At 58.5% G+C, this 230,686-nt stretch carries 207 protein-coding genes, 1 tRNA gene, 2 pseudogenes and 2 riboswitches (1 of these 212 cut by a window edge); of the genes and pseudogenes, 185 read left to right on the top strand and 25 right to left on the bottom strand.

Translation table 11 applies throughout. The features are described from left to right. A protein-coding gene (locus AC0CW1_RS06835) for a S41 family peptidase (protein ID WP_488182332.1) crosses the window boundary here: on the bottom strand, positions 1-268 show its start. 1,238 nt of this gene lie to the left of the window's left edge; the window shows 268 of its 1,506 coding nt (coding positions 1-268); it begins with the start codon at positions 266-268; its stop codon lies beyond the left edge, outside the window. A gap of 306 nt (positions 269-574) precedes the next feature. Between AC0CW1_RS06835 and trpE the strand changes: the two genes are divergently transcribed. From trpE to AC0CW1_RS06760, 15 genes are all read left to right on the top strand, one after another. Further along, positions 575-2,179, top strand: coding sequence for an anthranilate synthase component I (gene trpE, locus AC0CW1_RS06830; protein ID WP_488182331.1), 1,605 nt, complete (start codon positions 575-577; stop codon positions 2,177-2,179). Then, positions 2,176-2,745, top strand: coding sequence for an anthranilate synthase component II (locus AC0CW1_RS06825; RefSeq protein ID WP_488182330.1), 570 nt, complete (start codon positions 2,176-2,178; stop codon positions 2,743-2,745). The genes trpE and AC0CW1_RS06825 overlap by 4 nt, the downstream gene beginning before the upstream one ends. 88 nt (positions 2,746-2,833) lie before the next feature. Further along, positions 2,834-3,922, top strand: coding sequence for an anthranilate phosphoribosyltransferase (gene trpD / locus AC0CW1_RS06820; RefSeq protein WP_488182329.1), 1,089 nt, complete (start codon positions 2,834-2,836; stop codon positions 3,920-3,922). After that, the gene (locus AC0CW1_RS06815) at positions 3,919-4,773 is read left to right on the top strand and encodes an indole-3-glycerol phosphate synthase TrpC (protein ID WP_488182328.1); all 855 of its coding nucleotides are present in this window, start codon (positions 3,919-3,921) and stop codon (positions 4,771-4,773) included. The genes trpD and AC0CW1_RS06815 overlap by 4 nt, the downstream gene beginning before the upstream one ends. Positions 4,774-4,839: 66 nt before the next feature. Continuing rightward, positions 4,840-5,544, top strand: a complete 705-nt coding sequence (locus tag AC0CW1_RS06810) for a phosphoribosylanthranilate isomerase (RefSeq protein ID WP_488182327.1) — start codon at positions 4,840-4,842, stop codon at positions 5,542-5,544. 22 nt (positions 5,545-5,566) lie between these two features. Then, positions 5,567-6,751 carry a tryptophan synthase subunit beta gene (gene trpB / locus AC0CW1_RS06805; protein ID WP_488182326.1) on the top strand — a complete coding sequence of 395 codons (1,185 nt, stop codon included), beginning with the start codon at positions 5,567-5,569 and terminating at the stop codon, positions 6,749-6,751. 1 nt (position 6,752) lies between these two features. Beyond that, positions 6,753-7,568, top strand: coding sequence for a tryptophan synthase subunit alpha (gene trpA, locus AC0CW1_RS06800; protein WP_488182325.1), 816 nt, complete (start codon positions 6,753-6,755; stop codon positions 7,566-7,568). 373 nt (positions 7,569-7,941) lie between these two features. Further along, positions 7,942-8,955 carry a 3-deoxy-7-phosphoheptulonate synthase gene (gene aroF, locus AC0CW1_RS06795; protein WP_488182324.1) on the top strand — a complete coding sequence of 338 codons (1,014 nt, stop codon included), beginning with the start codon at positions 7,942-7,944 and terminating at the stop codon, positions 8,953-8,955. Positions 8,956-9,138: 183 nt separating this feature from the next. Beyond that, on the top strand, positions 9,139-10,011 hold the full coding sequence (pheA, locus tag AC0CW1_RS06790) for a prephenate dehydratase (RefSeq protein WP_488182323.1): 873 nt from the start codon (positions 9,139-9,141) through the stop codon (positions 10,009-10,011). A gap of 4 nt (positions 10,012-10,015) precedes the next feature. After that, on the top strand, positions 10,016-11,290 hold the full coding sequence (locus AC0CW1_RS06785; RefSeq protein WP_488182322.1) for a prephenate dehydrogenase/arogenate dehydrogenase family protein: 1,275 nt from the start codon (positions 10,016-10,018) through the stop codon (positions 11,288-11,290). Positions 11,291-11,469: 179 nt separating this feature from the next. Continuing rightward, complete coding sequence (gene aroA / locus AC0CW1_RS06780) at positions 11,470-12,801, top strand: 3-phosphoshikimate 1-carboxyvinyltransferase (protein WP_488182321.1); 1,332 nt, start codon at positions 11,470-11,472, stop codon at positions 12,799-12,801. Positions 12,802-12,989: 188 nt separating this feature from the next. Next, on the top strand, positions 12,990-13,676 hold the full coding sequence (gene cmk, locus AC0CW1_RS06775; RefSeq protein WP_488182320.1) for a (d)CMP kinase: 687 nt from the start codon (positions 12,990-12,992) through the stop codon (positions 13,674-13,676). Continuing rightward, entirely contained in the window at positions 13,673-14,353 is a 681-nt protein-coding gene (locus AC0CW1_RS06770) for a lysophospholipid acyltransferase family protein (RefSeq protein WP_488182319.1), read from the top strand. The genes cmk and AC0CW1_RS06770 overlap by 4 nt, the downstream gene beginning before the upstream one ends. A gap of 379 nt (positions 14,354-14,732) precedes the next feature. Continuing rightward, on the top strand, positions 14,733-16,757 hold the full coding sequence (locus AC0CW1_RS06765) for a bifunctional 4-hydroxy-3-methylbut-2-enyl diphosphate reductase/30S ribosomal protein S1 (RefSeq protein ID WP_488182318.1): 2,025 nt from the start codon (positions 14,733-14,735) through the stop codon (positions 16,755-16,757). A gap of 70 nt (positions 16,758-16,827) precedes the next feature. Next, complete coding sequence (locus AC0CW1_RS06760) at positions 16,828-19,080, top strand: type IA DNA topoisomerase (protein WP_488182317.1); 2,253 nt, start codon at positions 16,828-16,830, stop codon at positions 19,078-19,080. 81 nt (positions 19,081-19,161) lie between these two features. Here the strand turns inward: AC0CW1_RS06760 and AC0CW1_RS06755 are convergent, their stop codons facing one another. Further along, positions 19,162-20,073: a hypothetical protein gene (locus tag AC0CW1_RS06755; RefSeq protein ID WP_488182316.1), complete on the bottom strand. Its 912-nt coding sequence runs from the start codon at positions 20,071-20,073 to the stop codon at positions 19,162-19,164. Between the two features lie 91 nt (positions 20,074-20,164). Next, positions 20,165-21,601 carry a hypothetical protein gene (locus AC0CW1_RS06750; RefSeq protein WP_488182315.1) on the bottom strand — a complete coding sequence of 479 codons (1,437 nt, stop codon included), beginning with the start codon at positions 21,599-21,601 and terminating at the stop codon, positions 20,165-20,167. Positions 21,602-21,758: 157 nt separating this feature from the next. Between AC0CW1_RS06750 and AC0CW1_RS06745 the strand changes: the two genes are divergently transcribed. The 24 genes and pseudogenes from AC0CW1_RS06745 (at position 21,759) to AC0CW1_RS06630 (ending at position 43,338) form a co-directional block, all read left to right on the top strand. Further along, positions 21,759-22,484 carry a hypothetical protein gene (locus AC0CW1_RS06745; RefSeq protein ID WP_488182314.1) on the top strand — a complete coding sequence of 242 codons (726 nt, stop codon included), beginning with the start codon at positions 21,759-21,761 and terminating at the stop codon, positions 22,482-22,484. Between the two features lie 155 nt (positions 22,485-22,639). Continuing rightward, positions 22,640-23,299 (top strand): annotated as a pseudogene (locus AC0CW1_RS06740) (FAD-dependent oxidoreductase); the annotation flags it as partial. Between the two features lie 34 nt (positions 23,300-23,333). Continuing rightward, on the top strand, positions 23,334-24,155 hold the full coding sequence (locus tag AC0CW1_RS06735; protein ID WP_488182313.1) for a phytoene desaturase family protein: 822 nt from the start codon (positions 23,334-23,336) through the stop codon (positions 24,153-24,155). A gap of 191 nt (positions 24,156-24,346) precedes the next feature. Next, positions 24,347-24,799, top strand: a complete 453-nt coding sequence (locus AC0CW1_RS06730) for an ACT domain-containing protein (RefSeq protein ID WP_488182312.1) — start codon at positions 24,347-24,349, stop codon at positions 24,797-24,799. Positions 24,800-24,836: 37 nt separating this feature from the next. Then, positions 24,837-26,126: a homoserine dehydrogenase gene (locus AC0CW1_RS06725; protein ID WP_488182311.1), complete on the top strand. Its 1,290-nt coding sequence runs from the start codon at positions 24,837-24,839 to the stop codon at positions 26,124-26,126. A 23-nt stretch (positions 26,127-26,149) separates the two neighbouring features. Then, a complete protein-coding gene (gene thrC / locus AC0CW1_RS06720; RefSeq protein WP_488182310.1) occupies positions 26,150-27,199 on the top strand; it encodes a threonine synthase in 1,050 nt (349 codons plus the stop codon). 2 nt (positions 27,200-27,201) lie between these two features. Then, a complete protein-coding gene (thrB, locus tag AC0CW1_RS06715; RefSeq protein ID WP_488182309.1) occupies positions 27,202-28,128 on the top strand; it encodes a homoserine kinase in 927 nt (308 codons plus the stop codon). Positions 28,129-28,297: 169 nt separating this feature from the next. Then, positions 28,298-29,551, top strand: a complete 1,254-nt coding sequence (locus AC0CW1_RS06710) for an aspartate kinase (protein ID WP_488182308.1) — start codon at positions 28,298-28,300, stop codon at positions 29,549-29,551. Between the two features lie 154 nt (positions 29,552-29,705). Continuing rightward, entirely contained in the window at positions 29,706-30,413 is a 708-nt protein-coding gene (locus AC0CW1_RS06705) for a spore coat protein (protein WP_488182307.1), read from the top strand. A gap of 216 nt (positions 30,414-30,629) precedes the next feature. Beyond that, entirely contained in the window at positions 30,630-31,868 is a 1,239-nt protein-coding gene (locus tag AC0CW1_RS06700) for an aspartate aminotransferase family protein (protein ID WP_488182306.1), read from the top strand. Between the two features lie 126 nt (positions 31,869-31,994). Then, on the top strand, positions 31,995-32,429 hold the full coding sequence (locus tag AC0CW1_RS06695; RefSeq protein ID WP_488182305.1) for an aromatase/cyclase: 435 nt from the start codon (positions 31,995-31,997) through the stop codon (positions 32,427-32,429). A 241-nt stretch (positions 32,430-32,670) separates the two neighbouring features. Then, on the top strand, positions 32,671-33,492 hold the full coding sequence (locus AC0CW1_RS06690) for a polyprenyl synthetase family protein (RefSeq protein ID WP_488182304.1): 822 nt from the start codon (positions 32,671-32,673) through the stop codon (positions 33,490-33,492). Between the two features lie 212 nt (positions 33,493-33,704). After that, positions 33,705-34,445 carry a demethylmenaquinone methyltransferase gene (locus tag AC0CW1_RS06685; RefSeq protein WP_488182303.1) on the top strand — a complete coding sequence of 247 codons (741 nt, stop codon included), beginning with the start codon at positions 33,705-33,707 and terminating at the stop codon, positions 34,443-34,445. Positions 34,446-34,619: 174 nt separating this feature from the next. Continuing rightward, positions 34,620-36,068 carry a menaquinone biosynthesis decarboxylase gene (locus AC0CW1_RS06680; RefSeq protein WP_488182302.1) on the top strand — a complete coding sequence of 483 codons (1,449 nt, stop codon included), beginning with the start codon at positions 34,620-34,622 and terminating at the stop codon, positions 36,066-36,068. Further along, positions 36,061-36,930, top strand: coding sequence for a UbiA-like polyprenyltransferase (locus AC0CW1_RS06675; RefSeq protein ID WP_488182301.1), 870 nt, complete (start codon positions 36,061-36,063; stop codon positions 36,928-36,930). Before AC0CW1_RS06680 ends, AC0CW1_RS06675 begins: the two co-directional genes overlap by 8 nt. A gap of 13 nt (positions 36,931-36,943) precedes the next feature. Beyond that, on the top strand, positions 36,944-38,047 hold the full coding sequence (gene mqnE / locus AC0CW1_RS06670) for an aminofutalosine synthase MqnE (protein ID WP_488182300.1): 1,104 nt from the start codon (positions 36,944-36,946) through the stop codon (positions 38,045-38,047). Positions 38,048-38,049: 2 nt separating this feature from the next. Then, positions 38,050-38,904, top strand: coding sequence for a menaquinone biosynthesis protein (locus tag AC0CW1_RS06665; protein ID WP_488182299.1), 855 nt, complete (start codon positions 38,050-38,052; stop codon positions 38,902-38,904). After that, a complete protein-coding gene (mqnC, locus tag AC0CW1_RS06660) occupies positions 38,894-40,063 on the top strand; it encodes a cyclic dehypoxanthinyl futalosine synthase (RefSeq protein ID WP_488182298.1) in 1,170 nt (389 codons plus the stop codon). Before AC0CW1_RS06665 ends, mqnC begins: the two co-directional genes overlap by 11 nt. A gap of 17 nt (positions 40,064-40,080) precedes the next feature. Further along, positions 40,081-40,836, top strand: a complete 756-nt coding sequence (tatC, locus tag AC0CW1_RS06655; protein ID WP_488182297.1) for a twin-arginine translocase subunit TatC — start codon at positions 40,081-40,083, stop codon at positions 40,834-40,836. Positions 40,837-41,066: 230 nt separating this feature from the next. After that, on the top strand, positions 41,067-41,459 hold the full coding sequence (locus AC0CW1_RS06650) for a bacteriohemerythrin (protein ID WP_488182296.1): 393 nt from the start codon (positions 41,067-41,069) through the stop codon (positions 41,457-41,459). Further along, positions 41,456-42,133 carry a chemotaxis protein CheC gene (locus AC0CW1_RS06645; protein WP_488182295.1) on the top strand — a complete coding sequence of 226 codons (678 nt, stop codon included), beginning with the start codon at positions 41,456-41,458 and terminating at the stop codon, positions 42,131-42,133. Before AC0CW1_RS06650 ends, AC0CW1_RS06645 begins: the two co-directional genes overlap by 4 nt. Next, positions 42,120-42,599 (top strand): chemotaxis protein CheD, encoded by a 480-nt coding sequence (locus AC0CW1_RS06640; RefSeq protein WP_488182294.1) that lies wholly within the window; start codon positions 42,120-42,122, stop codon positions 42,597-42,599. Before AC0CW1_RS06645 ends, AC0CW1_RS06640 begins: the two co-directional genes overlap by 14 nt. A gap of 270 nt (positions 42,600-42,869) precedes the next feature. Next, the gene (locus AC0CW1_RS06635; protein WP_488184102.1) at positions 42,870-43,052 is read left to right on the top strand and encodes a DNA methyltransferase; all 183 of its coding nucleotides are present in this window, start codon (positions 42,870-42,872) and stop codon (positions 43,050-43,052) included. 142 nt (positions 43,053-43,194) lie between these two features. Next, complete coding sequence (locus AC0CW1_RS06630; RefSeq protein ID WP_488182293.1) at positions 43,195-43,338, top strand: hypothetical protein; 144 nt, start codon at positions 43,195-43,197, stop codon at positions 43,336-43,338. A 99-nt stretch (positions 43,339-43,437) separates the two neighbouring features. Here AC0CW1_RS06630 and AC0CW1_RS06625 read toward each other — a convergent pair whose 3' ends face one another. The 4 genes from AC0CW1_RS06625 to AC0CW1_RS06610 form a co-directional block, all read right to left on the bottom strand. Beyond that, positions 43,438-44,118 (bottom strand): 4Fe-4S binding protein, encoded by a 681-nt coding sequence (locus AC0CW1_RS06625; protein ID WP_488182292.1) that lies wholly within the window; start codon positions 44,116-44,118, stop codon positions 43,438-43,440. Positions 44,119-44,309: 191 nt separating this feature from the next. Then, entirely contained in the window at positions 44,310-45,689 is a 1,380-nt protein-coding gene (locus AC0CW1_RS06620; RefSeq protein WP_488182291.1) for an NAD(P)/FAD-dependent oxidoreductase, read from the bottom strand. 585 nt (positions 45,690-46,274) lie between these two features. Continuing rightward, positions 46,275-47,615 (bottom strand): DUF2252 domain-containing protein, encoded by a 1,341-nt coding sequence (locus tag AC0CW1_RS06615; protein WP_488182290.1) that lies wholly within the window; start codon positions 47,613-47,615, stop codon positions 46,275-46,277. Between the two features lie 270 nt (positions 47,616-47,885). Continuing rightward, entirely contained in the window at positions 47,886-48,542 is a 657-nt protein-coding gene (locus AC0CW1_RS06610) for a superoxide dismutase (protein WP_488182289.1), read from the bottom strand. Between the two features lie 507 nt (positions 48,543-49,049). On the opposite strand from AC0CW1_RS06610, the gene tatA reads away from it, so the two are divergent. From tatA to AC0CW1_RS06530, 16 genes are all read left to right on the top strand, one after another. Next, positions 49,050-49,271 (top strand): twin-arginine translocase TatA/TatE family subunit, encoded by a 222-nt coding sequence (tatA, locus tag AC0CW1_RS06605; RefSeq protein ID WP_488182288.1) that lies wholly within the window; start codon positions 49,050-49,052, stop codon positions 49,269-49,271. Positions 49,272-49,331: 60 nt separating this feature from the next. Next, positions 49,332-50,294 carry a polyprenyl synthetase family protein gene (locus AC0CW1_RS06600; protein ID WP_488182287.1) on the top strand — a complete coding sequence of 321 codons (963 nt, stop codon included), beginning with the start codon at positions 49,332-49,334 and terminating at the stop codon, positions 50,292-50,294. A 77-nt stretch (positions 50,295-50,371) separates the two neighbouring features. Further along, on the top strand, positions 50,372-51,760 hold the full coding sequence (gene resB, locus AC0CW1_RS06595) for a cytochrome c biogenesis protein ResB (protein WP_488182286.1): 1,389 nt from the start codon (positions 50,372-50,374) through the stop codon (positions 51,758-51,760). Between the two features lie 5 nt (positions 51,761-51,765). Next, positions 51,766-52,605 carry a c-type cytochrome biogenesis protein CcsB gene (gene ccsB / locus AC0CW1_RS06590; protein ID WP_488184101.1) on the top strand — a complete coding sequence of 280 codons (840 nt, stop codon included), beginning with the start codon at positions 51,766-51,768 and terminating at the stop codon, positions 52,603-52,605. 24 nt (positions 52,606-52,629) lie between these two features. After that, positions 52,630-53,262, top strand: a complete 633-nt coding sequence (locus AC0CW1_RS06585; protein WP_488182285.1) for a precorrin-2 dehydrogenase/sirohydrochlorin ferrochelatase family protein — start codon at positions 52,630-52,632, stop codon at positions 53,260-53,262. Continuing rightward, positions 53,244-54,563: a glutamyl-tRNA reductase gene (gene hemA / locus AC0CW1_RS06580; protein ID WP_488182284.1), complete on the top strand. Its 1,320-nt coding sequence runs from the start codon at positions 53,244-53,246 to the stop codon at positions 54,561-54,563. Before AC0CW1_RS06585 ends, hemA begins: the two co-directional genes overlap by 19 nt. Beyond that, positions 54,563-55,507: a hydroxymethylbilane synthase gene (hemC, locus tag AC0CW1_RS06575; RefSeq protein WP_488182283.1), complete on the top strand. Its 945-nt coding sequence runs from the start codon at positions 54,563-54,565 to the stop codon at positions 55,505-55,507. The genes hemA and hemC overlap by 1 nt, the downstream gene beginning before the upstream one ends. Next, on the top strand, positions 55,507-57,051 hold the full coding sequence (cobA, locus tag AC0CW1_RS06570) for a uroporphyrinogen-III C-methyltransferase (protein ID WP_488182282.1): 1,545 nt from the start codon (positions 55,507-55,509) through the stop codon (positions 57,049-57,051). Before hemC ends, cobA begins: the two co-directional genes overlap by 1 nt. Positions 57,052-57,174: 123 nt before the next feature. Continuing rightward, a complete protein-coding gene (nirJ1, locus tag AC0CW1_RS06565; RefSeq protein ID WP_488182281.1) occupies positions 57,175-58,356 on the top strand; it encodes a putative heme d1 biosynthesis radical SAM protein NirJ1 in 1,182 nt (393 codons plus the stop codon). A 65-nt stretch (positions 58,357-58,421) separates the two neighbouring features. Next, positions 58,422-59,411, top strand: coding sequence for a porphobilinogen synthase (gene hemB / locus AC0CW1_RS06560; RefSeq protein ID WP_488182280.1), 990 nt, complete (start codon positions 58,422-58,424; stop codon positions 59,409-59,411). A gap of 344 nt (positions 59,412-59,755) precedes the next feature. Beyond that, on the top strand, positions 59,756-60,751 hold the full coding sequence (nirJ2, locus tag AC0CW1_RS06555) for a putative heme d1 biosynthesis radical SAM protein NirJ2 (RefSeq protein ID WP_488182279.1): 996 nt from the start codon (positions 59,756-59,758) through the stop codon (positions 60,749-60,751). A gap of 3 nt (positions 60,752-60,754) precedes the next feature. Beyond that, a complete protein-coding gene (gene ahbA / locus AC0CW1_RS06550; RefSeq protein ID WP_488182278.1) occupies positions 60,755-61,240 on the top strand; it encodes a siroheme decarboxylase subunit alpha in 486 nt (161 codons plus the stop codon). Between the two features lie 22 nt (positions 61,241-61,262). After that, complete coding sequence (gene ahbB / locus AC0CW1_RS06545; protein ID WP_488182277.1) at positions 61,263-61,739, top strand: siroheme decarboxylase subunit beta; 477 nt, start codon at positions 61,263-61,265, stop codon at positions 61,737-61,739. Between the two features lie 154 nt (positions 61,740-61,893). Continuing rightward, on the top strand, positions 61,894-63,204 hold the full coding sequence (hemL, locus tag AC0CW1_RS06540; RefSeq protein WP_488182276.1) for a glutamate-1-semialdehyde 2,1-aminomutase: 1,311 nt from the start codon (positions 61,894-61,896) through the stop codon (positions 63,202-63,204). Positions 63,205-63,207: 3 nt separating this feature from the next. Then, on the top strand, positions 63,208-63,345 hold the full coding sequence (locus AC0CW1_RS06535; RefSeq protein WP_488182275.1) for a hypothetical protein: 138 nt from the start codon (positions 63,208-63,210) through the stop codon (positions 63,343-63,345). Positions 63,346-63,434: 89 nt separating this feature from the next. Next, positions 63,435-64,283 (top strand): EamA family transporter, encoded by an 849-nt coding sequence (locus AC0CW1_RS06530; protein ID WP_488182274.1) that lies wholly within the window; start codon positions 63,435-63,437, stop codon positions 64,281-64,283. Positions 64,284-64,432: 149 nt separating this feature from the next. On the opposite strand, the gene AC0CW1_RS06525 is transcribed toward AC0CW1_RS06530, so the two are convergent. Continuing rightward, positions 64,433-65,080: a DedA family protein gene (locus AC0CW1_RS06525; RefSeq protein ID WP_488182273.1), complete on the bottom strand. Its 648-nt coding sequence runs from the start codon at positions 65,078-65,080 to the stop codon at positions 64,433-64,435. A gap of 215 nt (positions 65,081-65,295) precedes the next feature. On the opposite strand from AC0CW1_RS06525, the gene AC0CW1_RS06520 reads away from it, so the two are divergent. From AC0CW1_RS06520 to AC0CW1_RS06420, 21 genes are all read left to right on the top strand, one after another. Beyond that, positions 65,296-65,484 (top strand): hypothetical protein, encoded by a 189-nt coding sequence (locus AC0CW1_RS06520; protein ID WP_488182272.1) that lies wholly within the window; start codon positions 65,296-65,298, stop codon positions 65,482-65,484. Positions 65,485-65,673: 189 nt separating this feature from the next. Then, positions 65,674-67,374, top strand: coding sequence for a biosynthetic-type acetolactate synthase large subunit (gene ilvB, locus AC0CW1_RS06515; RefSeq protein ID WP_488182271.1), 1,701 nt, complete (start codon positions 65,674-65,676; stop codon positions 67,372-67,374). A 1-nt stretch (position 67,375) separates the two neighbouring features. Continuing rightward, positions 67,376-67,873: an acetolactate synthase small subunit gene (gene ilvN, locus AC0CW1_RS06510; RefSeq protein WP_488182270.1), complete on the top strand. Its 498-nt coding sequence runs from the start codon at positions 67,376-67,378 to the stop codon at positions 67,871-67,873. 87 nt (positions 67,874-67,960) lie between these two features. Next, positions 67,961-69,112: a type 2 isopentenyl-diphosphate Delta-isomerase gene (fni, locus tag AC0CW1_RS06505; protein ID WP_488182269.1), complete on the top strand. Its 1,152-nt coding sequence runs from the start codon at positions 67,961-67,963 to the stop codon at positions 69,110-69,112. 180 nt (positions 69,113-69,292) lie between these two features. Next, complete coding sequence (locus AC0CW1_RS06500; protein ID WP_488182268.1) at positions 69,293-70,033, top strand: hypothetical protein; 741 nt, start codon at positions 69,293-69,295, stop codon at positions 70,031-70,033. Continuing rightward, positions 70,017-70,952 (top strand): hypothetical protein, encoded by a 936-nt coding sequence (locus AC0CW1_RS06495; RefSeq protein WP_488182267.1) that lies wholly within the window; start codon positions 70,017-70,019, stop codon positions 70,950-70,952. Before AC0CW1_RS06500 ends, AC0CW1_RS06495 begins: the two co-directional genes overlap by 17 nt. After that, complete coding sequence (locus AC0CW1_RS06490; protein ID WP_488182266.1) at positions 70,949-72,409, top strand: DUF512 domain-containing protein; 1,461 nt, start codon at positions 70,949-70,951, stop codon at positions 72,407-72,409. Before AC0CW1_RS06495 ends, AC0CW1_RS06490 begins: the two co-directional genes overlap by 4 nt. A gap of 6 nt (positions 72,410-72,415) precedes the next feature. Then, positions 72,416-73,744, top strand: coding sequence for a ribosome biogenesis GTPase Der (gene der, locus AC0CW1_RS06485; protein ID WP_488182265.1), 1,329 nt, complete (start codon positions 72,416-72,418; stop codon positions 73,742-73,744). Between the two features lie 27 nt (positions 73,745-73,771). Next, positions 73,772-74,380 carry a glycerol-3-phosphate 1-O-acyltransferase PlsY gene (gene plsY, locus AC0CW1_RS06480; protein WP_488184100.1) on the top strand — a complete coding sequence of 203 codons (609 nt, stop codon included), beginning with the start codon at positions 73,772-73,774 and terminating at the stop codon, positions 74,378-74,380. 38 nt (positions 74,381-74,418) lie between these two features. Further along, positions 74,419-75,450 carry an NAD(P)H-dependent glycerol-3-phosphate dehydrogenase gene (locus AC0CW1_RS06475; protein WP_488182264.1) on the top strand — a complete coding sequence of 344 codons (1,032 nt, stop codon included), beginning with the start codon at positions 74,419-74,421 and terminating at the stop codon, positions 75,448-75,450. A gap of 985 nt (positions 75,451-76,435) precedes the next feature. Beyond that, the gene (aroF, locus tag AC0CW1_RS06470) at positions 76,436-77,449 is read left to right on the top strand and encodes a 3-deoxy-7-phosphoheptulonate synthase (protein ID WP_488182263.1); all 1,014 of its coding nucleotides are present in this window, start codon (positions 76,436-76,438) and stop codon (positions 77,447-77,449) included. A gap of 299 nt (positions 77,450-77,748) precedes the next feature. Next, the gene (spoIVA, locus tag AC0CW1_RS06465) at positions 77,749-79,227 is read left to right on the top strand and encodes a stage IV sporulation protein A (RefSeq protein ID WP_488182262.1); all 1,479 of its coding nucleotides are present in this window, start codon (positions 77,749-77,751) and stop codon (positions 79,225-79,227) included. A gap of 123 nt (positions 79,228-79,350) precedes the next feature. Further along, on the top strand, positions 79,351-79,947 hold the full coding sequence (locus tag AC0CW1_RS06460) for a flavodoxin family protein (protein WP_488182261.1): 597 nt from the start codon (positions 79,351-79,353) through the stop codon (positions 79,945-79,947). Between the two features lie 70 nt (positions 79,948-80,017). Next, entirely contained in the window at positions 80,018-81,025 is a 1,008-nt protein-coding gene (locus tag AC0CW1_RS06455; protein WP_488182260.1) for a deoxyguanosinetriphosphate triphosphohydrolase, read from the top strand. 204 nt (positions 81,026-81,229) lie between these two features. Then, positions 81,230-83,242: a DNA primase gene (gene dnaG, locus AC0CW1_RS06450; protein WP_488182259.1), complete on the top strand. Its 2,013-nt coding sequence runs from the start codon at positions 81,230-81,232 to the stop codon at positions 83,240-83,242. After that, the gene (gene rpoD / locus AC0CW1_RS06445) at positions 83,239-84,354 is read left to right on the top strand and encodes an RNA polymerase sigma factor RpoD (protein WP_488182258.1); all 1,116 of its coding nucleotides are present in this window, start codon (positions 83,239-83,241) and stop codon (positions 84,352-84,354) included. The genes dnaG and rpoD overlap by 4 nt, the downstream gene beginning before the upstream one ends. Positions 84,355-84,478: 124 nt before the next feature. Beyond that, positions 84,479-84,553, top strand: a tRNA-Ile gene (locus tag AC0CW1_RS06440). 169 nt (positions 84,554-84,722) lie between these two features. Next, positions 84,723-85,526 (top strand): tRNA (adenine(22)-N(1))-methyltransferase, encoded by an 804-nt coding sequence (locus tag AC0CW1_RS06435; protein WP_488182257.1) that lies wholly within the window; start codon positions 84,723-84,725, stop codon positions 85,524-85,526. After that, the gene (locus AC0CW1_RS06430; RefSeq protein WP_488182256.1) at positions 85,502-86,659 is read left to right on the top strand and encodes a Nif3-like dinuclear metal center hexameric protein; all 1,158 of its coding nucleotides are present in this window, start codon (positions 85,502-85,504) and stop codon (positions 86,657-86,659) included. Before AC0CW1_RS06435 ends, AC0CW1_RS06430 begins: the two co-directional genes overlap by 25 nt. A gap of 31 nt (positions 86,660-86,690) precedes the next feature. Then, entirely contained in the window at positions 86,691-87,302 is a 612-nt protein-coding gene (locus AC0CW1_RS06425) for a metallophosphoesterase family protein (RefSeq protein ID WP_488182255.1), read from the top strand. 18 nt (positions 87,303-87,320) lie between these two features. Beyond that, positions 87,321-88,001, top strand: a complete 681-nt coding sequence (locus tag AC0CW1_RS06420) for a DUF1405 domain-containing protein (protein WP_488182254.1) — start codon at positions 87,321-87,323, stop codon at positions 87,999-88,001. A gap of 195 nt (positions 88,002-88,196) precedes the next feature. Here the strand turns inward: AC0CW1_RS06420 and AC0CW1_RS06415 are convergent, their stop codons facing one another. Then, complete coding sequence (locus AC0CW1_RS06415; RefSeq protein ID WP_488182253.1) at positions 88,197-88,376, bottom strand: protein sspF; 180 nt, start codon at positions 88,374-88,376, stop codon at positions 88,197-88,199. A 167-nt stretch (positions 88,377-88,543) separates the two neighbouring features. Between AC0CW1_RS06415 and mobA the strand changes: the two genes are divergently transcribed. The 12 genes from mobA to AC0CW1_RS06355 all read left to right on the top strand — a co-directional run bounded on the left by mobA (position 88,544) and on the right by AC0CW1_RS06355 (position 101,949). Next, entirely contained in the window at positions 88,544-89,155 is a 612-nt protein-coding gene (mobA, locus tag AC0CW1_RS06410; protein ID WP_488182252.1) for a molybdenum cofactor guanylyltransferase, read from the top strand. 188 nt (positions 89,156-89,343) lie between these two features. Further along, a complete protein-coding gene (fdhD, locus tag AC0CW1_RS06405; protein ID WP_488182250.1) occupies positions 89,344-90,174 on the top strand; it encodes a formate dehydrogenase accessory sulfurtransferase FdhD in 831 nt (276 codons plus the stop codon). Beyond that, positions 90,171-91,502 carry a molybdopterin molybdotransferase MoeA gene (locus AC0CW1_RS06400; RefSeq protein ID WP_488182249.1) on the top strand — a complete coding sequence of 444 codons (1,332 nt, stop codon included), beginning with the start codon at positions 90,171-90,173 and terminating at the stop codon, positions 91,500-91,502. Before fdhD ends, AC0CW1_RS06400 begins: the two co-directional genes overlap by 4 nt. A 41-nt stretch (positions 91,503-91,543) precedes the next feature. Further along, on the top strand, positions 91,544-92,038 hold the full coding sequence (gene mobB / locus AC0CW1_RS06395) for a molybdopterin-guanine dinucleotide biosynthesis protein B (RefSeq protein ID WP_488182248.1): 495 nt from the start codon (positions 91,544-91,546) through the stop codon (positions 92,036-92,038). 391 nt (positions 92,039-92,429) lie between these two features. Continuing rightward, on the top strand, positions 92,430-93,002 hold the full coding sequence (locus AC0CW1_RS06390; protein WP_488182247.1) for a 4Fe-4S dicluster domain-containing protein: 573 nt from the start codon (positions 92,430-92,432) through the stop codon (positions 93,000-93,002). Continuing rightward, positions 92,999-93,880 (top strand): CoB--CoM heterodisulfide reductase iron-sulfur subunit B family protein, encoded by an 882-nt coding sequence (locus AC0CW1_RS06385; protein ID WP_488182246.1) that lies wholly within the window; start codon positions 92,999-93,001, stop codon positions 93,878-93,880. Before AC0CW1_RS06390 ends, AC0CW1_RS06385 begins: the two co-directional genes overlap by 4 nt. Before the next feature lie 13 nt (positions 93,881-93,893). After that, positions 93,894-95,876 (top strand): 4Fe-4S binding protein, encoded by a 1,983-nt coding sequence (locus AC0CW1_RS06380; protein ID WP_488182245.1) that lies wholly within the window; start codon positions 93,894-93,896, stop codon positions 95,874-95,876. A gap of 215 nt (positions 95,877-96,091) precedes the next feature. After that, positions 96,092-96,490 carry a hydrogenase iron-sulfur subunit gene (locus AC0CW1_RS06375; RefSeq protein WP_488184099.1) on the top strand — a complete coding sequence of 133 codons (399 nt, stop codon included), beginning with the start codon at positions 96,092-96,094 and terminating at the stop codon, positions 96,488-96,490. Beyond that, entirely contained in the window at positions 96,487-97,458 is a 972-nt protein-coding gene (locus AC0CW1_RS06370) for a 4Fe-4S dicluster domain-containing protein (protein ID WP_488182244.1), read from the top strand. The genes AC0CW1_RS06375 and AC0CW1_RS06370 overlap by 4 nt, the downstream gene beginning before the upstream one ends. A 73-nt stretch (positions 97,459-97,531) precedes the next feature. Further along, positions 97,532-98,542, top strand: coding sequence for a 4Fe-4S dicluster domain-containing protein (locus AC0CW1_RS06365; RefSeq protein WP_488182243.1), 1,011 nt, complete (start codon positions 97,532-97,534; stop codon positions 98,540-98,542). Further along, positions 98,535-99,431, top strand: a complete 897-nt coding sequence (locus tag AC0CW1_RS06360; protein ID WP_488182242.1) for an FAD/NAD(P)-binding protein — start codon at positions 98,535-98,537, stop codon at positions 99,429-99,431. The genes AC0CW1_RS06365 and AC0CW1_RS06360 overlap by 8 nt, the downstream gene beginning before the upstream one ends. A 274-nt stretch (positions 99,432-99,705) precedes the next feature. Next, entirely contained in the window at positions 99,706-101,949 is a 2,244-nt protein-coding gene (locus AC0CW1_RS06355) for an ATP-binding protein (RefSeq protein WP_488182241.1), read from the top strand. 54 nt (positions 101,950-102,003) lie between these two features. Here AC0CW1_RS06355 and AC0CW1_RS06350 read toward each other — a convergent pair. The 3 genes and pseudogenes from AC0CW1_RS06350 to AC0CW1_RS06340 form a co-directional block, all read right to left on the bottom strand. Further along, a pseudogene (locus tag AC0CW1_RS06350) lies at positions 102,004-102,510 on the bottom strand (transposase); the annotation flags it as partial. A gap of 184 nt (positions 102,511-102,694) precedes the next feature. Beyond that, entirely contained in the window at positions 102,695-104,182 is a 1,488-nt protein-coding gene (locus tag AC0CW1_RS06345) for a 5-methylcytosine restriction system specificity protein McrC (RefSeq protein ID WP_488182240.1), read from the bottom strand. Next, a complete protein-coding gene (locus AC0CW1_RS06340) occupies positions 104,179-105,663 on the bottom strand; it encodes an McrB family protein (RefSeq protein WP_488182239.1) in 1,485 nt (494 codons plus the stop codon). Before AC0CW1_RS06340 ends, AC0CW1_RS06345 begins: the two co-directional genes overlap by 4 nt. 893 nt (positions 105,664-106,556) lie before the next feature. Between AC0CW1_RS06340 and AC0CW1_RS06335 the strand changes: the two genes are divergently transcribed. Further along, positions 106,557-108,275 (top strand): methyl-accepting chemotaxis protein, encoded by a 1,719-nt coding sequence (locus AC0CW1_RS06335; protein WP_488182238.1) that lies wholly within the window; start codon positions 106,557-106,559, stop codon positions 108,273-108,275. A 121-nt stretch (positions 108,276-108,396) separates the two neighbouring features. After that, positions 108,397-108,843, top strand: coding sequence for a hypothetical protein (locus tag AC0CW1_RS06330; protein WP_488182237.1), 447 nt, complete (start codon positions 108,397-108,399; stop codon positions 108,841-108,843). A 47-nt stretch (positions 108,844-108,890) separates the two neighbouring features. Here the strand turns inward: AC0CW1_RS06330 and AC0CW1_RS06325 are convergent, their stop codons facing one another. The 5 genes from AC0CW1_RS06325 to AC0CW1_RS06305 form a co-directional block, all read right to left on the bottom strand. Beyond that, a complete protein-coding gene (locus AC0CW1_RS06325; protein ID WP_488182236.1) occupies positions 108,891-110,711 on the bottom strand; it encodes a PAS domain-containing protein in 1,821 nt (606 codons plus the stop codon). Positions 110,712-111,079: 368 nt separating this feature from the next. Continuing rightward, the gene (locus tag AC0CW1_RS06320; RefSeq protein ID WP_488182235.1) at positions 111,080-111,607 is read right to left on the bottom strand and encodes a type 1 glutamine amidotransferase domain-containing protein; all 528 of its coding nucleotides are present in this window, start codon (positions 111,605-111,607) and stop codon (positions 111,080-111,082) included. A 174-nt stretch (positions 111,608-111,781) separates the two neighbouring features. Next, positions 111,782-112,777, bottom strand: a complete 996-nt coding sequence (locus AC0CW1_RS06315) for a peptidase U32 family protein (RefSeq protein WP_488182234.1) — start codon at positions 112,775-112,777, stop codon at positions 111,782-111,784. A 16-nt stretch (positions 112,778-112,793) separates the two neighbouring features. Beyond that, positions 112,794-113,456 carry a hypothetical protein gene (locus tag AC0CW1_RS06310; protein ID WP_488182233.1) on the bottom strand — a complete coding sequence of 221 codons (663 nt, stop codon included), beginning with the start codon at positions 113,454-113,456 and terminating at the stop codon, positions 112,794-112,796. A gap of 365 nt (positions 113,457-113,821) precedes the next feature. Next, the gene (locus tag AC0CW1_RS06305) at positions 113,822-115,282 is read right to left on the bottom strand and encodes a DUF2225 domain-containing protein (RefSeq protein WP_488182232.1); all 1,461 of its coding nucleotides are present in this window, start codon (positions 115,280-115,282) and stop codon (positions 113,822-113,824) included. Between the two features lie 394 nt (positions 115,283-115,676). Between AC0CW1_RS06305 and AC0CW1_RS06300 the strand changes: the two genes are divergently transcribed. The 9 genes from AC0CW1_RS06300 (at position 115,677) to cheB (ending at position 126,528) form a co-directional block, all read left to right on the top strand. Beyond that, positions 115,677-116,612 (top strand): MBL fold metallo-hydrolase, encoded by a 936-nt coding sequence (locus AC0CW1_RS06300; RefSeq protein WP_488182231.1) that lies wholly within the window; start codon positions 115,677-115,679, stop codon positions 116,610-116,612. A 92-nt stretch (positions 116,613-116,704) separates the two neighbouring features. Further along, complete coding sequence (locus AC0CW1_RS06295; protein WP_488182230.1) at positions 116,705-117,064, top strand: response regulator transcription factor; 360 nt, start codon at positions 116,705-116,707, stop codon at positions 117,062-117,064. Positions 117,065-117,067: 3 nt separating this feature from the next. Further along, complete coding sequence (locus tag AC0CW1_RS06290) at positions 117,068-117,703, top strand: chemotaxis protein CheC (protein WP_488182229.1); 636 nt, start codon at positions 117,068-117,070, stop codon at positions 117,701-117,703. Beyond that, positions 117,696-119,393 (top strand): ATP-binding protein, encoded by a 1,698-nt coding sequence (locus tag AC0CW1_RS06285; RefSeq protein WP_488182228.1) that lies wholly within the window; start codon positions 117,696-117,698, stop codon positions 119,391-119,393. Before AC0CW1_RS06290 ends, AC0CW1_RS06285 begins: the two co-directional genes overlap by 8 nt. Positions 119,394-119,400: 7 nt before the next feature. Further along, entirely contained in the window at positions 119,401-120,744 is a 1,344-nt protein-coding gene (locus AC0CW1_RS06280; RefSeq protein ID WP_488182227.1) for a CheR family methyltransferase, read from the top strand. Continuing rightward, complete coding sequence (locus AC0CW1_RS06275) at positions 120,741-121,781, top strand: chemotaxis protein CheW (protein ID WP_488182226.1); 1,041 nt, start codon at positions 120,741-120,743, stop codon at positions 121,779-121,781. The genes AC0CW1_RS06280 and AC0CW1_RS06275 overlap by 4 nt, the downstream gene beginning before the upstream one ends. A gap of 48 nt (positions 121,782-121,829) precedes the next feature. Further along, positions 121,830-123,287 (top strand): methyl-accepting chemotaxis protein, encoded by a 1,458-nt coding sequence (locus AC0CW1_RS06270; protein WP_488182225.1) that lies wholly within the window; start codon positions 121,830-121,832, stop codon positions 123,285-123,287. Positions 123,288-123,302: 15 nt separating this feature from the next. Next, a complete protein-coding gene (locus tag AC0CW1_RS06265) occupies positions 123,303-125,432 on the top strand; it encodes a hybrid sensor histidine kinase/response regulator (RefSeq protein WP_488182224.1) in 2,130 nt (709 codons plus the stop codon). A gap of 34 nt (positions 125,433-125,466) precedes the next feature. After that, complete coding sequence (cheB, locus tag AC0CW1_RS06260) at positions 125,467-126,528, top strand: chemotaxis-specific protein-glutamate methyltransferase CheB (RefSeq protein WP_488182223.1); 1,062 nt, start codon at positions 125,467-125,469, stop codon at positions 126,526-126,528. Between the two features lie 154 nt (positions 126,529-126,682). Here cheB and AC0CW1_RS06255 read toward each other — a convergent pair whose 3' ends face one another. The 4 genes from AC0CW1_RS06255 to thiS all read right to left on the bottom strand — a co-directional run bounded on the left by AC0CW1_RS06255 (position 126,683) and on the right by thiS (position 129,457). Next, the gene (locus AC0CW1_RS06255; protein ID WP_488182222.1) at positions 126,683-127,087 is read right to left on the bottom strand and encodes a hypothetical protein; all 405 of its coding nucleotides are present in this window, start codon (positions 127,085-127,087) and stop codon (positions 126,683-126,685) included. Between the two features lie 284 nt (positions 127,088-127,371). Continuing rightward, positions 127,372-128,481 carry a 2-iminoacetate synthase ThiH gene (gene thiH / locus AC0CW1_RS06250; protein WP_488182221.1) on the bottom strand — a complete coding sequence of 370 codons (1,110 nt, stop codon included), beginning with the start codon at positions 128,479-128,481 and terminating at the stop codon, positions 127,372-127,374. A gap of 4 nt (positions 128,482-128,485) precedes the next feature. After that, the gene (locus AC0CW1_RS06245) at positions 128,486-129,253 is read right to left on the bottom strand and encodes a thiazole synthase (RefSeq protein WP_488182220.1); all 768 of its coding nucleotides are present in this window, start codon (positions 129,251-129,253) and stop codon (positions 128,486-128,488) included. A 3-nt stretch (positions 129,254-129,256) separates the two neighbouring features. After that, positions 129,257-129,457, bottom strand: coding sequence for a sulfur carrier protein ThiS (gene thiS, locus AC0CW1_RS06240; protein ID WP_488182219.1), 201 nt, complete (start codon positions 129,455-129,457; stop codon positions 129,257-129,259). Between the two features lie 118 nt (positions 129,458-129,575). After that, a riboswitch (TPP riboswitch) is annotated at positions 129,576-129,681 on the bottom strand. A 299-nt stretch (positions 129,682-129,980) separates the two neighbouring features. Here thiS and AC0CW1_RS06235 point away from each other — a divergent pair. Next, the gene (locus AC0CW1_RS06235) at positions 129,981-131,108 is read left to right on the top strand and encodes an HD-GYP domain-containing protein (protein ID WP_488182218.1); all 1,128 of its coding nucleotides are present in this window, start codon (positions 129,981-129,983) and stop codon (positions 131,106-131,108) included. 124 nt (positions 131,109-131,232) lie between these two features. Here the strand turns inward: AC0CW1_RS06235 and serC are convergent, their stop codons facing one another. Further along, complete coding sequence (gene serC / locus AC0CW1_RS06230) at positions 131,233-132,318, bottom strand: 3-phosphoserine/phosphohydroxythreonine transaminase (RefSeq protein ID WP_488182217.1); 1,086 nt, start codon at positions 132,316-132,318, stop codon at positions 131,233-131,235. 234 nt (positions 132,319-132,552) lie between these two features. After that, entirely contained in the window at positions 132,553-133,311 is a 759-nt protein-coding gene (locus AC0CW1_RS06225) for a hypothetical protein (protein ID WP_488182216.1), read from the bottom strand. 171 nt (positions 133,312-133,482) lie between these two features. Here AC0CW1_RS06225 and AC0CW1_RS06220 point away from each other — a divergent pair, with 171 nt between their 5' ends. The 33 genes from AC0CW1_RS06220 to nrdD all read left to right on the top strand — a co-directional run bounded on the left by AC0CW1_RS06220 (position 133,483) and on the right by nrdD (position 172,414). Beyond that, positions 133,483-134,244: a histidinol-phosphatase HisJ family protein gene (locus tag AC0CW1_RS06220; RefSeq protein ID WP_488182215.1), complete on the top strand. Its 762-nt coding sequence runs from the start codon at positions 133,483-133,485 to the stop codon at positions 134,242-134,244. A 104-nt stretch (positions 134,245-134,348) separates the two neighbouring features. After that, positions 134,349-135,200, top strand: a complete 852-nt coding sequence (locus AC0CW1_RS06215) for a M55 family metallopeptidase (protein WP_488182214.1) — start codon at positions 134,349-134,351, stop codon at positions 135,198-135,200. A 70-nt stretch (positions 135,201-135,270) separates the two neighbouring features. Then, on the top strand, positions 135,271-136,014 hold the full coding sequence (bshB1, locus tag AC0CW1_RS06210) for a bacillithiol biosynthesis deacetylase BshB1 (RefSeq protein WP_488182213.1): 744 nt from the start codon (positions 135,271-135,273) through the stop codon (positions 136,012-136,014). A gap of 7 nt (positions 136,015-136,021) precedes the next feature. Continuing rightward, positions 136,022-137,149, top strand: coding sequence for an N-acetyl-alpha-D-glucosaminyl L-malate synthase BshA (bshA, locus tag AC0CW1_RS06205; protein ID WP_488182212.1), 1,128 nt, complete (start codon positions 136,022-136,024; stop codon positions 137,147-137,149). Between the two features lie 73 nt (positions 137,150-137,222). Then, positions 137,223-137,363 (top strand): RCKP-type rubredoxin-like domain-containing protein, encoded by a 141-nt coding sequence (locus tag AC0CW1_RS06200; RefSeq protein WP_161262514.1) that lies wholly within the window; start codon positions 137,223-137,225, stop codon positions 137,361-137,363. Positions 137,364-137,563: 200 nt separating this feature from the next. Beyond that, a complete protein-coding gene (locus AC0CW1_RS06195; RefSeq protein WP_488184098.1) occupies positions 137,564-138,688 on the top strand; it encodes a DUF362 domain-containing protein in 1,125 nt (374 codons plus the stop codon). A 172-nt stretch (positions 138,689-138,860) separates the two neighbouring features. Next, entirely contained in the window at positions 138,861-139,262 is a 402-nt protein-coding gene (locus AC0CW1_RS06190) for a Fur family transcriptional regulator (RefSeq protein ID WP_488182211.1), read from the top strand. A gap of 207 nt (positions 139,263-139,469) precedes the next feature. After that, complete coding sequence (locus AC0CW1_RS06185; protein WP_488182210.1) at positions 139,470-139,982, top strand: DUF4912 domain-containing protein; 513 nt, start codon at positions 139,470-139,472, stop codon at positions 139,980-139,982. Next, on the top strand, positions 139,972-142,788 hold the full coding sequence (locus AC0CW1_RS06180) for a 1,4-alpha-glucan branching protein domain-containing protein (RefSeq protein WP_488182209.1): 2,817 nt from the start codon (positions 139,972-139,974) through the stop codon (positions 142,786-142,788). Before AC0CW1_RS06185 ends, AC0CW1_RS06180 begins: the two co-directional genes overlap by 11 nt. Before the next feature lie 155 nt (positions 142,789-142,943). Beyond that, on the top strand, positions 142,944-144,077 hold the full coding sequence (locus tag AC0CW1_RS06175; protein WP_488182208.1) for a M28 family metallopeptidase: 1,134 nt from the start codon (positions 142,944-142,946) through the stop codon (positions 144,075-144,077). Next, positions 144,077-145,099 (top strand): ThiF family adenylyltransferase, encoded by a 1,023-nt coding sequence (locus AC0CW1_RS06170; protein ID WP_488182207.1) that lies wholly within the window; start codon positions 144,077-144,079, stop codon positions 145,097-145,099. Before AC0CW1_RS06175 ends, AC0CW1_RS06170 begins: the two co-directional genes overlap by 1 nt. Before the next feature lie 95 nt (positions 145,100-145,194). Further along, positions 145,195-145,761: a UbiX family flavin prenyltransferase gene (locus AC0CW1_RS06165; protein ID WP_488182206.1), complete on the top strand. Its 567-nt coding sequence runs from the start codon at positions 145,195-145,197 to the stop codon at positions 145,759-145,761. A gap of 155 nt (positions 145,762-145,916) precedes the next feature. After that, positions 145,917-146,348, top strand: a complete 432-nt coding sequence (gene mraZ / locus AC0CW1_RS06160; RefSeq protein WP_488182205.1) for a division/cell wall cluster transcriptional repressor MraZ — start codon at positions 145,917-145,919, stop codon at positions 146,346-146,348. 61 nt (positions 146,349-146,409) lie between these two features. Next, positions 146,410-147,351 (top strand): 16S rRNA (cytosine(1402)-N(4))-methyltransferase RsmH, encoded by a 942-nt coding sequence (gene rsmH / locus AC0CW1_RS06155; protein WP_488182204.1) that lies wholly within the window; start codon positions 146,410-146,412, stop codon positions 147,349-147,351. 37 nt (positions 147,352-147,388) lie between these two features. After that, a complete protein-coding gene (gene ftsL, locus AC0CW1_RS06150) occupies positions 147,389-147,955 on the top strand; it encodes a cell division protein FtsL (RefSeq protein WP_488182203.1) in 567 nt (188 codons plus the stop codon). Positions 147,956-148,102: 147 nt separating this feature from the next. Continuing rightward, positions 148,103-150,253: a stage V sporulation protein D gene (locus tag AC0CW1_RS06145; protein ID WP_488182202.1), complete on the top strand. Its 2,151-nt coding sequence runs from the start codon at positions 148,103-148,105 to the stop codon at positions 150,251-150,253. Positions 150,254-150,383: 130 nt separating this feature from the next. Then, positions 150,384-151,955, top strand: a complete 1,572-nt coding sequence (locus AC0CW1_RS06140; RefSeq protein ID WP_488182201.1) for a UDP-N-acetylmuramoyl-L-alanyl-D-glutamate--2,6-diaminopimelate ligase — start codon at positions 150,384-150,386, stop codon at positions 151,953-151,955. Further along, positions 151,942-153,435, top strand: a complete 1,494-nt coding sequence (locus tag AC0CW1_RS06135; RefSeq protein ID WP_488182200.1) for a UDP-N-acetylmuramoyl-tripeptide--D-alanyl-D-alanine ligase — start codon at positions 151,942-151,944, stop codon at positions 153,433-153,435. The genes AC0CW1_RS06140 and AC0CW1_RS06135 overlap by 14 nt, the downstream gene beginning before the upstream one ends. Before the next feature lie 70 nt (positions 153,436-153,505). Beyond that, positions 153,506-154,471 (top strand): phospho-N-acetylmuramoyl-pentapeptide-transferase, encoded by a 966-nt coding sequence (gene mraY, locus AC0CW1_RS06130; protein ID WP_488182199.1) that lies wholly within the window; start codon positions 153,506-153,508, stop codon positions 154,469-154,471. Positions 154,472-154,877: 406 nt separating this feature from the next. After that, positions 154,878-156,257, top strand: coding sequence for a UDP-N-acetylmuramoyl-L-alanine--D-glutamate ligase (murD, locus tag AC0CW1_RS06125; protein ID WP_488182198.1), 1,380 nt, complete (start codon positions 154,878-154,880; stop codon positions 156,255-156,257). 99 nt (positions 156,258-156,356) lie between these two features. Then, positions 156,357-157,454 (top strand): putative lipid II flippase FtsW, encoded by a 1,098-nt coding sequence (ftsW, locus tag AC0CW1_RS06120; protein WP_488182197.1) that lies wholly within the window; start codon positions 156,357-156,359, stop codon positions 157,452-157,454. A 13-nt stretch (positions 157,455-157,467) separates the two neighbouring features. Further along, the gene (murG, locus tag AC0CW1_RS06115; RefSeq protein ID WP_488182196.1) at positions 157,468-158,613 is read left to right on the top strand and encodes an undecaprenyldiphospho-muramoylpentapeptide beta-N-acetylglucosaminyltransferase; all 1,146 of its coding nucleotides are present in this window, start codon (positions 157,468-157,470) and stop codon (positions 158,611-158,613) included. Between the two features lie 143 nt (positions 158,614-158,756). Then, the gene (gene murC / locus AC0CW1_RS06110; protein ID WP_488184097.1) at positions 158,757-160,151 is read left to right on the top strand and encodes a UDP-N-acetylmuramate--L-alanine ligase; all 1,395 of its coding nucleotides are present in this window, start codon (positions 158,757-158,759) and stop codon (positions 160,149-160,151) included. Between the two features lie 23 nt (positions 160,152-160,174). Beyond that, entirely contained in the window at positions 160,175-161,140 is a 966-nt protein-coding gene (gene murB / locus AC0CW1_RS06105; protein ID WP_488182195.1) for a UDP-N-acetylmuramate dehydrogenase, read from the top strand. Next, entirely contained in the window at positions 161,112-162,374 is a 1,263-nt protein-coding gene (murA, locus tag AC0CW1_RS06100; RefSeq protein WP_488182194.1) for a UDP-N-acetylglucosamine 1-carboxyvinyltransferase, read from the top strand. The genes murB and murA overlap by 29 nt, the downstream gene beginning before the upstream one ends. Positions 162,375-162,499: 125 nt before the next feature. Continuing rightward, on the top strand, positions 162,500-163,303 hold the full coding sequence (locus AC0CW1_RS06095) for a cell division protein FtsQ/DivIB (protein WP_488182193.1): 804 nt from the start codon (positions 162,500-162,502) through the stop codon (positions 163,301-163,303). A 206-nt stretch (positions 163,304-163,509) separates the two neighbouring features. After that, positions 163,510-164,619 carry a cell division protein FtsZ gene (gene ftsZ / locus AC0CW1_RS06090; RefSeq protein ID WP_488182192.1) on the top strand — a complete coding sequence of 370 codons (1,110 nt, stop codon included), beginning with the start codon at positions 163,510-163,512 and terminating at the stop codon, positions 164,617-164,619. A 180-nt stretch (positions 164,620-164,799) separates the two neighbouring features. Next, a complete protein-coding gene (locus tag AC0CW1_RS06085) occupies positions 164,800-165,615 on the top strand; it encodes a sigma-E processing peptidase SpoIIGA (RefSeq protein ID WP_488182191.1) in 816 nt (271 codons plus the stop codon). Positions 165,616-165,665: 50 nt separating this feature from the next. Then, complete coding sequence (sigE, locus tag AC0CW1_RS06080) at positions 165,666-166,382, top strand: RNA polymerase sporulation sigma factor SigE (RefSeq protein ID WP_488184096.1); 717 nt, start codon at positions 165,666-165,668, stop codon at positions 166,380-166,382. 95 nt (positions 166,383-166,477) lie between these two features. Further along, the gene (sigG, locus tag AC0CW1_RS06075) at positions 166,478-167,251 is read left to right on the top strand and encodes an RNA polymerase sporulation sigma factor SigG (RefSeq protein WP_488182190.1); all 774 of its coding nucleotides are present in this window, start codon (positions 166,478-166,480) and stop codon (positions 167,249-167,251) included. Positions 167,252-167,335: 84 nt separating this feature from the next. Next, a complete protein-coding gene (locus AC0CW1_RS06070; RefSeq protein WP_488182189.1) occupies positions 167,336-167,599 on the top strand; it encodes a YlmC/YmxH family sporulation protein in 264 nt (87 codons plus the stop codon). Between the two features lie 508 nt (positions 167,600-168,107). Next, positions 168,108-168,566: a transcriptional regulator NrdR gene (gene nrdR / locus AC0CW1_RS06065; RefSeq protein WP_488182188.1), complete on the top strand. Its 459-nt coding sequence runs from the start codon at positions 168,108-168,110 to the stop codon at positions 168,564-168,566. 125 nt (positions 168,567-168,691) lie between these two features. Then, a complete protein-coding gene (gene nrdD / locus AC0CW1_RS06060) occupies positions 168,692-172,414 on the top strand; it encodes an anaerobic ribonucleoside-triphosphate reductase (RefSeq protein ID WP_488182187.1) in 3,723 nt (1,240 codons plus the stop codon). 93 nt (positions 172,415-172,507) lie between these two features. On the opposite strand, the gene AC0CW1_RS06055 is transcribed toward nrdD, so the two are convergent. Continuing rightward, positions 172,508-173,179: a DUF4397 domain-containing protein gene (locus AC0CW1_RS06055; protein ID WP_488182186.1), complete on the bottom strand. Its 672-nt coding sequence runs from the start codon at positions 173,177-173,179 to the stop codon at positions 172,508-172,510. Positions 173,180-173,274: 95 nt separating this feature from the next. Continuing rightward, on the bottom strand, positions 173,275-175,056 hold the full coding sequence (recQ, locus tag AC0CW1_RS06050) for a DNA helicase RecQ (protein WP_488182185.1): 1,782 nt from the start codon (positions 175,054-175,056) through the stop codon (positions 173,275-173,277). Positions 175,057-175,324: 268 nt separating this feature from the next. Here recQ and AC0CW1_RS06045 point away from each other — a divergent pair, with 268 nt between their 5' ends. From AC0CW1_RS06045 to AC0CW1_RS05790, 52 genes are all read left to right on the top strand, one after another. Then, positions 175,325-176,104 (top strand): histidine phosphatase family protein, encoded by a 780-nt coding sequence (locus AC0CW1_RS06045; protein WP_488182184.1) that lies wholly within the window; start codon positions 175,325-175,327, stop codon positions 176,102-176,104. Continuing rightward, positions 176,101-176,511: a fluoride efflux transporter CrcB gene (crcB, locus tag AC0CW1_RS06040; RefSeq protein ID WP_488182183.1), complete on the top strand. Its 411-nt coding sequence runs from the start codon at positions 176,101-176,103 to the stop codon at positions 176,509-176,511. Before AC0CW1_RS06045 ends, crcB begins: the two co-directional genes overlap by 4 nt. After that, positions 176,508-176,879, top strand: coding sequence for a fluoride efflux transporter FluC (locus AC0CW1_RS06035; protein WP_488182182.1), 372 nt, complete (start codon positions 176,508-176,510; stop codon positions 176,877-176,879). Before crcB ends, AC0CW1_RS06035 begins: the two co-directional genes overlap by 4 nt. Positions 176,880-176,978: 99 nt before the next feature. After that, positions 176,979-177,150: riboswitch (cobalamin riboswitch) on the top strand. A gap of 120 nt (positions 177,151-177,270) precedes the next feature. After that, positions 177,271-178,665 (top strand): phosphomethylpyrimidine synthase ThiC, encoded by a 1,395-nt coding sequence (gene thiC / locus AC0CW1_RS06030; protein ID WP_488182181.1) that lies wholly within the window; start codon positions 177,271-177,273, stop codon positions 178,663-178,665. Between the two features lie 371 nt (positions 178,666-179,036). Continuing rightward, the gene (gene bzaB, locus AC0CW1_RS06025; RefSeq protein ID WP_488182180.1) at positions 179,037-180,347 is read left to right on the top strand and encodes a B12 lower ligand biosynthesis ThiC-like protein BzaB; all 1,311 of its coding nucleotides are present in this window, start codon (positions 179,037-179,039) and stop codon (positions 180,345-180,347) included. A 128-nt stretch (positions 180,348-180,475) separates the two neighbouring features. Next, complete coding sequence (locus AC0CW1_RS06020; RefSeq protein ID WP_488182179.1) at positions 180,476-181,498, top strand: ABC transporter substrate-binding protein; 1,023 nt, start codon at positions 180,476-180,478, stop codon at positions 181,496-181,498. After that, positions 181,495-182,313 (top strand): ABC transporter ATP-binding protein, encoded by an 819-nt coding sequence (locus AC0CW1_RS06015; protein WP_488182178.1) that lies wholly within the window; start codon positions 181,495-181,497, stop codon positions 182,311-182,313. The genes AC0CW1_RS06020 and AC0CW1_RS06015 overlap by 4 nt, the downstream gene beginning before the upstream one ends. After that, positions 182,310-183,071, top strand: a complete 762-nt coding sequence (locus AC0CW1_RS06010) for an ABC transporter permease (protein WP_488182177.1) — start codon at positions 182,310-182,312, stop codon at positions 183,069-183,071. The genes AC0CW1_RS06015 and AC0CW1_RS06010 overlap by 4 nt, the downstream gene beginning before the upstream one ends. Positions 183,072-183,192: 121 nt before the next feature. Next, on the top strand, positions 183,193-183,879 hold the full coding sequence (locus AC0CW1_RS06005) for a zinc metallopeptidase (RefSeq protein WP_488182176.1): 687 nt from the start codon (positions 183,193-183,195) through the stop codon (positions 183,877-183,879). A gap of 128 nt (positions 183,880-184,007) precedes the next feature. Next, a complete protein-coding gene (gene nrdG, locus AC0CW1_RS06000) occupies positions 184,008-184,511 on the top strand; it encodes an anaerobic ribonucleoside-triphosphate reductase activating protein (RefSeq protein WP_488182175.1) in 504 nt (167 codons plus the stop codon). 31 nt (positions 184,512-184,542) lie between these two features. After that, entirely contained in the window at positions 184,543-185,358 is an 816-nt protein-coding gene (pgeF, locus tag AC0CW1_RS05995) for a peptidoglycan editing factor PgeF (RefSeq protein WP_488182174.1), read from the top strand. A gap of 84 nt (positions 185,359-185,442) precedes the next feature. Continuing rightward, positions 185,443-186,141 carry a response regulator transcription factor gene (locus AC0CW1_RS05990; protein ID WP_488182173.1) on the top strand — a complete coding sequence of 233 codons (699 nt, stop codon included), beginning with the start codon at positions 185,443-185,445 and terminating at the stop codon, positions 186,139-186,141. A gap of 2 nt (positions 186,142-186,143) precedes the next feature. Then, positions 186,144-187,577 (top strand): two-component system histidine kinase PnpS, encoded by a 1,434-nt coding sequence (pnpS, locus tag AC0CW1_RS05985; protein WP_488182172.1) that lies wholly within the window; start codon positions 186,144-186,146, stop codon positions 187,575-187,577. A 196-nt stretch (positions 187,578-187,773) separates the two neighbouring features. Continuing rightward, a complete protein-coding gene (locus AC0CW1_RS05980; protein ID WP_488182171.1) occupies positions 187,774-189,000 on the top strand; it encodes a methyl-accepting chemotaxis protein in 1,227 nt (408 codons plus the stop codon). Beyond that, positions 188,979-191,297 (top strand): EAL domain-containing protein, encoded by a 2,319-nt coding sequence (locus AC0CW1_RS05975; protein WP_488182170.1) that lies wholly within the window; start codon positions 188,979-188,981, stop codon positions 191,295-191,297. The genes AC0CW1_RS05980 and AC0CW1_RS05975 overlap by 22 nt, the downstream gene beginning before the upstream one ends. Positions 191,298-191,424: 127 nt before the next feature. After that, positions 191,425-192,327, top strand: coding sequence for a phosphate ABC transporter substrate-binding protein (locus tag AC0CW1_RS05970; RefSeq protein WP_488182169.1), 903 nt, complete (start codon positions 191,425-191,427; stop codon positions 192,325-192,327). 106 nt (positions 192,328-192,433) lie between these two features. Then, positions 192,434-193,396, top strand: coding sequence for a phosphate ABC transporter permease subunit PstC (pstC, locus tag AC0CW1_RS05965; protein ID WP_488182168.1), 963 nt, complete (start codon positions 192,434-192,436; stop codon positions 193,394-193,396). 1 nt (position 193,397) lies between these two features. Then, the gene (pstA, locus tag AC0CW1_RS05960) at positions 193,398-194,243 is read left to right on the top strand and encodes a phosphate ABC transporter permease PstA (RefSeq protein ID WP_488182167.1); all 846 of its coding nucleotides are present in this window, start codon (positions 193,398-193,400) and stop codon (positions 194,241-194,243) included. 9 nt (positions 194,244-194,252) lie between these two features. After that, positions 194,253-195,011, top strand: coding sequence for a phosphate ABC transporter ATP-binding protein PstB (gene pstB / locus AC0CW1_RS05955; RefSeq protein ID WP_488182166.1), 759 nt, complete (start codon positions 194,253-194,255; stop codon positions 195,009-195,011). A 97-nt stretch (positions 195,012-195,108) separates the two neighbouring features. Next, the gene (phoU, locus tag AC0CW1_RS05950; RefSeq protein WP_488182165.1) at positions 195,109-195,768 is read left to right on the top strand and encodes a phosphate signaling complex protein PhoU; all 660 of its coding nucleotides are present in this window, start codon (positions 195,109-195,111) and stop codon (positions 195,766-195,768) included. A 290-nt stretch (positions 195,769-196,058) separates the two neighbouring features. Further along, positions 196,059-197,348, top strand: a complete 1,290-nt coding sequence (gene uraA / locus AC0CW1_RS05945) for a uracil permease (RefSeq protein WP_488182164.1) — start codon at positions 196,059-196,061, stop codon at positions 197,346-197,348. 70 nt (positions 197,349-197,418) lie between these two features. Further along, on the top strand, positions 197,419-198,408 hold the full coding sequence (locus AC0CW1_RS05940) for a biotin/lipoyl attachment domain-containing protein (RefSeq protein WP_488182163.1): 990 nt from the start codon (positions 197,419-197,421) through the stop codon (positions 198,406-198,408). A gap of 94 nt (positions 198,409-198,502) precedes the next feature. Next, a complete protein-coding gene (locus AC0CW1_RS05935) occupies positions 198,503-199,192 on the top strand; it encodes a YggS family pyridoxal phosphate-dependent enzyme (protein WP_488182162.1) in 690 nt (229 codons plus the stop codon). A gap of 19 nt (positions 199,193-199,211) precedes the next feature. After that, positions 199,212-199,706, top strand: a complete 495-nt coding sequence (locus tag AC0CW1_RS05930) for a cell division protein SepF (protein ID WP_488182161.1) — start codon at positions 199,212-199,214, stop codon at positions 199,704-199,706. 14 nt (positions 199,707-199,720) lie between these two features. After that, positions 199,721-200,545, top strand: a complete 825-nt coding sequence (gene proC, locus AC0CW1_RS05925; protein WP_488182160.1) for a pyrroline-5-carboxylate reductase — start codon at positions 199,721-199,723, stop codon at positions 200,543-200,545. Between the two features lie 49 nt (positions 200,546-200,594). Next, on the top strand, positions 200,595-200,861 hold the full coding sequence (locus AC0CW1_RS05920) for a YggT family protein (RefSeq protein ID WP_488182159.1): 267 nt from the start codon (positions 200,595-200,597) through the stop codon (positions 200,859-200,861). Further along, positions 200,862-201,653: a YlmH family RNA-binding protein gene (locus AC0CW1_RS05915; protein WP_488182158.1), complete on the top strand. Its 792-nt coding sequence runs from the start codon at positions 200,862-200,864 to the stop codon at positions 201,651-201,653. 65 nt (positions 201,654-201,718) lie between these two features. Beyond that, a complete protein-coding gene (locus tag AC0CW1_RS05910) occupies positions 201,719-202,249 on the top strand; it encodes a DivIVA domain-containing protein (RefSeq protein ID WP_488182157.1) in 531 nt (176 codons plus the stop codon). Continuing rightward, positions 202,249-202,536 (top strand): DUF167 domain-containing protein, encoded by a 288-nt coding sequence (locus AC0CW1_RS05905; RefSeq protein ID WP_488182156.1) that lies wholly within the window; start codon positions 202,249-202,251, stop codon positions 202,534-202,536. Before AC0CW1_RS05910 ends, AC0CW1_RS05905 begins: the two co-directional genes overlap by 1 nt. Positions 202,537-203,002: 466 nt before the next feature. Beyond that, positions 203,003-205,729 carry an isoleucine--tRNA ligase gene (gene ileS, locus AC0CW1_RS05900; protein ID WP_488184095.1) on the top strand — a complete coding sequence of 909 codons (2,727 nt, stop codon included), beginning with the start codon at positions 203,003-203,005 and terminating at the stop codon, positions 205,727-205,729. Positions 205,730-205,823: 94 nt separating this feature from the next. Further along, entirely contained in the window at positions 205,824-206,408 is a 585-nt protein-coding gene (locus AC0CW1_RS05895; protein ID WP_488182155.1) for a phosphate propanoyltransferase, read from the top strand. 187 nt (positions 206,409-206,595) lie between these two features. Beyond that, positions 206,596-206,886 carry an ACT domain-containing protein gene (locus AC0CW1_RS05890; RefSeq protein WP_488182154.1) on the top strand — a complete coding sequence of 97 codons (291 nt, stop codon included), beginning with the start codon at positions 206,596-206,598 and terminating at the stop codon, positions 206,884-206,886. Between the two features lie 96 nt (positions 206,887-206,982). Further along, the gene (locus AC0CW1_RS05885) at positions 206,983-208,350 is read left to right on the top strand and encodes a DUF711 family protein (protein ID WP_488182153.1); all 1,368 of its coding nucleotides are present in this window, start codon (positions 206,983-206,985) and stop codon (positions 208,348-208,350) included. A gap of 403 nt (positions 208,351-208,753) precedes the next feature. After that, positions 208,754-209,065, top strand: coding sequence for a DUF5665 domain-containing protein (locus AC0CW1_RS05880; RefSeq protein WP_488182152.1), 312 nt, complete (start codon positions 208,754-208,756; stop codon positions 209,063-209,065). A gap of 96 nt (positions 209,066-209,161) precedes the next feature. Further along, on the top strand, positions 209,162-209,878 hold the full coding sequence (locus AC0CW1_RS05875; RefSeq protein WP_488182151.1) for a TraR/DksA C4-type zinc finger protein: 717 nt from the start codon (positions 209,162-209,164) through the stop codon (positions 209,876-209,878). Between the two features lie 164 nt (positions 209,879-210,042). After that, positions 210,043-210,324: an alpha/beta-type small acid-soluble spore protein gene (locus AC0CW1_RS05870; protein ID WP_488182150.1), complete on the top strand. Its 282-nt coding sequence runs from the start codon at positions 210,043-210,045 to the stop codon at positions 210,322-210,324. A gap of 116 nt (positions 210,325-210,440) precedes the next feature. Next, complete coding sequence (gene lspA / locus AC0CW1_RS05865) at positions 210,441-210,956, top strand: signal peptidase II (RefSeq protein ID WP_488182149.1); 516 nt, start codon at positions 210,441-210,443, stop codon at positions 210,954-210,956. A gap of 100 nt (positions 210,957-211,056) precedes the next feature. Next, positions 211,057-212,208 (top strand): RluA family pseudouridine synthase, encoded by a 1,152-nt coding sequence (locus AC0CW1_RS05860; RefSeq protein WP_488182148.1) that lies wholly within the window; start codon positions 211,057-211,059, stop codon positions 212,206-212,208. 185 nt (positions 212,209-212,393) lie between these two features. After that, a complete protein-coding gene (gene pyrR / locus AC0CW1_RS05855; protein ID WP_488182147.1) occupies positions 212,394-212,942 on the top strand; it encodes a bifunctional pyr operon transcriptional regulator/uracil phosphoribosyltransferase PyrR in 549 nt (182 codons plus the stop codon). Between the two features lie 102 nt (positions 212,943-213,044). Further along, the gene (locus AC0CW1_RS05850) at positions 213,045-213,983 is read left to right on the top strand and encodes an aspartate carbamoyltransferase catalytic subunit (protein ID WP_488182146.1); all 939 of its coding nucleotides are present in this window, start codon (positions 213,045-213,047) and stop codon (positions 213,981-213,983) included. Further along, on the top strand, positions 213,967-215,262 hold the full coding sequence (locus tag AC0CW1_RS05845; RefSeq protein ID WP_488182145.1) for a dihydroorotase: 1,296 nt from the start codon (positions 213,967-213,969) through the stop codon (positions 215,260-215,262). The genes AC0CW1_RS05850 and AC0CW1_RS05845 overlap by 17 nt, the downstream gene beginning before the upstream one ends. A 233-nt stretch (positions 215,263-215,495) precedes the next feature. Then, on the top strand, positions 215,496-216,581 hold the full coding sequence (gene carA, locus AC0CW1_RS05840) for a glutamine-hydrolyzing carbamoyl-phosphate synthase small subunit (RefSeq protein WP_488182144.1): 1,086 nt from the start codon (positions 215,496-215,498) through the stop codon (positions 216,579-216,581). 2 nt (positions 216,582-216,583) lie between these two features. Further along, the gene (gene carB, locus AC0CW1_RS05835; protein ID WP_488182143.1) at positions 216,584-219,805 is read left to right on the top strand and encodes a carbamoyl-phosphate synthase large subunit; all 3,222 of its coding nucleotides are present in this window, start codon (positions 216,584-216,586) and stop codon (positions 219,803-219,805) included. A 20-nt stretch (positions 219,806-219,825) separates the two neighbouring features. Then, positions 219,826-220,803: a dihydroorotate dehydrogenase electron transfer subunit gene (locus AC0CW1_RS05830; RefSeq protein ID WP_488182142.1), complete on the top strand. Its 978-nt coding sequence runs from the start codon at positions 219,826-219,828 to the stop codon at positions 220,801-220,803. Then, a complete protein-coding gene (locus AC0CW1_RS05825) occupies positions 220,796-221,710 on the top strand; it encodes a dihydroorotate dehydrogenase (protein WP_488182141.1) in 915 nt (304 codons plus the stop codon). The genes AC0CW1_RS05830 and AC0CW1_RS05825 overlap by 8 nt, the downstream gene beginning before the upstream one ends. A 135-nt stretch (positions 221,711-221,845) precedes the next feature. Further along, positions 221,846-223,324, top strand: coding sequence for an alkaline phosphatase family protein (locus AC0CW1_RS05820; RefSeq protein ID WP_488182140.1), 1,479 nt, complete (start codon positions 221,846-221,848; stop codon positions 223,322-223,324). A 297-nt stretch (positions 223,325-223,621) separates the two neighbouring features. Beyond that, on the top strand, positions 223,622-224,347 hold the full coding sequence (locus AC0CW1_RS05815; RefSeq protein WP_488182139.1) for a C40 family peptidase: 726 nt from the start codon (positions 223,622-223,624) through the stop codon (positions 224,345-224,347). A gap of 90 nt (positions 224,348-224,437) precedes the next feature. Next, positions 224,438-224,737: an STAS domain-containing protein gene (locus AC0CW1_RS05810; protein ID WP_488182138.1), complete on the top strand. Its 300-nt coding sequence runs from the start codon at positions 224,438-224,440 to the stop codon at positions 224,735-224,737. A gap of 202 nt (positions 224,738-224,939) precedes the next feature. Then, positions 224,940-226,883 (top strand): methyl-accepting chemotaxis protein, encoded by a 1,944-nt coding sequence (locus AC0CW1_RS05805; RefSeq protein ID WP_488182137.1) that lies wholly within the window; start codon positions 224,940-224,942, stop codon positions 226,881-226,883. Positions 226,884-227,299: 416 nt separating this feature from the next. Beyond that, positions 227,300-228,034 (top strand): VCBS repeat-containing protein, encoded by a 735-nt coding sequence (locus AC0CW1_RS05800; protein WP_488182136.1) that lies wholly within the window; start codon positions 227,300-227,302, stop codon positions 228,032-228,034. Between the two features lie 257 nt (positions 228,035-228,291). Beyond that, positions 228,292-228,561, top strand: a complete 270-nt coding sequence (locus tag AC0CW1_RS05795) for a hypothetical protein (RefSeq protein ID WP_488182135.1) — start codon at positions 228,292-228,294, stop codon at positions 228,559-228,561. Between the two features lie 306 nt (positions 228,562-228,867). Continuing rightward, on the top strand, positions 228,868-230,686 hold a 1,819-nt coding region (locus AC0CW1_RS05790), incomplete at its 3' end, for a methyl-accepting chemotaxis protein (protein ID WP_488182134.1).

The following is a 230,686-nucleotide window of genomic DNA, read 5'->3' as shown; positions in this document are numbered from 1 at the left end:
GGAATTCCTTCTCGTCCAGGTACAGGGAGTAGGGGTCTTTGAGGGCTTTTACCGTTTCTTCGATCGTGTCTTTTTGAAAGACTTCAGGAGCGGGGGTGTCTACATAAGCTTCCGCGATCATCTGACGGATCTCGGCCAGTTTGGGGTCGACCTTGGCTGGTGAAGCGGCAGAAGCGCCAGCCATTCCAAAGGGATAGAAAAGGGTTGCCCAGCAGACGAAGGACAGGGCAACCAGGAAAGCGGGAATGCGATAGGGCCCTTTTTTCATACTGTTCAGGTGGGTTCACTCCTTTTTTATGTAAGGGGTCTTTATGTACAAGGTACTCCATGGGTAGTCCTATTGCAAGCAAAAAAGCGCCGGCGCAGTTTCCGAAAAATCGTTGACAATTCCATACAGCTATGGTACTTTGGCAGTGAGTTGAGTTTTAGAGTAGTTGAGCGGAGTCCAGTGGAGTCGAGCGGAGAGGCGGTTTTTACTGATTTTGTCAGAAAACCGGTCTACCTTCGGTGGGCCGGTTTTTTTGTACGCTTTTTTCCGGTCTCGCTTCACCTCCGCCGGGAAGGAGGGTGAACCTTGAACCTGCACCGCACATCTTCCGATGCGGTCGAGTTTGTCCGGCTGAGCCGGGAACACCGGTATGTCCCGCTGTGGATATCGTTCAGCACCGACGAGGATACGCCGATCACATTGTATCGCAAGCTGACCGGCGAGGGTTTGGGCTACCTGCTGGAAAGTGTGGAGCGGGGCACCGTCCTCGGGCGCTATTCCTACGCCGGCGCCGATCCCCTGGCCTTTTTCTCCTGGCCGCCTCAGCCGGTTGCCAGAGTGGCTGCCGAAGAGGGCGGAACAGAGGCAGCGGGCGATGCAACCGGCGCTGCTTCCAATGCCGCTTCCGGCACCAAAGCCGGTGAGCCCCTCAAAGGCGTGGAACAGTGGCTGGCCGACCTGAAGGTCGCCCCTGTTCCGGCCAATGCGGGCTTGCCCCCCTTCTACGGCGGCCCTGTCGGGTATTTTTCCTATGATCTGATCCGCCATTATGAGCGGTTGCCAGCGCACAGCGTCGATGACCGGCAGTTGCCGGAGATGATGCTGATGATCACCCGTTTCACCCTGGTCATCGATCACCTGCGCCACCGGGGGACCCTCGTCCTGCTGGCCGAAGCGGGCGATGAGGCGGCTTACCGTTACGGCCAGGCGCAGCTTCAGGAACTGCTCCAGCGGTTGCGCGGACCGGTGTCGCCGCTACCAACGGAAAGGTTCGCTGAAACAGGTACCGAGACTTCAGCGGAAGCAGCAGGAGCATCATCAGAAAAACAAGCTCAAGCCGGTTCGGCGGCGGTGAAGGAGATCACGTCCACCTTTGACCGCGCCGGTTACTGTCAGGCCGTCGAACGCTGCAAGGAGTACATCGCCGCCGGCGACGCCTTCCAGGTCGTCCTGTCGCAGCGGCTCACCCGGCCGCTCAAGACCCATCCGCTCAATGTCTACCGGGCGCTGCGATCCTTGAACCCGTCGCCCTACCTCTTTTATCTGAACCTGCCGGGGATGCAGGTGGCCGGTTCGTCGCCGGAGGCGCTGATTCGTGTCGAGGGCAGGCGGGTGGAGACACACCCTATCGCCGGCACGCGGCCCCGGGGCCGGGATGCCGAAGCGGACCGGCGACTGGCGGAGGAACTGCTTCAGGATGAAAAGGAGCGGGCTGAGCACCTGATGCTCGTCGATCTGGGCCGCAACGACTTGGGCCGAGTCTGCCAGATGGGAACGGTCCGAGTGGAACAGTTTATGGAAGTGGAAAATTACTCTCATGTGATGCACATCGTCAGCCGCGTCGCCGGGGTGTTAAGGCCCGATGTGACCGCCCTTGACGCACTCAGTTGCGTCATGCCGGCGGGCACCTTGAGCGGCGCCCCTAAGATCCGGGCCATGGAGATCATCGACGAGTTGGAGCCGGTGCGCCGAGGGCCTTATGGCGGCGCCGTGGGCTATCTCAGCTTTGACGGCAACTTGAACACCTGCATCACCATCCGCACGGTGCTGATGCGCGACGGGAAGGCCCAGATCCAGGCCGGCGCCGGGATCGTGGCCGACTCGGTTCCGGAGATGGAATATGAAGAGACGATGAACAAGGCGAGGGCGCTCCTGGAGGCCTTAGCTGTGGCGGAGGGGGGATTGCGGTGATCGTCGTCATCGATAACTACGACTCCTTTACCTATAACCTGGTTCAGTACTTGGGGGAGATGACCGACGCTATCGAGGTTTATCGCAATGATGCCATCGCGCCGGAGGACATCGCGGACCTCCATCCTTCCCACATCGTCATCTCGCCGGGACCCTGTACCCCCAACGAGGCAGGCATATCGATGGATGTAATCGGCCGCTACGCCGGGCAGATCCCTATCTTCGGCGTCTGCCTGGGCCACCAGTCAATCGGCCAGGTCTTTGGCGGGCGTGTCATCGGGGCGCCCCGGCTGATGCATGGCAAGACATCGCCCATCCACCATGACGGACGGACGATCTTTGCCGGCCTGCCCAACCCTTTCACGGCCACGCGGTACCACTCGCTGATCGTGGAGGAGGAGAGCCTGCCTGACTGCCTGGAGATTACGGCGCGGAGCGACCAGGGCGAGATCATGGGGCTGCGCCACCGGGAGTTGGCGGTGGAAGGTGTCCAGTTTCACCCGGAGTCGATCCTGACAGAGGCGGGGAAAGGGCTGTTGCGCAACTTCCTCTCCTTGCGGGCGTGATGAAGGCATCTATTGAATACGTGCCTTTTCGGGCCAAAGAAAGCGGAAGTTTATAGGAAGTTTTAAGATAAATCAGAGGTGAGATGAGATGAGCCAGTCCCTGGAGATTGCCAAGCACAGCCTGCAAGCTCTCTTGAGCGGAGAGCGCCTCGGCGAAGGGCGGGCTGAGGAACTGATGTACGCTGTGATGGAGGGGAAAGTCCCTTCGGTGCAACTGGCGGCGCTATTGGTCGCCCTGCGCTTGACCGGCGAGGGCGAAGAGGAGATCGCCGGCTTTGCCCGGGCGATGCGCAGCCGGGTGAGCCGCGAACTGGCCGAGTACGTTCCCGCCGGGTTTGAGGCGACGCGGATGCAGATGGTCGATACCTGCGGCACCGGCGGCGATGGCGCCGGCACCTTCAATATCTCCACGACGGCCGCCCTGGTTGTGGCCGCCGCCGGTGTGCCTGTGGCGAAGCACGGCAACCGGGCCATGTCGGGCCGGGCCGGTTCTGCCGATGTGCTGGAAGCGCTGGGTGTCACCGTCGATCTGTCGCCGAACGACGCCTATGATTGTCTGATGCGGACGGGTTTCGGCTTCTTTTTCGCCCCCCAGTGCCACCGCGCCATGGCCCATGCGGCGCCGACGCGGCGGGAACTGGGTGTGCCGACGGTCTTCAACCTGCTCGGCCCTTTGAGCAACCCCGCCGGGGCGGTCCGTCAACTGCTCGGCGTCAACAGCGCTGAACGGGTGAAGGTGATCGCCCATGTGCTTCGCCGCCTCGGTGTGACCTCAGCCTGGGTCGTTCACGGCCAGGATGGCCTCGATGAGATCAGCTTGACGGGGCCGACGACGGTGGCGAGATTGGAAGCGGGTGAGGTCCATCTGGAGACCCTCGATCCCCGCGCCTATGGTTTTGATTATTGCGCTCCTGAGGACATCAAAGGGGGCGATCGCGACCGGAACGCCGCCATCACCCAGGCCATCTTGCAAGGGGAAGCGGGGCCGCGCCGGGACATCGTCCTCGTAAACGCCGCCGCCGCCCTCTGCGTCTCCGGGAAGGTGGACAGACTGGAAGAAGGGATCGCCCTGGCCCGGTCGGTGATTGATAGCGGCGAGGCGCTCACCCTCCTGGAGCAGGTCAAGGCGCTGACGACCGAAGCGGCCTCCCTGCGGGAACGCGGGGTGAGCGCATGACTGACCTGATCCCTGAGGTTCCCCTGACGGGGTTTCTGGCGACCATGTGGGAGATTCAGGCCGAGCGGGTCCGGATGGGGCGGCAGCAGGTTGGTTTTTCGGAACTGGCTCGCGGCGTCGCCCGCATGGGGCCGGTCCTTGACTTTGCTGGGGCGCTGCAACGGCAGCGCCCGTCGGGGCCGGTCCGGGTCATCGCCGAGGTGAAACGAGCCTCTCCCTCAAAAGGCCCCCTGTTCCCGGAAGCAAAAGCGGGAGACCTGGCGGCGCGGTATGAACAGGCCGGCGCGTCGGCCCTTTCCATATTGACGGAGGAAAAATACTTTTTGGGTCACCTTGACGATCTCCAGGAAGCGATAGGGCGGGTCAGCCTGCCGGTGATGCGTAAGGATTTCCTGATCGACCCCTATCAAGTGCTGGAGGCGCGCATCTGCGGCGCTGACGCCTGTCTGCTCATCGCTGCCATGCTCGGTCCGTCCCGCCTTACGGAGATGTGTGCTTCTGCCTTGGAATACGGGATCCATACGCTTATCGAGGTCCATGACGAGGAAGACCTGGCCTGGACGATCAGGGCGGTGGAGAAGAACCGGTCTCATCGCCCCGATTGGCTGCCTGTCGTCGGCATCAATGCCCGCAACCTGGCCACGTTGACCGTGGACAAAGAGCTGGTCCTGCGCCTCGGCGCAGCGTTGCCGGGAGGCGTCGTCAAGGTGGCTGAGAGCGGCATCCGGGATGCCGGCGATGCGCAACGCGCCGTGGAAGCCGGCTTTGACGCCGTCCTTGTCGGCGAGGCGCTGGTGACGGCGGTTGATCCGGGGAAAGCGCTGCGCCATCTGATCGGCTTGCCGGGCTGACCTTCACCTGGTTCATCTGCTAAGAACGCTTCTTTATTTACACCAACCCCAAGGGGAGGTCCCGACATGCTCGTCCATCCACGCGTGAAAATCTGCGGCATCCAGTCCTTTGAAGACGCGGAAGCGGCCGTGGGCGCCGGCGCTCACGCCATCGCCTTCAATTTTGTCCGCGGTTCCCGGCGCTACATCAACCCGGAAAGGGCCCGGGAGATCATCCTCAAACTGCCGCCTTTTGTGTCTGTCGTCGGCGTCTTCGCTGATGAGCCCCGCTACAGTGCGGAGGAGATCGCAACCTTCTGCCGGCTCCAGGTGCTCCAGTTTCACGGCGAAGAGACGCCCGAATACTGCCGGCGCTGGTCCTATCCGGTGATCAAGGCTTTCCGGCTGGGGGCTGACGCGCCGGAAGCCAAAAAAGGAGCCACCGCCTTCACCGACTGGGGGACCTTGGCGCAGGCGGCCCACGAGTATGACGTCAACGCCTACCTCGTCGACGCCTACTGCCGGAACGCCCTGGGTGGGATGGGCCGTACCTTTGACTGGTCCAAGATCGGCGACCGGTTGCGTCGCCCCCTCATCCTCGCCGGTGGGCTCACCCCCGAAAACGTCCACGAGGCCATCGTCCGCGTCCGTCCCTTCGGCGTCGACGTGGCCTCCGGCGTGGAGACGGACGGGAAAAAGGATCCGGCGAAGGCGGCAGCCTTTGTGGAAGCGGCTCGTTTCCGGCCCGAAGATCGGCTCGGAGAAGACAACGGCGACGAAAAACTTTTTTAACAATAGGAAAGGGGTGTCCGCCTTGACTGGACAACTTACCCATGATGGTCGTTTTGGCGCTTTCGGCGGCGCCTTTGTCCCCGAGACACTGAAACCGGCCCTGGAGGAACTGGAGGCCGCTTTTCGCCAGATGGCGGACGACCCCGCCTTCCAGGAGGAGTTTCAGACCCTCCTCGCTGAATATGCCGGGCGGCCCAGCCGGCTTTACTATGCGCAACGGCTCACGGAGCACCTGGGCGGCGCCCGCATCTACTTGAAGCGGGAGGACCTGAACCATACCGGTTCCCATAAGATCAACAACACCCTCGGCCAGGTGCTGATGGCCAAGAAGATGGGCAAAAAGCGGGTCATCGCCGAGACAGGCGCCGGCCAGCACGGGGTGGCGACAGCAACCGCCTGCGCCCTCTTCGGCATCCCCTGTGAGGTCTATATGGGCGCAGAAGATGTGGAGCGCCAAGCCTTGAACGTGCTGCGCATGCAACTGCTCGGGACGAAGGTGATCGCTGTCACCTCGGGAACGCGGACCCTCAAAGACGCCATCAACGAGGCCATGCGCGACTGGGTGGCCAATGTGCAGGATACTTTTTACTGCTTCGGCACCGCCGCCGGCCCCCACCCCTATCCCTCCATCGTGCGTTGCTTTCAGTCGGTCATCGGCGTGGAAGCGCGGGCACAGATCCTGGAGAAGGAAGGGCGCCTGCCGGACGCCGTGCTGGCTTGTGTCGGCGGCGGCAGCAACGCCATTGGCATGTTTTCCGGCTTTCTCTCCGACTCGTCGGTCCGCCTGATCGGCGTCGAGGCTGGCGGCGACGGGGTGGAGACGGGACGGCACTCGGCGTCGCTGTCGGCCGGCATTCCTGGCGTATTGCACGGCGCCGTCTCTTATCTGTTGCAGGACGATGACGGGCAGATCCTGGGGACCCATTCGATCGCTGCCGGCCTCGACTACCCCGGTGTGGGACCCCAACTTTCTTATTTAAAAGACAGCGGCAGAGCCGAGTTTGTGGTGATTACCGATAAAGAAGCGCTGGAGGGCGTCCGCATCCTGGCCCTCACAGAAGGCATCCTGCCGGCCTTGGAAAGCGCCCACGCTATCGCTCAAGCGGCGACGCTGGCGCCCCAGATGAGCCCGAACAGCCTGATCATCGTCAACCTGTCGGGTCGCGGCGACAAAGATGTGCACACACTGGCCGGGGAGGTGGGCTGAGATGGAAGAACTGCGCGGAACTGAGCGGTTGGCGACGACCTTTGCCAACCTGAAAGCCGAAGGAAAACGGGCCTTTATCGCCTATGTGACGGCTGGCGATCCTGACCTCGAGACGACGCGGGAATTGGTGCTGACGCTGGAACGAAATGGCGTCTCCATCATCGAACTGGGCGTGCCTTTCAGCGACCCTGTCGCCGACGGGCCCGTCATCCAGGAGGCGGCCGGCCGGGCGCTGGCCAGCGGAACGACGGTGATGAAAGTCCTCGAAACGGTACGAGAATTGCGCAAGGAGACCTCGGTCCCCATCGTCCTCCTAACCTATTACAACCCCGTTCTTCGCTTCGGCCTGACGCGGTTTGCCCGCGAGGCGGCAGCCTCCGGCGTTGACGGCGTCATCGTGGCCGACCTGCCGGCGGAAGAGGGCGATGTGCTGCGTGAACCCCTTGATGAAGTGGGTCTGGCGCTGATCCCCCTTGCCGCGCCTACATCGACGCCGGAGCGGATCCAACGCATCGCCGAAAAGGCGCGCGGTTTCATCTACTGTGTCTCCCTGCTCGGGGTGACGGGGATGCGCGCCGACCTGCCGCCTGACGCGGCGGCCTTACTGGAGCGGGTGCGGGCGATGACGGATACGCCGCTGGCCCTCGGCTTTGGCATCTCCACGGCAGATCATGTGGCCGTTGTAGCGCCCAAGTGTGACGGCGTCATCGTCGGCAGCGCCATCGTCAAGCTCATCGCCAAAAACCTGGATGACCGAGCGCGGATGCTGGCCGAGGTGGGCGCTTTTACGCGGGAGTTGGCGGCGGCGGTCGGCTGAGTTCTGGAGCTGCCACGTTCCATGGCACTGGAATAATAGACACATGAAATATCCCTGCTGCCAAAAAAATTCGGACAATTGGAAAAAGGTTGCAGCCTGGTGGGGGCTGTGCTATATTGAATCATGTAGGAGATCATCTCTCTAAGATGGTCAAGGTAGCGGAGGCGATTGGATCGTCCTCCGGTGCAGGATGAAGGGCTTGCGGGCCCACGGGTGAGTTTCACTTTTTATGTAGCACGGAAGCATGGTAGGAGTCTGTCTGGCGATTTTGAGGTACTCCACCAGTTGGGGTACCTTTTTGTCTTCTCGGGCCGACGATTGCCTGACCTTCCGACCGGACACATTAACAGAAGGAAGAGGGAGGATCTGTCACATGATCATTGTGATGAGCGAAGGGGCATCGGCCCAGCAGATTGAGGCGATCAAGCAACGTCTCGTAAAAGAAGGTTTGCAGATTCACCTGTCTCAGGGCGTCGAGAAAACGATCATCGGCGTCATCGGCGATAAGTCCCGGATCTCGGCGTCAACGCTGGAGGCCCAACCGGGAGTGGAGAAAGTGATGCCTGTGCTTCAACCATATAAACTGGCCGGCCGTTCCTTCCGCCACGAGAATACGGTCATCCGCATCGGAGATGTGGCGATCGGCGGCGACGAACTGCAGATTTTTGCCGGTCCCTGCGCCGTCGAAAGCTGGGAGCAACTCCTTGAATCGGCCCAGGCCGTCAAAGCGGCTGGCGCCAAGATCCTGCGGGGCGGCGCTTTCAAGCCCCGGACCTCCCCCTACGCCTTCCAGGGTCTCGAAGAACAGGGGCTCAAGCTCCTGGCCCAGGCGCGGGAGGAGACGGGCCTGTTGATCTGCACGGAGGTCATGGACACCCGCAGCATCGATATCATCGCCGAATACAGCGATATCCTGCAGGTGGGGACCCGCAATATGCAGAACTTCCACCTGCTGCGCGAATTGTCCAAGGTGAACCGGCCGATCCTGCTTAAGCGCGGCCTGTCGGCTACGATTGAGGAGTGGCTGATGGCGGCCGAATACATCATGGCCGGCGGCAATTACAACGTCATCCTCTGCGAGCGGGGCATCCGCACCTTTGAGACGTCGACACGGAACACCCTCGATCTGAGCGCCATTCCGATCATCAAGAGCCTGAGCCACCTGCCGATCATCGTTGATCCCAGCCATGGCACCGGCAAGCGCCACCTCGTGCGGCCCATGTCGATGGCGTCCGTGGCCGCCGGCGCGGACGGGATCATGGTGGAGGTGCACCCCAACCCGGCCGAAGCGCTCTGCGACGGTCCTCAGTCTCTGCGGCCTGAGGAATTCGTTAGCCTCATGGATGACCTGCGTCGCGTGGCCGGCGTGATGGGACGGACAGCATAGGCTACGGTCCTAGCGGGAGCGAATTGTCACCCTGGATGAGCAAAGTGGATGAGCAAAGAGAGTCGTAAGAAAAGAATTTTTGTCGGCTTGCCGCCGCTGTAGAAGGATCGGGGAAGGGATTTCGAGAAATCCTGTCAATACTACCGAAACAGCGAATACCGGCAAGGAGACGGATCTGTAGATATGATGATTGAGCGACAACCGAAGGGGCTCGCCGGCGCCGTCAAGGGGCCGGTGGGCTATCTGGGGCCTGAAGGCACCTTCAGCGAAGAAGCGGCCCAGGCCTTTTTTTTACCGGAGACGCCCCTGCGGCCTTTTTCCAGCATATCGGCCATCTATGAGGCTTTGAGTCTCTGGGAGATCGAGGCGGCCATCTTGCCCCTGGAGAACTCTATCGAGGGCACCATCAACCAGACCTTGGATGAACTGGTGGAAAACCCGGGACTCTTCATCTTCGGGGAACGGATCCTCTCCGTCCACAACCACCTGCTCGTCCCCCACGGCGTCGACTGGAGCCGTGTCGTCGAGGTCTACTCCCACCCGCAACCGCTGGCCCAGTGCCGCAAGTTTCTCGACGCGAAACTGCCCAACGCGATGCCTATCGCCACCTCCTCGACGGTGGAAGGGGCGAAAAAAGCTCTGGAGTTGAGCACCCCCGAGGCGCCGCGGGCCGCCATCGGCTCGGCCTTCGCCGCCCAGCGGCTCGGCCTGGCGATCGCCCAGTCTGATATCCAGAGCCGGCCCAACAACAAGACGCGGTTCGTCGTCGTCGGTCGGCAGTTGACGGAACCGACAGGCAATGACAAGACATCCCTCGTCTGTTCCCTGCCCCAGGACCGTCCCGGCGGCCTCTATGCCATCTTGAAGGAGTTTGCCGAGCGGGAGATCAACCTGACCCGCATCGAATCACGGCCCACCAAACACGAACTGGGCCAGTACCTCTTTTTTATCGACTTTGTCGGCCACCAGCGCGATCGGAAGGTGGCTGAGGCGCTCAACGCCATCGGACAGTTTACCATCCTGATCCGTGTGCTGGGCAGCTATCTCCGGGGGTGAACGAATGGAACAGGCGGAAGATAGCTTTTGCTGTGTAGATTCGGTTCAGGCGGAGCCATCCTTTTGCCGGGAAGCGAAGGCTCAGACGGAAAAAACCTATCGCTGCACAGATTTGGATAAAGGGGAAACAAGCGTCTCCATTCGCCGGGTGGCCGTGATCGGTCTCGGTGTCATCGGCGGTTCTCTGGCGATGGCTTTGACTCAGGGGCAATTGGTCGACGAGGTGATCGGCGTTGACCGCGATGAGGAGACGCGGAAGCTAGCCCTGGACACCCGCGCGGCCCACCGGGTCGAGGCGGACGCGGCTGTTGCCGTCGCTGAGGTGGATCTGGTCGTGCTGGCCACACCGGTGCGGACTTATCCGGCCATCATCGAGGCCATCGCCGGCCATCTCAAGCCGGGAACGATCGTGACCGATGTGGGTTCAACGAAACAGTGGGTACTAGAACAGATGGGGCGGTTGCTTCCGCCGGGGGTCCCCTTCGTCGGCGGTCATCCTATGGCCGGATCGGAGAAGCAGGGGATCCGGGGGGCGGACCGCTTCCTCCTGGAAAACGCCGTCTATGTGCTGACACCGGATGCAGACACCGACGCTGCGGCCTTGCAGGCGGTGGAAGAGTTGATGAAAGCCGCTGGCGCCCGGGTGCTTCAACTCAGCGCTGAGGAGCATGACCGCACAGTCGCCCTGGTCAGCCACTTGCCCCATATGATGGCCGTCGCCCTGGTGGAGACATTGAGCGACGCGGCAACAGGGTGCCCGAAAGCGTCCATGCTGGCCGCCGGGGGCTTCCGCGATACGACCCGCGTCGCCGCCGGCGATCCGCAGATGTGGGTCGACATCGCTTGCACCAACCGGGAGCCTTTGCTACATATGATCGGCTGCTTCCGGAGCGCCCTCGACCGGCTGGAGGCGCAGATCGAGGGCTGTGGGGGTTGCGGCTCGCCACGCCCGCAAGAACGCCACAACGATACTTCGATCGAGGCGCTCCGGGAAACCCTCGTCCATGCCCGTGAGGTTCGCCTATCGATTCCCCGCAAGGCCAAAGGGATTCTGCCGGGCATCCATGAGATCGTCGTCACGGTGCCTGACGAGCCTGGCGTGATCGGCACCATGGCCCGCCTCCTCGGCGATAACGGCGTCAACATTGCTGACATTGAAATCCTCCGTGTTCGTGAGGGCCATGGCGGGACGATCCGCATCGGTTTTTACGAAGCGCCTGACGCCGATCGGGCCGTAGAGGTCCTTGCGGGCGCGGGGATCATCGTGAAGCGGTGGTAACATCTCAGGCAAAGACTTCGTAATCCATACATTCTGGTTAGGCAAGTCGTGAACGACACGCCAGTCAGGCAGACTGCGGTTGCGCTCATTCTCGATTTTTCAGGCGGTTGCTTCATCGCGTTGGCGCGGAAGCCAACCGCCTTTTCTAAAATACGCAGAAAAAGGAGATCCTGGATGATATGAACGATAAGCAAAAAGCGTCGCTGAAAACCCTCTCCGTCACACCGGGCCGTCCCTTGCGGGGAGAAACGGAGGTCCCCGGCGATAAGTCGATCTCTCACCGGGCCGTCATGTTCGGGGCGCTGGCCTCCGGCGTGACGCGGGTCCACCGCTTCCTGCCCGGCCAGGATTGCCTTTCCACCATCGATTGCTTTCGAAAACTGGGCGTCCGGATCGAACAGCCTTCCCCATCGGAGGTGATCGTCTATGGCCAGGGACCAGGGGGCTTGAAAGAACCCTCGGAGGTGCTCGATGTAGGCAACTCAGGCACGACGATCCGTCTGATGAGCGGCATTCTGAGCGGTCTGCCCTTTTTGTCGATCGTGACCGGCGACGCCTCCATCCGGCGGCGGCCCATGGGCCGCGTCACCCGGCCGTTGCTGGAGATGGGCGCTTCCATCTGGGGACGGGAGAATGCGACCAAGGCGCCCCTGGCGATCAACGGCGCCTCGATGGCCTTGGAGGCCATCGACTACCACAGCCCGGTCGCCAGCGCCCAGGTGAAGTCGGCTGTGCTCCTGGCGGGGTTGTTTGCCGAGGGGCGCACCAGCGTCCGGGAGCCCCTGCTGTCGCGAGACCATACAGAACGCATGCTGTCCGCCTTCGGCGCCAAGATCGGCCGCTCCGAGGACGGCCTGACGGCTTCCGTGGAAGGCTTTCCCCACCTGCGTGGGCAAGAGGTGGAGGTGCCTGGCGACATCTCGTCAGCCGCCTTTTTGCTCGTCGCCGCTTCCATCGTGCCCGGCTCAGAGGTGGTCCTGCGCAACATCGGCGTCAACCCAACGCGGGACGGCATTATCGAGGTGTTGCGCGCCATGGGCGGCGATGTGCGCGTCGAAAACGCCCGCGAGGTGGCCGGCGAACAGGTGGCCGACCTCATTGTCCGGAGCGCGTCGTTGCGAGGGACGACGATCGGCGGGGCCGTCATCCCCCGCTTGATCGACGAACTGCCGATCATCGCCGTGGCCGCCCTTTTTGCCGAGGGGACGACGGAGATCCGTGACGCCGCCGAGATGCGAGTGAAGGAGACGGACCGCATCGCCGTTATGGCCGGCGAACTGCGCAAGCTCGGCGCCGATATCGAAGAAAAGCCGGACGGGATGATCATCCGGGGCGGCGCTGCCATCGGGGGCGCAGAAACGGAGAGCCACGGCGATCACCGCGTCGCTATGGCGCTGGCCGTGGCCGGGTTGCTGGCGGAAGGGGAGACGGTGATCAACGATGCCGGCAGCATCGATGTGTCCTTCCCCGGCTTTGCCGAACTGTTGGAGCGGCTGCGGCGGGAGGCGTAGAGTCTCACAACGGTGGTGGAGTGGGCAGATTCCGGCGGTCGGAGATGGATGGTGTGCGTCCCTGCTGGGATATGTGGTAAAATATCGGCAGAAAACTAGTATGGTGATTGCTCCGCTCAAACCGCTCAGGCGGGCGGCGTACCCTGCGCCACAGGGAGCAATCACCAAACTGCGAAGGGGATAGAAATGTGACCTACGCCGGAATCCAAGTGGCCATCGACGGACCGGCCGGCGCCGGCAAGAGCACTGTTGCCCGGGAGTTGGCCAAACGCCTGGGTTATCTCTATATCGACACGGGCGCCATGTACCGCGCCTTGACATGGCTGGCCCTGCAAAAGGGGATCGATCTGTCTGACGACGCCTCTTTGTCACGGCTGGCGGAACAGGCAGACATTGCGCTGCTTCCGGTTCCGGGGGGGTTGACGGTGCTCGCAGACGGGCAAGACATAACCGACGCCATCCGAACGACCGAGGTGTCCCGCAATGTCTCCCGCGTCTCTGCCGTGGCCGGTGTCCGCGTGCCCATGGTGCGCTTGCAGCAAAAGATGGCGATGCGGGGCGGCGTCGTCATGGATGGTCGTGACATCGCCACCCATGTGTTGCCCCAGGCGGAAGTCAAGGTTTTTTTGACTGCCTCCGTGGAAGAGCGGGCGCGCCGCCGTTTCAAGGAAATGACCCTCAAAGGCATGGACATCGACTTCGAACAACTGCGCGCCGATATGGAACGGCGCGATCGCGAAGATTCCACCCGGGAAACGGCCCCGCTCGTGCAAGCCGGGGACGCCGTCTATCTCGATACGACCGGCCTTTCCTTTGAAGACGTAGTGGGGCGCTTGCTCGAGATGGTACATAGCCGGACGGGGGATGGACGATGACCGACGAGATCCGCGCCACCGCTTTCGATCCGGAAGAAATGGAACGGAAAGGGCTCGCCTCGGCCTACTGGCTCTACCGGCTCTTGCGGGTGCTTTTCCGCTTTCCCTTCAAATACTTTTGCCGCTGGCGGATCAGCGGACTGGAGAATGTCCCCCTCGACGGCCCATTGATCGTCGTCAGCAACCACGTCTCCAACTGGGATCCCGTCATCCTGGCCTGCGCCCTGCCCCGGCAGCTTCACTTCATGGCGAAAGCGGAACTCTTCCAAATCCCTGTTCTTTCCCAGGTGATGACCGTCTGCGGCGCCTATGCGGTGGACAGGGGGAAGTCGGGCCGACAGGCCTTGAAAAAGTCGCTCGACATCCTCGGTGAGAACAAGGTGATCTGCATTTTCCCCGAGGGAACCCGGAGCAAAACCGGAGAGACGGGCGAGGCCAAGGCCGGCACCGCCATGATCGCGGCCAAATCGGGAGCCTATGTGTTGCCGGTTGGCTTGCACAATAGTCGGAACGTCTTTTCCGGCGGATGGTTCCGTCCTTTTTCCGTCGCTATCGGACAGCCTTTCCGGATCGAAGCGGCGGAAGGGGAGCGGTTGTCGTCGCAGCGGTTACATGAGATGTCGGATGAGATGATGGAAGAAATAACGCGATTAGTGAATCGAGCAAAGGAAATATAGTATCACGAAGAAATGAACATGGAATATAATGAACCATTCGGAGCATTAGATCATCCCCAAGAATCGAGGGGATGATTTGTTTTTAATACTAGTGGTCTAAAATAACAGGAAATTGATGAAAATTGATGAGTTACTTCGACAGCCGGATACTCAATATTATAATGATGATCGAATGCAAAACGTTTAAATTCCATTGAATCCCTGACAACGATTGAAACAAAATGCCAAAACTATTGGATGTCTCGGTTTTCGCGAAATATGCGAAATATCCTATTTTAACCCGATCCCCCTTTTCTTCTAAAATTCAGAGAGTTTTTGAGAGTACAAGCAGGATTTATCCGTTTTATCACGAAAATAAAACCAGACGAACAGGGGAGTGATGGGTTTGCAAGTCCTCCTGGCGGAACACGCTGGGTTTTGTTTTGGCGTTCAACGGGCGCTCGACCAAGTGGAGAAGGAAGTCGGCGAAGGTAATCGGGTGGCCACTTACGGGCCGCTCATCCACAACCCTCAGGTCGTCGAACGGCTGGCCCGGCAAGGCGTGGGGGAAGTGAAAGACCTGGAAGGAACGGCTCCCGGGCGGCTCGTCATCCGCTCCCACGGCGTCGGACCCGACGTCTACGAACAGGCGAAGCGGTGCGGCTTCGACATCGTCGACGCTACCTGTCCCTTCGTCCATAAGGTGCAGAAGCTTGCCAAGGACTTTACTGACCAGGGCTACCAGGTGATTGTCGCCGGCGACCGGGATCATCCGGAAGTGCAGGGCATCGTCGCCTGGACCGGTGGCAAAGCCGTTGTCGTCGCCGATGGGCAAGAGGCGGAGGCGCTCAATGTTCAGGGTAAGGCGGCGCTAATCGCACAAACTACCCTTAAAGAGGCCACCTTGCGCCAAATCGAGTCGGCCTTGCGCGAAAAGCCCGTTGAACTGGTCGTGCGCAACACCATCTGCGCGGCCACAAGCAAGCGCCAGGACGCCGCCCGGCAGTTGGCTGCCGAGGTGGACGTGATGGTCGTCGTCGGCGGGCGCAACAGCTCGAACACGGCCAAGCTGGCGCAGATCTGCCAGAGCGCCGGCGTCCCGACCTACCATGTGGAGACGGCCGACGAACTAGACCCTGATTGGTTTCAAGGCAAGCATAAAGCGGGGGTAACTGCGGGGGCATCCACCCCCCGTTGGATAATCGAGGAGGTAGTACAAAGAATGACCGACGTGAACCAGGAACAAGCAACGACCGAAACGACCGAACTGAACGAACAAAAGCAAGAAGTTCTCGAAGTCCAAGAACCCGAGCAAGAAGTCGAGGATATGGACAAGATGTTCGCCGAATCCCTCAAGAAGATGGAAGAAGGCCAACTGATCACCGGCATTGTCGTCAAAGTGAGCCATGACGAGGTGCTCGTCGACGTGGCCGGCAAGTCGGAAGGCGTCATCCCCATGCGGGAACTGGCGACTCGGATCCCGAACTCGGCTAGCGATATTGTCAAAGTCGGCGACGAAGTGAAAGTGGTCATCCTCAAGGCCGAATCGGAAGACGGTACCCTTGTGTTGTCCCGCCGCCGCGCCATTGAACGGGAGAAGATCGTACATCTGCAAGAAGCCAAGGAACGGGGCGAGATCGTCACCGGCGAAGTCATCGCCGTTGTCAAAGGCGGTCTGCGCGTCGATATCGGCGTCATCGGCTTTGTTCCCGCTTCCCAGGTGGAACGCGGTTATGTGGAAAACCTGGAAAAATACATCGGCCAGACCCTGCGGATGCGGATCATGGAGATCGACACCCGCCGGAACAATGCCGTGCTGTCCCAGAAAGTCGTCCTCGAAGAGGAGTACAAAGAAGCCCGCACCAAGACCTGGGAAGAGATCGAAGAAGGCCAGACCCGCCGCGGCACGGTCCGCCGCCTGACCGATTTCGGCGCTTTCGTTGACCTGGGCGGCGTCGACGGCTTGCTCCACGTCTCCGAAATGTCCTGGGGCCGCATCAAGCATCCCAGCGAAGTGGTCAAAGAAGGCGACATCATTGATGTCTACGTCCTCAAGGTGGACCGCGAGAAGGAAAAGGTCTCTCTGGGTCTCAAGCAGGTGCTACCCAACCCCTGGAGCACCGTCACCGAGAAATACCCCATCGACGCCGTCATCACCGTCACCGTTGTCCGGCTCACTCCCTTCGGCGCCTTCGCCGAACTGGAACCGGGTGTCGACGGCCTGATCCACATCTCCCAACTGGCCGACCGCCGTGTCAACAAGCCGGAAGACGTCGTCTCTGTGGGCGATCAGGTCAAGGTGAAGGTCCTCGACATCAAGGAAGCCGAGCGTCGCATCTCCCTGAGCATGCGCGCCGCCAAAGAAGACGAGGCCAACGCCGAAGTGCAGGAATATCTCGACAACCAGGAACAGGGCCAGGAATAGTCGTATCAACCGAGGCTAGCCAAGCGGGGCAGAGGATGCCCCGCTTTTCTGATCTTCGGGGGAGGAAACGTTGAAAACACTGATCATCGCCGAGAAGCCGAGCGCCGCCGAAGCCATCGCAGAGGCGGTCGCCGGCCCCTTTCAAAAAAAGCGCGGCTACCTGGAGAGCCCCGACTACTACATCACCTGGGCTGTCGGGCACCTTGTCCAACTGGCCGAGCCGGAGGATTACCGCTCCAGCCTGAAGCGCTGGCGTTTTAACGACCTGCCGATCATCCCCGATTTTCAACTGCGGCCCGTCAAGAAAGCCGACGGCCAGTTGAAGACCATCGCCGGACTGGCGAAAAAGTGCCGAGGTCTGATCAACGCCTGTGACGCCGCCCGGGAAGGGGAATTAATCTTCCGCTATATTGTCGCCTACCTGCGCCTAGAGGGGATGCCGGCTTGGCGGCTTTGGACGGCCTCCCTCACGGTTGAGGCCATCCGGTCGGCCATGGCCGATTTGCAGCCCTTGGAACGGTATGACAACCTCTTCAAGTCGGCCCGCTGTCGCAGCGAAGGCGACTGGCTGATCGGCATCAACGCCACCCGCGCCTTCACAACCCGCTTCGGTGAACTGCTCTCGCTGGGCAGGGTGCAAACGCCCGTCTTGGCCATGATCTGCGAGAACCGCCGCCGGCGCGACGCCTTTGTCCCCGAAACCTACTGGGAGGTCTGGGCGCGCTTTCGCGGCGACGGTTGCGACTACCGCGGGGTGTGGCTGCAGGAGAAGGGCGAGACGCGCCGCCTCGATGAACGGGGCAAAGCGGAGGCGATCGCCGCCGCCGTGGACGGCCGGCCCGGCGAGGTCCGCCAGGTCGACGAGAAGGAGTCCCGCGAGCTGCCGCCCCGGCTCTACGACCTGACGACGCTGCAGCGCGAGTGCAACCGCCTCTACGGCTTTTCTGCCAGCAAGACCCTGAAGATCGCCCAGGAACTCTATGACAGCAAGTTGATTACATACCCCCGCACCAACAGCCGTTTTGTCGACAAACATGGCCTGGCCCTGCTCCGGCGCGTCGTCTCCTGTCTCGCCGGCCACCCTGTCTACGGCCCCTTCGTCGCCAGGGGCAACCCACAATTGGTCCATGAGCGCAACCGGAACATCTGCCGGCCTGAGGCGGTCGAAGACCACCACGCCTTGCTGCCGACGACGCTCGTGCCTTCGGGATTGGTAGGGGACAAGCAGAAGGTCTACGACCAGATCGTCCGCCGCGTGCTGGCCCATTATTTCCTCCCGGCCCGGTACCGGGAGCGGGTGGTCCTGACCGCCGTATCCTCCGGGATGATTTCCAGTCAAGAGAAGGGCGCCGAAAAAGAAGCGGCCATCTCAGGTAGCAACGCCATTTATCTTTTCCGCAGCGCAGAAAAAGCAGTGCTCGATCCCGGCTGGAAAGTTGTCGATGGCGGATGGACGCCGCCGAAAGCACAGGAGCGCCTGCCGGAACGGACCGGTCTGGCCGTCCTTTGCGCTGGCGCCGAGGTGCTAGAAAAGCAGACAGAACCGCCGAAAGCCTATACGGAAGGCAGCCTGCTCGCCGCCATGGAGACGGCAGGCAAGCAACTGGACGATGAGGAACTGCGGGAGATTATGAAGGATGCCGGCTTGGGAACGCCGGCCACCCGAGCAGCCACCATCGAACGGCTGAAAGAGGTCGGCTACATCGAACTGCAAGGCAAGCAGATCGAACCGACGCCCAAGGGGATGGCCCTGGTCAGCCTCGTGGAAAAGTCCGAAATCCCCCTCCTCCTCTCCGCAGAGATGACGGGGAGTTGGGAGAAATACCTGAACGAGATCGCCCGCGGCAATGCCCAGCCCCAGGATTTTAACCGCCGCGTCTCCGACCTGGCCGTTCACCTGGTCAAGCAGTTGGAGAGCGCTGAGAAGACCTGGTATGATAAGAGCGCCTGCGCGAAGCGCCTTGGCACCTGTCCCCGCTGTGGCGGCGCGATCGTGGAAAACCGCAAGGCCTACGCCTGCGCCAACTGGAAGGACGAGAACTGCCCCGTCACCATCTGGAAGACCTTTCGCGGCAAGCGGATCACCGAAAAGACAGCCCTCGCCCTCTTGGCAAAAGGGCGCTCGCCCCGACTGCGCTTTTACACGAAAGAAAAAAAGCCCTATCCGGCGGTCATCCTCTTTGACGCCCAGACAGGGGCTATGACCCTCGAATTTTCCTCGACGACAACGAAAGCAGCGAAAACGACTGCAAAAGCAGCGAGAGCGAGAACGAAAAAAGCCGCTGTTGCGATGACAGGCGATAGCAGCGGCGCCCTTCAATAAAAATGATGGTGAAATAATTGATGCAAAAAAGGCGTAAGCCCTCCCAACAGGGAGGCTTGCGCCTTTGCATTTTCTATCTTCCTATTCGTCCTTCTCTTCCTTCTCCTCAGGGTTTACCTGCTCCGCATCGTCGGACACTTCTTCCACACTCTCTTCGGCATCGCTCGTCGTCATTACAGCTTCGTCAATGATTCCTTCGGCAGATACGTCAATACCTTCCTCCCAAACTGCGACGGAAAGAATTTCTTCCTCCCTTTCCTCAGAAGGCGCTATGGTCGGCGCTGCGTCGGGGCCAAAGGTCACCTTGATGGAAGATGTGGGGGAAGGCTTTTCGTCGGAACTCATCGGGATGATCAGCGTGGGACGCCGCATGGGACGCGACTGAGAGCAAGGAGGCCGCGTCGGCGCTGGAACGGGAGCCAGAGAAGGCATCGGCGTCTGGGTGGTCATGGGCGCCGGATCTGGCAATGGCATCGGCGTTGGCAGCGGGTAAGCTTCGGGAACTTTCGGCGTCACCGGAGAAAGGGGCATCTGTGGCAGCGAAAAAGGCTCTATGGTCGGTGGAACCGGAAAGCCCCCGGGGTAGCTTCCAGACGCGGGTGAGATACCAGTGTACCCGGGAGCGCCAGGGCTTCCCGGATACACTGGGCTTCCGGGGAAGCCGGGGTATCCTGGGTAGGGCATTGGCTGTTCCAACGAATGCCCTTCCATGATGCCGTAACCGGAATCCGGGAAAGCCGATGAGGAATACAGACTTGGGCAATATCCCCGCTGATCGATTGTCCCCATCATGTCCGGGGCCGTACCCCGCATATCGTGATATAGGCGGGAATACATTTCGGCGCAGCAGTCCTGCACCATCTGACTGACATGACGGTGCATCGCCTGCAGCAGATAGGGCTCTTGCGGGCAGACGTAGCGGCAATCAGGCTGCCGTCGCGCCGGTGAGACGCCCATCGGTTCTTCGCGGCCACAATATGTGCGATCTGACATGAAACAGAATCCCCCTCCAAGTCGGCGGCAAATCCGTGGTCTTGATTCGCTACCATACTATGAAGGGGGATAGGGAAAGGTTAGGAAAAAGTCACCGGGGCCGGTCATTGATGCGGTAATTGGTTGTATCGGCCCTAAACCAGGCGACGCCGATGGAGCCAAAGCCTGTTTCGTCCGGACGGTGGCGCGCGATTTGCGTCGGATCGAGCGGTCGCCCGTTCAGGGAGATCGCCGCTAGAAAAGGATCGCTGCAAATAAAGGTGATGCCGCGGATATCGTCGATGTTCGGTATGTAACTTCCCCGGTGGGGATCGTCGATGGCCGATATATCGATAGTCACCTTCCCGCTGTCTGCGTCTCGGTTCGCCGACCAGCGCACGAAGAGGTCGGCCAGGTTGTAGCGCAGCAGCCGCGACGTGCGGGCCACCAGGATCTCACCAAGTTCCTGTTCACGGGCCAACAATTGAAGCGGTTCGTATTCGAGCGGGCGAAAGGGCGGATTCAGGTTGGAGGGTCCCCCCAGGTGCTGGGCGAAGGCGGCGTAGCCGCCGCTCTCCTTTAACTCGCGGAAGTTGTCGGCGTTCAGTTGCTCCTTGAGCAGGTGAGGGCTCCAGATCCAGCGAGGGCTCTTTTGCTGATCCAGCCCCTTGTTGGTGTAGCGGTAGAATCCCCACAGACGCTGACCGTCGCGCAGCGTGCGCCGGTAGAGCAGGCTGGGTCGGCTGAGCCGCGATTCGAAGGAACCCCGGGTCGAGCCCCAGACAAAGCGGATGTTCGGCAGCAGGTCGCTGTGGTAATAGGGGGAGGCCGGGTCGTCGCCTGCCTGGTAGTGGAGGTCGTCCCGGTCAGCGCCGCCGAAGTTTTGCACGTTGGCGTTGTTGCCGTGATCGATCCAAATCTCGAAGCGCTTGTCCATGCCGGTCTGCCGCCACTCGGCAGCGGCCGCTTCGGCAAGTGAACGGGCGAAACGCACATCAGAGGGGTTTGTTCGAGTAAAATCGCCGTAGGAGTGAATGGAATCGATCCAGCCGCAGCGCAGGTAATGCTGGATGGCTTCGGCGCAGTAGGGGTTATTGCTTGTCCCTTTCCAGTAGGTCATCTGGGCAGAGAGGTCGCGCCCGTCGGGATGAACTTTTGCCACCACATCGGTTGCATTGTACATCCAGAAGGAATCGGCGATATCGAGGCCCAGACTCCGGCCCATGGGCGTCATGGCCCGGCTGTTGAGGTATTCATGGATGGCGCCAAACTCGTCCAAGGTAGAGCCGTCGATGTCTGAGGTGATGGCTATCGCAGCCTTATAGGGATAGGGAAACTTCCGTCGGCTCAGACGGAAACTTGAGAGATCGACCCAATGGCCAGGCTGGTTCATAGGCAGCGGCTCGGCCATCGGATCTTCCTGGAATTCGTTTTTGGCAAGGGCTGGTTCAATCGACAACCGCCGGCGCAACCCATAGGCCGCCAGAGCGACGCCGCAAGCGCCAGAGAGGCCGAAGAAGGCCCTGCGGGTGAAGGAGTGGTCGAACATACACGTTTCCCCTTGATGATGGCATTTGCGTCGTATTGCGACGTTTTCCTCTAAGGTCTAACAAAATAAAGTATAGCAAACATGGCAGCATTGGGGATAAAAAGGTTACAACATTCGGTAAATAGCCGCTCAGAGCAAACGGGAAAGGAGGGGGAAGATGCCAAAATCATCGATAGGCAAAATCGGAGCGCTCTGGATGGCGGTCTGGATGGCCGCGTTTCAACTCATCCTACCCTTCCTCTTTGTCTCGCCAGCGCAAGCCTTTGAGACTCTTTTTCCCGCCCACCAGTTCACTTCAATCCGGCCGGAGGCGCCTACATTGCCCTTGGACCAGAGCACCCGCATCTATGGAAGGCTCTTCCACGCCGGGCAAACGGACTATTTCACTGTGCGTGGGCAAAGCGGCGACGAATTGCAACTCCAGATGGCCGTTCCCCGCCTGGATGGACTGGAACAGTTTCGCCCCTCCATCGCCGTCATCGGTCCAGGCCTACCCATGGGTGGTCGAGATGGCGCCTATTTCACCGTCCCTAACGGCCTCGGCGCCCATGTCATCGAGCCGGCGACGCGGGAGCGGGAGATAGTTGACGCCATGTCCGGGGCAGAGTTTTGGCTCACACAAGCCTTTCAATTCCGGTTGCCGGTGGAAGCCGATTATTATATCGCCGTTTTCGACAAGTCGGGGGAACGGGGAAAATACGTCCTCTACCTCGGTCCACCAGAGGAAACAGGCTTCCTGACAGCCCTCCGGCGACCGCTCCAGTTTCTCGAGATCCGGGCCTGGTACCATCCGACCCAACTGCTGGCGGTCACCGCCCTTACGGTGATGGCCTTGGCTGTGCTTGCAGCGGCCTGGCTGGGACGGAAAAGAAAAGCCAAGTAATTCATGCTTTAAAATGCGAGGGGCGAAAGGGATTGCGCGTTGGCAGGTTGGTGGTAAAATGGGACTCTTGTCCTATGAACAGCTATTGCACATCCCCTAAAAATCTGTTACCTTATAATTATTAGTAATGATTACTATGTTTTGGAGTGATACCTATGGCGAAAGTGATCATCGTCGGCGCTGGCGCTGGCGGATTGAGCGCCGCCGTCCGGTTGGCCTACCAGGGCTGGGACGTAACGGTCCTTGAGAAAGAAGCCGCCCCCGGCGGACGATTGGGCGCGATTGAAGAAGGGGGATACACCTTCGACATCGGTCCCACGATCATGATGATGGATGATGTCTTCCGCGAGTTTTTTGCCGAAGTGGGCCGGAATATTGACGATTACCTGGAGTTGGTCCGTCTCAATCCCTTGTACCGGCTCAACTACCAGGACGGCACTGTCCTGGCGCTGCCGAGCGACATGAAGGCGCTCCTCGATGAGATCCGCCGCATCAACCCGGAAGATGTAGACGGCTACCTGCAGTACCTCTCCCAGATCCACAGCCGTTACATGGCGGCGCGGAAAAAGTTTATCGAAAAGCCCTTGAACAAGCTGGAAGAGTTTTTGACGATCGACACGCTCACCGGCATGGTGCAATTGAAGACGCTCAACAACATGTACGCCGACATCAGCCGCTTCATCAAAGACGAGCGTCTGCGCATCGCCCTCACCTTCCAGTCCATTTACCTGGGGATCTCGCCCTTCGACGCCCCCTCCATCTACACGATCATCGCCTATGTAGAGCATGGCGTCAGCGGCGTCTGGTACCCAAAAGGCGGCATGAACGATCGGCAAGGCCCTCGTCCGCTTGCTCGGCGAGTTCGGCGGCCAGTTGCGCTTAAACACGAAGGTCCAGTCCATCCTCATCGAGGGCGGACGGGCGCGCGGCGTGCGCCTCGCCGGCGGCGAAGAAATCTACGCCGATGTGGTCATCTCCAACGTGGACTTCCCCACGTCGATGGAATCATTGGTCCCGCCGGAGGGTCGCGGCAAGTATACCCCGCAAAAGCTCGAAAGCATGACCAACTCCTGCGGCGCCCTCATGTTCTACCTCGGCGTCAACCGCCGCTACGAGAACCTGGATGTGCACAACATCTACTTCACCTGCGACTACAAAGAGACCCTCGACCAAATTTTTGAACAGGGCGCCTTGCCTGACGACCCTGCCATCTACCTCTATGCGCCGACGCGGATCGATCCGTCGGTGGCACCCGAGGGCAAGGAACTCATCTATGTGCTCGTCCCCGTGCCCAACCTGACGAGCGGCGTCGAGTGGGAGAAGGAACTGCCCCGCTTCCGGGAAAAGGTGATGGCCAAACTGGAGCAGGCGGACCTGCCCGGCCTGCGCCAGCACATCGAATTTGAAAAGATCTACACGCCCCACACCTTCCAACAGCGCTTCAACCTCTACCAGGGGGCCGCCTTCGGCCTGGCGCCAACGCTGCTCCAGTCGGGCTTTTTCCGCCCCCACATCTCCTCCGAAGAGGTGGAGAACCTCTACTTTGTCGGCGCCAGCGTTCACCCCGGCGGCGGTGTGCCCGTCGTCATGACCTGCGGCAAGCTGGCTTCTGATCTGATCCTGAAAGATCACGGCAGTGAAGCGGTCCGGTGGCCGAAGCCGGCGGTGTGAGAAAATGCGACGGCAACCAAACGTAGATCATGCATAGGAATAAAAAAAGCGTGCGCCTCTCTGATCAGGAGGCCACGCTTTGCTTTTAATTGTACGAATCTTCATCTTGGGGTTGCCGAATCCAGGCAAAAACCGATATAATGTCTACCATACAGAGAAACATTCCTCCCCAGATGGACAGAGGTGAAATCATGAACGATGGGGGAAAGCGTTTCTACCTGGTCGACGGAGACATCCTCCCGGAAGCGATCCTGAAGACGGCCCTGGTCAACGAGATGCTGGCCAAGGGCGAGGTGACCAAGGTGAGTGAAGCTGTCGAGAAGGTGGGTCTCAGCCGGAGCGCCTACTACAAATACAAGGATGGCGTTCTGCCTTTTCGGGAACCGGGACGTTCCAACATCGTATCAGTCAGCCTGATGCTCGAACACCACCCCGGCATCCTCTCGCGGGTGCTGAACACGGTGGCGGCCATGGAGGGCAACATCCTGACGATCAATCAGTCGGTTCCGGAAAAAGGCCTTGCGCCTGTGGCTTTTGTGTTGGATAGGAGTCGGATGTCCGTCGACCTGCCGCGGCTGTTGGCCGAACTGAGGCAGTTGACAGGCGTCCGGAGCGCCCAGTTGGTGGGCAACGAAGAGGCCTAGAGAAGAAAAATAAAAAGAAATAAGTGAGGTGCATCCGGTGAAACAACCTATCATGGTCGGTCTGCTCGGTCTGGGAACGGTTGGTGGCGGAACGCTGCGCATCCTGCAAAACCGGGTGGAGGATATCGCCCAGCGGCTCGGCCGGCCCGTACAGGTGAAAAAAGTGCTCGTCCGCAACCTGCAAAAGCCGCGTCCTGTCGTCGTCGATCCTGGCCTGTTGACGGACAATCCTGCCGACATCCTGGAAGATCCCGAGATCTCCATCGTCGTCGAACTCATGGGGGGCATCCATCCTGCCCTTGATTATATCAAATTGGCCTTGAAAGCGGGGAAAAATGTTGTCACCGCCAACAAGGACCTGATGGCCGTCCACGGCCGGGAACTCTTTGAACTGGCCGACGCAAAGGAACTGGACCTGGAGTTTGAAGCCGCTGTAGCCGGCGGCATCCCCATCATCCGCCCTCTCAAGGTCTGCCTGACGGCCAACCGCATCGAAGAGTTGAAGGGCATCATCAACGGCACGACCAACTTCATCCTGACGAAGATGACCCAGGAAGGCAGCGACTTCGGCGAGGTGCTCAAGGAAGCCCAGGCCCTGGGCTACGCAGAGGCTGACCCGACGGCCGATGTGGAAGGCCTTGACGCCGCCCGCAAGCTGGCCATCCTGGCCTCCATCGCCTTCAATTCCCGGATCACCCTGAATGACGTCTATGTCGAGGGGATCACCAAGGTGACGGCCCGCGACATCCAATACGCTCGCCAGATGGGCTACACGATCAAACTGCTCGGCATCGCCAAGGAGATCGAAGGTAAGGTAGAGGCCCGCGTCCATCCGGCCATGATCCCCGACTGCCATCCCCTGGCTGCCGTCAATGATGCCTTTAACGCCATCTTCGTCAAGGGCGACGCCGTCGGTGAGACCATGTTCTATGGCCGCGGCGCCGGCGATATGCCCACGGGCAGCGCCGTCGTCGGCGATATCATCGACGTGGCCCGCAACATCATCAACGGTCATACAGGTCGCATCTCCTGCACCTGCTACCACCAGAAGCCGGTCCGCCCCATCGGCGAGATTGTGTGCAAATACTTCTTGCGCCTGGTGGTGACCGAGAAGCCTGGCGTTCTCGCCTCCATCGCCGGCGTCTTCGGCGATCAGGGCGTCAGCATTCAGACGCTCATCCAGCAGGAGACCGTCGGTGACAGCGCCGAGATCGTGCTGGTCACCCACCCCGTCCGAGAAGACAACCTGCAAAAAGCGCTGCAGATCCTATCTGACATGCCGATCGTCGAGGGCGTCGGCAACGTGATCCGCGTCGAGCGCGGCTGAATCAGCGAGAGGAGAAGGAACATATGACGTGGCAGGGCATCATCCCCGCATTCAAAGAATATCTACCGGTGACCGAAAAGACGCCCATGGTGTCCCTCTGTGAGGGCAACACGCCCCTTATCGCGGCGCCTCGGCTGTCCAAACAAGTGGGTGCGGAACTCTACTTCAAATATGAAGGCCTCAACCCGACAGGCTCCTTCAAGGACCGGGGCATGGTGATGGCCGTCGCCAAAGCCGTCGAAGAGGGCGCCCAGGCGATCATGTGCGCCTCCACAGGCAACACCTCCGCCGCCGCCGCCGCTTATGCCGCCCGCTGTGGCATCAAGTGCATTGTGATCATCCCGGAAGGCAAGATCGCCCTCGGCAAACTGGCTCAGGCGCTGATCTACGGCGCCAAGGTTATCGCCATCGAGGGCAATTTCGATGAAGCCCTGAAGATCGTCCGCGATATCTGCGCGAAGCACCCCATCACCCTGGTCAACTCGGTCAACCCCTACCGGATCGAAGGGCAGAAGACGGCCGCCTTCGAGGTCTGCCAGCAGCTCGGCGACGCGCCGGATTACCTGGCCATCCCCGTCGGCAACGCCGGCAACATCACCGCCTACTGGAAGGGCTTTGTCGAGTGGAAACAGGCCGGCCAGGTCGCCAAGACCCCCAAGATGATCGGTTTCGAGGCCGAAGGCGCCGCTGCCATCGTCTTTGACCGGGTCATTGAAAAGCCGGAGACGGTGGCGACGGCCATCCGCATCGGCAATCCCGCCTCCTGGCAGGGCGCTGTCGCGGCGGCCCGCGACTCGGGCGGCTTTATCGACTATGTGACTGACGAAGAGATCCTCGAAGCTTACCGTCTGCTCGCTTCCCAGGAAGGCATCTTCTGCGAACCGGCGTCGGCCGCTTCCCTGGCCGGCGTGATCAAAAAGCGCAAGGCTGGCGTGCTGCCTGAAGGGGCAAAAATCGTTTGCGTCCTCACCGGCCACGGCCTGAAAGACCCTGACAATGCGATCAAAACGGTGTCCGGCGGCCCGATCATGGTGCCGGCCACAGAAGAGGCTGTTCTGCGGGAGGTTTTTTAACCATGCTAGAAGCCGCCTCTCCCACGGTGCGGGTGATCGTCCCGGCGACGACAGCCAACTTGGGGCCTGGTTTTGACACCCTGGGCATGGCCCTGGACCTATATAACTATGTGGAACTGACAGAAACGAGCGAGGGCTTTGTCGTCGACGTGGAAGGGGAGGGCGCTGCCAGCATCCCCCGAAACGAGACGAACATCGTCTTGCGGGTCATCCGGCAGGTATACAACCTGGCCGGGCGGACGCCAGCCGGTTTGCGGCTCAAACTGATCAACGAGATCCCCGTCGCGCGAGGTCTCGGCTCATCGGCGGCGGCCCTCGTTGGCGGCGCCGTGGCAGCCAATGAGCTCTGCGGCAACCGGCTCAGCGACCAGGAGATCCTGGAGATCGTCACCGGCTTTGAAGGCCACCCTGACAACGTGGCGCCGGCGCTCTTCGGCGGCGTCGTCGTCTCGGCCATGATCGCCGAAGGCGACCGGACCGAAGTGGTCAGCCGCAAGATCCCGCCGCCCTACGGGATGCGCGCCATCGTCGCCATCCCTGATTTTCCCCTGGCCACCAAGAAGGCGCGCAACGCCTTGCCGGCGCAGGTGCCCTTCAAAGACGCCGTCTTCAACGTGTCCCGCACCAGCATGGTTATCCTGGCGTTCATCCACAACGATTGGGACTTGCTGGCGAAGGTGATGGAAGACCGCCTCCATCAACCTTACCGGGAACCGCTCATCCCTGGCATGGGCGATGTCTTCACCGCGGCCCGGGAGGCGGGCGCACTGGCGGCTGTCCTGAGCGGCGCCGGTCCGACGCTGATTGCTTTCGCCCGGGAGAACACGGCGGAAGTGGCCAAGGCGATGGAAGAAACCTTCGCCCGCCACGGCGTTGCCTCTGTGACGAAAGAATTAAAACCCTGCGCTGTCGGCGCAAAGGTGATATAATCGGCCCCCTCGATTGACCACAGGGATCGACAACAGGGACGACAAAATGAGAGAACCCTGCCAAGCAGCGACTGGATATAATGTACTACAGCGCAAACAATGCATTTTTTCTTCGAGACGAATCTCAATGTCTCAACGATCTTTGGATTGAGTAAGGAAGTGAACCGAGTTGGCCATCGTTGTACAAAAGTTCGGGGGATCCTCTGTCGCCAATCCCGAACGGATCATGCGGGTCGCCCGCCGGGTCGTAGAGACGAAAGCGGCAGGCAACCAGGTTGTAGTGATCGTGTCGGCCATGGGGGACAGCACCGATGACCTGATCGATCTCGCCAAACAGATCACGGACAAACCGAAGGCCCGCGAAATGGACATGCTCCTGGCCACAGGGGAACAGGTGTCGATTGCGCTGCTGGCCATGGCCATCGATAAGCTGGGTCAGCCTGTCCTTTCCCTGACCGGTCCGCAGGTGGGCATCCTGACGGAACACGTCCATGGCAAGGCAAAGATCCTTGATGTCAACCCTGAGCGGCTCCGCCAGGAACTTGACGCCGGCAACATTGTCATCGTCGCCGGTTTCCAGGGCGCTACGGAGACGGGCGAGATCACCACGCTGGGACGCGGCGGCTCTGATACGACGGCGGTGGCCGTAGCGGCGGCACTAAAAGCGGATGTGTGCGAGATTTTCACCGACGTGGACGGCGTCTATACGACCGACCCCCGCGTTGTGCCCAATGCCCGCAAGCTCAACCAGATCACCTATGACGAGATGCTCGAACTGGCCAGCCTGGGCGCTCAGGTGCTCCATCCACGCTCCGTCGAAGTGGGCAAGGAATACAACGTGCCCATCCACGTGCGGTCCAGCTTCAATCACAATCCCGGAACCATCGTGCAGGAGGTCGTTGACGAAATGGAAAAAGATATGATGGTCAGAGGCGTTGCCTATGACCTGAATGTGGCGAAAATCGGACTCTTTGACGTCCCCGACAAGCCGGGAGTGGCTTCCATGCTCTTCAAGGCCCTGGCTGACCGGAGGGTCAACGTGGACATGATCATCCAGAGCGCCATGCGCGACGAGCAGAACGACATCGCCTTCACCGTCGGCAAGGACGAATTGGAGCTGGCCGTCGAGGTCGTCAAAGAGGTCAACGAGGCCATCGGCGCCGGCGGACTCACCTTTGACGCCAACCTGGCCAAGGTTTCTATCGTCGGCGCTGGCATGGTCAGCCGCCCCGGCGTGGCGGCTATGATGTTTGGAGCGCTCGCTGATGAGGGCATCAACATCGACATGATCGCCACCTCGGAGATCAAGGTTTCTTGCGTCGTCAGCGCTTCCGACGCCAAGCGCGCCGTCCAGGCCATCCACAAGACCTTCGAATTGGAAGGTGACATGGCGGCCAATGACGAGGGATTCAAGGCAGGGTAAGCGCTGAAAGGCTTTTCCGTCTTTTCTTGAAGGGTAAAGGGGCGACCATTGTCATCAACACCGTATGTCCATTCAATACCAGTTGTCTTTTGTATGAGTTCCGGCGTCAAGGGAAAGCCTAATGCCGGACATTCAACAAGGAGGGACTGGCAGTATGCAACAACAAGGACAACATGTCTACGGCTCACCAGGGAACGCCTTTGGAGCCAATCTGGGCGCCGGTATGGGCGGCGCGATGGCAACGGGCGCCACGACAGGGATGGGCATGGGGATGAACGTGGGTGGCGGTGGGCAGCAACAGTTTGGCGCCCATGAGGTATTGATGGTCCATGAAGTCCTTCAAGATACGATCAATGGGATCAACAAGTTTGAACTCTTCCGTCCCCATGTGAAGGATTCGCAACTGGCCCGGATTATGGATAACCAAATCCAGTTCATGCGCACCTGTTACCAGAATACGGTTAACTACCTCCATCACAAAGGGCAAACCAGCGCCGTCCCCTACCGGATGCCGCGCACGTCTAGTCCCGCTTACGGGTTGCGCAATCCTCAACCGCAGGAGCCGAACACCTCGGTGAACCAGATGGACGACCGGGATGTGGCTTCGGAGATGCTGGGGAGCGCCAAATGGTCGGCCATGCTCCATACCCAGGCATCCCTCGAATGCGCCGATCCGACGCTGCGGGCGATGATGGTCAGCGGTGCTCAGTCGTGCATCAACAAGGCTTATGAGGTATTCCAGTTCATGAATCAGCGCGGCATGTATCAGGTGCCGACCATGCCGGATAAGACGACGAACAACTTCCTCAACGCCTACCAGTCGCCTCAGGGTGGAATGGGGATGCAGATGCAAATGCAGTAGGCCCTCTGGACGATCGACTCGCAAAATGAAAGGTTCCCGAATGCCCCGGAAAAGTGATGTTGACGCTTCGCCGGGGTGTTCGCTTTTTAAAAGACGGTTGCTATTTGACGCAAACCCGAGTTCATCGCTGTTCATTTTGCAAGGGACGGTTATCATCCAGAGGCAAAAAGGTGAATAACATTTAATCAGAAAAAAGGGGACAAAGGGGGTGCCCTCTTGAGCGTCATCGAGGCCTATGAACAGCACCTCAACCCGGCTGCAGCTCGCCTCTTTCGCTTGATGGGGATGGGTTCCACGGCGGTGCGGGCGGAGGGGTGCTTCGTCTACGACGACGAGGAGCGTGAATATGTAGACTTTTTGGGCAATTTCGGCGTCCTCAGCCTGGGTCACCGCCATCCCCGGGTGATTGCCGCCGTCGTGGAACAGATGAAGGGACTGACGCAAACGGCGCGGTTCCTCCTGGACGGGCCGACGGTGCGCCTCGCCCGAAGACTGGCACAGATCACGCCGGGCGATCTGCAGTATTGTTTTTTCGGCAATTCCGGCGCTGAGGCGGTGGAGGCGGCCATCAAGATTGCGCGCTTAGCGACAGGGAAAAGCGGTTTCCTTGCAACGGTCAACGGCTTTCACGGCAAGACCTTCGGCGCCTTGAGCGTTTCGGGGCGAGAGACCTTCCGAGCGCCTTTTCGCCCTTTGCTGTCCCCGGTGATCCATGTCCCTTTCGGCGATGCCGCTGCCCTGGAGCGGGCGCTCGCCGAAGATCAGGACATGGCCGCTTTCATCGTCGAGCCGATCCAGGGGGAGGGCGGTGTGAATGTGCCCCCTCAGGGGTACCTCAAGGAGGCGGAATTCCTTTGCCGTCAGGCGGGGGTGCTCCTGATCGCCGATGAGGTACAGACAGGCCTTGGCCGTACGGGGAGGCTCTTTGCCTGTGAAGAAGAGGGCGTCGTCCCTGACCTGCTCTGCCTGGCCAAGGCGCTCGGCGGCGGCGTGATGCCCATCGGCGCCGTGGTCGGTCGTCCTGCTGTCTGGGAGGCGCTTTTTGACCATCCTTGGCTGCATACGAGCACCTTCGGCGGCAATCCCTTGGCTTGCGCCGCCGCCCTGGCTGCTGTTGAGGTGACTCTCGAAGCGGATCTCATGGGGCAGGCCCGTGAAAAAGGGGAGTGGCTCATCGGACGGCTGCGGGAACTGGCGAGCCGGTATGACCGGGTAATCGCCGACGTGCGTGGCAGGGGGTTGCTCGTTGGGATGGAACTGGCGAAGGAAGGCGCTGGAGGACTGATCATCAGCCGGATGGTAGAGGAGCGGATCATCGTCGGCTATACGCTCAACAATCCACGGGTGATCCGTCTGGAACCGCCCTTAAATGTACCCTGGGCGGTTTTGGAGCGGGTAGTCGCCGTGCTGGAAGGGGCGGTTAGGGAAGCCGATGGCGCCATCGATGATCTGTAAGTGTGATTTCGTCCTTTGCTCGATAGGATGGCCTGAGTCGTTTATTCTCGGGACGCCTACATAATGCGGATTCGCTAGAGAGATGCGCTGCTACCGAAAAGAGGGGAATGGAGAGGAGCGATTCCCATGCCCTATGTGGAGGAAGACCTGCGGATCGAGGGGCCTGTGCACCGTGTGTACGGGTTGGCCAGCCGGATGGAGGATTACCCGCTGTTCATGGCCGATGTTCGCTCCGTCCAAATCGTCGAGCGCGGCGAGGGCTATACGGTGACAGTCTGGGAGACTGATGCCGACGGGCGGATCTTCCGGTGGCGCGAACGAGACGAGTTTTACCCCGAAGAGGGGAGGATCGCCTACCGGCAGATCAGCGGCGATCTGAGACGCTTTGAAGGGGAATGGCGATTCCAGGCTTGTGATGCCGGTTGCCTGGTGACCTTGACGGTTGACTTTGATCTGGGCATCCCCATGTTGTCACCTCTGTTGCATCCCATTCTGGTGAAAAAGGTGAGGGAGAACGCCCGTGCCATGCTTCTGGCGATAAAGGAAAAAATCGAGGGCTAGAAAATTCAAAGAAAGATCAGGGAAAACATCCCGCCTAACCAAGGTCTCAGACTAGAGATTTTAAGTGAATCATTGTCGAGGCGTTGACTTTCCGGCAAAAAGCTTCCACGAAAGCCTTACAAACCTTAGTAGATTGTCGGCCTTTGTTTTTTTTTATTATCCAGACATCTACTAGGGCAGGATTTTGACAGGTATGCTAGAATTATAATATCGCTGCCGGCCGGAAAGGGGTGTTTTTCGTATGTCAATTCGAATGTGGGAGTCCATCCTGCCTGAGTTGTCGAAGGTGCGGGCCCGTCTGGATGACCGGATGCCTGGCATTTCAAAACAGCACCTTCGCTTCATGGGACTGGGTTCCTATGATGTGAACAAGATGTTTCCGGCCATTCTGGTGCTGCTCACGGCGCGTATGTTCGGCGCTCCCAGCCAGCAGGCCAACTGCTTGGCAAGCGCTATCCAGTTTATCCAGACAGGAACCGATATTCACCGGACGATTCCCGATGAAGGAAGGGGCCTTCGCAACCTGGAAAAGGCGACGATTCCTTTTTCCGTGCTTGTTGGCGACCTTTACTACTCCCAGTTCCTCTCCCTTCTCTGCGAAGGGGAACTGTTGGAGTATCTGCCGCGCATCTCCCGGACGGTCTGCAAAGTCCATGAGGGCGGTGTCATCCGGAAAGAGCTGGTTGAACCGGGATTCGCCACCGATGAGCATATCACGTCCATGCGTGAGATGGAATTTGCCAGTCTGCCTGCGCTCGCCTGCCGGGTGACCGGTGAAATCTATGGCGCGACGCCGAGACAGCTTGCCGCTTTGGAACAGTTGGGACGAGCTGTCGGCCTGTTGGCCGGTTGCCGATTCGTAGCGGCCACGTCCGATGAGGCTGTCGAATGGATGGATGAAGCGATGGATGCGCTGCGCACGCTTCCCCAAGGCGCTATGGCCGAGGCGTTCCGGGTGCTGCTGTCCCAGTTGCATGGCGGCGTTCGGAATGACGGCTTGAAGCTGCCTCTGGAAAAGTCGTTGCTAGAAGGCATCGTGAAGCCCAGAGTGGTTGTCGTGTGAACAAAGAAAAGGCTCGATGAGGCCGCCGGTTTGTCCGGCGGCTTTTCGACGTTTCGCCGAACACCGAAAACGAAACATAAGGCCTGCAACGGAGAGGCCTGTACGGCGCGGTTGTAGCGATTATTTCGTTGAAGAAGCGCCTCCGGTAATATAAAATAGCGGAGGAAGCGCAAGCTAAAGAACACAGCAAAAGGAAGGCGTGTGTTGACATAATGGCGGAGGAGTTCCGGTCTGCGGAAGAGAAGGAGCGGTTTATCCAATCCACCTTTTCCGCCATCGCCGCCCGTTACGACTTGATGAATCAGGTGATGACCTTTAATTCCGACACCCGCTGGCGGCGAAAAGCGGCGACCTTGTCCCAACTGCCTGTCGGCGGCGCTGGTCTTGATGTCTGCTGCGGCACGGGGGAGTTGGCCCAAGCCCTGGCGGAGCGGGTCGGCGCGCGAGGTTCTGTTGTCGGCCTCGATTTCAATGCCGACATGCTGGCCGTGGCGCGGGAGAAGCAGCGAGAAGGCAAGCTCGCCCGACAGATCGAGTTTATCCAGGGAAACGCCATGGAATTGCCTTTTCCCGACAACCGCTTTGACGCGGCCACCATTGGCTTTGGCCTGCGCAATGTGCCCGATTTTCGCCAGGTCCTTCGGGAGATGACGCGGGTCGTCAAGGTGGGCGGCACTGTTGTATCGTTAGAGACGTCGAGGCCCCAGTCGTGGCCGATGAAACCACTCCACGGCTTTTATGTGGACAGGCTGGTTCCCGTCATCGACCGACTGTCGGTGGGGCAGCGCGGTCCCTACGCCTGGCTGGCCCGGTCGGCTCAGGCCTTCCTCCCCCAGGAGGAGTTGAGCGCCGTTTTCCGGGAGGTGGGCCTGACGAAGGTTCGCTATCATAACCTCTTCGGCGGCGTTGCCGCCATCCACGTCGGTTTTAAACCGGATACGTCAACCCATTGACCCCCACCTGTGCCGGAGAGTCGTCCTGCCGTTTTTGAGGGCGATTTCTCCGTTTTTCGTTGTCTGCCCGAAAAAACGGGGGAAGCTACCATTATAGCGGTTATGAACATAAGCGGCGCTTCCCTGTGGGAAGAGGAACCGCAGGGAAGCGAACATAAGAGGAGGAATTGCGCCTTGGCTTTTCGCGACATCCGTGAGTTTATCGATGAACTGGAGAAACGGGGCTGGCTGAAGCGGATCACGGCTGAAGTTGACCCCTACCTGGAGATAGCGGAGATCACCGACCGGGTAGGCAAGCAGGGCGGTCCGGCCTTGCTCTTCGAAAACGTGAAGGGATCGGATATGCCCGTCCTGACGAACACGCTCGGCTCTTATGAGCGGTTGCACCTGGCCATGGGTGTCAACAACCTCGACGAGATCGGCGACGAGATCATGAGCTTTTTACAGGTGCCGGATGTGTCGGCCTCTTCCTTCTTCGACAAGCTGAAAGCCCTGCCGAAGCTGGCCCAGATCGGCAACTTTTTGCCGAAGACGGTGCGCACCGGTCCGATGAAAGAGGTCATCGACCATGAGCCCGACCTGACGAAGATCCCCGTGTTGACGACCTGGCCCGACGATGGCGGTCCCTTCGTCACGCTGCCCATGGTCTTCACGAAAGACCCTGTCACAGGCAAGCGCAACGTGGGCATGTACCGTATGCAGATCTATGACCGCAACACGACAGGCATGCACTGGCACCTGCACAAGCAGGGCGCCCAGCATATGGCCGACGCAAAAGGCAAGTCGAAGCGGATGGAAGTGGCCGTGGCGCTCGGCGGCGACCCCGTCCTTTCCTATTCGGCCACGGCGCCGCTGCCGCCGGGGATCGATGAGATGCTGCTGGCCGGCTTTTTGCGCAAGAGCCCTGTCGAGATGGTCAAGTGCGAGACTATCGACATTGAGGTGCCGGCCCATGCTGAGATCGTCCTCGAAGGGTACGTCGACCCCGATGAACTGCGCTGGGAAGGCCCTTTTGGCGACCATACGGGCTACTACTCGCTGGCCGATTATTACCCCGTTTTCCATGTCACCTGTGTGACCCACCGAAAAAACCCGATTTACCCGGCGACTGTGGTGGGCCGTCCGCCTATGGAGGACAGCTACCTGGGCAAGGCGACAGAGCGCATCTTCCTGCCGCTGATGAAGCTGGTCCTGCCGGAAGTGGTCGACATGAACCTGCCCTGGGAGGGCGGCTTCCACAACCTGGTCGTCGTGTCGATCAAAAAGAAATACCCCGGCCACGCCCGCAAGGTTATGTGCTCTCTTTGGGGCATGGGCCAGATGATGTTCGCCAAGACGATCGTCGTTGTCGACGAGGATGTGAACGTCCAGGACATGAGCGAGGTCTGGTGGCGGCTGTTTAACAACATCGACCCGCGCCGGGACATCATGTTCGTCGACGGACCTGTGGACGCCCTCGACCATGCGGCGCCGCTGCCTCACTACGGCTCCAAGATGGGCATCGACGGCACCCGCAAGTGGAAGTCGGAAGGCCATACCCGCGAGTGGCCTGAGGTGATGGTCATGTCACCGGAGGTGCGTGAGCGGGTGGCGAAACGTTGGAAGGAATATGGCCTTGACTAATTCAACAAGCGCTTTGGGACGGGTCGGCACGTTCCTGGAAATGATCAAGTTTGAACACACCATCTTCGCTCTGCCCTTCGCCTATATGGGTGCGCTGTTGGCCCAGATCCGTGTCCCCGACTGGCCGGTCCTCTTCTGGATCACCATGGCCATGGTGGGAGCGCGGACGGCGGCGATGACTTTGAACCGGCTCATCGACCGCCACATCGACCGGAAAAACCCGCGCACCGCCAGCCGGGCCATGGCCCGGGGGATCATCGGCGTTGGGGAAGCCGGGGTCTATGTGGCCATCAGCTTCGCTCTCCTGCTGTTTTCTGCGGCCATGCTCAACTCGACGGCGTTGCTCCTGTCACCGTTGGCCGTCTTTGTGCTCGTCCTCTACTCCTACACGAAACGGTTCACCTGGGCCTGCCACTTCGTCCTCGGCCTGGCCTTGGGGGCTGCGCCGATGGGCGCTTGGATCGGCGTCAACGCCGCCGTCGACCCGCCGGTCGTCGTGCTGGCCTTCGCCGTGCTCTTCTGGTCGGCCGGTTTCGATGTCATCTATGCCTGCCAGGACGCCGACTTTGACCGCGCCCAGGGGCTCCATTCGATTCCGTCTCGCTTTGGGATCGCTAGGGGATTGCTGATCTCGCGGTTGCTCCATGTGCTGGCGCCAGTGCTGTTGCTGTCAGTCGGGTTGATGCTCGGTCTGGGGACCTTCTACTATGTCGGTGTGGCCATCTCGGCGGCATTGCTCATCTATGAACATACCCTGGTGTCGCCCCATGACCTGAGCCGCCTTGACGCCGCTTTTTTCGCCATGAACGGCTACATCAGCATGACCATGTTTCTGTTTACCTTATTGGATATCTTTTTTTAACGGGGTGAGATAGGTGGAAGACTTCTTTTCCCACAGCCCGCTGGCCGACTTGATTCCCAAGGTGCAGGCAGGGGAACGCCTGTCCAAGGAAGAGGGGTTGCGCCTCTTTGAGTCGAATGACCTGCTGACCATCGGCTACTTGGCCGATCTAGTCCGCCGCCGCAAAAACGGCGACAAGGTCTACTTCATCAACAACCGCCACATCAACCCGACCAACGTCTGTGTCAACCGCTGCAAGCTTTGCGCCTTTGGTGTCGACAAGGGCACCGAGCGGGCCTACCTGATGGACCTGGAGACGATCGAGGACAAGGTCCGTGAATCCCTGGCGTCCAAACCATCGGAGATTCACATCGTCGGCGGTCTCGACCCTGATGTGCCCTTCCAGTTCCAGGTGGACATGCTCCGGCGGGTCAAAGCGATCATGCCCGATACGATCATCCAGGCCTTTACGGCGGTCGAAATCGATTTCTTCGCCGATCAGACGGGCAAACCGGTGCGAGAGGTCCTGGAGATCCTCCGCGAAGCCGGCTTGGACTCCCTCCCGGGTGGCGGCGCTGAGGTTTTCAGCCCCCGTGTCCGCGAGAAGATCTGCCCGAAAAAGATCCCCGGCGATCGCTGGCTGGAGGTGCACGGCGAGGCCCACAAGCTGGGCATGAAGACGAACGCCACCATGCTCTACGGACACATTGAGACGCTGGAGGAACGGGTCGACCACCTCATCCGTCTGCGGGAGCAGCAGGACAAGACGGGCGGCTTCCTGGCCTTCATCCCGCTGGCCTTTCATCCGAAAAATACGGAACTGGAAAACATGGGCCTCTCCCGCACGACCGGCTATGATGACCTGAAGGTGCTCGCCGTGGCCCGGCTGATGCTTGACAACTTCGACCACATCAAGGCCTTTTGGATCATGGTCGGTCCGAAGCTGGCTCAGGTGTCCCTCGCCTTCGGCGTCGACGACATCGACGGCACAGTCGTTGAGGAGAAGATCACTCACGCCGCCGGCGCGGAAGCGGGTATGGTCATGACCCGCCGCGAACTGGTCGCCATGATCCGCGCCGCCGGGCGCATTCCCCTGGAGCGGGACACCCTCTACAATGTCGTGCGCAGGGAGTTTTAGCGATGATTCGTCTGGGACGCGTTGACTATTTGAATGTGCTGCCCATCTACTACGCTTTTGAATCGGGCGCTGTCCCCTTAACGGCCGACTTCGTCCGCGGCGTTCCGGCCCTTTTGAACGAAAAATTCCTGACGGGGGAACTGGATATCACGCCCATCTCCTCTATCGCCTATGCCGGACAGCCCCAGGCTGGCTGGGTGTTGCCCGATGTGTCGATCAGCGCCGATGGGCGGGTGGCTTCCATCCTGCTCTTCACGCGCCGGCCGGTGCGGGAACTGAGTGGGGAGACGCTGGCCGTGACCACTTCGTCAGCCACCTCGGTGGCGCTCCTGAAAGTCCTCCTGGAGCGCCATTACGGCATCCGCTGCGCCCTGTCTCCCCAACCACCCGAGCTGACCTCGATGCTGGCCGAACATCCGGCAGCCTTGCTCATCGGCGATGACGCCTTACAGGCGGCGGAGACATTACGGCAAGGCGGACTGGGCGGGCTGGGGCTCCATGATGTGATTGATCTGGGGCTCATCTGGAAGGAAATGACGGGCCTGCCTATGGTCTACGCCCTCTGGGCCATCCGCCACGACTACGTGAATCGTCACAGCGGCGAGATCGACCGGGTGGCCGAAGCCTTCCGCCAGGCCCGGGCATGGTCGGACAAGAACCCCCAGGAGGTGCTTGTCGAGGCTCGGCGGCGCTGCGAATTTCCGATGGAACTGCTGCAGGACTACTTTCGGACGATCCGCTATGATCTGGACAACCTCTATCAGCATGCGGCGGAGACCTTTTTTGCCGAAGCGGCGAAGGTCGGCGTCCTGCCCTCGCCGGTGAAATTGAAGGTGTGGGGTCAAGATGAAGGGTAACGAAAAAGCGGATGCCTTGCCGCGAGAAAACGCTGGCGCGCAAGGAGAGTTCGGCGAGCGAGCAAATCGATCGCAAGGCCTTGGCGCAGGAGGTTCGGATTGGCGAAAAATCCTGCAAAAAGCCCGCCGCGGCGAGCGGCTCAGCCTCGAGGAGGGCGTCATCCTCCTTATCGAGGCGGACCTGCTTCCCTTGGGCGCTGTCGCCCGGGAGGTCAGTGAGCGGTTGCACCCTGACGGCCGGATCACCTTCGTCATCGACCGCAACATCAACTACACCAACATCTGTGTCACCGGTTGCCGCTTCTGCGCCTTCTACCGTCCCCCGGGTCACCCGGAGGGCTATATCCTTTCCCGGGACAGCCTCTTCCAGAAGATCGAAGAGACTGTCGCCGTCGGCGGCACCCAGATCCTGATGCAAGGGGGCATCCATCCCGACCTGGGGCTTGAGTGGTTTGAGGACCTCCTGCGGGCGATCAAGGCCCGTTTTCCCATCCACATCCACTCCTTTTCGCCGCCAGAGATCGTCTTTCTGGCCGAAAAAGAGGGCCTTTCCCTGGAGGCGGTCATCAGCCGGCTCCATGCCGCCGGGCTCGATTCGATCCCGGGCGGCGGCGCGGAAATCCTCGATGACCGGGTGCGTCAGGCGATCAGCCCCCGCAAGATCGGATGGCGGCGTTGGATGGACGTGATGCAGGCAGCCCATCGCTTGGGTTTGCACACGACGGCTACGATGATGTACGGCTCTGTGGAGAGCCCTGAAGAGCGGGTCAAGCACATGGTTCGGGTGCGGGAGGCCCAGGATGAGACAGGCGGCTTTACGGCCTTTATTCCCTGGAGTTATCAGCCCGATCATACCGATTTGGGAGGAACGGGCACGACCGGTGTCGAATATCTAAAAACTCTTGCCCTTTCTCGACTGATGCTTGATAATGTTCCCAACATCCAGGCATCTTGGGTCACCCAAGGGGCGAAGATGGGTCAGGTGGCCCTCGCTTTCGGCGCCAACGATTTTGGCGGCACCATGCTGGAAGAAAACGTCGTACGGGCCGCTGGCGTAAGGCACCGCGTCCCGATGGAGGAGATCCTGCGGGCCATCGGCGATGCAGGCAAACGTCCGGCCCAACGAGATACCCTGTACCGGATGATCCGGGAGTTCTGAGGAGGCGACCGGCCCCGATGACGGAAACCAACCATGAAGAAAAAACGATGCCTTTGACAGAACACCTGGAAGAGCTGCGGACGGTGCTGATCTGGGCATTGATCGCCGCACTGGCGGGCACGGTTGTCGCTTATAACTGGAACCAGGAACTCATCGCCTTGCTGACAAAGCCGATGGGCGACTTGGGGATCAAACCCGTCATCGTTCGACCGGCGGAAGGTTTTTTTGCATCGGTGAAAGTGTCCTTTTTTGCGGGACTGATCGTCGCCTCGCCGGTTATCCTGTGGAAAATCTGGTCTTTTGTCATGCCTGCCCTCTATCCCCATGAGCGCAAGTGGGTCTACATCATCCTGCCCATCTCGGTCCTTCTCCTGGTCTCCGGCGTCGTCTTCGCTTTTTATACCGTATACCCCATCGGGGTGACCTTCCTGATCACCTTCGGCGACTTCACACCCATGATCTCCATCAGCGAGTACCTCTCTTTCGCCCTTTGGTTCATTCTCCCCTTTGGCATTGTCTTTCAGATGCCCCTGGTGATCATGTTCCTCGTTCGCATTGGGATTGTCGATCATCACTTTCTGGCCAAGTACCGCCGGTACGCCGTCTTGGTCATGTTCGTCGTTGCGGCCGTCTTTACGCCGACGCCGGATGTGATCTCACAGACCCTGATGGCGGCGCCCATGTACCTCCTCTACGAGATCAGCATCTGGATCGCCCGCTGGATCCGCCCGAAAAAAGCAGCCGAGGCGGAGACGCTGGTCAAGGCGCCCTGACAAGGCATTCCCTAGAGGAAACGTAATTGATCAGCAAGGGATAACATAACAGCATCTAAAAAAGCGAACCCGCGTGGTCTCGCTTTTTTTCATCCCTGTTATGCCGGATTCGCAAGTGAGTAGGGAGCAAAATCCAAAGTATGCTATAATCACAGTACAAAGAGTCTGGACTACCGATAATGCCCGGCATCGGATCCGGTTGAAGGATGGAACAAGAAAGGAGTCGACCGATGAGAGTAGAGTGGACGGACGAGTTGTCCATCGGAATTGGCATCATTGACGATCAGCACAAGAAACTGGTGGAACGGGTCAACGCCTTTGTCGACGCGGTGGAATGCCGGGACGCCCGCAAGATCGAAGAGACAGTCAATTACCTGATCGGGTATACGATCCAACACTTCGGCGCTGAAGAACTGATCATGCTCCGCAATGGATACGATGATTTTAAACGGCACCGGGAAGAACATAACTGGCTCATCAACGTGATCTATGATGTCAACAAGGAACTGGACACGCAGGGATTGAGCCAGGAGCGACTGGGCGAGATCCGGGAACTGCTCGTCAACTGGATCGTCAATCACATCAAGATCTCCGACAAACGGCTGGGTGAGGCCATCCGGTGACCACCGAGATAGTTGAGGTGAACCCCATGAAGGACATTATTCGCGATATGAGCGACTTTCATCTTGATGTGCTACGGGAAGTGAGCAACATTGGCGCCGGGAATGCGGCTTCAGCCTTGTCGCGACTGCTGGGCAAGCCGGTCGACATGAAGGTCAACCGGGTCATTCCTATGCCCTTCAACGACGTGACGGAGTATGTCGGCGGCGCGGAGAACCTAGTGACGACCGTTTTTTCCCGCATTGAAGGCGATATCACCGGCAACATGCTCTTTGTGATGGGCACCAGCGATGGCAGCGCTCTCGTGCGCGACGTGGCTGGTGAGGCAGGTGACGGGGAGCTTTCCGAGATGGCCCAGTCGGTCCTCCAGGAGGTGGGCAACATCCTCTCCGGCTCTTACCTGACAGCTCTCTCCGAGTTCACCGGCTTTGAGCTGCGGACGAGCGTGCCCTCACTCTGTATCGATATGGCTGGCGCCATCTTGAGCTTTGGGCTAATGGAGACGGGAAAAAGCAGCGATTTTGCCATCCTCATCGACGCCGAGATCCTTCCTGGAGGGGAAGAAAAAAAGGGTGCCGCTGCGGGGACGTCGGGGCACATCTTCCTGCTGCCCGACCCGGAGTCCTTTGGTCGAATCTTTTTTGCATTGGGAGTACACCGCTATGGCAGTAATTAAAGTCGGCATCGCCGATTCCAACATCGCCAAAGCGCCCGATTCGATCTGTACCCTCGGCCTTGGTTCTTGTGTAGGGGTCACCCTCTTTGATGATACGAGAAAAATCGTCGGCATGGTTCATGTCATGCTGCCGTCGACGGAACTGGCTCGTTCCAGCACCTACAAAAAGGCTAAGTTTGCCGACTCGGGCGTGCCGGAACTGGTCGATATGATGGTGCAAGCCGGTGCATCCCGCGTCCGGTTGAAGGCGAAGATGGCCGGCGGCGCCCGCATGTTCAGCTTTGAAGACAGCGCCAAGGGCATCGGTCTGCGCAACATCGAGGCCTGCAAGGAGGCCTTGCGCAAGCTCGGCATCCCGATCGTGGCTGAGGATACGGGGGGGGGCCATGGCCGGACGATTGAGGCTTTTCCCGATACGGGGGTCCTGGAGGTCAGAACGGTGTCGAAGCCGGTGATCCGGATCTAATTAAGAACGTCGAGAGATATACATAAAGACGGCTAGATGAAGCTAAGGGATTCTCTCCTGAAAAGGGTGAATCTCTTTAGATTTTTAGTGACGGTAGGAAATAGCCGATTTATATAAAGTTTCTGATAATATTTTCTGTGGATTTTAAGCAAAGGAAATGTTAAGACAAATTGTCGAACAAAAACATACATAGAAATTAAGACTAAGAGGTGAACCAAATGCCTGCTTTACCGGATTACTTTAATGACAAATTAAGGGAAGCAGTTTCGCATTTTTTGGAGAACTTTTTCCTTCGTTGGCGATACGGTTGTTGATCCCTTTGCTGGTTCAGCGACGACTCTATTAGCGGCAATGGAGGCAGGAAGAAATAGCATAGGAATCGAGATTGAGCCAAAGTATGCGCGTATGGCCGCGCACCGACTTCGATTAATAGGACACTTATTGGGTCCGTAAGAGGGGTTTCATTTTTTACAGTGACTGCGGGTGACGTAAAGACAGACGTCCGAGAGGAGAGGGGTCTCGCATTCTTTCAGCCCCATCGGGGGATACCTCCCTATACACCGATATTTCGGTTCACAATGGCGAGGCGGCGGTGGTGGCCTCCTATGGACCGCAATACCGTCTCGAACACCAGGCTTTTGACCATCCTCCCCTGGAGCGGCGGTTGAGCGGAAGGGAGTTCCGGGAGGTGAGGGAACAGGCGCGGGAGATCGGACCGCGACTGCATTGGCTGCAATAAAGCGGCGGCTTTCCGTGAAAGGCTGCAAAAAAACGCCCTGCCGCGGGAGCATTGCGGCAGGACGCTAATCTTACGTCTTTTGATTTTTGCTTAAATCTGTTAAACCGACTCCTGGGCAGGACGGTTTGTGCTCGTATCGACACCGCTTCGCTTGATCACGCCGCGCGGGCAGGCGCTGGCGCATTCGCCGCAGCGGATGCAGGTGGCATCGGCGATCGGGGCCGCCTGGGACTCTTTGTAACTGACGATGGGGATCTGCATGGGGCATTTGCGTTCGCAGAGCCGGCATTCCTTGCAGTCTGCGGCGATGGTCATAGCGCCGCTGCGACCGCGCAGGGCAGCCACCCAACTGGACATGACGCCCATGGGGCAGATGACGCACCAGGAGCGGGTCTTGTAGAGGATGCCCAGAACGAGCCCGATGGTCCCCGAGATAATGCCCATGGTGACGAAGACAGAACCGATCTTGTAGACGTCGCCGCCGGTTAGGCTGAGCCGCCAAACAAAGGCGGACATGAAAACGGCGAAGAAGATGTTGCGGGTGTGTTTCGATTTCAGCCAGGCGGGGACAGGTTTTTTCCGGTTGAAACCGAGGAATTTGTCGTAAAGGAGGCCGCGGGGGCAGAGGGAGCCGCACCATTTGCGTCCGTCCGAGGCGGCGAGGATCATGGCTGTGCCCATGCAGAGGGCCATCGCGTAGCCGAAGATGGGATAGTAAAGACCCAGGGAGAGATAGGCCAGCGGGATGAGGAAGGCGATGCTCTTATACTTCTGTTGCACAGGTTATACCCCTTTCTTTTGATGTCGTCGATATTATAGCATCATCAAGCTTGTACTGCATAGGGGTATGGGGTATATTTTTTTAAGAAAAACTTCCCCTGGGGGACCTCAATAGGAGAGGCGGGCCATAAGGAGCTAAGAAAAGAAAAAGCCGGAATGCGCGCTTTTCGCATCCGGCCTTATGGCTAAGGTTACTGCTGGAGCCGTTCCGCGATCACCCGGGCCACATGGACGCCGCTGGCGCTGGCCTGGGAGAGGCCGCGGGTGACGCCGGCGCCGTCGCCAATGGCGAACATGTTGGTGATTTGCGTTTCCAACTGGTTCGTCAGCTTCAAGCGGGAGCTGTAAAACTTCACTTCCACCCCATAAAGGAGGGTGTCGTTGTTGGCCATACCCGGCGCGATCTTGTCGAGGGCGTAGATCATCTCGACGATGTTATCCAGATGGCGCTTGGGCAGGACCAGGCTGAGATCGCCGGGGACGGCTTTTAAGGTCGGCTTGGTGAAGCTCTGGGCGAGGCGGTGCTCATTGGTGCGGCGGCCTTTGATGAGATCGCCGAAGCGTTGGACGAGGACGCCGCCGCCGAGCAGGTTGGAGAAGGAGGCGATCCGCTTGCCGTACTGGTGGGGTTCGTTGAAGGGCTCCGTGAAGCGGTTGCTCACCAGCAGGGCGAAGTTGGTGTTGCGGCTGTGCAGCTTCTCGTCGCGGTAGCTGTGGCCGTTGACGGTGATGATGCCGTCAGTGTTCTCGGCCACTACATAGCCGTAGGGGTTCATGCAGAAGGTGCGGACCAGGTCGCCGTACTGCTTCGTCCGGTAGACCAACTTGGCCTCATAGACCTCGTCGGTGATGTGCTGGAACACCTCGGCTGGGATCTCGACGCGGACGCCCACATCGACCTGATTGTTGAAGAGGGACAAGCCGAGGCTCTTGCACTGGCCGGCAAACCACTCCGAACCGGCCCGACCGGGGGCGGCGATCAGGTAGTCGCATTCGATCTTTTCCGGCTTGCCGATGTCCAGCAGGAAGCCCTTACCCTTTGGGGTGATGGTGGACACGGGCGTCCGGAAAAGGAGTGTGACCTTTTTATCCAGATATTCAAAAAGGGTTTTCAGGATCTGCAGGTTGTTCTCCGTGCCCAGGTGGCGCACCTTGGCATGGAGCAGGTGCAGATCATGGGCCAGGGCCTTTTTGCCGATGCTGCTCTTCTCGGTGCTGAAGAGGTCGGAGGGCGCGCCGTACTGCAGGTTGATCCGGTCCACATAATCGATGAGGTCCATCACTTCCTGGGCCGGCAGGTACTCCTGGAGCCAGCCGCCGAACTCGGTGGTGAAGTTATACTTGCCATCGGAGAAGGCGCCGGCGCCGCCGAAACCCCGCATGATGTCGCAGGGGTTGCATTTTACGCAACGGGACGATTTTTTTTCAGCGATGGGGCATTTCCTCGCATAGATATCGCTGCCTGCTTCGAGGATGATCACGCGGGCAGTCGGGCATGTGACGACAAGTTCGTAGGCTGCGAAAATGGCGGAAGGTCCGCTACCGATGATGGCCACATCATACTTGTTCATCTGAACAAATCCCCTCGCGTATTTACTCGGCTATTGGCAAACCACCGGATATTATACGAGACGGGATGAAAAAAGTAAATGACCAATTGTACAAGTTTAGCATAATGATACTTCCAGGGGAGCATCCGGCGCCACTCAAGGCGCTTGAAAAGGGCAACTTCCGAGAGGGCCGGTGAAAAACGAGAGGATACTGTATTTTTCGAAAATAGGCCTGCCACTTTCTCGTAAAGGCTTGAAATTATTTCTTGGCTGCCCTATAATAAAAGAAAGTTAACACATTCACAAAGTAGTGACCTTGAGAACGGTCGAAATGGGAATAGAGCAGGGAGGCGCAGGAAGATGACGCAAGCGGTAGAAAAATTGTTTCCCACCACGGAGATTGACCCGTTGCTCGTGTGTGTGCACCAACCCCATGAATGTGTCCAGTGCGGTGGCTGCGGGTTCTCGATGCTGGAAATGAAAGTCCCGGCGGAATTGCATTGACAAAAAGCCTCGGCGAAACAAGGGTACTTAAATGCGAAACAAGGAAAAACGCAGGGGGGGAACACCCCCTGCGTTTTAGCTGTTACTTAGGCGTATTTTTTATCACCTTTCTTCCGGCCACCGCGCCAAGAGTTCCCGGAAGAGGGCATAATCCTCCTGGACACGCTGGGCGTATTCCAGAGACCACTCCGTAAGTTGCAAGATGAAGCCCCCGGCGTCACGATCGATGGCCTCGGCGATAGCGTCTTCGCTGTGATGGGGAAGCAGTGACCGTTCCACATCGGCGTCAGCCCGGGCATGGATCTTGGCGGTGATGCGACCCATCAGGGCGACGGTTTCGGCCAAATCGTCGCTATCGGCTACTGCTTCAGAACGCAGCTTTTTTTTATAAGGACAGCGTTGGCGTGCATAAAAGTCTTGGCCGTTGATGGTCAGGTAGCCCAGATAAGGGTCGGCCCGGTGCTGCATCGCTTTTTGGGTTGTCACCACCCGTTTACCCTGGTGATCAAGCAATTGGAAGAATGTCTCCTGGTAAGGGAGAAAACAAGACGGGACCGGCGGGCGCGCAGCCTTCACCTCTAGAACCAGATCGTCGTCATGGCATGCCGCATCCCCCTCGATGAGGAGGTAGTAACGGGCAAGACCGATAGAGGCGGTGCCGGAACCGCTCTTGACGGCTACGTCTTCGATCCGGTAAAAGGCCGGCTGCTCCCGCACATCGTCGTCGACAGTCCTTATGTAACCGGGCCAGGCCTCGGTCAATTCCTTGCGAAGGGTCTCGCTAGCCGGTGCGATCTCTTCACTCACGATAAAACGGTGGGTTCCATCTGCTACGGTGGTGATCCGGTTCAAGAGCTTACGCTCATCCTGTTTCTCAAGTTTTTTCAGCAGTTTTTTGACTGGACCATCACTGTCGCCGGCGTCAAAGGAAACACTGTGGGGAGATTTTTTCCTCCTGGCGTAATCGTCCATGTCTGCCACGTACCCTTCCAGGTAAAGCTTGACGGCTTGGGCGATTTCTTTCTCTTTCAAGTTTCCCATCTGGCCGACCAGAACGATGGAGGCGCCCATGCGCATCAGGTCGTAAAGGTATGAACCCAGATACCCCTCGTCAAAATCGTTCACGTCATAGACGATGTCGCCCTTGCGATCCTGAAAGGCGCCAAAGTTTTCAAAGTGTAGATCCCCCTGGAGCCAGGTCGGCTGCTGCTCGGGGGTGTGGTAGGGGGTGGGGAACCGGGTGGCGTCATAATAGAAAAGACAGGCGCTTCCCCGGTAGAAGCGAAAAACGTTTTCTGTCATCTGGCTGTACTTGTTCCGGCGGTGAACAGGCGAAAGGCCAAGCATCCCTTCGTCGACGATGTCGAAGAGCGCGCTGATCGTCCGGCGGCGTTGATCAAGGCGCATCTCCCTGATCCGGGCGCTAACATCTCGAACAGGCATCGCAGGACTCCTCCTCATGTAAAAGGTCGGGCTAGGATTGTACATTGCTGACTTTTCTTTATAATATATCTTCATTGTAACGCCTGCGCCATGCACTGTCATCTGCTCCTCTTTCAGGCAAAAGGGCCGATTCAGTCGCATGAATCGTTCCAAGTGCCCCCATTGACTACATGAAAAAGCGCCAACAGCGTAAATCACGTTAATATCCCCTATGATCAGAAGCCTACGGTCTCGCGGGCTTTCGCGTTTCAACGGTCTTTTGTCGACTCTTTATCGGTAACTACCTGGGATGAGCGGCAATTGACCCTGCATGGCGAGCAGTAGGCGCGTCTCCACCTCAATCCAGTTGACCAACTGCCACCAGGCGTTGATATAGTCTCTGCGTCGGTTTTGGTAGTCCAGATAATAGGCGTGCTCCCACACATCGACCGTCAGGATAGGGATGGCGCCCCACTGGGTCAGGTCCTGGTGCTTTTCCACCATGAGCACCTCCAAGCGCTGCCAGGCGGGATGCCAGAGGAGCACCGCCCAGCCTGACCCTTCCACATCAGCGGCGGCGGAGTGGAACTGATCCTGAAAACTGCGAAAGTTGCCGAAGTAGGCGGCTACCTGACCGCGCGTATGAGGGCCCGGTTGCCCGCCCCGTCCGGGCGGCGCCATGATGGCCCAGTAGAGGCTGTGGAGGAGATGACCGGAACCGTGAAAGGCCAACTCGCGCTCCCAGTGCTTGATCAGGGAAAAATCGTTCTGCTGGCGCGCCTCAACCAGTTTCCGCTCCGCCTTGTTCAAGCCCTCCACATAGGCCAGGTGGTGGCGGTCGTGATGAATTCGCAAGGTCGCTGCGCCGATCACCGGTTCCAAGGCGTTGTAAGGGTAGGGGAGAGGGGGCAGTTGATGGCCGCCGGGAGGGATCATGAGGTAGGACATAGAACGTCGCCTTCCTTCCTCAGTGGGTCTTTCGCTTTTGAAAGTTTTCAATCTCATGATCAACCATGGTTTCTAGATTGGTTCAGTTTATTGTTACGGAAGGACGTGCGGCGCTATTCCGTAAACCACATTTTCCCGATATGCTGGAAGCGGTTGCGCCATACCAGTAGGATTGCCTCTTCGGGAGGACCGTTGTGTAAGCAGCGGCTTCGTCTTGACCATAGGCGTAGAGAAGGCGGAGTTGTTTAAAAACGTGACTAACTTAAAATGTTTTGTCAAGAAAGCGAGCTTACAGGTCAAAGTAGCGTCTTTCTTTACAGCGCTCGTCCGTTGTGCGATAATACCTTCAAAGAAGCGTTCAGGAGGCCCGGCCATAGGCCTGACCATCGATCGCCGGCCTGTTCCTGCGCCAATCTCTATTGTCATAATCATGTTGCAATCGGGCCATTTTAATGAAAGAACCGGCGTTTTAACCGTCCCCGCGGGCGTTGGCCAGGGAGGTGCTTGGTGGTGGGTTCCTTAGGCGTTCCGGAACTGTTATTGATCCTCGTCGTGGCATTGCTCATCTTTGGGGCGGGAAAGCTTCCCGAGATTGGCAAGTCTCTTGGACGGGGGATCAATGAGTTTAAAAGCGCCGTCAGCAATGATGGGGAAGAGACAAAAGAATTGAAGGGAAAGCCCCCGGTGAAGGGCGATACGCAAGGGGATGCTCCTTCAAAGGACAATTGATCTGTAAGGGCACGTCTCAACCGGCGTGTCTTTATTCATGTTATTGGAGCAGGTGACAGCATGCAGTTTCAATTATTTCATGAGATCCAAGCCGACCTGGCCAAGGTTGAGTCAGAATTGCAAAAATACGTCGACACGTCCCTGCCGACACTGACCGCCGCTTCGAGCCACCTGCTCCATGCAGGCGGGAAGCGGTTGCGGCCGGCCTTCGTCCTGCTGGCCGGAAAGTTTCACAACTATACCATGGGACGGTTGCTGCCCTTGGCAGTAGCCCTTGAACTGATCCACATGGCTACCCTTGTTCACGACGACGTCGTGGACGAGTCGAAGACGCGCCGGGGTCTCCCGACGGTGAGGGCGCGCTGGGGGAACCGCATCTCCCTTCATACGGGGGACCACCTTTTTGCCCGGTCGCTGTTGCTGATCGCTGAACTGAGCGACCCGGCCATGACGGCAGTGCTGGCCAAGATCAGTGTGGAAATGGTGGAGGGCGAGATCCAGCAGATGGAGGCCACTTATGACGTGCATCAGACCTTCCGGGACTACCTGTACCGGATCAAGCGCAAGACGGCGCTTCTGATCGCCGCGTCATGTCAACTGGGCGCCATGGCCGTCAAGGCCGATCCGGCCATCGTGCGGGCGCTCAAGCTGTACGGGCACCACTTAGGGATGGCTTTTCAGATCACCGACGATATCTTGGACATGACGGCCGATGAAAAGGAACTGGGCAAGCCGATCGGATCGGACCTGCGTCAAGGCATCATGACCTTGCCGATCATGGAGGCGTTACGGGAGAGCCGCGATCCAGCGCTTAAAACCCTGGTCGCCAAACGGGACAAGAGTCAAGATGAGGTTTGTCGTGCCATCGACCTGATCAAAGAGACGGGTGCCATCGAGCGCAGCCAGATCATCGCCCGCCTTTTCTTGGACAAGGCAAAGGGAGAACTGGAACGCCTGCCGGCCATCCCAACGCGAGACACCTTGGCAGTGATCGCCGAGTACATCGAAAAGCGGACCTATTAAAACGTGACGGATATCCTGTTTCCCTCCAGGGGGATGTGCTAGAATAGGTTACGTCAAAGTTGAAGGAGTGAGGAAGGTTGGTCCAACCCCAGGAAGAACGGGAGGATATGTCCATGGCCGGCAAAGGGATCGTGGACAGGCTCTGGGACTTTTTCAGTTCCATGAAGCTCGGTTTGTTCCTTCTACTTCTCATCGCTGCGGCATCGATCATCGGCACGTTCATTCCGCAAAAGGCTGATCCCAGGGAATACGGTTCCCTATATTCGCTCTACAACACCCTCGGCTTGACGGACATGTACCACAGCCTATGGTTTATGCTTCTGCTTTTTTTATTGGCCATGAACCTCTTCATCTGCACCTTCAACCGGGCGCCCGGGCTCTGGCGTCTCTTCTCCCAGCCATCGACACAGACCAGCGCCGAAGCCATCGACCGTCTGCCCCAGAAGCTGACGACCGAACAACCGGAGAGTGCTGACCAGTTGGCCGGGGAAGTGGTCCAGCGGTGGCGGAACCTCGGATACCGCGTCCTCTCGGATTCCAAGGACGGAAAACATTACATATATGCGGATCGGGGACGCTTCGGCCTCTGGGGATCCCTGCTCTCCCATGTGGGCATGCTCGTTATCCTTGTCGGCGGGGTTATCGGTCTCTACGGCGGAGAAGAGGGGCAAATGCCGGCGGAAGTGGGCAAGACCTTCCGTCTCGGCGATGTGCCGGGCCTGCCGCGAGAGGAAAACCTGGAGATCCGCGTCAACGACTTCAAAATCATCTATCGGGAAGATGGCAGCATCGCCGACTGGCTCAGCTCGTTGACACTTCTGGACAACGGACGGGAGATCGTGACCAAAGAGATTCAGGTCAACGACCCGCTGCAATACCAAGGCTATAAGGTGTATCAGGCTTTTTGGGGATCGAACATTGTTGCGAAGATCACCTCGAAGAACGACCCGGAGGGACATGCCTATACAGTCCGAGAGGGTGACGCCGTTCCCATCGCCGGGACCGACATGGCTGTCCTTGTCTACAAATACATTCCTGACTTCGACCCGGCATGGGGCATGGTCTCCAAGTCGAGTGAACCGAACAACCCCCGCATCGTCTTTGTCGTCTACAAGGGACGCCAACAGATCGACGCTCGGGCGGCGGAGATCGGCAAGCCGGAAACGATCGCCGGAGGTATGGCTGAGATCACCTTTCCCCAGTACAAGCCTTACACGGGACTTTCCATTCGCCGCGATCCCGGCGTCAATGTGGTCTGGCTTGGTTGCGCCTTGCTGTTGATCGGTTTGGGTCTTTCCTTCTACCTCTTCCACCGGCAAGTTCGGGCAGTCGTAGAAGGACGAGAGGGCAGTAGCCGGCTCCATGTAGGCGGGACGGCCGCCAAAAACAAGATTGCCTTTGCCCGCGAATTTGAGGGACTTATCGAACCATACGGCAGTCCTGACAGAAAAGGAATGGAGGCATGACGACGATGGGCATGGAAGAAAACCTGCTTTTTTACGCCACCTTTGCCGCCTATGGCCTTGCCGCCTTTCTGTATATCTGTTTCATGGTCCTGCGCAAACCGGTCCTGGCTCGTATCGGATTTTACGTGACTGCTGCTGGCGTTGTCGTCAATACAGCAGCCTTGGTTATGCGCGCCATCGTGGCCGGCTATGTGCCCTTGACGAACGGCTATGAATTCCTGCTGGCCTTTTCCTGGGGGATTGCTTTCGTCTACCTCTTTGCGGAGCGGAAGTTTCAGATTCCCATCGCGGGTGCCTTTGTCATCCCCACCGCCTGGTTGCTCCTGGCCTATGTGGCCGTTGATATGGAACCGGCTGAACGGGCTGCCCGGCCCCTCATGCCGGCGCTGCAGTCGAACTGGCTGACGATCCATGTGGCCACGGCCATGATCGCCTACGGCGCTTTCGCCTTTTCCTTCGGCATTGGCATCATGTACCTCTGGAAGGTATCTTCAGAAAAAAGCGGCGCGACGGGAGGCTTTGCCGCCGCTTTTCCTGCTTCCATTAAATTGGACGAGATCGGCTACCGCCTGATCGCCCTCGGCTTTCCTTTTCTTACGCTCTGCATCATCACCGGCGCCATCTGGGCCGAATACGCCTGGGGCCGCTACTGGAGCTGGGACCCGAAGGAGACCTGGTCCTTGATCACCTGGCTCGTCTACGCCGCGTATCTGCACGCCCGCTTCACCTACGGCTGGCGAGGAAGGCGCGCCGCCTGGATGGCGATCATCGGCTTTATGGCTGTCCTGTTCACCTACTTCGGGGTCAACTATTTCCTCAGCGGCCTGCACGGGTACGCCAATTAGAGAAACCGGGCAGAGAAAGGGGCTATGCTGTTGTATCCATTGATGCTAAGGCTGGAGGGTCAACCGTGCCTGGTCGTCGGTGGCGGTCAGGTGGCGGAGAGAAAGATTGAATCCCTATTAGAGGTAGGCGCTCGCGTCACCGTCATCAGCCCGGAGCTTACTCCTGAGATTCAACGCTGGGTGGACGAAGGCAAGCTCCGTTGCCACTTGCGTGAGTACCAGGATGGAGACGCCGCCGGACACATCGTCGTCATCGCCGCCACCGATGTGTCGGCGGTTAACGAGCAGGTCGCCCGCGATTGCTTTCAGCGCAATATCCTGATCAATACGGTCGACATCCCGCCGCTCTGCAATTTCTACGTCCCCGCCGTGGTGCGGCGGGGTGACCTGACCATCGCCATCTCCACCAACGGGGCCAGCCCCGCCATCGCCCGCCGCATCCGGGAAAAGCTGGAGTCGACCTTCGGCGAGGAGTATGGCGAGTACCTGCGGGTGATGAAAAATCTCCGCGAAAAAGTGTTGCGCGAGGTTCCCGACCCGGCACGGCGCAAGGCTATATTTGAGGCCCTGGCCGAGGCGGGACTGCTGGATTGCATCCAAGCAGGCGACGATCAAGCCCTTAAGGAGCGAATCGCCCAGTGTTTATCTTCGTCGTAGGCTTAAACCATAAATCGGCGCCGGTAGAGATCCGGGAGCAGCTATCCTTCCCGGAGCATATCCTTATTGACTCCCTGCGCCGCCTCCACGGGGAACCGGCCATCGAAGGCTGTGCCATCCTGTCGACCTGCAACCGGACCGAGGTCTATGCGGCCACGACAGACATCGAAAAGGGGCAAGCCGCCGTCCGCCGCTTCTTCACCCAGTCGGGCAAACTGGAGGCAGACAAGTTCGCCAGCTTCTTCTACACCCATACCCTCTACGACGCCATCCGCCATCTCTTCCGCGTCGCCGCCGGCCTCGATTCGATGGTGCTCGGCGAGACGCAGATCCTCGGTCAAGTCCGGCGGACCTACCAGGCAGCTTGCGATGCGGGAACCTCGAACGGCGTCCTCAACACCTGGTTCCAGCAGGCGATCACCGTCGGCAAGCGCATCCGCACGGAGACCGGCATTGACCAGCACGCCGTATCTATCTCTTATACGGCTGTTGAGCTGGCGAAACAGGTCTTCACTACCCTGGAAGGGCGCTCGGCCCTGATCCTAGGCGCCGGCAAGATGAGCGAACTCACCCTGACCCACCTGATCGCCAACGGCGTTACAACGGTCCTCGTCGCCAACCGCACCCGCGAACGGGCCGAGGAACTGGCGCGGCGCTGCGGCGGCACGGCCGTCTCTTATGACGAGATCGCCGCAAGGATGGAGGAGGCCGATATCGTCATTTCTTGCACGGCGGCGACCCACTACGTGATCCGCCGCGACCTCGTCGAGCGCGTCATGAACGCCCGTCCGGAACGGCCGCTCTTTTTAATCGACATCGCCGTGCCTCGGGACATCGATCCGGCTGTGGCCACCGTGCCTGATGTGCATCTTTTCGATATCGACGACCTGCACAGTGTCGTCGACCAGAACCTGGCCCAGCGTCAGAAAGCCGCCTCTGAAGCCGAACTGATCGTGGATCAGGAGATCGCCGAGTTTCTCAAGTGGCTCAATTCCCTCTTTGTCGTTCCCACTATCGTCGCCCTAAAAAACAAAGGGGAGGCGATTCGGGAAAAAGAAATGGAGCGAGTTCTAGCGAAGCTCAAGAGCCTGTCCGATAAAGATCAGAAGACCATCGGAGCCATGGCCTCTTCGATCGTCAAACAACTGCTCCATGATCCCATCACCCAGATCCGCCACTACGCGGCCAGCCCGGAAGGGCACCTCTACTCAGAGATCCTGCAAAACCTCTTTTCCCTCGAGATCGCCGGACAGCGGTCCAAAGGCCGCGACGATCAATCTGATAGAAGGAGTCAGCCGTAATGTCAGCACTTCAACGCCCCGTTGTCATCGGAACCCGAGACAGCGCCCTCGCCCTCTGGCAGGCCCACTGGGTGCTTGAACGCCTGAAAGAGCTCTATCCAGAGCAAGCTTTCGAGGTCAAGCACATCAAAACCAAGGGTGACAAGATCCTCGACGTGGCCCTGGCCAAGATTGGAGATAAGGGGCTCTTCACGAAGGAACTGGAAGTGGCCATGCTGAATGGCGAGATTGACATGGCCGTCCACTCCATGAAAGACCTGCCGACCGTTCTACCCGAAGGCTGCACGATCGGCGCCATCTGTGTCCGCGAAGACTGCCGCGACATCCTGATCTCCCGCCATGGCGGCGGCCTGGAAGACCTGCCCCAGGGGGCTAAGGTCGGCACGGCCAGCCTGCGCCGCAAGGCCCAGATCTGGAAGGTACGACCCGACCTGGAACTCGTCGATATCCGGGGCAACCTGCAGACGCGGATGCGCAAGATGGAAGAACAAAACCTCGACGGTCTGATCTTGGCCGCCGCCGGCGTGAAGCGCCTCGGTTGGGCCGAGAAAATCACGGAATACATACCCGTCGACATGTGCCTGCCGGCCGTCGGTCAGGGTTCTGTGGGGATTGAAATCCGCGAGGGTGACGAAGAGATCGGCCGCCTCGTGGGCGCCTTGAATCACGCCGAATCGGCTGTCTGTGTCCGCGCTGAACGGGCGCTGCTTCGCACCTTGGAAGGCGGCTGCCAGGTTCCTATCGGTTCGCTTGGCCGTTTATCGAACGGCCAACTCATCCTCGACGGTGTCGTCGCCTCCCTGGACGGCAAAGCGATTTGCCGCGACCGGGTCGAGGGCGATCCGACTGATCCCGAAGAAGCGGGCGTCCGTCTGGCCGAAAAACTGCTGCAACAGGGGGCCAGAGAGATATTAATCCAAGTAAGACAGGAGACGGATCTGTGATGAAGCAAAAGGTAGGGAAGGTTTATCTGGTCGGCGCCGGACCGGGGGATCCGGGCCTCATCACCGTAAAAGGTCTGGAGTGCATCAAAAAGGCTGAAGTCCTCGTCTACGACCGCCTGGCCGGTCACCGGTTGCTCACCTATGCGCGGCCTGACGCCGAATTGATCTTTGTCGGCAAGGGGCCGGACAAGCATGTCTATAGACAAGAAGAGATCAACGAGGTCCTCAAGGTCAAAGGCCTGGAAGGCAAGATCGTCACCCGGTTAAAAGGCGGCGACCCCTTCGTCTTCGGTCGCGGCGGCGAAGAAGCGGAAGTCCTGCGCGAAGCCGGCGTCCCCTTTGAGATCGTCCCCGGCATCACCTCGGCCATCTCCGTTCCGGCTTATGCCGGCATCCCCGTCACCCACCGCGATTTCACCTCCAATTTCGCCGTCATCACCGGCAATGAGGACCCCACCAAGGAAGACTCGGCCATCGACTGGGCCAAGATCAGCACCGGCATCGGCACCCTCGTCTTCCTGATGGGCATGGGTAACCTGCCCCATATCGCCGCGAAGCTGATGGAACATGGCCGCAGCCCTGAAACGCCGGTCGGCCTGATCCGCTGGGGCACCCGGCCGGAACAGCGCACCCTGACAGGCACCCTCGCCGACATCGCCGCCAAGGCGAAAGAAGCCTGCTTCCAAAATCCGGCCATCATCATCGTCGGTGAAGTGGTCAAACTGCGCGAGAAACTGGCCTGGCTCGAAGAAAGACCTCTCTTCGGCAAGCGCATCGTCGTTACCCGTTCCCGCCAGCAGGCGTCAGCTTTTGCAACCCGCCTTGAAGAACTGGGCGGCGAGCCCTGGGAGTTCCCCACTATCGATATTCAGGAGCCGGAAGATCCCGCGCCGATGGAAGAAGCCATTGCAAAGGTTCACGAATACGAGTGGATCATCTTCACCTCTCCCAACGGCGTGCAGCGTTTCTTTGAGCGCTTTTTCGCCATCGGCCACGACATTCGCGAACTCTGCGGTATCCGTCTCTGTGCCATTGGGCCGCAAACGCGCAAGGAACTGCAGAAGTTCGGCCTGAAGACCGACTTTGTGCCGGAAGAGTACCGCGCCGAAGCGATCATCGAAGGCTTGAAAAAGCTCGACGACTGGCAAGGCCGCAAGGTGCTGCTGCCCCGGGCCGATATCGCCCGCAAGATCCTTCCCGAAGCGCTGGCCTCCTTCGGTGCCCAGGTCGACGATGTGGTCGCTTACCGCACCGTTCGCGGCGGCGGCGATGCCGTCCTGCTCCGCCAGATGCTGCAAGACAAGCTGATCCATGCGGTCACCTTCACCAGTTCCTCGACAGCCCGCAACTTTGTCGACATGCTCGGCGTGGAAGATGTGGCTGAACGCAAAGCCCTGCTCGAAGGCGTGACCATGGCTTCCATCGGTCCCATCACCTCCGACACGATGCGCGAACTGGGATTGAACGTGGACGTGGAGGCTTCTGAATACACCATCCCCGGATTGACGAAGGCGTTGCTGACCTACTGGGGCATCAACGAGTAACTTTTGCGGCAATTATCCGCTTTTGAAAAAAACGCTTCCTACATTTGACGAATTCTGCCCATATTGTCCAACAAATTTATTTAGTTTTTCATTTGATTGAAAAACGGGAGAGGAAGGAACACCATGATCGGAGTAAGTAAACTGCTCTGCGGCGTAGAAAACTTTGGCGACAGCCTTCGTTATGCCCATGGCTCCAAAGGGCAACGCGATGGCGCCGTAGCCGGTTACGGGCCGGTGGTGGCCTGGAACGTGTCCCGGACCTGCAACCTCCACTGCATCCACTGCTATTCCGACTCGGATGAGATCGAATATCCCGGCGAGCTGACCACCAAAGAGGCGCTCAAGTTCATCGACGACCTGGCTGATTTCAATGTACCCGTCCTGCTGCTCTCCGGCGGGGAGCCGCTCATGCGTCCCGACATCTTCGACCTGGTCGCCCATGCCACGAAGCGCAACATCCGCGTCACCTTCTCCACCAACGGCACCCTGATCACGCCCGACGTGGCGAAGGAGATCAAGAAGTACGGCGTTGGTTATGTGGGCATCAGCCTCGACGGCATCGGCGAGAACAACGACAAGTTCCGCGGCAAGAAAGGCGCCTTCGAAGACGCCCTGGCCGGCATCCGCAACTGCCTGGCTATCGATCAGCGCGTCGGCCTTCGCTTCACCATCAACCGCCACAACGTCAACGACATCGAAAATATCTTCAACCTCATCGAAGAGGAGAAGATCCCCCGCGTCTGCTTCTATCACTTGGTCTACTCGGGCCGCGGCAGCAACATGACGGAAGAAGACGTGAACCACGCTGAATCGCGCGCTTTCATGGACCTGCTCATGGAAAAAGCCGTCGACTTCTTCAACCGTGGTTTCAACTGCGAACTGCTCACCGTCGACAACCATGCTGACATCGTCTATCTCTACCTGAAGACCAAAGAGAAGAATCCCGAACTGGCCGAGAAGATCTGGAAGCTGATGCAGCTCAATGGCGGCAACCGCTCCGGCATTGCCTTCGCTAACGTTGATTCCCAGGGCTTTGTCCACCCTGACCAGTTCACCCAGAACCACACCTTCGGCAATGTGAAAGAACGGCCCTTTAAAGAGATCTGGACGGACACCTCCAGCAACCCCATCCTGGCCGGTCTGAAGGACCGCAAGCCCCTGCTCAAGGGCCGCTGCGCCAAATGCAAGTGGCTGAACGTCTGCAACGGCAACTTCCGTCCTCGCGCCGAAGCCGTCACAGGCGACTTCTGGGAGTCCGATCCGGCTTGCTACTTGACGGACAAGGAAATCGGCATCGCCGAGTAACCGGCAGCATGGACGCGATGCTTGTGTGACCTTTACGTGATGTTTTTTGGGAGGGAATCAACGGGATGAAACACATCCTTTCCGGCTACCCCATTCAGCGGCCCCGGCGCCTGCGGGAGAACGCGGTTCTGCGCGATATGGTGCGGGAATTTCACCTTCGTCCGGAAGACCTGATCTACCCGCTCTTCGCCGTTCCGGGGAAAGACGTCGTCAATCCCGTCAGCTCGATGCCGGGCGTATGCCAGCTCTCTGTCGACAACATCGTTAAAGAGGCTGTCGACGCCTACAAAGCCGGCGTCCGGTCGGTGGAACTGTTTGGCATCCCGCCTGAAAAGGATGAGGTGGCCTCTGGCGCCTATGATCCCAACGGCATCGTCCAGGAAGCGGTCAAGGCGGTCAAGGACGCCTGTCCCGAGTTGTACGTCATCACCGATGTCTGCCTCTGCCAGTACACGACCCAAGGCCACTGCGGCATCGTCGACGGCTGCCGCATCCTCAACGACCCGTCCCTCGACTACCTGGCCAGAACGGCTGTCTCTCATGCCGAAGCGGGTGCGGACATGGTCGCCCCTTCTGATATGATGGACGGACGGGTGGGCGCTATCCGCGACGGTCTCGACGAGGCCGGCTTTGAGGGCGTGCCGATCATGTCCTACTCAGCCAAGTACGCCTCCGCCTTCTATGGTCCCTTCCGGGAGGCGGCTGAGTCATCACCCAAGTGGGGCGACCGACGCTCCTATCAGATGGACCCCGGAAACAGCACCGAGGCGCTTCGTGAGACGGCGCTGGATATCCAAGAGGGCTGCGACATCATCATGGTTAAGCCTGGTTTAGCCTACCTGGATATCGTCCGCCGTTTGAAGGAGACCTTCGACCTGCCGGTGGCCATTTACAACGTCTCTGGCGAGTACTCCATGGTCAAGGCGGCTGCGGCCCAGGGCTGGATCGATGAGAAGCGGATCACCCTGGAGATCCTGCTCAGCATGAAGCGGGCTGGAGCGGACCTGATCATCAGTTATCATGCGAAGGATGCGATTCGGTGGATGACTGAGTAATCTGCCGTTTCCTAAGCATAACCTATTGACCTTTGTGTAAAAGCGAGGGGTGTATTGGCTCCGTTCGCTAAGAGCTGCGCGGCGGCTCGCTCGACGTCAAAGCGGGCGCGCCAAACGACTAGGGATGTTCTGCATGTCATGGCGCGCCTTTTCGCTCTGACGTCTCGCTCGCTCTTCGCCGCTCCGCTCAAACCGCTCACTACGCCAATACACCCCAGGCTTTCGTTTACTGAGACATTTGCTCATCATTATTACGGCATTGCTTTATCCGTGTTACGGTTAAACGTTTTACATTAGACAGAAAAACGTTCTGAATTATCCACCGAAAAAGGAGGGGCTCTTCCTTGATTATTTCCTGGAATACAACGAACCAGTGTAATATGTTCTGTGACCACTGCTACCGTGATGCGGGCGCAAAGGCGGATCAGGAGTTGAATACGCAAGAGGGCAAGCAACTGCTTGATGAGATCGCCAAAGCCGGCTTTAAGATCATGATCTTCTCCGGCGGGGAGCCGCTCATGCGGCCCGATATCGTCGAGCTGGTCGCTTATGCCACCTCGAAGGGCTTGCGCTCTGTCTTTGGCACCAACGGCACGCTGATCACCCGTGAATTAGCCCGTGATCTGAAAAAGGCCGGCGCCATGGGCATGGGGATCTCCCTCGACTCGTTGGACAAGAAGAAGCATGACGATTTCCGCCGCTACCCCGGCGCTTGGGATGAAGCGGTTCGCGGGATGGAGAACTGCCGTGAGGAAGGGCTGGGCTTCCAGATCCACACGACCGTTATGGACTGGAACCGTCATGAAGTCCATGCGCTCACCGATTTCGCTGTCGAGATCGGCGCTGTCGGCCACCACACCTTCTTCCTGGTGCCCACCGGCCGGGCCGTCAGCATCGAGGAAGAGTCGCTGAAGGCGGAGCAGTATGAAGAGATCCTGACGGAGATCATGGAGAAACAGAAGACGGTCGACATCGAACTGAAGCCGACCTGCGCGCCCCAGTTCATGCGCATCGCCAAGGAAATGGGCATGGATATGCGCTATGCCCGTGGCTGCCTGGCTGGCACCCACTATTGCATCATTTCACCTGTCGGCATCGTTCAACCCTGCGCCTACCTGAACATCTCCGCCGGCAATGTCCGTGAGACGCCCTTCTCGGAGATCTGGAAAACAGCCCCCATCTTCGAAGAACTGCGTACGCTGAAGTATGAAGGCGGTTGTGGCTCCTGCAAATACCGCTATTCCTGCGGTGGCTGCCGGGCTCGCGCCTACTACTACCACAACCAGAACTTTATGGCCGAAGAACCCTGGTGCCTCTACCACGGACGGAAGGGGTACTAAGCCATGAACCTTGATGACCTGGATCGGCGCTTACTCACCATCATCCAGTCATCCTTTCCCATCGTCGCCGAACCGTACAAGCAACTGGCCGAAACGCTGGGAACGACCGAATCTGATGTGATCGAGCGGGTGCAGCGGTTCAAGGACGATGGGCTTGTGCGGCGCATCGGCGGGATCTTCGATTCCCGCGCTCTCGGCTACAAGTCGACCCTCTGCGCCATGAAAGCGCCTGCCGATAAACTGGACCTGGCCATTGAGGTCGTCAACAGCTACCCCGGCGTCACCCACAACTACCTGCGGGAGCACGAGTTCAACGTATGGTTTACGTTGATCACGCCTTCGCCGGAGTACATGGACAAGGTGCTTGACGAGATCCGAGAAAAGACGGGCTGTGAGGTTCACAACCTGCCGGCGGTGCGCTTTTTCAAGATCAAAGTCGATTTCAAACTGGACAAGCAAAGCCCGACCGCTGCCGCAGCGGCGGAATGACGCACGGGAGGGACCTCAGGCAATGCTGACGGAAACCGATAAGAAGCTGATTCGCCTCCTGCAAGAGGACCTGCCTGTTGTGTCGCGGCCTTTTGCGGCCCTCGCCGAACAGGTGGGGCTGACCGAAGAGGACGTGATCGCCCGCGCGCGCCGCTACCAGGAGGAAGGGCTGATGCGCCGCTTTGGCGTCGCCCTACGCCACCGGGAAGTGGGCTTTACCGCCAACGGCATGGGCTGTTGGGATGTGCCGGAGGAGCGGGCTGAAGAGGTAGGCCGGATCATGGCCACCTTCCCCGAGGCATCTCACTGCTACCAGCGCCCCCGCTTCGACGGCTGGCCCTACAGCCACTTCACCATGATCCACGGCGAGAGCCGTGACGATTGTGAAGCGGTGGCCCGCCGCATCTCTGCCGCGACGGGGATCACCAACTATCGCTTGCTCTTCTCCACAGAGGAATTGAAGAAGACGAGCATGCGCTACTTTACCGAAGAGGAATAGGGAAAAGAAAACTATATCGATGTCATATTCAGCACCCGCGAGGCGGGGCCCTTGCCGGCCCCGCGTGGGTGCTGCTTTCGTAAAAGGTTTTTTCAGATCTCTTGGCGAAAAGAAGCATTCTAATATAAACGCACTGGAAAGGCGGGCGACTTTTTTGAGCCGGATTTACGATCGTTCGGAACAACTCTTTGCCGAAGCGAAAACCCTGATCCCTGGCGGGGTGAACAGCCCCGTGCGGGCCTTCAAATCGGTCGGGCGCAACCCGGTCTTCATTGAGCGGGCTGAAGGGGCCTACCTCTATGACGTGGACGGCAACAAGTATGTCGATTATGTCGGTTCCTGGGGCCCCATGATCGTGGGCCATGTCCATCCCGAGGTGTCGGAGGCGCTGAAAGCGGCCATCGACCGGGGCACCTCCTACGGCGCGCCGACGGAGCTGGAAAGCCGCCTGGCCAAGCTGGTCCTGGAAGCCTTCCCGGCCATGGACATGGTGCGCATGGTCAACTCGGGCACTGAGGCCACCATGAGCGCCCTGCGCCTCGCCCGGGGCTACACGGGCCGCAGCAAGATCGTTAAGTTCGAAGGCTGCTACCACGGCCACGCCGACAGCCTGCTGATCAAGGCCGGTTCGGGGGCGCTGACCCTTGGCGTGCCCACCAGCCCCGGCGTGCCTGCCAACATCGCCAACAACACCATCACCGCCCCCTACAACGATCTGGAGACACTGAAGGCGATCTTCCAAGAGGCCGGCGATGACATCGCCGCCATCATCATCGAAGGCGTTCCCGGCAACATGGGTGTTGTGCCGCCTGCACCAGGCTACCTGCAAGGCGTCCGCGAACTGACCCGCCAGTATGGCGCGCTGATGATCGTCGATGAGGTCATGAGCGGCTTCCGCGTCGACTTCGGCGGCGCCCAGACCCTCTACGGTGTTGAACCGGACCTCACCTGCCTGGGCAAGATCATCGGCGGTGGCCTGCCTGTCGGCGCTTACGGCGGCAAGGCCGAGATCATGGAAAAAGTCTCGCCGGCTGGTCCCATTTACCAGGCGGGCACCCTCTCGGGCAACCCCTTGGCCATGACCGCTGGCATCATCACCTTAGAGCTCCTTAAACGGCCTGGAACCTATGCTGCGCTCGACGAGAAGGCGGCTTACCTCGCTGACGGCCTGGCCAAGGCTGCTGAAAAAGCCGGCGTCCCTGTCTGGACGAACCGCGTCGGGTCCATGCTGACGGGATTCTTCACTAACAAGCCTGTTGTCGACTTCGCTTCCGCCTGCACCTCCGATACGGTCGCTTTCGGCACTTACTTCCGGGCTATGCTGGACCGCGGCGTCTACCTGGCATGCTCACAGTTCGAAGCCGCCTTCCTCTCCTTGGCCATGACGAAAGAGGACCTCGACTTCACCATCGCCGCCGCCGAAGAGGCTTTCCAGGTTGTCGCCGCCGAGAGGGCGAAGGCCTAACCAGTGAAAGGGTCCTTTGCGCACCTGCTCACGATTCTCATCGCCCTTGCCTTCGCCCTGGTGGGCTATTTCGCCTTGACGAAGGATCAGAACCTTCCGCCGGCAAAAAGCGCATGGAATCCGGATAGGGAAAAAGAATAAGCACAGCAGCCGGGCGCCTCGATCTTGCCAGTCAGGCAGGACAGGCGCCTCTTTGCGCCACAATTGCTCAAACGAGGTGACAGGAGTTCATGTGGCTTTTCCTGGCCGTGTTCAGCGCCGTCGTTTTCGGGCTTGCCGGTTTTGGGATGAAGGTGGGGCAGATGCGCGGCGTGCCCTCTTCGATGGTGTTGATCGGATTGTACCTTACGGGGACCCTCGGTTTTTTCTTTACCTGGCTGGCTGGGGGAGCATCCGTCGGGATCTCCCTTCTGGTGGCCGGTCTCCTGATCGGCCTCGGCTCTGCCGGCGGCAACTTCGCCTTCATGCGCGCCCTTGAGACCGGTCCGGCCAGTCTGGCGTCGCCGATCGTCAACATGAACGTGGTTCTCGTCATCCTACTCTCAGTCTTGGTCTATGGAGAGACAGTCGGTCCTTTCAAAGCGGCTGGCGTTTTCCTCATCGTGTCCGCAATCGCCTTGATCGCCCTGCGGCCCGGCGGCGCCGGGGGAGAGCGCGGCTCCCTTTACTGGCTGGCTCTGGTCCTGTTGAGCACGCTCCTCTTTGCCGTTCGAAACGGCGGGCTCAAGGTGACCCAGGAGATGGCCATGGACAACAGCGCCGTGCTCTTTTTCAGCTATCTCTTCCCGCTCCTCTACTTCCTCATCGCGCATCGGGCCGAGTTTGCGAACATCCCTCCGGGGAGGCTCTTGCCCACACTTGGCTGGGGGTTGGCCAGTGGCGTCGGTTCCTTCGGCGGGCTGCAACTCTACGCCTATGCCCTCTCGCTGGGGCCGGCTTCGGTGATCTCGCCGGTTTTCTCCCTTTATGGCCTGGTGATTGTGCTCCTCTCCGTCGGGGTCTACAAAGAGCGTTTGACGGCCTTGCAGTCGCTGGCGGTGGCGCTCACCTTCGCCGGCCTCGTCCTGGTCCGGTTTTGAAGATGAGTGCACCTGCAAAACTCGAACGAAAAAAGTATCTGGTGTACTCCCAAGATGGAGTAAAAAACTGCGTCGAGCGATTCTCGACGCAGTTTCGAATTTCCGATGCAGTTATAGTTTCCCGATACAGTTTCGGTTTCCCAATGCGGTTATGGTTTCGGAGGTTCCTCGGCGTTGGCTTCCTTTTCCCTGAGCTTCGGCCGCTTCACCAGACGGTAAAAGAGGTAGAAGAAGCCACCCAATAAGGCGACGGCCCAGACAAGCAGGTTTAGATAACGATGGAACTCATGCATGAAGGCTTCGTAGGCCTCTCCGACGAGGACGCCGATAAAGATCAGGGGGACGCACCAGAGGAGGGAGCCGAGCAGGTTCCAGAAGAAGGCTTCCCAGAAGGGCATGCGGACCAGGCCGGTGAAATAGGGGGTCACATGGCGCACACCGAGGACCCAGCGACTGAATAATATCATGGAAAGGCGGTTTTTGCGAAACCACTTCTCCGACTTCTCGATATAGCGTCGTTTCAGTCCCAAGCGGGGACCCCATTCATAGAGGAGCCGGTGACCGTAGCGATTGCCGATGACATGGGCCGCCATGGAGCCGAAGAGACTGCCGGCGATGCAGACAGGAAGGGTGACATAGAGGTTCAGATGACCCTGGGAGATAAGGAAACCGGCAAAGGCTTGTGACAGTTCGCCAGGAAAGGGAAAGCCGATAAATTCGAGAAAAAGTCCGATGAATAAACCCAGATCGCCGTAAGTCGTGACGACCCATTGGGCCGTCTCTTTCAATGCGCCCATCACGTTGCCCCCTGAGGAACCTGTTCTGCCAGCTATATTGTAACAAAGAGGGGAAGGGACCACAATCGCCCCCATGGCGGCGGTTAACGGAAATTTAACGGGATCCTCTTGAAAGGATTTCGGCTCCTGTATAGAATATAAGGAAACAACCGTTGACGGATTGATCAAGAAAGATTCAACCGTGACTGATTAATCAAATAATAACCTGCGAAAGGATGGGCGAAGAAAAGCTTCGTCCAACCTTCGCACACAATTCGATAAGCGATGGTAAATCCGATGCGGAGAAAGAGTACCGCGATCCACCGCAGTCACCAGAGAGCCGTCCCTGGCTGAAAGACGGCACTGCGGCCTCCGGCGGGAAAATCCTCTCCAAGGAGCAGGCTGAAAGGGCGATGCCCGATTAAGCCCAGCCGGCTGGTCGCCGTTACTGGACCGGGGCAAGCCTGTCTTGCCTCACGAAGGGCTTTCCTGTTTTTCGGGATGGCCGAACAAGGGTGGTACCGCGAAAGATCCCTCGCCTCTTGCTTTGCTCAAGAGGCGGGGGTTTTCTATTTTCTACACAAAAGGAATAATTGAAAGATGAGGTGTCAGGGATGAAGATGACCGGAGCGCAAGCCATCGTCACCAGTCTTGAGAAGGAAGGGGTGGAATTGATTTTCGGGTATCCGGGCGGGCAAGTGCTGCCGCTCTATGATGCCCTCTATGACTGTAAACTCCGGCATGTTCTGACCCGGCACGAACAGGGCGCCGCCCATGCCGCTGACGGTTACGCCCGGGCCACAGGCAAGGTGGGCGTCTGCTTTGCCACATCAGGTCCTGGGGCGACGAATCTGATCACCGGCATCGCCACCGCCTATATGGATTCTGTGCCGATGGTCTGTATCACCGGGCAGGTGCCCCTTTCCGTCATCGGCAAGGACTCCTTCCAGGAGGCTGACATTACGGGGATCACTGCCCCGATCACCAAGCACAATTACTTGGTCAAGAACGCCCAGGACCTGCCCCGGGTGATCAAGGAAGCCTTCTACATCGCCCGGACGGGGCGGCCGGGTCCGGTTGTCATCGATGTGCCCAAGTGCCTGATGACCACCACGATCGATTTTGAATACCCCGAGACGGTTCGCCTGCGCGGTTACAAGCCCCAGGCGGAGGGCAATCCCGCCGAGGTCGACGCCGTCGTCAAGGCCCTCGGTGAGGCGAAAAAGCCGCTCTTTTTCATCGGCGGCGGCGTCATCAACGCGGAATCCGCCCCGCTCTTTCGCCGGCTTGTGGAAACCCACCGGATCCCTGTCATCAGCACCCTCATGGGCTTAGGGGCCATCCCTACGAACGATCCCTTGTTCCTGGGCATGGTAGGGATGCATGGCACGGTGGCGGCCAACCGGGCTGTCATGGAATGCGACCTGCTCATCGGTGTGGGCGTCCGCTTTGATGACCGCGTGACCGGTCTGTTGGCGCGGTTCGCCGCCAATGCCAAGGTGGTCCACTTCGATATCGACCGGGCGGAAGTGAACAAAAACGTCGTCGCCGACCTGGCTGTCGTCGGCGATCTGCGCTGGAGCCTGGCCGCCCTGGAAAGTGCCCTAGCCGATTCCACTGGCGAAGGCACGGCAACCCGTTGGGACGAATGGCGCCAGCAGGTCACCGGTTGGAGCGAAGCGGCGCCGTTGAGCTACCAGTTGAGCGATGAGGTGATCAAACCGCAGTCTGTGATCGAGGAGATCGATCGCCAGACAAAGAGCGAGGCGATCGTCGTCACCGACGTGGGCCAGCACCAGATGTGGACGGCTCAGTACTACCGCTTCCGGCGACCGCGCAACTTTATCACCTCGGGCGGACTGGGCACGATGGGCTTCGGCCTGCCGGCGGCTATCGGCGCTCAGATGGGGCAACCGAAGGAACCGGTGGTGCTGATCAGCGGCGACGGCTCTTTCCTGATGAACTGCCAGGAACTGGCTACCGCCGTGGAGCACCAATTGCCGCTCAAGGTGGCCATCCTGAACAACAACGTCCTGGGCATGGTGCGCCAGTGGCAAAAGCTCTTCTTCAACCAGCGCTACTCCTATACCCGCTTCGCCAACGGCGGCACCGACTATGTCCGCCTGGCCGAGGCATTTGGGGCCACCGGCCTGCGGGCCGAGACGCCGGAAGAGATGCCCCAGGTGATCGCCAAAGCGCTGGCGACAGAAGGCCCTGTCGTCATGGACATCCGCGTCTGCTGTGACGAGAACGTGCTGCCCATGGTCCCGGCCGGCGCGCCTTTGGACCAGATGATCAACGGGGAGGTAAAGTGATATGCGCCATACGATCGCTGTGCTGGTCGAAAACCGCCCTGGCGTGCTGGTGCACATCGCCGGCCTCATCGCCCGGCGGGCCTTCAACATTGAGAGCATCACCGCCGGCTACACGGAGGAAGCCGACATCACCCGGATCACCATCGTGGTGGAAGGCGACAACCGCAACCTGGAACAGGTGGTCAATCAGCTTTCCAAACTGGTCGACGTGATCAAGATCGTGGAACTGACGGCAGAGCCATCGATCGAGCGGGAACTGGCGCTGATCAAGGTCAAGGCCCGACCGGAGACCCGTTCCGACATCGTCGATATCGTCGAGATCTTCCGAGCCAAGATCGTCGATGTGAATCGGGAAACGATGGTTATTGAACTGACCGGTGAAGAGACCAAGATCGACGCCCTCTGCGAGGTCCTGGCCGACCACGGTATCGTCGAGATGGTGCGCACCGGCAAAGTGGCCCTCTCACGCAAGCCTGGCGCCGCCAAGGATTCCGAGTGAGCACCAAGGAGATAGTAACGTCTCGTTGAGTGGAACGTAAAAAAGGCAATTGCGCCCCGGCTTGGGCGATTTCTAGGGGGAAATGACTTGGATATCCGCCAGCAACGCAAACTCGATCACATCCGCCAAGCCCTCGCCCTGGACGACGGTCCCGCTTCGAATGGTTTTCGCCATGTAGAGCTCCTCCATGACGCCCTTCCGGCTGTCGATTTCCGAACCATCGATCTCTCTGTTTTATGGATGGGAAAACGCCTGTCCATGCCCTTGCTGATCAACGCCATCACCGGCGGCACTTCGCTGGTGACGGAGATCAACCGCCGACTAGCCAGGCTGGCGGCCCGGAACGGGCTGGCCGTGGCCGTCGGCTCCCAGGCTGCTGCGCTGCGAGATCCCCGTTTACGCGATTCTTACCGAGTGATGCGCGACGAAAACCCTGATGGGGTGGTCTTCGCCAATGTCAACCCCAACACGCCTGCTGAAAAAGCGTTGGAAGCGGTCCACATGCTGGAAGCGGACGGGTTGCAGGTTCACCTGAATCCCGCCCAGGAGTTGGCCATGGAGGAAGGGGACCGCGACTTTCGCCACTGGAAGGAAAACATCGCCGAGTTGGTCCGCCATTGCCCCGTTCCGCTCATCGTCAAAGAGGTGGGCGCCGGCATCTCTCTGGAGACAGCCCGGCGACTGCTCGACCTAGGCGTCCGCAACATTGATGTGGGCGGCGCCGGCGGCACCAACTTTGTGGCCATCGAACTGCGCCGCCAGGGCCAACAGAGCGCCGCCTTTGAAGCCTGGGGGATACCGACGGCGGCCAGTCTGGCTGAAACAGTCTGGGCCGTCGAGCGCTATCTGCCTCCCGGCGAGAGGGCAACCATCATCGCTAGCGGCGGCATCCGCGACGGCTGGGAGGCGGCCAAGGCCTTCGCCATGGGCGCTTCACTTGTCGGCATCGCCGGCGCGCCCCTCAAAGGCCTGCTCGGCGGCGGTCCAGGCGCTTTCAGCGCCGCCGGGGACGAGACGGGCGACCAGACCGCCCAAGGCTGGTTGGACAGCTTCCGCCACGCTCTCCAACTAAGCTTGGCCCTGACAGGCACTGCTTGCATTGATGATCTGCGCAAGCGCCCTTGCCTGCTGACAGGCGCCCTCCGGGAGCGGCTCGACCTGCGGGGGATCCCGGCAGCTTTCTGGGCACGGCGTCCGGCGAAGCGTAAGATCTGGCATACAGAAGGACTGATCGAATAAGAAGAATCGGATGGATAAGGGAGAATCGATGGAACAGCGAAAACATCAAATGGCTATGATCAAGCTTCGGCATAAGTGCCGGGGCTTTTTTTGATGGGCTATCTGGAACGGTATAACGCGCTTTCGCCTGTGAATCTTTCCCGCGCCTCCCCGGGCAACCTAGGAGAGGAGGTGAGCGCGTTGCCACGGTACCCGATCGGCGCCATGCTGATTCTGTTGTCCATGATCGCTCTTTTTTTCGGAATGGGCGAGGGGCTTGTCCGAAGGCTGCGTTTTACGGTAAAAACGCTCCTGCTCGCCCTGCTGCTCTGGTGGCTGGCTCTTTTCGTCGACATTCCCATCGGCTGGGATCTGCCCTGGGAGGGAGTCAACCTGGGTGGGGTCCTGCTCCCGCTGATCTACGGCTTTGCCTTGAGTGGCAAGACGACCTTGGAGGCTCGCCGTCTTTGGCTCGCCCTGGCCACGGTCGCCTTGTCGGGACTGATCGGGATGCAGGTGCTGGGCCTGGAATCGGACCACTTCCTCTGGGACGGCCATTGGCTGTTCACCCTGCTGGGCGTTGTGGGGGCTGTCACGGTCGCTGCGGAGACACGGGGAGCGTTGGCGGCGGTGTTGCTCGGCTCGGTGCTGGCTGAAACAGTGGGCCCCTTCGTCAACCAGTACTGGAGCCTGATGCCGGCGGAAAAGGCGGGCATCCTGGGAGGCGGCATCGTCTATGACCGGATTGTTTTCTCGGCCTTCTTCGTCTTCTTTCTCACGTCCCTGTCGGAACGGGTGGGGGAATGGAAACCGGCCAAGCTGCGGGAGGCGGGCGCGGAACGGATGCGCTGGCTGTCCCGGACGCTCCCTCTCTTTCGGCGCGTCGAGAGCCGCAATGAGGAACTGACGCGAGCGAAGCAGAACGATGGACCGCCGGAATAAGGGCTTTGATGTCCCACGTTCGCTCTTCGTAACGCCTTCACTGGTGACGGGATTTCTTTGGCTTTGCCTCTTTGCCGTTCTGGCATGGCTGCTTTTTCAGCGGGTCAGTTGGACGCCCTTGTCCTTTGCTCCGGGAACACCTTGGCGAGCGGTCGTCGCTGACAACGGGGAGACGTTGGGCGCCTGCCGGTGGCCCTGGCAAAAGGGTGAAGGGTTGATCGATCTTCAGGGAAGGCATTGGCGGGTTGTGGGCACGGATCGTGCTGATCGTGTGGCGAGTGCGGAGACCGTAAAGGTTCATGGGGAAGGCATCCTCTCGGGAAACCGTTCCGATCCCGTGGTGCAGCCGACGCTCTGTCCTGTCAGTGTTTCCTCTCCTCCGGACGGGTCAAAGGGTGCCGTCGCGCTGCTCGTCCCTGGCCTGGACGGCGCCCAGGCGGCTGTATGGCAGAAGGTGCTGGAAGGGGAGGGCTACTGCGTTTCCCGGTACGATGGGGCGGACGCCGACTCGGCGCGGGCGATTCGTCAGGCGGCCATGGCGTCCCTTGCGGCCATCGTGCGGATTCGGCAGTCTCCCGAGGGCGGTTGGGAGGAGACAGGGAGCGACCGCTACAGGGCGCAGCTGCTCATCGAAGCCGTCCATCCCCGCCACTGGTCCAACCTCGGCTTTGCCCGCCGCTGGCAGCAGAGCCTGCCGGCGGCGGAGCGTCCCGTGATTATGGTTGTTCGAAGCCGCTTGGGGCAGCATCTCTCGCCCCGAGCGGTCGATGTGTTGCTCCCGGAAGCCGCCCACCCCAGTGAATCGGTTGCCCTGGCGAGGGGATTGGCGGCAGCGCTGGAACCCGATTCCTTGACGAACGGGACCAGGTCCGTCATAATGGTTAGAAGAATCACGGACATAAGGGGGCCTAAGCCGTGAAACCTGCAGGCGGCTCGATTGAGGACCTGGATCCGGCAGGTCTGGCAAGCCGACTCGGTCTGCGGCGAGGGGACCGGATTGTTGCCGTCAACGGTCACGCCATCCACGATGAGCTCGATTACGGCTTTTATATCCGCGATGCCCGCGTCAGTCTGGAAGTCCTCGACAAGGCCACCGGGGAAATCCGGCAGCTTGAGTTCGAGAAGGATGAGGACGACGATCTGGGCATCCGCTTTTCTGAGGCCACCTTCGATGGCCTGCGGCGTTGCCAGAACCGCTGTCTTTTTTGTTTTGTTGACCAGATGCCGCCGGGGATGAGACCCTCCCTCTACGCCAAAGATGACGATTACCGCCATTCCTTCTGGCACGGCAATTTCATCACCTTGACCAATCTGTCCGAGGCGGCCTTTCAGCGGTTGCTCTCGTTGCGGTTGAGTCCTCTCTACATCTCCGTGCAAGCCACCGATCCCGATGTGCGCCAGCGTCTGCTCCGGCACCACCGGGCCGGTGAGATCATGGATCGCCTACGCCGGTTGGCGGAGGCGAGGATTCAACTGCACACGCAGATCGTCTGTTGTCCCGGCCTCAATGACGGCGCAGTGCTGGACAAGTCGCTGGCAGACCTCTGGTCCCTGGGCTACGCGCTGGCCAGTGTGGCTGTCGTGCCTGTCGGTCTGACGCGCCACCGGGAGGGCCTTTACCCCTTGCGGCCCTTTGCGCCAGTCGAGGCGGCGGCTGTCGTCGCTCAAGTGAGCGCCTGGCAGGAACGCGCCCAGGAGGAGCGTGGCGAAACGGTCTTTTTTGCCGCCGATGAGTTTTACCTCTTGGCCGGGCTTCCTTTTCCGTCGGCTGAGGTCTATGAGGATTATGCTCAACTGGAAAACGGCGTGGGACTTTGCCGCCTTTTTTGGGAAGACTGGCAAGAGGCGGCTGAGCGATCGCAGAGAAAGCAGGGCGCCCTAACGAAAAGTCGATCTGCCGGAGAGGGAATTCTGTCGGGTGAAGATAGTCCGCTGGATCGAGATGATTCGCCCGATCGAGATCACTGGCAGGCAGGGCGCACCTTCATCGTCACCGGCCAGTCGGGACAGCGTTTTTTGGACAACCTGCTGACAGATGTGTGCCAGCGATACGGCGCGAAGGTCGAAGAAGCGGGCATCCGGCTGATCGGTGTGCCGAATCGCTGCTTTGGCCCCACCGTCACGGTGGCCGGACTGCTGACGGCGGGCGATGTGATCGATGCCTTACGGGGGTTGGACAAACCGCCGCGAACAGGGGAACGGGTGCTGCTCCCTTCGGTGATGTTCCGGGCGGAGGGTGACATCACCCTTGATGACTATACGGTAGAAGCAATCGCTGAGGCGCTCGGCGGCGTCCACACTGAAGTCGTTGACGCCGAGGGCGGCGCCCTTTTTGCGGCGCTTTTTCCCGGAGAGAAACAGCGGGAAAGAAGGTGAAGATCTATGGCCAAACCGATTGTGGCCATTGTAGGCCGGCCCAATGTGGGAAAATCGACACTCTTCAACCGGTTGACTGGGGGAAGGGTGGCTATTGTGGAAGACCAGCCGGGGGTGACCCGGGACCGGTTGTACCGCGACGCCAACTGGCTGGAGCGGGAATTCACCGTCGTTGACACTGGCGGATTGGATTTTGGTGATCGTGATAATCCCTTTTCGGCGATCATCCATAAGCAGGCTGAAGCGGCCATGGAAGAGGCCGATGTCATCCTGTTCATGGTTGACGGCCGGAGCGGGATCACCTCGGACGATGAGGCCGTCGCCACGATCCTGCGGAAGGCGAAGAAGCCGGTCTTCCTTGTCGTCAACAAGATCGAGGACTTTTCCCAAAGAGAACGTTACTTCGATTTTTATTCCCTCGGCCTGGGCGATCCCATCCCCATCTCCGCCTCCCACGGCATGAACACGGGCGACCTGCTGGACGCCGTCGTGGCCGTCCTGCCGGAGAACAATGGCGACGATGAAGACCCGGACGCGATCAAGATTGCTGTCATCGGGCGGCCCAACGTGGGCAAATCGTCTCTCGTCAACGCCATCCTGGGCCAGGAGCGGGTGATCGTATCCGACATCCCCGGGACGACGCGGGACGCCATCGACACGGCCTTCGACCGTGACGGCAAGCGCTACATCCTCATCGATACGGCCGGCATGCGCCGCAAAGGGAAAATCGATGAGGCCGTCGAGCGCTACAGCGTCATGCGCTCTTTGCGGGCCATTGACCGCAGCGATGTGGTGCTCATGGTCATCGACGCCTCCCAGGGCGTGACCGAGCAGGATAAAAAGATCGCCGGCTACGCCCATGAAGCCGGCAAGGCTTGCGTCCTCGTCTTAAACAAATGGGACCTCGTCCCCAAAGACGACAAGACAATGAACCGTTTCGACAAGGTTGTCCGTTCCGAGATGGGATTTCTCGCGTATGCACCAACGATTTATGTTTCCGCCTTGACGAAACAGCGTCTACCGAAGATACTGGAACTGGTCGACTTTGTAGCCGAGCAGGCGACCCGCCGCATCAGCACGTCGGTCATCAACGAACTCCTGGCCGATATTCAGCGGGTCACGCCGGCGCCGACAGACCGGGGACGACGGTTGAAGATCCTTTTTGTGACCCAAACAGGGGTAAAACCGCCCACCTTTGTCTTTTTCGTCAATGATGAGGATTTGTTCCATTTTTCCTATCGCCGCCACGTGGAAAACCGGTTCCGGGAGACCTTCGGCTTTGAAGGCGTTCCGATGCGGATCATCATCCGCGAGCGCGAGAAGGAAAAGGACTAGAAAGGATCCCGAGCAGCAATGAACACAATGATCAACCCGATAATTAACGCATCATCGCTAGGGCTGATTGTGCTCGCCTTTTTCCTCGGGTCGATTCCTTTTGCCTATCTTGTCGGGAAACTGCGCGGTATCGACATCCGCCAGCACGGCAGCGGCAACGTGGGCGCCACCAACGCCTTCCGGGTGTTAGGCGCTGGCTTTGGCGCTTTGACGCTCCTCCTCGATGCGGGAAAAGGGGCCTTGGCCGCTTGGCTGGGACTGGCGAACGGCGAAACGATGGCCGTCATCGCCGGGTTAGCGGCGATCCTCGGACACACCTTTTCTCCCTTCATGAAGTTCAAGGGGGGCAAGGGCGTCGCCAGCGCTGCCGGCGTCGTGCTATTGCTCGTTCCCGATGTGACGCTCATTTGTCTGCTGGCCTTTGGGCTGGCGGTGTTTCTCACAAAATACGTCTCCGTCGGTTCCCTGACAGCGGCGGCGTTGCTGCCGTTGTTGATGTTTTTCCTCGACAAACCGGTTCCCTATCAGTTATTTGCTCTAGTCACAGCCCTTTTTGTCATCTACAGGCACACCTCCAACATCCGCAGGCTGCTGGCGGGAACAGAAAATCCCATCACGCGCAAGCAACATAAATAAAGATGACGCAAAGATAGACGAGGGGGTAAATTCATCACATGCAATCAGAAAAAGTCGCTGTACTCGGCGCTGGCAGTTGGGGCACCGCTCTGGGTCGCTTGCTGGTGCAGCAGGGGAAACAGGTGTACCTCTGGTCCCGCCGGGTTGACCTGGCCAAGGATATCAACAGCTACCGGGAAAATCGCCGCTATCTGCCGGGCGTTCTGCTGCCGGCCAAGGTTCGCGCCTATGCCGATGTGGATGAGGTGCTCAAAGACGCCGCCACGATCGTGCTGGCTGTTCCTTCCGCTGCCTTGCGGGAGATGGCGGCGCTGATCCGTGAAAAGGCGCCAAGCGATGCCTTGATCATCAGCACCGCCAAGGGGATCGAGCCGGAGACGCTCAAGCGCCCTTCGGAGATCCTCCGCGAAGAGCTTCCCAAGGAATTGGCTGACCGCGTCGTCGTCCTCTCCGGTCCCAGCCATGCCGAAGAGGTGGCTCGCGACATCCCCACGACGGTTGTCGTGTCGGCGGAACAGCGGGCCGTGGCCGAACAGGCCCAAGACCTGCTGATGCGGCCCAATTTCCGTGTCTATACAAACCCCGATCTGCTCGGCTTGGAACTGGGCGGTTCCCTGAAGAACATCATCGCCCTGGCCTGCGGCGTCGCCGAAGGTTTGGGTTTTGGCGATAACACCAAGGCAGCCCTGGTCACCCGCGGTCTGGCCGAGATCATCCGCCTGGGCACGGCCATGGGCGCCCGGGAGACCACCTTTGCCGGCCTCGCCGGTCTGGGCGACCTCGTCGTCACCTGCACGAGCAAACACTCCCGGAACATGCGCTTCGGCAGCTTCCTGGGCAAGGGCAAATCGGTGGAAGAATCGCTGGCCCTCGTCGGACAGACGGTGGAAGGCATCCGCACGACCCACGCCGCCTACCAGATGGCCCGCGAAAAGGGTGTCGAGATGCCGATCACCGAAGAATGCTACCGTGTGCTCTTTGAAGGGGCTTCTCCTGCTGACGCCGTCGGGACGTTGATGGGCCGCCTGAAGACCCATGAGGTGGAGGAAGGCGTCGAAGGCTGGAATTAATGTAGGTCGCTATCGAAATCGTACTGGAACGGTGCTGGAACAGAGCGGCGGAAAAAATAAAGTCTGGAAATGATTTTTCGGGAATGCCCTTGCATTGCCAAAAAACATATGGTAGAGTATATCCAACTTCACAATGACAACGGCGATGACAGAGAAAAGTAGGTCGGCCCCAGCCTTACAGGGAGGAAACGCCATAGACTGAGAGCGTTTTCATCGCATGACGGACTGAAGTTCCCTCTGGAGCTGCCGGCTGAAACCGCCGCAACCCCTGGTTGCCGTGGCGCGTAGGTCAGGCCGTAGACTTCCGACGTTACCTGGAAGGGAGTATCGGAACGACGTTCCCGTACTCTGCATGGAGGTGGATCCCTCTTTTCTTCGGAAAAGCAGGATCAACCAGGGTGGTATCGCGAGAGCACAACGCTTTTCGTCCCTGTAGGGATGAAAGGCGTTTTTTGTTTCTACAGCGTTTTACCCACAACGGGCGATGGCCCCGTTGGCCGTAAGGCCATCCTCTTCATGCAGTTTAGTCGCTTCGTTTTCCCGTACTCTTTTTGTAAATGAGCGGCCCGCACGTTTTATCCGTGCGGTCAACCAGGGTGGTACCGCGGATGCCCCGTAGCATTCGTCCCTAACAAGGGACGGCTACGGGTTTTTTGTTTTCACAACGCCAAACCAATCCAAAAGGATTAATCCCAAACGGAGTTGCTCCAAAGGAGGAAGTGGGGCGCATTGGTCTGCGAGCGGTTTGGGCGAAGCGGCGAATAGCGAGCGCAGTTGCGCAGCGTCGGGAGCGCCATCGACATGCAGAAAAACTCCAAAGCCTTTGACGCGACCAGCGGAGCAGCGGAGCGAGCCGCCGCGCAGCCCTTAGCGAGCAGACCAATGCGCCCCCGCCCGAAGCGCTGATTCCCATCCACAAGAGACCATTGTTTATATCCGAAAAACCAAAAACCCGAAACGGTACAAAAAAGAGGAGGAATACGCCATGGTCATCGTCATGACCCCCCACGCCACCCAAGCCCAAATCGAAAAAGTCAACCAGGTCCTCTCCGAATACGGTTTTGCCGGACACATGATCACCGGGGTGAACCGCATCGTCATCGGTGCAGTCGGCGACCGCCAGGCTATCGCCTCATTAGGGTTAGAGACGCTTGCAGGCGTAGAAAAAGTGGTCTCCATCCGCCGCCCCTATAAGCTGGTCAGCCGGGAGGCCAAAGAAGAGAATACGATCGTTTATGTCAAAGATGTCGCTATCGGCGGCGACGACGTCACCGTCATCGCCGGTCCCTGTGCCATTGAGAGCGTCGAGCAGGTGATGAGGGCTGCCGAAGAAGTGCGCCGGTGCGGCGGGAAGATCCTGCGTGGCGGTGCCTTCAAACCGCGCACATCGCCCTACGCCTTCCAAGGACTTGAGGAAGAGGGGCTCAAAATCATGCGGATCGCTGGCCGGTTCGCCGGTCTGCCGACGGTGAGCGAGGTCATCGACGAGCCCAGCCTGGAACTGGCTTGCCAGTATCTCGATATGGTCCAGATCGGCGCACGCAACATGCAGAACTTCCGTCTCCTCCAGGCCGTCGGACGCGCCCGCATCCCTGTGATCCTCAAGCGGGGCCTGTCGGCCACCATCGAGGAGTGGCTGATGGCCGCCGAATACATCCTCTCGGAAGGTAACAGCCAGGTCATCCTCTGCGAGCGGGGCATCCGCACCTATGAGACGGCGACTCGCAACACCCTCGATCTGAGCGCCATCCCCCTGGTGAAAGAGCTTTCCCACCTACCGATCCTGGTCGATCCCAGCCATTCCACCGGCGCATCAAGATTGGTTAAGTCGATGTCGAAGGCGGCCGTCGCCGCCGGCGCTGACGGCCTGCTGGTGGAGGTTCACCCCGAGCCCTGCCGCGCCCTCTGTGACGGCCCCCAGTCTCTTGATCCCGAAGGATTCGAGACACTGATGAAGGAGCTGAAACCTGTCGCTCATGCGGTGAATCGTCAACTTTAATGGGGGAGGTTCACGAAAAAAGGCGCCTGCAATCCTGCTCTAACGGAGAGAAATTGCAGGCGTTTCTTCTTTTGGTTCTAGCGGATACTCCCGCAACATAACCATACAAATGGGGCCTCTGTGGCGGAGGTTTTTGGGTTGGACGGGATTCTTCGGTTTTCCCCGCCATAGAACAGTCATACGGACACGCAGGGGCTCATATAAATTTTAGCGTTAAGGCCTGTCAACGGAAATTTTTGGGGTGGAGACCCAACCGAGCGGCCAGGGCCAAACAGTCCGATAAGGAGGGGAAAACCGCGATGGAGAAACTGGATATTTTCCGTGATATCAGTGACCGCACCGGAGGCGACATCTATATCGGGGTGGTAGGCCCGGTCCGCACGGGTAAGTCCACCTTTATCAAACGTTTCATGGAACATCTCGTGTTGCCCAACATCAAGAACATCCATGACAAGGAGCGGGCTCGCGATGAGCTCCCGCAGTCCGGCGCCGGGCGCACGATCATGACAACGGAGCCGAAGTTCATCCCCAATGAAGCGGTGGAGATCGGCGTCAAAAACGGCCTCAAGATGCGGATCCGCATGGTCGACTGTGTGGGCTACACCGTCGATGGCGCCCTTGGTTACGTGGAAGAGGAAGGTCCGCGGATGGTGATGACACCCTGGTCGGAAGCGGAGATGCCCTTCCAGGACGCCGCCGAGATCGGCACACGCAAGGTGATCGCCGATCACTCCACCATCGGCCTCGTCGTCACCACCGACGGATCGATCACCGAACTGCCCCGCGATGCCTACATGGAAGCGGAGGAACGGGTGATCGAAGAACTGCGGGAACTGCACAAGCCCTTCGTTGTCATCTTGAACTCCATGCGGCCCCATTCTCGCGACACAGCGGAACTGGCCTACACCCTGGAGGGCCGCTATCAGGTACCTGTACTGCCATTGAACGTATCGGAATTGAATCAGGATGACATCCTGAAACTTCTGGAAGAGGCGCTCTACGAATTCCCCGTCACCGAGGTGAACGTCAACCTGCCGCTCTGGATCGAGGAACTGGATGTGAAACATACGATGCGGCAGAAATTCGAAAACGCCGTCCGCGATACGATCTCCCAGGTGAAACGCCTGCGCGACATCGACATCGCCGTAGAGACGCTGGGCGAATATGACTTCGTAGAAGAGGTCTTCTTGCAGCAGATGAACCTGGGGACGGGCGCGGCCTCCATCGAAATGACGGCGCCAGACAGCATGTTTTATACGGTGCTCCAGGAAGAGAGCGGCTTTACCATCTCGGGCGAACACGACCTGCTGCGCCTGATGAAGGAATTGTCCAAGGCCAAGCGCGAGTATGACAAGGTGGCGACGGCCCTGGAGGATGTGCGGCAAAACGGCTACGGCGTCGTCAACCCGAGCCTGGAAGAGATGTACCTGGAAGAGCCGGAGTTGATCAAGCAGGGGAACCGCTTTGGCGTCAAGCTGAAAGCGAGCGCGCCATCGCTGCACATCATCCGCGCCGACATCACCACCGAGATCACGCCCATCATCGGAACCGAAAAACAGTGTGAGGAACTGGTCCGCTACATCCTCGAAGAGTTCGAAGAGAATCCCCAGAAGATCTGGGAATCCAACATATTCGGAAAGTCGCTCCATGACCTGGTCCGGGAGGGCGTCCAGAACAAGCTGCAGCGCATGCCGGAGAATGTGCAAGGGAAATTGCAGGAGACATTGCAGCGCATCGTCAACGAGGGCAATGGCGGCCTGATCTGCATCATCATCTAAAGAAAAAGCCGGGAAGGAAAGCCCGGCTTTTTTCCTTGTGACCTTTGGAAGGGAATCGAAGGGTACGGGTAGTATTAGGTATTATCAATGATCAGTAGAAGGTGAAAGGGGAATGGGTTTCTCATGAAGATAGCACTGGTGAACGGAAGTCCCAACCGGTCGGGGAACACGGCGGCATTGCTCGACGCTGCTGCGGAAGAGATCGTCAAGGCTGGCGCAGAGGTGCGCCGGATTGAGGTAGCCGAGGCGCTTGATGACGCCCGCTGGCCTTTTTGCACGGCCTGTTCGACGCCTTGCACAGGCGCCTGCTTTTTAGGAACCGCCCTCGAAGAGGCTTTTTCCGAGATTACGAGCGCCGATGGTGTCATCGTCGGCAGCCCAGTCTATTTCGGAACAGTGAGCGCTCAGTTGAAAGCCTTTTTTGACAAGACCCGCCGGCTCCGTGGGCAAAAAGCCTGGCTTGGCATCCCCGGCGGCGCTGTCACCTGTGGGGCCTCCCGGTTCGGGGGCCAGGAGACGACGATCCGGGCGATCCATGACATGATGCTGGTACAGGGTATGACCCTTGTCGGCGACGGTTATCTTGAAGATGATTGCGGTCACTTCGGGGCTTCGGCGCAAAAACCGGCTGAAGCTGACGCCGACGGCCTCAAACGGGCGCGGATCCTCGGTCGCCGGGTTGTCGAGGCGGCTCGGGCTTGCTCTTGCAGGAAAAGCTAAACAAAAAGTCCTTCTCATCGTCTGTCAACGGACACCGGGGCGTGGCCCCCTGGTTGAGCGAGGTGTGATCATGATTCTTCGGGAAGAACTGGAGCAGCGGGAAGAGAGTCTCTTATCTCTCTATGCAGCCAAGAGCGCCCAGAGCAAGGGGCGGTTGAAACCGGAAGAGGAATGCGCCATGCGGACGGCATTTCAGCGCGACCGGGATCGGATCATCCATTCCAAGTCCTTCCGGCGGCTGAAGCATAAAACCCAGGTCTTCATCTCCCCGGAAGGGGATCACTTCCGCACCCGCCTGACCCACACCCTGGAGGTGGCCCAGATCGCCCGGACCATCGCCCGGGCGCTGGGGCTCAACGAGGATCTGACCGAGGCGATCGCCCTCGGTCATGACCTGGGCCATACCCCCTTCGGTCATGCCGGGGAAGACGCTCTGGACAAGACGCTCAAGGAAGGGTTTTCCCATGCCCGGCAGAGCCTGCGTGTCGTCGACACGTTGGAACAGGGGGTGGGATTAAACCTGACCTGGGAGGTCCGCGACGGGATCGTCAACCATTCGAGCAGCGGCAAGCCAAACACGCTGGAGGGGCAGATCGTCCGCTGGGCCGACCGCTTCGCCTACATCAACCACGACATCGACGACGCCATCCGGGGCGGCATCATCGGCGAAAAAGACCTTCCAGCCGACTGCATCAGCGTCCTCGGCGGCAATCACCGCTCCCGGATCAACAGGATGGTCATGGACATGGTGCGCGCCTCCTGGGATCAGCCGGAGATCCGACTCAGTCCTGAGGTGGAGGAAGCGACGCTGAAGCTGCGGCGCTTCATGTTCAACGAGGTCTATATCGGTTCCCGGGCCAAGGCGGAAGAGAGTAAGGCGAAGGAACTGATCTTTTCCCTGTTCCGCTACTTCAAGTACAACCCGCGGGCCATGCCCCAGGAGTATCAGGACATGATCGAGACCGAGGGGATGGAGCGGGCCGTCGCCGATTACATCTCTGGCATGACCGACCGCTTTGCCGTCAAGGTCTATGAACGGCTTTTTCTGCCCTCGCCCTGGCTTAACCGCTGGGATTAGAACCCCGGGAGGGTAGGTATAATATAGAGGAGTCGGGGCATACGAACGGGAACCGGTAAAAAAGTGTCGAATCTCTGGAGGAAATGTCAACTCCGCCGCGAATAACAAGAAAGGATTTCAGGCTGCTGCAAAGCGGGAGAAGAGCAAAGCGGGAGAAGAAGGATTTAAGCGCCAGACGGCGAATGCATGATGGGGTGATGGTTTTTGCGAGATCCCCAGATCGTCGATGAGATTCGCCATCGTTTGGATATTGTCGAAATTGTGGCGGATTACGTGGCGCTGAAACGGCAGGGCGGGCGGTATGCTGGGCTCTGCCCCTTTCACTCCGAAAAGACACCGTCTTTTACCGTATCGCGGGATAAGCAATACTTCCATTGCTTCGGTTGTGGTACGGGTGGCGATGTCTTTACCTTTGTTATGCTCCGTGAGAACCTGACCTTTCCGGAAACCCTCAAAAAGCTGGCCGAACGTGCCGGCGTCACTCTCCCGGAACAGAAGTTGACACCGACCCAGCAGGCCCAGCGCACAGCCGTCGAACGCGGGCGGTCGCTCCATAAGCGAGCGGCGGAACTGTACTTCCAATGCCTGCGGGAGGATGGGCGGGCGCGCGCGGCTCGGGAGTACCTGGCCCGCCGGGGTGTGAGCGACAGCGTCGCTGTGGATTTCGGACTCGGTTTTGCGCCGCCGGGATGGGAGTTTCTTGCCACCCGATTACAGCAAGAAGGATATCTCCCGGAAGAGTTGGAACGGTTCGGTTTGATTGTGCCCCGTCAGGGGGGAGAGGGCCACTATGACCGCTTCCGCAACCGGATTATCTTTCCGATATTTGACGCCCAAGGGCGTCCGGTCGCCTTTGGCGGCCGCGTCCTCGACGACGAAGTGCCCAAGTACCTCAACTCGCCGGAAACACCCCTCTACAAGAAAGGGCAGCACCTCTACGGCCTGAACAAGGCTGGTCCCGCCATCCGGGAAAAAGGGGTGGCCGTTCTGGTCGAGGGGTACATGGACGTCATCGCTTGTCACCAGCATGGCATCCGGCAGGCAGTAGCCAGCCTCGGCACGGCCATGACGCCGGAGCAGGGCCGCCTGCTTCTCCGTTACGGACCCCGGGTGCTGATCTGTTATGACAGCGACCGGGCTGGTATCGAAGCGACGGTGAAGGCCGGCGAGATCTTGACCGGTCTGGGGGCGCAGATCCATGTGCTGACCCTGCCGGAAGACAAGGATCCGGACGAGTACCTGCAGCGCCACGGCGCCGACAGCTTCTGGCTGGCGGCGGAACAGGCGCCGCCCTTTTTCACCTTCTGCTTTTCCCGCGTCGCCGCCGGTCAGGACTTATCGTCCGCTGCCGGCAAGGTGACAGTCGTTCGCGAACTGGCGTCGCTCTTGCTGGCGATTCCCAGTCCGGTGGAACAGGAGGCCGACATTCAGTGGTTGGCCAGGGAACTGCGGATCTCCGAAGCGGCGGTGATGGAAGAAGTCCGGGGACACGCCCGCAATACCCGATCGCCGGGGATGAGAAAGGAAAATATTAGACATACTATTTCTGCTTCTGCCCCCGCCTGGAATGCCGGGGAACCTGAGAGGCCGACGATGGCCGGTGAGGTCGGGGGAACCGGTTTTAACGCGACAGCCGGCCCTTTCGGGGTGGCAGGCAGCGCTGGCGGAGCCGCTGGGGCGGAGCAACGACAACATAGTGCAAACCGACAAGAACAGGCCTGGCGTTATCTCCTTTACTGGATGATCGGGGACCCCGACCGGGTCCGCTGGGTCTTTGAACGGTTGGGTGAGGAAATCCCCCAGGTCGAAGGTCCTCTCGGTGAAATCCTTGCCGCCTTGACGGCTGTATGCGATGAAGGCGGCGGAGGTGCTCTGACCGGCCTACTGACCGGCCGGGTGGCGGATCGCCTCTCTTCCGACAGCGCCAGGGGATACCTGAGCGCGCTGTTGGTGGAGGACATCCTCTGCCAGGAACCGGTGATAGAAGATTGCATCAATACACTGCGATATGGATGGTTGACAGAAGAAATCGCCAGCTTGGAAAGCCAGGTAGACGCTTTTTCCCGGAGCGGTGACATGGAGGCGATGCAGCGGTTGCTGCCCCGCCTGTCGAAGTTGCAACAAGCCCGTAGCCGGGCGGCGCGCAGACAGGGCGCCATGCCTTTTGGCGGTCGATTGGATCAACGGCCCTGGTACAAGGGGGGGAACCACGGATGAAGGAAGAGCAGAAAGAAGAACAGGTAGAACAAGTACAAAAAGTAAAAGACCTGATTGCCAAAGGGAAGAAAAAAGGGGTCCTCACCTACCAGGAGATCATGGACGCGCTGCAAGGTGTCGAGATGACGGCAGACCAAGTCGATGATATCTATGAGCAATTGGGCAACATGGGAATCGATGTGGTGCCGGACAACACCGAGGCCGAATCCTTGGATAAGGCTGAAGAACCAATCATCCGGGAAGAGGAAGAGATTGAAGTCGATTTGTCCGTGCCAGAAGGTGTGGGCATCGACGATCCCGTCCGCATGTACCTCAAGGAGATCGGACGGGTGCCCCTGCTGTCGGCGGAAGAGGAGATCGACTTGGCCAAGCGGATGGAAGAAGGCGATGAGGCGGCCAAACGGCGCCTGGCCGAAGCCAACCTGCGGCTCGTCGTTTCCATCGCTAAGCGCTACGTGGGACGCGGCATGCTCTTCCTGGACTTGATCCAGGAAGGCAACCTGGGCTTGATCAAGGCGGTCGAAAAGTTTGATTACCGCAAAGGGTACAAGTTCTCCACCTATGCCACCTGGTGGATCCGGCAGGCCATCACCCGGGCCATCGCCGACCAGGCACGGACGATCCGCATCCCGGTTCATATGGTGGAGACGATCAACAAATTGATCCGCGTGTCCCGCCAACTTCTTCAGGAGTACGGACGGGAACCGTTGCCTGAGGAGATCGCCAAAGAGATGGATATCCCGGTAGAACGGGTGCGGGAGATCATGAAGATCGCCCAGGAGCCCGTCTCCTTGGAAACGCCCATCGGCGAAGAAGAAGATTCCCACCTCGGCGATTTTATCGAAGACCAGGATGCCCCGGCGCCGGCGGAAGCGGCCTCCTTCATCCTGCTCAAGGAGCAATTGGAAGAGGTACTGGAAACACTGACAGCGCGGGAGATGAAGGTGCTCCGCTTGCGCTTCGGACTCGATGATGGCCGCTCCCGCACCCTCGAAGAGGTCGGCCAGGAGTTCGGCGTCACCCGCGAACGGATCCGTCAGATCGAGGCCAAGGCGTTGCGCAAGCTCCGCCATCCCAGCCGGAGCAAAAAGCTGAAGGACTATCTGGATTAGGATGCGCTGCTTTGTATGCCCCAAAGACTCGATTGGATGCAATTGGGGCATTGACCACGGCCGGCTCTTTGCGTATAATCGAATAGACGCTTTTTATGGCATCCCCCACCTGGGGATGTCGAACGGGCCTATAGCTCAGCGGTAGAGCGGCCGGCTCATAACCGGTTGGTCCCAGGTTCGATCCCTGGTGGGCCCACCACATACACATCTTCGCCCGTTTGCCTGACCGGCAGACGGGTTTTTGCTTTTTCACGGGCCTGCTTTTTGTTTTTTTCGCCCCAGTTTATCTGCCTGTTTCCGACCCCTTTTTCTCATCGGTGAAGAATTGATGATTGAGAAGTATAGACGATTGCGAAGGATGGATTCTCTTGGAACTGAGCCCTCGACTGCAACGGCTGGCGCAGTTAGCGCTACCTGGCAAGCCGCTCGCCGATATCGGCACCGATCACGCCTATATTCCGGTCCACCTGATCAAAAGCGGCACCATCCCGCATGCGGTGGGGGTGGATGTACATCCCGGCCCGCTGGAAGCGGCGCGCCTGCATGTGGCCGCCTATGGCGTCAAAGACAAGGTCGACATCCGGGCCGGCGACGGATTGGCGCCGTTGCAACCGGGTGAGGTCGGCACGATCGTCATCGCTGGCATGGGCGGCGGCACCATGCAGACCATCTTAACCGAAGGCGACGCCTCCGGCAAACTGGCTGGCGTCAGCCGCCTCATCCTGCAGCCCCTCGAAGGCGCCGGCGAACTGCGGCGCTGGCTCCATCACCGGGGATGGCGGATCATCGATGAGGATCTGGTGGCCGAAGGGCCTCGCATCTATGAGGTGATCATGCTGGAACCGGGTGAACCAGGCGCCCACTCTGAACGAGTGGACATGGCCGGGCTGGAACGGGATGGGCATGTCCATACAGAAAGTATCGGGATGATCTTCGGTCCTGAAACGAATGAGGCAGCCGAGGAACTCTACTGGGATTTAGGCCCCCTGCTGCTTGCTCGGCGGCATCCGCTGCTGCTCCCGGTCGTCGAAAAACGGATGGAGCGGGAAAGGCGGGCCCTTGCCGGCCTTCAACAGGCCCGGCAGCCGGACGAGGCGAAGATGGAACGGATCGGATCCCGCATCAAGGCCTTAGAAAGGGTGAAAGCATGGCTATTGCTTGCGCGCGCATAATTGAATGGATCGAAGGGCTGGCGCCGAAAGGGTTGGCTGAAGATTGGGACCATGTGGGGCTCCAGGTGGGCGATCCCGCTCGCCCCGTGGAGAAGGTCTATGTAGCCCTTGACGTGGACGAAGGGGTCGTCCAAGCGGCGGTGGAACAGGGTTGCCAGATGATCGTGGCTCACCATCCGCTGCTCTTCAAACCGGTCAAGGCACTGCGCTGGGATCAACCGCAGGGACGGTTGCTCAAAGCCATCATCGACGCCGATCTGCAGGTCTATGCCGCCCATACCAACCTTGATTCGGCCCGGGGCGGCGTCAACGACATCCTGGCCAGAAGACTCGGCCTGGAGGCGATTGAGCCGCTCTTTGATGATAAACAGGAGGAACTGGTCAAGATCGCCGTCTTCGTCCCGGTCGAGCATGAGGCGGCAGTCCGCCAGGCCATCGGCGACGCCGGCGCAGGACATATCGGCAATTACTCTCATTGCAGCTTCCGCAGCGCTGGGAAGGGGACTTTTTTGCCCCTCGAAGGGACGAATCCCTTCATCGGCGCCAAAGGTGTCTTGGAAGAGGTAGAAGAGCTGCGCTTGGAGACGATCGTCCCCAAAAAAGCGTTGAACCGCGTCTTGAAGGCGATGCTGAAGGCCCATCCCTATGAAGAGGTCGCCTATGACCTCTATCCGTTGCTGAACACCGGCGAAAAGACCGGCCTCGGGCGCATGGGCCGCTTGCCGGAACCGGCCACGATCGAAGAGGTGGCCGAGCGAATTAAAAAGAGCCTCGCCGTGGGCCGGGTTCGCTGGACCGGCGCCGACAAGGGGCGGCGGGTGGAGAAGATCGCCGTCTGCGGCGGCTCCGGCGCATCGGCCATCGCCCGCGCCCATTTTAAAGGCGCACAGGCGCTCATCACCGGCGACATCAAGTATCATGAGGCCCAGTCGGCCCAGGCTCTGGGGATCGATCTCTTTGACGCCGGTCATTTTGCCACCGAACAGCCTGTCTTGGAGGCGCTGGCCGCCTACCTGGAAGAGAGGGCGGCCCGGGAAAAGGCCACGGCGCGGGAAAAGGGGACGGTTCGAGAGAAATCACGTCTCCAGGTGATCGTCCATCGGGAGAGTCAGGATCCTTTTACTGAACTGTAGTCGCTCAGCCGGAAAGGGAGGAGAGTGGACCATGCGATACGGAATCCTCGCCGATGCGCACGGAAAGCCGGAGGCGCTGCAAAAGGCTTTGCGCCTGCTGCACGATGTGGACCGCATCATCTTTCTGGGGGATGTTCCGGGATACCGTGACACCGATGGCATGCCCGAGTGCTTGCAGGCTTTGGCGGCCGAAGGTGCCCTGGCGGTGCGGGGCAATTGTGACGCCTACATGCTGTCCCACCGGCGGCCGCCGGAGATCCCGGTGCCCCTTTGGGATTACTACGCCGCCTGGCCCGAGGAGATCGTCGACGGCGACCTGCTCTTCGTCCATGGCGGCCCGCGCGATCCTCTCCATGAGCGGGTGAATGGGGAGGAGGCGGCCTGGCGAAACTTCCGCGTCCGCGACTTTGCCGTCTGTTTTCATGGCCATGAGCACCGAGTCACCGCCTTTGCCTGCCGAAACGATGGCCACATCGAGACGGTGGCCTTGCCGGAGACGGGGCTCTATACCCTGGATCCCGGCAAACGCTACATCATCGGCGCCGGCTCGGTGGGAAAGCCGAAAGATGAACGGCGGGGCAGCGTTGTTCTCTATGACAGGGCGAAAGGGCTGATCCGGGTGGAGCGGTTTGCGATCGACTAAGGGGGAAACGATGTAGATATGACGAGACAACGAACGTGGCAGGATCATCCCCTGGTTGCCTGGCTCTTTTCTTCGGAGGCGACAATGGCGCTGATCGCCGTCAACTTCCTGGGGACCCTCTACGGCTTCTGGTGGTACCGCATGCAACTGGCGGAGACAGGGCTTCACCTCTGGCCGTTGGTGCCGGACAGCCCGCTCGCCTCGGGAGACTTCACACTTCTGCTGGCGCTATTGCTGCTGGGGATCCGCTGGCCCTGGCTGGAGTGCTTGGCGCCGGTCGTCCTGGTCAAGTACGGGCTCTGGGCGGTGATCATCAATATCGATGCGGCCCTGATAGCCGGACCGACCTGGGAGAACTGGATGCTCGGCCTGTCCCACTTCGGCATGGCCCTCCAGGCGCTCCTCTTCTGGCCGCGATTGCGCTACTCCCGGCAGGTCTGGGCCGCCGTGGCCGCCTGGGTCCTCTTCAATGATTTTGCCGATTACCGGTGGGATATTTACCCTTACCTCTTCGATCCCAGTCAATACGATCTGGCCCTGGTGAGCGCGGTCCTGCTCTCGGCGCTCTCCCTCGGCTTAGGCGCTTATTTTGCCTCTTCCTTTTCCGGTCTCGGCCTGGCCGAGCCCTCATCACGGATCAACCAGTTGCCGAGCATCGGCGTCAGCGCCACCAACAGCAAGCTCCAGAGCCTGAAGTAGATTGTATACTGGATCGATGCGGGAAAAAAGCCTTCCGGACAAACTGAGACACGAAGGGCCGCCCCAGCCACCGGGCCAAGCCGAAGCAGGGCAAGGCTAAGGCGAGGGGCCCCCTCTCCTGTCAAAAAGGCAAATCATGCAGATAAGGCAAAGCCAGAGCAGGATTGCTGATCCGCTCTGGCCGGCGCGTGATGGTCAAGCTTGGGGAGCCGTCACGGAGCGTTCGGCCCTTTCGATGGCGGCCCGGACGAGGCTGCCGGCGTTCTGGGTGGTGACGCCGCCCCAACCTTCCCGTTCGACCACATCGGCGAAGCCGAGTTCCCGAGCGAGTTCATACTTGAGCTGCTCTGACATGACGGGTCTGCGACGCGCCATAGGCCGCCTCCCTTCATTAGTCACACGCCGCTGTTAGTTTTCGGCGCATTCGATGGCTTTATCCCTTTTGCGGATGCCTTTGCGGGGAGTAGCGAAGCGAAAGGAAGGGAAGCGACGGGCAGGTTTTTCAGAGTACGAGGATCGGGGGGGATCGAGAAACGAGCAGCATGCACGCAGCGGCCATCATCCTGTCGGGCGGACGCAACTCCCGGATGGGCCGCAACAAGGCCTTCGTCGCTGTCCATGGAAAATCGATCATCGCGCAGATCATCGAGAAACTCAGGCCGGTGGTGGCCGAAATCATCGTTGTAACCAACAACCCCGATGATTACCGGCATCTGAACGTTCGATTGACACAGGACATCATCCCTGCCAAGGGTCCTTTGAGCGGCATCCACGCCGGTTTACTCGCCTCCCCTTACCGGGATAACATCGTCTTCGCCTGTGACATGCCTTTCGTCGAAGCGCCGCTGGCTCAGGCGCTGCTGGAACTGGCCCCTGGCTATGATGTGGTCGTCCCCCAATGGCGCGATTACCTGCAGCCCCTGTTCGCCGTCTACGCAAAAACTTGCATTCAGCCCATCGAGGCCTGCTTGCACAGCGATATCCGCAAAATCATCTCCTTCTACCCCCAGGTCCGCGTTCGCTATGCCGGAGAAGCCTTGCTGTGCCGGTGGGGCGATCCGGAGCGGATCTTCTTCAATGTCAACACGCCGGCCGATCTGGCGGCGGCGGAAGGGGTCGCCCACGTTGTGACGGAAAATAGCGTTAGGACCTAACATAAGGTTCTCTGGGAAAGATCACGCGCGGACGAAATGCGTCGCGGTGGGAAGGAGGTAGAAGCGGTGGAAGAAGGTCCGGCAGAAAAAAAAAAGCAAAGGGGCAAGAGGCGAATGACCGGCGGGTCGAACGCATCATAGCCTTGCGCGTCACTGTCCCGGAGTTGACGGGAACAGGAGCGATCGGCTTGGGACGAGTCGCGAGTTGTGTGGAGGAACAAGTCGAAAATGGAACTGAGGAACGAATTGCGGAATGCGTCGAAGAACGCGTCGAGCGGGAGGAGCAGCTCGTCCGGGAGTGGCCCCTGACCCTCTATCTGAACGGAGAGGAACTGGTCACCCTGCTGGCCAGCCCGGAACATATGGAAGACCTGGCAGTCGGCTTTCTGGCTGCCGAGGGCTTTCTCCAAGGGGCGGAACAAGTGAAAGCCCTGCGGGGAGACTACGAAAACGGGCAGGTTTTTGTGGAAGCCGAGTCCGTCCGGACGGCCGGCAAGACATTCATGAAGCGATATATCACGACCGGCTGCGGCAAAGGCGTCACCTTTTACGATGTGACCGACGCCCGCCACGCACGCAGCCTCGAAGCTGTCGGAACAGCCGTCACGGCCGGACAACTCCTATCGCGCATGGCCGAAATGCAAGCCCTTTCCGGCCTTTATCGCGAGACGGGCGGCGTCCATTCGGCGGCCCTTTGCGAGACGGACCGGCTCCTGCTCTACCGGGAGGACATCGGTCGCCACAACGCCGCCGACAAGATCGCCGGCGCCTGTCTGCGTGAACAGATCGCCACAGACGACAAGCTGTTCCTGACATCAGGCCGGATTTCCTCCGAGATTTTGCTGAAGGTGGCCAAGATGGGCATCCCCCTGATCGCCTCCCGTTCGGCCCCGACAGACGTAGCCGTCCGGCTGGGCGAGCAGTTGGGGATGACGGTCGTCGGATTTGTGCGGGGAAAGCGGATGAACGTGTACAGTCACCCCTGGCGCATCACCGGAGGGGAGGAGGGTGAACGGTGAGGGAGGAGGAAGCGCGGCAGGCCGGTCACTATGGCCGGGTGTTGATCCCGCTGGAAGAGGCGCGAGCGTTGCTCCTGGAAAAAATAACGCCGCTGCCTGCAGAGGCCGTCTCCCTTATCGACGCCCAGGGCCGGACGATCGCCGGAACGGTTCGGGCGCAAGCGGCCTTTCCCGCCTTCGACCGGTCGGCGTTGGACGGTTACGCCGTCAAGACTTGCGACCTTGCCAAGGCCTCGCCGGAGCAGCCCGTCGAACTGGTCCTCTTAGAAGCGGTGCCGGCCGGCTACCAAGCCACCCAACCGGTCACTGCCGGAAGGACGATCAAGGTGATGACGGGAGCGCCGTTGCCGGAGGGGGCTGACGCGGTCGTCGGTCATGAATGGACCACCGCCGGATCGGAGAAGGGTTTAACAAAGATCGGCGCAGCAGACAATCGCTTCGCAGAGAATCATGCAGGCACAGTTGTCTTTTTCCATCAACCGGTTCTCCCTGGACAGGGCATCGCCCCGAGCGGGGAGGAATACCGCCCCGGCGAAGTGGTTCTTCCGGCGGGAACGGTTATCGGCGCGCCGGAGATGGGCCTTTTAGCAGCCCTGGGTTGCGACCCCGTCCTTGTGCGCCGAAAGCCCCGCATCGGCCTCATCGGCACGGGCGATGAACTTTGGGAAGGAAAGGGGACGCCGCCTCGCGGCAAAATCCGCCCGACCAACGTCTACGCACTGGCTGCCTTGGTGAGGGAGGCCGGCGGCGAGCCGGTCCTGTTGGGGACGGCAGTCGATCAGCAGGAGACTGTCGCCGCCGCCTTCCGCGCCGGTTTGGAAGCCGGACTGGACATGATCCTTTCCACCGGCGGCGTTTCGGCGGGCGATCACGACGTGGTCAAGGATGCCCTCCACGCGATGGGCGCGGAGATGCTTTTTTGGAAGGTGGCAATAAGACCCGGAGCGCCCGCCGTCGCCGCTTCCATGGAAGGGCGGTTGCTCATCGGCCTGTCGGGCAACCCGGCCGGAGCGGCCATCCTCTTTTTGCTGCTGGTAGCGCCAGCGATTGCGGCGCTGTCCGGTCGTTCATGGACGTTACCCCAATCGACAACTCTGCTGGCTGCCCCTTTGACAAAGCGCAAGGGATTGCGCGGCTTTTTGTGGGGGCAGGCGGAGGAGCGGGAGGGGCGGCTTAGGGTCAAACTGCTGGAAAACCAGAAGTGTGGCGGCATGCGATCTTTTTTGGAAAGCAACTGCCTGGTGGAGGTCCCTGCCGGCGTCCAGGACTGGCCGGCCGGACGGGAGACGACCGTCTTTTGGCTGCCCAAGCGGAACAGCTACATATAACCAAGGCAAAGTAAGTAGGGAAAAAAGGGGAGAAGGCCCACATGCAGAACATCCCTGTGTTATCCATCGTCGGAACCTCTGACTCAGGCAAAACGACGCTGCTGGAAAAGCTGCTGCCGGAACTGAAGCGGCGCGGCTACCGGGTGGCGACGATCAAGCATGACGTCCATGGCTTTGACATCGACAAACCGGGCAAGGACACCTGGCGCCACGCCCAGGCCGGCGCCGATGTGGTCGTCATCGCGTCCCCCGGCAAGGTGGCCATGATCGAGAAAACTGAGCGGGAACGCGCTCTCGACGAGGTCATCGCCCGCATCGTCGATGTAGACATCATCCTCACCGAGGGGTATAAACGGGGTAACAAACCGAAGATCGAGGTTTACCGCGCCTGCATGGAGCGAGAATTGCTTTGCAGCCCTGAGGAACTGGTGGCGATCGCCTCGGACACCCCCTTTGACATCGGCGTTCCCTGCTGCGACATCAACAACGCCGCCGGACTCGTCGACATCATTGAAAAGACATTCTTACAGAAGTAATTCATAGAGGAACAAAATTCAACGAAAGCTCGTCCGATTCGCGGAGCGAGCTTTTTCTTTTCTTCCCTATCCTACAACAGCTGTATGGAAATAAGAAGCATCCAAAAGCAGCAAGCCTCATCCTTGTTTCTACTATTTTGATGTTATAAAATAAAGGCACAGCGGCGCCAATGACCGAAAAATACCACATTCGCTTAGTGAAAATGATTACTTTCAGATTAGAGGGAAAACTGCGCCAAGCATCGAATCAACGATCAAACAAATGACAGCACTGAAGTTTCACCTTGCCAAGGGCTTCGGTTCCAGCAACTCGCATGTATTATGTATACAAAGCGAGTCCGCCTGGTTTTTTTTATGTGGCTCATTCTTCAAACCGACGGGAGGTCGTTTTATGGGACCGGTCCAACTCTCCACGACGGTGGTGTCCAGCCAGGGCTTTCGTGACCGCTTAAAAGAGGCCTATGGCGCCGACATCTCCCTTTGCTACCAGTGCGGCAAGTGTTCGGCAGGATGCCCGGCGGCGTTCGCCATGGAACACACGGTCCGCCAGATCATCCGGATGGTCCAGGCAGGCCTCATTCAGGAAGCCCTCCACACTTACAGCATCTGGGCCTGCGCCGGCTGTGAGACCTGCTCCAGCCGCTGCCCGCGCCAGGTCGACCCGGCCAAGGTAATGGAAGCGCTGCGTATCGAAGCGAAAAAGCAGGGCCTCGTTTCCGACCAGGAGGCCGACCTCTTTCACGACCTGTTCCTGCAATCGGTCCAAAGCAACGGACGCCTGCACGAGGTGGGTCTGATGGCCCGCTTCAACATTCTCTCTCGCCAGCTCTTCAAGGACGCCCTTCACGCGCCGGGCCTCTTGAGCCAGGGCAAGTTGAGCATCCTGCCTCATAAAAACCAGAACCCGGACGCGGTGGCCCGCATCTTCGCCAACGTCAAGAAGAAGCGAGGTGGCAACAAGTGAGATACGGACTCTACCCCGGCTGCTCGGCCAGCGGCACCGGCATCGAATACGGAATGTCGACGAAAGCCGTCGCCCGCCGCCTCGGCATCGAACTCGTCGAAATCCCCGACTGGAACTGCTGCGGCGCTTCGTCGGCCCACAACCGCGACCACCTGCTCAGCATCGCCCTGCCGGCGCGCAACCTCGCCCTGGCCGAGCAAGCGGGGCTCACCGATATCGCCATCCCTTGCGCTGCCTGCTACCAGCGGATGAAGGCCTCCGAACGGGCCGTCGCCGACGCAGCCGAGCGCCGCGACGTGGCCGAGGTCATCGAGATGGAGATCAAAGGCACGGCCAAGGCCCGGGCGCTCTTGGAGGTCTTCGCCAACGACCTGGATCCCGAGACGCTCCAGAAGGCCGTCGTCAAGCCGCTGAACGGCCTGAAAGTCGCCTGCTATTACGGCTGCCTGCTGGTGAAGCCCGCCGATCTGGCCATCGACAGCCCGGAAAACCCGATGATGATGGACCGCCTCATCTCGGCCCTGGGCGCCACGCCGGTGGAATGGCCCTACAAGACCGAGTGCTGCGGCGGCAGCCTCGCCATCACCCGCCCCTATGCGGCGGTGGGCATGACGGCCCAAGTGCTCAAATACGCAAAGTTAGCCGGCGCCGACTGCATCGCCACGCCCTGCCCGCTCTGCACCTCCAACCTGGATATGCGCCAGAAAGAGGCGGAGAAGGTCCTCGGCATGGAACTCGGCCTGCCGATCTACTATTTCACGGAACTGATGGGCGCGGCCTTCGGCCTGCCTGCGGAAGAACTGGGCATCAACCGTCACTTTACAGAGGCGACGGCCCTGATCAAAAAACCGGCTGCCCCGGCCCCGGCGGAGCGGTGAGGAGGGAAACGGCGTGAAACGAATCGGGGTTTTTGTCTGTCATTGCGGCACCAACATCGCCAACACGGTCGACTGCGCCAAAGTCGCTGAAAGCGCCAAAGATTTTCCCGGCGTCGTCTTCGCCTGCGACTATAAGTATATGTGCTCCGAACCGGGCCAGGTGATGATCCAGGAGGCCATCCGCGAACACAACCTGGACGGCTACGTCGTCGCCGCCTGCTCCCCGCGCATGCACGAACCGACCTTCCGCAAGTGCGCCGAGCGGGCCGGCATGAACCCTTATATGGTGGAACAGGTCAACATCCGGGAGCAGTGCTCTTGGGTCCACGCCGACAAGACCAAAGGGACCGACAAGTCCATCGACATCACCCGCATGGGCGTGGCCAAGGTGGCCAAAAACGAGCCCCTCTTTTCGACGACCATCCCCGTGACCAAGCGGGCCCTCGTCATCGGCGCCGGCATCGCCGGCATCCAGGCGGCCATCGACATCGCCGACGCCGGCTACCCCGTGACCCTTTTGGATCGGGAGCACTCCATGGGCGGCAAAATGGCCCAGGTCGACAAGACCTTCCCGACCCTCGACTGCTCGGCCTGCATCCTGACGCCGAAGATGGTCGAGGCGGCCCAACACCCCAACATCGAGATCGTCACCTACGCCGAGGTGCAGGCTGTCGACGGCTTCGTCGGCAATTTCGATGTGACCATCCGCAAGAAAGCCCGCTATGTGGACGTGGACAAGTGCACCGGCTGCGGCCTCTGCTCGGAAAAGTGCCCGAAAAAGGTTTCTTCCGAGTTTGAGATGAACCTGGGCACGCGCAAGGCCATCTATGTGCCCTTCCCCCAGGCGGTGCCGAACAAGCCCGTCATCGACGCCAAAAACTGCCGCTACCTCTTGGAGGGCAAATGCGGCGTCTGCAAAAAAGTCTGCCCCACCGGCGCCGTCGACTTTGAACAAAAAGACGAGCTCATCGTCGAGCGCTTCGGCTCCATCGTCGTCGCCACCGGTTTTGACCAGTTCGACATCTCCCAGTATGAAGAGTACGGCGCCGGCCGCATCCCCGACGTGATCACCGGCCTGCACCTGGAGCGCCTGATGAACGCCTCCGGCCCCACCATGGGCAAGATCAAGCGCCCCTCCGACGGCAAAGTCCCCGAAAAGATCGTCTTTATCAAGTGTGTCGGCTCCCGCGATGAGGCAAAGGGCCGCCCCTACTGTTCCCGGGCCTGCTGCATGTATGTAGCCAAGCACGCCACGCTGATCAAAGAGAAGATCCCCACATCGAAGTCCTACATCTTCTATATGGATGTGCGCACCGCCGGCAAGAACTACGAAGAATTCTACGCCCGCACCCAGAACGAGTACGACGCCCAGTACGTCCGGGGCCGCGTCTCGAAGATCTTCCAGGCGGGCGACAAATTAATTGTACGCGGCGAAGACTCCCTGCTCGGCCGCCCCGTCGAGATCGAGGCCGACCTGGTCGTCCTGGCCGCCGGCATGGACCCGCAGCAGGACGCCAAGGACCTGGCCCGCACCCTCGGCATCTCCTACGACCAGCACGGCTGGTTTACGGAAGCCCATCCCAAGCTGCGTCCGGTGGAGACCCACACGGCCGGCATCTTCCTGGCCGGCGCTTGCCAGGGGCCGAAAGACATCCCCGACTCGGTCGCCCAGGCCTCGGCGGCTGCCGTCAAGGCGGCGGGCCTTCTCTCGAAAAAAGAACTGACGGCGGAAGCCCAGACGGCCCGCTGTGACGAAGCCTACTGCTCCGGCTGCGGCCTCTGCGTCTCCATCTGCCCCTACAAGGCGATTGAACTGAAGTCGATCAGCGAGCGGGTCCACGGCGGCACGCGCGAGCGCAAGGTCTCCAGCGTCAACCAGGGCCTCTGCCAGGGTTGCGGCGCTTGCTCCGTCGCCTGTCCCTCCAGCGCCATGAACCTAAAAGGCTTCAGCAACGATCAAATTCTCGCGGAGGTGGATGCCCTGTGTCAGCGGTAGATGAGAAAAAAGTGAACGCGGCGGGGCAGGGGGCCGGCGGTCAAAACGCCGCCGCCGCAGCCTGTGGGACCTGTGCGAGCGGCGCTGCCCCCGCTACGGGTTCTGCCGGGACGGCCAGCGCCTCCCGCGCAGCCAGCGCCCCCGGCGCAGGCGACTCCCGCGCAACCGGACTCTCCGGCGCGACGAGTGCGCCTGATCCTAACTGGGAGCCCAACATCGTCGGCTTCGCCTGCAACTGGTGCACCTACGCCGGCGCCGACCTGGCCGGCCTCTCGCGGATGCAATACCCCCCGAACGTGAAACTGATCCGGGTCCCCTGCTCGGGCCGGGCCAACCCCCAGTTCGTGCTGCGGGCCTTTCAAAAAGGCGCTGACGGCGTCCTCGTGGCCGGCTGCCACCCCGGCGACTGCCACTACGCCACCGGCAACTACTTCACCCGCCGCCGCTTCCTGCTCTTCCAGCGGCTCCTTGAATTCTCCGGCATCGACCCGCGCCGCTTCCAGGCCCGCTGGATCTCGGGGGCGGAAGCGCCCAAGTTCCGCGACGTAGTCACCCAGATGGCGGAAGAGGTGAAGGCCCTCGGGCCGAACCGGAAGCTGAGGGAGGAGCTATGAGCGACAACATGCGCGATATCAACGCGAAACTGACCCAGGAGATGGGCGACCTCGCCCGGGAACTGCTCGCCTCCGGCGAAGTGAAGGGCCTCTTCGGCTGGACCAAGGGCAGCCGCTGGTACCTGACCCCGCCGGTCTTCATCACGAAGCCGGAAGAAGCCGACCGGCTCTGTTATGACGAATTCGCCGTCAATAACCTGACGGGCCTGCTCTTGGATTTTCGCGACAGCCAGGACAAGATCGCCATCTTCGTCAAGGGCTGCGACAGCCGCGGCATCGTCCGCCTCGTCCAGGACAACCAAGTAAAGCGCGAAAACATCGTCGTCATCGGCGTCCCCTGCCCGGGCATGGGCGACAAGGGCGCGGTCACCGATCCCCGCCAGGCGCAGGAACTGCCCCTCTTGGCCAAGTGCCTCGAATGCCGTTACCCGAACCCGGTCCTGGCCGACCGGACCATCGGCGCGGTGACCGTCACGACCGAGCCTAACGCAGCGCCGTTTGGGGCGACCGCCGAGGCGGCGAAAGGGCGCGGCGTTGGCAGCAAACAGGCGGACCGTTTCGCCCAGGTGGAGGCCATCGAAAAGATGAGCCCCGACGAGCGCTACGCCTTCTGGCAAGGCCAAAACGAAAAGTGCATCCGCTGCTACGCCTGCCGCAACATCTGCCCGGCCTGCAACTGCCGCGAGTGCATCTTCGATTCCGATAAAAAGAACTGGGTCAACAAGGCGGCCACGCCGACGGACAACGCCTTTTTCGGCATCACCCGGGCCATGCATGTGGCTGGCCGCTGTGTCGAGTGCGGCGAGTGCGAGCGCGTCTGCCCCATGGACATCCCGATCATGGCCATGAACCGCAAGCTGATCGGCGATCTGAACGAACTCTTCGGCCCCTATGACGCCGGTGTCAAGGCGGAGGAAAAGCCGCCGCTGGGCGCCTTCAAGCTCGATGATCCGGAAGAGTTTATGTAACGGAAGCGTTTATGTAACGATTTTTCGCAGCGATGCGTTCTTCTAAGGTAAACGGAAGGCAGGTGCAGCATTGTTGAAAGCCTTTCCCAAAGACAAACTGACGGCGGTACTGGACACCCTGGCGAAGCAGGCCACCCTCTGGGTCCCCTCGGTCGTCGCCGGCGTCTCCCGTTTCGCGCCCTACGGCCCCGACCGGGAGGTCCAACTCAGCGCCAACACCGTCATGAGCCCCAAGGGAGCCCTCTTTCCGGCGACGGAAAAGATCTATGAATACAGCGCCTACGGCATCGACGGCGAATTCACGCCCGTCGACCCGTCAGTGGGGCCCCAGATCCTCTTCGGCCTGCGCTCCTGTGACATGCAGGGCATCCTCTGCCTCGACGATGTCTTCCTGACCCGCGGCTATGTGGACGACTACTACGCCAAGAAGCGGGAGGAGGCCACCCTCGTCACCCTGGGCTGCGTCACCCCTGGCCCGGACTGCTTCTGCTATGCCATGGGCGTCAATCCGGCCGAGCATGCAGCCTCGGACGCCCAGCTGTTCGACCTGGGCGACGCCTACGGCATCGCGGCCCGGAGGGCCAAAGGGGAGGCGCTGGTGAGCGCCCTGGAAGCCGCCGGTCTGCTCGTAGAATCGGACAAAGCTCCCCTGCCGACAGGCGACTTTGTCCTGAAGGTCGACGCCGAGGGCGTCACCGAGAAGCTGCAACAGATGTTCGACCACCCCCTCTGGGACGCCTTCAGCCGCAAGTGCCTCAACTGCGGCGCCTGCGCCTATATCTGCCCCACCTGCCACTGCTTCGACATCTCTGATAAGAAGCGCAACGCCCACTGCGGCGTCAAGATCAAGTGCTGGGACACCTGCATGTACTCCGAATACGCCTTGATGGCCGGCGGGCACAACCCACGCCCCTCGAAAAAGGAGCGTGTCCGCCAGCGCTTCATGCATAAGCTCCGCTACTTCCCCGAACGCTACGGCAAACTTCAATGCACCGGTTGCGGGCGCTGCATCGCCAAATGCCCCGTCAACCTGGAGATCACCGACGTGATCCAGCAGGTGAGGGAGGCGAAGATCGATGGCTGATCTTATGAATCACGCGAACGCCGCGAATCCCCTGCCTTTGGCGACAGTGGATGATGTGAAACGCATCAACCCGCTGGTGCCCATGAAGGCGCGGGTGACCCGGATCATCGAAGAGACTTCCGATGTAAAGACCTTCTGTGTCTCCACCATCGGCGAAGACGGCCAACCGGCCGCTCCCTTTCACACCGGGCCGGGCCAATTGGCCATGCTCTCCCTGGCCGGTGTCGGCGAGGCCATGTTCTCGGCCACTGACGCGCCCGATCACCTGCAAATCTCCATAAAAAAAGTGGGCCTGCTCACGGAGCAGCTCCACGAAATCTGCGAAGGTCAGACCGTCGGCATCCGGGGACCTTACGGCAATGGTTTTGACATGGAAGCGATGAAAGGGAAGAACGTCCTCTTCATCGGCGGCGGCATCGGCCTCGCGCCAGTCCGCTCCGTTGTCCGCTACTGTGTGGACCACCGGGAAGACTATGGCAACCTGCACCTGATCTACGGCGCCCGCACCTATGACGACCTGGTCTTCAAATACGACCTCTTCGAGACCTGGCCAAAAGTGCCCGACTTCAAGGTCTCCGTCACCGTCGACCGGGGCGACGACAACTGGAAGGGGAATGTGGGCTTCGTCCCCGCCTTCATCGAACAGTTGTACCCGAGCCCGGAGAACACGGTCTGCATCCTCTGCGGTCCGCCGATCATGATCAAGTTCACCTTGGGCGTCCTCGACAAGCTGGGCTTCACGCCGGAGAACGTCATCACCACCCTGGAGATGCGGATGAAGTGCGGCATCGGGAAGTGTGGGCGGTGCAACATCGGGAGTTGCTTTGTTTGTCTCGATGGGCCGGTGTTTAGTTTGGCGCAGTTGAAGACGCTGCCGAATGAGTATTAATTTTTTCAACAAGCTACTTTTCTTAAGTAGCTTGTTTTTTTTGATACTATAAAGTGATTTAGATATAAATAAGAGAAAACAGTGAGGTGAAAAGATAGGGGTGTATTATCTAAGATTTGAGATGGTGTTCCTGGTAGGGAAGGGGTAGAGAATCAAAAAACGTGTGCTAATTCTTGCCCATAAAAAAAATATTCGAATCGTCATAATACGACAAATTTCCCGCTAATAATCTATTATACTATATTTTATCATGATTCATTGAGGTGTAATATTTATGGAACATAAACTAAGAGTTGCATTAGCCCAGATTAATTATTTACCGTCCTATGTGGGGCAAAAGGGTAGTTGCTTGGAAGAGCCCACGTTATTCGAAGAAACTGAGGAGTCGGTACTTTATCTTTCACTTTCTAACGAGATACGATTACTTAGGAGGCAAAATAAATATTATAATATATCTAATCAATGGATTAAAGTTAAAAATATCCTGGATTACTGTTGCAACAATCAAATTCATTTAGTGGTATTTCCTGAGTACTCAATTCCAATGGAATTATTAAAATTATGCTATGAATACGCAAATAGCAAAGAGATAATTATTGTAGCCGGATCTCATTCAGTTACAATAGACGATGAAAGTATTGAAACTTACAACCATTGTGAATTATTGATAGAAGGTATGTTAGACGGTGAACCAATTGAGGACTGTGTTCGTAAGTCTATTTGTCCAATATTCGCACCCAAAATAACGCACGTAGTAAAGAAAATGAATCGATCAAAATGGGAAGGAGAAATGGTTGTCAATGATGACTGGAAAGTGATATCGATAGATTATCCCGGTGTATCGGTAAAACTTGCGGTACTTTTATGTATAGATGCTATAAGCGATGAAAAGTTCAAAGTATTACATGAGAATGGATTGGATGATTCCGATATAATTATTATTCCTTCATACTCTCCAACAGTAACACCATTTTCCCAATTTGCACAAGTGAAATTAATTAATGAGGTCCCAACAGTTTATTGCAATACAGCTGAATATGGTGGATCAAAAATATTTGCAAGACGCGGTTTTAAGTCAGATAACCTCTTTTTAGTAAAAGATGGAACACAGGATATAAATAATCAAGAAATAATAATTGGTGCTCAAATTGATTTGTTTGGTCAATTTGAAAAAACACACACAACTAAAGTGTACCAGCCCATAGAAGGACTGTTCATGACACCTATTTTATATGAATCTATGAATCCAATAGTAGGAAACTATATCGAGAAGCTAAAAGGCTTAAATATAAATTCTGTAACTGAAATTAAAGAGTTTGTCTCAACGTATGTTAGATTAGTTGATTTTAGTAAATTTTTAAGTTTTAAATTAAAAAAACTATATGATATGCTTGAAGGTGGTAGGGCTACCAAAAAAGAAGCCTTTCAGTTAATCGATGCCGTTGCTATTTCAAGTGATTTTCTATCTCCTGGTGATTTAAGACTATCTTTAATTAATCACGTCCGAAGCACCTTGATCTCCCTTCTTAAAACGCATAAAGATCAAACTCTTATATTAAAGGTATTGTTGGCTTTATCTCACAAAGAAAATACATTGCAAACAAATGGTGCATCGATTAAAAAAGTAAACTATTGTGAGCAATTTTATTCTAGAATTACGGATGATGAAATAGATGCAATTCCGAATACTGAGTTTGTTAATAGAGGTTTCGCATTTTATGCTTTAAGAGGATTCTTTGATTCGGATAAAAAAATATTTTATTTAGATGGAATTAAAGGCATTGGTAAAACATCTTTAATTGATCATTTTCTTCGACAAGAAAAAACTAATATTAAAGTTTTAAAAATTGTTGCAATTAGAAACATGGGATATCAAAGGTTCTTATTAACTATTTCTGAGAAATTAAAACTTAGAATTGACCCGAGGTTACTAATTAACGATCCAGATAGAATAGCATCAATTATTAAAGAGACACTTTTATTGCAAGTGCAGTTATTTGTGTTGGATGAATTTCACTTTTTAATGCTAAAGAATAATTTTGACAGCAATAAAATTGAGGAATTTATATACGACATTATTGACAAAAAAAGCCAAATAAAAATCATTATAATTAGTGACATTAAAATAAATCTTCCTCAGAAGTTAAAACAAAGTTATTTTCCGTTTAAGTTAAAACCATTAAAAAACAGGTTTGTGGAAAAAATATTTGAGAACTGTTTAAGATATTATGATATTGTAAATACTGTTGAGAAACCCCACATACCGCAAACAATCCTTAATTTAGTTCAAGGGCATCCATTGGCGGCAATTATTTGCTCAACCCTTCGAAAATATTATAGTTTTGAAGAAATTATTCAAGGATTAAAACCAAATCAAGAGTTTCGTACAAAAGTTATCAAAGAATTGTTGAACAAATCTGAGCTTAATAATATTCAACCTACGGGAATAGTAGTCTTCAAGCGGGTCTCGATAATCAGGATAGCGCATGAAAAAAGTATAGCAAAGCTAGCCCAGTGACTTTCTCAGAGGGCGCTCGATGTTGAAATCAAGGTTCGGAATGAGTTGCCTCGTTTAGGCAAACGCGGCGTAAAGATCCCGGAACGTTGCATACCAGGGACTATGCGCCCCAAGCCGAAGCTTCACTCGTCGCGCATGCTTGACCAGGCGAGAGGCCAGCGTGATGAGATTTTGGAGCACCGTTCGGATGCGGCGCCGTTGGGTCTGATCTTTCTTTTTCAAAGGGGCGTCGAGATGGTGTAGGCTCATTTGACCGACGATGCGAAGCAGGTTATAGGCGACGGCGCCAAAATGAAACACCAGGTCATTGACCTTCAATTTACCGCTGGGCAACCGTTCCAGATCAAGGTCTGTCTTTAACTCACTATGGAATTGCTCGCTGGTTCCGTGATCCCGATATAATCGGATGATCTCTTCCGGTGAATCGGGAAGCGAAGTCCAGTATGTTGCCACTTCCAAATGAGGAAGCAGCAAATATTGGCCATTCGATAAGATGGTCCGCTCCACAACACGAAACACAACGCGTTCCGGTTTTTCCATCGCGCCGACTTTCCACATGACGTATATAAAAAGAGGACTAGCTGAAATGCCAGATAATCAGGAACTAACTCGAATACTTGAAGAAATTAATTCCTATAAACAGACTGCAGTAACATATGATGATGATTCGGATGAAGATTCGGTTGAAGATGATCTGTACGATTAAAGAATAATGGAGTAAAACCAATGGTAAATTATAGTCTTTCTAAAGTGTAATTAATACATTTCTCGCGTTTAATTGATACATAACCACCCTCCCAATCTCCCCAACCACCCCATCCACCACCACATCAAAGGGCACCGCCGCCAACAACAGCCTCACCTCCCGAACGCCCGCGTGCAACCCGGCCTGGTGAACGAGTCGACCGCGCTGCCGCAACGAGTCCCAGGTTGCCTTCCGGCAGGGATAGAGCAGGCAGGCGGTCACTCGTTTCGTCGCATAAGACGTCGTATAGGCGAGCACCTGCAACAAGTCGTTCCGGTGGCGCTCTCGAACTGTTGTCTCCAGGTCAAACCAGCGGTCCTGGCTCAACTCTTCCCAGTGGCTCTTGTACTTGGCGTCGATGATGATCGTCTCATCGTCTCGCTCCAACACCAGATCTGGCATCAAAAAGCGCTGTGATCCGGTAAAGGACGGTTCCCAGAGCAGAGGTGTAACCGTCTCCCGCAGCCGGCCGGCACGGACACGCCCCCCAAAGTGGCGCGCCAATTCCGTCACCACATATTCGCACCAGGCTTCAAAAAAGGCATCCATCGACATCACCCAGGGGAGACCGGTATGTTCGGCGAGACCGGCCAGTCCCCGTTCGTCGATGGTCCACTCCATCGCCCGCAGCCCGTCCCGAAAGACCTCCGTCTGCAAGGGCGTGCGCAGCCAGAGCAGCCGGTCGCGGTCGGTCGGACGGCGGGGCGGCACATGGCGCACCCGATCGAGCAGGCCCTGGCAGAGGGCGATCAGCGGGAGCACCACCGTCCCCGTCGCCCGCTGGCTCTCCAGGCTGGCCAGTTGACGGCGCAGCGTAAAATGCAGGGCGCCCAACAACGCGGCATCGTCGCGCAAGTCCGGAAAGCGGCAAGGGACCTCCAACCATCGACCGGTGGGCACTTTGGTCCGGGCGTAGCGCCCCCAGTCGACGGTCCCCCTGGGCGCTGTCAGTTCCGCTTCGCCGATGGTAAAGCGCCGCTGTAGCCGTTCCAACATGGCGCGAATGCGAAAGAGCACCATCGTTGACAGCACCCAAGGCGGCACCTTCCGGTCGGAGCGGGGAAGCATAGGCAGTCGCAGTGGTTCGGGAATGACGCGCCAACCCATCCGGGCCAGCATGGGACCGATGCCGGGCCAGTCAAAGCGGGGCTGCACCACCAGGCCGTAGTCGGGCTTGCCGCTGGTGGGCGACAACAGCGGGATCGCGCCCACGCGGCTGCCCGTTTGCAGGCGCAGTTCCACCTCCCGGCCATCGTAGCCCACATCGGCCGTGATGCCGAAGTTGCGGAGCAGCCCCTGGTTGATGCGCACGAACTGGTGGGCCAGGCGCGCCGTCATCGGCTGCGGATCGCGCGGCGCGCCCCCGCGCAGCAAAAAATCGGCGGGAAGCCGCACCGCTGACGAATCATCGACGGCAAAACAGACTTTCTCGCCGGCCTCCACCGGCCGGAGGGGCGACTTGCCGGCCCGAGCGCCCGTCCGGCTCATAGGCTCTCCACCCATTGCAGATAGGAACGGATGGCTTCTTCAAAACCGGCCACATAGCCCTGGGCCAGATACTCCTCCAACAGCGGCGACAGGTTGGTGCGCAGTTTTTGCGCCGCCCGCGTATCGTCCGCTTCAAGAAAATAGGAGTGACCGGGCACGAGGGCCAAGGCGTCGTCACTGGCGTACTCGACGAAGATGGACAGGAGATCGATGAAGGCTTTTTTCATCAGCGGGCCGGACTGGCTCTCGACGACCCGGTACTGCGGCCAGAGCTTCACAAAGGCGAAGCGCCGGCGCACGGCCACATCGACGATGGCGATGCTCCGGTCCGCGCTGTTCATCGTGCCCAGGATATGTAGATTCTCCGGGAGCGACAGTTCTCGGCCAAAAGGCGCGCCGAAATCGTAGGGGAGGGAGACCCGGCGCGGCGTCTCCGCTTGCGCCTCCAACAGATAAATCGCCTCACCGAGGACTTTGGCCAAATCGGCCCGGTTGATCTCATCGATATGCAACAGGTACGGCTTTCCCCCGTTTGCGAAGGCCGCCTGGGCCGCTTCCGCCGCCTCCATGAGAAAACCCTTCCGGGGCGCAAACTGAAGGCCGATGGCCCCGTCAGACTCCACGGGCGCGAGGCCGCCGACGAATTGTTCATAAGTCGTGTTGGCGTGAAACTGGACGGTCATGCCGCTTCCGCCATAGGCCGTCTCTTTCAGCCGCAGGGCCATCCGCGTTTTGCCCGTCCCCGGCGGTCCCTGGAGGATGACAAAGCGGCGCTCGGCCAGCAACTGCCGGACTTCCGCTTCACCGGCATCGGGCATGAGGTGGGCAAAGTAGTCGCCGCGAATCCGCTCCGCCTCGGCTTCCGCCGCCTTTAAGGGATACTGCCCCCGTTCGGAGAAAAAGAGATCCAAAAAAGCCTTGAGCGCCACTTCCGTATCTTTTTCCCCATATTCTTTCATCGGCGCATAAAAACCGTAAATCACCTTGCCGTAGCGGTCAAAGACAGACCGGTAGGCCGGAAACATCCGGCGGATGCCTTCGGGCACGTCCAAGTCGGTGCGGACCGGCTCCTGCTTGGCCCAGGCCAACATCTGTCCCTTGCCGACCGAACGGTTGAGCCAGCGGCAGATGGCCGCCACCTTGCGCCCGTGACCGGGCCGGGACAGCACCTCTTCATCGGGGCTTAATCCCTGCGTGCCCACCACGAGCGCCACCAGGCAAGGCGCGTCTTCCACCGGGAAGAGGACAAAACTCATGCCGCCATACGCGCCGGAATCGGGATTGGACGGATGAATATAGGCGGAAAAAGGCACGCCGGTAGAGCCCTTATTGAAACCGGGCGCACGGAGGGCCACCGATTTTTTCGCTTTGTCCGGGTAACGGCCGCCGTTCGCGCCAAAGAGGGACTGAAAGGCTTGCTGGTTTTTCTCGCTCCAGTCATCGGTCAACTCGTTGTGGATGATGTCCAATAGCGGTTTCATCGGAAAGCACTCCCCGCGCGGTTATTTCTATTGCCGATTCCATCCTGTGATTAACGCGATGAACGCGATGAACATGATTAACGTGATTAACGCATTAATGCGATGAACGGTCCTTAAAGCGGATAGGGATATCTGTTTCGCACTCACGAACCATGTGATTGTACTCGGTGACGAAGTGGTTCAGCGATGCCTTATATCGAGATGGTGCAAATTGATTGATTATAGGCAAATTTGTTGAAATAAACGGCTCTGCACCCCAGATGTCGCATCAAGGGGAAGCCCCTTTTCCCTGGTCAGCCTGGATACAATGGAGTCGGGGGAGGGGCCCTCATTGGCGTTATAGCATATTTTTCTCTTAATGGGAAGAAAAATCCTCCCGGCAGCGCCTTTGAGCGAATGGTTATCTTCTGCGTATACATTTTAGCGCTTTTTGAAGATAATTTTTTTTAATAAAGAGAGAATTGACTTTCGCGATAGATTGTATCAACCGTTTTTGTAGAGCACATTGACGAGAAAAACGGATTCGATTACAATTTCCTTACTGGAGTAAGGAAATGCCTCGTTACTTCCAGTCCCGTTGTCTCTACAAAGGATCCTGGGATGAGATGAGTAACGGGAAGGAAAGGGCGCCCGAAAAGAGTGAAGAAAAGCGGTGTCTCAGGCGAATCGGATTTGTAATCGGACGAAGTGATTAAAGTCCAGCATGAGTCTGGCGCATGAACCAGATACACAAAAGGGCAGCAACCGTATGCAAATAAGTGCATACGGCTGCTGATTTTTATTATAGCTTTTTTCGCGGATGACAAACGTTCACACCTCGTTCACTCGTTGGACACAATACCCGATTACAATCATCATTAGGCAAAAGATGAGAAACGTCAGGAGGCTTCCCGATGCAGACCTTCCGGAATTTCAGCACGGCGAAAAAAATCGTCAGCCTCATCGTCCTTATGAGTGTCTTCATGCTTGGCGTAGGGTTCGTGGGTTACAGCTATACCCATATCGTCAGTGCGAGCATCACCACCATGTATCATGACAACCTTCTCCCTGTGAAATGGCTCAATCAAGTCCGGGCCAACAACCGGTTGACGGAAGAGTTGTCGATGAAAATCATGTTGACCGATCTGGACAAAAAAGCAGAGACGGATTCTTTAGCCACGATAAACAGTCAGATTCAAGAAATCATCTCGCTGCTGAATCAATATGAAACGACCCACCTCGATGCTTTTGAGTCTGAAAAGCTTACGCTCATTCGCAAGAAACTGGAAGCCTATGGCGTACAGCATGAAAAAGTGCTGAACCTGGCCGTCAGCGGACAGAAAAGCATCGCCTACGATGAATTCTCCAAAAACTCCATGCCCCTCATGATGGAAGTGAACGCAGCGCTCAATGAGTTGGCGGAGTATAAAAGCAAAAAGGCGGATGAGCAAAACCAACAGGCCCTTGCCGGCAGCGATGCGGCGAAAACGATGATCATCGCCATTACCGTCGTGGCCGTCATCGTATCGTTGGCGATTGGATTGATGATCGCCAGATTGATCGCCAATCCGCTTGTAGAAATGGTGAGTCGAATTCAGCAGGTGGCCGAGGGAAATCTATCGATTGCCCAGGTGAAGGTGAACGCCACCGATGAAATCGGTCAACTGGGGAACGCCATCAACTTGATGTTGGTCAATGTAGGCAACCTGGTCAGGCAAGTGACCGTCTCCGCGGAAACGGTGACGGCTTCGTCGGAAGAACTGTCGGCCAGCGCCGAACAATCGGCCCATGCGAACAGTCAAGTGGCCATGGCGATCGGCGACGTCGCCAATGGGGCCGTAAAACAAGGTTCAGCGATTCAGGAAACATCGAGAATCGTCGAGCAGATCTCCGCCAGCATGCAACAGATCGCCGTGAATGCGAACGAAGTGGCGGTCATGTCGGACAGCACCGATGAATCGGCCCAAAAGGGAGAAAAAGCCATCGATTCCGCCGTCAGTCAGATGATGAATATTGAAAAGACCGTCACGACATCAGCGGACGTGGTGGCGAAGCTCGGTGATAAATCCAAAGAAATCGATCAAATCGTCACGACCATCGCGGAGATCGCCTCCCAAACCAATCTTCTGGCACTGAACGCAGCCATTGAGGCGGCCCGAGCCGGTGAACATGGGGCAGGCTTCGCTGTTGTGGCGGAAGAAGTCCGCAAATTGGCCGAACAGTCGCAGGCCGCATCAAAGCAAATTGCGGGATTGATCCGAGAGGTGCAGGAAGACACGAAACAAGCGATTGTGGCCATGAAGGAAGGCACCCATGAGGTGAAAAAAGGCGCCGGCGTGGTCAACGATGCCGGAAGGGCCTTCCGAGAGATCGCCACATTGATCGCCCAGGTTTCCGGAAAAACCCGAGAAATATCCATGGCCATCCAACAGGTGGCCGGCGGAAGTCAGCAGATCGCCGATTCGGTTCGCGACATCGCCAAGATCAGCAATGACACGGCGAAGCAGGCCCAAACCGTCTCCGCAGCGACCCAGGAGCATTCCGCTACGATGGAAGAGATCGCTGCTTCCAGTCACAGCCTATCTAACCTGGCGATCGAATTGCAGGCAAGCCTCCGTCAGTTTAGGGTGTAACCTTCCATTAGGAAAGCCTCGGTTCAAAAAACAGGTTCACCTCAGATTCCCCCCCAAAAAAACGAATGCGATTCGAATATGTTTAAACGTGACCATCAACGAAAATTCGGGGGGATTTAGTTTGACCATCCTAAAAAAACTGACAGTTGGCATTGTAACGGTCGTCCTGGTAGGGAGTATTGGAACTGCCGTCTACGCGGTTTCGGCAGATACCGAGATCCTGCAAGTGATCCGCAGCGTATGGAGCAGCCTCTTACCGGGGCACACCCAGTCGGTGTCGGAAGCCATCGCGAATAAAGAAGCGGAAGCTCGCAACAAGCTGAACCAATACATCGACCGCACGAAAAATGAAATCAACCAAGAGTTACAGGCCTATACCAAGACGAAGGTGGATCAGGCCACAGCGACACTCGATGAACAGGTGAACGCCGTCCAAACCCAGATGGATCATGAAAAGTCCTCCTTCATTGAAAGCCAAAAGCAGGCCATCGACAAGGCGGTCGATCATGAGCTTGCGAAGCAGCTTCAACAACTCAAGGTGGATATCCAAAAAGACAAGGGAAACTAATATGATCTAACAGGACCGAAAAAGAGTCACAAGCAAATTTAGGGAGTTCATGCTCCTTTATCGACCTCTGACCTGACGCAGGGCAGATGAACGTAGAAGGTTGTCCCCTGGGGACTCGTGTTGAACTCGATTTTACCGCCGTGCCGGTTGATGATGTTGTAGGAGACGGCGAGGCCGAGACCGGTTCCCGCGGCTTTGGTGGTGAAAAAGGGCGTGCCAATGCGGTCGATGTTGTCCGGGGCGATTCCCGGTCCGCTGTCGATGACGGCGAGGGTGACATGCTGCGTTTCTCGCAGAAAGGTCCGGACGGTAACCTTCCCGCCGGCGTCGGTCGCATCCAGGGCGTTTTGCACCAGGTTGAGCAGCACCTGCCGGATCTCTTTTTCGTCAATGAGCACCTCCGGCAACGGCTGGAGTTCCAATAACACTTCTTTGTTGTTTCGGAAAGCGTGGGCCTGGATCATGGGGAAGATGGTTTCGATCAACCAGTTGAGATCCTGCGACCGCAGATTTTCCGCTTTCGTCTTGGAAAGCGATAAAAACTCGGTGATGATGGTGTTGGCGCGGTCGAGTTCAGAGATCATCAGTTCATAATGCTCGTTGCTTTCGGGGTGCTTGGAACCGAGGAGTTGCAGGAAGCCGCGCACCGTCGTCATGGGGTTGCGAATTTCGTGGCCAATGCCGCCAGCCATTTGACCGATCAGGTTCAGGCGATCGAGGCGCGCCATTTCGTTGAGCAACTCTTTTTGTTCCGTAATATCCCGGGAGAAGACCAGCAGGCCGTTGCGGGTGGGGTAAAGCCGGATCCCATACCAGCGTCGAAACACGTGCGAGTATGCCTCGAAACTGCTCGGATTTTTTTCGGCAACGGCACGGTGGTATTCCCTATAGAAAATAGTGTCAACGACAGAGGGGAGTAGCTCCCACAGGTTCTTTCCCAATAATTCCGCTCGTGGTCTTTCGAAGTTTTTTTCTGCCTCATCATTTAGATAGGTGAGTCTCCACTCCGCGTCGACGGCGAAACACATGTCGGTGATACTTGCTAGGAGGTTGGATAAGTTCTCGTTCGATGCTTCCAGTTTATCTTCGATGCGCTTTCTTTCGGTAATGTCCCGTCCCACGCAGTAGACGATGCCTCGCTCAATCTGCGGACTTAGCGACCAGGAGATCCAGCGGTTGGCGCCATCGGCGCAGGTATATGACACCTCGACCTCGCGGAGTGTCTCTCCCTGAAACGCTCGGCCGAAGGTCACTTTGGCTTTCTCGATGTAATCGGGGTGTACAAAAGGGACGACAGAGAAAACGGTATCGAAAGCGATGTTTTCATCGGTGACACCGAGAAAAAGGCGCAGTTTTCCGTTGTTTCGGACGATGGAGCCATTGCGGGAGATGATCAGGAACATGTCCGTAGAGAGGGAGAAGAAATTCGTAAGGACCTCTTCTGTGTGGAAGCGTTCCGTCCGGTCGATGAGGACGAGGAGGAGGCGCGTCACGTCCCCCTTTTTATTCAGCAGCGGTGTCAGGGACCAATCCCAGTAGGTGACGCCGCGCTCGGGACTTGCAGCATAGGTGAAGGGGCGCGAATACCTTACGCAGGGTTGCTTGGACGCCACAACATGTTCGAAAATCGACTTTCCGTCCGATGGATAAAGGTCAAAATGGTTCTTGCCAGGGAAGTAGGAGACCTCTTTTCCATCGGCTTTGGCGAAGGCTTCATTGACACGGATGAAGTTGAAGTTTTGGTCGAGAAGCGCATAGCACACAAAGGGACTGTAAAACCAGGCGTCTAAAAACGCTTCAGATGCTTCTTTTTGAACATTGCCCAGGATACAGGGGATTCTTTTCTTCACCCGTCTTTTTTTGACCATCCACTTTCCCCTCGTGTTACGAAATGGTTACAACTTATTATATTACTCTAGAAGGGATGGGATTTTTGTCGAAAAGTGTTGATAGAGAAACAATTATTCATATTTTTTAGTCATCAAAACAGGTTTTTGAGCCCCCTGTGTGCTTCCTTCGCGTCCGATCCTATGGTTGCTGAAATGGGCAGCATCATAGGAGGCGATGAACTAGGGATAGCGTCTCGTCAGGGATTTGCACGCAGTCATGAGCGACACGGAAAAGCCCCGCATCGCTTTCGATCGACTTGATCGGAGGCGAGCGGGGCTTCCTTTTACTGCTTACCTTAAAAAAGATCTTACTTACCGGAAAAGCCTCGGGTCATCCTTTGAACAACTCAGCCGCCCTTTAAAAGCACTTCCAAAAAAGCTTGCATGTATTGGGGCAGATCAGGCGGACGGCGGCTGGATACGAGGTGGCCGTCCACAACAGCCGGTTCGTCAAACCAGGTGGCGCCGGCGTTTTCCATGTCGTCGCGGATGCCCGGTGTGCTGGTGACCTGTCGACCTTGCAGGATTTTGGCGGAGATCAATACCCAGCCCGCATGGCAGATCTGGCCGATCGGCTTTTTCTGCTGGTCCATGCGGCGGACCAGTTCGAGCACCGAGGGAAAACGGCGAAGTTTATCAGGTGCCCAGCCGCCGGGGACGAGCAGGGCGTCATAGTGGTCAGGGTCAACGTCGTCGAAGGAGAGGTCGGCCACGGCCGGAACGCCGTATTTGCCGATGTACTTTTCGCCGGCTTTTTCTCCGGCCAGGTGGACGGTGACACCGGCTTCGCGCAGGCGCAACACAGGATACCAGAGTTCCAGGTCTTCAAAGTCATGGTCGATCAGTTGCAGGGCCTTCAGGGCGCCATTTTGCACGGAAGATCCTCCTTTGCTCTTTTGTTCAGGTTCCTCTCCGGTTGGGAAATATTGAGTCGTGCGTACGGAGAAAAAGAACGAGGAGAACGAGTAGTACCCGATGGAACCTGTACATCATTGATTGTACTTGAAACCACGATCAATAAAAAGAGCGTTCTGTTTGTCGACGCTGGTTCATCCGCTATCGCGGTAGTAACAGGTGTAGCGGCTGGCGCAGTTTCCTCGCAATGCCCTCGCTTTCGCTTGAAAGTCCGCCAAGTCCAGCGGAGCCGACTTTTCGAGCAGGTCGATGGCGCTTTTGAGCAAGCGGACACTGGCCCTTTTTTTCTCTAATGAGCTCTCACGACCGACGATCTTAAGGGAGGTTACGCCCATGGACTGGAGGGCCGGCAATGCGCACAAGCCGCACATCCCTGTAGGAAGGCCGGAGGGGCTTAATTCGACGCCGCTGTTTTTGATGCCCTGCCAGATCCACTGGCGGTAATCTTGCAGGTGGTCTTCGAAGGCGAGCCGTTCTGCTTCGGAGAGTTCCCCTGTCGTCGGAACGATCCGGTAGAACCAGACGGGGTTATGGCAAAAGGCGCCCCCAAAGGCGTGGCAGGCATGGCAGAAGCTCTCCTCGAAGACGCAGCCGTCGTTTAACATGAATGCCTCGTATTCCATTGTGGGACCAACGGTATTGATGATTGCTTGCATGGTGGACAGGGGAAGGTAACGGGGAAAGATGATCCGCGAGACCCCGAGGGAATGAAAAAACTGGGCGGCTGCATGGTTGAGCACGGCAACTGTGCTGCTAACATGGATAGTCACATCAGGAAGGGCTTCTCGGATGGCGATGATGAGACCGGGGTCAGCGATGATGACGGCGTCGATGCCGCTCGTTGCCTCTCTGACGAATGAAATTAAGTCAGGATACATCTCTGGCAGATAGGTCGTCTGATTCAGGGCGAGAAAGACCGGGACGCCCATCCGGTGGGATAGGGCGGTCAATGCATGGAGGGCAGTCGCGTTGTCCAGGTTACCTTTCGATTCCCGGCGGTTGTTCCACTGGTGAAGACCGTGGCGCTTCCACCAAGGGCTGGGCTGAATCCCGCAATAGAGTTCTTGGGCGCCGGCGGCGATGACGATCTCCGCTTCCTCCAGACTGCGAACAGGGGCGAGGATGTTCACCGTAGGACCCCTCCCGTCACATCGGTTCGGGCTGAAAGACGATTCGATCAATGCCGTGAGCAACAGCCTGCTCCAGCCCTTCTCGGATGAAGGGGGCTTCTTGCCGGTAATAGACGCTGTTGCCCTTTTGAATGAGAACCCAGTTTTCGCTTACGGGCACTTGGTGGGAAAAATCGTATACCTCCATCCAATAGTTGCGGCAAAGTCCGGCGCAGGGGGCGGAGGAAGCCTGAAATTTATCATTTTTCTCTTTGCCAATTGACTCGAAGAAACAGATCCGGCCGGTGGCGATGCAGCCGTATGGGAGATACATCGAAAGGTCATAGCCCCAGCGGGACATGCCTTCGTCGAGCCCTTGGGGGAGCAGGTCGACCTCGATGCGCCGGACGCGGTTATGTCGCAAGAGGGTTTGCATGGAAGGCGCGGTGAGACCGCAGCGCCGGAAATCGGCTGTAAGCGGGGATGCGAGGGGCATGCGCGGATCGCGAATCTGTTTGTTCATCAGTCGTCCCAGGACAGGTGTAAAGTCGGGGTACTTGCGGGCAAGCAGGTGCAGCGTTCCCCAGTCATTGACGATGATTTCGCAATGAGGGTGGAGGACTTTTAACTCATCGAATAGCAAGGTCAGTCGTTCCAGTCCGCTTTCCGTTACATAAGGCGTAACAAGGGAGAATTCCATATTCTCTCTACGGGCTGCTGCTACGGCCTCCCGAAGCGAATCGAGCGAGGGTAGCCTTTTTTCACAGACTTCGGTACCGAAATAAAGTCGGCAGAATCGGTTGAATTCCGGAAAAGATGTGACCGTTTCCCCAATGGCTGACGCTTCTGGAGGAAGCCCTTGCCATGGCTCGGACAGCAGAGGGAGATCATGCATGTGAAGCGCCCATTCCATACCCCACACCCCGTTCTTGCCATCATCGTCATGAAAATATTTCCTGCAAAAGTATACGCGCCGTGAGCCTCTGCCGTACATGCAAAAAGCCCCACAGCCGGCGAATCGCTGATCTGCGCCAAGCTGCGGGGCTTCTTTTTCGGTTGTTGTTCCTACGGCTCGCCTTCCTCGTCAGCAGGCGTCGGTTTTCCCTGGGCCGCTCTGAGTTCGGAGAGGATCTTCTTTACATCCTGATAGCGGTCAGAGGCTTGACGGTTTAAGGTGGGATTGCCGCCCCGGCGGGCGATGCCGCCGCGGAAAAACTTCATCGCTTCTTCGTAATCTTCGTTGCGCACCGACAGTTCTCCCAGGAGGATAGACAACCGCTGATCCTGGTCGACCGATGTGCCTCGACTCGACCCGTAGTAGGTTTGGCGAAAAAACTCGAGGGCCTTGAGGGCGGCCATCCGGGACATGGCTGCATCGCCGACGTCGTCATAGAGCCAGGAGATGCGCAGCCAGACCTTGGCGATCCGGGAGGGATCAGGCATGCCCGACTGGAGGAAAAAGAGGGTGAGGTAGTAGGCGGCAAAGACTTGATCGATTGTCCGGGGGTGGCTGTACTGGAAAGCGAGGCGAGGAAAAGAGATGCGGACGGGATTCGTCCGAAAGCGTTTTTTCACCAGTTCCGATAGTTGGCTGTACTCAAAATTGAAATTGGCATAGTAGCAGTTGGGACAAACCCAGATCATGTACCAGAGGGGTTCAAAGTCCTCAAAGTGCTGGCGAAAATCAGGGTCGACTTTTTTTAACTTTTGCTTCGAGGAACGGATGGCTTTGATGTCAAAGTTGTGGTTGCAGATCGGGCAGGCGGTTTTCTTATCAAAGAGGTAGACGTCGTCAGCGACGGTGGTTGCGGCGCTGTACAGACGATGTCCTTCCGGGAAAAGGCCCGAGCCGGCGATGGACGGCGGGAGTGGGGTGCCGACAGCGGGAGCGGCGGTCAAAGAGGCGCTTGTGGCACCGGCAGTAGCAACGGCGCCGACAGGAGCGCCGGCGGCAGCAGAAGTGGCAGCGTCGGCAGCGGACCCAACAGCGCCAGGGGAAGCGGAAACGTTGCCGGAACGAGCGGCAGCGTGAGCCGGCTGCCCTTTCGCCGATCCCGCAGCGGTTCCTGCCGGCGATGTTGTCACAGCGGCAGGGGAGGGCGTTGGCGGTGTGGCAGGAGAGCCGGGATGAGCGCGCTGGCCTTGTTTGAGGTAGCGCAGCTCCTCATTGAGTTGCCGAATGCGGGAACTCATCCCTTTCATGATCTTGAAAACCAGGCTCGGTTGCCGCGAGAAGATGCTATCGAAGTTTCCTTGATTGATGACGAGGAGGATGACTTTTTCCAGGGCGCGCACGGAAGCGCTCCGGGGCAGTTCCTCCAGTAGCGACATCTCGCCGAAGAAGTCGCCCGGCTTCAAGGTAGCGACGGGAATGGTGAAACCGTCGACAGAGTGGATGAACACCTCGACCTGGCCGGTAAGGACGATGTACATCTCCTGTCCGGCGTCGCCTTCATGAAAAATCACATCGTCGGCCTCAAACTCATGCAGTTGACCTGCTTGGGCCAACTGGCCGATGCCTATCAAGAGATTCACCTCCCCATTGTAAGATACGATAGAATTGACGGTAGCGGCACTATGTAAGAAACGATGCAAGTATCTATGAGAAAGGAGGGGACAGAAAACAATGGGATAGAAGTCTTGAAAGTCCCAACTACTTCTTCAATGGATGAACACAATCCTGCTGAAATCATGTAAAAAACCGCGAATCTCTAAGCGGAATCCCACAGTGGGGATACTTCGGTTGCCGGGTGGATTGTCGTATAATGAACAAAAAAGCATTACTATGCTGAAAGGGGTTTCTGTCGATGCATGTCTTGGTAGCCATCGGGCAGCGCCGGCCTGTCCGCGCATACAAAAATAAACCGGTCCCGGTCGAGGCCATGGAGAGGCTTCTGGAAAGCGCCGGCGGTGAGCAGGCATGAAGTTTGTCCCGCTGACCCACGGCGCCCCCGCCGAAACGTGGTACCTTCCGGCCCGGGTGAACACCGGCGCCATCGTGTATGAGGGCGAGGCGGTGATCATCGATACGGGCCTGGAAGCGCAGGCCGGCAAGCGGATCTGCCGTTTAGCCAAGGAAGCCGGCTGGCAGATCGTCGCCATCATCAACACCCATACCCATGCCGACCACATCGGCGGCAACAGCGTCATCGTCGAACAGTTCGGCTGTCCCGTTTTTGCGCCCGATCTGGAGCGGGATTTTGTCAAGCACCCCATCTTCATGGCCTACTTCCTGATCGGCGGCGTCGCCCCCTGGCGGGAGATGAACAACAAATTTCTCGTGGCGCCCGCCTCGACCGTCACAGCCGGACTGTTGCCAGGCCCTTTTCCCTGGCCGGGGCGCGCCGACGGACCCAAACTGGCCCTGATCGACCTATCGGGGCACACGGGCGGGCAGATCGGCGTCGCTTGCGGCGATGTGCTCTACGCCGGCGACGCCTTCATCGGTCCCGATGTGCTTGAACTGCATGGTATCCCTTTCAACGTGGACATTGAAAGGTACTTGGCTTCCCTGGCTCGCATCGCCCGGTCTGCGTACACCACCGTGCTGCCTTGCCATGGCGAGCCCCTTCAGCGACCCGCCCTGGAAGAGGTCCTCCGCATTAACGAGCAGCAGGTGATGGCCTTAGTCGACGATGTATACACCTTGCTGAAAGAGCCTTGTGAGCTGGAGACGCTCTTAGCCCGCCTTTGCCCGCGCGTCGGCAAGGAGGTCGCCTCTGTCGGGAGTTTTTTCCTTTACCGCTCCTCTATCCAAGCCTATCTAACTTTTCTGCATCAGCAGGGCAGGTTGGAGACGGCGATCCGCGAGAACCGCCTTTTCTGGCAAAGAAGCGGTCAGAAAGCAGTCCGGTGACGGCTGGTCCTACTCATTTTTTTCACAATCCGGCAGGATAAGCGATTAAAAAAAAGAATGATATATAGAATACAACCCCGGGAGGGATCCCAATGAAAGTCCTGGTTGTCGACGATTCCATCGTCTATCGGACCCAAATCGTGAAGCTCCTGCGGGATAGCCTTCCAGAGGCCGATTTTGTCACTGCCGGTGACGGCTTGACCGGATTGGCCAAGTTTATAGAGGAAAAACCGGATGTGACGCTGCTCGATCTGCTGATGCCGGGCATGAACGGGCAGGAGGTTTTGAAACAGATCAAAGAGGCAAATCCTGAGGCTCGTGTGATCGTCTTGACGGCCGACATCCAGAAGTTCATCGAGGCCGAGGTGCGCGAACTGGGGGCTACCTTTTTGCACAAGCCGATTACCCGTGAAAAGGCGGAACAGGTAGCCAAATTGATCAAGGGGGCGTGACTGATGTTGTCGCCGCTTCAGCAGGACGCCCTCAAAGAGTTTATGAACATCACCATCGGGCAAGCGGGCAATGTCCTCTCGGAGATGGTGAATCAAAAGGTGCGCCTCGAGGTGCCGGAGGTTTATCTCTTGCAAAACTTGCAGGAGACAGACGCCGTTGAACGCCTTTCGGGATACCTGACGGGCCATGTCGTCTCTTCGGTGTTGCGCTTCGAGATCGGCTGCAACGGCGTCGCCCGGTTGGTCTTTCCGAGAGATAAGGGGAAGCTTCTCGTCAATCTCCTCCTCGGCGAAGAACTGCTCTGCAGCGGGGAAAGCAGTGACAACGGCTTTTCGGAGACAGACACAGACGCCATGAAGGAAGTCGGCAACGTTCTGCTGAACGTGATCGTGGGCAGCCTGGGCAACCTGCTGGAGACGCGCATTGAGTACTCCCTGCCGGAGGTGGAGTTTCTCTATCTCTGTGAAGGGGAGCAGCGCCCTGTTCTCGGTGACGGCTTCTACACCCTTGTCATTCGCAACACCTTCGTTGTCGATGATACGCGGATTGAAGGCGCTATCTTCGTCATGTTGCACCTCGATTCTGCTGTTCAACTGCTAGGGAAAATTGACGAATTGCTGGTGGAATTGTATGGCTGAACCGATTGCGGAACGGACTCAGGAAGCGGCTGCCGAACCGGCGCATGGACAGACGAAAGGACAAATCACAGAATTGATCGCCCATGCCCTGTCGAATGCGGACATGGGCATTGCCGTTCTCGACGAAGAGTACCGGATCCTTGTCTGGAATATCTGGTTGGAACGGCTGACAGGAAAGAAAGCTGGCGAGGTCCAAGGAAAAAAGTTGGTGGAACTGTTCCCGCGCTTCAACCACAACGTTTTTCGCCCGATCTTTGAGCGCGCTTTTTTTGACGGTCAAAACCGGTTTTTTTCCGGCGCCTTTCACCAGTATTTTATCCCGCCGGCCGATGAATCGTTGTTGCCCATCATACGCCAGAACATGCAAGTCCAGCCTGTGCGCATCGGCGACCGGCGCTACGTCCTGCTCCAGATCGCCGATATCACCCGTCAGGAGTTGCGTGTCCACCAACTCAAAGGGCTGATCCGGGAGTTGAAGCTGGCCAAAGAAGAACTGAAGGTCTCCCGGGAGATGGCGATCGTGGCCAACCGGGCCAAGTCAGAGTTTCTGGCGAATATGTCCCATGAGATCCGCACGCCCATGAACGCGATTCTGGGTTTTGTCGACCTGGCCCTGACGACGGAACTGAACGCCGAGCAAGCCAAGTACTTGGGCATGGTGAGGTCGGCGGCCCATTCGCTGATGAGGCTGTTGGAAGATGTCCTGGATATATCAAAGATCGAATCCGGCCAACTGGCCGTGGAAAAGAAGCCCTTCTCACTGCAGTCGGTGCTGCGGAGTGCCATCGATCTCTTTCACGTCAAGGCCGGCGACAAGGCTTTGCAACTGAAATACCAGATCCCGGCGGGGGCGCCGGAAAGGGTGGTCGGTGACGCCAACCGGCTGACTCAAGTTTTGGTCAACCTGTTGAGCAACGCCGTCAAATTTACCGACGCTGGGGAGGTTACGCTGGGTCTTAATATCCTCGAACAGGAGCAACAGCGCGTCTCCCTGCGTTTCTTTGTCCGCGACACCGGCATCGGCATCGATTCGACTCGGCTGGAAGCGGTCTTTGAAAAGTTTTATCAGGTCGACAGTTCGTCCACACGCCGTTTCGGCGGTAGCGGGTTGGGGCTGGCGATCGTCCGTCAACTCGTTGAGAATATGGGTGGGCGTGTCTGGGCGGAAAGCGACCTGGGAAAAGGAAGCACATTCTATGTGGACTTGCCCTTTGGCCTGGCGGCGCAGGAGCGGGGCTCCTTCGCTGGCGGCGCTTCCAGTGAGGAGCCGGATCTGAAGCCGGAAGTCTTGGATGAGGAAAGGGAAAGGAGCGCCCATATTCTGCTCGTCGATGACGATGTCTTCAACCGGACGATCATCGGCGCCTGGCTCCGCCGCTGGGGCTATACGCTGCGCGAGGTGGCCAATGGCAAAGAGGCCCTCGCAGTCATGGAGAAAGAGCGCTTCGACCTCGTCTTGTTGGATGAGCAGATGCCTGAAATGAGCGGGAGTGATACGGTGGCCTATATCCGGGCCAATCCCCGTTGGAAGGAGATTCCTGTGATTGCCGTCACCGCCAACGCGATGAAAGGCGATCGAGAGCGCTTTTTGGCGGCTGGGATGAATGAGTACCTGTCTAAGCCTTTTACCCCCGCCGAACTGCTGCGTGTGGTGAAAGGCTGGGCCTTCCGGGAGAGGGAGGGGGGATAGCCCCGTCATGGCCGTTGGGTTGGTCGAACTCCAGCGATTGATTTCAGCGCGAACGGGATGGCGCTTCGACCAGTCCCGCTGGGACAATCTCTTACAGGCGCTGGAGAGGCGCATGAAAGCAAGCGGGGCTGTCGATTACAGCGCATACCACCGCCTGCTCCTGGATAAAGGACCAGCGGGGACGGAAGAATGGCAGCGGCTGATCGGCGTTGTGACGGTGGGGGAGACCTTTTTCTTCCGCGACCGTGGCCACTTTGCCATGATCCGTGAACGCATCCTGCCTGCCCTTTTTGCGTTGCGGGCAAAAAAAAAGGTGCTGCGCCTCTGGAGCGCCGGTTGTTCCACCGGGGAGGAGGCCTACTCCCTGGCCATTCTGGTCGATGAGTTGATCGGGGCAGCGACAGAGTGGACGATCGAGATCATCGGCACGGATATCAACGAAGAGGCCTTGCAGACGGCCCGCGCGGGCCGTTATAGCGAATGGTCGTTGCGCGCCACCGGGCCGGAACGGCGGCGAGATCGCTTTCACCTCATCGGTCAGGGGCGCCGGGGAGTTGCTGAGGCGGTGTGGGAGGTTACCCCTGAGATCCGGTCAAAGGTTCACTTTTACCGGTTGAATCTGTTCGAGGGAACCTTGCCGGAAGAGTTCGCGCCCACAGCCGCCATGGATCTGATCCTCTGTCGCAATGTCTTCATTTATTTTCATCCTGAGGCGATCCGGCAGGTGCTCAAGGCCTTTTTTCGCTGCCTCAATCCTGGCGGTTTTTTACTGACTGGTCATGGAGAACTGATCGGTCTGAAACCGGGGCAGGAACCGTTCCCCTTTGATGCTGTCGTCTATCCAGAGGGGCATATCTGGCAAAAGCCCTTCCGCTCTCTTCCGGATGGTTGGCCCCAGGAGTTCCCACCGGCGCTGGCGCCGAAAGAGCCCGCGCTAAAGGTGCCTGAGCCGCAAGGGCTCGCAAACAGGCCTCCCTTTCTGCCGCCGCTTTTGTCCGTGCCTAAGACGCCGAAGTTGGGAAGGCCGGCAGGGCAGAGAGGAGCGCCGGTGGCAGTCTCGCCGAGCGGTTCACCAGAGAAGAGCGGACTCGAAGCGCTCCTGGAAAAGGCGAACGATTTTGCGGACCGGCGCGAGTACGCTCAGGCGGAGGAATGCTGCCGCGCCGTCATCGCGGCCAATCCCCTTTATCCAGACGTATATTTCCTGCTCGGATTGATTCGCCTGGAACAGGGCGATCGCCATGCAGCCTATGCTTTTTTTCAAAAGGTGCTGTTCTTGGTGCCGGATCATCGACCGGCCCGGGTGGAGATGGACCATCTCCGCCAGATGCTGAAGGAGAATGAGCCATGACGGGGAATGAGAGGGCGAATGCCGCCTATATGATTTTGTTGCACCAGGGACAGCGCTACGCCGTTCCAGCCCTCGCGGTGCGCCAGATCAGCTACCTTCCCTATCTGCAGCCTGCCGAGGAGTACCCTCCACCGGTGACTGGCTTGATACACTGGCGCGATCAGGTGATTCCGGCGCTCGATCTGTCCCTTTGCCTGGGACGGCGCGACCGCCCCCTGGCTCTAACCGACCGGTTGGTGGTCCTGGAGGCGGAGGGGAAGCATTTTGGCGTCGTCGTCGAAGATTGCTTGGAAATGCGCGAGTTTTCTGACGAGGGAATCGAACTGCCTGCTTCCTTCCAGGGGCCTTCACGCATCCCTTCGTATATGAAACGAACTTTTGTCGATCGGGAAGGTATGTATTTCATCATCGACCTTTCCCGTCTGCTGGCTGATGCTGTCGCTGAGGCGGGGGGGACAGCGATTGACGGCGCCCCTTCTGCAGGTGACGGAAGACAAATCGCCAAAAAGTGGACGGCCGAACAACGCCGGATCCTGCTGACACGGGCAAGGGCGCTTCAGCGAGAACGCAAAGCCAGTGATGGCGCTACACGGACAGGGGCAGTGGTTGTCATCGGCCAGGAACGGTTCTGGATCGATATCAGCCTGGTTCAGGAGTTTGCGCCGGCTGACCCGCTGATCCCTATCCCTTGCACGCCGGCCTTCGTGGCTGGTGTCAGCAAGCTGCGAGGGCAGTTGATCACCGTCTTTGATCTTCGACCGCTTCTCAGGGTTTCCAAAGAGCGGCTTTCCCAGGAGGCGGGGAAGATGGTCGTCGTCGAGACGGAAGGGGTGCAGGCCGGCCTCCTGGTGGAAGAGGTGATCGATATCGTCCCGATCCGACCGGAGAAGATCCGCCCCACACCGCTGGCGTTGCAGACGATCCCGGAAGAGTACGTCGGCGGGGAGATCCAATTCGGTGACAAAACCAGGGCAGCCATCCTTGATGTGAGCCGCATCCTGACGAGTGGGGACTTGCTCATCCAAGAAGAGGTATGAGAAGCCGTTGAAAACGTTGCGATGATCGCAGAAAGGAGGGCCTGGCGGATGATGATTCTAAAAAACCTGCGTGCGAAGATTATCGGAGGATTTGCCTTGCTCTTTTTATTCCTGGCGGGACTGTTCGGCGTCGAAACCTATATCACCTTCCGGGTCATCAGCTTACAGGATGAATCCATGGTCCAGCAAAAGCAGGCCCAGTTCATGCTGGAATTGGAGAACGCTCATTTAGTCTGGACGAACGATTTGAAGGAATCCTTGTTGACTGGAAAATCTTTTACGGGCAGCTTGGATCATACGAAATGCAAGTTGGGGAACTGGTACTATGAGTATATGACCACTGCCGAGTACCAACAGCTGCCGCCAGAGATCAAGAACGTCTTTAAGGAAATGGAGGAGCCCCATCGCCTGCTTCATGCCTACGGCGCCGAGGTGGTCGCCTTGATCAACAGCGGCAAGCTGACCGAAGCGGAAACTGTCTACCGCCAAAAGTTGACGCCGGTGACGGAAAAGACCTACGGCATGATCCGGGAGTTGATGAACGAAAATCTAACCCGATCGTCGGCGCTTACGAAAAATGCGGAAGAGGAACATGAGAAGGCGAGCCGTCTCTATTTCATCATCAGCTTGGCTGGTCTGATCATTGTTGCGCTGACAGCAAGCTATATCTCGACGAGCATCGCCCGCCCCATCCAGAAAACGATTGAAACGATCGCCACAACGACGGCGGAAGTGGCGGCCTCCGTAGAACAAAATGAACGAACAGCCATCTCCCAGTCCTCGTCGGTGGCGGAAATCACCTCGACGATGGAGGAATTGCGCATCTCCTCTGACCAGTCCTTCCAGCAGGCGCGGCGCATCTCTGAAAATGCCCTACTCTCAGCCCAGGCAGCCGTCGGCGGCATGGGGACGGCCGAGGAGATGGCGCGGGAGATGCGGGAGTTAAAGGAGAAGGTCGACTCCATTGCCATGCAGATGTTGAACCTGAGCGAACAGGTGGGACAGATCGGCGTCATCAGCGGCACGGTGAAAGAACTGGCCGATCAGACCAATATGCTCGCTCTCAACGCTGCCGTCGAAGCGGCGCGGGCCGGTGAACATGGCCGCGGTTTTGCTGTTGTCTCTACTGAGATCCGCAAGCTGGCCGATCAGAGCAAGAAGGCCTCCCAGCGGATCGGCGCCATCGTGGGCGAGGTGCAGAAGGCGACGAACACGACGGTGATGGTGACGGAAGAGGGAACGAAAAAGGTGGACGCCACCGAGCAGCTTACCTTGCAGACGGTGGAAGCTTTCGGCGGTTTGCACCAGAGCATGTCTGAGATCTCCCACTATATCCAGCAGGTCTCCTTGAATCTGCAGCAGCAGACAGAAGCGGTCTCCGGCGTCACGTCGGCCATGGAGGAGATCCTCCGGGGTACGAAGGAGACGGCGGCTGCCATCACTCAGACAAAAAGCGGCATGCAGAACCTCAACAAAGTGGGGATCCTGCTAAAAGAAATGGTATAGGGCGAGGGTGGACAGATGCGGATCGGCGACGACGAACTGCGTGAACTGTTCCAGATCGAATCGACGGAACGGTTGGACCGCATGGAAGCCAATCTGTTGCGTCTGGAAGAGGCGGGCGCCGAGCCGTCCCTGCTGGCGGAGTTGTACCGGGACGCCCATAGTCTCAAAAGTGCAGCCCGGTTGGTGGAACAAGCAGATATGGAGCGCCTCGCCCACCAGATGGAAGATTGTTTTGATCAGGTGAAAAGTGGCGCCTTGCCGGTCACGGCCGCTCTGGTGACCGAACTGGAAGGTGCTGTCGACGGACTCCGGAGGATGGCCAATATCGCAGTGACGGGTGGTGCGGCGGCAGATGCGCCTTCTGAACAACCGGTTTTGCGACGCGAGCCAGCAGGACCAGTCTTCCAGCGGGAACAGGAAAGCCATGACAATAGCCGTTTTGAAACGGTGCGCATCGCCACATCCCGCCTCGATGACCTGCTCCAAGAAACAGGCGAACTGACGGTGGTGCAGCGGCGAATCGAGCAGCGGACACACCAGATCGAGCAGTTGCTCAGTTCCCTGGAGGAGGCGGTGGTCACATCAGCGGGTCTGCGGATCGCGGGCGATGGACCATCGACGTCACCTTCACTGCTGCGCAGTCGTCTGTCCCAGGTTGTCCGAGATTTTTCTGAACTGCACAAGCTCCTTTCCGCCGACAGCGAGCGGTTATCCTTCATCGCCCATCGTTTGCACGACGAGGTGCGTGACTTGCGCCTCATGCCGCTGAGCATCCTCTTCGGGCAGTTTCCCCGGATCGTCCGCGAATTGGCCCTCGATCAAGGCAAGGAGATCCGCCTCGAGGTCAACGGTGACGATATCCTGGTCGACAAACTAATCATTGAACAACTGAAAGACCCGTTGGTCCACCTGATCCGCAACGCCATCGACCATGGGATCGAACCGTCGGATCGTCGCCGGGAACTGGGCAAGCCTGTGCCGGCGACGATCCGCTTGTTGGCGAGCCAGACGGAAACTCATGTGCGCCTGGAGGTGGTCGATGACGGGGCCGGTCTAGACACAGCGGCCATCCGGCGCAAGGCCACGACCTTGTCCCTTCGCAGCCGGGAAGAACTGGAGGCGATGACGCCTCAGCAGCTGCAGATGCTCGTGTTCGAATCGGGTTTTTCCACGCGGACCGTTGTTTCCAACATCTCGGGACGGGGCATCGGACTGGATGTGGTTAAACACACGGTGGAGAATCTAAAAGGAACGGTGCAGATCGACTCGACTGCCGGACAGGGATGTGCCTTTCGTCTCCGGCTCCCCCTCTCTTTGATGACAACGGCTATCGTTGTCGTCAAGGCCAGAGGCTATTATTATGGAATACCGGCGGAGATGGTGGCAAACCTGATCTGCATCTCCACCGGCGACATCTACAAATGCGGCGGCGCGCCGACGATCCGTTACCAAGGCCAGCCGATCTCGGTGGCGGATCTGGGGGCGCTGCTGGAACTGGACGGGCCGGCCAAGGCATCCGGCGGGGAACAGCGCTATTGCGTCGTCATCTCCACGGGAGAGATTGCCGACAGCCTGGCGCTGATCGTCGACGCCTTCGTCACCGAGGGCCAGGTGATCATCAAGCCCTTCTGTTCTCTGCTCAAAGGGGTGCGCAATGTGCTGGGGGCGACCACCTTGGGGACCGGCGATGTGTGCATGGTTCTCAATCCCCACGACCTCATCCGAACGGTGCGCAAGGGGGGCGGGCGAACGCTGCCTGACCTGATCCCGCAGGAGGCGGTAAGGCCCAAGGTGTTGTTGGTGGACGACTCGATCACCACGCGGGTGCAACTCAAGCGGATTGTGGAGAGCGGAGGCTATGAGATAATCACCTGTGTGAACGGCGCTGAGGCCTGGGAGCGTCTGCAAAAGGGCGATGTCCAGGCGGTGCTCTCTGATGTGGAGATGCCTGAGATGGACGGTTTCGTCTTGACGGAAAAAATCCGCCAGACACCGGTCCTAAAAGACCTCCCGGTCATCCTGATCACCTCGCTCAGCCGTGACGCCGAACGGCAGCGCGGTGTCGATGTCGGGGCAGACGCCTATATCGTCAAATCATCCTTTGATCAGAAGTTTTTGCTGGATACGTTGAAACGGCTCATCTAACCCGGGTCAGGAGCATCATCAAAGGAGGCCGACTATGAAGAAGATCCGCGTCGTCCTCGTGGACGATTCGCCGGTGGCGCTCTTTGTCTTGAAAAAAATCCTGGCTCGGGCGGAACACATCGATGTGGTGGGAACGGCCACTGACGGGCGTCAAGCTTTGACCCTGATCCCGATGGTCGACCCCGACGTGGTCTGCACCGATCTGCATATGCCGGAGATGGATGGTCTTGAGCTAACCCGTCGGCTGATGGAGGAGTTACCCAAACCGATCATGGTCATGAGCGCTGTCGATGGTAACGCGGAACGGACCTTCCAGGTCCTCCAGGCGGGGGCCCTTGAATTTGTCGATAAGCCGGCGGGATTGGCAGAGAAGGAACTGAACGACAAAGCGAAGGAAATCATCGAAAAGATTGGCATCCTGGCTGGGGTCAAGGTGTTTCGCAAGAGACACAGGCAGGGGAGCCCAGCCGGTTGCCATGCCACGTTGACGCCGGGGCGGGGACAGGGGTTGAGCCAGGAGGGTAAGCTTACTGTCCCGGCAGTGATCGGCATCGGCTCGTCGACAGGCGGTCCGACGGCTTTTTCTGAGATTCTGCGGGAACTGCCGGCTCATCTGCCTGTACCTCTCGTCGCAGTCCAGCACATCGCCGCCGGTTTCATGCAGTCCTTTGTCCAACACCTGAACGGGTTTAGCCCCATTGAGGTGAAGATCGCTGAAGAGGGCGAAACGTTGCGTCCCGCCCGGCTGTACTTCGCTCCAGAGGATCACCATCTGGAAGTGGAACGCGGCGGCTGCCTCCGCCTGAACCGTGCGGCGCCGGTAGAGGGACACCGGCCGTCGGTAGGCGTCCTGCTGGAGTCACTGGCTCGCCAGTATGGCGCTGATAGCTGGGGCATCCTGCTGACAGGGATGGGAAGGGACGGCGCCGCTGCCCTCAAGGCCATCCGTGACGCCGGCGGCTTCACCATCGCTCAGGACGAGGCGACTTGCACCGTTTTCGGCATGCCTGGAGAGGCGCAAAAACTTGGCGCTGCCTGCAGGTTCATGTCGCCGAGGCGAATTGGGCAATTGCTGGCAGGGCTGGGGAAGCGTTGACGCGAAAGGGAAACTGATCCGTTAAACGATATCATTAAAACGATATCCGTTAAACGACAATGGGTGATTTAAGAGACGCGCGCTAAAAAACATCTTCCGTCCGACGCCGACAGCGGGAGCTGTATTCGATTGACTGCGTAAAGACGATAGCGGATTAAGCTCCCGTGCTGTCTTGGCGACTGCGTTGGTTGTCTTCCTCCACTTTTTTTAGTGGTTTCTGCCCGTTCCCGCCGGTATTGCCTAAGCCGTTTCGCACCTCGCGAAACGACTTGATCACCCCGTAAGACACACCAGAGACACAGGCCACGTAGATGCCGTGTTCGGCGCCGTATTTAAAATGGCTCCATAAAAAAGCGCCTTTCATCCACAGTCCGAAAAGACCTCCCCAAAGAAATCCAGCCCCCAAGAGGACAAAGGGCAGGAGCACCTTGAATTTTTCCGACTGGCTTTTCATCATGTACTTGACGAGTTCGACAGTGGAGGTAATCAGGACGAAGAGCACTGTAGAAAAGTACTCCTGATCAAGGGGGATCCATTCCGTTGCCGGCAGCGTTTCCATCGCGTCACCTCCTTGAACAAAAGACCGCCCCCCCATGGCGCAGGGAGGGGTATGAGGGGAAATATGGATGTCTATTTAGTGTAGTGCGCCGTTGCGAAAAAGGTGCCAAGTTCGCTTTCGTTCAGAAAAAGCAAAAGCGGAGATAGGGAAGACTCTAAGAGGAACATAAGAAAGGGACCCCCTTGCGGCGGTCCCTTTCTTATGTTCTGGAAGTACCCTATGGTCCTGCAATTTATTTCTGTTGCGAAGTGGAAGCAGTTGTTCAACGAAGTGGAAGCAGTTGTTCAAGCCAAGCTGTGCCAATCCTGATGAACCGGCTGGTACCCCTTGGCGATCAGCATCTGGCGCACCTCGTCGACGGAACGCTCGTCAGAGACGCGGAACTGGCCCTCGTCGGCCTCGTCGTTGATGTAACCTCCAACGGCCGTGTTCGAACCAGCCGACATGCGGGTGATGCCGAGGGGGAGCAGGTGGTTGCGCAGTTCTGCCGGTTCCCGTGTGGACAGGGTGATGCCAGCGCGGGGCATAAAGAGGCGGAAGGCGAGCAGGATCTGGACAAGGTCGCGGTCTGCAACGGGCGCCTCTGGCTGGTAGCTGCCGGGGCCGGCCTTGATGCGGGGGACGGCGATGCCGATCTCCGCGCCCAGGTATTTGTTTTGCAGGTAGCTGGCATGAAGGCCCGTATAAAAGGCTTCCGAGGGCCAGTGATTCAGGCCCAGCAGGGCGCCGATGTTGACGGCCCGGAAGCCGGCCTGGCAGCCGCGCTCTGGCGCGTCGAGACGCCAGCGGTAGTCTTTTTTCGGGCCGGCGGGGTGGAGGCGGTCGTAGACGGACCGGTCATAGACCTCCTGGTAGATGGTGAGGCTGTCCACACCGGCCGCAGCCAGGCGGCGGTATTCGTCCACATCCAGCGCGTTGACTTCGATCCCAACGGCGGTAAAGTGTTTCCGGACGATTTCCACGGAACGGATCAGGTAATCGATGGCATCCTTCCCCGGTTTTTCGCCCGTGAGCAGGAGGATCTGCCGCAGACCCGTCTCCGCGATGGCTTCCGCCTCCCGCGCGATCTCTGCCTCCGTCAACTGCCGTCGCTGGATGTCGTTGCGGTGGTTGAAGTTGCAGTAGAGGCAGCGGTTGACACAGTAGTTGGCGAGGTAGATGGGCGTGTACAATTGGATGGCGCGGCCGAAGTGTTGGCGCGTCAGGCGGTGGGCTTTTTGGGCCAACGCCTCCAAGTGTTCCGAGGCGGCGGGGGAGAGCAGCGTTAAAAAGTCGAGGGGGGAGAGGAAGTCTTTTTTCAAGACGAGGTCGACCTGCCGGAGGGTGACGCGCTCCAGAAAACCGGCGAAGTCGAAGCCTTCGTAAGCCTCGATCTGTTCATAAAAAGAGTCCATGAACTTAACTCCCCAAAAAGCCCGTCAGGGGCGAACTGGCCCGGGCGTATTCGGTCGTCTCGCCTGGCTGGGCCAGGTAAGCGAGACGGCCGGCCTCGACGGCCTGGCTGAAGGCGCGCGCCATGACGAGGGGATCGCCGGCGGTGGCGATGGCCGTGTTGACAAGGCAGGCGGCAGCACCCATCTCCATCGCTTCGGCCGCCTCGGAGGGTTTGCCGATGCCGGCGTCGACGATGACAGGGACTTGGCACTCCTCGATGAGGATGCGGACGATCTCTTTTGTCTTCAAGCCCCGGTTGGTGCCGATGGGCGCACCGAGGGGCATGACGGCGGCCGCGCCGGCCCGTTCCAGTTCCTTGGCGGCGTAGAGGTCAGGGTGCATGTAGGGGAGGACGACGAAGCCCTCCTCGGCGAGGACGCGGGTAGCCATGATCGTCTCATTGTTATCGGGCAGCAGGTACTTGTTGTCGGAGATGACTTCGATCTTCACCCAGTTGCCGCAACCGGCGGCGCGGGCCAGGCGGGCGATGCGGATCGCCTCTTCCGCCGTCCGGGCACCGGAGGTGTTGGGCAGCAGGACACACTCTTTGGGGATGCAATGCAGGATGTTTTCACCGTCGCCGGAGAGGCTGACGCGCCGCAAGGCCACCGTGACGACTTCGACACCTGTATGGGCGACGATGTCTCCGATGATGCGCTCGTCAGCGAATTTGCCGCTGCCGATGAACAAGCGGCTTTTCAGTTCCCGACCGCCGATGACCAGTCGATCCATGGTTCAACCTCCTCCAACGAATGACAGGATTTCCAGGGTGTCGCCGTCGCTGATGCAGGTGTCAGGCCAGCGATCCCGGTGCAGGATCTGACCGTTGTACTCAATCACGACGACGGTGGGGTCCAGTTTGCGTTCCGCCAAGAAGGCGAGCAAGGGCGTGACGCCTGGCAGTTCCACCGGGACGCCGTTGACAGTGGCGCTCATAGAGGCACTCCTTTCCGAAACAGCGGTGGCAACGGCATCTACAAATCGCTACGACAACATCAAACAGCAACAAGAAACGGCTTGCCGCGAAGGCAAGCCGTTCAGAAAGCGAGAATATAGGCGCTTCCGGTTGCTTCCCTCCGCTGGCATGACCCAGGTCAGGTTCGAAGGGTTGAGAAGGGACCTTCTCTCTCAGCCGTACGACGGCACCCCTAGCAAGTTTATTTTTTTGAACGTAAAAATCAATGGTGACAATCTTTGGTGACAAGACGATTATACGCCGAAAAACAGGCAGCAGCAAGCGGGTAAATGAGACGAATACATTCCCCATCAGAGGAAAGGCAAGGATCGAGGCCGTTGACCATAGGGTGAACGTTGTGATATTGGAACATTGAGAAGGACTATCTCGTAAGGGCCAATAAAAGGTTACACCTTTAGTAAAAATAACATACTCTTTACCTGTTCATTACCTTTATAACCTCCCGTTGCCGTACAATCGACACTGGAGGTTGACAGACATGACATGAAGAAGAAAATAAACATCTCTGAATTAAAGTCTGGAATGGTTGTAAAAAAAGATGTTTTCAACCAACAAGGGATTATCTTGGTACGGGCCGGCACAATGCTGACAGACAATTACATCCGTGCCTTGCAGCGATTTCCGGACATAGAAATCGTTATCGATGATCCAGTTCGTCCGGCCGGCGAAGAAACCTTTGAAGCCAATGATGCCGACCTTAAACCCATCTTCGACGACTCGATGCAGATTCACTCCATCTATAGCGGATTGTTGCTTCACCTGAAAAAGCAGTTCACTGTGGCCATCAAGACCCTGTTGCGCCCCAACAACCGGACGCCTAAAACGACAGAGGTCATCCTCTACATCCACGATATTCTTGACACAATTATTCGCGAGGAATCGGTGCAACGCCTGCTGATGGAGTTGCGCATCCTGGAAGACAACACCTACGAACATTCGGTCAATGTCTGTGTCCTCTCCTTGGCGACTGCCGCCGGACTCGGCTATGACAATGATCAGATGCGCAATCTCGCACTAGGCGCTCTCTTTCACGACATCGGCAAGCGTGAAATCTCCTCGGAAATCATCCTCAAACCCGGTTCCCTTACCGCCGAGGAATATAGCATCATACAAACCCATGTCACCCACAGCGAACGAATCCTCAAGGAAGCCGGCTTCCCCGCTGTAGTCAGCCGAATGGCCGGCCAACACCACGAACGCTTTGACGGAAGCGGCTACCCTAAACGTCTGCGAGGGCAGGACATCGATGAGGCCGCCATGATCATCGCTGTCACCGATGTCTTCGACGCCCTCACCCACAAAAGGGTCTATCGGGAAAAATACAACCCCGCCGAAGCCATCGAATACCTCCTCGGTTCCGGCGACCTGCTTTTCCGTAAAGACATTATCAATGCCTTTATTGAAAACATTGCTACATACCAGTTAGGCAGCATTGTCAAACTCAATACGGGCCAAGTCGGCGTCGTCATCAATATTCATAAAAATGTCTCATTTCGGCCGATTATATCTGTTTTATTTGACAGCGGCAGAACTTTAGAAAAGCCGATCTTTCTCGATCTTGCAGACCGGGAGCACCAGACGAAGTTTATCACAAAAGTTTACGGAACATAATCGTCGCGCGATAAAGAATCGGGCGCCAGAAAAGAAACACCGGCCCTCTCGTTTGAATGGAGGGCCGGTGTTTCTGTAAAGTTCGTACTTATTCGCTTATATTTCCGGAAGAACGGATAATCGCTTAACCGTTCTTCCGCATGAACTCCTTCATGAAGTCGGCCAGGGCCTGGCAGCCTTCTCGGCTCATGGCGTTGTAGGTGGAGGCGCGCATGCCGCCGACAGAGCGGTGGCCTTTTAGGCCGATGAGGCCGGCTTTCGTCGCCTCGCTGGCGAAGGCCTTTTCCAGGTCTTCGTTGGGCAGGCGGAAGGTGATGTTCATGGTGGAGCGGCTGTCCTTGTCGGCGTGGCCTTTGTAGTAGCCCTTGCTGCCGTCGATGACATCGTAGATCAGGGCCGCTTTTTCCAGGTTGTGTTTTTCCATGGCCGCCAGGCCGCCCTGGGCTTTGAGCCAGCGGAGGACGAGGTTGACCATGTAGACGGAGAAGCTGGGCGGCGTGTTGTAGAGGGAGTTGTTCTTGGCATGGATGTCGTAGCGGAGCATGGAAGGCAGCTTCGTGGAGGCCTTTTCGATCATGTCCTGGCGGATGATGACGACGGTGACGCCGGAGGGACCCAGGTTCTTTTGCGCGCCGGCATAGATGAGGGCGAACTTGCTGGCGTCAAAAGGTTTGCAGAGGATGTCGCTGGACATGTCGGCGATGAGGGGGATGTCGCCGAAGTCGGGGAAGCTCTGCCACTGGGTGCCGAAGATGGTGTTGTTCGAGGTGAGGTGTATGTAGGCCGGCGCCTCGCTCAACTGGATCTCGTCGGCCTTGGGTATGCGGACATAGTTGCCTTCCTGGGTGGTGGCGGCCACATGGGTCTGGCCGAACTTTTGGGCTTCCTTCAGCGCTTTTTCGGACCAACTGCCGGTGAGGATGTAGTCGGCCGTCTGGCCGGCGCCGAGAAAGCTCATGGGCACCATGGCGAATTGGGTGCTGGCACCGCCCTGGAGGAAGAGGACCCGGTAGTTGTCTCCCAGGCCGAGCAGTTCCTTCATATTGGCTTCCGCTTCGTTGTTGATGGCTTCATATTCTTTGGACCGGTGGCTGATCTCCATGACCGACATGCCGGTCCCTTTGTAGTTCAGCAGTTCTCGTTGGGCTTCTTCGAGTACAGCCAGAGGCAGGGTGGCGGGGCCAGCGTTGAAGTTAAAGATGCGCTCCATTGTTGGTTAGCTCCTCTCGTTATGTCAAATTGGGGATAAACATTTTTATCTATTATAGCCTGTCCGCCCGTGGTATACAATGTTTGCGCCACAAAAACGTTTTCCCGGAGTGTTACAACGCTGTAGTCCAGTCCCGGAGGCTCTTCAGAGCAGTCTGAGGCGGACGTATGCTATAACGAAGGATGCAACGAAAAACCCGGCCTGAGGACGGTCCAACAGACCGGGTAAAAGAGGTTATGCTTTTGCCGGAACCGACTCTCGCTTCGTCTCGACAAAGCGGAGGCTGGCGGCGTTCCACTCAAAATGGACCTTTTCCTTCTCTTCGCTCTCCAGGTTGTACTGGGTGGGCATCTTTTTCGGATCGCCCGGGACGGCGTAGCGGGAGACGGTGCGGTCGACGACGATCACCCCCGGCGACGGGACGGAGAAGTGGTTCTCTTCCTTGACACGGTGCCAGTAAATGCCGTCCCGTCGATCCCAGGCGTCATGCCAGAAATAGTCGCTTTTCTGGACGTGGGAGAACACCTGCTGGAAGGCGTTGTTTTCGTCGAGGCGGAAGATGCGCTTCCAGGTCGTCTCTTCAAAACCGCCGGTCCGGTTGTCATAGGATTCTTCGACGGAGATCCCCTTCTGGTCGAGTCCGGGCAGTTCGACTGTCGACAGGCGGTGCACCGAGGCAAGGTCTTTCGATAGGCCGATCAACCGCCCGTCGGTTTTTTGCAGGCCTGCCAGGAAACCTTTGTTTTTACCGGCATTGATGCCGAGGATGATCTCCTCGCCGTCAAGGGGGGAGGCGTCGACCTCCAGTCGCAGGACGCTGGTCGGGGTGAGCGTTTCCCAGCCCTTGGCCTGCAAGGCTCGCCGCACCAGTTCCCCTTCGTCGGGAAGCTGCTGGAAGTTGAAGGCCGGCAGGACCTCGGCGTGGAGGAAGATAGAGACGGCGGTGACGAACAGGGTGACGAGACCGAAAAACAGAGAGGACTTGCGGCGCATGGCTATCACCTCCTTGAAAGTCCCTGTATCTTATGCGGACTCTTCGAAAGGGTGATTGGGCTTGTAGGTGTTGCTTTGAAGTCCAGTGACAATTTTGGTAAAATGGTTCTGGCGTCCAGCCCATTGCTGAAAGGAGCGAGGGATGGACGGAAAACTGGAGGGAGTATCATCATGCTGGTCGATTATCATGTTCACGCCATGGGCCATGGCACATCCCGCCATACGGTCGAGGAGATTTCGGCCTATCTCGATACGGCTCGCCTGCGCGGCGTTGCGCAGGTGGGTTTTGCCGACCATGACCGCTACCTCGACGAATACGATATCGAGGCCATCCGCGAAGCCGCCCTGCGCTATCCCGACGTGCAGGTGCGATTGGGGGTGGAGATCGATTATATCCGGAACGCCGAGGGGCAGCTTCAGGCGATGACGTCGCGCTATCCCTTCGATTATGTCATCGGCTCGGTCCACAAAATCGAGGACTGGGATTTCGACTGCGTGGAATTCATGGACCGCTATGACCGCTGGGAGATGGACGATCTCTACCGTACATACTTTGACCATGTGCGGGAAGTAGCGGAAAAGGGGCTCTTCAGCTTCATCGGTCACCTGGATCTGATCAAAATCTTCAATTTCCGCAACAAGCGGCCGATTGAGGAACTGGCTGAAGAGGCGCTCCAGGCGATCCGCAAGGCGGGGCTGCCTTGCGAGATCAATACGAACGGTCTGAACAAGCCTGTCGCCGAGATATATCCCCAGCGCGTGCTGCTGGAACGCTGTTTTGAACTGGGCATCCCGATCATCCTCAGTTCGGATGCTCATTTCGCTCATGAGGTCGGTCGCGACCTGGACAAGGCCCGTGACCTGGCTTGGTCGGTCGGCTACCGCCAGGTGGCCACTTTTCACCGCCGCCGGTGCGTCATGGAGAACCTGTAAAAAGGGAGAGTCGGCAAAATCAGTTGCTTGCATCATAGAGACGCAGTACCTGATGAACCCAAACCGGAGGTCGTAAGGAAACACGACGGAGACGGGGTGGTTGTGTGCGCGTCTACATATCGGCTGATCTGGAAGGGGTGGCCGGGGTCGTATCGCCGGCCCAGTTGATATCTGGAGCGGCTTATGAGGAAGCCCGCCGCTGGATGACGGCGGAGGTGGCGGCGGCGATCCGGGGCGCCCAGAGGGCTGGCGCCTCCCAGGTGGTCATTAACGACGCCCATGAGTCGATGACCAACCTGCGCCTGGAGGAACTGCCCTCCGCTGTTGAAGTGATCAGCGGAAAACCGAAGGCGTTGGGGATGATGTGCGGCATCGACGGGAACTGGGATCTGGCCTTTTTGATCGGCTATCATGCCCGCCAGGGCAGCGGCGGTCTGTTGAGCCACTCCTACAGCGCTACTACGATCGCGGGCCTGCGGCTGAACGGGCGCGAGGTGGGCGAACTGGGCTTCAACATGGCCTTGTCCCACGCCTGTAACGTGCCGGTGGGGCTGGTGACCGGCGATGAGGCGGCAGCCGACGAGGCGCTGGAACTGCTCCCCGGGATCCGGACGGTGGCGGTGAAGACCGCCTATGGACGTCAATCCACTCGGACACTGACGCCGGCCGAGGCTTGCCGGCGCATCGAAGCGGCAGCGGCGGAAGCGGTGGTGGCAGCGGCTGTCGCAGCGCTCACCACGCAAACCTTCTCCGCCGAAAAACTGCCCTGGCCGCCTCAGCCGCCTTATCGGTTGGAGGTGAAGTTTACCTCCCCTGTCATGGCAGACGCCGTCTCCTACATGCCCACGACCCGGCGAGAAAGCCCCTGCCGGGTCATGATGGAGCAAGCTGAACTGCCTGCGCTCTTTCGGGCCTTTCAGGCAATGTTGACGATCGCTGGTGCTGTGGCGCGCTGAAATCTAGGCAGCCGGCTAGTCGTAACTCTTCAAATTCAATGAATCCAGATGGCGGGAGCGAGGTAGGACCGTGAACGACCATTTGAACCATCCCGTAGCCGCCGATGTGCTCGCCATCGGCGCCCATCCCGACGATGTGGAATTAGGCGTCGGCGGGACAATCGCGCTGGCCGCCAGCCAGGGTTGGCAGGCGGTCGTCGTCGACTTGACGGAAGGCGAATTGGCATCACGAGGAACTGTCGAGGAACGGCGTGCAGAGGCCAAACAAGCCGCAGCGGTCCTGGGCGTCCGTGAGCGCCTCAACTGTTGCTGGGAAGACGGCAGCCTCAGCGATCCGGTCCGGTGGCGAAACCGGGTGGAAGAGTTGGCCCACCTGTTGCGCCGGTACCGCCCACGATTGGTGCTGGCGCCGGAGGGGCCGGATCGACATCCCGATCACGAGGCGGCAGGCCGGCTCGTCAGGGAGGCTGTCTTTTACAGCGGCCTCGCGAAATACGGCGACCCGGATCTGGCGCCCTGGCGACCCAAGCGCCTTTTGGCCTACCGCATCAACGGCGCTCTCGACGACGCAGTGCCTTTTGGCGTCGATGTAAGCGACCTCTACGAACGGAAGCAGTCGGCCCTTGCCTGTTACCGGAGCCAGTTTTTCCGGGGTCGGGCAGAGGCGCGCCTGGCATTGAATGTGCCGGACCTTCCCGCTCTGTTGGAGGCGAGGGACCGCTACCTGGGCGGTTTGCTCGGCGTTGCGTTTGCTGAGCCTTTATATCCGGAAGGTCCCCTTCGGGTCGGGCGCCTGGAAGCCTTGTGGGAGTGAAGAAGCCATGAACATCGGCATCGTCTGTTACCCCTCCTACGGCGGCAGCGGCGTCGTCGCCTCCGAGCTGGCCCGCCAACTGGGTCGTCGGGGCCACCGGGTCCACGTTTTTTCCTATGAAACACCCTTCCGCCTTTCTCACTTTGAGGCGAATGTCTGCTTCCATGAGGTGGAGGTTCTCGATTACCCGGTCTTTCGCTTCCCGCCCTACCTGCTGGCGCTGTCGGCCAAGATCGTCGAGGTGGCTCGCGAGGCTGACCTGCAGATCATCCACGCCCACTATGCCGTCCCTCATACGGCGGCAGCCTACCTGGCCAAGCAGATGCTGGCCGGAGAGCGTCGCCTGCCGGTGCTGACGACGATGCATGGCACCGACATCAACCTCGTCGGCAATAACCCCCAGTTTTACGAGATCACCCGCTTTTCTTTGGAAGCGAGCGACGGCGTGACCGCCGTGTCGCGGAGCTTGGCTGAGGAGTCGGCGGAGACCTTCCGCTTGCGCCGCCTTCCCCGGGTGATCGCCAACTTCGTCGACGCCGAGGAGTACCGTCCCCGCAACAACCCGGCCCTGCGCGCTCGCTTTGCCCGGCCCGATGAAAAAATCCTCCTCCATATCTCCAACCTGCGTCCGGTGAAGCGGGTGGAGGATGTGATCCGCATCTTCGCCCGGGTCAACGAACATGTGCCGGCGCGGTTGCTCCTGGCCGGCGACGGTCCGGAACGGCTCTCGGCGGTCCACCTGGTTGAAGCGCTGGGCTTGCAGGAGCGCGTCTGTTTTTTAGGCCGTCAGGACAATGTGGCCGAGATCTTTCCTTTGGCCGACCTGTTCCTGTTGCCGTCAGCCAAGGAATCTTTCGGCCTGGTGGCCCTGGAAGCGATGGCCTGCCAGGTGCCGGTCATCGCCAGCGATACGGGCGGCCTGCCCGAGGTGATCGAACAGGGGGTGACTGGCTTTCTGGCGCCGGTGGGCGATGTGGAGACGATGGCCCGTTACGCCGTCCGCCTGTTGTCCGATGAGCGGGAATATGCGTCCATGGCCCGGCAAGCCCGTGAAGCGGCGGTGACCCGGTTCCGGGCCGAGCCGATCGTCGATGCATATGAGGCCTATTACGGGGAAATCTTGAATACGCCTTGACAAGCTGCCGAAAGGGAGGTAGGATAGATTCATACATAATAGTAATCGTTACTGAAAATGGGGGGTGAACAACATGGCGATTTACAAATGCGCAAAATGCGGCGAGGTCATCGACAAGCGTTGCAAGCCCGGCAAATGCCCCAAGTGCGGCGCGCCCAAAGATGAGTTGATCAAGCAGGAAGGTCAGGCTTCCGGCGGAAACTGTTGCGGCTAATCGCGCTGCGACTGATTGCTCAGGTGGATGCCGTCGAAGATCCTTTGCCAGAAGGGCTCAACGGGGCGGACATGTGTCCATTTGGAGCAGGCTGTCGCTTGTGTACTTGATTGGAGCCGTGTCCCTTGGTTATACTTGAATAGTGAAGCAAGAGAACAAAGCAGGGAGTACCCCTGCTTTTCTCGTGAGGAGGGACCGGGATTATGGCAAAGGTTTATTTTGTTTCGCCGCGGGCCAAAGCCGGCAAAGGACTTGTGGACAAGCTGCGCCGTTTGCTCAAGGCAGGGGGCACGATGGACTGTGTCGGAAAGGGTGACCTCGTGGCCATCAAGATGCACTTTGGGGAGCGGGGAAATACGGCCACCATCCGGCCGCCCTTCGTCGGCGCCGTTGTTGACGAGATCCGGCGTAAGGAGGCACGCCCCTTTTTGACTGATTCGAACACCCTCTACCGGGGTTCGCGATCGAACGCCGTCGACCATATGGATACGGCCATGGAAAACGGCTATTCCTACGCGACGGTGAAGGCGCCTGTCATCATCGCCGACGGGTTGAACGGGAAAGAGTTCCGCAATGTTCCCATCCAGGGAAAGCGCCTCAAGGAGGCGAAGATCGCCGCCATTCCCCTTGATGCTGACGCCATGATCGTGTTGAGCCACTTCAAGGGCCATGAGATGACTGGTTTTGGCGGGGCGATCAAGAACCTGGCCATGGGGCTGGCCTCCCGCTCGGGCAAGTTGGTTCAGCACCAGGACGTGAAGCCTGAGGTCAATGACAAGTGCAAGGTCTGCGGCAAGTGTGTCCACTGGTGCCCTGTTGACGCCATCTCCTTGGGGGAACGGGCCGTCATCGCCGGAGAGCGCTGTATCGGTTGCGGCGAGTGCACCGTCACCTGCCCCCATAAAGCCATCGCCGTCAACTGGAACACCGACGTGGGACTGTTGCAGGAGAAGATGGCCGAATACGCCTACGCCTCGGTGAAGGACAAGCGGGAGAAGGGCAAGGTGACCTTCATCAACTTTGTCCTCGACGTTTCTCCTGAGTGTGACTGCTGCTCCTGGAGCGACGCGCCCATCGTTCCCGACATCGGCATCCTGGCCTCCGACGATCCCGTCGCCCTGGACCAGGCCTGCTATGACCTGGTGAATCAGGCGCCCGGCTTGCGCGACGGCCGGCTCGGCGATGCGGGACAGGGGGAACCAGCCGCCGGTGTCGATAAGTTCCGCATCGTCCACCCCTCTGTCGATGGGACGATCCAGCTCCGCCATGCCGAGGATATGGGTTTGGGCAGCCGCACCTATGAATTGATCCCGCTAGGCGAATAGGCGTTTTTGCGTGAACTTCGGCCCCAACACCCAACAGGACGAAGGGGCTTCGAAAAAGGGCGTCCCCGGCAAGGTTGAAAACTGTCGTTGACAGTTGCGCCCCCTTTCGATATGATAATAGTAATAGATATCGAGATTGATCTCATATTCTCTGTCGAAGGGTGGGCTTGCCATGGGCGCCATCGGACCACGTATGACACGACAAAAATCGCTTGTTTTGGAGATTGTTCAAGGCACGACCTGTCATCCCACCGCTGATTGGGTTTACCAGGAGGCGCGCCAGCAGATCCCCGACATCAGCCTTGGGAAGGTGTATCGCAACCTGAATGCGCTCGTCCAGCAGGGCCTGATCCGGGAGATGACTTATGCCGGCGCCAGTTCTCGCTACGATGGCAATGTGGAAAATCATTATCATTTTGTCTGCGAGAAGTGCCACCGCGTCTTTGACGTTTTCATGGAACCGCCGGAGCAATGGGTGCGGCAGGCCGAGGAGATCAGCGGCCATGAGATCAAGGGGCACCGAATCGAGTTCTTCGGCCATTGCGCCGAGTGTCGCAAGTCGGTGAGCATGTAACGGCGAATCACACCGGTTGCAATTTTGACGAAGGGCTGCGCCGAATGCGACAGCAATGATGATTGCGCTTTTTACGTGTTGGAACCGCCGGAGATAGAACTCCGGCGGCTTTTTTTTCGCATTTTTCCTTATCTTAACTCATGTCAGGGCAATCTCTTGCTATAATGGAAAATGGTGATTTCAATCCATTGTGAGGAGGAAGATGCAATGGCCATGAGTCTGCCGGAACGGTATGGCGAGGATTATATCGGCGTATTGGTCCGCGATCCCTACCACATCTTCATCTACTGGGAATTGACAGAAATGACGCGCAAACGAGTTTTACATAACTGGGGTCTCGAAAGCGATAGGCCTTGCCAACTCCGGATGGAGCGGGAAGATGGCGCGGGTTGGACGACAGCGTACTCGGCCGAGTTGCCGCCCGGCGCGGCAAGCTGGTATGTCAACGGGGTGGCGCCGGGGGAGTTCTATCGGGCCCAGATCGGCCTTTTTTCCGCTGAGGGACAGTTCATCGTGCTTCTCGCTTCGACAGTCATCCATGTTCCGCCTCTAGCGCCGGGAAGCCGGCGGTTGGGCCGGGCCCTCGCCATCTCCGGCGGCATCCGGCCGGTCGCCCTGGAAGACATGGAGGAGCGGCAGAACCTTGAGGGGCAAGCGCCGCTGAGCTCTTTCTCCCTTTATCAAGGGGAAAGCGAAAGGGGGCCATCTGGTGACCGTTAAAGGCTATTGGGCGCTGGTGCTGCACGCGCACCTTCCCTATGTGCGACATCCCGAAAAGCCGGAGTATATGGAGGAGCGCTGGCTCTTCGAGGCAATGACGGAGTGCTACCTGCCGATCACCGAATCGTGGCTGCGACTGCGCCGGGAGCAGGTCCCCTTCCAGGTCACTTTGTCGGTGACGCCTTCGCTGGCGGCCATGCTGACGGACCGCCTGTTGCAGCAACGCTACCTGCGCTACCTAGACAAAATGCTTGCTCTGGCGGCGTTGGAGCAGGAGCGTACCCAAGGTGACGAGGATTTTGCGCCGCTGGCCGCCCTGTACCGGGAAAAGCTGGAGACTTGCCTGCGCCTCTTTCGCGATGAGTGGGACTGCCGGATCACGGACGCCTGGAAATCGCTGGCCCAGTCAGGTCACCTCGATCTGTGGACCTCGGCGGCCACCCACGCCTTTTTGCCCTATGCCTCGGAAGGGAGCTGGCGCCCTCAAATCCGGACGGGGATCAAACAGCACAAGGCCATCTTCGGCATGGCGCCCCATGGCTTCTGGCTGCCCGAGTGCGCCTACGTCCCCGGCGTTGAAAAAGTGCTCGCCCAGGAGGGGATCGGCTGCTTTGTCGTCGATAATGGCACCTTTCAGCGCGCCTTGCCGGAACCGGCCAGCTTCTACCAGCCGCTGCAGATCGGTCACCAGGTCTCGGCTTTCGCCCGCGATCCCGAGACATCTCATCAGGTCTGGGACAAGAAAAGCGGCTATCCCGGCGATTACGACTACCGCGAATTCTACCGCGACATTGGCTATGACCTGCCTTTTGAGACGGTGGCGCCTTTCCTGGATACGGATGTGCCCTCCGATACAGGCTTCAAGTATTACCGCATCACCGGAAAGACTGATCACAAGGAACCCTATCGGCGGGACTGGGCCATGGGGAAGGTCAACGCCCATACCGGCAATTTCGTCGACAACCGCTGCGCCCAAGTGGAGCACCTGAGCGGCACGATGGCGGAACCGCCCATTATCGTCTCCCCCTATGACGCAGAACTGTTCGGCCACTGGTGGTATGAGGGCCCCGATTTCCTCGAAGCGGTGCTGCGCCGGATGGCCGAGCCGGATACGCCTGTAGCCGCTTCGACGCCGCGCCGTTATCGGGAAGCTTACGGCGCCGGACCGGCCGGGCGCATCGCCTTCAGCACCTGGGGCGAAGACGGCTTTGGCAAGGTCTGGCTCAGCGATATGAACGACTGGGTCTACCGGCACCTGCACCGGGCCGAAAAAGAGATGGTCGCTCTGGCCCAGGCGTTTCCCCAGGCCGAAGGCGAGCCTTTGCGCGCCTTGAACCAGGCGGCGAGGGAACTGATGCTTGCTCAATCGAGTGACTGGCCTTTCATCATGTACACAGGCACAACGGTGGAATATGTCACCCGCCGCTTCCAGGAGCATCTTCGCCTTTTCTGGTCTCTGGCCCATTCCTTGCGCGAGGGCAAGGTCGACGAGGCGGCCCTCACCGAGGCCGAATGGAAGCACCCGCTTTTTGCGGGGATCGATTATCTTGATTATGTCAGCTTCAACCGCTCCACCCAGGCAGCGCCCTTTGTCAAATCGGAACCGGTCTGGATGCTCACCTGGGAGTACCCGCCCCGCTTGGTGGGAGGTTTGGGACGCGCTGTGGCTGATCTGAGCAAGGCCCTGGTCGCGCAGGGTGTCCCTGTGACCGTCTTTACTTGCGCCGTTCCTGGCTGTGCCGATCGAGAAATCGTTGACGGCGTGACGGTCATTCGCCTGGCTGTTCCCGGTGCTCCCCAGGAAGGCGATTTCCTCGACTGGGTCTATCGCTTCAACAGGGCCCTCCTGTCCGGGGTGACGGCGGAAGCCGCCAAAGGCGCGCCTTCCATCATCCATGCCCATGACTGGCTGGTCGGCTTGGCGGCGAGGGAAATCTCCAAACAAACCGGGATTCCCCTGGCTGTGACGATCCACGCGACAGAGCATGGCCGCCAGCGCGGACTCTGGAACGACCTGCAGCGCAGCATCCACCTGGCTGAAGGGGAACTGGTGGCCGCCGCCGACGGCTTGATCGCCTGTTCCGATTACATGACCCGCGAGGTGTCCCTTCTCTTCAGCGCCCCCTGGACCGAGATCAGCACCATCCCCAACGGCGTCGATCCGGCCAATGTGGCACCGGTTCCCGGCCAGGGCAAGCCGATCGAGGCATTTTGCCAACCTGGCGAAGAGGTGATCTTTCATGTGGGCCGGCTGGTGACGGAAAAAGGTTCCCCGGTCCTGGTGGAGGCGATGCCGTCGGTGTTGCGCCGTCGCCCCCAGGCACGCCTCGTCATCGCCGGCAAAGGACCCTTGTTGGAGAACTTGAGGGGCCGGGCGGCCGAACTCGGTGTGAGTGGGCAGGTCACCTTCGCTGGCTTTGTCGACGACAGCACCCGCAACCGGTTGCTCACCTCGGCCGATGTGGCCGTCTTTCCCAGCCTCTATGAGCCTTTCGGCATCGTGGCCCTGGAGGCTATGGCGGCGGCGACGCCAGTCATCGTTGGCGATACCGGCGGGCTTGGGGAGATCATCCGTCATGGTCAAAACGGGCTCAAAGTTCCTCCCGGTGATGCTGAGGCGTTAGCTGACGCCATCGTCCAGGTTCTGGATGATCGCGACGGGGCGGCGGCGATGGTCCGGGAGGCTTTGCGGGAGGTCGATGAGATCTACGGTTGGGATACTGTTGCGGAACAGACGGTCAGCCTCTACCGACAGGCCACGGTAAAGCGGTTGACTTCCGGCGCCGTCAGCGGGGCGGCCTCTTAGGATTACCGGCGTCTTTCCAGAGGATTTCCGCCGCCCCGTGTCAAACTGGATGATACCGAGGATCCCTCCATCATCGTAGGGGAAAGGCGGGTTCATGCCCGGTGGCCATTGGCGGCAATCGAAAAAAGAGCAACCCTTGGGGGGACAACCCCCCCTTGGGGTCCGACATATTGGAACAGATCCGGCAGGAGCGATCACTAGGAAGCGGGAAGGAAGACACCTTTGCCGAATCCCCCGGCGTGCCCCCATCGTCCGATCAGGTGTCATCACCGGCAATCAGCCGTCGCCGGATGTTTGTGGGCGCCATGGGGGCGGTGACAGCCCTGTTGGCAGGCTGGTTCGGCAGCCGCCAACTGAACGCAGAAAAGCCGCTTCCCGCTGTCGCGCCGGCTGTGGCTTTGCCGGAAAGGCGTCTCGACCTAGGGCGGATGCGCAGCCATGTGGCGCTATTGGCGCAACCGGACTGGCAGGGGCGTCTCGCCGGCAGCCGAGGGGCGCTCCAGGCGGGGGAGTATTTCGCTCAACTCTGGGAAAAGTGGGGAATCCAACCAAGAGGGGAAGGGGGAACCTATTATCAAACCTTCCCCGTTCCTTCGTTTTCCCTGACAAACGTGAATGGCCGCATGCGCCTTCAACCCCGAGCTGGGGAAGGGGGGACGGCGGACAATCTGATCGGCTTCATCCCCGGAAGGGACCCTCGCTTGCGCCATAAGGTGGTGGTGTTATCTGCTCATTATGACCACCTGGGAGCCGGGGATAGGGCGCTCTACCCGGGGGCGAATGACAACGCCTCCGGCGTGGCCGTGTTGCTGGAAGTGGCCTGTGCGGCTGTCCAGACACCGCCGCGTTGCAGCCTTGCTTTTCTCCTGTTTTCTGGCGAGGAGGGGGGGTTGATCGGGTCAAAGCATTTTGTGGAACACCCGACGATCCCCCTCGAAGAGATCATTGGCCTGATCAACCTGGACACGGTTGGCAACGGCGATGAGCGCGACTTCATCTGCTGGCTGCCGGAGCACCTCCCCTGGCTGTCTTTTCTCGACGAAGCGGCAAAGGCGGCTGGGGTGCGGCTCTATCCCCAGGATCGTGGCGATCATAACAGCGATCACCAGCCCTTTATCGACAAGGGGGTGCCGGCGCTCACTGTCCTCTCTGCCACCTGGCTGGAGGAGAATCACACGCCCCAAGACGGCTTGAGTCTGATTCGGCCGGAGAAGCTGGCGCGGATCGCCGAGTGGAGTTGGCGGATGATTTACACCTTGGCCGAGACAGCAGGGAAAAGAGGTGGATGATGATGGAACGCTATATGAAACAGATTCGCTTCAGCGCCTTCGGGGAGGTCGGTCAGCGGCGATTGCGCCAGTCGACGGTGCTGGTGGCCGGCCTGGGCGCTCTGGGAACCCATTTGGCCAACACCCTCGCCCGGGCCGGCGCAGGCAAACTGGTGCTCGTCGATCGCGATTTTGTTGAACTGTCGAACCTGCAGCGCCAGATCCTCTATGATGAGGCGGATGTGGCGGCTATGGTCCCTAAGGCGGTGGCGGCCCAACAGAAGCTGCAAGCCATCAACGGAGAGATTGACGTCGAGGCTGTTGTGGTCGACATCAACTGGGCCAATCTTCCGCGCCTGTTGGAAGGGGTTGACCTCGTCCTTGACGGCAGCGACAACTTCGACCTGCGCTATCTGCTTAATGACGCTTGTGTGCAGGCAGGCATCCCCTGGATCTATGGAGGCGTGACAGGCGCCCACGGCATGGCCATGGTCATCCTGCCTGGACAGGGGCCATGCTTGCGCTGTCTGATTCCTTCGCCGCCGCCGCCGGGTTCGGCGCCTACCTGTGACACGGCGGGCATTCTGGCGCCGGCGATCCAGATGATCACTGCCTTTCAGGCGGTCGAGGCAATGAAATTGCTGGCTGGACGGGTTGATGAGCTGGCCGGAGGGCTCTTCTCGGTCGATCTCTGGAACAACCGCTATGACTTGATCGATATGGCCCAGGCGCGCCGGGACGACTGCCCCTCTTGCGGCCTCAGGGAGTTTCCCTTCCTCGCCGGCCGGGAAGAGATGCAGGCGACACCGCTCTGCGGCGCCAACGCTGTCCAGATCACGCCGGCCCGTCCGGCGGAGTTGGATCTGGATAAGATGGCTGAGCGCCTGTCGAGGGTGGGGAAGGCGGAGGTGACGCCCTACCTGCTCCGTTTCACCTCTGACGAAGGGGATATGGTGCTCTTTCGCGACGGCCGGGCGATGATCCGGGGGACTCAGGATCCGGTCAGGGCGAAGGCGGTCTATACGCGCCTTATCGGGGCGTGAACGAGTAAACAGCACAGTGGTGTTATGGACATACACGTAGCAAGGCAAATCATGGGCTGAAAGCAATATATCGATACGATGCAGACAACGGAGGAATGGCGGCATTGGATTGGATTGTGGGGATCACGGGAGCGAGCGGCTCCATTTACGGAGCGCGGCTGATCGAGGCGATGCGCGATTTGGGGATGCGCCCCCATCTTGTCGTCTCCGAGGCGGGCGAACGAGTCGTCCGGGAGGAGTTAGGCAAGTCCCTGGCAGAACTGGCTGAGGGCTGTCGGCTCCATGATGTGCACGATGTGGGCGCCTCCATTGCTTCTGGCTCTTTCCCGGCAGCGGGCATGATCGTGATCCCCTGTTCGATGCACACGGTGGCCGCCATGGCTCTCGGCCTCGCCGACAACCTGCTCACGCGGGCGGCCGATGTGACATTGAAAGAGGGGCGTCCGCTGATCGTTGTTCCCCGGGAGACGCCGCTACACCTGATCCACCTGGAAAACCTGCGCCGTTTGGCCCAGGCCGGGGCGCGAATCGTGCCGGCCATGCCGGCTTTCTATCACCGGCCCACGACGATGAGGGAACTCGTCGACTTCGTGGTAGGAAAGGTCTTCGACCAGGCTGGCATCGCCCATCAGCTCTTTCAGCGATGGGGAGACCCTCAATAAATTCATAGGACTAAAGGGACCCCGGGCGCAGGACCGGGGTCCTTTTTTCGTTTTCAACCTGATTTTTCCTCAGTGGAGGCAGGAAAACTGAGCGAAGTGTGGAATGAAGTGGTGTGAAGTGGTAGAAAAGTGGTTTAAAGTGGTGGAACACGCCGATGTTCATGGGGGAATACCAGCACGCCATCGATCCCAAAGGCCGGTTGTTCATGCCGGCCCGCTTGCGGGAGTCCCTCGGTGAGGCCTTTGTGGCCACCAAGGGGCTTGATGGTTGTTTGTTTGTATACCCTAAGGAAGAGTGGAGACGGCTTGAAGAAAAGCTGAAGGCGCTGCCCTTCACGCGCTCTGATGCCCGGGCTTTTCAACGCTTCTTCTTTTCTGGCGCCGGCGAATGTGAAGCGGACAAACAGGGTAGAATACTGGTTCCCGCGCACCTGCGCGAACATGCGGCCTTGGAAAAAGAGGTCGTCATCATCGGCGCCGGCAGCCGCGTAGAGATCTGGAGCCAGGAGCGTTGGAGAGAGTACAACGAAAAAGCGGCCCCCTCCTATGAAGAGGTGGCCGAGAAACTGATCGACTTTGACCTGTAGGTTGACCAGGCCGGACCGGCTGTCTGCGACGGGTCGCCGATCACGGACGGAGGTTCGCCCCATGGGTTTTCATCACATCCCTGTGTTGTTGCATCAGGTGCTGGAGGTATTGCAGCCCCATCCCGAGGGAGTTTACCTGGACGGGACGGTGGGCGGCGGCGGCCACAGCGCAGCGATACTGGAGAAAACAGCGGGAAGAGGGAGGTTGATCGGACTTGATCAGGACCCGGCAGCCCTGGCGGCGGCCGGGCGTCATTTGGCCCGTTTCGGCGATCAGGTCACGCTGGCACGTTCCAATTTCCGGCGCATTGGCGCTGTCGTCGCCGAACTGGGCCTGACGGGAAAAATCGATGGCATCTTGCTCGATATCGGTGTTTCCTCTCACCAGCTTGATGAGGCGGAACGTGGTTTTGCCTACCGGATGGATGCCCCTCTGGATATGCGGATGAACCCTGAGAGCGACTTGACGGCGGCGAAGCTGCTCAATGAGGCGCCGGAAGGGGAGATCGCCCGCATCCTGCGCGACTACGGCGAAGAGCGGTGGGCGAAACGGATCGCCCAGTTTATCGTCAAGCGCCGAGCCGAGCAGCCTTTGGAGCGGACGGGGGAACTGGTGGAGATCATCCGCGCCGCCATCCCGGCGGCGGCCCGCCAGGAAGGGGGACACCCGGCGAAACGGACCTTTCAGGCCTTGCGAATCGCCGTCAACGATGAACTGGGGGCGCTGGAAGATGCGCTGCCGGCCGCCCTGGAGACACTCGCGCCAGGCGGCCGCCTGGCTGTGATCAGCTTTCATTCCCTGGAAGACCGCATCGTTAAGAACTTTTTTGCGGAACAGGCGAGAGGTTGCCTCTGTCCGCCGGACTTCCCTGTCTGCGCCTGCGGAAACCAGCCGAAGGTGAAGATCATCACCCGAAAGCCGCTGGTCGGTTCCGATGAGGAGATGCAGACGAACCCCCGCGCTCAGAGCGCCAAACTGAGGGCGGCCGAGAAGATAGGATAAAGAGGGTTGTTCTAGTGGACGAGGAGGTTGCATAGGTTTGAAACAAGCCACCGCCCGTGTGCTCGACCATTTCGAGGATGTACGGCCGGCATCGCCTCCGCCAGAAGCGCCGAAAGTCGTCCCGAAAGTGAAGGTCAGCGGAAAAAACAAGCGCCAAGTCGTCACCGCCGCGCTGGTGGTGATGGCCTGCGGGATTGCTGTCGTCTCTCAGTACGCCACCGTGGCTTACGAGGCGAAAAAGGTGAACCAACTGCGAGCCGAACTGACCAAAGAGAAAAACGCCCTTGACCACCTGCGGGTGGAAGTGAACCGGCTCAAGTCGCTGGAGCGCGTCGAGACGGTGGCCATGACAAAACTAGGGATGCAGGCGCCGAAGTATGAGAAGGTGCTGGCCATCTCTGGGGTCAACGGATCTGCTAAAACCGGTGCTTCCGGCGTCGCGGGCGCTACTGTCGCAGCGGCTTCCCCTGGGGGCGGCGCTGAAAAATCCGGCGACGAAAAAGCCCAAACAGCAGCCAATGAACCGCAGGCGCCTGTCGGCGATAATCCCTTCGCCGCCGCCGTGACGCGCCTCTTTGAACGGCTCACTTTTGGCATGCTGTAGGCCTAAGGTCCGGAAAGACTCTTGCCCATGATCAGAAATAGGTCCTATAATGGTAGGCGTGGAAGGTCGGGCCCGTGTGTCCAGGCAGTTCCTCCCGGGATTGACCTGGGAGGTTTTGGCTTTTCTGGGGGATAAGGGGAGGATAACGTGTTCGCCACACCGGTACAGGTGCGTAAACGAACGACACAGATTTTCCTGTTTTTCACCGTACTGGTCGGCATCCTGATCCTGCGGCTCTTCTGGGTTCAGGTCGTCAATGGGGCCTTCTACTCATCCAAGGCCGAGGAGGTCCGCCTGCGCGATCTGCCGGTGGAAGCGAAACGGGGAACCATTTTTGATCGCAACATGAACTCGCTCGCCGTCTCGGTGAGCGTCGATTCTGTCGTGGCCAACCCGCGCGAGGTGAATGCCTCGGAACGGGCGCCGGAGATTGCTCGCGAATTGGCCCGCGTTCTCGAAATGGACGAAGCTAAGGTTCTCAAGCTGATCACCCAGCCGAACGTGGGCTTCGTCTGGGTGAAACGAAAAGTCGAGCCCGACAAGATCAATCAACTGCGCAATTCAACAGTCAAGCTGACAGGCGTCAGTTATATTCCGGAAAGCAAGCGCTATTACGAGAAGGGAAAGCTGGCGTCGCATATCCTGGGAATCACCGATACGGACGCCCGGGGATTGGAAGGACTCGAACTGATCTTTGACTCGGAACTGCGTGGTTTGCCGGGAAAGCTGATCGCCGAGTATGACGCCCGCAACCGTGAAATGCCCCAGGCGGAGCACGCTTTTATCCGTCCTGTCGACGGGCACAGTCTGGTGTTGACCATCGATGAGACGGTGCAGTACATCGTGGAGCGCGAACTTGACAAGCTCGAACGGGAACGCAAACCGAAAGGCGCCACTATCATCGTCATGGACGTCAAGACCGGCCGCATTCTGGGCATGTCGAACCGTCCCACCTTCGATCCCAATGAACGTGAAAAGTATCCCGATTCGGCCCGCCGCAGCCGGGCGATCAACGACGCCTATGAGCCTGGCTCCACCTTCAAGATCGTTACCGCCAGCGCCGCCCTGGAAGAGGGGGCTGTCAAGGAATCGGATCGGTTTTTTGACCCCGGTTACGCGATTGTCGGCGACCGCCGGGTCCGCTGCTGGAAAGATGGCGGCCACGGCGCCCAGACCTTTACCGAGGTGGTCCAGAACTCCTGCAACCCAGGCTTCATCCAGATCGGCATGAACCTCGGCCTGCCCAAGTTTTACAATTACCTGAGGGCCTTCGGCTTCGGCCAGCCAACGGGGATCACCCTAAACGGTGAGGCAGCGGGTATTCTGGTGCCCGAGAAGACGGCCAAACCGATCGACTTGGCGACCATGTCCATCGGCCAGGCCAACGCGGTCACGCCCATGCAACTGATCACCGCCGTGTCGGCTGTGGCCAATGGCGGGAAACTGATGAAGCCTCAACTAGTGGAAAAAATTCTCGACGCCCAGGGATCGGTGATCAAGACCTTTGAACCCGAAGTAGTCCGGCAGGTCGTCTCAAAAGAGACGGCCGAAAAGGTCAATCTGATCTTGGAGAAGGTCGTCTCGAAGGGAACCGGTCTTAACGCCTATATTGAAGGCCACCGGGTGGGCGGAAAAACGGGCACGGCTCAAAAGATCAAGCCTGGCGGCGGTTACATGGAAGGTGAGTATGTCGCCTCTTTCGTCGGCATCGCCCCGGCCAATGACCCGGCTATCGCCTGCCTCGTCGTCGTCGACGCACCCCAGGGAGAGCCCCATTACGGCGGTCTCGTAGCGGCTCCAATCTTCAAGGCGGTCGTAGCCGATGTGCTGCGCCACCTGGGGATTCAACCGCAGGTCCTCCCTGAAGAGGCTCCAGCGGTGACGGCTGATGGCGTAAGGGAGATCGCTGTCCCGCAGGTCACCGGTCTCAGTGAGGAGGAAGCGGAGCAGCGGGTGATGCGTGTCGGTCTGAGCGTGGCCACGGAAGGCTTTGGCGTTCGCGTTGTCGATCAGTCTCCCAAAGCTGGCGAAAAGGTGGCGCCCCAGACGGCGGTCATCCTCTACCTGGGCGAGGACGAAAAAGCAGCGCGGGCTGCGCCGGGAGAAGAAGTAGTCTGTCCTGACGTGACCGGCAAGGGGATCAAGCAGGCTGGCGATCTGTTGGCGAAAGCGGGTCTTTCCTTTGAACCGGTCGGAAGCGGCTTGGCCAAAACGCAGAGTGTCAAAGGTGGACACAAGGTGCCTGTTGGCACGGTGGTGCGCGTCGAATTCGCCCCTGTTGATGAAAGCGGACCATAAGGAAAGGGATTGAAAATAAATATCTGCGGTAATGATTATTACTGACAGGTGGTTTTCTTTGAGTACGCGGATTTTGTCAAGATAGAGACCAGCCGGGTGACGCCGGTGGGCATGAGGAGGGGGAGCCCCTTTGGAACTGAAAGACATCCTTGCTGATATTGAGACATGCGATTATCGCATTTCCGGGAACACTGCCGCCGCGCCCTTTGTCGGCGCGGCTGGCGCTCATCCGCTCTTTGGACAGGAAATCTCGGGGCTCGCCTATGACTCCCGGCGGGTGCAGCCGGGTTTTCTCTTTTTTTGTGTGCCCGGTCAAAAGACGGATGGGCACCGTTTTGCCGCCGACGCTGTCGCCCGCGGCGCCGCGGCGCTGGTGGTGGAACGCTATGTAGGCGCTGATGTGCCCCAGATTCGCGTGCCCTCGACCCGGAAGAGCTTGGCCCTGGCTGCCCGCGCTTTTTATGGCGACCCAGCGGGCCGAATGCTCATGGTTGGGGTGACGGGGACGAACGGCAAGACGACAACGACCCACCTCGTGGAAGCAGTCCTCACCGCTCAGGGGCGCCAAGTCGGTCTGATCGGCACCAACGGTAACCACCTCGGCGAGAAAACCTGGCCGGCCCAACATACGACGCCTGAATCGCTCGACTTGCAGGCGCTGCTGGCGGAGATGGCCGCCGAGGGGGCAGACGCCGTTGTCATGGAGGTGTCCTCCCATGCCCTCGATCAACAACGGGTGCTGGGTGTCGAGTATGATCTGGCCCTGTTCACCAACCTGACCCAAGATCATCTCGATTACCATGAGACGTTGGAGCGGTACCGGGAGGCGAAGGGTATCCTCTTCCGCGGACTCACCGGCGCCATGAAGGGCGCCCAGGGGGTCTGTGCTCAAAGGCAGTTTTCTCAGGAAGCGCCCAAGCGAGCGATCATCAACGCCGACGATCCGAGCGCCGGTTTTTTCATGGCAGCCAGCGCGGCGCCTGTGATCACCTATGGTATCGACGCTGATGCCATGATCAAGGCTTGCGACTGGTCCGTTACGCCGCAAGGACTCACCTGTGACGTCCTTTTTCCCGGCGGGCAGATTCGCCTGAATCTGCAGCTTACGGGACGATTCAATCTTTCCAACGCCTTGGCTGCTTTTGCCGCCGGTTGGGCTGCCGGGATATCACCGGAGGCGATCGCCAGCGCCCTCGGCTCGGTGGCGGGGGTGACAGGGCGGTTTGAGCGCGTCGATCAGGGACAGCCTTTTAGCGTCATCGTCGACTATGCCCATACGCCGGACGGACTGGAAAATGTGCTTGTCACCGCCCGGGCGCTGACGAAGGGACGAGTGATCACTGTCTTTGGCTGTGGTGGCGATCGTGACCGGACGAAGCGGCCCAAGATGGGCGCTGTCGTAGCCAACCTGAGCGATGTGGCCGTGGTCACCTCTGACAACCCGCGCACAGAAGAGCCCCAGCGGATCATCGAAGATATCCTGCCGGGCTTGGCGGGGGCGGAAGGTGTCGATGTCCATGTCGAAGCGGATCGGGCGTCAGCCATCGCCCTGGCGCTTTCGATGGCCCAAGGGGATGATCTGGTGATGATCGCCGGCAAGGGTCATGAGACGTATCAGATCGTAGGGACAAAGGTGCTCCCTTTTGATGACCGCCAGATCGCCCGGGAAAAGCTGAGGGGGATGGGATATGATCGGTGTTGACCTTTCCCGCCTGGCGGAGTGGATGCAAGGGCAAGTGGCGGGGGACGGCGCGGCGCCTGTTTCCGGCAAGGCTGTCGTCGACAGCCGGCAGGTGGCGCCTGGCGATATCTTTTTTGCCCTCCCCGGAGAAAAGGTGGATGGCCATGACTACGTCCCAGCAGCTTTGGCGGCCGGGGCGGCCTGCGCCGTCGTTTGCCGCAGCGACGAATCTTGGGCGGCATCGCTCAAACCGGGGCAAGGGTTGATCATCGTCGACGATGGCTTACAGGCCTTGCAACGCTGCGCCCGCGCCTACCGGTCTCAACTGGCCATCCCAGTCATCGCCGTCACGGGTTCAACCGGCAAGACATCGACGAAAGACCTGATGGCGGCGGCTATCGGCGCTCGCCTCGATGTGATGAAAAATCCCGGCAATTTTAATAATGAAATCGGACTTCCGCTGACCCTGTTGGGGGTTCAAGATCACCACCAGGCGCTGGTGGTGGAGATGGGGATGCGCGGCGAGGGGCAGATCGCTGCTCTCTGTGACATCGCCCGCCCTGATGTGGGCGTTTTGACGAATATCGGTCCCGTTCACATGGAACTGCTCGGGAGCATGGCGGCCATCAGCCGCGCCAAAGGCGAGTTGCTTCAATCCCTTCCCGAGAGGGGGCAGGCTGTGGTGAACGGGGAGGACCAGCGGGTCGTCGCGGCCTCGCTGATCTGCCCTTGTCCAGTCGTCTATGCGGGCGCATCCTCTAAGGCGTTAGCTGAAGGATTGATCGGTGGCGGCGTCAGCGCTGATGCTCCTGTGCGGGCGATCTGGGCGACGCAAGTGGAATCCCTCGGTGAGCGGGGCTCCCGCGTTACCGGCGCTTTTGGATTCTTCACCCCTGCCCAGGCTGACGGGGAGCGGGAGATAGACTTCGAGTTAACGCTGCCCTTGCCGGGCCGGCATCAGGTCTCCAATGCCCTCTTGGCAATGGCTGCGGCGCAAGCGATCTCTGTTGAACCGGCGTCTGCCGCCAGCGGACTGGCTCAGGCGCAGCTCTCATCGCTGCGCTGGGATACGCGCCGGCTCGATGGCGAAGTGACGCTGATCAATGACGCCTACAACGCCAACCCTGCAGCGATGGAGGCGGCCCTTGCGACGGCTGCCGAACTGGCCGGACCGAAGCGGCTTGTCGCCGTCCTGGGGGACATGTATGAGCTTGGTCCAGAGGCGCCTGAGCACCACCGGCAGGCAGGTCGCTTGGCGGCGCAACTTGGCGTAGGTCTGCTCATCACAGTTGGCGCCCTTGGCGCCTTTATCGCCGATGGCGCGCTGGAAGCCGGCATGGTTCCTGAAGGGATCCGCCGCTTCACCGACGCGGAAACAGCGGCGGCGGCGCTGCCCGGACTGACGCTTGCGAAGGATGTCATCCTGATCAAAGCGTCTCGAGGCATGCGTCTGGAGCGGGTGGCCCATGCCCTCGCAGATGTGCTGACGGCATCGACATGACCTGTTGGGGTTGTTTCGACGGTTTTGCTGATGTTGCTAATAGATTTTACCACTGAGGAGAACGTGAACGATGCAGATACAGGTGTGGGCCTTTATGATTGCCGGCGCGGTTGGACTCTTGATCGGTCCCTGGCTGATCCCCTACCTTCGCCGGTTGAAGTTTGGCCAGAGCATTCGTGAGGAAGGACCGAAAGGACATCAACGCAAGGCGGGGACGCCGACGATGGGGGGGATCCTCTTCCTGATCGCCGTTCCTGCAGCCGTCCTTGCGACGATCGGTTTCACACCTGTGTCAGGAGTCCTGTTGCTGGGGCTGATCGGTTTCGGACTCATCGGTTTTATCGATGACTACATTAAAGTGGTGAAAAAACGCAACCTTGGTTTGCGGGCTTGGCAGAAGTTCACCGGCCAGCTCATCCTGTCCTTGATCTTGATTTACAGCGTCGTCCATGGCGTTGACCGGGGAACGTCCCTGTACATACCGGGACTCGACACATGGTGGGATGCCGGAGTGCTCTACTACCTGCTCGCCCTGCTCTTGATTGTCGGGACGACGAATGCCGTCAACCTGGCTGACGGTCTTGATGGCCTCGCTGCCGGCATGACCTTCTGGGTGGCTCTCGCCTTCACCGTCATCGCCTCGGCGGGGACCTCCAGCGCTACAGCCGTTTTTTCCGCCGCTTTGGCCGGAGGTTGTATCGGATTTTTGTTCTTCAACCACCATCCCGCCCGTATGTTTATGGGTGACACCGGTTCCCTGGCCTTGGGCGGCGCTGTCGCCACACTGGCCTTGCTGACCCGGACAGAATTGATCCTGCCCATCCTCGGCGCTGTCTTTGTCGCCGAAACGCTCTCCGTCATCCTGCAAGTAGCCTCCTTCAAGCTGACGGGAAAACGCATCTTCCGGATGAGTCCCCTGCACCATCACTTCGAATTGGGTGGCTGGCACGAAACCACCGTCGTCTACACCTTCTGGGCCGCCTCCCTCCTCTCCGCCTTCCTCGGCATTTTGCTCGCCCTGCCTATTCGTTTTTAAAAACCTACATACTATGACATACAGTGATACTCCGAACAGTAAAAAGCTAACTGCTCAAGGTTCTGTATTTCATAGTTTGGTTTATCTATAACGAACTATAAAAGGCACTCTACGTAATGCAACGAATTACCGCAAATGTTTGGTAGGGGTTGTTTGCTCTGTGAGCGGTTTGAGCGGAGCGGAAGCAAGCGTATCCCTAAGCACAATATCTCATAGGGGGTATAGGCTCTGTGAGCGATTTGAGCGGAGCGGCGAAAAGTGAGCGCAGCCTGCGGAGCGTTAAAGGGCGCCATGACAAAACAGAACAGCCCAAGAGTTTTGGCGCCTTAGCGAAGCAGGCAAGCGAACTGCCGCGAAGCTCTTAGCGAACAGACCTATACCCCCGACAACGAAAGGATTGACACCCTTGACCAACCGCTGGCAAGACGGACACAAGATACTGGTCGTCGGCGCCGGGAAAAGCGGTATCGCCGCTGCCCGCACGCTGGCCCGCCTGGGTGCCTCCGTCACCCTTTGCGATACGAAAAGTCTTGACGAACTGCCATGCCGGAGAGAACTGGAGGAAGCCGGCGTCACCCTCTACGGCGGCGGCTATCCTCCTCTTCAGGCTGGCGGCTTCCGTGAAGTCGTCATGAGTCCCGGCGTCCCCCTGACTGTAGCGCCGGCGCGGGAAGCGCAGGAAAAGGGCATCCCCGTCACAGGGGAACTGGAGATCGCCTACCTCTTATCTCCAGCGCCTTTTATCGCCATCACGGGCACCAACGGCAAGACGACGACAACATCGCTGGTGGGGGCCATCCTCGATGAGGCAGGTTGGAACCCTTTCATCGGCGGGAACATCGGTCACCCGCTTGTAGAAGAGGCGCTCCACCTCACTGGCGACCGCTGGGTTGTCGCCGAAGTTTCCTCCTTCCAATTGGAAACGACGGATCAGTTTCATCCCCGCGCTTCCATGATCCTGAATATCACGCCTGATCACCTGGATCGTCATGGCTCGATGGAAAACTACCGTGCCATCAAAGCGCGCATTTTCCGAAACCAGGGGGGAGATCAAGGGAAGGGCGACATTACTGTCCTCAACCATGACGATCCGCTGGTCCGGACATTGGCTGCCGAATGCAGGGGCCAAGTTCTTTATTTTAGCCGGCGCCAAAAGGTTGAACTAGGCGCTTATGTTGATGCGGGCATGATCCGTTTCAGCGGACCCCAGGGCGACTTCCCTATTGTCACTGTCGACCATTTGCAGATCAAAGGCGCCCACAACGTGGAAAATGCCCTGGCTGCTTGCGCAGTCACGATGGGTCTCGGCATTGAGCCCTCTGTGGTGGCGCGGGCGATGGCCCGTTTCCAGCCGGTGGAACACCGAATGGAACCGGCTGGAACTGTGGCCGGCGTGGAGTATGTGAATGACTCGAAAGGCACTAATCCGGATGCTTCCATTAAGGCCATCGAATCCTATGACAAGCCGGTGATCCTTATCGCTGGGGGCAAGAACAAGGGCAGCGATTTTGGCGAACTAGCGGAGATCGTCAAGCAACGGGTAAAGGCGGTCGTCCTCGTCGGTCAGGCGGCGCCGATCCTCGAGACTGCCCTCGCGCAGGCCGGCGTCGAACGGATAAAACGTGTAGACAACTTTGCAGACACCGTGCCAGAAGCTGCGCAGATGGCTGAACCAGGCGATGTGGTCCTCTTAAGTCCGGCTTGTGCCAGCCTGGATATGTTCCCTAACTATGAGGTTCGGGGACAGGTGTTCAAGGACCTTGTTAAACAACTGGCACAAGGTTAGGAGCGCAAAAGGGCGATCCACCCCGCTAACCAAACACAACAGGTGAAAGCGAAGCGGGCTGGCAGACAACTTGGCAGGCCAATGAGGGGAGGAGAAAGCATGCGTCTAAAACCGAGGGCTCCTGATTTCACCATCTTTTTGGCTGTCATACTCCTGCTCACATTCGGCATGGTGATGGTGTTGAGCGCCAGTTCTGTCCGTGCCGCCTACGCCAATAACAATCCCTTTTACTTTTTCCAGCGGCAGGTCCTCTGGGCGCTCGCCGGGATTGCTGTCATGTTCGTGGTGGCCCGCATCGATTACCGGCGGTTGGCTCGCTACAGCAAACCTTTTCTCTATGTGAGCATCTTCTTTCTTGTCGCCCTGTTCATTCCCGGCGTAGGGAAAAACATCATGGGGGCGACCCGTTGGCTGAACCTCGGACCAGCCTCCTTTCAGCCTTCCGAACTGGTCAAGCTGGCGATAGTGATCTACATGGCCCATAACCTGTCTCAGGACCTGCATAAGTTGGAAGACTTAAAAAAGGGCTTGGCCCCCTACCTGCTCCTGATGGGGATCATTGCGGGGTTGATCATTTTACAGCCTGATTTGGGCACTGTTATTGCGATTTGCGGCACCATGTATGTCATGCTCTACGCCGGCGGCGCCAAGATGCAGCATATGGTCGGCTTGGGGGTCATCGGCGTCATCGGCGTGTTGGCCGCCGCAATCTTGGAACCCTACCGGATGCGCCGGATCACGGGGTTTATCGACCCCTGGGCTGATCCGCTCAACACAGGCTTTCACACCCTCCAATCCCTCTTCGCCCTCGGATCGGGCGGCCTTTTCGGCGCTGGCATGGGCCAGAGCAAGCAAAAGTATTTCTACCTGCCGGAACAACATACGGACTTCATTTTCGCCATCCTGGGCGAAGAACTGGGGTGGATCGGCGCCGTCTGCGTCATCCTGCTCTTCTTTCTCCTCATCTGGCGAGGGATCCGCGTCGCCGTCTCCTGTCCCGACGCTTTCGGCAGCCTGTTGGCGCTTGGCCTGACCGTGCAGGTGGGGCTGCAAGCCATCATCAATATGGGTGTCGTCAGCGGGCTTCTGCCGGTAACGGGGATCACACTTCCCTTCATCTCCTACGGGGGCTCGTCTCTCGTCTTTACCTTGACCAGCATCGGTCTTCTGCTTAGCGTATCACGCTTTAGTCGATAGCGGCGGTGACAAAATGAAACATCAGGTTATACACCGAAAAAAGAGAGTCTTTGTCGTCACCGGAGGCGGGACAGGGGGGCATATCTACCCTGCCTTGGCCATCGCGCGGGGCCTGATCGAACAGTTTCCCGGCTCGACCGTCCATTATGTGGGAGGAAAACGGGGGTTGGAGAATGCCATCGTCCCCCGTGAGGGCCTTCCCCTGACGACGGTTCACTGCCGCGGCTTGGAACGCAAACTGACTTGGGAAAATCTTGCCGCCCTGGGCGATACAGCGAGAGGGATCGTCGAGTCCTTACGGTTTCTCCGGCGTGTCCGAGCCGACGCTGTTATCGGGACAGGCGGCTTTGTGGCATTTCCCGTCGTGTTGGCGGCTACCCTGGCCGGAATCCCAGCGCTGATCCACGAACAAAACGCCTATCCCGGTGTGACCAACCGCCTCCTGGCGCCGCGGTCAGCATCGGTGATGCTGACCTTTCCCGAGGCGAAGCGACGGCTAAAGGCGAGACATACCGTCGTCACCGGACTGCCGATCCGTCCGGCTATCTTGACGGCAAAGCGAGAAGAAGGGCGCCGCTATTTCGGGTTGACCGAGGGAGCGCCCCTTCTGCTGGCTGTCGGCGGGAGCCGGGGCGCCAAACGGTTGAATGAGGCCATGGTCTCCCTGGCCCAACGGTGGGCTGGCGATTCTCGGTTGCAGATCATTCACGTCACCGGAGAGGTCAACTACGAAGAGACAGTGGCTCAACTCCAGGCGGCTGGAATAAACTTGGATAAATGTGGTAACATTAAGGTAATGCCATACCTGGATCGCATGGACTATGGCTTGGCTGCCTGTGACCTCTGCGTCGGCCGCGCCGGCGCTGCATTCATCTCGGAGGTGACTGCGCGAGGTCTGCCGTCGATCCTTGTGCCTTATCCCTATGCGGCGGAAAACCACCAGGAGGCCAACGCCCGCAGCCTGGAGACAGTGGGAGCGGCTCGGGTGATCCTGGATCACGAACTCGACGGTCGGCGTCTCAATGACACGATTCAGGAGTTGCTGGAAGAACCAGAGCGGATCGCTTCCATGGCTAAGGCGGCAAAAAACGCCGGCAGGCCCGAAGCGTTGGCGATGATCCTTGACGAAATCTCACGGGTAGTCACGTCCCGGAAGTAACCGGGACTTCTTTTTCCCTTGTGTATGAGACAAGCTCAGGAGCACGAGCAGGCTGGTTGCCATACTATGAAGCAGTCCCAGCCTGGCGGAAACACGGCAGTGATCAAGGTACAGTATTATCCCGGAAAGGAGCTGACAGATTGGTGTTGGCAGAGGGAACATGGTTGCATTTCATCGGTATCGGCGGAACGGGCATGAGCGGTCTGGCCAGGGTGATGCTTCAACAAGGGTTCAAAGTGAGCGGCTCCGATCTGGCCGATACAGCCGTCACCCAGCGGCTCATCAGCCAGGGCGCCGTTGTTTTTCAGGGCCATCAGGAGGAACACCTGCAACGAGGAGTCGAAGTGGTCGTCGTTTCAACGGCAGTCAAAGCAGATAACCCGGAACTGCGTCTGGCGAGGGAGCGAAATCTCACGATCTGGCACAGGGCCGATCTGCTGGCGTGGTTGATGGAACAGAAAAAGGGGATCGCCGTCGCTGGCGCCCATGGTAAAACGACAACGAGCGCCATGATTGGACTGATGTTGGAACAGTGTGGTCTTGACCCGGCCATCATCGTCGGCGGAGAGATCCGGGAGATCGAGGGCAACGCCAAATGGGGGCAAGGCGATTTCATGGCCGCCGAGGCGGACGAAAGCGACAGTTCCTTCCTTAAACTCTCCCCTTGGATGGCGGTGCTCACCAACATCGAGGCGGACCACCTGGATCACTACGAATCTTTTGACGCCATCTTGGAAGCTTTTTACCAGTTTACAGAGCGAGTGTCCAAAGACGGCACCCTGCTGCTCTGCGCCGACGATCCCCATCTGAAAGAAATGGCGCAAAGAGTGACCAGCCCGAAGGTGGTCACGTATGGTATCACAGGCAACGCCGATTATCGTGCGATCGATCTGATCTGCGCACCCGAGGGATCGCAGGCGGAAATCTTCCGCGGTGAACAGCGGTTGGGCCGGCTTTTGCTTTCCGTTCCCGGGGAACACAACATCAGCAACGCCCTGGCGGCGGTGGCCTGCGCCGATCTGATCGGGGTTCCTTTTGAAGAAGCCGCTGCCGCATTGTCCCAATTCCGGGGTGTGGGACGGCGGTTTCAACGGGTAGGGGAAGCGCGAGGCGTGTGTATTGTCGACGATTATGCCCACCATCCGACAGAGGTGAAGGCTACCCTGGCGGCGGCTCGGCAGACACAGCCTGACCGGCTTGTGGCCGTTTTCCAGCCCCACCGCTATACGCGCACCCGCGACCTCTACCAACAGTTCGGCGAGGCTTTTGACGCGGCTGATGTCGTCCTCTTCGACGAGATCTATCCGGCTGGCGAAGCGCCCATCCCGGGCGTCTCGGCCGGAATGATTATGGATGTCTATGAAAACCGCAGTGGCCGCAAGGCTCTTTACGCGGCAAACGGGGAGGAACTCCTGCGCCGCTTGCTGGAAGTCGTTAAGCCGGGCGATCTCGTCCTGACCATGGGAGCTGGTAACATCTGGATGGCGGGACGCCGACTCCTGGACGCCCTGGCAACGGGAGAGACGGAGCAGGGGTAGAGAAGGGTTTTTAGGAGGGGACGATGGGGAGCGCACTGAGCAATTTGCCTGACATCGATCAGATCACCAGAGACTTTCGCGGTCACTGGAAGCTGAAGGAACCCATGTCCCGCCATACGACCTGGAAGATCGGCGGACCGGCCGACCTTTTTGCCATTCCCGCCGATGAAGCTGATCTGGCCGGGTTGGTCCGCTGTTGCCGTGATTTCAAAATTCCTTGGATGGTCGTGGGGGTGGGCTCGAATCTGCTCGTCACCGACAGCGGGATCCGGGGAGTTGTTATTCACCTGGGTCATGCCTTTTCCGACAGGCGCATCGATGATGACCGGTTGACGGCAGGCGCCGGTTGCGGGCTGCCCGGTTTGGCCCGCTTTGCCGCCCAGGCGGGTTTGCAGGGCTTGGAGTTTGCCTGCGGCATCCCGGCGTCCCTTGGCGGTGCCATCGTCATGAACGCCGGCGCCTATAACGGATCGATGCAGGATGTGGTGCGCTGGGTCGATGTGATGGGCGAGGACGGCTCGATTCGCCGGTATCAACGGGATGAAATGGACTTCGCCTACCGCCATTCGCGACTGCAAGGGCAGAAATCCATCGTGCTCCGCGCGGGTATGGAACTCCAACAGGGAGTCCGGGAAGCGATAGAGCGATGGATGGAGGAAAAAATGGCCCGGCGGAGGGAGAGTCAGCCGCTCGATTTGCCCAATGCCGGCAGCGTTTTTCTCAATCCGCCCGGCCGTTTTTCAGCAGGTCGTCTGATTGAAGAGGCTGGCATGAAAGGCTTTGCCATCGGCGGGGCTCAGGTATCAAAGCGGCACGCCAATTTCATTGTCAATCGAGGGGGAGCGACGGCAGCCGATGTGTTAGCCCTGATCGATGCCGTTCGCGAAAAAGTATTCGCAACCTGCGGCATTGAACTGAAATCAGAAGTTCGTGTCATTGGAGATGCAGGGGGGCAGGTTGATGGCTGGGGAGCCGAGGATTCGCATTAAAGGAGGTAAGCCGCTTTTCGGAGAGGTGGCGGTCAGCGGGGCAAAAAACGCTGTGCTGCCCATCCTAGCGGCTTCATTGATGTCAACGGGACAATGCCGGATCAAGGACGTGCCCCGGTTGACAGACGTACAGATGATGATTGAGGTGCTGAGTGCGCTCGGCGCTCAGGTGGCATGGGAAGGGGACTGTCTGATTGTCGACGCCTCGGCGGTCGCTATCCGCGAGGTGTCTGCCGACCTGATGCGGCGCATGCGGGCCTCCAACCTGGTCTTGGGCCCGTTGTTGAGCCGGTTTCAAAGGGTGCGCCTTTTCCATCCCGGCGGCTGTTCCATCGGCAGCCGCCCCATGGATCTGCACCTGAAAGGGATGCAGAAGATGGGCGCCTGCTACCAGGAACGGCACGGCTATTTTGAGGTGGAAACGAAAGGGTTGCAGGGGACGGAGATTCACCTTGACTTCCCCAGCGTCGGCGCTACAGAGAACCTGATGATGGCCGCTGCGCTGGCGGAAGGGACGACGATCATCCGCAACGCCGCCAAAGAACCGGAGATCGTGGACCTGCAGAACTTCCTCAACGCTATGGGCGCCAAGGTTCGCGGCGCCGGTTTGGATATCATCCGCATCGATGGGGTGGAGCGTCTTGGCGGATGCGCCCACCAACTCATCCCTGACCGCATCGAGGCGGGAACCTTCATGGTGGCCGCTGCCATCACCGGCGGCGATGTGACACTGAACAACGTCATCCCCGAGCATCTGGAGCCGGTGACGGCGAAGCTGAGGGAAACAGGCACCCAGGTGATCGAGGAGGATGAGCGGATTCGTGTCATCGCGCCCCGCCGCTGCCAGGCGGTGGACATCAAGACGCTGCCCTATCCCGGTTTTCCCACCGACATGCAGGCTCAGATGATGGCTTTAATGGCGGTCAGCGAGGGAACATCGGTGATCTCGGAAACCATTTTCGAAAACCGCTTCAAGCATGTGGACGAATTACGGCGCATGGGGGCGAACATCCGTCTCGAGGGACGCGTGGGCATCGTCAAGGGCGTGCCCGGTCTGAGCGGCGCTGTCGTGGAGTGCACCGATCTGCGAGCAGGGGCTGCCTTGATCCTAGCCGGCCTTGCTGCCGAAAACGGAACGACTGTGGAGCAGATTTTTCACGTCGACCGTGGGTATGATCGGTTGGTGGAGAAACTCTCCTGCCTGGGCGCAAGGATCACGCGGGAAATGGGCTGATGGAGGCCCCGGTTTTCGCCGGGGCTTTCGTTTTTTTATGATATAGGCCTTTGGACCTTGGACAGATGAAACGATTTTTGTTATAATATTCTTATGGTAGTTTTTCCCACGAAGGGGGCTGACGAATGCACCGGCAACAGGCCAGCGTCCTTGGATTCTTCTTTACTTCTCTCTTATTGCTGGCCGCCTATTACTTCCTGCACTCCCCCTATTTCGGTGTGTCTCAGGTGACAGTGACAGGCATCCGCCTGATCAAGGAAGAAGAGATCTTGCGGCTTTCGGGAATTCAGCCGGGAGAAAATCTCTTGCGCCTTGACCGGGATCTCATCCGGGAGCAGTTGCTTTTCCACCCACAGGTAGAGGAAGTGACCGTCCAACGGGACCTGCCTTCTACGGTTCGGATCGAGATCAAGGAGCGAAAACCTGTCGCTGTGATCGGGCAGGCGGGAAGCTTCGCCTTGCTCGATCGGCAGGGGATCCTGTTGCGCAAGATCGACAGCCTCTACGGAGTTCCTCTGCCTGTGATCACCGGCGTCCAGGCGCCTTTGAATGTAGGTCCGGGACAAGTGGTCAATGCCGAGGGCCTTCCAGCAGGCTTAAAATTATGCCAAGAGATGGCGCCTACCCTGTTGGCGCGCATCGGCGAGATCCATGTGGTCAACAGCAGCCGTCTTGTCTTATATACGACAGACAGCATCGAGGTTCGTTTCGGTTCGCCGGAGGAGATTGCTGCCAAGAGCCAGGTCCTGTTGGACATTCTGGACCAGTGGCTGAAGAATGGCAGTGTCCCTAAGCTCAACTACATTGACATCACATCAGCCAAGTCGCCTGTTGTCAAACCGAAAGAGGAGACGAAAAACCCTTCGGCAGCCGCCCATCCAGCAACCCGGTTGGCCGGAAAGACAGGGAACACTGGCAAGACGCACTGATCTGTCGGACGATGAAAAAATGTTACGAACTTATTGAAACGAATAAAAAAAGCATGGCAAAAAAGAGGGAATTCAGGGTTTTTAGCGAAGATCTAGCGTCGATATGATAAGATAACATTATGTTTCGCTTTACATAATGATTGATTCGCTTTTTTGTTACCGTACCCAAATATTTCATTTCAGCCTGTTTGAAGGAGGAACTCCCTGTGTTCGAACTGGATGTGGACTTGAACCCGCTTGCGGTGATTCGGGTCGTCGGTGTAGGCGGAGGCGGTAACAACGCCGTAAATCGCATGATTTCCCATGGGGTACGGGGCGTACAGTTTGTGTCTGTCAATACGGATGCTCAAGCCCTGCATCTTTCCCGGGCCGAAACGAAGATGCAGATCGGTTTGAAATTAACGAAGGGGCTTGGCGCCGGCGCAAACCCCGATATCGGCAAAAAGGCGGCTGAGGAAAGCCGGGAGGAACTGCTCAACGCATTGAAGGGCGCCGACATGGTCTTCGTCACCGCCGGCATGGGCGGCGGCACAGGAACTGGCGCAGCGCCGGTAGTGGCCGAGGTGGCCCGTGAACTGGGCGCCCTCACCGTCGGTGTTGTCACCCGTCCCTTTACCTTTGAAGGCCGTAAACGGGCGATGCAGGCGGAACGGGGCATTTCCGAACTCCGCGCCGCTGTAGACACCCTCATCGTCATCCCCAACGATCGTTTGTTGCAGGTCGTGGACAAGCATACACCGATGAATGAGGCCTTCCGTCTGGCAGATGACATCCTTCGTCAGGGCGTCCAGGGGATCTCAGACCTGATTGCCGTTCCCGGTCTGATCAATCTGGATTTTGCTGACGTGAAGACGATCATGTCGGACACCGGCTCCGCTTTGATGGGTGTAGGCTATGCCTCAGGGGAACACCGCGCCATCGACGCCGTCAAGAAGGCCATATCGAGTCCTCTCCTGGAGACCTCCATTGAGGGCGCTAAGGGCGTCCTGATGAACATCACCGGCGGCATCAACCTTGGCATGCTCGAAGTCAACGAAGCAGCGGAGATCGTCACCGAAGTGGCTGATCCGGAGGCCAATATCATCTTCGGCGCTGTCATTGATGAATCGATGGAAGATGAGGTGCGGGTCACCGTCATCGCTACTGGCTTTGACCACCGTCATGCTCAACCGGCGCCGAAGGAGTCCCGAGCGATTGGGCCAGTGAAGGAGAAATACTCCCAACCTGTGGTGAACCAGCCGACCATGGAAGTGAAGCCGGTCCCCCTCGGCGATGATGTTGATATCCCCGTCTTCTTGCGCAAATACCGCGGATAAATAACCGTCAGGCAAATAACAAGAAGGAATAGGGAAGGAAGAACCAAGGAAAACCCCGCAGTGGACGCTGCGGGGTTTATTTTTTGTCATCGGCCTCACTTAACGCAAGAAGTGACATTTTTGTAAAAAGAATTCGTTATAATTGATTTGTGGTTTTCCGAAACGGTGGTGGAAGTGGCAATGGGTGAACGGATGATCATCTACTGGGACGTTCTCTGGCTAATCAATTTTTTCATGGACGCCATTCTCCTGTCCATCAGCGGGACCGTCCTGCGATTGCCGATTCGACCCTTCCGGTTGGCCGGCGCCGCCGCCTTTGGCGCTGCCCTTTCCCTCGGTTTTTTATGGTTTTCCGCCGGGCCTTTCGTGGCCTGGATTGCGAAAAGTGTACTGGGCTTTTTGATGGTCCGGATGGCTTTTCCGCTCAGGGAATGGTGGCAGACGTTTCAGGCCTGGTTGATCTTTTATTTAGGCGCCTGGCTGGCAGGCGGCATCATCTATTCAATCGCGCCACCCGGTGAACCGACTGGAGCCATCTGGTTCTGGACGCTGCTTTTGCTGGCCGGGGGACTGACAGCACTGGCGCTCTCCCTTTGGCGACAAGCCCGGCAACAGGGCGCCTGGCAGGTGGAACTGATCGTATCACTGCCAGGAGGGCTTGCCCGGATACCGGCCCTCGTCGATAGCGGCAACCGGCTCGTCGACCCCCTCTCCCGATCGCCCGTGATCGTCGTTGAGGAGGAGAGTGTGGCTGGCCTTTTACCTGATGGATGGCGGGAGGGAACTGACTCTGGCCTTTCCCTGCGTTATATCCCCTTTGTGTCGGTCGGCAAAGCCGACGGGATGTTGCTGGGCATCCGTCCACTTGCTGTGGAGGCACGAAGGAAAGATGGCAGAAGCATCGCTTGTTCGGGGGCGATCATCGGTTTGACCTGCCAGCGCTTGGATCCGGCAGGTCGGTACCAGGCGCTCCTTCCGGCGGCTTGGGATTGGTAAACAAGGGAGGGAATAGGATTGTGAGAGAATCTGCGGCCACTAATTTTTCTGTGAAGTCGGTACGGCTTTTTTTTGAGGCAGAACTGAAAAAACTGCTGGAGCGGCTCAATCTGGTCCAGGAGGTGCATTACATCGGATCGAGCGAGACCTTGCCGCCGCCGCTGTCCAATGACGAGGAGTATCGCCTCCTGGAGCAACTGGAACAGGGCGATTTTACGGTCAAGTCGATCCTTATTGAGCGGAACCTGCGCCTGGTGGTGTACATCGCCCGCAAGTTTGAAAACACCGGTGTGGGGATTGAGGATCTCGTCTCGATCGGCACCATCGGTCTGATCAAGGCGGTCAACACCTTCGATCCCTTGAAAAAGATTAAGCTGGCCACCTATGCCTCTCGCTGCATAGAAAATGAAATCCTCATGTACCTGCGCCGCAACAACAAGACCCGCTCTGAGGTTTCTTTTGATGAGCCGTTGAACATCGACTGGGACGGCAATGAGCTGCTCCTGTCCGATGTGCTCGGAACGGAAAACGACATTATCTACAAGTCAATTGAGGAAGAGGTGGACCGCAAGCTGTTGCAGGCGGCCATGAGCAAACTGACGTCGCGGGAGCGGCGCATCGTGGAACTGCGCTTCGGTCTGCGGGACAGCAGGGAGAAGACACAAAAGGAGGTCGCCGACCTGCTGGGCATCTCTCAGTCTTACATATCGCGTCTGGAAAAGCGGATCATCAAGCGCTTGCGTAAAGAGATGAATCGGATGGAGTAGTGAGAGAAAAGAGTTTCCGAACAGGGCGGACGGTATAACCGGATAGGGCAGGGCAATACTAGAGAAGAAATATGCCGCCGTCGGGAGGGTTGCCCATGATGGTCAACAAGGTGGAAATCTGCGGCGTAAACACCTCCAAGTTGCCAGTGCTCACCAACGCCGAGATGCGAACCTTGTTTCAGGCCATGCAATCCGGTGAGACGTCTGCCCGGGAAAAACTGATCAGTGGCAATTTACGTCTCGTGCTAAGTGTCATCCAGCGTTTCACCAACCGTGGGGAATACGTGGATGACCTTTTTCAAGTGGGCTGTATCGGTTTGATGAAGGCGATTGACAACTTCGATCTGGGCCAAAACGTCAAATTCTCCACTTATGCTGTACCGATGATCATCGGTGAAATCCGCCGTTACCTCCGTGACAACAACCCCATCCGGGTCAGCCGCTCTTTGCGGGACATCGCTTACAAGGCTTTGCAGGTACGGGACCAACTGGTCAACAATCTCTCCCGGGAGCCGACAGTCACAGAGATCGCCGACGCCCTCGGGTTTCCGCGAGAAGAGGTCGTCTTTGCCCTTGATGCGATTCAGGAGCCCATCTCCCTTTTTGAACCAATCTACCATGATGGCGGAGACCCGATCTTTGTTATGGATCAGATCGGCGATGAGAAGAATCAAGACGCCCAGTGGCTTGAGGGGATCGCCATCCGCGAGGCTTTGCGGCGACTCAATGACAGAGAAAAGCTGATCCTCACCTTGCGCTTTTTCGAGGGCAAGACCCAGATGGAGGTGGCCGACGAAATCGGCATCTCCCAAGCCCAGGTGTCGCGCTTGGAAAAAGCGGCCCTGACGCACATGCGCAAGCACGTTTGAAATATTCCTGGCGATAGGTGGAAAAAAGTCACAGAAGGGCCGCCTCCCTCATACTATGTATCACGAAAAGGGAGGTGGCAGACTGTGATCAAAATCTCGGACCTGCGCCTGCGGGATATCGTCAATATTCATGACGGGCGCCGGCTGGGAGTGATCAAGGATATCGACATCGATCCCGAAATGGGGACGGTCAAGGCGATCGTGCTCCCGTCCCAGGGGCGCTTCATGAGCTTCTTCGGGCGCGGCGACGACATGGTTGTTCCCTGGGACAGGATCAAGAAGATCGGTGTCGATGTGATCCTTGTCGATGTCAGCCAGTTTGGGGATGGGCATTCGGAGTATGTCTAGCGGCTAGCTCATTCGACAGTGTTACAGTCTCATCATAGGCGGGAGGCCGGAGCCGGAGGAGGTTCCGGCTTTTCGCTTTTTCTACGCTCCTTTGCACCTGATTGAACTCATGTTTTGCGCGCATATTGTGGTAAATGGGGGTGTATTGGCGCCGGTCGCTAAGGGCTGCGCGGACTGTTCACTCGGTCGCTGCGCAGGCGCGGATCATTATATAAAACCTCAAGATCCTCTATGGCGAAGGGCATTCGGAGCCCTTTTGCGTTTTTTATCGATTTAACTCCTTTGCCTTTTGCCGACTTTGGCGCTACAATAGGGCTCGCTGTCGAAGCAGGGGGAATTAGGAAACAACGCTCAAGCGCTGCTTTCGAAAGAAAAGACCTAAGGAATTATCTTGTCGAAAATAGGACCGATGCCCCAAAAATCTGGAAAAATATACCTTGACCATACATATCTAGGGGTTCTATAATAAAAATGCTCCTAGATCTAGTGTCGGACGGGAGGGTGGATCATGCGGTGTTGCTACTGTGGCCATGGCGAATCAAAGGTTTTGGAGACGCGCAGCGCCGAGGAAGGCCGGGTGATTCGCCGTCGCCGGGAATGCATGGAGTGCAACCGGCGCTTCACCACCCTGGAACGGATCGAGGAGACGCCGCTGATCGTGCGCAAAAAGGGCGGTTCCCTTGAAGCCTTTGATCGCAACAAACTCTTGTCGGGGCTGTTGAAAGCTTGTGAGAAGCGACCCATCCCCCTCGATACGCTGGAAGAACTGGTCACCACGGTGGAACGGGACCTGCGCAGCCACTACGACAGGGAGGTTCCCAGCCGGGAGATCGGGGAAATGCTGATGGCACGCCTGCGCAACATCGATGAGGTGGCCTATGTGCGTTTTGCCTCCGTTTACCGCCAGTTCACCGATGTAGGCCGGTTCCTGGAGGAACTGGAAGGGCTGTTGAAGCGAAAGACCTGATGGGCAGACATAAGGGACAGTCGCCGTCTCTTTTAATACTAATAACACTGTGTCAATAGGATTAAATCGGCGATTTCGATCTTACAAAGTTATGTTTCATGTGAGCTGTTGAGGAGGAATCGGAGTTGTTCAGCCAGATTCGCAAGCGTGACGGCCGTATCGTAGAGTTTCATGAATCGAAGATCACCGACGCCATTTTCCGCGCCGCCAAGGCCGTAGGCGGGGAAGACAAGCAGATGGCCATGGAGTTGACCCTTGCCGTGCTGAAGGCGCTCAAGGGACGCTACAACGGCAATGTCTTCTCTGTGGAAGATGTCCAGGACATGGTGGAGAAGGTGCTCATCGAGAGCGGCCATGCCCGGACAGCGAAAGCGTACATAATTTACCGCAGTTCGCGAACCCGCATTCGCGATGCCAAGTCTGACCTGATGGACGCTGTTCAGGAGATCCTCAAGGAGACCAACCGGGAAAACGCCAACGTTTCCAACAGCCCCTCAGCCAAGGTTCTCCAGATCTCCGAGATGGCCTCGGTCAACTACTACCTGAACCGGGTCATTCCCGAAGATGAAGCGTTGGCCCACCGCGAGGGCGATATCTATATCCACGACCTGGCCTGGTACGGAAAGACGCTGACCTGCCTGCAGATCCCCCTGGGCCGGTTGCTTTCCGAGGGCTTTGACAACGGCCACGGCCACATCCGCTCCCCCAAGAGCATCAAAACGGCGGCGGCGCTGGCGGCCATCATCCTTCAGTCAAACCAGAACGATATGCACGGCGGCCAGTCCTTCGCCTATTTTGACCGCGACATGGCGCCCTATGTCCAGGCCGAGTACGCTCGCCAGGAAAAAGACCTGCGCGCCGCCCTGTCGACGTTGGGGATGGAAGTGGACGAGGAGAAGCTGCAAGCGCTGGTCATGGAGCGCGTCGAGAACGAGACCTACCAGGCCATGGAAGGCTTCATCTACAACCTGAACACGATGCATTCTCTAAAAGCAGATGAGCGGATCTGGGTGTACGATCAGGTGGATAAGCAGTTCTTAACCGTCAGCATGGCTGATTTTCACAGCCTTTTTCAGCCGGGACGCTATATGGCCTTAAGTCTCAATTATCAAACAGGCCGGACCGAAATGAAAGAAATCACCGATTCCTGGCAGCATCCTAATGTCCATTCCTTGCTGGAAGTGGCGTTGGAAAGCGGTCAAAAGGTCTGCGTGACCGATAACCATTCCATGATGGCGTTGGACAAGGAAGGACGGGTGACGACTGCTCCCCCCCGCTGGCTGCAAGCCGGGCTGACACCGGCCCGCTGGCAGGTGACGCCGCAGGAGCACTGCTACGATCTCACAGCCTACCCTGTTTCTCGCAAGTATGCATTGCGTAACGTCTCTCTAGACGAGAACCTGGCATGGTTGATGGGGCTCTATGTGGCCGAAGGCTCGGCAGACGGTTCGACGGTTCATCTAGCCCTTTTTGATCGGGAATTGGAGCAGAAAGTCCAACGCGTCCTGACAGACATTTTTCCGCAGTTTTCAGTCCGCCTGCGAAGCGATGAGCAAGGCCGCCCCCGCGATTTGGCCTGCAGGGTCGGAAAGACGTTCGCCTCCTTTTTGGCCGACAAGTGCGGTCGAGGCGCGGAAAAGAAAAAAGTGCCAGCGGAGATTTTCTTCGCCCCGCCGTCCGTGGTCCAGGCTTTTCTGGATGGCTATTTGAGCGGAGACGGGACGGTTGGCCAGAACAGAATCGCTTGCAGCACCGTATCGCGGGAGCTTCGCGATGGACTGAATTTGCTGCTTACTCGTTTGGGGCTGCCGGCCTCTTTGTCCCGGCAGCAGGAGGTTCACACGAACTTTGCTCACGCTCTCCCGCAGCACCGTCTAGCCGTTGGAGGTTATTATGCGACGGCTTTGACAATTTCGGGGAATAAAAGGTCTGACCTGACCGATCTGTATCATGTTCGCAACGAACAGACGCCCTACGATTATGAGTACCTGCGGCCTTTGATCGCTGAGGTCTACGGGATTCGATGCCGCAACGCCGAGCATTACAGAATCAAACCCTTGTACATTGAAGAATTGATTTTTGACTTACGCAACCGTTTGATGAACGACGAAGAAAGGCTGTTGCTGCAAAAACTGGCTGATCGGCAGTTTTGGCAGCAAGAGATCAGAGACCTTTTGCCGACGATTGCCAGCAGCGAGCGATACCACTTGCAGCGATTGCTGGAACAAGACAAACTCCCTCGGATGTGCAAGTATTTGCCGGTATATTTGCCCTACACTGACATGCTGGAGCGTTTCATGCTGCCCCTCGATTTGGGGATGGGCAGTGAAGGTGGGCGGATCAACAACGACTGCCGCAGCCCCAAATTGGTCATGTGCTGGGCGAGCCAGGTGTTGCAGAAAAATGCCCAGATGGAGCGGTTGCTGGATAGTTTGGAAATTGCGCACAACCTTCTGCCGATTAGCGTGAAAAAAATCACCCCGCTCCCTCACGAGCCGTACGTATATGACATATCTGTTGCCGACAACGAGAACTTTTTGACGGCTGAGGGCATATTTGTTCACAACTCCCGCGCCGGCGCCCAGGTGCCTTTTTCGTCGATTAACTTCGGGACCGACACGTCCTGGCAGGGCCGGATGATCACCCGCACCTTCCTGCAAGCCTACGAAAAGGGTCTCGGCAAGGGCGAAGCGCCCATCTTCCCCAACGTCTGTTTTAAGATCAAAAAAGGGATCAACTACGAGGTCGGCGACCCGAACTATGACCTCTTCCAACTCTCCATGCAGGTGGCCTGCAAACGCCTCTTCCCCAACTTCGCCTTCCAGGATTCCTCCTTTAACCGCTCTTACAATGAACAGGGCGAAGAAGTGGCCTATATGGGCTGCCGCACCCGCGTCATGGGCAACATCAACGGCCCCGAAGTGACCGACGGCCGCGGCAACCTCTCCTTCACCAGCGTCAACTTGCCCCGCCTGGGCTTGCGCGCCGCCGGGAGTGTGGACGCCTTCTGGCAACTTCTCGACGAGACGATCGACCTGGTCATCAAGCAGTTGCTCACTCGCTACGATGTGCAGAAAAACCTGCGCGTCAGGGACTTCCCCTTTCTCATGGGCCAGCGTTTGTACCTGGACAGCGAGAAATTGGGCTGGAACGACCGGATCGAGCCCGTGATCAAACACGGCACCCTCTCTATGGGCTTCATCGGCCTAGCCGAGTGTCTTGTCGCCTTGACCGGCAAGCACCACGGCGAATCGCCGGCCGCCCAGGACCTGGGCCTCAAGATCGTCCGCCATATGCGCCACCGGATGGACGAGGCCTCCCGCGAGCATGGGCTGAACTTCTCCCTGCTGGCCACGCCGGCGGAAGGCCTTTCTGGCAAGTTTACGAAAAAGGACCGGGACAAATTCGGCCTCATCGAGGGCGTCAATGACCGGGACTGGTACACCAATTCCTTCCACGTCCCCGTCGAATACAAGATCAACGCCTTCGAGAAGATCGCCATCGAAGGCCCTTACCACCAGTACACCAACGCCGGTCACATCTCCTATGTGGAACTCCCGTCGGCGCCGCAGCATAACCTGCAAGCCTTTGAGGCCCTCGTCAAGGCCATGTATGAGGCGGATATGGGCTACGCCGCCGTCAACTTCCCCGTCGATATCTGCAAGTCTTGTGGTCTGAACGGCGTCATCGACAAAGATACGTGCCCGAAGTGCGGCAGTGACCGCATCTCCCGGGTGCGCCGCATCACGGGTTATCTTTCCACATTGGACCACTTCAACGACGCCAAAAAGGCCGAGGAGTCGAACCGGCGGGTTCACTACTATCCGAAGTCCGATTGCTGCCATTGATGTTTGGCAATTTCCCAAATAAGCGAAAAAGAAACGCCGAGACGATGCGTCTCGGCGTTTCTTTGACCAGAGGTGATAGATTATTCCTTTGCGTCAGAGTGGAAAACTGGTCAACGGCAGGTAGGTGTTGCCGTCAAGGGGGATGAGCGCCTGGAGCGGCGGACGGCCTCCAGCCAGGCCGATGGCGTAGACGGTCAGGAAGCGGTTGGGCAGCAGTCGCACATTGGGTACCGTCAGGACGACCTGGGTCGACCCGGCAGGGCGCACCTGCAGGGTGTAGGTGCCAGGCGGCACAGGGATGTAGTCGGTCACCTGGCGGAAGGAGACGTTCCGGAACAGCACGGTGCCGTTGGGTAAGGTGATGTCGACAGCAGGGGCGTCAGGAGACAGGTGGCCGAAGCGGATGTAGACCGTGTCGGGCCGGCGGGGCAACCGCGGGTCGGCGATGGGCAGGAGGCTGAGGTTGGGGAGGACGCCGACGGCGGCAGCCGTAAAGATCGAGCGATCGGGAATGTCGACGACAGTGCGGATGACCGGCGTCGTCCGGGTTCCTGTGGGGAAGACATCGATCCGGTAGCGACCGGCCAGTACGGGGAAGTACTGGGTAAACCGGCTGTAGGGGAGCCTCCGGATGATCAGGACATCATTGGCATAAATGTCGACAGGCGGCGCGTTGGGCGCGGCGTGGAGCACCCGCAGGTAGGCCCGGCCGTCGACAGACGCCGAGAACCCGTCATGAGCGGATTGAAACGGATCATCATACACGTTTATGTCACCCTTTCCACCGATATGCGCGCATTCTACACTTTAGGCTTATGCCGCTGCGGTGGGGAGGGTGAATCACTTTACGCGCCGGCTAGTTACCGGCTACACGTGCCCGCTGTGTGTCGGCGGATCTCCGCTAAAAAGGCATCGCCATACCGCTCCAGCTTCGTCTCGCCGACGCCGCTGATGGCGCGCAGGGCCACCCGGTCAAGGGGAAGCCGCTGCGACATCTCGCGGAGGGTGCTGTCGGGAAAGACAATGTAGGGCGGCACGCCGTCGCGGTCAGCGATGGCTTTGCGCAGGCGGCGGAGGTGCTCGAAGATATCGCTGTCGGCCTCCAGCCGGCTGGCGCGCTTGCGCACTTTCAGAAAGACTTTGTCACGGCCTTTCAAGACCGGGACGGCCTTTTCCAAGAGGCGCACGACGGGGAAGGCCCCCTCGGTGACAAAGAGGTACCCTTCAGCAGTCAGAATGTTGATCATGTCTGTGATTTCTTTGATCGTGTATTCCTTCATAATGCCGTAGGTGGAGAGGCGCTCGCAGCCGCTTTGGGCCACTTTTTTGCTTTTTGAGCCTTTGAGGACTTCGGCGATTAGGTTCATGCCGAAGCGCTCCTGCATGCGGACGATGCAGGAGAAGATTTTTTGAGCTTCCGTGGTGATGTCGACCGGTTCGGCGTCATCGGCGCAGGTGCTGCAGTTGCCGCAGCGATCGGGCGCTTCTTCGCCAAAATAATGGAGGATATGGCTGCGCAGGCAACGCGGTGTGTGGCAGTAATCGATCATGGACTGGAGCTTGCGGTGTTCCATTGTCTTGCGTTCCGGCGTAGCCGGGTTTTGTTCGATGAGAAATTTTTGGGTGTTGATGTCGCGGGCGCTGAAGAGCAGGATGCATTCGGCCGGCTCGCCGTCTCGTCCGGCTCGCCCCGCCTCTTGGTAGTACGATTCCATGTTCTTCGGCATGTTGTAGTGGATGACAAAGCGCACGTTCGACTTGTCGATGCCCATGCCGAAGGCGTTGGTGGCGACCATGATCCGGGTGTCGTCGTAGAGGAAGGCTTCCTGTGCGCGCTCCCGTTCCTGATCGGCCAAGCCGGCGTGGTACTTGCCGGCGCGAAAGCCTTTGCGCAGGAGGTATTCTTGGAGATTGTCCGCTTCACGGCGTGTGGCTGTATAGACGATGCCGGCCCGTTCCCGGTTCGCTTCCAGGTAGTGGGTGAGGAAGTCCTTCTTGTTCTCGCCCCGAATGACGCGGAAGGACAGGTTCGGACGGTCAAAACCGGTGGCAAAGAGCTGGGGCTGTTGTAAACCTAAGTGACGGATGATATCTTCGGTTACCGCTTCGGTGGCTGTGGCGGTAAAGGCGGCTACCCTGGGACGGCGGGGATAGTCGGAAACTAGGGAGGAAATGGTCAGGTAGCTGGGGCGGAAGTCGTGCCCCCACTGGGAAACGCAGTGGGCCTCATCGACGGCGATGAGTGAGACGGGTAGGCGTTGCAGCAGGTGGCGGAAATGAGGCGATTCCAACCGCTCCGGCGCCAGGTAGATCAGTTTAAACTCGCCCCGGTTCATCCGCTGGATGCGAAGGTCCGCTTCCTCACTGTCGAGAGAACTGTTGATGAAGGTGGCAGCGATGCCGAGGCTTTGCAGGTTGTCGACCTGGTCCTTCATCAGCGCGATCAGCGGCGAAATGACCACCGTCAGGCCAGGCAGGAGCAGCGCGGGGATCTGGTAGCAGATCGACTTGCCGCCGCCTGTCGGCATGATGCCTACCGTGTCGCGGCCGGTCAGCAGGCTTTCGATGATTTTTTCCTGGCCGGGCCGGAAGGCGGTATAGCCGAAGTGCCTGTTCAGCAGTGTCCGGGCCTGTTGCAGCATGTATGTCACTCCATATCGGTAATCGTCCCATGAAGGGAAAGTCGTCCTCTTTGATAAATCACAGCGGGAATGCTGTCCAATATTTCGACGTTGGATGCAAAGGCTCCTGCCTTCTGGAAATGAATAGGAGGCGAATGACTTGACGTTCCCTTCCCCCCATACTACACTAAAAGATATTTCCGAATCTAGGTCAAAAAGCGATGATGGAGATCCCTCCGTCTGCTTCGCAAAGGCCCGGGGTTTGGATGACAAAATGGAGTCGGTCAACATGCAGATTATCTTCGTCCGTCACGGGCAAACGGACGAAAACATCATACCGCTGGGCGCGCGTTTTACGATCAATACCTTTAACGCCATGATGGAAAGTTCTCCGTCGATGGTGCGGTTGAACGCGACGGGAATTCGTCAGGTTGAAGAGGTGTCCCGCCGTCTGAAGCCGGTCCCGATTGTGGTGGCCAGTCATTTTCAGCGCGCTCAGGAGACGGCAGCCATCCTGGCCCGGTCTTGGGACGCAGAAGTGGTGACCCTCGAAAGTCTTGGAGAGATTGTCCTGGCCAAATTTCCAGGAAGAGGTGAGCGTCGAGAGATTCCCTTTTGGATGCTCATCGCCATGACCGCCTGGCGGCACGCCTGGCCTTTCACCGCAGGGGAGGAGACGCTCTTCCAGGCCTTCCGGCGTGCCCGGAACGCTTGGACGCAACTGCTGGAACTGGCGACAGAGCGGGGACCGATCGTCGTCGTTTCCCACCAGGGCTTTCTCCGGATCTTGCTGTGGTACCTCCGGGTGAAGGGGGGATGTCGGGTGCGAAGAAAAGACCTGTCCAATGGCGGGATCTCCATCGTCGAGGTAGATGAGCAGGCTGGACGCGCAACCGGCGCTCAGACATACGATAGGGCAGTGGCGGGATTGACGCAGGCAAACCGTTTGCTCAAACCGCTGGAAGAGAAAGCGATAGATGAAGCTGCTGTAGCGGTAGAAGGCGTCTCCGTAATCGCTGCAAAAAAAGGTTCCTCTGATGTGGCTGTCCTGGCCAGGGAACTGCGATGACTGGTGTTGCGGTGGCTGTAGGCGGTTTTTTGGGCGCGTTGGCTCGCTTTTTTATGGGAACCTGGCTGGCGCCCTTTGCCGAGCAGACAGGGTTCCCCTGGGGCACTTTGACGATCAACTTGTTAGGCTCTTTCGTGCTGGCCTTTTTCTTGACCCTGGTCATGGAAATCGTAACGGTGAAACCGGCTGTTCGGATCGGTTTCTCGACAGGTTTTCTGGGCGCTTTTACGACCTTTTCTACCTTCGCCTTGGAGAGCTTGCGCCTGATCGAAGCAGGTCAAGCGCTATTGGCGGCAGCCTATGTGCTGTCCAGCCTTGTCCTGGGGATGATGATGACCGGCTTCGGGGTGCGTGGGGCCCTCATGTTGAAGGGGAGGCGCGCCACTGCGCTGGAGGTGGATCAATGACGGCGCTGGATCTGCTTTCGATCGGAGCCGGCGGCGCTTTAGGCGCTCTCGCCCGTTATGGCATCGGCCTCGCCGTGTCACAACGGTGCATCTTGGCCTATCCGCCAACTACTTTCTTTATCAATATCGCCGGGGCTTTTTTGCTTGGCTTGTCGGCGGCCCATACAGCCGGCGACCCTAGCGCCCATCTGACCGAAAAATATGCTTTTCAGATCGGCTTTTTAGGCGCCTTCACCACTTTTTCCACATTTACCTTGGAAGCCTACCGGCTGATCGAGGATGGTGAATGGTTTCGTTTCGGTCTTTATGTTGGGGGGAGCGCTGTCGTCGGGTTGATTGCCTGCGCGCTGGGGTATCATGCGATTTAATTTTGACAAGGCGCTCGTGTCCCAGAGAAATTTGTTTGAAACATCTATCTTTACAAGCAACCCCATAAGGATTAAGATAGTAAACGCAATCACGTAACTACATAGGTCGTGTTCACAGGTGCCCGCAAGGGAGAATAGGGAACCGGGTGTGAATCCCGGGCGGTCCCGCCGCTGTATGGGGGAGCCTGCTGCAAGATGCCACTTCGCAAGAGGGAAGGCGCAGCCGGCGAGGAACCCGAGCCAGAAGACCTGCCTGTGAACGGTCAAGGGTCTCTTTCCAGGCAAAGGAGACTCTTTGTGGGATGATGGCAAAGTCCCCAGATCTGCTATGGATCTGGGGACTTTTTTGTTTGCCGGGCAGTCGGTGACAGAAAAAAGGAGGCTGAACGGAGTGGAACTTACCCAGCGTGAAGCGGCCTTGCGGGGTGTGATCACACCCGCTATGGTCGAAGCGGCTGAGCGGGAGCAGATCGAGGCCGAGGTGGTCCGCCGAGGGCTGGCCGATGGAACGATCGTCTTGCCCTATAACCGCAGGAGGGCCGAAGGAAGGCAGGCTGTTGCTTTTGGCAAAGGGTTGCGCACTAAGATCAGCGCGTCCATCGGGCTTCCCCTCGATGGCGGATCAGAGTCGGAAGAGCGCAAGAAGTTAGAGGTTGTGCTGGAAGCGGGGGCCGACGCGGTGTTGGACCTGTCCATCGGTGCAGGTATCGACCGGGTGCGGGAACCGGATGCGCAACTGAGCGATTACCTGTCCCTTTTCCGCCGGCATGTGTTGTCGACCTCTACGAAACCGGTCGGCACCTTGCCCCAGTATGAGGTGTTTGCTTGCCGGCGCGGTGGGAAGCAAGGTGGAATCCTGGCAACCACCGTGGAGGAAATGTTTGAAGCGATGGAGCGTCATGCCGCCGAAGGCGTCGACTTCTTCGGGTTGCACTCGGCGATGACCTTGAAGGCGCTCGAACTGGCTCGCCGGCAGGGGCGCTTGACCCATATGGTCAGTTGGGCCGGCGCTTCGCTGGCCGGCTGGATGCTCCATCATGAGCGGGAAAACCCCTTTTACAGCCATTTTGATCGGGTGCTCGACATTTGCCGGCGCTATGATGTGACCCTCAGCCTGGCCGATGGGCTGAGACCCGGCTCCGGCCATGATTCCCTGGACCGGGCGCAGGTGCAGGAGATGGTGATCCTGGGCGAACAGGTCCGGGCAGCCCGAGACGCCGGCGTGCAGGTGATGGTCAAAGGCCCCGGCCATGCGCCCCTGCACCACTGCCGCACAACCGTGCAGTTACAGAAACAGCTCTGCGAGGGAGCACCCTACTTCATCTTCGGCCCCTTAGCCACCGACGCCGCCCCCGGTTATGACCACATCACCTGCGCCATCGGCGCCGCTCTAGCCGCCTCTGCCGGCGCCGATCTGATCTGCTACGTTACCCCGGCAGAACATGTCCGCTTCCCCACCGTGGAAGATGTCCGCACCGGCGTCATCGCCGCCCGCATCGCTGCCCATGCCGCCGACGTCGCCAAGGGGATCCCCGCCGCCGTCGAACGCGACGCCGCGCTCTCACGAGCCCGAGGAATGCAGAACCGGAAGGCAGAGCGGAAGTTGGCGCTTGATCCTGCCGCTCTAACGTCCACCGGCGGCGCAAGCGCGGCGGAGGACATGGTGATGGAGGAGGGCGTTGGAACGAATGACGCGGAAATAGAGTACATATGCCAAGCCTGCGGCGATGGCTGCTCCCGTCGTGTGCTGGCCGAGTATTTCGGCACTCCCGTAGAGTACTGTTAAGCGTAAAAGAGGCTCTTACATTAGAAGCTTAATCGAAAAAGGGATTGGAGATTTTTTAGAATCAGGTTTCTTATGTTTTAGAACAGTTTCACATAAAGGTAAGGACTGGGTGTATTGGCGCAGTGAGCGGTTTGGGCGGAGCGGCGTCGAGAGCGCAGGTTGCGGAGCGGAAAAGCGCGCCATGGTTAACATGCAGAAAAGCCCAGAGGTTTGGCGCGCCCGCGGAGCGACCAAGCGAACAGCCGCGAAGCCCTTAGCGAGCGGAGCCAATACACCCCGACTTACCGCAAATGTAACGTAACTTTTTTAAAACGTTACGCCTATGACAACAGCAGCCACTCCAAGCGAACATAACGAAGGAGGAACCCCCCATGACCAAACTGACCCAAGCCGAATCCGCCCGCAAAGGTATCATCACCCCCCAGATGGAGTACGTCGCCCAGCGCGAGAAGGTCTCCCCGGAAGCGATCCGCCGCGCCGTCGCCGAGGGAACCATGGTTATCCTGGCCAACAACAGCCGCCCCAACGTGGAGCCTGTCGCCGTCGGCAAGGGCATCCGCACGAAGGTCAACGCCTCAGTGGGCTCCTCGCCGGATCTGATGGAAAAAGAGGGCGAACTGGATAAACTGCGGGCTGCTGAGAAGGCTGGCGCCGACACGATCATGGACCTCTCCTCCGGCGGTGACATTGACGGCTTCCTGCGCCGCACCCTCGCCAGCACCTGCCTGCCTGTCGGCACGGTGCCATTGTACCAGGTCGCCAAAGAAGCCATCGAACGCTACGGCTCGGTGGTGGAGTTGTCAGAGGAAGATATCTTTGCAGCTATCGAAAAGCACGCCGAGGCTGGCGTCGATTTCATGGCCTTGCACTGCGCTTTGAACATGGATGTGATCGAACGGTTGCGACGCCAGGGCCGGGTGACCGACATCGTCTCCCGGGGAGGCGCCTTCATGACCGGCTGGATGCTCCATCATGGCAAGGAAAACCCGCTCTACGCCCGCTTCGACCGTGTGCTGGAGATCGCCAAACGCTTTGACATCACCCTCTCCATCGGTGATGCTATCCGCCCCGGCGCCATCGCCGACTCCCTCGACCGTGCCCAGATCCAGGGTTTGATTTTGGTGGGGGAATTAGTCCAACGAGCCTTGGAAGCCGGCGTCCAGGTGATGGTGGAAGGCCCCGGCCATGTACCGGCCCACCACGTCCAGACGACGATTCAGATGCAGAAACAACTCTGTCATCAGGTTCCCTACTTTGTCCTGGGCACCCTGGTGACAGACATTGCCGCCGGTTACGACCATATCTCCTCAGCCATCGGGGCGACAATGGCCACCATGGCGGGCGCCGACTTCATCTGTTATGTCACCCCAGCGGAACATCTTCGCTTGCCGACGGCGGAGGATGTCCACCAGGGCGTCATCGCCGCCCGCATTGCTACCCATGCCGGCGATATCGCCAAGGGAATCCCCGGCGCCGCCGAATGGGATTTGGAAATGTCCCGCGCCCGCAAGGCTCTCGACTGGCGCCGGCAGATCGAACTGTCGATCGACCCGGAACATGCGCGGCAGGTCCGTTCGGCCCGCAACGCCGATGACGCCCCGGCCTGTTCCATGTGCGGCGAACTCTGCGCCATGAAGGTGGTCAGCCAGTACCTGGGAAGCGACGCCGTTGAGGGATGTTAGAGGTTCTAAGGCGTCAGCGGCACGGTGACTAAGGCGATTGACAAAAGGAGGAATGGGGAGGATTCAGAGCAAGCCTGTCGAATAAACGCAAGATATCGATTTCACGATTCTACAGAGGAGTGCTGATGATGATCGAACAGGCTGCACCGAACCGGAACCGTCCTTTCCGCTTGCTGGCGGTGGCGCTAGCGGCGCTATTCACCGTCCAGGCGTTGTTGCTTGCTGGTTGCGGCAAAACAGGTGCTTCGGCTCCCCAAGCCGCGCCTGCCGCCTCCGGCATGACCGCTGGTCCTGTCAAACTGGGCATCCTGCCCATCGAAGACAACCTGCCTTTTCATGTGGCCGAGCAGGAAGGCCTATTTAAGGCTCACGGCGTCGACGTGATTCTCGTGCCTTTCAGTTCCGCCCAGGAACGGGACGCAGCCATGCAGACCGGTCAGATTGACGGCGAGGTGGCCGACCTGGTGGCGGTGGCGCTCTTGCAGAAGAGCGGTACCCCGGTCAAGGTGGCCGCTGTCGGACTCGGCGTCACCGCCAAGGAAGGCCGTTTTGCCTTGCTGGCTTCGCCGAAGTCGGCTGTTCAGCGCGTGGCCGACCTGAAGGGCGCTCAGGTGGCCATCTCGGAAAACAGCATCATCGAGTTCGTCGGCGACCAGATCCTGGCTGAAGGTGGCTTGCCGCCCGCCGACGTCAAGAAAATGGCCATTCCGAAGATCCCTGTCCGCTTGCAGATGCTCTTGAGCGATCAGATCACCGCCGCCATCCTGCCCGACCCGCTGGCCTTCCTGGCAGAGCGGCAGGGGGCCAAGCTGATCGCCGATGACACGCAAAAGAACATCTCCCAGACAGTCCTCCTCTTCCGGCAAGACAGCGTTGAGAAAAACCGGGAGGCCATTAAAAAGGTCGTCGCCGTCTATGGCGAAGCCGGCCAGGCGTTGACGGCCGATCCGGCCAAGTTCCGTCCCCTTGTCGTGGCCAAGGCGAACATCCCCAAAGAGATTCAGGACAGCTACCAGTCGCCCACCTTCTCCAAACCTGTTCCCCCCGGCCGGGAGGACCTGGCGCGGGTGATGGACTGGATGGCGGCGAAAAAGCTCTTGGAAAAACCTTATGCCTATGAGGATCTGGTCGATCCGACGCTGGCGCCATGATCGTCGCCGGCGACCTCCGGTTGGCCTATCGCCAGCCGGGGAACACTGTTACCGTTTTGGATGGTTTTGACCTGACCGTTCCCACGGGGGAGCGCTGTGTCCTCATCGGGCCTTCCGGCTGCGGCAAGAGCACGCTGCTCTTGCTGCTGGCCGGTTTGCTTCCCCTTGACGATGCCTCCCGCAGCACAGTTGGTCGTCGTGACGACGGCAGCCGGATGGCAGTCGATGGCAGGCTCTATGTGGGCGGCCAACCCTTGCAAGGTCCCCGTTCCCAGACTTCGCTGATCCTCCAGGACTTCGGCCTATTCCCCTGGAAGACAGTCGAAGAGAATATCGCCCTGGGCTTGCGCTTGCAAGGGGTGGGGGAGAGGGAAGCGTCTGGGCGGATCCAACCTGTGATCGAACGCCTTGGTCTGGCCGGAACGGAGCGCCGCTATCCCCGCCAACTCTCAGGGGGCCAGCGTCAGCGCGTCGCCGTTGGGCGGGCGCTGGCGACGGAACCGGACCTGCTGCTGATGGATGAACCCTTTTCTTCTCTCGACGCATTGACGCGGGAGTCCCTCCAGGACTTGATCCTGGAGATCGCCGGCCGCGATCCTTTGACTATCGTCCTCGTCACCCACAGCATCGAGGAGGCCGCTTTTCTCGGCCAGCGCATCTTGATCCTCGACGGACCGCCCTTGCGGATCATCGGCCAGGTGGACAACGGCGGCGCCGGCGCCGCCGATTATCGCCAGCAAAAAGGCTTTCACAGCGCCTGTGACGAGATCCGCCGCCTCATGGTGAAGGCCGCTGAGAGGGGGAAGTCGCTATGAGGCGCTTGCGCAACGGCCTCGCCATGGCTGGGGCTGCACTCGCGCTGATCATCCTTTGGCAACTGTCAGCGTTGGCGGTGGATAACCCGATGTTGCCTTCGCCGGGGGAGGCTTTCCTCGCCTTTGGAGAATCTTTTTCAGGCCGGTTGCCTGCTCACCTCTGGGCGAGTACCTTCCGTGTGCTGGTCAGCATCGTCTTATCGATTCTGCTCGCCGTTCCCCTCGGTCTTTTCTTAGGGAGAAACCCCAGGGTGGACCGCTGGTTGGCGCCAGTCGTCTTCCTCACCTATCCCATCCCGAAAATCGTCTTTCTGCCGCTGGTTCTGCTCTTTCTCGGCATCGGCGACGCCTCGAAAATTTTCTTGATCACCCTGATCGTCTTTTATCAGATCCTGGTGACGACGCGGGATGCCGCCCGCAGTGTCCGTGAATACGATTTGCTCTCTCTCCGTTCGCTGGGCGGAAGCGGCTGGGATCTTTACCGTCATGTGATCATCCCCGCCTGTGTCCCGGATATCCTGACCTCCCTGCGCATCAGCATGGGAACGGCGGTGGCCGTCCTCTTCCTGGTGGAATCCTTTGCGACGACAGAGGGGCTCGGCTACTTCATCATGGATGCCTGGAGCCGGGCCGCTTCGGCCGAAATGTTTGCCGGGATCATCGCCATGGGGTTGCTGGGTTTTGGGTTGATCCTGTTGGTCGACCTGGCCGAGACGTGGCTCTGCCGGTGGCAAGCGGTTGAACAGAAAATGGAATAAAATGGATGTCGAATTGACAATCCTTTCAGTTCTCAGCTAAAATATTGGATGTAGCCATTTGGGTTGTTTGAAGGCCATCTTCTGCAAGGGACTCTTAGCGAAGGGAAAGGAAAGGTGAATCATGTTCTTTACCCCCTATGACCTGATCGTTCTGCCCTTCTTTCTGCTCGCCATGTATGCCCAGTTTAAGGTGTCCAGCACCTTCAACAAGTACGCGGGGGTGGCGGCTCGGGGCGGCAACACAGGCGCCCAGGTGGCCAGAGGTCTCCTCGATGCTAACGGTCTCCATCATGTGCCGGTCGAAATGGTTCATGGCAAGCTCTCCGATCACTATGACCCTCGGGCGCGGGTGGTGCGATTGTCTCCTGACGTCTATCACGGATACTCGGTTGCATCTCTCGGTGTGTCTGCCCATGAGGTGGGGCACGCCATCCAGCACGCCAATGGGTACGCTCCGCTGTCTCTTCGCCATGCCTTTGTCCCGGTGGCCAATATCGGCTCCATGGCGGCCGTTCCGCTCGTCCTGATCGGGTTTTTGCTTCAATCGTCCGGGCTATTCCTCTTGGGGATCATCTTCTTCAGCGCTGTCGTGCTCTTTCAGGTGATCACCCTGCCCGTCGAATTCAATGCGTCGAACCGGGCGATGCAGATGCTCACCCACTATAACTACGTGGGCCGTGACGAGGTCGGTCTGGTCAAAAAGGTGCTCGGTGCAGCCGCCTTGACCTATGTGGCCTCGGCTCTCGTGTCGGCGGCGGAACTGGTTAAATATGTGTTAATCTTTTCATCTGCCAACAGAGATGAGTAGAAAAGACGAGCTTCCTGAGCCCCCCGCCGCCGGCGGGGGGCTTTTCACTCCTTGCACCTTCACCTATAATTGAAAGGGACCAACCGATAACTGCTTAACAAACATAAAAACCGCAGGTGAGAGGCGTTATGAAGCTACGACTGGCCGGCATCGTGACGGACAGCTTCGTTGACGGCCCCGGGGTCCGGGCCACTGTCTTTGCCCAGGGTTGCCCCCACAGGTGTCCCGGTTGCCACAACCCCCATACCCATGACCCCCTCGGAGGCTTTGAAACAGACCTGGAAGAGGTCCTGGCCGAAATCGGCAGGGCGCGCCATATCCAGGGTGTGACCTTTTCTGGGGGAGAACCTTTTGAGCAAGCGCCGGCCTTTGCCGAACTGGCCCGCCGTTTAAACGCGACGGGGACTCATCTGGTCCTTTACTCGGGATACACCTTCGAAAACTTGCTGGAGCGGAGCCGGGACGACAATGATGTCCGTGCTCTCCTTTGCCTGGCCAATTGGCTTGTCGATGGCCCCTATGTGGAGTCGCTGCGGGATCTTTCGTTGCCCTTTCGGGGATCGAAGAACCAGCGGGTCCTCTTGAGCAAAGAATCGATGGCCGCCGGCCGAGCTTTGCAAGCTATGGAATAGCTTGATTTTTTTTATACAAAGGGGGATATCCATGGCGGAATCTACCCAATGGACCCAGATCGATGACGGGACGCTGACCTACTGCTGCTTTTGCTGGCCTCCCGGCGCGATCCACGCCTTCTCTAGCCGCCTCGGCGGTTTCAGCGACCCGCCTTATGACGGGTTGAACGTGGCGCTCCATGTGGGCGATGACGCCGGGCGGGTCAGGCAGAACCGCCAAGCCCTGTCTCGTTCGCTCGGCTTGCCTGAGGGCGACTGGGTGACTGTCAACCAGGTTCATAGCGACCGGATCGTCTGGGTTGGTCCGGGGGAGGATATGGACAGAGAGAGCGCGGCAGCACCCATTGACGCAGATGCCTTGGCCACCGAGCAAGCCGGCGTTCCCCTGGCCGTTTTCGGCGCTGACTGTGGTCTGCTTCTCTACTTTGACCCGCAGGCGCGGCGCATTGGCGCCGTTCACGCCGGGTGGCGGGGGACGGCAGCCGGATTGCCGCTGAAGATGGTGGAGGCTTTTGTCGCGCGAGGCAGCCAGCCGGGCCATATCCGGGTGGCCATCGGCCCTCAGATCGGTCCTTGTTGTTACCCTGTCGGAGACGATGTGGCAGCGGTGTTTCGCGAACGCTGGCCTTTTGCCGAAGCGGTGCTCGGCCCCCGCAGCGCTGAGGGCAAGCAGAACCTCAACCTGGCTCTGGCTCAGCGTTTGCAGTTGGAGATGGCCGGGATCGCAGCGGACCATTTGGGCGAACTGGGCCTCTGCACCTCTTGCACAGAGGAACTGTTCTCCTATCGCCGCGAGGTTGGGCGGACGGGCCGCCAGGTAGCGCTGATCATGTTGGAAAGAGCGTAAGCAAGTTCCCAGGCAGCCCTGTTTTTGTGTAGACGCCTTGCTCTGGTACGATTCGCCGCCAAGGCTCACCGATAAGGAGGAATTATGGCAAAAATCCTGGTTGTGGAAGACGATCAATACATTTTGGAACTGGTTCGCTTCAACATCGAAAAAGAGGGTCACACGGTGCAGGGGGCTGCTGATGGGGAGGCTGCCCTGGCCTACCTTCAAGAAGAGCTTCCGGATCTGATCATCCTCGATCTGATGATGCCGCGCCTGGATGGCCTGGAACTGTGCCGGCGAGTCCGTGCGCGGGCGCATTCCTCCCATCTGCCCATCCTTATGCTGACCGCTAAGGGGGAAGAGGTGGACAAGGTGATCGGTCTCGAAATGGGCGCTGACGACTATATGACCAAACCCTTCAGCCCCCGCGAGTTGGTTGCCCGCATCAAGGCGCTCTTGCGCCGCACCGCCCGCGGCGAGAACCGAGCCGGCGGACCCATGCAGGTGGGCGAATTGACCATCGACGCCGACCGCTACGAAATCCGTGTGGGCGGCGTCAAACAGGATTTGACGCCGAAGGAGTTTGAGCTGTTGCGCTGGCTCGCATCCCATCCGGGGAAGGTCTTCACCCGCGAGTTCCTCCTGGAGCGGATCTGGGGATATGATTTCTTCGGCGACAGCCGGACAGTAGACGTCCACATCCGCCATCTAAGGCAAAAAGTGGAAAAAGATCCGGGGAACCCCCGGTACATCGAAACGGTTCGCGGCGTCGGATACAAGTTTCGTGATCCGGAGTCCTGAAGATGATCACCCACCAGGGAGAACAACGTTCTGAGACAACGTTAAGGAGATTGCTCAACCTGCGACAGAGCTTGCGCTGGCGGATTACAGCCGCATTTGTCGTCCTCGTTCTGTTGCCGTTAGGCTGGCTCTATTACTTCACACTCGATGTGATAGAGACCCATCCGGGCCTGCTGGCCACCCTCTTCTTTTTCTTCGCTTTTTCCACGGGTGTCGTCTTTCATTGGTCGGGGCAACTGGCCAAAACGTTGGAAGAATACACCCGCATTGTCCGCCGGATGGAGGCGGGCCATCGCGCCAGCCACTATTGGATGGACCAGCCCGATGAACTGGGCCGGTTGGCCAAGGCGATCCATCAGACCGTCGAGAGCGTTCGGAACAAGATCCACCAGCTTAGCCAGGATAAGACGAAATTCGAGACGATCTTGGAATCGATGGTGGAAGGGGTCGTCGGCTTCGATCACATGGGCCGCATCCTGCTGCTGAACAGCGCCGCTGAGCAGATGCTGCGCCTTCAGTCAGACCGAGTCCTGGGAAAGCTCCTTCTGGAAGCCTTCCGTAATCGCGAGTTGGAGTGCTTGTTGACACAAGCCTTGAACACGGGGGAGGCCCAGAAAAAGCAGTTGCAGCTCTGGCCGAACAAGCCCCAGACCTTCCGCGTCCAGGTCGTCCCCGTCTGGACCGAGCAGCGCCGGCTCCTTGGCGCGGCCATGGTCATCGATGACGTGACAGAGGTGCGCCGGCTGGAACAGATGCGCACTGAATTCGTGGCCAACGTCTCCCATGAGCTGCGGACACCCTTGACATCGATCAAGGGGTTCGTGGAGACGCTGCTGGACGGCGCCCTTGATGACACGAAAGTGGCCAAACGGTTTCTCTCCATCATCAACGAGGAGACACAGCGCCTGCAACGGTTGATCGAGGACCTCCTGCAGCTTTCACGGATCGAGAGCCAGGTGGGGCGGACCGTCGAGGGGCAAGCCTACCTGGAACCGGAGATGCAGCGGGTGCGCAACCTCCTCGAACCGATCGCCGCCGATAAGCAGATTCTCTTGCAGGTGGATGTGGAAAAAAATCTGCCCCTGTTGCCGCTGTCGTCGGATAACCTAAAGCAAGTGCTTGTCAACCTGACGGAAAACGCCATCAAATACACCCCTGAGGGAGGGCGGGTTTACGTCCGAGCGAACCGCGACGGCGACGGTGTCACCCTGGAGGTGCAGGATACAGGCATCGGCATCCCGGAAGATAGCCTCCCGCGCATCTTCGAGCGCTTCTACCGCGTAGACAAGGCCCGTTCGAGAGAGATGGGGGGCACCGGGTTGGGTTTGGCCATCGTCAAGCACATCATTGAACGGAGCGGTGGTAGGGTGACGGTCCGATCAAAGGTTGGCGCCGGATCGACCTTCATCGTTACCTTTCCTGCAGCAGAAGAATAATGGGAGCAATCACAATAAAACAATTTACAATAAAATAACACGTCGTTTATCTGTTGATAAAACGTAGGTCTTACGCTTCCGTATTGGGGGAGTAAGATTTCTTTTTTTTCACGCCGCCTATATAATGATCGAAGACGCAGAGGAAATTGTTTCTCGGGCTGCTTTGTGAAACACCATGAAGGGGAGAAACGAGGCTATGACAATGGATTGCATGGGCGTAGAAAAAGAACTCTCGGTGACCTGCTCCATCGCTGCGTTGCCGATCGGACGCTTTGCCGAACCGGTCCAGATGATGGAGCAGCACCTAAAAACCCGTTTTGTCGTCGATTTTTTTGAAAAAGCGCCCCACAGTCACTGTGTGGTCATTGTTGATCGGAACAGGCCCGTCGGCCTGGTGATGAAGGACAAATTTTTTGCCCACCTGGGGAAACGGTACGGCGTCTCCGTGTACTACGATCGTCCCGTCCATCTGATCATGGAAAAAGCATTCACCGCCGTCGATGCGGCCATGACCGTCGAAGGGGTCTGCAAGCTGGCGACACAACGATCGTCCGATTACCTCTATGACAGTATGATCATTACCGAGCAGGAAAACTGTGTCGGTATTGTCACGATCAAGACACTCCTCGATCTGACAACAGGGAATCAAGTGGAACTGGCACGCGGCCAGGCCGAAGTGCTGACCAAGACGTCGGAGATGATCGCCAACATCGCCGACATGGCCCGGGAGATCGAAGTGAACACCGGCCATGCCCGCGAAAATGCCCTGAAGATGCGCGGCGCCGTTGACGGCGGGCGCCAGGCGATCGGGGAGACGGTCGAGGTGATGGCGACCATCGGCCAGGCGGTGAGCTGCCAGGCCGAGATCATCCAAACGTTGGAAAGCTATTCGCGGCGCATCGAGCCCATCTCCCAGGTCATCGGCAAGCTGGCGGAACAGACGAACCTGCTTGCCCTAAATGCATCCATCGAGGCGGCCCGAGCCGGCGAGTATGGCCGGGGATTCGCTGTCGTCGCCGAAGAGGTGAAGAAACTGGCTGACGAGACGAACGAATCGGCCCGAAACATCTCGGCGTTGATCGGACGCATGCTGCCGGTGATGGCCGAAGCTGTCCGCATGGCCAACGATTCGAAGGACCGGACGGAACGGGGCATCGCCGTGGCCGGCCAGGCTGGCGATCAGTTGAAAGAGATTTTCTCCGCCATCGATAGCACGGGAGAACATGTGGAGAGTTTTTATGACCTCTCGGGAGAGATTTCGGCCAGTTCGGCCCACCTGCTGAGGGTGATCCAGTTTTTGGCCCAACAGGCGAAAGCGACAGCCGGTTTGGAAGCAGGCGTTGAAGACAACGTCCCCGCGAGGTTGGAGAACAGTCACGAATCGAGCAGGAGGCAGACCGCATGGGCCCCATCGATATGCTAGAGGGTTGGTTGAAAGGCCTCGGTCAGCCCTTTTCCCAGGAGGTCAGCTTTTACCCCTCCACCGTCTCCAGTTCCGAGGTGCTCAAGCAGATTGAGCGCGGATTAGAAAATGAAAACGGTGTTGGTCTCGTCTTTCTCGATATCGTCGGGTTCACCGCCATTGAGCAGAGTTACGGCTTTTCCGTCTGTAAACAGGTGTTATCCACCCTGAGCCAGGCGATTATGGAAGCAAAGCCCATCCTCGGCGTGGGGCGGGGATTGTTCGTACATAACCTCAACGGCGATGACTTCGCGGTCTACTACTCCCTGCCGCCGGGCGATATCGGCAGGATACTGGACTTTTTGGAACGTCTAGCGGAAGATCTGCGCAGCCAGACGCTGGCTTTGATCAACGAAACCTTGAGCGGTCTCCTGCGGGAACCTCTCGACCTGCACCTGGGTTGGGCGATCCTGCGGCCCACCTCCGGGTTGAGCCTGGAAAGCCTCGTCTACAATGCCCTCAAGGAAGCGACGGCGATCGCTAAGGGTCACAGCGACGCCAAATGGTCTCGCCGCGTCTGGGAATTGAAGGAGGCCATGGCGGACAACCGGTTCCGTGTGGTCTACCAGCCCCTGCTCAACCTGGAGAAGGGTGAGATCATCGGCTATGAAGCCCTCTGCCGAGGTCCTGTCGATAGCTATTTCGCTTCACCCAGCGTCCTCTTTCCCTTGGCTGAAAGAGCTGGCCTGCTGTACCCCTTAGAGCGGCAGATCCGGGAAAAAGCCGTCGCCGAATGCGGCCAGTTGCTGCGCGATCAGCTTCTCTTTCTCAACATCAGCCCGTCAGTCGTGAAGGATCCCGAATTCGCTCAAGGCAACACGCGCCGCCTGATCGCCGAGCACGGCTTGCGGCCCCACAACATCGTCTTTGAGATCACGGAACGGACGGCCATACACGACTTCGGCAGCTTCCGGCGGACCCTCAAACATTACCGAGAACAGGGATTTCGAGTGGCTGTCGATGACGCCGGCGCCGGATATTCGAGTCTGCAAGTCATCGCCGAACTGCAGCCGGACTTCATTAAGATCGATATGTCCCTCGTCCGGGACATCGACACATCCTCGATCAAGCAGGCCCTCATGGAAACCTTTGTCACCTTCGGGCGCAAGATCGGCGCGAAAATCGTGGCTGAGGGCATCGAAACGGAAAAAGAACTGCGCTTTTTGTACCAGATCGGCGTGGACATCGGGCAGGGCTATTTTATCGGCCGGCCGTTGCCCAAAGGAGAGGGTCCCAACGTTGAGTCTATCGCTGTCCTGTCAGACAAAAAGACCCGCGGCCGAGTGGAGCCGCTGCACTCCGTCACCGTAGGTAGCCTGGTCGAGGAGCATCATGCCTTGCAAAAGGATCGGTTGACCCGTGAGGCGATGAAACATTTTCAGCGCCACTCCGACTGCAACAGCTTGGTCATCCTTGACGGCGAAACACCGGTGGGGTTAGTCATGCGGGACAAGATGTATTACCACCTGGCCAACCAGTACGGTGTTGCCCTCTATGCCGACCGGCCCGTATCCCTGGTCATGGATCACGACCCTTTGATCGTCGACGGCAACACCCGGTTGGAAAAGGTGTCCCAGATGGCTACGTCGCGTCAACTGCAGCGCCTCTATGACCACATCATCGTTACGGATAATAATCGCTGCACCGGTGTCGTCTCGGTTCGGACGCTGCTAGATCACATGACCCGGATTCAGATGGAGTTTGCGCTGGCGGCCAACCCCTTGACAGGATTGCCGGGGAACCCGCGCATCGAACAGGACATCCTGCGGCGCTTCGAATGGAACCAGGCCTTCACTGTGATCTATATCGATCTGGACAACTTCAAGGCCTTCAACGATCGCTACGGCTTCGAACGGGGGGACCAGGCGATCAAGCTGCTGGCTAGCATCGCCGGCGACGCCGTCCGAACCCGCGGGCGCAGCGACGATTTGCTGGCCCATATCGGTGGCGACGATTTCATCATCCTGACGGGAAATCCATACGGAACCATTTGTGAAGAGATCATTGCCGCCTTCGATCGGGAGATCGGTGAGCTATATTCTACAGAGGATAGGGAACGCCGTTGCATCTGCTCGAAAGATCGCCAAGGCAATACCTGCGTTTTCCCGATCATGTCGGTTTCCCTAGCTGTCGTAGAATGCTGGCCTGGACGCTTCGATCATCCCATGGAGTTAGGCGAGGTGGCTGCCGAGGTAAAAAAAGAGGCCAAGCGGCAGAGCGGCAGCGTCTATGTCGTCGATGAAAAAAGCCAGTTGTAAGACGAAGTCGTTAACAGAATCTTAATCATGGCGTAATTCTCGTCTAACATACAAAATGTATAGTTGCATCTGGAACGGCGGACATGCTCTCGCATGACGCGAAAAATCGAGGAGGTATCATCACTTCATGAACTCGCTGAAGAAGTTCTCCAAGGTTGTGGCCCTGGCCGCTGTTGTCGGTCTGCTGGGCACTGTAGCCGTCGGTTGCGGCGGCAATGCTCCGAAACAGGATGCCGCCAAGCCCGCCGCTGAAACCGGTGTGAAAGGCTCCATCCAGGTGAAAGGTTCCGACACCATCGTCAACCTGAGTCAAGCCATGGCGGAAGAATTCATGAAGAAAAACAAAGACGCCAGCATCGCTGTCACTGGTGGCGGATCGGGCACCGGCATCAAAGCTCTTGTGAACGGAACGGCTGATCTGGCAAACTCCTCTCGGGATATGAAAGCTGAAGAGAAAACCGAGATCAAAGAAAAGACCCAGAAGGATGTCAAAGAGTTTGTCATCGCTAACGACGGCATTGGTTTCGTAGTTAACAAAGAGAATCCCGTCAAGGAACTGACCATGGAACAACTGGCTGACATCTACACCGGCAAGGTGAGCAACTGGAAAGAACTTGGCGGCAATGACGAGAAGATCGTCGTCTATGCTCGCGAAACCTCTTCCGGGACTCATGTCTTCGTCAAAGAACATGTCATGAAGAACAAGGAATACCGCAGCGACGCCCTGCTGCAGAACTCCAACGCCGCTATCGTCAAGGAAGTGGAAGGCAACAAAGGCGCCGTCGGTTATGTCGGTCTCGGCTATCTGAAAGACTCCGTTAAAACCATCGGTGTCAAGAAAGACGCCAGTGCTGCCGCTGTAATGCCCTCTGAAGCCTCTGTCAAAGATAAATCCTACCCTGTCTCCCGTCCGCTCTTCGTCTACGCCGCCGGCGAACCCCAAGGTGTCGCCAAAGCCTTCGTCGACTTCATGCTGAGCACTGAAGGCCAGGCCATCGTCAAGAAGATGGACTTTGTGCCTGTCAAGTAACAGACGAAACAATCCTGAGCCGGAATAATCTAAAGAGTAGAATGGGCAGAGTGTCTAAGTGCTCTGCCCATTTTTCCTGCGATGAAGGACCAAGGGGGATGGGGCCATGAGTCCAAACGGCGAAAATACAGCCGTCACAACTGAAATCGTAGTGCGTAAAGAATCGCTAAGCAAAGGCGCCTCAAAAAAGCGAAGAATCTGGGACGTCACCGAAAAAATGACCGAAGGTCTGTTGTTTTTCAGTGCTTTTATCGGCGTCGTCACGATCATCCTGATCTTTCTGTTCCTTTTCAAGGAAGCCATTCCGCTGCTGACGGATCCGGTTACCTCGAAGACGTTGGCTTCGAAAAACTGGTATCCCATTTCCAATCCGCCCATTTTCGGCCTGATCCCGTTAATTCTCGGTTCCATCATCGTCACCATCGGCGCTATTGTGATCAGCGTGCCCCTCGGCGTCGGCGCCGCCATTTACCTGTCCATGGTAGCCAGCCCAGTTGTTCGGGAAACGCTGAAGCCAGCCATCGAGGTCCTCGCCGGCATTCCTTCTGTTGTGGTCGGCTTTTTCGGTCTCGCTGTTCTGGCGCCCTGGATCAAAGACCTCTTTAATCTGCCGACAGGACTGACAGCGCTGACGGGCGCGATCACCCTGGCCTTGATGGCATTGCCGACGATCACCTCCATCTCGGAGGACGCCATCTCCTCGGTCCCCCGTCGCTACATGGAAGCATCGCTTAGCCTGGGCGCCACCCGCTGGCAGGCGATCAAGACAGTGATCGTACCGGCTGCCCTCTCCGGCATTACAGCGGCAGTCATGCTCGGCATCGGCCGCGCAATCGGCGAGACGATGACTGTTTTGATGGTCACCGGCAACGCTGGCATCATTCCTGATTCTTTCCTCGTCCCCGTCCGGACGATGACCGCCACCATTGCCGCCGAGATGGGGGAAGTGGCCCGCGGCAGCGACCATTACTACGCCCTCTTTGTCGTCGGCGCCATGCTCTTCTTGATGACTTTTGTAATCAACCTCATCGCCGATATTGTCAGCCGGCGCATGAAAGAGGTGGAGTAGCATGTCTCCGAAAACAGCTGAAAAAGTCGCCTTCCATGTGCTACGCGCCATGGCGGCATTTATTGTATTGATTCTCATCGTCGTGCTCTGGGATCTCTTTTCCAAAGGCTTTCCGGCTCTGACCTGGGAGTTCATCACCGAGAACCCGCGCAAAGGGATGACCGAAGGGGGCATCTTTCCCGCCATTGTCGGCACCTTTTACCTCGTTCTGGCGACGATCCTCTTCGCCTTGCCCATCGGTGTGATGACCGCTATCTACCTTGTCGAGTATGCCCGCGAATCCTGGGCGACCCGAGTGATCCGTCTCGCTGTTGTCAACCTGGCTGGCGTTCCCTCCGTCGTCTTCGGTCTCTTTGGTCTCGGCTTCTTCGTCCTCTTTTTAGACTTTGGCGTCTCCATCCTTTCTGGTTCGTTGACGCTGGCTCTGATGATCCTGCCGGTCATCATCACCACCTCGGAAGAAGCCTTGCGGGCTGTTCCGAACGGATACCGGGAGGCCAGCCTTGCCCTCGGCGCTACGAAACTGCAGACGATCCTGTTCATCGTCTTGCCGAACGCCATGCCAGGGATTTTGACAGGCTCCATCCTCGGTGTCGCCCGGGCGGCTGGTGAGACGGCGCCCATCCTCTTGACAGCGGCCGCCTTTTTCCTGCCTCGCCTGCCAGAGAGTGTCTTCGACCAGGTAATGGCTTTGCCCTACCACCTCTATGTGATCGCAACCCAGGTGCCTAATGCGGATCAGAAAATTCCCTATGGAACGGCGACAGTCTTGATGATCCTCGTCCTTGGCCTGAATATGGTGGCCATTCTGTTGCGTTCGTACTTCCGCCGCATGCGCAGAGTGTAGGAGGAAAACATGGCTAAGACTAAAATTTTCGCTGAAAACGTCAATCTCTATTACGGTGACTTTCAAGCGCTCAAGAACATTGGCATCACCATTGGCGAGCGCGAGGTGACGGCGCTGATCGGCCCTTCGGGATGCGGTAAGTCAACGTTCCTGCGCTGCCTGAACCGGATGAACGACATCATTCCCATCTGCCGCGTCGAAGGCAAGCTGATGTTCGAAGATACTGATATCTATCACCCGGACACCGATGTGGTGGCCTTGCGTAAGCGGGTCGGCATGGTCTTCCAGGCGCCAAACCCCTTCCCCAAGACGGTCTATGAGAACGTGGCTTATGCGCCGAAGTTGCATGGCCTCAAAGACAAGCGCAAGCTTGATGAGATCGTGGAGACATCCCTTCGACAGGCGGCGCTGTGGGATGAGGTGAAAGACCGCCTGCACAAACCGGCCCTCGGTCTCTCCGGCGGCCAACAACAGCGCCTCTGTATCGCCCGCGCCCTGGCCATCCAGCCAGAAGTCCTTTTGATGGATGAGCCCACATCGGCCCTTGACCCGATTTCTACGCTAAAGATCGAAGAATTGATCCGCGAACTGAAACAGCATTACACCATCGTCATCGTCACCCACAACATGCAGCAGGCGGCGCGCATCTCTGACAAGACGGCCTTCTTCCTCGTCGGCGATCTCGTCGAATTCGATGACACAGAGGTCATCTTCACCAATCCGAAAGACCAGCGCACCGAAGACTACATCACAGGACGCTTCGGTTAAGGCTTCACCCCCAACAACGCGGCCCCAGGGGAAGCCCAACCGTCAGATAAGGCTCCCTCTGAAAAACACCAAAGGATTGGGAAAGGGCGGATGGCTCATGACGACGCGTTCGGAATTCGACGTGTCTTTGAAAAATTTGCAACAGGATCTGCTTCGCATGGGCGCCCTGGTAGAGGAACAGATCGAAAAAGGAATCGAGGCACTGGCCCGGCAGGACATGGAGCTGGCCGATGCAGTCGTTGCCAACGATGACGAGATCGACCGCATGCAGTTGGATATTGAAGACCGTTGCATGAAGCTGATCGCCATGCAGCAGCCCATGGCTAAGGATCTGCGCCGGATCAGCGCCGCCTGGCGGATCAGCATCGACCTGGAACGGATGAGCGACAATATCGTCGACATCGCCAAAGCAGTCCGCCGGTTGGCCCAGGAGGTTTATTTCAAACCCCTGGTGATCATCCCGAAGATGGCTCAAATCTGCCAGCGCATGGTCAAAGACGGCCTCGACGCGTACGTCTTTGAGGATAAGGAACTTGCCATCCGTATGAGCGAACTGGATCATCAGGTTGACGCTCTATATAAGGAAGTTTTGCAGGAACTTCTGGCGATCATGATCAAGGACCAACAAAAGATTACCCAGTCGACCCATCTGCTTTTTGTGGCCCGCTACCTGGAGCGGTTCGGCGATCATGCCACCAATATCGCGGAAACCGTCGTCTACCTTGTCTCGGGAGAACGGAAGGATCTGAACGAGTAGCGACGAAACGTCTCGTCGCTGAACGAATCGGATTCGGAAGAAATCAAGAGGGTGGATCCATATGAAAGTAAACGGGGGCTCCCAGTAGTTGGGAGCTTGTTTTTTTTCCTCATGGACAGGAGCAGACAAGGACAGGCTAAAAATGCGATAATCTCCCGAAGACACCTGTCAAAGGGTTTGAAAAAGACGATCCATTTGCTATCATTGGACAAGAGGGCAGAAGCGAGCGGTTTTCGTAAGAACTCCGTAGCAGACGTCTGTAAGACGCAGAACGAGGAGAGACATGCATCATGAAACGTGAGATCCAAGTCGATGAACGATTGCCACTGCTGCAAACGATTCCGCTCAGTCTCCAACACCTCTTCGCCATGTTTGGGGCCACTGTCTTTGTTCCTATCCTGTTCAAAGTCGACCCGGCTACCATCCTTCTTTTCAACGGCATCGGCACGATCTTGTATCTGTTGATCTGCCGGGGCAAGATTCCGGCCTACCTGGGTTCCAGTTTTGCTTTCATCTCGCCGGTCATGATGGTTTTGCCGAAGTACGGCTATGAAGCGGCCCTGGGTGGCTTCATCGTCGTCGGCCTGATCTTCACGGTTGTGGCGCTGATCATCAAGGCGACCGGCACCGGATGGCTTGATGTGATCTTTCCGCCAGCCGCCATGGGCGCTATCGTTGCTGTCATCGGTTTGGAACTGGCGCCGGTAGCCGCCGGGATGGCCGGCCTGATCCCTGATCCGACGGGCGCAACGCCATTGGATATGAAGGCGATCACGGTCTCCCTGTTTACGCTGGCAGTGACTCTGATCGGCTCCGTCGTCTTTCGCGGCTTCCTGGCCATTATCCCCATCCTCTTCGGAGTTCTTTCTGGATACGCTTTGGCTGGCTTTATGGGTATGGTGAACTGGCAACCTGTCGTCGATGCCTATTGGATATCTGCTCCAACCTTTTATACGCCGCGTTTTGACTGGGGTGCCATCGCTATCATCGCCCCGGCGGCGTTGGTCGTCATCGCCGAACATGTGGGCCACTTGATCGTAACCGGCAACATTGTCGGCAAAGAACTCTCCCGCGATCCCGGCCTCGACCGCTCCCTCCTCGGCAACGGCTTGTCGACGATGTTCTCCGGCTTTTTCGGATCTACGCCGAACACCACCTACGGGGAAAACATCGGTGTCATGGCCATCACCAAGGTCTACTCGACATGGGTGCTGGGCATTGCGGCGATCATCGCCATCATCCTCTCCTTCGTGGGCAAGCTCTCTGCTGCCATCCAGGCGATTCCGTCACCAGTCATGGGCGGTGTCTCTCTGCTGCTTTTCGGTGTCATCGCCGCCTCAGGTGTGCGCATGCTCGTCGAGTCGAAGGTCGATTATTCGAAGGCGACCAACCTGATCCTCACCTCCGTCGTCTTACTTATCGGCGTCAGCGGCGCCCAGATCCAGTGGGGCGCCATCGCCTTAAAAGGCATGGCTCTGGCGACGGTGGTGGCGATTCTCTTGAGTCTCATCTTCAAGCTCTTCGAGATTACGGGGCTGTCGAATGAGGCGACGGCGGAGAAGGGGCGGAACACTCACTAAACCACTGGATCCAATTCGACCACAATTTGTATCGATTTCTATCATGATAGGGCGCTAGGGGGAAAAGGCAATGTCCCGTCTGACGATGGTTCCGGTGGGAAAAGAGGCCTTGCGGCAGCGGAGGCGTCTGGCGCTCTTGCGCTTGGCGGCGGTAGCGTTGCTGCTGGCCGCCCTAGGCGTCGGTCTCTGGTGGATGAAAGACAGGATCACCGGCTATCTCGTCAAGGTTACTGTGGAATTGCAGGCGGCGAAGATGGGACAACTCGCCGAGACGCGGGAATTGCCCGGTTGGGTGATCCGCGATGAGCGGGTCGTCCACGCGCCGGTGGCTGGTCACATCGAGCGGCTGGTCAAAGACGGTGATAAGGTCCGTGTCGGCACTCCGGTGGTTCGGCTAAAGGGTTTGAGCCCTGTCGGGGAAGAGATGGGCAGCCAGCAAGACCTGCCGTCGCCGAGAGCCGGCTTGATTGTCTACAAGCTCGACGGCCTCGAAGAGGTGCTCGATCCCCGGGCGCTCGACGAGTTAAGCACAGAACAGTTGAGCGCGCTGGCCGAAAAACCGCAGGAGATCCCCTCTGACGGCCTGGCCCAGGCGGGACAAGGCTTGTTCAAGGTTATCGACAATGTGGAGAAAGCCCACTTCCTGACCCATTACAACGTGAAAGACCTGGGTGGGCCGCTGGTGCCCTCGCGACGACTGACGCTCACACTCAATGCCTCAGGCCCGAACTTTTATGGCAAGGTTTTGCAGGTGCGCGGCGCCGATGATGTCTGGGCTGTCTTCCAGTTGATCAACCCGCCTGCTGAGGTGTTCAAAACACGCCGGTTGTCCCTTCGGATTGTGGACAAGATCCATAAAGGGATCCTCCTGTCTAAGGATGTGATCGTCGACCGGGACGGGCAAAAAGGCCTCTGGGTGGCGGAGAAGAACCGCGCCGAGTGGCGACCGGTTGAGGTCAAAGCGGCTGTCGGTGATCAGGTGATCATCGACGGCGTCAAGGAAGGGGAATTGGTTGTTCAAAACCCGGCTCTCCTCCGGGAAGGGCAGGAAATTAAATAAAAAACCAGGCAAAAGGTAAAAATTCAAGGTAAGAGTAGCAGGATTTCCCTGTCGAACGGCGAAATACGAAGCGTGGTGAAGGGATTGAGCGATCATGGGCCATTTGGAGGATAATTTGGGCCGTGTGCGCCAAAGAATCCGTGAAGCCGCCTTGCGCGCCGGTCGTGATCCGGAGTCCATCCGGTTGCTGGCGGTGACCAAGACAGTCCCGGTTGAACGGATCCAACAGGTGGTGGACGCCGGCGTTGACCTGCTCGGGGAGAACCGGGTGCAGGAACTGTTGGAGAAGTATCCCCAGGTGCGCGGTCCGGTTCGCTGGCATATGATCGGAACGTTGCAGACGAACAAAGTGAAGTACATCTATGACAAAGTGGAATTGATCCACTCGCTGGACAGGCTGTCGCTGGCAGAGGCGATCGCTCGCCATGCGGCGCGGTTGGGTCGGCCCATCGACTGTCTCGTCGAGGTGAACGTGGCGGGGGAGGAGAGCAAACACGGCGTCGATAAGGGCGCGTTGATCCCCTTTATCCGCCATGTGTCCGCCTTGGAGGGCATACATATCTGCGGACTGATGACGATGGCGCCTTACGTGGACGACCCCGAGGAGGCGCGATCGGTTTTCCGCGATTTGCGCCGACTCTCTCGCGAAGTGGAGGATTTAAGGTTACCAGGGGTGGATATGGGGCACCTTTCCATGGGGATGTCAAACGATTATGAAGTCGCAGTCGAAGAGGGAGCGACCATCGTCCGGATCGGCTCAGGCCTGTTCGGCGGTCGTCCGTAAGAGGGGAGGATTTTTTTCGATGGCCAAACTGGTGGAGAAATTTTACAGCATCATGGGGCTCGGCGATGAGATTGAGGAAATGGATGAGGCAACATCGGCGGCGAATCAGCCCAGCGAGGAACGGGAATCGGCCTTTTCCCGGCGCAGCGCCGAACGGGTTGAACGGTCGGAACGGACGGCAGCGCCTGTCGTCAGTCTGGTGACGGAACGGCAGAAGAAGGAGTTGAAGGTTGTGGTTTGCGAACCGAAGACCTTTGATGAGGCGAGGGCCATTGCCGACCACCTAAAAAACCGGCGGCAGGTCATCCTCAACCTGGAAAAAGCCGATCGGGAAATGGCCCAGCGGGTCATCGACTTCATCAGCGGCACCACCTATGCGCTCAACGGCTCCATGCAGAAGGTGGGCGCTAACATCTTCGTCTTCGCGCCGAGCAATGTGGACATCTCCGGCGATGTCGCCAGCGACGAACTGTCGTCTGTCCGCTCACCTTTGGCATGGGCCAATAAAGGCTAGGAGGTCTGACATCATTGAAGGTTTCCCGCCTCGAAGGTCGACGGATCGGGTTTATCGGTGGCGGAGCTATGGCTGAAGCGCTGCTGCGTGGCCTTCTCTCCCACGTCCCGGCTGACCGTCTGACCGTTTCTGATGTTTCACCAACACGCCTGGAAGCACTCCATGCGCAACTCGGCGTCGGTGTCACTACCGACAACACCACAGTCTGCCGTCGTTCTGACATTGTCGTTCTGGCCGTTAAGCCCCAGGTGTTGCCCGCAGTGCTGGCCCCGCTGAAAAATGAAATTACTGCGAATCACCTTGTCATCTCTATCGCCGCCGGGAGCACCTTGGCCCAACTGGAGGACTGGCTCTCACCGGAGATCCCCATTGTCCGGGTGATGCCCAATACGCCGGCCCTCGTCGGCATGGGCGCGTCAGCCCTGGCGGGCGGGCGGGGCACCTCAGAGGCGGATGTGGAGACGGCGTGCCAGCTCTTAGAAGCGGTCGGAATCGCCGAGGTGCTGCCCGAGTCTTATCTGGACGCGGTGACGGGTTTGAGCGGGAGCGGCCCTGCCTATGTGTACCTCTTTATTGAGGCCTTGATCGACGCTGGGGTCAAAGAAGGTCTGTCGCGCGATCTGGCCCGCCGGTTCGCCTTGCAGACGGTGAGCGGTTCGGCTGAAATGATCCGCCAGACAGGCAACCATCCTGCTGTGGAGCGGGATAAGGTGACTTCTCCCGGCGGCACCACTATCGCTGGCGTTCAGGCGCTGGAAGATGGCGGGCTCCGTTCCTCTGTTTTCGCCGCCGTTCATGCGGCTACCCACCGTGCCCGTGAACTGTCAGGTTCCCGATGAAATGACCCGGCCCTTCCGCCGGGTTCTTGCGTGAAATGGAGGGTGACTATTGGGAATCGGCGAGACTTATCAGATCATCAACATCGCTTTTGAGGTATTAAAGTTTCTCATCGTCATTCGGGTGATCCTCTCCTACTTCCCCCACAACCCCGACGGGACGATCATCCGCTTCATCTACGACATTACGGAACCGGTCCTGTCGCCGCTGCGCCGGATCATCCCTGTGCCGGCGTCGCTCCCTGTTGACTTTTCCCCCATCGTCGCCTATATCCTGTTGGAGGTCCTGGAGCGGGCGCTGCTCCAACTGATCTTCTAAATGGATCCTTCTCGTGAACGACGCTTTTCCCATCTGCCTCCGGGGGAGGGACGGGAAAAGCTGGCCCGGATTGCCGATCAGGCGGAACAGTGCCGGCGGACGCACCGCCAGCAGGTGACCGACTTTTTGGAGCCCTATTTACGCAAAGCGGCCCAGGATTTCCTGCGCGGATCGGGTGGCGTCCCTCATGTGGCTGATGGCGGCTACGAGGGTGCGGAACGGCAGCGGCTCGTCCTGTTGCCTGACGAAGAGGACTGGCCGGACAGCCGGATCTGCTGGCTCTTGGCCGAGCCTGTTGGGAAAGGCGAAAAGATCGGCCACCGGGATTACCTGGGGGCCTTGCTTGGGTTGGGGATCCGCCGGGAGAAGGTGGGCGATCTAAAGCTGACCGAGCGGGGCTGCGCCGTCGTGTTGGACGGTGACGTGGCCCGCTATGTGGAGGCCCAGTGGCGTCAAGTCCGCCAGTCTGATTTGGCGATTCGCCTCATCGATGATGGGAGCGTACCCGTCTTTATCGACGAGGGGGAAGAGCGAATGATCACGGTGGCGTCCCTGCGTTTAGACGCACTGATCGCGGCAATCTGGCATCTCTCCCGTTCTCGGGCCGATGAGGCCATCGGGCGGGGATTGTTGAAGGTGAACGGTCTCGAGACGACCGACGGGTGCAAAAGCGCTGACGAGGGGGACATCCTTTCGCTGCGGGGGCTTGGACGAGCCGTCCTGCGTGCTATCGGCAGCGAGACGAAGAAAGGACGTATCCGGCTGACGGTCTGGCAGCCTGCCGACCGGTAAATGGCCACCCTCGGACGGGTGAAAAAGCCGAAGCTGATTGAGCCAACTGGTGAAGGAGGATACCGATGCTGACACCGCTTGAGATCCACCAGAAGGAGTTTCGCAAGGGCGCCTGGGGCTATAAGGCGGAAGAGGTGGACGAGTTCCAGCGTCAGGTCGCCCAGTCCTTTGAAGAACTGTACAAGGAAAACATCCTCCTGAAGGAACAGGTGGCCCGTTGCGAAGAAAACCTACTCCGCTACCGTCACCTTGAAGAGACCTTGAACAATACACTGGTGTTGGCCCAGAAGACGGCCGATGAGCAGCGGGCTTCTGCGGAGCGGGAGGCCGAGGTGCGGCTGAAGGAGGCCCATCTCCAGGCGGAACAGATTCTGGCGGCGGCGCGAGCGAAACAGCAGGACATGGAGCGCCAGTATGAACACATGCGCAACCAGTTTCGCCAGTTCCGGGTCCAGTTCCGGGCCATGCTGCTGTCCCAACTGGAGACGGTCAAGGGCGAGGACTGGGAAGAGATGGCGAACATGGATGAACCCTACGCCGATGCGAGGCCCTGGTCCCACGGTGCTTACCTTGCCAAGGAGGGTCAGGCCGGCTGATGCTGTGGACGCAAGAACGAACTGGCGGCATCCGCTTCAAGATCCGGGTGCAGCCGCGGGCATCAAAGAATGAGGTCTGCGGTCTCCTCGATGACGCCTTGAAGGTCCGCTTGACGGCGCCGCCTGTCGACGGCGAGGCTAATGCCGCCTGCCTGCAGTTTTTTGCCAAGACCCTTGGCCTTTCCCGCCAGCAGGTGCGCCTGGTGTCCGGCGAGACGGGGCGGGTGAAAACACTGGAAGTTGACGGCCTCAGCCAGGAGGATTTGCTCAAGAAGTTTGACATCTGAACCTGTCTTTCGGTATAATATTTTTGTGCTTTTTTGCGCCAGAAATCGTCGACCGTTGATAACTCAAAAGGATCGACTGATGATATTTCCAACAGTGTTGAACGGGACAGGTGCGTGTAGACCGACTTGACAGCGAACCTGGGAAGGTGGAAGCCAGGGCAAGGGCGCTACCCGCATATCCCCCGGGAGCTGCGTCGCTGAAGCGAGTAGGCGGCGCCGGCAGCGGCCGTTATGCGCATACAGGAGGTGTCCGTTCGGCAACGCAGGGATGCGCTGATTGCTATCCAGCACAGCAGCGAAATGCGCCGGAGCGGAACGATCAAGGGTGGCACCGCGAGGAAACTCTCGCCCCTTACCAGATAAGGGGAGAGGGTTTTTTAGTTTTAAATGAGGTGAGAGGCAAGTGAACGGGAAGGAAAGCCCCGACTACAGCAAGACACTCAACCTGCCCCAGACGGAATTTCCGATGCGGGCGAATCTGCCCAAGCGGGAGCCGGATGTCGTCAAGTTCTGGGAGGAGATCGACCTCTACCGGGAGGTGGCCAAGGCCAACGCCGGGAAACCGAAGTTCATCCTCCATGACGGACCGCCCTACGCCAACGGCGAGATCCACCTGGGCCACACGCTGAACAAGGTGCTCAAGGACTTCATTGTCAAGTTCCACTCTATGGACGGCTTTGACGCGCCTTATGTGCCCGGCTGGGACACCCACGGCCTGCCCATCGAGCAGCAGGCGATCAAGGCGCTGGGCTTGAACCGCCACGCCGTCTCCACCGTTGAGTTCCGCCGCCGCTGCCAGGACTACGCCTTGAAGTACGTCGACATTCAGCGCAACGGCTTCAAACGACTCGGAGTCCGCGGCGACTGGGAGAACCCCTATATCACGCTGAAGCCGGAGTTCGAGGCTGCCCAAATCGGCGTTTTCGGCGAGATGGCGAAAAAGGGCTACATCTACAAGGGCTTGAAGCCAGTCTACTGGTGCGCCTCCTGCGAAACAGCCCTGGCTGAAGCGGAAGTTGAGTATGCCGACAAGGAATCGCCCTCCATCTATGTCAAATTCCCCGTCAAGGATTCGAAAGGCCTCTTTGACGCCAAGGATGCCTATGTGGTCATCTGGACGACGACGCCCTGGACGCTGCCGGCCAACGTGGCCGTCACGCTTCACTCCGAATTCGCCTACGTCCTCGTCCGCTTCGGCGGCGACCGGCTGATCGTGGCGAAGGAACTGCTGGCCAAGTTCATGGCCGACACCGGTCTGGAAGGCGGCCAGGTGGAGCAGGAGTTCACCGGCAAGGACTTGGAGCGCCTCGTCTGCCAGCATCCCTTTTTTGAGCGCGAATCCCTGCTGATCCTGGGCGAGCATGTCACCCTGGAACAGGGCACCGGCTGCGTCCACACGGCGCCCGGGCACGGCGTCGAGGACTTCCTGGTCGGCAAGGTGTACGGTTTGGAGGTCATCTCGCCTGTCGACAATCGGGGCAAGTTTACTTCCGAAGGCGGCATGTTTGCCGGCATGACGACGACCCAGGCCAACCCCGCCGTCATCGAGGAACTGAAGCAACGGGGCCTCTTGATCCGGGCCGGCAAGATCAAACACCAGTATCCCCACTGCTGGCGCTGCAAGCACCCCATCCTCTTCCGGGCCACGGAACAGTGGTTCGCCTCCATCGACGGCTTCCGCAAAGAGGCCCTGGAAGCTATCGACAATGTGCGCTGGATCCCGGCCTGGGGCCGCGACCGCATCTACAACATGGTCGCCGACCGCGGCGACTGGTGCATCTCCCGCCAGCGGACCTGGGGTGTGCCGATCCCTATCTTCTACTGCGCCGACTGCGGTGAGGCGATCATCAACGATGAGACGATCAGCCATATCCAAGGCCTCTTCCGCGACCACGGTTCTGACGTCTGGTTTGCCCGCGAGGCTGATGACCTCGTCCCGCCGGGCCTGACCTGCGGCAAGTGCGGCCATGGCAATTTCCGCAAAGAGACGGACATCATGGATGTTTGGTTTGACTCCGGTTCGTCCCATGCGGCTGTGTTGGAGACGCGCGAGGACCTGCATTTCCCTGCCGACCTCTACTTGGAAGGATCAGATCAGCACCGGGGCTGGTTCAACTCATCCCTCTCCACGTCGGTGGCTACCAAGGGAGTGGCGCCCTACAAGGCTGTCCTCACCCACGGTTTCCTTGTCGATGAGCAGGGCCGCAAAATGTCGAAATCCCTCGGCAACGGCGTTGAGCCCCAGGACGTGATCAAGGACATGGGCGCCGACATCCTGCGCCTCTGGGTCGCTTCCGTCGACTACCGGACCGATGTGGCCGCCTCGCCGAACATCATGCGCCAGACGGCCGACGGCTATCGCAAGATCCGCAACACCTTCCGCTACTTCCTGGGCAACCTCTACGACTTCGATCCGAAGGCCGATATGGTGGCTTTCGAAGAGATGACCGAACTGGACCGCTGGGCCATGATGCTGCTGCACAAGCTGATCCAGCGCGTCACCGCCGCCTGCCGCAACTACGAGTTCCATGTCGTCTACCATGCCGTCCACAACTTCTGCGCCGTCGACATGAGCGCCTTCTACCTCGATATCATCAAAGACCGCCTCTACGCCTCGCCGGCTAAGTCGCAGGCGCGCCGGTCAGCCCAGACGGTCCTCTACCATACGGCCGACGCCCTCGTGCGGATGTTGGCACCCTTCATCAGTTTCACCGCTGAAGAGGTCTGGGGCTACCTGCCTGGTGCTAAGGAACGGGCCAAGACGGTCCAGACAGCCGGCTGGCCAGAAGCCGACAGCCGCTTCATCGATGCCGCTCTGGCCGACAAGATGGAGCGACTTCTCGACATCCGCGCTATCGTCTCGAAGGCCCTCGAAACGGCCCGCCAGGCCAAGGTCATCGGCCATTCGCTCGAAGCCCAGGTGCGGTTGTTTGTCGACGCCGACCTGCGGGGCTTCCTAGAGGGGGAAGAGCTGGCCACCTTCTTCATCGTCTCCTCCGTTGAACTGGCTGGCGTGCCCGATGCGGCGCCTGCCGGAGCCTTCCGCGAGGCCGACGTGGCCGGATTGGCTGTCGAGGTCGCCAAGGCCCCCGGACAGAAATGCGAGCGCTGCTGGATCTACAGCGAAGAGGTGGGCGCTTCGGAAGAACGTCCGACCATCTGCCCGCGCTGCGCTGCTGCGCTCGAAGGGTAAATTCCACAAGCTACCGTTCCGGTGCACTCATAGCCACTGCCCGCCCCCGGTCATCCTACAGGATGGAGGATGATGACAGGAGGGGCTGAGGCCTTTGTTCGATGCAGCGAAAAAAGAGGTCACCGTGGGCGTCTCCAACCGGCACCTGCACTTGTCCGAGGCGGACCTGGTTCGGCTCTTCGGCGAAGGCTACCAGCCCGAACAGATGAAAGACCTGTCCCAGCCAGGACAGTATGCCGCCCGAGAAACGCTGACCCTGATGGGTCCCAAGGGACTGATCGAGGGCGTCCGATTGCTCATGCCGCTGCGCAAACAGTCCCAGGTCGAGGTGTCGGTGACCGACTGTTATAAACTGGGGATCCCGCCAGTCATCCGCGACTCAGGCGATCTGGCCGAGACGCCAGGGATCACCCTGGTAGGGCCGCTGGGACAGGTGGCGCTGAAAGAAGGGGCCATCGTGGCTGCCCGCCACATCCACTTCGGCGTCGACGAGGCGACGCGACTAGGCCTCAAAGACAAGGACCGCATTGCTGTCGAGGTGGGCGGTATCCGGGGACTGCGTTTCGACCATGTGTTGATCCGCGTCCACGAAACCTTTGCCGCTGAGATGCATGTGGACACCGATGAGGCCAACGCGGCGGTGATCAAGAACGGGCAGATCGTCAAAATGCTGATTTAAAATGGGTCAATGCCAAAATGGGCAGTGCCGGATAGCGGCGGTGAAAGAGATGCTTCTTTCGCGCCGCTATTCGTAATTCGACAAAAATAGGCAGGAGATGACGGCGCCGCCCCGAATAATTAGGAAATACCTCGAAATGAGTATTCCCAGGGGCGGCGTCCCTGATTTGCAAGGAGTGGAAAAAATCATGCCAGAAAAAAAGGACAACCGTGTCATCGTCACGGTCATCGGTGCGGACCGGGTGGGGATCATCGCCAGCGTCGCCACCATCATCGCCGACGCCGGCGCAAATATCCTCGATATCAGCCAGACGATCCTGCAAGGCGAATTTTTCACGATGATCATGGTCATCGACATGAACGACGCCAAAGCCAGCTTCGAACAATTGCGCAAGGCGCTCGAAGACAAGGGCAAGGAACTGGGCGTTCAGATCATGGCCCAACACGAGGATATCTTCAAGTTCATGCATCGCATCTGATAGACGCATCGTCATTCAACTGAAATCAAGTGTATGCTTCTTTCATTAACGGATTCATCATTCATCTGTATTTAACCGGTCGGGAGGGTTTTGCTCATGCCCCTTTCCATATCACCCCAGGAAATCATGGAGACCATCCGCATGGTCCAGATGGAAAATCTGGACATCCGCACCATTACCATGGGGATCTCCCTGCGCGACTGCTGCCGCACCGATGCGGCGGCGACAGCCAAGGCCGTCTATGACAAGGTGACCCGCATGGCCGGCGACCTAGTCAAGACTGGAGAAGAGATTGAAGGCCGATACGGCATTCCCATCATCAACAAGCGCATCTCCGTCACCCCCATCTCCCTGGTCGCCGAGAGCATGGGGTTGGACGGCTATGTCACTGTTGCCAAGGCCCTCGACGACGCTGCCAAGACGGTGGGCGTCAACTTCATCGGCGGTTACTCGGCCCTCGTCCACAAGGGGATGACCCCTGGCGACCGGGCGCTCATCGAGTCGCTGCCGGAAGCCTTGGCCGTCACCGAGCGCGTCTGCGCCTCTATCAACATCGCCACCACCAAGGCGGGCATCAACATGGATGCGGTGGCGCTCATGGGCCGTATCGTCAAGGCTACTGCCGAGGCGACGGCCGACCGCGACGGCCTGGGCTGCGCCAAGTTGGTCGTCTTCTGCAACGTCCCTGAGGACAACCCCTTCATGGCCGGCGCTTTCCACGGTATCGGCGAACCGGAGTGTGTCATCAATGTGGGCGTCAGCGGCCCTGGCGTCGTCCTGAACGCCGTCCGCAAAAAGCCTGGCTGCGACTTCGGCGAACTGGCCACGATCATCAAGCAGACGGCCTTCAAGATCACCCGCATGGGTGAACTGGTTGGCCGGGCCGCTTCGGAACGGCTCGGCGTGCCCTTCGGCATCGTCGACCTCTCCCTGGCGCCGACGCCGGCCATTGGCGATAGTGTGGCCGACATCCTGGAAGCGATGGGCCTGGAGCGCTGTGGCACCCATGGCACGACAGCCGCCCTGGCCCTGCTCAATGATGCCGTGAAAAAGGGCGGCGCCATGGCCTCTTCCTATGTGGGCGGCTTATCGGGCGCCTTTATCCCTGTCAGCGAAGACGCCGGCATGATCGCCGCCGTCGAGGCGGGCGCGCTGACCCTGGACAAGCTGGAAGCGATGACCTGTGTCTGCTCTGTCGGCCTCGATATGATTGCTGTTCCTGGCGACACGCCGGCGGAGACGATCTCGGCCATCATCGCCGATGAAGCGGCCATCGGCATGATCAACCGCAAGACGACCGCCGTCCGCATCATCCCCGTACCCGGCAAAAAGGTGGGCGACCATGTGGAGTTTGGCGGACTCCTCGGTCACGCGCCAGTCATGCCAGTCCATGGCTTCAGTGCCGCGTCCTTTGTGGCGAGGGGCGGGAGGATTCCGGCGCCGTTGCAGGCGTTGAATAACTAGAGAGCGATATTTTCGATAAGTTCCACTTGATTTCTAACTTTCATTCCTCATATAACCAGCAGGCTGCCTTTCAACAAGAGAGGCAGCTTTTTTATTATATAAAAAGATCTGACTGGATTGGTTTTGGTCTAGATAAAAGGAAAAATGGGAGAAGCATAGAAAAAATAAAAATATTAGAAAAGAGATGGCTGGTCTGATGCATTATTTGATCTTCCAAGATTTTGGCAAATAGGGGGGTATATATGCACTTTTTATTCGAAAGTATTACCATTACCTTATTTGTGAACGTGTTAAACAATAAATCCGTTAAATATACATCCGCTGGTTTATCCATGGGAGTGCTTAAATGCCTTTCATGAGCAGTAAAATCATGGCACATACTATGCCCAGGCAGGTGGGCAAAATGGAAAGAGAACAACCGCAGGTCGACAAGCGGCTCGTCGAATCGCTCAACGAGCGGATTGCTATGCTGGCTGTGGACATGGAGAAGATCCGTGTGGCCGAGTACGTGGACCTCTTTAACGACCCGAAACGCCTCTTATACCTGAACTTTTTAGCCGGTCTGGCGCGCGGTCTGGGCATGACCGTCGGCTTTACGGTCCTCGGCGCAGTGGCCGTGCTGATCCTGCGCGAATTGGTCGTGCTCAACCTGCCGCTGATCGGCGGGTTCATCGCCGAGGTGGTCCGCATGGTGCAGACGCAGTTGGGCATGTAAATCATGTACGTGAGGATCCGACACTGAAGGCAAATGGGCCGCACAGGCAGTTTGCCCTTTTCAAATGAAAACGAACAGGGGAAAGAGGGGATACCGATGCCGGACAGCCATGAGGCCGCCTGGTGGCGCCTGAACGCGATGGAGACGGACATCCGGGACCAACTGACCCACATGACCCAGGACGCCCTGGGGGAATCGATGGGCGAATCGATCCAGGAATTGAGCCTCTATGACAATCACCCCGCCGATGTGGGCAGCGAGGTCTATGAACGGGGCAAGGACCTGGGGACGCGGGATCGCTTCAGCCGGGAACTGGATGAGATCGCGAAGGCCAAGCGGCGCATCAGCGAGGGCATCTACGGGATCTGCGAAAAATGCCATCAAAAAATCCCCGAAGAGCGGATGGAGGCCATGCCGACGGCGACGCTCTGCATCGAATGTCAGAGTCATGAGGAGGCGTTGCATCCGGATCGCCATCCCCGTCCCATTGAAGAGGACGTGGCGCCCTACCCTTGGGGAGGGAACTCGGACAACCTCTTTTCCATCGGCGAGCATGGGACGGACCGCGACGAAAACGACCCCACCATGTTCGACGGCGAGGACGCTTGGCAGATCCTGGCCCAGTATGGCAGTTCGGACACCCCGAGCGATGTGGAGTTCACGCCCGAGTATCCCAAGATCGCGCCCAACCACTTCGAGCGGGTCGGGGGCACGGAAGCGATCGAGATGATCCCTGTCGAGAAGGGGAAAGATGGTGTCTTTTATCAGGACATGGATGGCGTCGATGACGAAGAGGGACCTCATCGCCTGTAAGCCGGCTTGCGCCGGCTTTTATGTTTCTAAAATCATCCCAGCGCTGTCACGGCATGGGTAGCGCGGCAAGGACTATGGTTTTTAACAGGAGCTTCATAATATGAAGAGGCCTCCGATGAGACATTCTATGCCTAGACCAGCACGGGAGGAGGTGAAGAACAAGAATGCCGAACCGGAACAAAGCCGTATTCCCTGGGGCGCAAGGCGCGCTGGACCGCTTCAAGTATGAAGTGGCCGCCGAAATCGGCCTGGCCAACAAGGTTCAAAGCGCCGGCTGGGAAAACATGACCACTCGTGAAGTTGGCTCCATCGGTGGTTTCATGACCAAGAAGATGGTCCAACTGGCCGAGCAGCAATTGGCCCAGAGCAACGGCGTTTCCGCGACCCTGGCCCGTTCTGCCGGAGCCGACGCCCAACAAGGTGCGCTTCAAGATTCCGGCCGATAGGTTTTACCATACAGAGGTCAGCCGCAAGGCTGGCCTTTGTCGCGCTTGGTTGCGCCCCCGGCCCCTGCATGCTAAAATATTTCAGATTGGGCACTCTGGAAAAGGGGGGGCAGGCCATGAGACAGGGACCGTCAGGACGGATTGGCAACAACGCTTTCTGGGTCATCCTGCTGGCGACGATCGCCGTCGACCAATTGACCAAGGCCATCGTGCAGGCGAAGATGGCGGAGTATGAGTCGATTCCGCTCATCCCCAACATATTTCACTTAACCTATATCCTCAACCCCGGCGCCGCCTTCGGCATGCTGGCCAATAAGACAGTCTTTTTCATTACCATCACCACGGTCGTTCTGGGCGCTATTTTGTTTTTTTACCGCCGCGTGCCGGAAGAACAGATTTGGTTGCGCTTGGGCCTGGCCCTGCAAGCTGGCGGTGCCGTCGGCAACCTGATTGATCGGATCCGCTCGGGGCTGGTCATTGATTTTTTCGATTTTCGCGTCTTCCCTGTCTTCAATATGGCCGACATGGCCATCACCATCGGCGTCGGTTTGATCATGCTCAGCCTGCTGCTCGCTCCCGATGAGGAGAAAAAAGCGGTCCCCTCCGGCGAGATGGCCGGTCCTCACGAATAACCAGAAGGAAACCTAGGGCGCGCTTTTGCCGGTGAAAAGTTTTTGCTTCTCGACACCGCCCGGAGGGCGCTGGATTCTGTAGGAATGGAGCCCGAAAACAATGGCAGCCAAAAACATAGAAACCCCAAAAAGTGAGGCCGCGACGGTCCCCGAAGGGGCGGCGGCGGAATTGGACATCGAGGTCGAATTGGAAGGGGGCGAAATTGAAGAGCCTGCAAGGCCTGAACTGGTCCGCCTCTCTGTCACGCCGGCAGAGGCTGACAGCCGCATCGATGTCTGGCTGGTGCAGAAGGGGCTCGTGCCTTCTCGCTCCCACGGCCAGAACTGGATCAAAGAGGGCCTCGTCACCCTCGACGGCGGTCCTCTCAAGGCCAACTACCGGTTGAGACCTGGCGATGTGATCGAGGTGGCGCCGACGGCGCCGGAAGCGGTGGCGATCCTCCCTGAGGACATCCCCATCGAGATTATCTTTCAGGACGCCGACATTGCCGTGATCAACAAGCCGGCAGGCCTCGTCGTTCATCCCGCCGAGGGCCACTGGTCCGGCACACTGGTCAACGCGCTGCTCTACCATATCAAGGACTTGTCAGGGATCAACGGCGAACTGCGGCCCGGTATCGTCCACCGCATCGACAAGGACACCTCCGGCCTGCTGGTGGTGGCGAAAAACGACCGCGCCCACATCCACCTGACGGAGCAGGTGAAAGACCATCGGGTGCGCCGTGAGTACCTGGCCATCGTTCACGGCGTCATCGGCGCGGAAACGGGCCGGGTCGAGGCGCCCATCGGCCGCGATCCCAAGGACCGCCAACGCATGGCCGTCATCGCCGGGGGGAAAAACGCGGTCACCCATTTTCGCGTCCTGGCCCGCTACCCTGAACAAGGCTTCAGCCTGCTTCACTGCCGCTTGGAGACGGGGCGGACCCACCAGATCCGCGTTCACCTGGCTCACATCGGCCATCCCGTCGCCGGCGATCCGAAATACGGACCCCGCAAGGTCGCATTTGGCCTCACCGGACAGGCGCTGCACGCCTGGAAGCTCGAATTCGTCCATCCCCGCAGCGGCGAACCTTTGCAGTTTCAGGCAGACCCGCCAGATGACTTCGTTCAGGTGCTCCAAGTGCTTCAGACGATCCAAACAAATCAAAGAGACCAAGCGAATCTAGCGACTCAGGCGAGCCACAAGGACTCACCATTGACAAAATTCGACCTTTCAAGGTATACTAATCAGGAACAGGAACCCCCCCTTTAATTCGGTCCCGTGAGGCCGGCAAGGTTGGGAATCGTGAGTGAAGGACATAGGTGCGCGCTTTGCTCGCAGGCAGGTTTGCCTCGGGTAATCGGCGCTTCCTTGCATGAGACGATAAGCCTATCTTTGCCGGTGACGGTGGGGATAGGCTTTTTTGCTTTCCCCCGACGCGAAAGGAGGACACCAGGATGAAGCTCCTCGACAAAGCCCTGCTGATGGACGACGACGCCATCCGTCGCGCTATCACCCGCATCGCCCATGAGATCTTGGAAAAGAACGAAGGTATCGAACATCTGGCCCTTGTCGGCATCCGGCGGCGCGGCGTCCCGCTCGCCAAACGGCTGCAGGAGAAGATCCAGGAGATCGAGGGGACAACCGTGCCCCTTGGCGCGCTGGACATCACCCTCTACCGGGACGACCTGACGACCCTCGATGTGCAACCCGTTATTCACAAGACGGAGGTTCCTTTCTCTCTTAACGGCAAAAAGGTCGTCCTTGTCGACGACGTGCTCTATACGGGTCGCACCGTGCGGGCCGCCCTGGACGCCCTCATCGACATCGGCCGTCCTCAGGTGATCCAACTGGCCGTCCTCATCGACCGGGGCCACCGGGAACTGCCCATCCGGGCCGACTATGTGGGCAAAAATGTGCCCACGTCCAAACGAGAAGTGATCTCTGTCCGCGTCATAGAAGTGGATGGAGAGGACGGCGTTTCCATCCAGGACATGGTGGACTGATGGTTCGCCAGTCGCCTCGCGGCATGCACCGGGAGGCTTTTTTACGGACATTTTCGCAGACAACCTATGCAATCAATTACGGACGAGGGGGACGAGGCACCCATGGCATGGCAGCACAAAGACCTGCTGGGCTTGCGCGGCTTATCGAAGCAGGAGATCGAGCTGATTTTAGACACGGCGGCGCCGATGAAGGACATCATCGGTCGCGACATCAAGAAGGTCCCCACACTGCGCGGAAAATCTGTTGTCTGTCTCTTTTACGAGGCATCGACACGGACACGCACCTCTTTTGAACTGGCCGGCAAGTTCATGAGCGCCGACACGGTGAACATCGCCGCCTCCAGCTCTTCTGTCGTCAAAGGGGAGTCGCTCATTGATACGGGCAAAACCCTGGACGCCATGGGCACGGACATCATCGTCATCCGCCACGCCGCCTCGGGCGCGCCCCACCTGCTGGCCAAGCATGTAAAGGCCCGCGTCGTCAACGCCGGCGACGGCGCCCATGAGCACCCCACCCAGGGCCTGCTCGACATGTACACCATCCGGGAGCGCAAAGGCCGCCTGGAGGGCTTGACGGTGACCATCCTGGGCGACGTGCTCCACTCGCGGGTGGCCCGTTCGAACATCTGGGGATTGCGGACGATGGGCGCCCAGGTGCGCCTCTGCGGACCGTCGACACTGCTGCCGCCGGAACTGGCGACCACCGGGGTGCAGACCTTCACGCGTATCGAGGAAGCCTTAGAGGGCGCCGACGTGGTTAACGTGCTGCGCCTCCAACTGGAGCGGCAGAAGAAAGGACTCTTCCCGACGATCCGCGAGTATGCCCGCCAGTTTGGCCTTAACCAGGAGCGGCTCAAGTACTGCAAGAGCGATGTGCTTGTTCTCCATCCGGGGCCGATGAACCGGGGCGTCGAGATCGCCGACGATGTGGCTGACGCCGATTTCGCGGCCATTGAGGAGCAGGTGACCAACGGGGTGGCTGTGCGCATGGCCATACTCTATCTGATGATGGGAGGAAGCGGCAGTGGCGCTATACATTAAAGGTGGGCGGGTCATCGACCCGGCCAATGGCATCAATAAAATCGCTGACGTGAAGATCGAAGCGGGCATCATTGCAGGCATTGACGATTTCGCGGGCGCCATCACCGAAGCGGACGAGGTCATCGACGGGGTTGGCAAACTGGTCGTTCCCGGCCTGATCGATATCCACTGCCACCTGAGAGAGCCAGGCTTGGAGGCGAAGGAGACCATCGCCACAGGCACCCGGGCGGCGGCCCGTGGCGGCTTTACCGCTGTCTGCGCCATGCCGAACACAAAACCGGTCTGCGATTCCCAGACGGGCGTTGAGTTCATCTACAACCGGGCTAAGGCGACGGGTCTTGTCCATGTCTATCCCATCGGTGCCATCACCAAGGGTTCGGAAGGCCAGGAACTGGCCGAGATGGCCGACATGGCCGCCTGCGGCGCTGTGGCTTTTTCCGACGATGGCAAACCGGTGCCCCGCTCTGACATCATGCGACTCGGTTTGCAATACGCCCAGATGGTCGGCAAGGTGATCATCAGCCACTGCGAAGATCCCGAACTGGCCAAAGACGGCGTCATGCACGAAGGCTACTGGTCGACAGTGCTCGGCCTGCGGGGCATCCCGGCAGCGGCCGAGGCGATCATGGTGGCCCGCGACATCCTTCTTGCCGAGAGTGTCGGCGCGAAGCTGCACATCGCCCATGTTTCGACGGCCCGCTCGGTGGAACTCATCCGCCAGGCCCAGTGGCGCGGCGTCAATGTGACCGGCGAGGTCTGCCCCCATCACTTGGCCCTTACAGACGCCGATGTGGAAGGCTTCAACACGGCGACGAAGGTCAACCCGCCCCTGCGGACCGACAAGGACCGCGAGGCCCTTCGCTCGGCCCTGAACGATGGCACCCTGACCATCCTGGCGACAGACCACGCGCCCCATACGGCCGAGGAAAAGGCTTGCGAATACAACTATGCACCCTTCGGCATCTCGGGCCTGGAGACGGCCTGGCCGCTCTTCTGGCGCGAACTGGTCGAACCGGGTGTTATGACCCTGCCATCCTTTGTAGCCGCCTTGACGGTGGCCCCGGCGAAACGGCTCGGACTGCCTGGCGGCACCCTCTCGACGGGCGAGGCGGCTGATGTGACCATCATCGACCCCGAACACACCGAGACGGTCACCCTGGAGAATTGGCAGTCGAAAGGCAAAAACACGCCCTTTGTCGGCCAGACCCTGCGCTCCTGGCCGGTGGCGACCATCGTTGGCGGGCGGGTAGTTATGCAGGATCGTCAAATCGCAGATTAATCGGCGTTAGCGCCGTATCATAAACTCGATCAAAAACCATTTCATCAATAACGCTCACAACACACATCTCACAACAGTGCTCTCCACGCTGCGTTCAAGACGGTTCGAAACGCTGCCTACTACGCTGCTCTTCACATAGGCACAAGCACACTCCTTCTAGAACCACCGCAGCATACTTCACCGGGCTGGCCTACCGGCCTCACGCCAACGCGGCGGCAATACAGGAGGTTTTTATGGAAAAGGGTTATCTCATCCTGGAGGACGGCTCTGTCTGGGAAGGCGAGGCCTTTGGCGCAACAGGGCAGCGACCCGGCGAGGTCGTATTCAATACGGGCATGACCGGTTATCAGGAACTGCTCACCGACCCCTCCTACTGCGGGCAGATCGTCGTCATGACCTACCCGCTGATCGGCAATTACGGCATCAACGAAGAGGATTATGAATCGCGCCGGCCCTTCCTGCGCGGCTTCATCGTCCGGGAATGGGCGCAGATCCCCTCCAACTGGCGCAGCCGGGACACGATCAACGAATACCTAAAACAAGCCGGCGTCATCGGTCTCGCCGGCGTGGACACGCGCGCCCTCACCCGGCGTCTGCGCAGCCACGGCACCATGCGCGGCATCATTGCCACCGGCGACGTGGACACGGCGGTGCTGGCGCAACAAGCCCAGCAGGCGCCCCACATCTCCGGACAGCCCCTCGTCGACGAGGTGACCGTGAAGGAGCCTTCCGTCATGGAGAACGACGGCTTCCATGTGGCCCTCCTCGACTACGGCGCCAAGGACAACATCGCCCGGTCGCTGCACCGGCGCGGCTGCAAGGTGACCATCCTGCCGGCCCGGACGACGGCTGCCGAGGTCCTCGCCCTCAACCCCGACGGGATCATGCTCTCCAACGGGCCGGGGGACCCCCGGGATGTGCCTTACGCCGTCGAGGCGGTCAAGGAACTGCTCGGCAAAAAGCCCCTCTTCGGCATCTGCCTGGGCCACCAGATTATCGGCCTAGCCGTGGGCGCGAAAGCTTACAAGCTGCCCTTCGGCCACCGCGGTTCCAACCACCCTGTCAAGGACCTGGCGACAGGCCGCGTCTACATCACCAGCCAGAACCACGGCTTTGTCATCGACGGCGACAGCGTTCCCGCCGGTGTGGCCGTCTCCCATATCAACATGAACGACGGCTCTGTCGAGGGCCTTGCCTTTACCGATATGCCCGCCTTCTCCGTTCAGTACCACCCCGAGGCGTGCCCCGGTCCCGACGATTCGGACTACCTCTTTGACCGGTTCATCGACCTCATGAAGCAAACGGAAGGGAGGTCCTAAGCATGCCGAAGGATCCCACACTGCGCCGGGTCATGGTCATCGGTTCCGGCCCCATCGTCATTGGCCAGGCGGCCGAATTTGACTACGCCGGCACCCAGGCGTGCGGCGCCCTCAAAGAAGAAGGGTTGGAAGTCATCCTCGTCAACTCCAACCCGGCCACGATCATGACCGACGCCAACATCGCCGATCGCGTCTATATCGAGCCCCTCACCCCCGAATTCGTCACCCGCATCCTCCGTAAAGAGCGGCCCGACGGCCTGCTGCCGACCCTCGGCGGCCAGGTGGGCCTCAACATCGCCCGTTCCCTCGCCAAAAGCGGCGTCCTCGACGAACTGGGCGTCCGCCTCCTCGGCACACCTCTGTCGGCCATCGAAAAGGCTGAGGACCGGGAACTGTTCAAAGACATGATGGAGCAGATCGGCGAGCCTGTGCCCGAGTCGACCATCGTCGAATCGGTCGAAGCTGCCCTGGCCTTCGGCGAAAAAGTCGGCTTCCCGCTGATCATCCGCCCTGCCTACACATTAGGCGGCACCGGCGGCGGTATCGCCACTGACATGGAATCCTTAAAGACCTTCGCCATCAAGGGCCTCAAGCACTCGGCCATCCACCAGATCCTCGTCGAGCGCAGCGTCGCCGGCTGGAAAGAGATCGAATACGAGGTCATCCGCGACGGCGCCAACAACTGCATCACCATCTGCAACATGGAAAACATCGACCCTGTCGGCGTTCACACAGGTGACTCCATCGTCGTCGCACCCTCACAGACCCTCTCCGACAAGGAGTACCAGATGCTGCGGGCGGCGTCCTTGAAGATCATCCGCTCCCTTGGCATTGAAGGCGGCTGCAACGTCCAGTACGCCTTAAACCCCAAGTCCTTCGAATACATCGTCATCGAGGTCAACCCGCGCGTCAGCCGCTCGTCAGCGCTGGCTTCCAAGGCGACAGGCTACCCCATTGCCAAGGTGGCCGCCAAGATCGCCATCGGCAAAACCCTCGATGAGATCAAAAACGCCGTCACCGGCAAGACCTACGCCTGCTTCGAGCCGGCCCTCGACTACTGTGTCTTGAAAATCCCCCGTTGGCCCTTCGACAAGTTTGCCGACGCCAAGCGCACCCTGGGCACCCAGATGAAGGCCACCGGCGAGGTGATGGCCATCGACCGCGCCTTCGAGCCGGCTCTGATGAAGGCCATCCGCTCCATGGAGATGGGCGTCGTCGGCCTCTGGCACAAGGACATCGCCGACTGGAACGACACCGACCTGGAAAGAGGGCTCGTCGAAGCCGACGACCGGCGGCTCTTCGTCGTGGCCGAGGCGATGCGCCGCGGCTGGTCGCTTGAGCGGCTCCACGACCTCACCAAAATCGATCTGTTCTTCCTTGTCAAGATCGCTAACCTCGTCCGCATGGAACAGGAACTGGCTCGCTTCGCCGGCCAGGGGCTGGACAAGATCCCCGCCGACTTGTTGAAAAAAGCGAAGCGCATGGGCTTCGCCGACGCCGACCTCTCCCGTATCACCGGCATCGCCGAGATGGACCTGCGCGCCTACCGCTTCAACGCCGGCATCAAGCCTGTCTACAAGATGGTCGACACCTGCGCCGCCGAGTTTGAGGCCGAGACGCCCTACTTCTACTCCTCCTATGACCAGGAAGACGAGGCGGCGCCGACGCCGCGGCCCAAGATCGCCGTCATCGGCTCCGGCCCGATCCGCATCGGCCAGGGGATCGAGTTCGACTACTGCTCCGTCCACTCTGTCTGGGCTATTCGCGATGCTGACTATGAGTCGGTGATCATCAACAACAACCCTGAGACGGTCTCCACCGACTTCGACACAGCCGACCGACTCTACTTTGAACCGCTGTTGCCGGAAGACGTGGTCCACGTCCTGGCAAAGGAAAAGCCCCAGGGCGTCATCGTCCAGTTTGGCGGCCAGACGGCCATCAACCTGGCCGGTCCCCTGCAAAAGGCCGGATTCAACATCCTGGGCACCTCGGTCGACGATATCGACCGGGCCGAGGACCGGGACCGCTTCGACCAGGTCTTGATCGAACTGGGCATCACCAAGCCGGCCGGCCGCACAGCCACCTCTGTCGAAGGCGCTCTCGAAGTGGCTCGCGAGATCGGCTACCCCGTCCTCGTCCGCCCCTCCTACGTCCTCGGCGGCCGGGCCATGGAGATCGTCTACAACGACGAAGACCTGGAATCGTACATGGCCAACGCCGTCAAGGTCAACCCTGACCACCCGGTCCTCGTCGACAAGTACCTCATCGGCACCGAAATCGAAGTCGACGCCATCGCCGACGGCGAGCAGGTGCTCATTCCGGGTATCATGGAGCATGTAGAGCGCGCCGGCGTCCACTCGGGCGACTCGACGGCCGTCTTCCCGGCTCAGGGCCTGACGAAAGAGCAGACCGACAGGATCATCGACTATACGACCCGCCTGGCCCTGCACCTCAACGTCCGGGGTGTCGTCAACATCCAGTATGTCATGCATGAGGGGCAGATCTACGTCATCGAAGTCAACCCCCGCTCCAGCCGCACTGTGCCCTACCTCTCCAAGGTGACGGGCATTCCCATCATCAAGATCGCCACCCGCATCATCCTCGGCGAGACCCTGGCCGCCCAAGGTTACCAAGGCGGACTCGCCCCGGCCCCGGCCTACACGGCTGTCAAAGCGCCTGTCTTCTCCTTCGGCAAACTCCTCGACGTGGAAACCTCCCTCGGCCCTGAGATGAAATCGACGGGCGAGGTCATGGGCGTCGACGCCGACTTCCATAAAGCCTTCTACAAGGCACTTGTGGCGGCAGGGATGGACATCCCGACGAAAGGGACCATCCTAGCCACCATCGCCGACAAGGACAAGGAAGAGGCCATCCCCCTCTTAAAAGAGTTTTCTGACCTGGGTTATAACCTGGTGGCTACATCAGGCACGGCTGACGCTTTGCAAGCGTCTGGTATCACGGTTCAGCGGGTCAACAAGATCGGTGAGGGCTCGCCCCACCTGGTCGACCTGGTGCGGGAGGACAAGGTGCAACTGATCATCAACACACTGACCAAGGGTAAGCAGCCTGAGCGGGATGGTTTCCGCATCCGCCGGGCGGCGGTGGAACACTCCATCCCTTGCCTGACCTCTCTCGACACGGCCCGGGTGATCCTCCAGACCTTGCGCACCATTCACGGCGGCGGCGACTTCGCCATGGTGCCGTTGCAAGAGTATCTCGCTTAAAAGCGGAGGGAGTGAAGAAGGTGCCCGCTGAAAAGAAGGCCTCCTCTGAAACAAACGCGCCAGCGCAAAATACTTCTTCTATAAACAGTTCTGCCGTACTGGCTGACGCAGCTATTTTATCTCAAGAAGAACTGAAACCGGGCGTTTTCCGCCTCGTCCTCTCAGCGCCGGAACTGGCCCGGCGCTGCCAGCCCGGCCAGTTTGTCCAGGTTCGCGTCAGCGACAGCGTTTCCCCGCTGCTACCCCGTCCCATTAGCATCCACGGTTTCAACAGGGAACAGGGGACCCTCTCACTGCTCTACCATGTGGCGGGACAGGGGACGGGCAAGCTGTTCCGAATAGCCGCTGGGGAATCGTTGAAGATCTGGGGGCCCCTTGGGAAAGGGTGGCTTCTTCCCGTACATGGGCAAGGCGCCACCAAGGCCCTTCTGCTACCAGCTAGCCGTGAAACCGCAGTAGATGCGCCTGAGAAGACGCTAACGTATGCGGATATGGAGCAGGAAAAAGTGTTGCCCCTCTTCGTCGCCGGCGGCATCGGCGTCGCGCCGCTGCCGCCCCTGGCCAAAGCCTGGCGCGACCTGGGGGCCGAAGCGATCCTGCTCTACGGCGCCCGTTCCGCCGGCCAGATCGTCACCGCTGACGAGTTTACGGCCATGGGCGTCGATGTGCGCATTGCCACGGAAGACGGTTCAACCGGTGTGACCGGCCGGGTGACGGAACTGCTCAAAGACCTCGATACCGGAGACAAGCTACCGCTCCTCTACGTCTGCGGTCCCAAGCCGATGCTGAAGGCAGTGGCACAACTGGCTGACGAGCGGGGCTGGCCCTGCCAGGTCTCTTTGGAGGAGCGCATGTGCTGCGGCCTCGGCGCCTGCCTCTCCTGTGTCTGCAAGAAAAAGACGGACGACGAAAAGGAAGGCGGCAAGGGTTGGACCCATGCCAAGGTTTGCACCGATGGACCAGTCTTCTGGAGCAGGGAGGTGGTCTGGAATGGGTAGCCTGAACCTACAGGTCAACCTGGGTGGACTGTCCATGAAAAACCCAGTCACTACCGCATCGGGCACCTTCGGCTTCGGCCTCGAATTTGCCCCCTTCATCGACCTCAATCGCCTCGGGGCGATCGTCGTCAAGGGGACGACCCTGGAACCACGGGAGGGGAACCCGACGCCGCGCATGGCCGAGACACCGGCGGGGATGCTCAACGCCATCGGCCTGCAAAACCCTGGCGTAGAGGCGTTCATTCGTGACTACCTGCCGCCGCTGCAGCAGATCGACACGCCAGTCATCGTCAACTTGAGCGGCAACAGCGTCGAAGATTACGGCCGGCTGGCGGCGATCCTCGATGGCGCCGATGGGGTGGCCGCCTTGGAGGTCAACATCTCCTGCCCCAACGTCAAACAGGGGGGCATCCAGTTCGGCACCTTGCCTGCTTCGGCCGCCGCCGTGACCCGGGCTGTTCGGGAAAATACGAAAAAACCGGTCATCGTCAAGCTGTCGCCCAATGTGACCGACATCACCGAGATGGCCCGGGCCGTCGTCGACGCCGGCGCCGATGCCCTGGCCCTGATCAACACGCTGCTGGGCATGGACATCGACATCCGTACCCGCCGACCTGTGCTGGCCAACATCTTCGGCGGCCTCTCCGGACCCGCCGTCAAACCGGTGGCGCTGCGCATGATCTACCAGGTGTACAAAGCCGTCAATGTTCCCATCCTGGGAATGGGCGGCATTATGAACAGCCAGGACGCCATCGCCTTTTTCCTGGCCGGCGCGACAGCTATCGCCGTAGGGACGGCCAATTTCACCAACCCTCGGGCCACCGTGGACATCCTCGAAGGCATCGGGGAATACTGTTGTCGCGAAGGCGTAAGAGACATCAACGAATTGATCGGCGGCGCCCATTAAATCCGATTCACCTGCTGATTCTTTCGACATTTTAACCCCCCATTTACGACAGCGTTCTTTTCGGATATCATATAGCTGTGTCTCACCGATAATCGATCTCGTTTGATCTATTTTTGCAGCAGGAGGTGGGGAGCAGTGCGCCGGAAGAAAGTGATCATGTTCATCATTGATTCCCTGCACCCGCGGGTTTTCGATGACGTGACTCAGGACGGTTCCGCGCCTGTCCTCGCCTTTTTGCGCAAAAAAGGCATTAGCCACTCGAGGGTCGTCTCGGCTTTTCCGACGATGACGCCTACCGCTTTAAGTTCCATCGCTACCGGGGCCTATGCGGACAAGCACAAGGTGCCCGGTTTCATCTGGTTTTCCGAGATGAGCCAGCGGCTCGTCAACTACGGCGCCACGCCAGGGGCGATCATGAAGCTGGGCGTCTTTCAGACCGTAAAAAACCTGCTCTACAACCTCAACCAGGAACATATCAATCCTCGGATCGAAACCTTCCACGAGATCCTGGAAGACCGGGGGTATACGTCGGGGAATATCAACTTCTTCATCTACCGGGGACGCAAAAAAAGAGAGCCCAACCTGCCCTGGCTGATTCGCCTGGCCGCCTGGTTGCGCCTGCGCGGGCCTGTTTTTGGCCCCGAGAACCTCGCCCTCGGCGAATGCTGTCTCTCACCGAGCCTGCAAGGCTTTCGCGGTCCTGCCGGTCCCTTCAACAAGTTCGGCTTCAATGACCGCTTCTCATGCCTGGCTGCCTCGGAACTGATCCGCCGAGGCAAACAGCCTGACTTCATGATGGTCTACCTGCCCGATAATGACGGCTACTCCCACCGGATGGGCCCTCTCAATGCCCATCCCTGTGTCCGCAAAGCCGATCGGATGATCCAGACGGTGCTCAACGCCTTCCCCTCCTGGGAGCATGCCTTGGAGGAGAACGCCTTTCTCGTCGCCGGCGACCATTCCCAGTGCCCCGTCGGACCTAACCACACGACAGTCTTGCTGGATAAGATGCTCTCCCAATTCCGGCGGTTGGAGATGCTTTCTTGGGGCGCGGCGCGGCGTTATGACATCACCATCTGTCCCAACGAACGCATGGCTATCGTCTATGTCCTCCGCAACCAGGAGTCGGTGCTGCCAGCTGTCGTCGACACCTTGTCCGGCGACGAGCGGATCGCCCAGATCATGTGGCGGGAAGGGGAGCGCATCCGGGTCATCCAGGGCGGTTCCCGCAAATCTCTTACCTTCTGGCGCGAGGAGACCTATAAGGACACCTTCGGTGTGGACTGGAACTTCAACGGCGACCTGTCTGTCGTAGACGGCGAGGTCCGCGACGGCATCCTTCACTTCGGCGAATACCCGGACGCTTTCTCACGCATTGCCTCTGCGTTAGAGAGCCAGGTGACGCCCCGGGTGCTCCTCTCAGCCCGTCCGGGTTTTGAGTTTTACGCTGATGATTCACCCATCTACCCGGGCGGCGGCAGCCACGGTTCTCTCCATGAGAGCGACTCCATCGTCCCCGCCGTGCTGGCAGGCACCGATCATGACCTGCCCAACCTGCGGGTAAGCGACTTTTTCCATTGGCTGATGGAAATGCTGCCAGCGCCATCACGGTAGCTAGGAGAGGTGTAGGAACACGGGAAGGCGCAAAAAATACAACGGGGCAACATCGGTGAAAGAGGTCTTTCGTCTGAAGGCAATTCGGCGAGGGGCCTTTTTTCTTGCAGGTCAGAGCCGTTGGCATGGGAGAAAGAACATCTGCATAAGGTGGCTATGCATGGTGGAGGCTCCTCAGCGTTGCAGGAAGGAGGCAGCATGATGACTGTGACACCGACGCAAGGGCAAGGACGCGCGAAAGGGATAGGCCGTTCCCTTGCCCATGTGTGGAGCGACTACCGTGAAGGACGGGAGAGGGTGACCCAAGGCTGGTTGGGGAGTCTGGTGGAGTTTGCAGATAGGATAGAAATTGCGGGGCCAGGTTGGCGAAAGATCCGCCTTCCTGACCAAGGCGGGTATGAAGGTTGGGTGCGAGAAGACGATCTGGTTCCGGTCTTGTTTGCAACAGAAAGGGTTCGGCCGCTGGCTGTTATTGCGCAACCGTTTATCGAAATCGAAAAAGGCGGCCTTCTTCAGGATAGAGGCTGGCTGCCCATGGGCGCCCGCTTTCCTCTGCTTGATCGAAAAAAAGGATACGTAGCGCTTCAGTTGCCCCAGGGCACTCAATGTTGGATTCCCGAAGAAGCGACGGGATCTTGGCCCAGTGACGTTCGGACAGGTGAAGAAGCCCTGCTGTTGGCTTCCACGTTTCTCCATCGACCCTACCTCTGGGGCGGTATGGGCTGGCCGGGCATTGACTGTTCCGGCCTTGTCTTCATCGCTTTTTGGACGTTAGGGATTCTGCTGCCCAGAGACGCGAAGGACCAGTGGGCACTGCTGGAGGCCGTCGATGAGGTGGACGCTCGACCAGGTGATCTCATTTTTTTCTCTAGTCGCCCGCCGCTGGTGGATCATGTCGGCTTGGTAGCAGGTGAGGGGGTTTTTCTTCATTCTTCAAGCAGCCTCGGCGGGGTATGTTATACAGATTGGCGGGAACAAGGGTGGAGGGATCGCTTGCTCGGATTTCGACGCTCACCTGTTTAGAAAAACAAAGCCATAGGGGACCGAATTCGTCCAATCTCGACAGGATCTAGTGGTAAAATAGAGACAACAAGGGTGTAGGAGGGTAGTATGGTGCATTATATTGAGCATGAAGGACAACACGTAAGGGTCCGCCTAGAAGGAAGTTTTACATTCTCGACGGCCATTCGATTCAAAAATGATATTTTGAAACTTATCGATGAAGGAAGGTATTTTGTTACGATCGACATGAGCGAGGTAGACTTGATCGATAGCCTTGCCCTTGGTTCGCTAGTAGCTGTTTTAAAGCGTACAAATGACTATGGCGGTAATGTGCGAATACAAAAACCGCGGGCGGTTGTTCGCGAGGTCTTGACGATTACGAAGCTGAATCAGTTATTTGTCATCGATTGAAGAGGGTCGACTGAAAAAGCCTTTGAGCGGGAAGGGGAGTCTCAAAGGCTTTTTTGCGTTTTCCGTGGTTAGCCATTATAATTGAGTGAAATCTGTGAAATCTATAATGTCGGCAGTTCAGCGGATACATAAGGGCAGATTTTCAAATGTTGATAAACGGGAGAGGTGTGTGCCGATGACACTCAAAGGAAGGCTTAGTTTGATGAATGGGGTGGCTGTGCTTTTCACAGCCCTAGCCGTTGCAGCGAGTATCTTTTTTGTGCTTTTCCAAGATGAGATGAACGATACCCGGAGTGTCGTGGAGATGATGGCCGATTCCCTGAAGCAGGAGTTTTCGATCGATATCCGTGAGATGAAGCGAGCAGGGGTCACAGAGGCATCTTTTCCAGAACTCCGCAACCCTGACCGGCAAGCGGTAGAAGAAGAGTTGGCCTTAATGCTCCAACAGGCAGACGACCTTTATGAGAACTTATTTATTGTAAACCGTCAAGGAACGATAACCGCTATCTATCCGCCATCTCCGTCCCTCCTCGGTACAGACTTCTCCGATCGTGCCTACTTCAAGGATGTCATGGCGACAGGGAAGCTACAGATGTCGAGTATTATCAAAAGCCGCAACACGGGCAACCCCATCTTTGTTTTTGCCCACCCGCTGAAGGATGAGTCGGGCCAGATCGTCGGCCTTTTCGGGCAGGCGGTGCGATTTTCTGTGTTGCAAGAGCGTATTTCGGAAGTGACTATTGGAGAAACAGGCTTTGCGACCATTTTTGATGCAGAAGGGAAGCTTATCGCCCATAAAGATGATGAAATGGTTTTGTCGGGAAAACATATACCACCGGCTGTGTGGGAAGCTGCAAAATCAGGAAACCTGCATGCCTTTGAATTTACCAATCTCTTTGGCGAAGTGAGTTTTGGCGCCGTTCAGTCGATTGAGGGAACACCGTGGCACCTGGCTATTGTGGTGCCAAAAGCTGAGATGCTGCAAGGCTTTATATCGGCTGCTTTATGGGCGGCGATGATCACCGGTGCCATTCTTATTGGTTTTACAGCGTTCCTATGGTGGCAGATCGGAAAACAACTGTCGCCGCTTGAGCAGATGGCGGGTGTAGCCCGGCAAGCCGGTGAAGGCGACTTGACGCACCGCATTGAACAAGACTCTAAGGATGAATTAGGGCAACTGGCAGGCGCCTTCAATTTGATGCAAGAGAACCTGCGTAGGTTGCTCCAGAAGGTGGCCAGCAATGCGGAGCAATTGGCTGCTGCCAGCGAAGAGATGACTGCCAACGCCCACGAATCAGCTGATGCGGCTGGACAGGTGGCTCAGTCGATCAGTCAAGTGGCTGTTGCTGCCGATGAGCAGGACAAGATCTTTACGGGGGCCGTTGAAAAAATCGCTCATCAAGTTGAGCGGGTCCATCAGGTGGTGGAGGGCGCGAAGGCGATTACCGCACAAGCTACGGAAGCGGTGAAAGCGACGGAGGCGGGCAAGTCCGATATGCAGCGAATCGAAGGGACGATGGAGACAATTGCTGCGGAAAGCCGCAAGGTCTCCGACAGCATGGAGCAACTGGCCAAGAGTTCGCAACAGATCGGCCATATCGTTGAGCTCATCGCTGGCATTGCAAGCCAGACGAACCTGCTTGCCTTGAATGCAGCTATCGAAGCGGCTCGCGCCGGCGAACAAGGGCGTGGCTTTGCCGTTGTGGCCGATGAGGTGCGCAAATTGGCCGAACAGTCACAGCAGGCAGCGCTGCAGATCGCCGATCTCATTCAGCAAAACCAGTTAAGCATGGAACAGGCTGTCGCTGCGACGGAAAGCAGTGTCACCACGGTTACGCAAGGCGCAGCGACGGTGCAGACAGCGGGCCAGCGTTTTCAAGCGATCGGACAGATCGTGGAAGAGGTCCACCGGGCGCTGCAAGCTACATCTGCGACGATTGTCGAAGTGGGCGAAGGCAGTCAACAGGTGAGCCATGTCTTTGAATCGTTGTATGGGCTGAGTCAAAAGATCGCTGCCGAATCGCAAAACGTCTCAGCCGCGGCACAAGAGCAGAGCGCCTCGATGGAAGAGATCGCTTCGGCGAGCCAGGTCCTTGCCCGACTGGCTGAGGAATTGGAAGTGGAAGTGCAGCGTTTTGTAATATAAGCGTTTCAGGAAAAGCGCATTTGTTGTGGAAACACCCTCGACAGACTGTAAGGTTATACCCGCTCAGATTGGCGGAAAAACCGTTTACCGCCAAAATCGGCAATTCACAGGAACGAAAAAGTAGGAAAACAGCGAAAAAAGCAGAAAAGCCGTCTCTTGCGAATATAATGCGCAGGAGGCGGCTTCTTCATCGTTATGGGCAATACTAAACAAGTGTTGATGGGACCTATCACCGGTATATCCACTGCGGAGTTGTAGCCATCCGCGCGATTGCGCAGGATGCCAAAGGCATCCCACCAGGCTCACCGCCATTGACTGTAATCGATTTTCCGTCAATGAGGGTGAGCCGCTACAATAAGCGCAAAGCAACCCCTTAGATCATATGCTACTCCATCAGGGTGTGTGGAGGGAGTAGTATGGATTCCAAGGATTTCTTTTCAGTGAGAGAGGTTCAGCCCATGCCAGGCATCGTCCTCGACATTCAGTATGCAGATGTCAATGGCGACCGGATCCCCGATAAGGTCTATCTCACCGGCAACAAACCCTATCCCCAGAGCCCCTTTGTCGATCGAATCACCTTGGTGATTCAAGACGGGCGGACGAAGGCGACCTATGCTATCGCGTTGCGGACCGACGCCGGTTACAACCCGACGCTGTTCTTGGGTGACTTCACTGGTGACGGCGTCATGGATATCCAGGTGAGCATCGATTCGGGAGGCTCCGGCGCGCTGACCTTTGAGTATATCTATACCTTTTTGAACAACCAGCCACGCCTCTTGTTTGACTATGAGCAGTTCAATCGGTTTTTCCAATATGATGTGAATTACCGTGACAATTACAAGGTGGACGTGGTCAGTAAAAGCTTGCAAAGAACCTTCACCATCGACATTCAGTACAAAGGCACCGATTACCTCTCGGAAATTTACCATCCCGACGGGACGCTGAAGGCGCCGATCGAAGGATTCGTGGTCGGGATCAGCGGCCTGTACCCGGTGGACTTTGACCGCAACGGTGTGTATGAGTTGCTGGCTTTTCAAGGGATTGCCGGCCGGTACAATGCGGACAGGATCGGCTATGTGCTGACGACGCTCAAGTGGGATGGGAGTCGGTTTGCCGTCGATAGTCAGTGGGTTGCGATTTTTGGGGGATGAGCCGGGAGGCGGTGTTGCCATGGTATTGGAAGGTTAATGGAGAATGGGATAATGTCGGTTGTTGTGCCCAGTTATTGACGCTGCTATTGATTCAGTTGTTGTTGAGCCTGCTGTTGATTCTGTTGTTGTTGAATCAATTGCGATTCCCGCCAGGCCTCTTGTCTCTCTTCACGGCCTGCTTGCCATTGCTCCCGCTGTTCAGGCGTTAGTGTTTTGCCTGTTCCTTGCCAGGGGGGAGGGGTCGCCTGACCTGCGCCTTGACCCTGACCTGCGCCTTGACCCTGACCTGCGCCTTGACCCTGACCTGCGCCTTGACCCTGGCCTGCGCCTTGACCTCGGCCCTGGTCGTTGCCATTGCCATTACCCTTTCCTTTTCCCTGACCTTGGCTGCCACTATGGACACCCGCATTCACATCATCCACAGCCGATGGAGCGTCTTGTTTCACCGGTTGGGTGGGGATGGAAACCGTTGGCTGGGCCGAGCATCCGGCGATAAAGGTCAACAGAATCCCCCCGGCGATGGGTAGTAGGAGCGGGTTCCTTCTTTTCATTGAACATCATCCCTTCAATCTATTTGTCGCCTTATTATCCCATAGGAAGGTTTCAAAAGATTGACAGACTTGTTACAGTCATGTGACAAATTGCAGGTAACCAGGTTAACTAAAAAATAACTGTAATTTATTCAACCCTTGATATAATAAGATTAAGCGAATAAAATCGAAAAACGTCGAAACGGAACTAAAGTGGAGTGAGTCTTCTGGTGGATAGGATGGACAACTCGTTATTGACTTTCTGCACCTGACAGATCGACAGCGTATGAGGGAGGATATGCCATGTCACAAAAAAGCGTTTTCTCATTCAACAGTATTGCGGCCAGAACGATGTTATCGATCCTGCCGTTGACCATCCTCGCCTTGGTGGCTTTATCCTCGGTCAGTTTTTATTACGCCAAACAGATCATCCACCGAGGTGTAGACAACGAAATGAGCCAGCAGCGTAACTATGTTGTCCGAGACATCAGCGCCCACTTGACGGCCCATGCGAAACTTGCTGACGTCATGGCGCGCAATATGGAAGCGTACGGTGAGACACTCAGCAAAGACTTGTTTGAACAACAACTGATCAACACGGTGACGGCCAACGAGGAGACCTTTGGCGTAGGCGTTTGGTTTGAGCCGAACCGGTACAAGCCGGATCTGAAGTATTTTGGTCCCTATGCCTATCGGGATAAGGACAAAATTGTTCCCACCTGGGATTACAGCAATGATACATATGACTACTTCCAGTATGATTGGTATAAAAACGGCGCCAACACCAAAGCGAGATACGCCTGGAGCGATCCCTTCGCCGATACCGTGACCGGCGTGGTCATGGTGACGACGACAGCCCCTTTTTACGACAAGCAAAGGCGGTTCATGGGTGTCACGACAGCCGACATCGATTTGACCAGTTTGCAAAAACTGATGGGGGAAACCAAGGTCGGTGAACAGGGCTGGGCCTTCTTGCTGGACAAGCAGGGCACATACCTCTCCACCAACGATGAGAAGAAAAACATGAAAGTAAAGATGGCGGAGGAGGAAAACAGCAGCCTCGTCGCCCTGTACAAGGAGATGGAGATTCAGAAACAGGGAAGCGGCGTCTTTCGAGACGGGGGCGCCACCTACCGGGTGTATTACGATGTTGTTCCCGAAGTCGGTTGGACCGTAGGCCTCGTCATTCCCGAAGAAGAATTGGCGGCGTCGTTAAATGCCTTGATGAGCAAAATCGTGCTCATCGCCGCAGCCTCCATCCTGTTCGTCGCTCTCGTCGTCTATTTCTACAGCCGCTCGCTCACCGGCAACATCAAAAAAATCCATCAGCTATCCGAGCAGATGGCAGCCGGCGATTTTACGGGAACCGTAACGGTGACATCTCGCGATGAGATCGGTGAGTTGGCCGATAACATCAATACGATGGCTGAAGCGGTGCGAAGGATCGTTCATAAGATCAGCCTGAGCGCCAAAGATGTGCACACTTCGGCGGAGAGCCTCCGCAGTGGAGCGGAGCAGAGCGGAAAAGCGGCGGAGACAATCAGCGCGTCCATTCAACAGGTATCGAGCGGCATCGATCAACAGGCAGCCAACATCAACGTCAACAATCAGACGGTCGCCGAAATCTCAGCACAAATCGGGACGGTCAGCGGCACTATGGCCTCTGTCGCCGGCGCTGCGGAAAAAACGCTGGACCAGGCCACCGGCGGCAATAAGGCCGTGAAAGCGGCGATCGAGCAGATCAACCGGATTGACGAAAAGGTAAACAGCATGGCCGGCGTGGTCAACGCCCTTGGCGACAAATCAAACGAAATCGGCCAAATCGTGTCCCTGATCACCAGCATTGCCGATCAGACCAACCTGTTGGCTCTAAACGCCGCTATCGAAGCCGCCAGGGCGGGGGAAAACGGCCGGGGCTTTGCCGTTGTTGCCGGTGAGGTGCGCAAATTGGCGGAGCAATCGGGACAAGCGGCGGGACGAATCCGTCAACTGGTCGGTGAGATTCAAGGGGAAACGGCCAACGCGGTCGAGTCGATGCAAGACGGAACGGCTGCGGTTCAGGAAGGCATTGTCATGGTGAACAAGGCCGGCGGCGCTTTCCACGAAATCGTCGATGCCGTGC

The organism is Heliomicrobium sulfidophilum, assembly GCF_057715735.1.
The sequence above is the reverse complement of the archived record's forward strand: the minus strand, read 5'-3'. Positions and strand labels throughout refer to the sequence as shown.

What these genes read in the sequence shown, in the direction of transcription:
- trpD (WP_488182329.1), top strand. Translation starts at nt 2,834, where the DNA reads ATGAGCCAGTCCCTGGAGATTGCCAAGCACAGCCTGCAAGCTCTCTTG.
- AC0CW1_RS06815 (WP_488182328.1), top strand. Translation starts at nt 3,919, where the DNA reads ATGACTGACCTGATCCCTGAGGTTCCCCTGACGGGGTTTCTGGCGACC.
- AC0CW1_RS06810 (WP_488182327.1), top strand. Translation starts at nt 4,840, where the DNA reads ATGCTCGTCCATCCACGCGTGAAAATCTGCGGCATCCAGTCCTTTGAA.
- trpA (WP_488182325.1), top strand. Translation starts at nt 6,753, where the DNA reads ATGGAAGAACTGCGCGGAACTGAGCGGTTGGCGACGACCTTTGCCAAC.
- aroF (WP_488182324.1), top strand. Translation starts at nt 7,942, where the DNA reads ATGATCATTGTGATGAGCGAAGGGGCATCGGCCCAGCAGATTGAGGCG.
- pheA (WP_488182323.1), top strand. Translation starts at nt 9,139, where the DNA reads ATGATGATTGAGCGACAACCGAAGGGGCTCGCCGGCGCCGTCAAGGGG.
- AC0CW1_RS06785 (WP_488182322.1), top strand. Translation starts at nt 10,016, where the DNA reads ATGGAACAGGCGGAAGATAGCTTTTGCTGTGTAGATTCGGTTCAGGCG.
- aroA (WP_488182321.1), top strand. Translation starts at nt 11,470, where the DNA reads ATGAACGATAAGCAAAAAGCGTCGCTGAAAACCCTCTCCGTCACACCG.
- AC0CW1_RS06770 (WP_488182319.1), top strand. Translation starts at nt 13,673, where the DNA reads ATGACCGACGAGATCCGCGCCACCGCTTTCGATCCGGAAGAAATGGAA.
- AC0CW1_RS06765 (WP_488182318.1), top strand. Translation starts at nt 14,733, where the DNA reads ATGGGTTTGCAAGTCCTCCTGGCGGAACACGCTGGGTTTTGTTTTGGC.
- AC0CW1_RS06755 (WP_488182316.1), bottom strand. Translation starts at nt 20,073, where the DNA reads ATGTCAGATCGCACATATTGTGGCCGCGAAGAACCGATGGGCGTCTCA.
- AC0CW1_RS06750 (WP_488182315.1), bottom strand. Translation starts at nt 21,601, where the DNA reads ATGTTCGACCACTCCTTCACCCGCAGGGCCTTCTTCGGCCTCTCTGGC.
- AC0CW1_RS06745 (WP_488182314.1), top strand. Translation starts at nt 21,759, where the DNA reads ATGCCAAAATCATCGATAGGCAAAATCGGAGCGCTCTGGATGGCGGTC.
- AC0CW1_RS06730 (WP_488182312.1), top strand. Translation starts at nt 24,347, where the DNA reads ATGAACGATGGGGGAAAGCGTTTCTACCTGGTCGACGGAGACATCCTC.
- thrC (WP_488182310.1), top strand. Translation starts at nt 26,150, where the DNA reads ATGACGTGGCAGGGCATCATCCCCGCATTCAAAGAATATCTACCGGTG.
- thrB (WP_488182309.1), top strand. Translation starts at nt 27,202, where the DNA reads ATGCTAGAAGCCGCCTCTCCCACGGTGCGGGTGATCGTCCCGGCGACG.
- AC0CW1_RS06705 (WP_488182307.1), top strand. Translation starts at nt 29,706, where the DNA reads ATGCAACAACAAGGACAACATGTCTACGGCTCACCAGGGAACGCCTTT.
- AC0CW1_RS06695 (WP_488182305.1), top strand. Translation starts at nt 31,995, where the DNA reads ATGCCCTATGTGGAGGAAGACCTGCGGATCGAGGGGCCTGTGCACCGT.
- AC0CW1_RS06690 (WP_488182304.1), top strand. Translation starts at nt 32,671, where the DNA reads ATGTCAATTCGAATGTGGGAGTCCATCCTGCCTGAGTTGTCGAAGGTG.
- AC0CW1_RS06685 (WP_488182303.1), top strand. Translation starts at nt 33,705, where the DNA reads ATGGCGGAGGAGTTCCGGTCTGCGGAAGAGAAGGAGCGGTTTATCCAA.
- AC0CW1_RS06665 (WP_488182299.1), top strand. Translation starts at nt 38,050, where the DNA reads ATGATTCGTCTGGGACGCGTTGACTATTTGAATGTGCTGCCCATCTAC.
- mqnC (WP_488182298.1), top strand. Translation starts at nt 38,894, where the DNA reads ATGAAGGGTAACGAAAAAGCGGATGCCTTGCCGCGAGAAAACGCTGGC.
- tatC (WP_488182297.1), top strand. Translation starts at nt 40,081, where the DNA reads ATGACGGAAACCAACCATGAAGAAAAAACGATGCCTTTGACAGAACAC.
- AC0CW1_RS06650 (WP_488182296.1), top strand. Translation starts at nt 41,067, where the DNA reads ATGAGAGTAGAGTGGACGGACGAGTTGTCCATCGGAATTGGCATCATT.
- AC0CW1_RS06640 (WP_488182294.1), top strand. Translation starts at nt 42,120, where the DNA reads ATGGCAGTAATTAAAGTCGGCATCGCCGATTCCAACATCGCCAAAGCG.
- AC0CW1_RS06620 (WP_488182291.1), bottom strand. Translation starts at nt 45,689, where the DNA reads ATGAACAAGTATGATGTGGCCATCATCGGTAGCGGACCTTCCGCCATT.
- AC0CW1_RS06615 (WP_488182290.1), bottom strand. Translation starts at nt 47,615, where the DNA reads ATGCCTGTTCGAGATGTTAGCGCCCGGATCAGGGAGATGCGCCTTGAT.
- AC0CW1_RS06610 (WP_488182289.1), bottom strand. Translation starts at nt 48,542, where the DNA reads ATGTCCTACCTCATGATCCCTCCCGGCGGCCATCAACTGCCCCCTCTC.
- AC0CW1_RS06600 (WP_488182287.1), top strand. Translation starts at nt 49,332, where the DNA reads ATGCAGTTTCAATTATTTCATGAGATCCAAGCCGACCTGGCCAAGGTT.
- ccsB (WP_488184101.1), top strand. Translation starts at nt 51,766, where the DNA reads ATGGGCATGGAAGAAAACCTGCTTTTTTACGCCACCTTTGCCGCCTAT.
- AC0CW1_RS06585 (WP_488182285.1), top strand. Translation starts at nt 52,630, where the DNA reads ATGCTGTTGTATCCATTGATGCTAAGGCTGGAGGGTCAACCGTGCCTG.
- hemC (WP_488182283.1), top strand. Translation starts at nt 54,563, where the DNA reads ATGTCAGCACTTCAACGCCCCGTTGTCATCGGAACCCGAGACAGCGCC.
- cobA (WP_488182282.1), top strand. Translation starts at nt 55,507, where the DNA reads ATGAAGCAAAAGGTAGGGAAGGTTTATCTGGTCGGCGCCGGACCGGGG.
- nirJ1 (WP_488182281.1), top strand. Translation starts at nt 57,175, where the DNA reads ATGATCGGAGTAAGTAAACTGCTCTGCGGCGTAGAAAACTTTGGCGAC.
- hemB (WP_488182280.1), top strand. Translation starts at nt 58,422, where the DNA reads ATGAAACACATCCTTTCCGGCTACCCCATTCAGCGGCCCCGGCGCCTG.
- ahbA (WP_488182278.1), top strand. Translation starts at nt 60,755, where the DNA reads ATGAACCTTGATGACCTGGATCGGCGCTTACTCACCATCATCCAGTCA.
- ahbB (WP_488182277.1), top strand. Translation starts at nt 61,263, where the DNA reads ATGCTGACGGAAACCGATAAGAAGCTGATTCGCCTCCTGCAAGAGGAC.
- AC0CW1_RS06530 (WP_488182274.1), top strand. Translation starts at nt 63,435, where the DNA reads ATGTGGCTTTTCCTGGCCGTGTTCAGCGCCGTCGTTTTCGGGCTTGCC.
- AC0CW1_RS06525 (WP_488182273.1), bottom strand. Translation starts at nt 65,080, where the DNA reads ATGGGCGCATTGAAAGAGACGGCCCAATGGGTCGTCACGACTTACGGC.
- AC0CW1_RS06520 (WP_488182272.1), top strand. Translation starts at nt 65,296, where the DNA reads ATGGGCGAAGAAAAGCTTCGTCCAACCTTCGCACACAATTCGATAAGC.
- ilvB (WP_488182271.1), top strand. Translation starts at nt 65,674, where the DNA reads ATGAAGATGACCGGAGCGCAAGCCATCGTCACCAGTCTTGAGAAGGAA.
- ilvN (WP_488182270.1), top strand. Translation starts at nt 67,376, where the DNA reads ATGCGCCATACGATCGCTGTGCTGGTCGAAAACCGCCCTGGCGTGCTG.
- AC0CW1_RS06495 (WP_488182267.1), top strand. Translation starts at nt 70,017, where the DNA reads ATGGACCGCCGGAATAAGGGCTTTGATGTCCCACGTTCGCTCTTCGTA.
- der (WP_488182265.1), top strand. Translation starts at nt 72,416, where the DNA reads ATGGCCAAACCGATTGTGGCCATTGTAGGCCGGCCCAATGTGGGAAAA.
- plsY (WP_488184100.1), top strand. Translation starts at nt 73,772, where the DNA reads ATGATCAACCCGATAATTAACGCATCATCGCTAGGGCTGATTGTGCTC.
- AC0CW1_RS06475 (WP_488182264.1), top strand. Translation starts at nt 74,419, where the DNA reads ATGCAATCAGAAAAAGTCGCTGTACTCGGCGCTGGCAGTTGGGGCACC.
- aroF (WP_488182263.1), top strand. Translation starts at nt 76,436, where the DNA reads ATGGTCATCGTCATGACCCCCCACGCCACCCAAGCCCAAATCGAAAAA.
- spoIVA (WP_488182262.1), top strand. Translation starts at nt 77,749, where the DNA reads ATGGAGAAACTGGATATTTTCCGTGATATCAGTGACCGCACCGGAGGC.
- AC0CW1_RS06460 (WP_488182261.1), top strand. Translation starts at nt 79,351, where the DNA reads ATGAAGATAGCACTGGTGAACGGAAGTCCCAACCGGTCGGGGAACACG.
- AC0CW1_RS06455 (WP_488182260.1), top strand. Translation starts at nt 80,018, where the DNA reads ATGATTCTTCGGGAAGAACTGGAGCAGCGGGAAGAGAGTCTCTTATCT.
- rpoD (WP_488182258.1), top strand. Translation starts at nt 83,239, where the DNA reads ATGAAGGAAGAGCAGAAAGAAGAACAGGTAGAACAAGTACAAAAAGTA.
- AC0CW1_RS06430 (WP_488182256.1), top strand. Translation starts at nt 85,502, where the DNA reads ATGGCTATTGCTTGCGCGCGCATAATTGAATGGATCGAAGGGCTGGCG.
- AC0CW1_RS06425 (WP_488182255.1), top strand. Translation starts at nt 86,691, where the DNA reads ATGCGATACGGAATCCTCGCCGATGCGCACGGAAAGCCGGAGGCGCTG.
- AC0CW1_RS06420 (WP_488182254.1), top strand. Translation starts at nt 87,321, where the DNA reads ATGACGAGACAACGAACGTGGCAGGATCATCCCCTGGTTGCCTGGCTC.
- AC0CW1_RS06415 (WP_488182253.1), bottom strand. Translation starts at nt 88,376, where the DNA reads ATGGCGCGTCGCAGACCCGTCATGTCAGAGCAGCTCAAGTATGAACTC.
- mobA (WP_488182252.1), top strand. Translation starts at nt 88,544, where the DNA reads ATGCACGCAGCGGCCATCATCCTGTCGGGCGGACGCAACTCCCGGATG.
- mobB (WP_488182248.1), top strand. Translation starts at nt 91,544, where the DNA reads ATGCAGAACATCCCTGTGTTATCCATCGTCGGAACCTCTGACTCAGGC.
- AC0CW1_RS06390 (WP_488182247.1), top strand. Translation starts at nt 92,430, where the DNA reads ATGGGACCGGTCCAACTCTCCACGACGGTGGTGTCCAGCCAGGGCTTT.
- AC0CW1_RS06370 (WP_488182244.1), top strand. Translation starts at nt 96,487, where the DNA reads ATGAGCGACAACATGCGCGATATCAACGCGAAACTGACCCAGGAGATG.
- AC0CW1_RS06360 (WP_488182242.1), top strand. Translation starts at nt 98,535, where the DNA reads ATGGCTGATCTTATGAATCACGCGAACGCCGCGAATCCCCTGCCTTTG.
- AC0CW1_RS06355 (WP_488182241.1), top strand. Translation starts at nt 99,706, where the DNA reads ATGGAACATAAACTAAGAGTTGCATTAGCCCAGATTAATTATTTACCG.
- AC0CW1_RS06345 (WP_488182240.1), bottom strand. Translation starts at nt 104,182, where the DNA reads ATGAGCCGGACGGGCGCTCGGGCCGGCAAGTCGCCCCTCCGGCCGGTG.
- AC0CW1_RS06340 (WP_488182239.1), bottom strand. Translation starts at nt 105,663, where the DNA reads ATGAAACCGCTATTGGACATCATCCACAACGAGTTGACCGATGACTGG.
- AC0CW1_RS06335 (WP_488182238.1), top strand. Translation starts at nt 106,557, where the DNA reads ATGCAGACCTTCCGGAATTTCAGCACGGCGAAAAAAATCGTCAGCCTC.
- AC0CW1_RS06325 (WP_488182236.1), bottom strand. Translation starts at nt 110,711, where the DNA reads ATGGTCAAAAAAAGACGGGTGAAGAAAAGAATCCCCTGTATCCTGGGC.
- AC0CW1_RS06310 (WP_488182233.1), bottom strand. Translation starts at nt 113,456, where the DNA reads ATGGAATTCTCCCTTGTTACGCCTTATGTAACGGAAAGCGGACTGGAA.
- AC0CW1_RS06300 (WP_488182231.1), top strand. Translation starts at nt 115,677, where the DNA reads ATGAAGTTTGTCCCGCTGACCCACGGCGCCCCCGCCGAAACGTGGTAC.
- AC0CW1_RS06295 (WP_488182230.1), top strand. Translation starts at nt 116,705, where the DNA reads ATGAAAGTCCTGGTTGTCGACGATTCCATCGTCTATCGGACCCAAATC.
- AC0CW1_RS06290 (WP_488182229.1), top strand. Translation starts at nt 117,068, where the DNA reads ATGTTGTCGCCGCTTCAGCAGGACGCCCTCAAAGAGTTTATGAACATC.
- AC0CW1_RS06285 (WP_488182228.1), top strand. Translation starts at nt 117,696, where the DNA reads ATGGCTGAACCGATTGCGGAACGGACTCAGGAAGCGGCTGCCGAACCG.
- AC0CW1_RS06280 (WP_488182227.1), top strand. Translation starts at nt 119,401, where the DNA reads ATGGCCGTTGGGTTGGTCGAACTCCAGCGATTGATTTCAGCGCGAACG.
- AC0CW1_RS06275 (WP_488182226.1), top strand. Translation starts at nt 120,741, where the DNA reads ATGACGGGGAATGAGAGGGCGAATGCCGCCTATATGATTTTGTTGCAC.
- AC0CW1_RS06270 (WP_488182225.1), top strand. Translation starts at nt 121,830, where the DNA reads ATGATGATTCTAAAAAACCTGCGTGCGAAGATTATCGGAGGATTTGCC.
- AC0CW1_RS06265 (WP_488182224.1), top strand. Translation starts at nt 123,303, where the DNA reads ATGCGGATCGGCGACGACGAACTGCGTGAACTGTTCCAGATCGAATCG.
- cheB (WP_488182223.1), top strand. Translation starts at nt 125,467, where the DNA reads ATGAAGAAGATCCGCGTCGTCCTCGTGGACGATTCGCCGGTGGCGCTC.
- AC0CW1_RS06255 (WP_488182222.1), bottom strand. Translation starts at nt 127,087, where the DNA reads ATGGAAACGCTGCCGGCAACGGAATGGATCCCCCTTGATCAGGAGTAC.
- thiH (WP_488182221.1), bottom strand. Translation starts at nt 128,481, where the DNA reads ATGGACTCTTTTTATGAACAGATCGAGGCTTACGAAGGCTTCGACTTC.
- AC0CW1_RS06245 (WP_488182220.1), bottom strand. Translation starts at nt 129,253, where the DNA reads ATGGATCGACTGGTCATCGGCGGTCGGGAACTGAAAAGCCGCTTGTTC.
- thiS (WP_488182219.1), bottom strand. Translation starts at nt 129,457, where the DNA reads ATGAGCGCCACTGTCAACGGCGTCCCGGTGGAACTGCCAGGCGTCACG.
- AC0CW1_RS06235 (WP_488182218.1), top strand. Translation starts at nt 129,981, where the DNA reads ATGAAGAAGAAAATAAACATCTCTGAATTAAAGTCTGGAATGGTTGTA.
- serC (WP_488182217.1), bottom strand. Translation starts at nt 132,318, where the DNA reads ATGGAGCGCATCTTTAACTTCAACGCTGGCCCCGCCACCCTGCCTCTG.
- AC0CW1_RS06225 (WP_488182216.1), bottom strand. Translation starts at nt 133,311, where the DNA reads ATGCGCCGCAAGTCCTCTCTGTTTTTCGGTCTCGTCACCCTGTTCGTC.
- AC0CW1_RS06220 (WP_488182215.1), top strand. Translation starts at nt 133,483, where the DNA reads ATGCTGGTCGATTATCATGTTCACGCCATGGGCCATGGCACATCCCGC.
- bshA (WP_488182212.1), top strand. Translation starts at nt 136,022, where the DNA reads ATGAACATCGGCATCGTCTGTTACCCCTCCTACGGCGGCAGCGGCGTC.
- AC0CW1_RS06200 (WP_161262514.1), top strand. Translation starts at nt 137,223, where the DNA reads ATGGCGATTTACAAATGCGCAAAATGCGGCGAGGTCATCGACAAGCGT.
- AC0CW1_RS06190 (WP_488182211.1), top strand. Translation starts at nt 138,861, where the DNA reads ATGGGCGCCATCGGACCACGTATGACACGACAAAAATCGCTTGTTTTG.
- AC0CW1_RS06185 (WP_488182210.1), top strand. Translation starts at nt 139,470, where the DNA reads ATGGCCATGAGTCTGCCGGAACGGTATGGCGAGGATTATATCGGCGTA.
- AC0CW1_RS06170 (WP_488182207.1), top strand. Translation starts at nt 144,077, where the DNA reads ATGATGGAACGCTATATGAAACAGATTCGCTTCAGCGCCTTCGGGGAG.
- AC0CW1_RS06165 (WP_488182206.1), top strand. Translation starts at nt 145,195, where the DNA reads ATGGCGGCATTGGATTGGATTGTGGGGATCACGGGAGCGAGCGGCTCC.
- mraZ (WP_488182205.1), top strand. Translation starts at nt 145,917, where the DNA reads ATGTTCATGGGGGAATACCAGCACGCCATCGATCCCAAAGGCCGGTTG.
- rsmH (WP_488182204.1), top strand. Translation starts at nt 146,410, where the DNA reads ATGGGTTTTCATCACATCCCTGTGTTGTTGCATCAGGTGCTGGAGGTA.
- AC0CW1_RS06135 (WP_488182200.1), top strand. Translation starts at nt 151,942, where the DNA reads ATGATCGGTGTTGACCTTTCCCGCCTGGCGGAGTGGATGCAAGGGCAA.
- mraY (WP_488182199.1), top strand. Translation starts at nt 153,506, where the DNA reads ATGCAGATACAGGTGTGGGCCTTTATGATTGCCGGCGCGGTTGGACTC.
- ftsW (WP_488182197.1), top strand. Translation starts at nt 156,357, where the DNA reads ATGCGTCTAAAACCGAGGGCTCCTGATTTCACCATCTTTTTGGCTGTC.
- murG (WP_488182196.1), top strand. Translation starts at nt 157,468, where the DNA reads ATGAAACATCAGGTTATACACCGAAAAAAGAGAGTCTTTGTCGTCACC.
- murB (WP_488182195.1), top strand. Translation starts at nt 160,175, where the DNA reads ATGGGGAGCGCACTGAGCAATTTGCCTGACATCGATCAGATCACCAGA.
- murA (WP_488182194.1), top strand. Translation starts at nt 161,112, where the DNA reads ATGGCTGGGGAGCCGAGGATTCGCATTAAAGGAGGTAAGCCGCTTTTC.
- AC0CW1_RS06095 (WP_488182193.1), top strand. Translation starts at nt 162,500, where the DNA reads ATGCACCGGCAACAGGCCAGCGTCCTTGGATTCTTCTTTACTTCTCTC.
- AC0CW1_RS06085 (WP_488182191.1), top strand. Translation starts at nt 164,800, where the DNA reads ATGGGTGAACGGATGATCATCTACTGGGACGTTCTCTGGCTAATCAAT.
- sigG (WP_488182190.1), top strand. Translation starts at nt 166,478, where the DNA reads ATGATGGTCAACAAGGTGGAAATCTGCGGCGTAAACACCTCCAAGTTG.
- nrdR (WP_488182188.1), top strand. Translation starts at nt 168,108, where the DNA reads ATGCGGTGTTGCTACTGTGGCCATGGCGAATCAAAGGTTTTGGAGACG.
- recQ (WP_488182185.1), bottom strand. Translation starts at nt 175,056, where the DNA reads ATGCTGCAACAGGCCCGGACACTGCTGAACAGGCACTTCGGCTATACC.
- AC0CW1_RS06045 (WP_488182184.1), top strand. Translation starts at nt 175,325, where the DNA reads ATGCAGATTATCTTCGTCCGTCACGGGCAAACGGACGAAAACATCATA.
- crcB (WP_488182183.1), top strand. Translation starts at nt 176,101, where the DNA reads ATGACTGGTGTTGCGGTGGCTGTAGGCGGTTTTTTGGGCGCGTTGGCT.
- AC0CW1_RS06035 (WP_488182182.1), top strand. Translation starts at nt 176,508, where the DNA reads ATGACGGCGCTGGATCTGCTTTCGATCGGAGCCGGCGGCGCTTTAGGC.
- bzaB (WP_488182180.1), top strand. Translation starts at nt 179,037, where the DNA reads ATGACCAAACTGACCCAAGCCGAATCCGCCCGCAAAGGTATCATCACC.
- AC0CW1_RS06020 (WP_488182179.1), top strand. Translation starts at nt 180,476, where the DNA reads ATGATCGAACAGGCTGCACCGAACCGGAACCGTCCTTTCCGCTTGCTG.
- AC0CW1_RS06015 (WP_488182178.1), top strand. Translation starts at nt 181,495, where the DNA reads ATGATCGTCGCCGGCGACCTCCGGTTGGCCTATCGCCAGCCGGGGAAC.
- AC0CW1_RS06010 (WP_488182177.1), top strand. Translation starts at nt 182,310, where the DNA reads ATGAGGCGCTTGCGCAACGGCCTCGCCATGGCTGGGGCTGCACTCGCG.
- AC0CW1_RS06005 (WP_488182176.1), top strand. Translation starts at nt 183,193, where the DNA reads ATGTTCTTTACCCCCTATGACCTGATCGTTCTGCCCTTCTTTCTGCTC.
- nrdG (WP_488182175.1), top strand. Translation starts at nt 184,008, where the DNA reads ATGAAGCTACGACTGGCCGGCATCGTGACGGACAGCTTCGTTGACGGC.
- pgeF (WP_488182174.1), top strand. Translation starts at nt 184,543, where the DNA reads ATGGCGGAATCTACCCAATGGACCCAGATCGATGACGGGACGCTGACC.
- AC0CW1_RS05990 (WP_488182173.1), top strand. Translation starts at nt 185,443, where the DNA reads ATGGCAAAAATCCTGGTTGTGGAAGACGATCAATACATTTTGGAACTG.
- pnpS (WP_488182172.1), top strand. Translation starts at nt 186,144, where the DNA reads ATGATCACCCACCAGGGAGAACAACGTTCTGAGACAACGTTAAGGAGA.
- AC0CW1_RS05980 (WP_488182171.1), top strand. Translation starts at nt 187,774, where the DNA reads ATGACAATGGATTGCATGGGCGTAGAAAAAGAACTCTCGGTGACCTGC.
- AC0CW1_RS05975 (WP_488182170.1), top strand. Translation starts at nt 188,979, where the DNA reads ATGGGCCCCATCGATATGCTAGAGGGTTGGTTGAAAGGCCTCGGTCAG.
- AC0CW1_RS05970 (WP_488182169.1), top strand. Translation starts at nt 191,425, where the DNA reads ATGAACTCGCTGAAGAAGTTCTCCAAGGTTGTGGCCCTGGCCGCTGTT.
- pstC (WP_488182168.1), top strand. Translation starts at nt 192,434, where the DNA reads ATGAGTCCAAACGGCGAAAATACAGCCGTCACAACTGAAATCGTAGTG.
- pstA (WP_488182167.1), top strand. Translation starts at nt 193,398, where the DNA reads ATGTCTCCGAAAACAGCTGAAAAAGTCGCCTTCCATGTGCTACGCGCC.
- pstB (WP_488182166.1), top strand. Translation starts at nt 194,253, where the DNA reads ATGGCTAAGACTAAAATTTTCGCTGAAAACGTCAATCTCTATTACGGT.
- phoU (WP_488182165.1), top strand. Translation starts at nt 195,109, where the DNA reads ATGACGACGCGTTCGGAATTCGACGTGTCTTTGAAAAATTTGCAACAG.
- uraA (WP_488182164.1), top strand. Translation starts at nt 196,059, where the DNA reads ATGAAACGTGAGATCCAAGTCGATGAACGATTGCCACTGCTGCAAACG.
- AC0CW1_RS05940 (WP_488182163.1), top strand. Translation starts at nt 197,419, where the DNA reads ATGTCCCGTCTGACGATGGTTCCGGTGGGAAAAGAGGCCTTGCGGCAG.
- AC0CW1_RS05935 (WP_488182162.1), top strand. Translation starts at nt 198,503, where the DNA reads ATGGGCCATTTGGAGGATAATTTGGGCCGTGTGCGCCAAAGAATCCGT.
- AC0CW1_RS05930 (WP_488182161.1), top strand. Translation starts at nt 199,212, where the DNA reads ATGGCCAAACTGGTGGAGAAATTTTACAGCATCATGGGGCTCGGCGAT.
- AC0CW1_RS05915 (WP_488182158.1), top strand. Translation starts at nt 200,862, where the DNA reads ATGGATCCTTCTCGTGAACGACGCTTTTCCCATCTGCCTCCGGGGGAG.
- AC0CW1_RS05910 (WP_488182157.1), top strand. Translation starts at nt 201,719, where the DNA reads ATGCTGACACCGCTTGAGATCCACCAGAAGGAGTTTCGCAAGGGCGCC.
- AC0CW1_RS05905 (WP_488182156.1), top strand. Translation starts at nt 202,249, where the DNA reads ATGCTGTGGACGCAAGAACGAACTGGCGGCATCCGCTTCAAGATCCGG.
- ileS (WP_488184095.1), top strand. Translation starts at nt 203,003, where the DNA reads ATGCGGGCGAATCTGCCCAAGCGGGAGCCGGATGTCGTCAAGTTCTGG.
- AC0CW1_RS05890 (WP_488182154.1), top strand. Translation starts at nt 206,596, where the DNA reads ATGCCAGAAAAAAAGGACAACCGTGTCATCGTCACGGTCATCGGTGCG.
- AC0CW1_RS05885 (WP_488182153.1), top strand. Translation starts at nt 206,983, where the DNA reads ATGCCCCTTTCCATATCACCCCAGGAAATCATGGAGACCATCCGCATG.
- AC0CW1_RS05880 (WP_488182152.1), top strand. Translation starts at nt 208,754, where the DNA reads ATGGAAAGAGAACAACCGCAGGTCGACAAGCGGCTCGTCGAATCGCTC.
- AC0CW1_RS05875 (WP_488182151.1), top strand. Translation starts at nt 209,162, where the DNA reads ATGCCGGACAGCCATGAGGCCGCCTGGTGGCGCCTGAACGCGATGGAG.
- AC0CW1_RS05870 (WP_488182150.1), top strand. Translation starts at nt 210,043, where the DNA reads ATGCCGAACCGGAACAAAGCCGTATTCCCTGGGGCGCAAGGCGCGCTG.
- lspA (WP_488182149.1), top strand. Translation starts at nt 210,441, where the DNA reads ATGAGACAGGGACCGTCAGGACGGATTGGCAACAACGCTTTCTGGGTC.
- AC0CW1_RS05860 (WP_488182148.1), top strand. Translation starts at nt 211,057, where the DNA reads ATGGCAGCCAAAAACATAGAAACCCCAAAAAGTGAGGCCGCGACGGTC.
- pyrR (WP_488182147.1), top strand. Translation starts at nt 212,394, where the DNA reads ATGAAGCTCCTCGACAAAGCCCTGCTGATGGACGACGACGCCATCCGT.
- AC0CW1_RS05850 (WP_488182146.1), top strand. Translation starts at nt 213,045, where the DNA reads ATGGCATGGCAGCACAAAGACCTGCTGGGCTTGCGCGGCTTATCGAAG.
- carA (WP_488182144.1), top strand. Translation starts at nt 215,496, where the DNA reads ATGGAAAAGGGTTATCTCATCCTGGAGGACGGCTCTGTCTGGGAAGGC.
- carB (WP_488182143.1), top strand. Translation starts at nt 216,584, where the DNA reads ATGCCGAAGGATCCCACACTGCGCCGGGTCATGGTCATCGGTTCCGGC.
- AC0CW1_RS05825 (WP_488182141.1), top strand. Translation starts at nt 220,796, where the DNA reads ATGGGTAGCCTGAACCTACAGGTCAACCTGGGTGGACTGTCCATGAAA.
- AC0CW1_RS05805 (WP_488182137.1), top strand. Translation starts at nt 224,940, where the DNA reads ATGAATGGGGTGGCTGTGCTTTTCACAGCCCTAGCCGTTGCAGCGAGT.
- AC0CW1_RS05800 (WP_488182136.1), top strand. Translation starts at nt 227,300, where the DNA reads ATGGATTCCAAGGATTTCTTTTCAGTGAGAGAGGTTCAGCCCATGCCA.